Here is a 227877-nt window from a genome sequence, read left to right on the forward strand (position 1 = left end):
CGCCTACTGCCGCTGGGCGGCCGCACAGCTCCCCCAGCTGCAGTGGAACAACGAGGTCGTCGCCGTCGAGCACGATCCGGCCGACGATGTCTACGTCGTCCGTGCGATGCGCACCGACACGGGCGAGGAGCGCACGCTGCGCGCCAGGCACGTCGTCGTCGGCGTCGGGACCAGGCCCCGGGTGCCGCAGGCGCTGCGCGACGTCTCGGGTCATGCCGTGCACAGCTCGGAGTACCTGGAGAACCGCGGCGCGCTCAGGGCCACCGACTCGATCACGGTCGTGGGCAGCGGCCAGTCCGCGGCCGAGATCTACCGCGACCTCCTGGAGGGCGCCCGCGACGGCGGATACCGGCTGGACTGGATCACCCGTTCGCCGCGGTTCTTCCCGATGGAGTACACGAAGCTCACGCTGGAGATGACCTCTCCCGAGTACACCGACCACTTCCACTCGCTCCCCATCGCCCTGCGCCAGCATCTGGGGCGCGAGCAGCGGAGCCTGTACAAGGGCATCTCCGCCGACCTCATCGACGACATCTACGACACCCTCTACCGGCTCAGCGCCGACGGGCCGGTGCCGACCACGCTGCTCACCGACACCGAGGTGACGGCGGCGTCGTGGGACGGCACCCGGCACCGCCTCACCCTGCAGCACGGACAGCTCGGCGAGGAGCACGAGCGGGAGACCGCGTCGCTGGTGCTCGCGACCGGATACTCGGCCGAGACGCCGCCGTTCCTCTCCGGCATCGCCGACCGCCTCGACTGGGATGCGCTGGGCAGGCTCGACGTCGCACGCGACTACAGCGTCGACGGCGGCCGCGGGCGCGTCTTCGTGCAGAACGGCGAGGAGCACACCCACGGCCTCACCGCGCCCGACCTCGGCTTCGGGGCGTGGCGCAACTCGTCGATCCTCGCCTCGATCACGGGGCGCGAGGTCTACCCGATCGAGCGTCGCATCGCGTTCCAGGACTTCGGCATCCCCGCGGATGCCGGACGCGCGCCGGCGCTCCACGCGGGGGAGGTCGCACGATGAGCGTCGCGACGGACCTCGACATCACCCTGATCCCCGCCGACCCGCGGCGCGACGCCGTCGTGCTGCAGAGCTGGCTGTCCGATCCGCACTCGGCGTTCTGGGGGATGACCGCTCTGGATGCCGCGCAGGTCGAGGAGTACCTCGCCTCCGTCACGACCGCGCCGGGACAGCAGGCCTGGCTGGGGCTGATCGACGGCGCCCCCGCGTTCTACGCCGAGACCTACGACCCCGCCCGCGTGCTGCTGACCGAGGTGCACGAGGCGACGCCGGGAGACCTCGGCATGCACGTCCTCATCTCCCCGCCTGGAGCCGTCACGCGGCACGGTCTGACCGACGCCGTGTTCGCCGCGGTCATGACGTGGTGCTTCGACGGACTCGGTGCGACGCGGGTGGTGGTCGAGCCCGATGTCCGCAACGAGAGGATCCGCGCGAAGAACGTGCGGGCCGGCTTCGAGGAGCTCGGCGAGGTCGTCGTCGACGAGGGCGGTCACCTCAAGACCGCGATGCTGTCCACCTGCACGCGGGAGGCCTTCGCGGCATCCGCGCTCACCCGCCTCGACCGAGAGGAGCGCGCATGATCGCGCCCGCCGACCATCTGACCCCCGACGCCCTCGAGCGCGCGCAGCGCCACCTCGTGGCGAAGGCCATCGCGGAGTTCGCCCACGAGCGGCTCATCTCCCCGGAGCGCCGCGGCGACGGCGGCTGGCGCCTCACGGTTCCCCTGGGCGACGCCGAGTACCTGTTCGACGCCGTCCGTGCAGAGCTCGACCACTGGATCGTGGATGAGGACAGCATCCGCCGTCTCGTCCGCGGGACGGCGACGGATCTCGACGCCCAGCAGCTGATCCTGGAGCTGCAGCCGCAGCTGGGCCTCTCCGACGAGCTGCTGCCGCTCTACCTCGAGGAGATCGCCTCCACGCTGGCCGGCTCGATGTTCAAGATCGCGCAGGGCGGGCCGACGGCGGATGCTCTGGCCGACGCCGACTTCCAGACCGTCGAGGCGGCGATGACCGAGGGCCACCCCGGGTTCGTCGCCAACAACGGGCGCATCGGCTTCGGCGTCTCCGACCATGCGGCGTTCGCCCCGGAGGCAGGACGCCCGTTCCGTCTGGTGTGGACGGCCGCGCGCCGCTCCTCCTCCCACCTCGCACTCGGCGCCGGGATCGACGAGGAGCAGCTGCTGTCGGGCGAGCTGAGCGCCGCGGAGCGCGACCGGTTCGCAACGCGTCTGCGCGACCTCGGCGAGGACCCGGCCGACTTCCACCTGCTGCCGGTGCATCCGTGGCAGTGGGAGAACCGCGTCGCGATCACCTTCGCCCCCGACCTCGCCCGCCGCGACCTCGTGCTCATCGGGGAGAGCGAGGACGAGTACCGCGCCCAGCAGTCCGTGCGGACGATGTTCAACATCTCCCACCCGCACCGTCACTACGTGAAGACCGCTCTCGCTGTGCAGAACATGGGCTTCCTCCGCGGCCTCTCCCCCGCCTACATGCGCGTCACGCCGGCGATCAACGACTGGGTCGCCGAGCTCGCAGCGGGCGACGACACCCTGCGGGACGCCGGCTTCCGGGTGCTGCGCGAGCGCGCGTCGATCGGATACACGGGCGACGTCTACCACCGCACGGCGGAGCCGTCGGCGCATCGGAAGATGCTCGCGGCCCTGTGGCGGGAGAGCCCCGTGCCCCTGGTCTCCGGTTCGCAGAGGCTGGCCACCCTGGCTTCGCTCCTGCACCGCGACGGAGAGGGCCGCTCGGTCGTCGGAGCACTCGTCCGCGCCTCCGGCATCCCCGCGGCGGAGTGGGTCCGCAGCGTGCTGCGCGCCTACCTGCGTCCGGTCGTGCACTGCCTGCTCGCGCACGACCTCGCCTTCATGCCCCACGGCGAGAACCTCATCCTGATCCTCGACGAGCACGTGCCGACCGGCGTGTTCATGAAGGACATCGGCGAGGAGGTGGCGCTGCTCTCCGCGCGCACGCTGCCGGAGGATGTGCGCAGGATCGTCTCCCCCGTCGACGACGAGGAGAAGGCGCTCGCGATCTTCACCGATGTCTTCGACGGCGTGCTGCGCCATCTGGCCGGGATCCTCCACATCGACGGGGTGCTCCCGGAGATCGAGTTCTGGCGGCTCGTCGCGGAGACGGTCGACGAGCACGCCGCCGAGCATCCGGAGCTGGAGTCCCTGGTCGATCTGCGTGCGGACTCGTTCGCGCACTCCTGCCTGAACCGGCTGCAGCTGCGCAACACCCTGAGGATGGTGGACCTCGCCGACCAGTCCTCGTCGCTGATGTACGCGGGGCGGCTGGAGAACCCCATCGGCCGTGCGCGCATCCCGCAGCCCGCTGCACGGGAGACCGTGGGAGGCTGAGCGGATGGCAGAGGTGTTCCGGGACGACCTCGGCATCCCGCACATCCGGGCGACGGACGTGCGGGATCTCGCCGAGGCGCAGGGTGAGGTCACCGCGCGCGACCGCGGCTGGCAGATCGAGATCGACCGGCTGCGAGCGGCGGGGCGTCTCTCCGAGCTCATCGGGGAGGCGGGCGTCGTGTGGGACGTCTTCGCCCGACGAGCGCGGCTCGACGAGACCGCGCGGCGCGCGTTCGACGCACTCGGGGAGGCGGATCGCGCCTTCGTGAGCGCCTACGCCGGGGGCGTGCGCCGAGGGATGGATGCCGCAGGCTCCCGCGCGGCGGAGTTCCGCGTGCTCGACGAGACGTTCGGAGACACCCGGCCGCTCACCGCCTGGGACGACCATGATCCGCTCGGCGTGCTGCACGTCGCGCACGCGCTGTTCTCGACGTTCCCGCACGTGCTGTGGCGCGAGCGGGTCGCGCTGGCGCTCGGCGACGAGTGGGTCGACCTCTTCGCCGGCGACTCCGGTGAGGAGACGACCCCGACGGCGGGCAGCAACGCCTGGGCGCTGCACGGATCGCGCACCGCCAGCGGGATGCCGCTGCTCGCGGGTGACCCGCACCGGATCTTCGAGCTCCCCGGCGTGTATCAGCAGGTCAGGCTCGCGTGCGACGAGTTCGACGTGATCGGGCTCGCCTTCCCCGGCGTGCCCGGCGTGCCGCATTTCGGTCACACCGGCGACGCCGCCTGGGGCATCACGAACGCGATCGCGCACAGCGTGGACGTGTTCGAGGAGCGTCTGCGGACCGTGCAGGGCGGGTACGAGGCGCTCGGACCCCACGGGTGGGAGCCCGTCGAGGTGCTCAGGTCGCTGATCGCGGTGCGCGGAGGCGGCACGATCGAGGTCGAGTCGCTGGAGACGTCTCGCGGCTGCATCGTCACCGATCCGCATCCGCACGACGGCGGGCTGCGGGCCTGGAGCATCCGGCATCCCGCGCGGACGAACGCCGATCTCGGGGCCGGAGCACTCCTGCCGCTGCTGCGGGCGCGCAGGGCTCAGGACGTGATCTCTGCCTTCGACCACTGGATCGATCCCGTCAATCGCGTGCTCGCCGCCGACCGCGGAGGCGACGTGCTGTCGGCCACGGTCGGGACGGTCCCCCGACGGGAGAGGGACGAACGCCGACGCGCGCACTCCGCCGCCTCCGTCGCTCCCGCCCCCGACCGCGACAGGGTCGGCGCCGTCGTCGTGCGCGATGTCGCCGTCGACGCGAACGAGCGCCCGTCCGCCGCGGCGATCGATCTCGGCTGGGCGTACCCGTCGTCTCATCGGGCGTCGCGCATCGCCCGTCTTCTCGCCGACCTCGCCCCGCGCACCCCCGCGGACTTCGAGCCGATCTGGGGCGACACCGCATCGGGGTCGACGGCGCCGCTGCGCGCTCTGCTCCCCTCTCCCGACGCCTCGCTCTCCCCCGCGGCCGTGCGAGTCCGCGACCTCATCACGGCATGGGACGGACGTATGGATGCCGGCTCCGAGGCGGCCGGCGCCTTCGGCGCCTGGCGCGACGCGCTCGTGCAGGAGACGGCCGCGCATCCGACGCTGGCGCCGCTGCGGGAGCCGCACCCCTTCGGCGCGGTCTTCGACCCGTGGATGGGCGTCGAAGGACAGGTCGCCGCGGTGCTCCCCCGGCTGCTCCAGCATCCGGCCCTGCGCGACGACGCCCCCGCTCTGGTGCGGCGGGCTCTGGAGAGGGCGGCGGACGCCGGCTCCTGGGGATCGACGCACCGGATGCTGCCGACGCACGTCCTCGCGGATGTCCCCCGAGCCACGGCCCCGGTCGCGGGTCTCGACGTCGAGCTGTCCGGAGACGGGGATGCCGTGCGCTGCACCGGATCGACCCCCGGGCTCACCGACCGCGCCTGGCGGGGCTCCGTCGCCCGGTGGGCATGGGACCTCGCCGACCGCGAGCAGAGCCTGTGGAGCGTGCCGTTCGGCGCCGCGGGCGCCCCCGACTCCCCGCACTTCTCCGACCAGCTCCGCGACTGGGCCGCCGTCCACCCCACGAGGGTCGTCACCGACTGGGCGGCGCTGCACGCCGACACCCCGACAGGAGCATCATGACCGTCATCCGCACCTCCCGCCTGGCGAGCGGTCCGGCGGGCGCCGTCGTGCACACGACGGACTCGCCCGCTCTCGGGCGCTTGGAGTTCACGGTGCTCGATCCGGTGGCCGAGCTCGACCTGCTGCACGACTGGGTCAGCCGCCCCGCCTCGCGCTTCTGGGGGCTCTCCGAACTTCCGCGAGAGGAGCTGCGCGACCTCTACCTCTTCGTCGACGGACTGCCGAGCCACCACGCGTTCCTCGTGCGCCGCGACGGGCTTCCGATCGTGCTCCTGCAGACGTACGAGCCCGAGAACGATCCGCTCGGCGAGGTCTACGACGCCCTCCCCGGAGACGCCGGCCTCCACTTCCTGCTCGGCGACCGCGGCGCGCCCGTCGCGAGGTTCACCTCGCTCGTCGCCGACGCGATGGCGGAATTCCTGTTCGCCGGCCCCGACGTCGACCGCCTCGTGATCGAGCCCGACGTGCGCAACGAGCGCGCCGTCGCACGGGCGGTGAAGTCCGGCTTCGAGCTCGGCCCGCGCGTCGACCTGCCGACCAAGACCGGACAGCTCGCCTTCCTCACCCGCGAGCGCTGGGAAAGGAAACGGGCCGGATCACAGACCTTCGAAACGCTCGACCGCTGATCAGCGAGCGGTGAACCGCACCCAGAGGACGAGCACGACGGCGACCGACAAGCCCACCACGACAGTCACCCAGGTCACGATACGAGCGGCGCGCACCCACCCTCCACCGCGCTGAGGCGCATCCGAGAACGCCGCCCGGCGAAGCTGCGCGTCCGCGACCATCGCCAGCAAGTACCCCAGGGGTACAAGCACCGCGAGCAATGCGGCCGCGATGGCCATACCATTGCGGCGTTCGCACGGCCGATTCACGTTCACGACACCCTGACGGATGGCCTTCTTCAGAGCTCCGACCGCTATCCATCGGAGAAGCCCGATCGACTCGGATTCGCCGCGATCCCGCAGGGACGATGCCGCGAGCAGTCCTGGCGCGACGACGAGGGAGAGCATGAGGAGCCCGCCCAGCGCCGATGACGCGGACGGCGTTCCGTCGTCGATCACCAGCTGAAGCGCCTGCAGGACGTAGAGCACGAGAAGCATCGCGAACACAGTCGCCGCCGCGAACAATGTGACACGGTCGCGCTCCATGGCGAGCACGAAAAGCGAGGTGGCAAAGACCATCATCAGGACGGCCACGACAAGGGCCGCGACGGCGAGAGGGGCGACCACCGCGGGGGTCGGCAGCTCGCCCAGGAGCATGTAGCGCAGCGATGCGGCAGAGACTCCCACTGCGAGGGGCACCAAGACGAGCCCTGCCACACTCATCGCGATCCGTTTCGCCGAAGGCCGCACCATCAGAGACATCGCCGTGCGTAGTCCGCTCCCCAGGACCCGGCGCTTCTTCTGGGCCCACGCGACCTTCTGCGCACGCTGCGAGAAGATCGGGTCGGCGGCGGCGCTGGCATCCGCGGCCACCACTGCGACGATCAGTCCTCCGGCGAGGGGCGCGAGCACCCCGAGAAGATGAAGAGGCTCCTGGACAACGAACGGCCAGGAGACGTAGAGTCCGAGGCCGAGTGAAACGGGCACCATCAGCTCGGCGAACTGCGAAAGGAACAACCTCCGGCCCACGGTACGGGCCTCGTGCGCGACGCCGTTCTGTCGTGGAGGATCCCCTGCCGATGCGGCCCACACGCGCGCGTCCTCTGCACGCACCGCTAGCTGCAGGGCGATAGCGACCGCGGCGAGCAGACTGAATCCGCCGACCGCGAGCTCCGCGGAGACGGGCAAGAGGACCGGCGTCTGCCCCTGCGAGTCGGGCGCCATCGACGTCAGAACCCCCAGGCTCGCGGCGAGCACCCCCAGGATCACGACGGTGATCGCGGCTGTGGTGAGTTTCGTCCTGACGCCCGCGACGTACTCGTCATACCCCGCGACGATGTCTCGCGGGGAGAGTGCGTCCGGTGTTGGTGTTGGTGTTGGTGTTGGTGGGACGCTGCGCCGCCGGTGCCACCAGTTCATTCGTCTCCTCCGGTGAACCACGACCACGACGAACGCGCCTCCAGACCGTACGCACCGCGCTTGTCGATATGCAGCCACGCATGAGTGCTCGACGGCTCCACCCCCAGCGCGCGGCTGATCTCCTGACGGCTCGGCGAGTCTCCGTGCGTCACGACGAGCATCCGCGGCGGCTCCTCATAGGCGGCCAGCGACTCCTGCATCCGCAGATTCACCGATTCATCCCTGAACGAGTAACCGACCACCAGCCAGCTGTCGGCCTCGTCGAGCGCATCCGAGAAGAGGTCATACGCCAAGCCAAAGGGGTGCCGTCGCACCTGTTCGGGCTTCTCCTGCGGATTCGCGAGGACGACGAGCGGTCTCGCGGTCGTCTCCCCCGATCGGATCGCGCGCCAGGGCGAGGCGGCTTCAAGTTCGGGCAAGGAGACCTTTACAGAGGTGTCTCCGTCGGACCAGTAAGTGAGGGACCCGTGAAGATGCAGCAGCCTCACCCGCTGGTACTTCGGGAAGTCGGCGCGTCTACGTCGAAGTCGGTTTGCCGGATGCTCGCTCAGTCCGAGCACCACTGTCGTCTCCTTTCGCCCGTCTCCGAGATCTGAGAACTCCTTCGGGCACACCTTCATGAGAGCCGCGAGCAAGAGAGTGTCGTAGTTGAGGTTCCCGATGGAGATCCGCCCGTCGAAGTCATGGATGAGCGCTGACATGAGCCGTCGCATCGGAGCCGCCCGCTCCTGCGAGGCATGGGATCGTTCGGCGATGACCTCGAGAACGTGGGCGATTCCGCCGTCGCGCACACGCTGCGCGAACCTGGCGACGGCGTCGATGGCGTCTCGCAGGTCCTCGTCGGCGGGTTCGCGCAGAGCTGCGAGCGAATCGAGAAGGCCCAGAGTACGCGATTCGAACCCGAACGCCCCGACCAGCAACTCGAAATCGTGATCGCTGCTCGCGCCGTCGGGAAGAGCCCACTCCGCGACCTTCTTCATCGCCTCAACGACCTGGCCTCCGTCCTCGGACTCGATACGACGCAGGACCTCCTCTGTGATGCTCGTGAGGTTGAGGCTGGGTTCGAACGCTATCGACATGCCGTTTCCGACGAGTGCCGCGACGTTCCGTTCTGATGCTGACATGCTGATCCCCCCGGACAGGTCAATTCCGCCGATTGTCGCGCGTCAGCAGGAAAGCAACGCAGAGAAGCGCCGCAAGCGGTCCAAATCCCGTTTCGGATCCATCAAGTCTGATGGTGCGTGCCGTCGACCGCCGTCACTCCGGTTCGACGGCCAGCCACAGCTCGCAGGTGGCGTGCGTCCCGGTGAACTCCAGGTAGCGGACGATCGAGGGGCCGGGACGCAGCCGCCAGGGATTGGACGGGAACCACTCGGTCGCGGTCGCCGCCCACAGGCTCTGCAGGGTGTCGGGGAACGGACCGGTCGCCGAGAAGACGGCCCAGGCTCCGCTCTCGACGCGCACGACGTCGAGGCCGTCCGGCACGGCGGTGGTCGGCGCCAGGGACACTCCGTGCAGGTAGGTCAGCGTCGTCCCCTCGGGGGCGTCCGGCTCGATGTCGCCGGTCACCGCGAGGATGCCGGAGGGCTCGGCGTCGTTCAGCCCCTTGAGCCGCACGTGCTCCTCGGGTGCGATGGCGGCGATGTGCTGTTGGATGTGCGGGTTGACGCCCTCGTGGATGAGCGGCACGCGGGCGGCGTGGCCGACGAGTACGAGTTCGGGCAGGGTGATGACGGTGACGTCCATGGGGACGCTCCCTTCTACGCTCAGGCGGAACCGGAGCATGGGTTGTGTGCGGAGAGGACCCCCGTCTCGTCGCGCCTCCGCCGGGCCGATGCCGTGCACGGCGCGGAACGCCCGGCCGAACGCCTCGACCGAGCCGTAGCCGTGTCGAACCGCGACGTCCAGGACGTTCGGCGCCCCGCCGACGAGTTCCGCGGCGGCGATTGTCATACGACGGCGCCGGACGTACTCCGACAGGGGCATTCCGGCGAGCGCCGAGAACATCCGGCGCAGGTGGTACTCGGTGGTTCCCTGCGCGCGGGCGAACCCGGCGACGTCGACCTCGGCCGCGGCATCCCGCTCCACGAGATCGACCAGTGCGTTGAGTGCTCCGATCATGGGGTCCTCCTTTCCTGTCCAGCATCCCTTCCGGCGGCGGGCTCGCACCCGATCGTTCCGGTCCGATCCGATCATGCCCGCACCGGGCCCCGTGCGCGATGTGCTTTCCTGGTGAGGGAGGCGCCATGAAGATCCTTGTCCCGAACACCATCGAGCTGCAGCTCGGATCCGATGCGGAGGTCGTGGTCTACGACGTGTCCGCGGACATCCCCGCAGAGCACAGGGATGCCGAGGTGCTGGTCACCTGGCAGAACCCGGGGCGCCAGCTCGACCACGCCGTGCGGGATCTGCCGGAGCTGCGGCTCGTGCAGACGCTGGCTGCGGGGCCGGATGCCGTACTCGCCGCCGGATTCGCCGCGGACGTGCGGATCTGCTCCGGGCGCTCCCTGCACGACGGCCCCGTCGCCGAGCACGCTCTCGCGCTGATCCTCGGGGCGGTGCGCCGACTCGACCTGCTCCACGACGCGCAGCGCCAACGGCGGTGGGACGCGGACTTCATCTCCGCCCAGAGCGCCGCGGAGACCCGCTCCGCGTACACCCTCGCCGGATCCCGCGTGACGATCTGGGGCTTCGGCTCGATCGCCGCACGACTCGCCCCCATGCTCGGCCTGCTCGGCGCCGACGTGCGCGGCATCGCCCGCAGCTCCGGCGTCCGGTCCGGGTTCGAGGTGCGCGCGGAGGCGGACGCCGCCGAGGTGCTGGCCGAGACCGACGTCCTCGTCTCCCTCGTCCCCGCCTCTCCCGAGACCGCCGACCTCTTCGACGCCGCGGTGTTCGGGATGCTGCGGCCGGGGGCCGTGTTCGTGAACGTCGGCCGCGGCGCCACCGTCGACGAGGGCGCCCTGATCGACGCGCTGGCGACGGGTCGGCTCCGCACCGCCGCGATCGACGTGATGAAGACCGAGCCCCTCGACGCGGAGTCCCCGCTGTGGACGACGCCGAACCTCGTGATCACCCCGCACGTCGCAGGCAACAGGCCCGTCGGCGCGAGCGCGCTCATCGACGAGAACGTCGCACGGCTCATCGCGGGCGAGGAGCTGAGGAACCAGGTCCGCCCCTGACGGGTGCGTCCGCTACAGCTCGACGGGCGGGGCATCGAACCTCGCTCTCCGCGACCTCGGGGTGGCGGGCGAGGTTCACAGGCAGCGAGTCGTTCTCCACCGTGAGGTCGATCGTGACGGCCGGAGAGCTCGGCACCGAGGTGGGTGGCGACGACATGTGGGAGCTGATCGCCCGAGGGCTTCGTCTCCCGGGACAGATGGATACTAGGGTGGCAGCCATGCGTTGCGCGTGGGCGGTCGTGGCCGCCGGACTGGTGCTGGTGACGACCGGATGTGCTGCGCAGGCGGCTCCCGAAGGCGATGAGCTGTACCGCGACGGAGAGCAGCGTTATCTCGCGATGGCGAACACCATGCACACCGTCCTGATGGGTGTGCACGAGGGTGTGTGGGACGTGCCGATCGGGGGCTACGGAGCCTTCCCGATCGCGTGCGATCTCGGCCTTGCCGACGATGGCTACCGTTTCGCGTACCGACGTTCCGTGGCGTTGCCTGACGTCGACGGACAGGCCCTCAGCGACGTGGCCGTCAAGGCGTTCGCGGATGCCGGGTTGGAGCCGGAGGCGGCCGTCTACGGCGAGGGAGACCGCGCCGAGTGGAACGTCATCGCCGAGGACGACGCGGTGGGCCGAGCCGTCTTGACCATTCGGCCGGCAGAGGGCACGGTGACGGCATCGGCCGACACCCCGTGCACGCCGGGAGAGTCTGATGCTCTCTCGGCGATGGTCGGCGATGACGAGAACCGTGGGGACGACGTCCTGACGTGGCGTTCGATCCCGGCGACAGAAGGTGTGGACTCGGTGCCGCAGTTCTACTTCCCCGCCGGCGGGCCGGTGTACTTCAACGAGGACGAGAGTCTGGTCGAGCCGCAGCCCGTGGTGACGGATCCGCCGAAGGCGCCCTACGGGAGCTGAGGCGGATCACCGCCCTCGTCGGCGTCGAGGCCGAGTGCCTTGCTGAGGAACCAGGTCAGCCCCTGACGGGCGCGTCCGCTACAGCTCGACGGGCGGGGCCTCCGGCTCGCTCTCCGCGACCTCGGGGTGGCGGGCGAGGTTCACGATCGCGGCGATGAGGCCGCCCCAGACCGTGACCATGGCGATGATCATCATGACGACGGCTGCGGCGCTCATGCGACCGCTCCCCTCTGCTCGGGCTGCGCGTGCGCGGCGGTCTCCTGATCGGGGTCGTAGTGCTCGGCCGCGAGGAACTCGTCGTAGTCGGGGTCGTCCTTCGCGTGCGAGCGCCGACCCCACGGCAGCAGGGCGAGACCGAAGGCGAGCACCACCAGCGCGATCACCATGCCCCACCCGAAGATGCCGAGGAACCACGCGGGGTACCCGCTGTAGGGGTTCGCGATCTTGTCGATCAGCCCCGTGACGAAGAGGTATCCGAGCACGACCGGTGCGAGCACGCCGACGAGCAGCATCCACACCCGTCCGACGGGGAAGCTCGACCGCCGGTTCAGGTGATCCTTGAGCGCGGGGAGCCTGTGCAGCATCCAGGCGACGACGATCACGGCGACGAGGGCCACCGCCATGATCCCGAAGGCGTTGACGAAGGCATCCGTCGTGTCCAGGACCGAGAGCGCGGTCGTCGTCGAGAAGAGGGCCATCGAGATGACCGCCAGCGGGATCGACACGGTGAGCGTCGTGCGGATGCGGCTCCACCCCAGCTTGTCCTGCAGGGCGGCGACGATCACCTCCAGGATCGAGATCAGCGACGTCACCCCCGCGAACACGAGCGCCCCGAAGAACAGCACGCCGATGATCGATCCGCCGGCCGCCTGCGACACGATCGTGGGGAACGCGATGAACGCCAGTCCGATGCCCGACGAGGCGACACCGGAGACGTCGGTGCCCTGTGCCTGGGCCATGAAGCCGAGCGCCGCGAACACGCCGATGCCGGCGAGGATCTCGAAGCCCGAGTTCGCGAAGGCGACCACCAGCCCCGACCCGGTGAGGTCGGTCTTGCGCTTCAGATAGGACGAGTAGGTCACCATGATGCCGAACGCCACGGAGAGCGAGAAGAAGATGTGCCCGTACGCCGAGGCCCACACCGCGGGATCGGCGAGCGCCTCCCAGTCGGGAGTGAAGAACGCGTTCAACCCGTCGAGGGCGCCGGGCAGGAAGAGCGATTGCACCACGAGCACCGCGAACATCACGGTCAGCAGCGGCATGAGGATCATGTTCGCGCGCCCGATGCCCTTCTTGACGCCGAGGCACATGATCACGATCACGGCCAGCCAGACCACGACGAGAGGAAGGCCGACCTGCGGCACGAACTCTGTGGAGACGCCCGTCTTCGCGACGTCCGCCGACTGCAGGAAATCGGAGAAGAAGAAGTCGTTCTCGTTGCCCGGGCCCCAGGTGAGCTGCGCGGAGAACCACGTGTACATCGCCGACCACGCGATGATGACGGCGTAGTAGACGGAGATCACGACGCAGATCAGGACCTGCCACCAGCCGAGCGTCTCGGCGGAGCGGTGCAGGCGCCGGAAGGCGAGCGGTGCCGACCCGCGGAAGCGGTGACCGATCGCGTAGTCGAAGAACAGCAGGGGGATGCCGGCGGTCAGCAGGGCGCACAGATAGGGGATGAGGAACGCGCCTCCGCCGCCCTCGTACGCGACGTAGGGGAAGCGCCAGATGTTGCCGAGGCCGACGGCCGATCCGATCGCGGAGAGGATGAAGACGTTCCGCGAGCCGAACGCCTCGCGCTTGTGGGTCTGCGTCGCTGCGGTGGGCATGCGGGCGAGACTACCCGAGATGAGGGACGGATGCCGGGGGGCGAGCCGCGACCTCGACGAACCGGTGCGGCTCGGGTTCAGGCGGCCAGCCGCGCGCGCAGTGAGTCGAGCAGCACCGAGACGCCGAGCTCGAAGGTGCGGTCGGAGCGGGCCTCGCCGCGCTCTGCTCCGTCGAGGAGACGCCCGAGGGTGCGGGTCTCCCCCTCCGGCTGCCAGATGTCATCCGGGGAGGCGAGGTCGAGTCCGAAGCCGATGGCGAAGGCGTCGATGAGGGCAATGATCGCGAGGATCTCGTCTTCGGGGAATCCTCCGTCGACGAGCACCGTCGCGAGCTCGTCGTAGGCGGCGATCACCGAGGGGTGGGTGATCGTCTTGCCGATGAGCAGGGGCACGAGCTGCGGGTGGTCGGCGTACATGCGGCGCTGTGTGCGGAGCACGTCGACCAGATAGTCGTCCCATGCGTCGCCTGACGGCTCGACCCGGTATCCGATGATGAGGCGCCCGCGCATGAGCTCGACGATGCCGTCCATGCCGTCGACGTGGTTGTAGAGCGACGACGGCCGCACGCCGAGGCTCCGGGCTATGGCGTTGACACCGAACGGCTCTCCCGCGCGCGAGAGGGCGAGTCCGGCGTCGCCGATGATCTCGGCCGACAGCAGCGGCGTGGTCGGTCTCGGCATGGTTCCTCTTTCCCAGGAGATCGTCACGTGCTCGCAACACAGGGTCTTCCCTGCGACATCTCCTCTGTGCATAATAATGAACACCATTCGTTTACGAACACCATTCGTTTATGCGTGGCATGCTCCACCCGCGCATCCCACCTCATCCGACACCCGCGTACACCGCCGTGCGCCCGCCCTTGGAGTCCTCCATGACCGTTCCCGATCTCCGCACCCGAGTCCCCCTCCGCCTCCCGACCGCCACCGCCACCTTCGCCATCGGCATCGCCGGCTACCTCGGCGTCAACCTCTCCCCGTACATGATCACCGCGGCGCAGACCGCCCTCGGCATCGACGTGCTCGCGGCCAGCTGGCTCGTGACGGCGACCCTGCTGCTCACCGCCGTCTCCGGGCTCTCGATCGCACCGCTGTGCGCCGGCATCCACCGCCGCACGGTCGCGCGCACCGGCCTCGCCCTCGCCGTCCTCGGTTTCGGCGCGGCGGCGTTCCTGCCCGGCCTCGTGCTTCCGGGGCTCCTCGTCGGCGGCATCGGCGCCGGCGGCGCGGTCGCCGCATCCGGTGCGGCGCTGGCCGCGTTCCGCAACCCCGACCGCGTCGCCGGGTTCAACGGCCTCGCCAACCGCGGTGTCATCACCGTCGTGCTCGCCGTCATCCCGCTGATCGGCCTCGCCCCCATCGACGTGTTCGGCGCTCTGGCGCTGTTCAGCCTGATCGGCCTGCTCGTGTCGGCGTGGCTGCCGGCGGCGCCCGTCATCGCACCGCAGGCCGCGGCGGCCGTGGCGGAGGCCATGCCGATCGACATCCCCGAGACCGGCGCGGTCAGGGTGTCTCCGGCGCGGTCTCGCCTCGTGACGATCGCGGGCTTCGGCCTGCTCGTGACGTTCGCGCTCTGGGCCGCCAGCGAGGACTCGCTGTGGGCCATGGCCGGAGTCATGGGCGCAGACCAGACCGGCCTCACCCCCGAGGGGCTCGGCATCGCCCTCAGCGGCGCGACCGCCGGAGGACTCCTCGGCTCCCTGCTGCTCATGATCGTCGGTGACAAGCTCGGCCGGGCCGTGCCGCTCGTGATCCTGCTCGTCCTCGGCGGGGCGCTGAAGATCGTCGAGGGCTTCACCACCGATCCGACGGCGTTCATCGTCGTCTTCATCGCCTGGAACACCGTGTACGCGGTCGCGTTCATGTACTTCGTCTCGACGTCTGCCGCCCTCGACGCCGACGGCCGCTGGTCCGGGCCGCTCCTCGCCGTCTATCTCGTCGGCTCCGCCCTGACCCCGGTGATCGGCGCCGCGCTGGTCAGCGTGCTCGGCTACGAGGGCTTCGCGATCGCGCTCGGCATCGCGAGCTTCATCCTCGCCGTTCCCGCCGGGGCGATCGCCCTGTTGTCCACGCGCCTCGAGCGCACCGCCACCACCGTCGTCGCCCACGAGGAGATCCCCGCATGACCCGCACTGAGCGACCAGAGGGAGTAGAAGTGACCCGCACGCTGTACCGCAACGCCCGCTTCTTCACCGCCGCCGACGCGCAGTGGGCCGACGCCGTCGTCGTGGAGGACGGCACGTTCGTCTTCGTGGGCGCGGAGGCGGATGCTCCGGCATCCGATGCGGTCGTCGACCTCGACGGCCGGGCGGTGGTGCCCGGATTCACCGACGCGCACACCCACCTGCTCATGATGGGCAGCGCGCTCGGACAGGTCGGCCTCACCGACGCGCGCACGCTCGAGGAGATCCAGGAGCGCCTGCGGGCCGCCCGCGCTCAGGCGGACGGCGAGCTGTACGGTCGCGGCTGGCTGTTCGACGCGATCGAGGGCGGCCAGCCGACCGCCGCGATGATCGACGCCGCCGTCTCCGACATCCCCGTCTTCCTCGACGCCAACGACTACCACTCGTGCTGGGTGAACAGCGCCGCGCTGGCGAGGCTCGGCATCACGCGCGACACCCCCGACCCCATCGGCGGGCGCATCGAGAGGGATGCCGCCGGCGACGCCACAGGGATGCTGTACGAGACCGCGGCCCAGCAGTTCGCCTGGACGCACCGCGACGCCACGACCACCGACGCGCAGCGCGACGCCGACGTCGAGCGGGTCGTCGCCGCTTATCTGGAGTCCGGCGTCACCGGAGCCGTCGACATGGCGTTCGATGAGCTCGATCTCGCCGCACTCGGCCGCACGGCCGCGCGAGGGGCCCTACCGCTGCGGATCGACGCGCACTGGTTCGTCGCCAACACGGGAGACGACGCCGCGAACCTCGCCCAGGTCGCACGGGCGGCCGAGCTCGCCGCCGCGCCGCAGGCCGGGGTGCGGGTGCGGGGCATCAAGCTCGTGCTCGACGGCACGATCGACGCGTGCACGGCCGCCATGAAGAACCCCTACGCCGACGGGTCGAACGCCGACGCGATCTGGCCGGCCGAGCGACTGTTCCCCGTCGTCGCGGCGGCGGATGCGGCCGGCCTGCAGATCGCGATGCACGCGATCGGCGACGCCGCGAGCACGCTCGCACTCGACGCGATCGAGCACGCCGTCGCGCAGAACGGAGACCGCCCCCGGCGTCATCGCATCGAGCACCTGGAGTACGCAGCCCCCGGCACAGCCGAACGCATGGCGAGGCTCGGAGTGACCGCGTCGATGCAACCGGTGCACGCCGACCCCGCGATCTTCGCGAACTGGGCCGCCCAGCTCGGCGATGAACGGGTCGACCGCGCGTTCGCCTGGCCCGAGTACGAGGATGCCGGTGCGCTCCTCGCCTTCTCGACGGATGCGCCCACCGCGCCGCACGAGGCCCTCGCGAACATGTACGTCGCGGCGACCAGGGCGTCGGCGCTGGACCCGTCGGCGCCCGCGGTGCATCCGCAGTTCGCGCTGCCCCTGGAGCGGGCGATCGCGCACGCGACCCGGGATGCCGCGGCATCCGTCGGCGACGGCGCCTGGCGCGGAACGATCACCGTCGGGCAGGCCGCCGACTTCGCGGTGCTCGACGTCGATCCGTTCGCCGATGGGGCGGCCTCGCTGCTCGAGGCTCACGTCGTGCTCACCGTGATCGCCGGCGTGGAGGAGTACTCCGCGGCGGAGTGATCGGCGATGCCCGTCGGCCGGCCTCTGGACAGGCCGCGCCGACGGGCGCATGCTGAACGCATGACCGCCTTCCAGACCACGCACGCGTTCAGCGGGTTCAGCGTCGACGACATCGACGCGGCCCGCTCCTTCTACGGCGAGACCCTGGGACTCGACGTGTCGACGAACGCCATGGGGTTCCTCGACATCCGTCTGCCCCAGGGCGGCTCGATCCTCGTGTACGCCAAGCCGAACCACACGCCCGCGAGCTTCACGATCCTCAACTTCCCGGTCGACGACGTCGAGTCCGCAGTCGACGAGCTCAACGCCCGCGGTGTCGTGACGAAGATCTACGTCGACCCCGACTTCGGCACCGACGCGAAGGGCATCGCGCACGGCGGCCCCGGCCGCGGACCCGACATCGCGTGGTTCACCGACCCCGCAGGGAACGTGCTCTCGGTGCTCGCCGCGAGCTGAGCCCCGCGCCTACGCGTTCAGCCTCGCGAGCCGCAGCCAGGTCTCGACCACGGTGTCGGGGTTGAGAGACATCGACTCGATCCCCTCGCCGACGAGCCAGTCGGCGAGGTCGGGGTGGTCGCTCGGACCCTGCCCGCAGATGCCGACGTACTTGCCCGCCCTGCGGCACGCCTCGATCGCCATCGACAGCATCTTCAGCACCGCGGGGTCGCGCTCGTCGAAGGTCGCGGCGACGAGCCCGGAGTCGCGGTCGAGGCCGAGCGTGAGCTGGGTCATGTCGTTCGAGCCGATCGAGAAGCCGTCGAAGTACTCGAGGAACTCGTTGGCGAGCACGGCGTTCGACGGCAGCTCGCACATCATGATGACGCGCAGTCCGTTCTCGCCGCGGCGCAGGCCGTTCTCGGCGAGCAGCTCGGTGACGGCGGCCGCCTCGCCCAGCGTGCGCACGAAGGGCACCATGATCTCGACGTTCGTGAGCCCCATCTCGTCGCGCACGAATCGCAGCGCCTCGCACTCCATGTCGAAGCACTCGCGGAAGTCCGCCGAGATGTAGCGGGATGCGCCGCGGTAGCCGATCATCGGGTTCTCCTCGTGCGGCTCGTAGATCTCGCCGCCGATGAGGTTCGCGTACTCGTTGGACTTGAAGTCGCTCAGTCGCACGATCACGGGTTCGGGTGCGAAGGCCGCGGCGAGCATCGAGACGCCCTCCGCGACGCGCTTCACGAAGTAGTCCCGCGGAGAGTCGTAGGCGGCGATGCGCTCGGCGATGTCGGCCTTCAGCTCGGCGGGGAGCGTGTCGTGATCGAGCAGCGCCCGAGGGTGGATGCCGATCTGCCGGTTGATCACGAACTCGAGACGGGCCAGCCCCACGCCCTTGTTGGGCAGCTTCGAGAAGGCGAAGGCCTGATCCGGGGTGCCGACGTTGAGCATGATCTTGACGGGGCTCGCGGGCATCTCGTCGAGGTGCGTGACGACCTCCTCGAAACCGAGGATGCCGGAGTAGACGAAGCCCTCGTCCCCCTCGGCGCAGGAGACGGTGACCTCCTGCCCGTCGCGCAGCGCGGAGGTGGCGTCCCCCGTGCCGACGACGGCGGGGATGCCGAGCTCGCGCGCGATGATCGCCGCGTGACAGGTGCGGCCGCCGCGGTTGGTGACGATCGCGGAGGCGCGCTTCATGATCGGCTCCCAGTCGGGATCGGTCATGTCGGCGACGAGGACGTCGCCGGGGCGGAACTCGTCCATCTGATCCAGCGAGGTCATCACCCGCACGGGACCCGCACCGATCTTCTGCCCGATGGCGCGCCCCACCGTGATCGCCGTGCCGGGGGCGTCGAGCACGAAGCGCCGCGTCACGTTGCCGTCGGTGCGGCTCACGACCGTCTCCGGCCGTGCCTGCAGGATGTAGAGCTTTCCGTCGATGCCGTCCTTGCCCCATTCGATGTCCATCGGGCGGCCGTAGTGCTCCTCGATGACGAGCGCCTGGCGCCCGAGCTCCTCGACCTCGGCATCCGTGATGCTGAACCGCGCGCGCTCCGCGACCGGCACGTCGGTGAACACGGTGCTCGCGCCCACCTGGGTCGCATCGGCGTAGACCATCTTCACGGCCTTCTCCCCCACCGACCGCTTCAGGATCGCCGGGCGCCCGTCGCGCAGGGCCGGCTTGTAGGCGTAGAACTCGTCGGGGTTCACCGCGCCCTGCACGACGGCCTCGCCGAGCCCGTACGCGCTGGTGATGAACACGGCCCGGTCGAAGCCCGACTCGGTGTCGACGGTGAAGAGCACGCCGGATGCGCCCACGTCGCTTCGCACCATCCGCTGGATGCCGGCGGACAGCGCCACGTCGTGGTGGTCGAATCCGTGGTGCACCCGGTACGCGATCGCGCGGTCGTTGTAGAGGGAGGCGAAGACGCTGCGGATGGCGGCGAGGATGTTGTCGATGCCGCTGATGTTGAGGAACGTCTCCTGCTGACCGGCGAACGACGCGTCGGGGAGATCCTCCGCGGTGGCGCTGGAGCGCACAGCCCAAGAGACGGAGTCGGGCTGCGGGTCGGACGCCACGAGGGTCGCGTACGCCTCGCGGATGTCGGATTCGAACGCCTCGGGGAGCGGCTGGCTCTCGATCCACTCGCGCACGTTCGCGCCGACGCGCGCGAGCTCGGCGACATCGTCCACGTCGAGGGACTCGACCGTCGAGCGGATGCGGTCGTAGAGCCCGTCCGCCGCGAGGAAGTCCCGGTAGGCATCGGCGGTGGTCGCGAAGCCGCCGGGGACGCTCACGCCCGCGCCCGACAGGTTCGAGACCATCTCGCCCAGCGAGGCGTTCTTGCCGCCGACCTGGGCGACGTCGTTCATGCCGATCTGCGTGAACCAGAGGATGGTGGTCATGGTGTTCTTCTTTCGGGTCGGAACCTGGTCGTTGAGCGAGCGATGGTCGTTGAGCGAGCGAAGCGAGACGAAACGCAGAGACGAAACGCAGAGACGAGACGAGCTGTTCAGCTCCGCAGCCGCATGGACTGCATGATCACGGCGGACATCTCCTCCACGGACTTCGTGGAGGAGTTCAGGAAGGGCACGCGGTTGCGGCGGTAGAGATCCTCGGCCCGGCGGATCTCGAGCGTGCACTGGGCGAGGCTCGAGTACGTGCTGTCCGGGCGGCGCTCATGCCGGACCTGGCTGAGCCGGAGGGGCGTCGTGGTGAGGCCGAAGCACTTCGATGCGTACTTCGCGACCGTGCGCGGAAGACCGTCTGCGGGGTAGTCGTCGTCGGTCAGCGGATAGTTCGCGACGAGGAGCCCGTACTGCAGTGCCAGGTACATCGTCGTGGGCGTCTTGCCGCAGCGTGACGGCGCGATGATGATGACGTCGGCGATGTCGAGGGCGCGCATGCTCTGTCCGTCGTCGTGCTCGATGGCGTACTCGACGGCGCGCATCCTGGCGAAGTAGCGCTCCATGTCGCCCACCCCGTGGAACTGGCCGAGCTGCTCGGATGCCGTGCTCCCGAGGCTCGTCTCCAGCTCGCGCAGGTGCCCGCCGAGGAGGTCGATCATCACTCCGCCCGCATCGGCGAGCGCGGCGAGGATCTGCGCGGACTTCACCGTGGTGAAGATGATCGGCTCCTCGCCGTCTCCGCGCTTCGCCCTGATGTCGGCGGCGACGTTGTCCGCGCCGACGACGGTGTCGACGAACGGCACGGTGTGGCGCCGAAAGGTCACCGCGGGGAAGTTCGCCAGCAGCGCGTTTCCCAGCGTCTCCGCGGTGATGCCCGTGCTGTCCGACACGAAGTACGCGTCGCGGGAAGAGGTGCCGTCGCCGTGCAGCGCAAGACCGGGCCGCGGAGTGGTCATCGGGCGCACCTCACTGTGATCGGATCGGGATGCCACAACCGTATGAAAGAAGTGCACCCCACGATCACCGATCCGCGAGTTAAGAACAGCAGAAATTGCCACTACGGCATGCGCCGCTCCGCCCGCGCCACTCGCACGCTCCGCAGCCCGCCACAGACGCCGGGCGTGCGGACGTGCGCGCCGACGTCACTCCGCGAATCCGATGCAGGATGCCTGCGGCATCCGCCACCCGCGCCGTCCGCTCAGGGAACGAGCGGTTCCAGGGTCTTCGCGAGCTGGTGGTCGGCGTAGGGCGACGAGGAGAAGCGCTCGACGGTCTCGTACCCGAGCCGACGATAGAGGCGATGCGCTTCGGCGAGGTCGTCGCGCACCGTCAGTCGCAGCGTGCGGATGCCGCGACGCGCGCTGATCGACTCGATCTCGGCGAGCAGCGCCCGTCCGACGCCGCGTCCTCGTGCGGTGCCGTCGACGAACACCCGCGTGAGTTCCCCGACTCCCTGCTCGATCACCCTCATGCCACCGCAGCCGACCGCGCGGCCCCCGTCTCGGGCGACGAGCAGGAACCCCTCGTCGCCGCAGAGGTCGTCGCTCGGTTCGTCGAGCATCGCCGCCGTCACCTCAGCGGCGGTCGCCGGCCGCCCCCAGTACCGGCCGACGATGTCGATGAAGAACCGCTCCAGAATCGCGCGCCCGTCCGGAGACCGAGGATCCACGAGAGCCAGGGTCAGCGGCGCATCCGAGTATCCAGAAGTCATGATGGTCCTCTCGGCGATCAACGCCTGCCCGGCCGCGTGCCGTGCACAACTCTCGCTCGCTCCTGTCGCACGCCCCGGAGCAGGGATCCACACGCGCGGATCATCGGAGCGAGAACGTCGACAGCGTCTCGAAAGACGGGCTCTGACCAGGGAATCTACTGCGGAGACGAGGGGATTTGAACCCCTGGTCCCCGTGAGGGGACTCCACCTTAGCAGGGTGGCGCTCCCTCCATGGCCGGCTTCTCGCCCGTCTGCCCGCTTGGCCCCGGATCGCCATGGGAACCGCACAACAATGCGGATCTACAACCGTTCAACATTGGCTCTCGTGGTTCTCGTCACACTCGCATTGCGCTCTGAGATCGCTGTGCTCGGGACGCTCCGGACACTTTTCGGACACTCGTCGAGGCAGAGCATCACACGCGCACCGTCGCGGAGCGGCTCTTCGGGGCCATGTCCCGAAATGAGCTCACGATCGTCGATGCCAGGCTCGAACATCCGATATGCAACGCTCCAGCTACTCCGCCCTCAGTTCTGTCGGCGCGTGATCTCAGCCATCGCCGACCAGTCCAGCTGCGAAAGTTCGCCGTCCTCAAGAGTCTGCTCGAAAATGTCGGCGAGGACATCCGCCGTGGGAAGGGCAGCCCGATATTCCTGTGCGGCAGACTGCGCCAGAGTGAGATCTTTGAGACCCAGTGCGGCGGAGAATCCGACTGGCCTGTAGCCGCGCTCGGCGATCATCTTGCCGTATCCGGTGTACGCAGTGCCCGTGTAGGCTGCGTCGGTCAGGATCTCTACGAAGACTGAACCGTCCACACCGCCCCGCTCGACGAGGTTGAGGGATTCGGCCAGGGCCTGCAAGGTATGGATGAGGTTGTAGTTGACCCCGATCTTGACAAGATTCGCTCGCTCGGGTTCCTCTCCGAGCCGCCAGGTCCGCTTCCCAAGCACAGAAAGGAATTCCTCGGCGCGATTCAGGGCGTCCGACGGCCCAGCCGCGACGATGTTGAGCCCGCCGCTCGCAGCGAGGTGGGGGCGTCCGAGTACAGGGGCAGCGACGTACGCCACGCCGGCCTCGCGGTGCCGCACGACCAACTCCCGCACGGTGGCGAGGCTCAACGTGGACATGTTGACGTGCACCGCACCGGACGCAGACCGAAGCGCATCGGGGGTGAAGACGGCACTGGCCGCGGCGTCGTTGGCGAGCATGGAGATGGCCACACCCGCACGGAGGGCTTCTGCCGGAGAATCCACCGATCGAGCGCCGGCCGCGACTAGCGGCTCTGCCGCTGCACTCGACCTGTTCCACACGAGCACGGTGTGGCCAGCATCGATGAGGCGGCTCGCCATCGCCGCCCCCATGGTGCCGAGACCGATGAATCCTACGGTGGTCATTAGTTCATCCGTTCGTTGTTAGCAGTGTGATCTGGGCCGGGAGAGCACGTGGAGCGGCGCTCGATGAACTCAGGGTCGAGTGTGAGTCGGGATTGTGCAGGTCTCACCCCTTCCAGGAGATCGAAAGCGAGGCGAGCGCTTCGTCGCCCGAGTTCGAAACCGGGAAGACGCACTGTCGTCAGCGGCGGATCGATGTGATCGATGAGCGGTGCATCATTGAATCCGACCACGGAGATGTCTTCGGGACACCGCAGGTCGATTGCGCGGATCGCGTCGATCACCCCGACTGCCATCAGGTCGTTATGCGCGAAGATGGCCGTCGGTCGCTCTTCCGGGCGCCTTTGCAGAAGCGCATGTGCGAGCCGCCGCCCCTCGTCGACGGTGCTTTCCGTGGCGCGCACGCCGGTCGAGACGTCGACGACATCGGGATGTTCTTCAACGGCAGCGGTGAAACCCCGCTCCCGGTCGATGAACGACGAGATCTGAGACGTTCCGGGAATCTGCGCGAGACGGCGGTGGCCCAACGCGATCAGATGCTCCGCCGCGAGGCGAGCACCCGCGAAGTCATCCGGAAGCGCTTCCAGGTGGTGGGTGGGGCTGTCGGGCTCGGCAGAGCCGAACCCTCGCACAGCGAGAACGACGGGTACCTGACGCTCGAGGTCGGCGACGAAGTCCCCATCATCAACCTGGGCGGCGCTCAAGATGATGCAGTCCACCTGATTGCGGAGCAGCCGGGTCACGACGCTGCGCAGCGTCTCCGGGTCGTCATGAGTCTCGACGACGAGCGGGGTGTAGGTACCCCCGCGCGACTCGAACTCGATCCCGCGCAGCAGCGAGACCACGAATGAGTTTCCCAGGTCTGCGACGACGACGCCGACCGTTCCCGTGCGCCCCGTGCGCAGGCTCTGCGCAACCGCGTTCGTCCTATAACCGAGCTTTTCGGCGATGGCGCGAACCCGCTCCTTCGTCGCCTCGCTCACGAGGTGCGACTGATCGACGCTCAGCGCACGAGATGCTGTCGCGACGTGGACTCCAGCCTCATGTGCGACGTCTTTCAGATTGGGAGTTCGCGAATCTGCCATGCTCGCACTGTAACGTCGATTCATGCGCTCGTTGGGGACCGACGATGCGGCGCCGCTGGGACGATCGACCCCGACTGGGGTGCGGAGCGGCCTTCCGCGTACGTCGCGCCGCATCGGACCTGCTCGTCTGCTCGGCCTCCCATGTCAGTAGGGGTTGGCGACCATGAGCTCGTCGGCAGGGTATTTCGTGAGAATGACCGGACCGTCCTCCGTCACCACGACTTCTTCCTCGATGCGCGCAGCGGAATAGCCGTCACTCGCCGGGCAGTAGGTCTCGACGGCGAACACCATGCCGGTCTTGATCTCGACTGGTTCGCGATAGCTGTTCAGCCGCGAGATCACCGGGCGTTCGTGGAGTCCGAGTCCGAGTCCGTGGCAGAACTGCAGACCGAACGCCGAGAGCTCGTCATCGAATCCCAAGGACTCCGCCGTCGGGAACAACGAAGCGATCTCGTCTGAGCCCACCCCCGGTTTGATCGCTGCGATCGCGTTGTCCATCCACTCTCTGGCACGCGAGTAGGCCGCCTTCTGAGGACCCGTTGCGCGACCGACGCTGAACGTGCGGTAGTAGCACGTCCGGTAGCCGTTAAACGAGTGGATGATGTCGAAGAACGCCTGATCTCCGGGACGGATGATCCGGTCGGTGAAGTTGTGCGGATGCGGGTTGCAGCGCTCTCCCGAGATGGCGTTGATCGCCTCCACCTGGTCGGAACCATACTCATAGAGCTTCTTTGCAGCCAGGGCGACGATGTCACTCTCGCGCACGCCGGGCTTCAGCGCCTCGACGATATCGGTATAGACGCCGTCGACCATCGCCGCCGCCTGATTCAGGAGCATAATCTCATCCGCGCTCTTGATCTCGCGGGCGTCCAACATGTGCTGCTGGGCGTCGACCACCGTGAGTCCCTGTCGCTGCATCTCGAACAGGAATGGCGGCTCGACGATGTCGACCCCGACAGGAGTGTTGTGCAGTCCGAGGTCCTTGAGTATCCCCTTGATCTCGGTCACCGCATCGACCATGAGACCCGCGGTGGGAGCCACTGCTCCACGGAAGCCGAGAAAGCCGGGATGATTGTGCTCCTGCTTCAGCCACGGCGAATAGAGCTGATGGTGCTTCACGGCAGAACCGAAGTCCCACAGGTGCGGCTCGCCCCCGCGAGTGAGCAGGGCGTACCGGATCATCTTGTCCCCCAGCGCGCCCCCCACCCATGACGACGTGGTGTAGCGGATGTTGTAGAAGTCGAACAACAGGAAGGCTCCGCATTCGCTCGCCTCGAGGGCTGCTTGGGCACGCTGAAGTCGATAGTCGCGCAGACGGGAGAAGTCGACCCGCATCTCGTAGTCGACCCCCATGTGTCCGGGCGTCAGAAGCGGTCGGGGGGTGTTGGCGGCCTCAGCCATCGGTGACGGCCTCTCTGTTGGGACGGTAGTCGAGATCGACGTTACCGCAAATTCAATCGATTGCATTCAGTCGGAGTCCGCTCTCTAAAGGGATCGCAGCCGTTTCCCCACCGCGATGGCGAGGAAGTCATCGGAGGGCACGAGACGACCCCTGAATGGGCGGTGAAGAATCCGCCCGGATTCAGAGCGCCGACAGCGCCGGGCGAGTAGGTGGCCTCTCACGCTGAGAGGCCACCCACTCTCTCCGTCTCTCCGTCCTATCGAACGGCGGCGATGCCGTCGATCTCGATCGTGGCGCCGTTGTAGAGGGAATGCACGCCGATGACGGTGCTCGCGGACGGCGTCGTCGTCTTGATGATCCCGTTGCGCGTTTCGCGCCACGTGAATAGCTTCTCCTGGTCGAGCTCCGTGATGTAGACGTTCACGCGCACCAGGTCGTCGTACGTGACGCCGGCAGCGTGCAGGGCACGCTCGAACTCGCCGTAGGTGAGCTCGATCGCGCGCTTGAAGTCGGTGGGGACCGAGCCATCTTCTTCGAATCCGACCTGCCCCGAGATGAAGACGAGCTCGCCCGCGGTGACGCGGGTGCTGTCCGAGATGCCGGGAACCACGGGAGCCGGGATGCGAGAGATGCGTTCGTTGGTCATGGTGACTACTCCTTGTTGTATGCGGTTGGTTGATCAGGTCGATCGGGTCTTACTCGTCTCGTCCATAGACGACACAGAACGGAACAGACGACGTGGGAAGCGTCGATCGATCCGAGAGCGTGTGCCAACGCCGGTTGTGGTAGACGAGCGGCACCGGCTCGTGGTCTACGTCGTCGCCGTGCTGCTTGGATTCGATCGCCTCGACGACGATCAGAGTCGATCCGTTCGCGTCTACGCGCTGGACGACTCTGCCGCGCAGCCAGTGCGCACCCGGGTAGTAGGGTTCGCCGGAGGGGAGCCGACTCCATTCGATGTCCGGGCCGAATCGGTCGACTCCGCGCTGCGCCCCCAGCTTGGCCAGCGCCACCTGGTCGGCGGCGAGCATGTGCACCACGACCGTCTCAGCTTTGAGGATGGTCGGTGTGCTCGACGAAAGGGCCGAGGCCGAGAAGACGAGAGTCGGCGGATCGATCGACACAGATGCGACCGAGCTGACGGTCATCGCGACCGGGCCGTCTCCGGCATCGGCGGTGACGATCGCGACGCCTGCCGGGTGCGACCGAAAGGCGAAGCGGAAATCATCGGCGGAAATAGCGGAATGCGTGTCAGTCATGGTCATCTTCTCACCGTTCAGTTGGTTGGGTTCGGAATCGGGGTCGACACTCGGGGCTCACACAACGGGCAGGACGAAGCGGGCATCGCTTTCACGGCCCACGATCACCCGCCCGAGAGCCTCATAGCCGCTCGCCGAGAGGGTGTGTCCGTGTCGGGCTGCTGCTGCCTGGTCGCGCCAGATCCGCTGGAGCGTCGACGAATCGGCGAACCCGGCGGAACCGTGCGCCGTCACCAGATCGCCGATGAGCTGAGTGATCGTGTCGATGATCCAGCCCGCCTTCGCGCGCAGCGCGATCCGGTCGGCATACGGTGCGTAGTCGCCCCGCTCTGCCGTGAGGTAGATCTCGTCGGCGACCTGCTCGGCCAGCGCCTCGGCCGCGGCGAGCTGCACGGCAGACTTCGCGAGCGTGTACTGGAAGATCGTCGAATCCGCCTGACGGTCATATCCCGTGAAGGCGATCGATTTGGTCCCTGCCGCCGCGACCACGAAGTCCAATGCCGCGCGCCCCATACCGAGGTGGGGTCCCACCAGATTCATGAAGAGAGAAGGCACGAACATCGTGCGGTACGACGTCCCCCGGTTGCTGCCGATGTATTCGCCCTCGATCGCCGCGGTCAGCCGGAAGATGCGGTGACTCGGTACGAAGACATCGGTCGCGAGCTGAGTGACGCTCGCCGTCGACTTCATTCCGGCGACGAACCAGTCGTCTTCGAAAGTGAGGTTCTCGCGGGGGATCAACGCGACACCGGCGTCGATGATCTCGCCCGTACCGTTCTTGAGCGGGATGCCGAGGAGCGACCAGTCCGCCTCACGGCTGCCCGTGCCGTACGTCCAACGACCGGTGATGCGGTATCCCCCGTCGACGGCGACAGCCTCTGACGTGGTGGCCAGAACGATGGAGACGAGAGCCCCCACCTTTCCTCGCTCGCCCCAGACGTCTTCCTGCGCCTGATCGCTCATGAGACTCAGCACCCAGGCGCCGGTGTTGTAGATGCCGGCCATCCAGGCGAGGCTGCCGTCGCCGGCGCCGATCGCACTGGTAACGGCCTGCACGTCGCGGGTGTTGGCTGCGAGCCCGCCGAACTTCTCCGGCGCCGACACGTTGAACGCACCTGTGGCCTGAACGGCCTTGAAGACGCGCTCCGGAACACGCCGGGAGAGATCTCCTTCACGTCCCCCTTCCGCGAGCTCGGGGCGAAGCATCGTGAGCTGATCGATGATCTCGGTGATCGATGGTCGAACAAGCGTGTCAAACATAGGTGTTCCTCCTCGGGGCGTCTGATCGTTCGAAGCGAAAGGATGATTGCAAACGATTGCTTGCGTCTGATGCTAGGTCGAGATTGTTGCCGCGATGTTTCCAGGTCGTGATAAGTCGGATTCGCCTGCGTCGTGTGCGCAGAGGCGTCACCTCCCGCGAGTCAGGCATCGAAGACCTCGGGGTGTCGAACCAGTTCAAGTCGACTGCGGCGGATATGCCGACGGAGCACCTGCTCGGCCTCTTCGGCGTCTCTACGACGAAGAGCCGTGACGAGGAGGTGGTGATCATGATGAACGGCACCATCGCCCTCACGATAGAAGAGACGCGTTGCGGCTCGACGGTAGTGCTGCGTGCGATTCCACAGACGGAAGACCGTCTCAGCGAGAACAGTGGTCTGCACCGCCTGAAGGCTCGAGTGATGGAACTCGCGGTCTAGGAGCAGGAAACGCTCGACGTCAGAGGTGCTCTCCATCGCGTCAGCGAGAGCGCACATGCCGTCGATCACAGATTCCGGCAGCACAGGCACGTTCAGACCGAGGAGAAGCGGCTCCAGACATTCCCTCATGCGATACATCTCTTCGCAGTCCGATGCCGTGAGCTTCGACACCCAGGCTCCGGTGTTCGCGACGATCGTCACGAGACCTTCGGCCTCCAGCATCCGCAGCGCCTCCCGCACGGGCAGGCGGCTGGCGCCGAGCTGGTCGGCAAGCTGGCCTTGGCGAATGCGCTCGCCTGGCGCGTATTCGCCCAAGAGGATGGCCTCGCGCAGCGTCGCCGCGATGCGAGCGCCGGTGGCGCCATGGATGATCATATTGTTCATCATCGACATGACTGCCTCACCGCTCCGGGTGCGCCGGGTGCCACAACAGGCGGTCGGCTGACTGCTCGTACGCCTTGCCCTGGGGGAAGCTCACGAGTTCGAACTGCAGACCCCACGGACTGATGAAGTAGACCCAGCGCTGGCCTTCGGCTGCTTGAGCACTCGACGTCGGAGAGCCCATGACTTCGACGCCGTTGTCTTTCAGGTAGCGCACCGCTTCGTCGAGGTCATCGACGTAGAACGCGATGTGATATCCGCCGAGATCGCTGTTGCGAGGATGGGGCGCCTGACCGTCGGCGGCCTCGTACAGGAACACTTCGAAGTTGGCTCCGTTGCCCAGCCGGAAGAAGCGGATCTCGCTGATGACAGTACGCGGATGCACTCCGAGATGCGTCTGCATCCAGTCGTCGTCGGACTGCTTCGAACCGAGGGTGTAGACGCGATCGCAGCCGAGGATGTCGACGAGGAAGCGCTCAGCTTCTTCCAGATCCGGGACCGTGAATCCGATGTGGTCGGTTCCGCGGATTCCCGGGATGCCAGGTCGCACGGCGTCAGCCATGGTGGACTCCTCTGTCACTGCCAAATTGGATACATCGTATCCACATCGGGAGTCTACGACGACGAACCCGCATATGCAAACGTTTGAATTGTATCCGATACTCCGCTACCGTCGTTTCAGCGGTCTAGGTGATCGCGCGAGAGGAATGGGCGAAGATGCCGAAGAAGAAGCGACTCCAGACCGGCGTCGACTGGTTCCAGTTGACCACTACGGACGCGGACTGGAATGCAGCCGATCCCGCGCTCCTGGGAACGATGCTGAGCCAACTGCATCTGATCCGCGCTTTCGAGGAGACCGTCCTCGAGATCGCCGGCGAGGGACTGGTGCACGGCCCCGCGCACTCGAGCATCGGACAGGAAGGCGGGGCGGTCGGTTCGATCGTGGGGCTCCGCTCGACGGACGGTGTCAACGGCTCTCATCGTGGTCACCATCAGTTCCTCGCCAAGGCCCTCACCCACGTCAGCGCAGGAAGGATCGACCCGACCCAGCCTGTGAGCGAAGACACCCAGACCGTCCTGCAGCGCACTCTGGCCGAGATCCTCGGCCTCGCGCAGGGATACTGCCGCGGTCGCGGCGGATCGATGCACCTCCAGTGGTTCGAAGCCGGAGCTCTCGGCACCAATGCGATCGTCGGCGGCGGCGCGCCGATGGCCACCGGCAACGCCTGGGCACAGAAGCACTCAGGAACGACAGATCTCTCGATCAACTACTTCGGCGACGGCGCCGCGCAGATCGGATCCGTCCTGGAATCCATGAATCTCGCCGCAGCGTGGAAGCTGCCGGTCTGCTTCTTCGTCGAGAACAACCTCTATGCGGTATCGACGCGTGCCGACGAGATCACCGCCGATCCCCGGTTCTCGGTCCGCGGCCAGGGCTTCGGCATCCCGTCCTGGCGCGTGGACGGCATGGACCCTCTTGCGGTGCACCTGGCCACCCTTGAGGCATCCGAGCGGATGCGTTCGGGCGAAGGTCCGACCATCATCGAGGCCGAGGTGTATCGGTTCTTCCACCAGAACGGCGCCTACCCGGGTAGCGCGTTCGGATACCGCACGAAGGAGGAAGAGGCGCACTGGCTCGCCCGCGACCCCCTGGAGCTCGTGGCGCGGCACATGATCCGCCGTGGACTCATCGACGACGCAGGCGTCGTCGCCCTCCGCGAGCGCGTGCAGCGCGCGATGACCGAGGCCTCGGCGCAGCTCCTCGAATCCGACCCGGACCGTCCAGGCAAGCGCCGTATCCGTCCGGAACTGTGGCCGGAGACGGGCTTCGTCAACGTGGGCGTCCGCGGCGACGGCAGCGAGTTGCACGGTCTCCCCGCACTCGACGAGGCCGCTCCACTCCGACCGGTGAAGTTCATCGACGCGGTGGCTCAGGTGATGGACCGCCGCATGGAGACGGACCCGCGCATCGTCGTGATGGGCGAAGACGTGCACCGCCTCAACGGTGGGACGAACGGGGCCACGAAGGGCCTGTCGAAGAAGTACGGCGACGAACGCGTCCTCGGCACACCGATCAGTGAGAACGCGTTCGTCGGGCTTGCCGGCGGTCTCGCACTGGACGGTCGCTTTCGCCCGGTCGTCGAGTTCATGTACCCAGACTTCATGTGGGTGGCCGCAGACCAGGTCTTCAACCAGATCGGCAAAGCCCGTCACATGTTCGGCGGCGACAACGACGTGCCGCTCGTGCTGCGCACCAAGGTCGCGATGGGTTCCGGCTACGGGTCGCAGCATCTGATGGACCCCGCGGGCATCTTCGCGACCAGCCCCGGATGGCGCATCGTCGCCCCCTCCAACGCGAGGGACTACGTCGGTCTGATGAACTCGGCACTCGCACTGCAGGACCCCGTGCTCGTGATCGAGCACGTCGACCTCTACAGCACCGCCGATGAGATCCCCGAGGGCGATCTCGACTACATCATCGAACCCGGCTCGGCGGCGGTCCTTCGCGAAGGTTCTGATGTCACAGTCCTCACCTACCTGTCCATGGTCGCCCACTCCAAGGAGGCGATCGAGCAGACCGGGATCGATGCCGAACTCATCGACCTGCGCTGGCTCGACCGCGCATCCATCGATTGGGACACCATCGGCGAGAGCATCCGCAAGACGAATGCCGTGCTGATCGTCGAACAGGGCTCGCAGGGAACCTCTTACGGCGCGTGGCTGGCGGACGAGATCCAGCGGCGATTCTTCGACTGGCTCGACCAGCCCGTCGCCCGCGTCACCGGCGAAGAAGCATCCCCCAGCATCTCTCGCGTATTGGAGCGGGCCGCCATCGCCCGCACGGAAGAAGTGGTCGCGGGGCTCGAAGCTGTCCGCGCCGGATTCGGATCCTGATCATGGTGGAAATCATCCGTATGCCCGCGATCCTCGCCGGCGCCGAGGAAGCAGCCGTCCAGTCGTGGCTCGTCGCGCCGGGCGACACCATCGCACAGAATCAGCCGATCGCCGAGATCGAGACCGACAAGGCGAGCGTGGAGATGCTCTCGGAGGTCGCCGGAGTGGTCGGACGCCTCCTGGTGCCCCAGGGCGACAGCGTCGCAGTGGGCGATCCGATCTTCGTGATGCTCGCCCCCGGCGACGCCGAGAAGGACATCGACAGCGCTCTCGCCGCGATCGGACTGGGGGCGCCGGCAACGCCCCCGCTGTCAGAGCCGGAACCGGCGAGCGCCGCCCTGGCGGCTGCGCCGACGACCTCATCGGATACGACGGCTACCCACGTCGCGGAGCAGAGCGACGATGGCCAGACGCGACGGCTCTTCGCGACCCCTATCGTTCGGCGCCTCGCCGCTCAGCACGGTGTGGCGTTGAGCGACGTTCAGGGAACTGGACCGCACGGCCGGATCGTGCGTCGCGACTTCGAGACGCACCTTGCACAGCTGACGGTGGCCCCGACCGCCACCTCGCCCGCTCCGGCACAGGAACCGTCGGGTGCGAACCCTGCTGCGGCCGCGCCGAGCAGCGCTGCAGCCTACGAGGACGTCCCCCTCGATCGAATGCGCAAGGCGATCGCCCGACGACTTACCGAGAGCAAATCCACGGTGCCGCACTTCTACCTGGTGGCCGACTGCCGCGTGGACGAACTGATGGACCTGCGCACGACGGTGAATCAGACGGCGAGCCGAAAGATCTCTGTCAACGACTTCGTCGTGAAGGCCGTCGGTGCAGCGCTCATGGAGGTCTCGCAGGCGAACGCGACGTGGAATGGCGACAGCATCCGGCAGTTCTCGTCCGCGGATGTCTCGGTCGCCGTCGCCACGGAAGGCGGACTGACCACACCGGTCCTGCGCGGCATCGAACGCATGTCGCTCACGGAGGTGAGCGCCACGATCGCCGAGATGGCGGGGCGTGCTCGCTCAGGGCGGCTCAAACAGCACGAGCTCGAGGGAGGCAGCTTCTCGGTGTCGAACCTCGGCATGTACGGCACGTCGCAGTTCAGCGCCATCCTCAACCCTCCCCAGGCGGGAATCCTCGCGGTCGGCGCCGCACGCTCCGTTCCAGTGATCGACTCCGACGGAGCGCTCTCGGTCGGGAAAGTCATGACCGTGACGCTCTCGGCCGACCACCGCGTGCTGGACGGAGCGGTCGCAGCCCAGTGGCTCGCCGCCTTCCAGCGACGCATCGAGAACCCCCTCACCATCCTGATCTGACCTGACCTGACGAAAGAAAAGCAACCATGGCAATCATGCGAAGTGTCAATCCCACCACCGGTGAGGAGCTGGCGACGTTCGAGCAGGACAGCGAGGATGTCGTCGAACAGAAGCTGGCTGCCGCCAGTGCCGCCGTGCCGCAGCTCAAGGCCGCAGGGTGGGCTCGCCGAGCCGAGCTCATGAACGCCGCTGCCGATCTGCTGGAGGCCGACCTCGAGCAGGTCGCGGCGATGATCACCGACGAGATGGGCAAGCCCATCGCACAGTCACGTGGCGAGGTGGCGAAGTCCGTCTACGCGATGCGCTACTACGCGGAGAATGCCGAAGGCTTCCTCAGCGGACGCTCGCTCGATGACCCCTCCGCCGTCGGAGCGAGCCAGGCCGGCACACGCTTCGACCCGCTCGGGGTCGTCCTTGCCGTCATGCCGTGGAACTACCCCATCTGGCAGGTCATCCGCTTCGCCGCACCCGCGCTGATGGCGGGAAACGCCGGCGTCTTGAAGCACGCATCGAACGTGCCGCAGGCGGCGGTCTATCTCGGCCGCCTCTTCACGCGCGCGGGTTTCCCGGAGGGCTCCTTCTCGGCCCTCCTCATCGGCGCCGGACGCGTCGAGGGCGTCATCCGTGATTCGCGTGTGTCGGCCGTCACACTGACCGGTTCCGAGCCGGCCGGGCGATCGGTCGCGTCGATCGCGGGAGATGTGCTGAAGAAGGTCGTGCTCGAGCTCGGCGGATCAGACCCGTTCATCGTCATGCCCTCGGCTGACCTCGATGCCGCCGCGGAGATGGCGGTGAAGGCCCGCACCAGCAACAACGGCCAGGCCTGCATCAACGCGAAGCGCTTCATCGTGCACACCGATGCCTACGCGACCTTCGCCGCGAAGTTCGCCGAGAAGATGGCACAGCTGCAGATCGGCGATCCGCACGACGAGAGCACTGACATCGGGCCCCTGGCCACCGCCTCCGGTCGCAACGACATCGTCGAACTCGTCGACGATGCTCGGGAGAAGGGCGCGGACATCATCGTGGGCGGCTCCTTCGACGATGGCGCCGAAGGATGGTTCTATCCGCCGACCGTGATCGCGGGGATCACCCCCGAGATGCGCCTGTATGCGGAAGAGGCCTTCGGGCCGGTCGCGGGTCTGTACGAAGCGGCGTCGCTCGAAGACGCTCTGACGATCGCCAACGGTCTCGATTTCGGCCTGGGATCGGCATTCTGGAGCTCGGACGAAGCAGAGATCGGGCACGCGATCAAGACGATCGAGTCAGGCGCCGTCTTCGTCAACGGCATGACCATCTCGTACCCCGAGCTGCCCTTCGGGGGCATCAAGAGATCCGGTTACGGACGTGAGCTCTCGGCCGAGGGCATCCGGGAGTTCTGCAACCTCAAGACGGTGTGGGTCGCCTGAGAACGTCCTTCTCGGAAGGAACGCGTGACCTTTCGGCCGATGCGTCTCAAAGCAGAAGCAGACCACAGGGGATGCCCGTGAGGAACTCGAATGCCTCGGGCTGGTGAGTGCGATCACCAGCCCGAGGCATTCGCCCTTCCAGCGGAGCGTTCGAACGGATGCAGGGAGCAGACCTACTTCCTCAGGGCGAATCCGCCGTCCCATCCGACGACCTCCTGAGCGGCAAGGGTGATCTGGAGGAAGGCGAACGCTTCCAGCTCCCGCGCTCGCTTGAGCGATCCGATCACGGCCGCCTCGACGCCGCCGGCCGTGACGAGGTCGACCAGGGCCCGTGCCGCGTTCTCGTCATCCCCGGCGACGAGAACAGTGGTGGGGACGTCCCCGACCAGCCCCGTCGATATCGTGCCCGCGAAGTTCGTGTTGAAGGCCTTGAGAACTCGCGCGTTCGGGAGCCGCTTCTGAAGCTCCGCAGCCGCCGATGAGTCAGAGGGCACCAGCAGCTCATCGAACGTCGAGAAGTCGACCGGGTTGGTCACATCGACCACCACCTTGCCGTCGAGCTGGTCCGCGTACTGCTCCGCAAGTTCCTCCAGCGCCTCGTAGGGCACGGCGAGCACCACGATGTCGCCCAGGATCGGGTCGCCCACCTCGCCTGCTTCGGCGCCCGACTCGGCGGCGACACTACTCGCCTTCACGGCGTCTCGGCCGAGAAGCTGCACGCGAGCGCCCGCCTTTCCCGCTACCGAAGCCACCGCTGATCCGATGCTGCCTGTTCCGATCACTGTCACGTTCGTCATTGTCTTCGCCTTTGGTTGAGGGGGGAACATCTGGTCTTCTGCCTTCGCGGCGCCGTTCCCGCTGCGCCGCGAGCACCGATGACATGGAGCCCTCGAGGCGGCGATGCCGTCCCGAGGGCCCCGTCACACACGATCAGAAGGGCTGAACGTTGTCTTCGATGCCGAAGAGGAACTTGCCGTAGACCTCGGCGCCGATCTCCGGGTGCACCAGAGCGTGGCGGCTGGCGGTCTCGCTATTGCGCCAGAAGCGCTGCAACGGGTTGATCTCCGCGAAGCTGAACGCACCGGCGATGCTGAGGCAGCGGTTGATCGACTTGCGCACCAGTGCCGCGGCCTGTCCGTTGTCCATGCGAGTCCTGGCGCGCTCTTCCACGGTCATCGGGCGACGGTCGCGTGCGGCGGAGTCGATGGCCGCAACGCTGCGGATCACGAGGAGGTAGGCCTGGTCCGCCTCGGACTGAGCCTTGGCCAGCTCGATCTGGTGCACGACCGAGTCCTTCGCGTGCTGGTACACCGAGTAGGTGATCGGCTTCTCGCCGACGCGACGGGCCAGCTCGATGGCGCCGCGCGCCATTCCGAGCTGCGCGGCGCTCAGAACGAGCTCCGCGACCGGCACGAAGGAGGCGTTGTAGTTGTCCTCCTCAGCCCACTCACGCGGGTACTGCTCGGTCGCGAAGTCGCCGATCGGCACGATTCGGTGCTCGGGGATGAAGACGTCATCGACGACGACGGTGTTCGACCCCGTCGCGCGCATGCCTGCGACATACCAGGTGTCCTTGATGCTCGAGTCGGCCCTCGGAATGAGGACGAGCGAGTTCACGGGAAGACCATTCTCGTCCTCCCCCGTGCGCACCGGCACGATGGACCAGTCCGCGTGAAGCGAACCTGTGGAGTAGCCCCATTCGCCGGTGAGGCGAATGCCGCCCTCGACGTGCTCGATCTTCTTGGTGGAGTTCGCCTGCATGAAGGGGCCGCCTGGCGAGAGCACAGCGGCGACGGACGCGCGGGGGTTCGCTCCGAAGACGTCTTCCTGGGCCTGCTCGGGGAACAGGGTGGCGAACCATGTGGACGAGTTCAGGAGTGCGGAAACCCAGCCGGTCGCACCGTCGGCCTGGCCCACCGCCGCGACGGTGTCGATGAATGTGCGGAAGTTTCCGCCGAGACCGCCCCAGCGTCTCGGGATTGAGACATGCAGGAGTCCTGCATCCCGCATCGCCGTGATGACCTCTTCCGAGACGCGACGATTCTCCTCGCCCTGTTGGGCGTACTCGCGGATCAGAGGCTGCAGTGCCTCCGCCTTCGCAACGATGTCCTGGTCGGGACCGGGAGCGCCGAAGAAGGCGTCCATGGTCGATGTCGCTTGTACTGAACTGCTCACTGTCGCTCTCCTTAGGTGACGCTGGCATGGAGCCTGCGTGTGATTGCAATCGTTTGCTTCTTCTCCTGATGCTATATGCCCCCAGGCCACTTTTGTGTTTCGGTTGTGAAAACTTCCCCTCGTGCGACATGCCCCCTACCATCGCGCGCGACACCGACGGACCCCAGAGGATCCGGTAGCTGCATTCCTGACCACGCGCGCTCGCCAGTCGCGTTCTCCATCCCGATCAGCGCCGCAGGTTTTAACTTCCACGTAACGAATCGGACACAAGCAAACGATTGTATAGACGCAGCGTTCAGTATCAACGTACATTGGCGCAACACGTCAAAGGTCGGCGCACGGTCACTCCACCGAACGCGAAGGACTCACCGCCCCCGTGTCACGCGTCACAAAGTTGTGCCAGCCTGTCGAGCAGCCCGCTCGAGCCCCAGATGCACTGGCCCGTCCAACGGATCGAGGAAAGCCCATGCAATCGTTCTCCAAATCGCGTCGTCTCGCGACCGTGACCGCAACCATCATCGCCGTAGCCCTGGTCTCGACAGCCTGTTCGCCTGGCGGTTCAGGCAACTCCGCCAACGCCTCGTGCGAAGAGGAGTACACCATCGGCTTCAGCCACCCCGCAAGCGAGGCATCAGCCGTCAAGGTCGTCAAGGAGGCTGCTGCGGCGCATGCGGAAGAGCTCGGCTGCATCACGGTCCTGCTCGACAACACCAGCGGAATGAACCTCGAAACCCAGCGCTCCACACTCGAGAGCTGGGTCACCCAGAAGGTCGACGCGATCGTCGTCCTGCCCGTGGACCCCGCAGCGCTGGAGAACCTGCGGGAGAAGGCGCAATCGCAAGGCACGAAGTGGCTGACCTACGTGGCCTCCAACCCCGAAGAGGACGGAACCGTCGGATTCGACAACGAGACGGCCGGCAAAGACATGGCAGCCTACCTCGACGAGTGGATCGCCGAGAAGCACCCGGACGGTGACATCACGGCCGCGGTGACCACCGCAACGCCGCTTCCGTCGATCCAGCCGCGTGTGCTCCCGGCCATCAGCCTTCTCGAGTCCTCCGGCATCGATGTCGTCTCGCAGCAGGACTGCGCTGCGCAGGACTGCGGCCTGCAGCTCGCTGAGGACGCACTTCGCGCACACCCGAATCTGCGCGTGTTCATCGGCCTCAACGATGATGCAGCGCTCGGAGCGCTGCGAGCCTTCCAGAACGCCAAGGTGGATCTCGACGAGGTGTTCGTCGCCGGGTTCGACGGTGCTGAAGAGGCGCTCGTCTCGCTACGGGACAAGACCGGATACACCGCATCGTCGGCGATTCCGACGATCGAACTCGGTGCGTCGGTCGTCGACAACGCCATCGCTGCGATCACCGGCGATGGGGATGCGAGCAAGCAGACGCCGATGTTCCTCGTCAACCCGTCCGACAGCGAGAAGATCGCTGAGCTGCTCAAGGCGTACACCACGTTCGGCAAGTGAGAGTCATACCGAGGAAGAGGCGAGAGGAGCGGCCGATGGTCGTTGCGCTGGAGACGAAGGGCCTGGAGAAGAGCTTCGGCTCGAACCGAGTTTTGAAAGGCATCAGCCTGGAGTTTCGCTCCGGCGAGGTGACGGCGCTCCTCGGAGCGAACGGAGCAGGGAAGTCCACTTTCCTCGGATGCATAAGCGGTGCCGAAGCACCGTCATCCGGTCAGATCTTGATACACGGCGAGGAACACTCGGGGTCCAGCCCCAGGGAGTCGATCGAAGCCGGGATCGGAATGATCTACCAGCATTTCCAGCTGATCTCCTCGCTCAGCATCGCCGACAACGTCTTCCTCGGTTCCGAAGTACGCACAGTCCTGGGCGCGACCGACCGTCGCGCCCAGGAGCGCGAGACCTTGAGCCTGCTGCTGTCGCTGGGACTGACGCTGAATCCTGCCGCAACGGTCGGGAGCCTCAGCGTCGGTCAGCAGCAGGTGGTCGAGATCGTGCGTGCACTGCGACGCGATCCGAAGGTGTTGATCCTGGACGAGCCAACGGCGGCACTGAGCCACAGCGAGGTGTCGGCGTTGCTGGAATTGGTCTCGATGCTCGCGCGCACACGGGACATCGCAGTGATCTACGTCAGCCACATCTTGTCGGAGATCGTTCACGTTGCCGATCGCGCGATCGTGTTGCGAGACGGCGTCGTATATGAGGACCGGAGACGCGGAGAGTTCGAGATCTCAGACCTCGTCGACTTCATCTCCCCGAACAAACGACTTCCGTCGGCGCGGGACACGAGGGACGCGAGCGCCGAGATCGCGCTGGGGCTCTCGTCATTCAGCGGCTCGGCCAGCGGCCCCGTCGACCTCGGCGTGCGCGAGGGGGAGATCATCGGAGTCTTCGGACTGCTGGGATCCGGGCGGACGAACCTCGTCGAGACGCTGGCAGGCGTTCGTCCCACCCACGCAGGCACGGCAAGAGTGGGCGGCACTGTGCTGAACGCCCGGACTCCGCGCGATGCGGCGGCGCGAGGGATCGTCCTGGTGCCCGCCGACCGCAAACTCCAAGCCCTGTTCCCCGACATGACGGCCGTTGACAACGTCGTGCTCCCGCATATGCGGAAACTGGGGAAGTTCGGCATTCGCTCGAGGCGTTCGGAACGAGCTGCCTTCGACACGATCGCCGATGCGCTCGCCGTGCACCCGCGTGAGCCCGATCAGGCAGGCGGCGCGTTCTCCGGGGGGAACGCGCAGAAGCTCATGATCGGACGATGGACCAACCCGGCCAGCGACGCGAAGGTGCTCCTGTTCGACGAGCCGACCCAGGGAGTGGATGTCGGCGCTCGAGAAGACATCTACGCCTTCGTCAGAGCATTCGTGTCCGAGCCTGGCCGGTGCGCGATATTCACGACCAGCGACTACGAAGAGGCAGTCAGCCTCGCCGATCGAATCGTCGTGCTGCATGAGGGCGAGGTCCAGGCGATCATCGACTCCTCCGCTAGCGAGGCAGAGCTCATGTCGCTGGCCTTCGGCGAAGACACGACACTCAGCACCCAATGAACCTTCACGCTTCACGTTTCACCAGAGGATCCCTCACATGATGTCGACGAAATCAGCACACACACCGACCGCACAGACCTCACCGTCCACGACACCTCGCAAGAGCGTGCTGCTGCGGTTCCGCCAAGCCATGGATCTCCAGCTGGTGATCCTCGTCATTGCCACCGTCCTGCTCATGGGTGTCTTCACCGCAGCCTCTCCGATGTTCTTCACGGCGGACAATCTGCTCAACATCGCGAACCAGAATGCGTCGACGTTCATCGTCGCTGCCGCGGCCGGGATGCTTCTTATGGCGGGATACGTCGACATGTCTGTGGGGTCGGTCATGGCACTGGCCGGCGTCAGCGCCGCGTTCGCATCGATCGAGTACGGAATGATCGCCGGCATCGTGTGCGCCGTGCTGGTCGGAACGCTGGTGGGCATGCTGAACGGAGTGCTGATCGGCCAGATCGGCATGTCGCCCATCGTCGTAACGCTCGGTGTGCTCGCGGCCGCGCGCGGACTCGCGCAGTTGCTCTCTCCCGGCTCGCTCTATGGTCTGCCCGATGACCTCATCGGAATGGGATCAGGTGTGTTCCTCGGCATACCCATCCTGGTCTGGATCGCCGGAGTGATCTGTGCGATCTTCTGGTTCGTGTCCGCGAGGATGCCCGCGGGCAAGCACACACTCGCAGTAGGAGCGAACCCGCGCGCAGCGTTCCTGACCGGCATCCCGGTCAAGTCGTTCGTCATGGTGCTGTACATCGTCGTGGGCATCAGTGTCGGAATCGCCGCGATCATGCAGGTCGCGCGACTCGGCAGCGCACCGTCCGGCACGCTCGGTCTGGGGTTCGAAGTCGCCGTCCTGACCGCTGTCCTTCTGGGAGGCGTGCCATTCACAGGTGGACGAGGCAGCGTCATCGGAGTTCTTATCGGTGTGTGGCTGATCGCAGTCCTCGGCAATGGACTCACGCTGCTGAACGTGCCGACCGAGATCTCCGGGATCGTCACGGGTGTCGTTCTCGTCCTCGCCGCTGCGAGCTCGCTGAGCGGTTTCCAGCGGCGAAGAAGGCGTCCGCGTCGAGTGCAGCTGAGCGCGCGCACCGCTGCCGTTCGCGTCTCCAAGTAAGCCCCCCACCCACCGACGGACGCGGGTCGTTCGTCATACCAGAGGAGAACCACATGAGCTCACAGGCACCAGTGGCCGCAGACGCAGGCGAGTTCCTCGCCGTCGTGAAGGACGCACCACCCCTCGACACTCAGAGCGCGGAGCAGAACCGGCTGGATCTCGAGCAGGCGATCCCGCTGACGGGAGTCGGGGCAGATGTCATGCTCGTCGAGGACACAGAGATCGCAGGAGTCAGGGTCCGTGTCCACGCATACTCCAACCAGCCCGACCAACCCTGCATCGTGTATTTCCACGGTGGCGGCTGGGTCATCGGCGATCCAGATCTCGCCGACTCCACCACCCGCGATCTCGCTCTTCATGCCCAGGCGACCGTCGTCAGCGTCGACTACCGTCGCGCACCGGAGAACCAGTTCCCTGCGGCTCACGAAGACGCTGTCGCCGTGACGAAGGCGCTGCTCTCCGGCAGCGCTGGACTGTCGATCAACCCGGATGCCGTCGCGGTCGCCGGGGACAGCGCGGGCGGCAATCTTGCGGCCGGGGTGGCGCTGGCCCTCCGGCACGCCGAGCGCCAGCCGGTTCACCAGGTGCTGATCTACCCGAACCTGGATTGGGACATGATCCGCGAGTCCGAGGCGTGGCGCACCTACGGCGAAGGGCACTTCCTCACGGCTCGTGATCTGAGGTACTTCTACGCCGCCTACGCCCCGAATGCTGACGGTTCGGATGCAGATGACCTACGTCTGAATCCGGGGAAGGCGACCGACCTCAGCGGACTCCCGAAGGCGCTCGTCCTCACCGCCGAATGCGATCCGATCCGCGACAGCGGAGAAGACTATGCGCGACGGCTGAGCGAGGCCGGTGTCGACACGACATGCGTGAGATTCCAGGGGCAGGTTCACCCGTTCTTCTACATGGGCGGAATCATCAAGGACGCCCTCGCTGCACGGCGATTCGTCGGTGCAGAGCTTCGAGCCACGTTCACTGAGGTTGCAGCCAGTACGGCAGCGAAGAATTGAGTGCCCACCGCGGCGAGGACCGCCGCTGCGGGCGAGGTCGGCGATGAGCAGTGACGGCCGGACGTTCCCCGCCTGGTTCGCGCTCTTCGGTTCCGGGATCGCCGGCGTTCTCGTCGCAGTGCAGTCGCAGTCCAACGCAGCGCTGAGCGGGGAGATCGGCGACGGGTACCTGGCGTCGGCGATCTCCTTCGGCTCGGGACTACTCGTGATGCTGGTGGTCCTGCTCTTCTCCTCGCGCGGCCGACAGGGCCTGCGGCGCGTTCACACGCAGGTGAGGGCAGGGACGCTCCCTGTCTGGGCTCTTACCGGCGGGGCATGTGGCGCATTCTTCGTTCTCGGACAGGGACTCGCTGCGTCGGCGACAGGCGTGGCGCTCTTCACTGTCGGCATCGTCGGCGGCCAGGTACTCGGCGGTCTGCTGATCGACAGGATCGGCGTCGGTCCGAGCGGCGTCGTCAGGCCGAGCGTTCAGCGGGTCGTCGGAATGATCCTCGCCGTGGGGGCCGTGGCCATCGCCGTGCTATCCGATCAGAGTTCCTTCATCGCCGTCGGCCGACAGTTCTGGTTGATACTGATCCCGGTCGTCGCGGGGATCGCCGTCGCTTGGCAGTCTGCAGTCAACGGTCTTGTGCGCGTCGCTGCCGACAGCGCCGCGTCGGCGACGACCGTGAACTTCATCATCGGAACATCCGTACTGTTCATCGCAGCCGTCGTCTCGGTCAGCATCCAGGGTTGGCCGCACCATTGGCCGAGCAATCCCGGCTACTACATCGGTGGCTTCGTCGGCACCCTCTTCATCGGCCTCGCGGCCGTCTTCGTGCGCACAGTCGGCGTGCTGTTGCTGAGCATGTCGAACGTTGCAGGGCAGCTCCTGGCCGCCGTGGCGCTCGAGTCTGCCCTCCCCCTGGCAGAGGGATCGACGCCAGGACTTCTCGCTGGAGTCGCCGTTGCTCTCTGCGCGGTCACGATCGCGGCGCTCCCCCGCCGTACCCGGTGAGGCGCCAGCTGGCGGGGAGAGCGATGCGCATGATGGCAGGGATCCTGGTCAGCTGACGATCGATCGAGTCAGGATCCCCGGGACGATTCCTCGCAGGGCCGCCTCGGCGGTGGAGAGTGAACCAGTTCGCGGTGCCCATCGCGAAGTGATTTGACCGGCGCACCGAGCCGGGCGGCCGTCTCTCGCCTTCACCCATCGAGCATCCCGCCCCGATGACTGGCGGCGTTCGGCTTATTAGCGAGCGAGATCAGACCACCGTCACGGCGGCCGTGTCGATCGATGCTCGCTGCCTCGCGCGCTGACAGTCCACGGCGGCGACATCGAAGAGGGATGCTCACGCCTCGCGTCGGGCTTCCTTCACGATGATCTTGACCTCACCTGCGACGGGGAGTCCTTGCACACGGACGGGTGACCTGGCGCGGCTCCGCTCCTCGGAGCGGAGCCGCGCGGGTCTCAGGCCTGTCCTTGCCCCCAGATCGTGTTCAGGTGCGACTGCGAGTCGCGCTCGTTCTTCAACGGACCGCCGACGGCGATGTAGCGCGGGCCTGCGATAAGCAGCTCTTCCGCCGGGAACTTGGTGATGACCTCGCACCCGGTCGCCGTGACGACGACTTCCTCTTCGATCCGTGCGGCGCCCCATCCATCGGCAGACGGCCAGTAAGTCTCGAGCGCGAAGACCATGCCCTCTTTGAGCTCTTCCGGGTGATCAAAGGACGTGAGGCGCGAGAAGATCGGCTTCTCCCAGATCGACAGCCCGACGCCGTGACCGTACTGTAGAGCAAACGCCGCTTCCTCGTCGGCGAATCCGAACTCCTGAGCTGTCGGCCACACCGCGCAGATGTCGGCTGTCGTCGCGCCCGGCCTCACGAGAGCGATCGCACGGTCCATGTACTCCCGAGCGCGCGTATACGCATCCTTCTGCTGCCTCGATGCCGATCCCACCGCGAACGTCCGGTAGTAGCAGGTGCGATACCCGTTCCAGCTGTGCAGGATGTCGAAGAACGCCGGATCACCCGGGCGGATGAGGCGATCGCTGAACACGTGAGGGTGCGGTGAGCATCGTTCTCCGGAGATCGCATTCACACCCTCGACGTACTCGGAGCCGAGGTCGTACAGGGTCTTGGCAACGAGACCGACGGCTTCGTTCTCACGCACCCCCGGCCGCAGGAAGCGATAGAGCTCCTCATACGCGGCATCCACCATCGAGGCGGCCTGCGTGAGCAACCGGATCTCGTCATGCGTCTTGATCCGTCGAGCCTCCATGAACACCTGCTGGCCGTCGACGACCGTGATCCCCTCCTTCTGCAGTGCGAAGAGGATGGGGAGCTCGATGACGTCGACGCCCAACGGCTCGTGCGCGACCCCGAACTTCTCCAGCTCGCGCTTGATCTTGCGCGCGACCTCCTCCGCGACACCCGCGTCAGGCGGGAACGCTCCGCGAAGCGTCGAGATACCCGCCCGTGCGCCCGACTCCAGACGCGGACGTTTCGTGCCCTCGTGCGGCGCATGCGGATCAGCATCCATCTCCGACGAGGTCACGTCGAGCCACGGGTTGTAGAGCGCATGGTGCTTCGCTGCCGAGCCGAAATCCCACGAGATCGGATCGGTGTTGCGGGTGAGCAGACTGAATCGGATCAGTTTGTCCATGGCCCACGTGCCGATGTGAGTCGACGTCATGTATCGGATGTTCGAGAAGTCGAACGCCAGAACAGCTCCGAGATCCGACGAAGCCAGTTCGCTCTTCAACCGGCTGAGGCGCTCGTCGCGCAGGCGGTCGAAGTCGACGCGCGCCTCCCAGTCGACACCGTTGGTGCCTGTCGTGCCCGTGCTCTTCATTGCTTTCCTCCAGGTCGGACGCGACGGCGCGCCACGATGCGGGTTGGGTGTGCGTAAACGGTCGAGGCTGTCACGGCGCCGGTCGACCGAGGGGCCGCCTGCGGCGCACTGGCACACGCAGACGACCGCCGGCGCTGCGGGCGGATCAGACGATGGGCAGGACGAAGCGCGCGTCTTCTTCCCGGCCGAAGATCACCTTTCCGAATGCCTCGTAGCCACTCGCTCCGAGCGTGTGGCCATGGCGCGATGCCGTGGCCTGGTCGCGCCAGATCCGCTGGAGCGGCGACACGTCTGCGAAACCTCCCGATCCGTGGGCGGTCATGAGGTCGTGGATCATGTTCGTGATGGTCTCGACCACCCACGCGGCCTTCGCCCGCATCTCGATGCGCTCGCTGTAAGGCGCGTAATACCCCGTCTCCGTCCCGGCGTAGATCTCGTCGGCGACCTGTGCCGCGACGAGCTCCGCGGCCGTGAGGTCGACGGTCGCCTTGGCTATCGCGGTCTGGAAGAGGACGGAGTCCGCCTGCTTCGCATAGCCGGTGTAGGCGATCGGCTTGGATTCGGCCTTCTCGATCACGAAGTCGAGAGCCGCGCGTCCCATTCCCAGGTGCGGTCCGACGAGCTTCATGAACAGCGACGGCACGAAGATCGTCTTATAGGCGGCCTCCGGGTTGTCGCCGAGATATCCGCCCTCCACGGCGGCAGTCAGCGGGAGGACCCGATATGCGGGAACGAAGACGTCCTCGGCGATCTGCATGACGCTCGCCGTCGACTTCATCCCTGCGACGAACCAGTTGTCGTCATAAGTGAGGTCAGCCGTCGGGATCAGGGCGAGGCCCGCGTCGACGACCTCTCCGGCGTCGTTCTTCAGCGGAATGCCGAGAAGCGACCACGTGGCATGCATGCTGCCGGTGCCATAGCCCCACTTGCCGGTGACACGGTATCCGCCTTCGACGGGCTCCGCTTCAGAGGTGGTTGCGAGCACGATCGAGATGAACGAGTCGAGGCCATCGCCCCAGACGTCCTGCTGTGCGCGCTCATCCATAAGGCTGAGTACCCAGGCGCCGGAATCGAGGATGCCGTCCACCCACGCCAGGCTGCCGTCACCGCGACCGATGGCTCGTGCCACAGCATGGGCTTCGCGCGTGTTGGCCGCAAGCCCGCCGAACTTCGTCGGAGCGGAGATGCTGAAGGCGCCCGTCGCAGCGACCGCCTCGAAGACCTCGCGCGAGATACGACGGTTCTGATCGGCTTCGCGTCCGCCCGCAATGAGCTGAGGGCGCAACTGGTCGATCTTCTCGACGATCGCTGCGATTTCGGGCCGAATTCCTGTCATTGCCATGGCACTCTCCTCGTGGCGGCGCGGTCGGCTGTTCCGGCCGTGTCTCGCGTGTTCAACAACAATGACGGAGCATCCCCATTGTGTCAAGTGCCACTGTACATCTGCCGTGGGGGCGCTGCAGAAGGAGCTTCTCTCCCCAGGCCCAGCGCGCCAAACCTCGTGGAGACTTTCGCGGCCTGGAAACGCCGCAGGGATCGACCATCGTCGACGTCGACGACAAGGAGAGAAGCGACGGATCGGAGGACGGCGTGCCTCTGACTCTCCTCCGGAGCACGAATCGTGCATCACACAGGACGACGTGCCATGCCGGAGAGCCGTCGGCTTCAGACGCTGGAGGGGTGGGCTTCAGACGTTCGGGGTGTCGTGTCTGCCGATGACAAACCACACCCCACGGGCAGGGACCGCCCCCCTGTTGGCCAGCAGATGCGGCCGCGACGATTCGAAATGGAGCGAATCGCCGGGCGACAGCTCGTAGGTGTCGAAATCAAGCTGGAGCGTCAGCACACCCTCCAGCATGTACCCGTACTCGATCCCAGCGTGACGCATGAGCCGCCCGTCCACCGAACTGGAGGCGCCGGGATCGTATGTGATGAGCAACGCCTCGACCGCACCGCCCTGCGACATCGCGAGCCGCTCCCATCGGACGCCGTTCTCCATCTCGATCACAGGGCCATCGCCCGCGCGCTGGACATCGGACCGCGCAACGGCCGCAGAGGAGCCTCTCGAATGGTCGGATCCCATGCCGAGCAGGTCGTCAGCCGATACCTCGAGGAGATTCGCGAGGGCATAGAGGGTGGACACGGAAGGCTGGGACTTTCCTGTCTCGACCTGCGATATGAGGCTGGGCGACACGCCGAGCGACTGCGCGACGCTACGGAGGCTCAGGCTTCGCGACTGCCGAGCTTGTCGCAGGCGCGTTCCCAGTTCATCAGCGGCCACAATATGATCTCCGTTGCCTCAATCATGCGATTCGGCAAGACTATCGTGCCAGGCTCAAAGTCCGTGCAACGCGACTACACAGAGCGATGGGTGTCAGATCGCGGCGATCGCGTCGATCTCGATCACCGCATCGTTGTAGAGCGAGTGCACGCCAACGGCCGTGCTCGCCGGCAGCTGATCCGGATCGAGGATCGAGTCGCGGACGCGGCGGTACGCCTGAAGCTTCTCCTCGTCGAGATGCTTGATGTAAACGTTGACCCGAATCAGGTCTGCAAAGGTCGCGCCGCCTCTGTGCAACGCCTCTTCCAATGCTCCGAAGGTCAGCCTGATCGAGTGCTCGTCGTCTTCGGGGTAGGGAGCGTAGACGCCTGATACGTACAGGAGCCCCGTGGCAGTGTCCAGGACACTGTCCGCGATTCCCGGGACCACCGGAGCGGGAAAGCGTACGAGTCGATCACCGGGCATCTCCGTCTACTTTCCTCAAGCTGTCAGGCGGCGCAGGTGCACAGCCATCCGCCGCAGCCTTGTTGTCCGCGCTCTGACGTTACCGTCTGATTAAAAGTATTGCAATCGTTTGTGAAGAGATGTACATGTAGGTGTACTGCACACCCGTGCAGCAACGTCAGCTCTCATACAAGACCAGGCCCGCAACCCGAACCCGAGAAAGCGCCATCATGAGCGAACGCAAGACCGACTACTCGATCTATTCACTTGAGTTCTGTCAGGGCACCATGCCCCATGACTTCTTCGGAGGTTCAGGCCTCTACAGCAATGCAGGAACGGTGCGCATACCGATGCTTTACACCCTCCTGATCGGTGGAGAAGTGGGAGGCAAGCAGCATGTCGCACTCGTGGACTGTGGCTTCCGCAACGACTACTGGCTCGATCGATACCCGTTCCAGAGTTGGGAGAGCCCGGTAGAGGTTCTCGCGAAGGTCGACCTCACCCCGGAGGACATCGACGTCATCCTCGTCTCCCACATGCATTTCGACCACATGGGCAACTTCGAGGCATTCCCCAACGCCCAGCTGTATGTGCAGTTCGACGAGTACGTCGGGTGGTCCGAAGCGGTGGATCTGGCGAACCAGATGCCGAGCGATGCCGACCGCGCATGGATCTTCTCATCGTTCGACCCCACCGACCTGGCCCGTGCGGCCAAGGGCATCGCGGACGGCCGTATCCGCTTCGTCAACGGCGACGAGGAACTGCTCCCGGGAGTGACGGCTCGTCTGGCCCGCGACTCCCACACGTTCGGGTCGCAATGGTTCAAGATCGAGACGCAGAGCGGCCCGTTCGTCGTCGCCGGTGACACCGTGTACTGGTATTCGAACGTCGAGAAGATGTGGACCCCCGGCTATGGTCAGGGCAACGACTTCAACCTCATCAGGCTCTACAAGACGCTCAAGGAAGAACTCAAAGACGAGACGAGCCGGATCATTCCCGGCCACGACATCGACATCGTGCAGCGCTACAAGTCCTGGACGACCGACAGCGGCAACTACGTCATCGAGGTCAACCGACGTGAGAACGAGGCCTCCAGGGCACCTGCGAACGCAGGCGTGCTCCTGACCTGATCGACAACAGACGGCGCCTGTAAGAAGAGCTCACGTGCAGGCGCCGTCTTCGGCGGATGCGGGGAGCATCGCCGCCGACGCGACGATAGGAATCGAACGAGGAGACGGCGACATCGAAGAATAAGACGATCCTGATCGTCGGCGGATCACGCGGCATCGGCCTCGAACTCGCAAAGGCTCTCATTGGCTCAGGCAACGACGTCATCATCACGAGCCGCTCGCGGCGCACAGGATCACGCGCTGGACGTGGCCGAGCCGGAGGGCATCGACGGCTGGTCGTGGACTGCTCACTGCCACCGCCATCACTCCTCTCACGTCGAACGTCGCCTTCTCCGCGCTGACTCGCGGTGGCGACGCAGCTGATCGTGAAACACTCGCTGCGCTAGGGGGAGCGCGCTGCGACCGCTGCTACTTCGGAACGATGAGCGCCTCATCGACGCTTACACGGAGACTGCACTGAACCACATCTGGAAAGCTCAGCACTCCTCATGGTGGATGCTGCACGCCGCTCCGGGCGCGTCGGACTTCGACCGCCTCCGGCAACTCGGCGAGCTGCGTTCGTTGGTCGGCTCCGAGGCCGGGCGCACATTCCTCGCCGAGGCTTACTCTGGCTGGCTCCTCGCCTGACGCCGTTCTTCACGGTCTGAACCTGTGACGCTGCGGCGCACATCCTGCACAACACCGCGGCTGGCAGAGCACCTCCTCCATCACGGCCAGCCCCCTCACCGCCACCGATCGGGCCAGACGCGCGCGAAGACGTTCCCAGAGCAGGCGAATACCGTTCTCGAGCTCCGGGCGACGACGAAGCCGCCGATCAACTCGCATGGAGCTCGGTCAGCACCATTTCCAAGGGAGCGATGGGACGCGACCAGAGCTCGGCGAAGGCCTCCCCAAGCGCCTCCTCGACGCCGTCGAGGGACCGGACTCGAAACACGGCTGCGAATGACCTCGCCCCGCCGCCCCCAATCGCCCCGTGTGTTCGAAGGCCGTGGTCGACAGCGCGCATCCATGTCTCGCCTGCTGCTTTGAGGGTGGCGTAGTTCGCAGAGCCGTCGGTCGGGCGGGAAGCTACGACGGACGAGACGATCGCGGTACGGCCGGCCGACGACTGTCTTAGATCACGGTCGAACGCGCGCGACACGTGCCGCAGGGCTGACAGACCGGTTTCCAACAGACGGAATGCCTCCTCCGTCTGCGCGGCGAGGCCGCCACCCCCGCTCCATCCGCCGACCAGATGGAACACCCCATCGACCGGCCCCCACATGTCGTCTACTCGCGCCTTCAGTTCTGCGACCGACTCCTCGCTCGCAAGGTCCGCGCGCTGAACATACACGTGCGGCAGCTCCCTTCGACACCGAGCGAGCTTCTCTTCATTCCGTCCGGCGATGATCACTCGGGCGCCGCGGGCGAGAAGCGCCTTCGCGGCGGCAAGTCCCGAAGCGGATGTCCCCCCGGCGAGCAGCACTAGCCTGCCCGCGATGGGATGCGCGGGGGTGGTCTCCATCTGAATCTCTCTTCGTACGGTCAATGCGGCCCTTCTCTCGTTGATGTTCTCCACTGCAGCAGCCGTCACCCTGACGACCCGTGCAGGATGCCGTCTCAGTTCCGGGCGCGAGCGACGAGGAGCGCATCGACCACGAATGTGGTGCCTCCGATCGGGTCGATGATCACCGGGTTCAGGTCACCTTCGGCCAAGAGATCCTTCATGTCCTCCGCCAGCCACGAGAGCTTCACGAGGACGTCGAGAAGAGGTTCGACATCGACGACAGGATGCAGATTTCGGAACCCGCTCAACAGACGAGCGAGACGGGTCCGGTCGAGCAGCTGCCGCGCTGTATCCGCCGAGAATGGTGCGATCGCGTACTCCACATCGCCGAGAAGCTCGACCAGCACTCCACCGACACCGATACCGACCGCCACGCCGATGTCGGGGTCCGAGACGAAGCCAACGAAGGCTTCGATCCCCGAGAGTATCTGCCTCTGCACCTCGATGCCGCGCACAACGGCATCAGGGCGATGGCGATGTGCTGATTCGAGAATCGACTTCCATGCATCGCGCAACTGGCCCTCGTCCTGCAAGTCGAGCGCCACCCCGCCTACATCGGAACGATGGGTGATGTCCGGAGAATCGATCTTCGCCACGACGGGGTATCCATTGCGCTCACACCATCGAACCGCCTCATCCACATCGCCGAAGGAACGCGATCCGACGGCGTTGATGCCATACGCATCGAAAACCCGTCGCATGGTGTCTCGGTCCAGCACGCCCGATGTGCGCGCGAGAGAGTCGCGGATCTCGCCCACGATCGATGTGCCGGGAACCGACGATGGGCGGGCGGGCAGTCCCGCGCCCGAGCCCGCGACAAGAGAGGCCGCACGCACTGCTGTCAACGCGTTGCGGAGTCCGCGGAGCACCGGGATGTCCGTGGGGGTCGTGGGCACCCGGGCAGGGTGGACGGTCATCGAGGAGCTGGAAGCGAAGAGCACGGGGATCTCGGTCTCAGTGTTCAGATGCGTGAAGGCATCGACGATATCGTCTTCGTATTCCAATTCGATCGAAGACAGACTCGACTGTGCATCGATGACACCTAGTACGACATCCACGCCCTCGTCCTCGCTGACGATCTGCAGAGTGCGACGGAAGGTATCGTCGTCGGCATCCGCGCTTCCCCATGCGTCGAGCGGGTTGATCGCGTGCATGTCGGGGAGTACCTCCTCGAGGCGCCGTTGGGTCTCCTGCGAGAAGCGCGCCAGCGTCGCCCCCACCTGTTCGGCCAGGTCCGCAGCCAGAGCTGCTTGGCCCCCGGAGAGAGTGACGATCGCGGTACGCCCCGCTCCGACGGCTCGTGCGTCGACGCGGGCGAGCAGGTCGATCGCAGCCGCCAACTCGTCGTAGTCCGACAGAAGAGGCACGCCGATCTGCTCCATGTACGCGTCGATGACCGTTCGATTGCTGAGCATCGCTCCGGTGTGCGCGAGAGTCGCCGCCCGCCCGGAATCAGAAGCTCCCACCTTCAGCGCCACGACCGGCTTGCCGGCCTTCCGAGCGGCGTCGACCGCGCGAGCCAGACCCTCGGAGTCGTACACCGACTCCAGGATGAGCGCGATGACTCCCGTCCTGGAATCCTCCGCGAGGTATCGCACATAGTCGGCGGTCGTCAGCACCGCTTCGTTGCCCGTCGACACGATGTGGGAGAAGCCGACACCACTCGTCGATCGCGCCACGAAGATCGCGCCAGACCCCGACTGCGAGACGATGGCGACATTGCCGGCGGGCAGGTCGGCGAGGATCCCCTCGTCCGCCCACAACATGGTGCGGTCGTGGACGTTGATCAGCCCCATGCAGTTCGGTCCGTGGATATGCATGCCCGAGCTGCGAGAGAAGTCGCTGATCGCCTGGATCTCGTCGGAGGTGAATCCCACGCTCATCACGAGCCCCGTCTTGACGCCGACAGCCGCGAGGTCACGCAGCGCGGGGAGCACGGCTCCTGCTCGAAGGGTCACGACGGCGAGGTCGACGTCGGCCGCCTCGCTCACGTCGGCCAGCGGCACGATGCCCTCGATCGTGCCATCGCCCCGGCTGAGAACATCGATCCGGCCGGTGAAACCGCCGCCGCGGAGATTGCGGAGCACTTGGTTCCCGGTGGCATCGGGTCTGGTCGAGGAAGCGCCCACGACGACGACTCGCCTCGGGGAAACGAGCGTGATCAGCGGGACGAGCTCGGCGAGCGACATAGGGACTCCTTATTATGTAGCACTTATTATATAAAAAGCGGGGTGTCACGTCCAGCCCGATCCTGCAGCGGAACGGCGGCCAGCCCGGCTGCATCCGGGCTGGCCGCCGTTCCGATCAGGCCGTCGCTATTCGGCGCTCCCGATGAAGGAGAGCGACGGAAGGTTGACGTAGACCGAAGAGGCGATCACCCCGCCCAGACGATCGCTGACGAAGTTGATCTGGTAGGGGTTGACGATGGAGATCGTCGCGGCGCGCTCCTCAAAGCGATCCTGGATGTCGAGGGTGATCTCGGTGCGGCGCTTCTCGTCGAGTTCGCCGACGGCCTCACCGAACAGTCCCGCGAGCTTCTCGTCCACGTAGCCATCCCAGTTGTAGAGGCCGTCGGGCAGGTAGTAGTAGCGGATCGAGGCGAGCGGCTCCTGCACGATGTCGCCGCTGCTGCTCAGAAGCAGGTCGCTGTCCCCACGCACGGACGGGTCGTACATCGCCTGGGCGTACTCGAGCGGCTGGAGCGCCCTGATCGAGACGCGAAGGCCCGCGGCCTCCGCCTGGGCCTGAACGAGCTGGCCGAGCTGAGAAGCCGTCTCGTCTCCGCTCGCCACGATCAGCTCGATCTCCCGCCCCTCGGCTCCGGCCTCTTCCACCAACTGCTTCGCCTTCTCCGGGTCGTAGCCGCGTTCGTCCGCGATCGCGGACGTCCGCTTCTGCGTGCTCTCACGCACGGAGGCCGGCCACGAGTTGGGGCTGATCGCGGTGCTCCACGACCGGGCGGCACCATGGAAGACCGTCTTCGCGATCGCGTCCCTGTCGATCATCTGCTGGAACGCCTGCCGCAGCGTGGCGTCGGTCGCGAGGATGCTGTCGGGGCTCGCGACACGGAGAGACCAGATCGTCGTGGTGTCGCCGTAGTACAGAGACCCGGTGTCGACGGCCTCCAAAGCCGGGATCGACGACGCGGGAATCTCCCATCCGCCATCGACTTCACCGGTCGCCATCGCCTGAGTGAGCGCACTCGTGTCGGTGATGAAGGTGAGGCGGACGTCGTCCACCTTCGCCGCTCGTTCTTCGTTCCAGTAGTTCTTGTTCTTGACGAGGCGGATGTCGGTGCCGACGTTCCACTGGGCGATCTCGAACGGGCCAGAACACATCAAACTGCCCGCGGGGGTGCCGAGCGCTTCCCCGGCCTTCTCGCTGAACGCCTTCTCCATGACGACACCCCCGACGCCGACCATCGTCGGCAGGAAGGTGGCATCGGGGGCGCTGAAGTCGATCGCGACCTCCGTGCCCGAGATGGCCGAGATCGACGCCACGTTGGCGAACGTCGGCGCGAGGTAGGACGACGGCGACGCGGCCCGGTTGAGGCTGTAAACGATGTCCTCGGTCGTCAGCGGCGCCCCATCCCAGAACGTCGCGTCCGCACGGAGGGTGAACACCGCCCTCAGCGGGGACTCCTGGGTCACGGACGCAAGACCAGGCACGATCGCCCCCGACTCGTCCACGGAGAGCAGGGAGTCGCAGACGCTGGTGACGACGGCCATCGCCGAATAGGTCGGGACGTTCGGCGGGTCCAGAGTGGCGGGCTCTCCGGACCCGAGGTTCCAGGTGATCGAGTCGACAGGCCCGTCCCCTCCCGGGGATCTGAGCACCGTCTTCACAGCGGCGTCCGGCGTCGTGTCCGGCGTCACCGCCGTGCATCCGACCACCGAGCTCGCGGTCGCGATGCTGACGGCGGCGACGAGTGCGGCCCTGCGCAGGGTCCGGCGCGATCGGTTCATATCGTGCTTCCTCTCGACGTTCATCGCAGAGCCCTCGGGACGGACTCCGGTTCCGTCATTGAACCGCAGATCGACCTTAATGTGGTGACTTTTATATAACGATCGCTCCATCACGCACATCCGGAAGAAGTCTGAAAGATCTTCTTGCAAATGTCTATCTATTGATACACACTGTGACTAGTCGTACCAATTATGTGACAGGAGATGCCGTGAACACCGCCACAACTACTGCCGAGGCCACGCTTCTCGAGCGCGTGACCGAGATCTTCCCCCTTGTTCGCGATGCCGAGGAGATCATCGAGAACGAGCGGAGGATGCCTGAAGAGATCACCGACGCCCTCTACGAGTGCGGGATGTACCGCGCGTTCCTCCCGAAGGAGCTGGGTGGGCTGGAAGCGCACCCAGTCGAATGGCTCGAAGCCGTCGAGGCGCTCTCCCACGTGAACGGTTCCGCCGGCTGGCTCTGCATGCTGCACACGGGGCAGACCTGGGCCGGAAAGGACGCGATGCGACGCATCCTCGAAGACGAGCGATGGATCATCGCAGGCAACGGAGGCCGCGCCGGCGGGGTCGCGCGCGCCGTGGAGGGAGGCTACTGGGTATCAGGACGCTGGCCGTTCTCGAGTGGATCCCCGGAGGCGACCCATCTCTTCGGCCTGTGCGTGCTCCACGACGACAATGGCGAGGTCGTGCTCTCTCCGAAGGACGGCACTCCGTGGTTCGTCGTTCCGTACTTCCGCCGGGAGGACGTGACTCTCCACGACACCTGGGACGGTCTGGGTCTGCGCGGAACAGGAAGTGGCGACTTCTCGGTCGACGAAGAGGTCTTCGTTCCTGCCGATATGGTGGACGAGCGCGGCATTTGGGGGATCACCTACGGCACGCCGCACGAGAAGGGGCCATTCATCCAGGCCGCACACTCTGCTCATGCGCTCGGGCTGGCAACCGCCGCGCTGGAGGAGCTGATCAAGCAGACACACCTCAAAGCCCGTCGCGGCTCTTACCGTCAGCTTCGCTTCGCGACCGACGAGAACCTGCACATCGCTATCGCTCGGTCGGACGCGCGGATCCGCGCGTCGCGGCTGCTGCAGAACGATGTGATCTCCCGCGCGTTCGAGAGTGCGCAGAACAACCGCTTCATCGACTACGAGCTGCGTGTGCTCATGGCGGAGATCAACACGTTCATCGTTCACGAGTGCCGAGACATCGTGAACACCCTGTTCGTCGAGAGCGGCGTGGGCGGTGTCGGGGCGAAGTCCCGTCTCGCACGGATCTTCCGCGACATGGCGGTGGCAGCGAACCACATCATCATCGCCCAGAACCAGCTTCCCTCCGTCGGCGCCTACTGGATGACTCGCGACATGGAAGGCGGTCCCTTCATCGACAATATCGAGATGTCCGCCATCTACCCGCCCCACCCGCAGTTCGCCGACCGGGCGAGCATCCGCGTCGACCTCCCCACCCGCAAGCGGTCATGATGAACACGTCGACACTGCGGACCCCGTCCCTGCTCGATGCACAGGCGCTGCGTGGCACGTTCTCACGTTTCGCCACCGGCGTCACGATCGTCGGCTTCGAGAACCATGACGGCATCCACGGGCTCACCGTCAACGCCTTCACCTCTGTGTCGCTGGACCCCCCGCTGCTTCTCGTATCGATCCAGAAGACGTCCCGATCCCACGAACCGCTCATGCAGCAGCCGTTCTCCGTGAGCATCCTCGCGGACACGCACGCGGCGGCTGCGCGGTCCTTTGCCTCGAAGGACCGCGCAGGAGCACCGGACTGGGATCGCTCCGGTCGAGTGCCGCGAATCGCTGACGCGATCGGATGGTTCGAATGCGAGCACTGGGCGCAGCATGATGCGGGCGATCACACCTTGGTGGTCGGAAGGATCACGGACTTCGGGAGGACCGACGGAGAGCCGTTGCTATTCTTCAATGGTGCGCTCTCCGGACTCAGCTGACCCCCATGGCGATGCCGGCCTTTTTCGTCATGTCCCACAGAAACCGGCGAGCTGAGTTGGCGACGTCCGATTCCTCGACGACGGTGGAACGATCGATCGCCCTGCTCTGGGAGCTCTATGCGAACCCGGAGGGACTATCCGCATCCGACCTCGCGCGTCGACTCGACACGCAGCGCACGGCTCTCTACCGCCTCTTGCGACCGTTCCTGCGCACGCAGTTCATCCGCAGGGACGATCGTAAGCGCTACTATCTCGGATTCGGCATCACGGCGCTCGCTCGAGCGGTCGCCGAGCCTATCGAGAACCTCGTCCGAGGTTCGCTCCAGAAGCTCGCTGATGACACGGACTGCTCGGCGATGATCATCGCCGACACGGACGGCATCCTGGTCACCGTCGCGAGCGCCGGCCCGCAGCATCCCGGCATGCATGTCGCCGCGCCGCCAGGATTCGTGCATGAGAACAACGACGTCGCTCTCAGAGCGATCGACGCAGGCAGGGGGGCTGCGGCGACCGATCCGCTCGCGGATGCCGCAGGATTCAGCAATGCGATCGGTGGACTGGCGACGACGATCGCGCTGCCCCTTCACGTGCCGATCATCGGATCGGACGCGTGCATACTACTGGCCTCCGTCACTCCGTTCCGGCTCGACGACGTGCTCCCCCTCCTCTCACGAGCCGTCGAAGAGGTCGCTCGCTCACAGCATTCGTGATCTCCCTCACCGACGTTTGCGCTGCGGCGGTGTCCAGCCCGGTACCGGCACAGACTCGATGAGCCTGCGGGTATAGGCAGCCTGAGGATCGTCCAGCACCTGGTCGATGGGACCTTCCTCGACAACGGCTCCGTCTCGCATCACCAGAACGCGATCGCAGATCTGACGGACGACGGCCAGGTCGTGCGAGACGAACAGATACGCCAGCTGAGTCTCCTCGCGGAGGTCGCTGAGCAATCTGAGCACCTGCGCCTGGACGCTGACGTCGAGCGCCGACACCGCCTCGTCGAGGATCAGCAGGTGCGGCTGCGGCGCCAAAGCCCGCGCGATGGCGAATCGCTGCCGCTGACCTCCGGACAAATGCCGGGGATAGGAATCGGCATGGTGCGCCTCCAGTCCGACACGCTTCAGCAGCGTGCGTGCGAACTCGTTCGTCGATTGACCAGCCGGCGTGCCATGGATGGCGAAGATCTCCGCGAGACATGCTCCGAGCTTCTGGCGAGGGTCCAAGGATCCGAACGGGTCCTGGAAGACCATCTGCACTCGTCGGGCCTGGGCGCGGCGAGCGACCGCTGTCCGGGCGGGTCTCGTCTGCTCGCCCCAGAAGGTGATCCGCCCCTCTGTGGTCCGCTCGAGTCCCGCGATCATTCGTGCGGTGGTCGATTTCCCCGAACCCGACTCACCGACGATCCCGACGGACTCGCCTGGCATCAGATCGAAGCTCACGTCGTCGACGGCTCGGAAATCTCCGCCGGGAGAAGCGAAGACCTTCGTCACGTGTTCCAGTGATACAAGAGATGCGCTCACTGTGCGATCCTCTCCAGCCGGTTTCGGATCTCGTGAGTTCTCACGCATGCGGACACACTGTCGTCGCCCACTGGCCGCAGCCGCGGTTCGCTCTCGACGCATTCGGGCTCGACGAAGCGGCATCGATCCGCGAAAGCGCAGCGATCGTGCACGGACGACGCGAGCGTCGGGACTCCCGGGATGCTGGCGGGAAGCTCGCGTCTCGTCAGAGAAGGGCGCGCAGCCAGCAACGCCGAGGTGTAGGGGTGCGTCGGGGTGCTCGTCACTGAGCGAGCCGGTCCCGCCTCGATGATGCGCCCCGCGTACATCACCACCAGCCGATCGGTCGTGGCCGCGGCGAGATCGAGATCATGGGTCACGAAGAGGAGCCCGACATCGTGAGCCCGAATCACATCTCCGAAGATCGACATGACCTCCGCCTGAACGGTGACGTCGAGCGCAGTGGTCGGCTCGTCGGCGAGCAGGAGCTGAGGTTCGGGCATCAGGGCGGCGACGATCATCACGCGCTGCAGCAGACCCCCCGAGAGCTGGCCGGGGTACTGCTTCATCTGCCGCACAGGATCGCGGAACCCCACCTCTTCGAGCAGTCGCCCGGCGCGATCCCGCGCTTCGCGGCGGGACAGACGGCGATCGGCCACGACCGCCTCTGTGAGGAAGTCGCCGATGGTCCACAGTGGGTTGATGTGCGCTCGAGGATCCTGGTAGATCATCCCCACCCGACGAGATCGAAACCTCGCGAGGTGCGAAGGTCGCATCGAGAGGACGTCCTCACCGTCGAACTCAATGCTGCCCTCACTGCTGAAGCCTTTGGGCAGCTGCCCCATCACCGCGCGCAACGTCATCGACTTGCCCGAGCCGGACTCCCCTACGACGCCGACGGCTTCGCCAGGGCGCACGTCGAGGTCGACTCCGCTGAGGACCGGGACGAGCTCGCGCCCGATCCGATTGCGTACGTGCAGGCCCCGGATCGAAAGAAGCGGGGGACGAGGGTCTACTGTGTGTGTCATCGACTCGCTCCCAGCATCCTCTGCAGACGTTCCCCCAGGAGGGTGAAAGAGATCACGGTGAGGACGATCATGACTCCGGCCGCCGTCGTCTGTTGGGGATTCCCGGCGAGGAGCTCGGTGCGGCCGGCGATGACCATGGCCCCCCATTCCGCGGTCGGCGGCTGGACTCCGAGTCCGATGAACGACAGCGCACCGAACTCGAGCAGCGCGACGCTGAAGCCGAAAGTCGCCTGAGCGAGCACGATCGGCATGACACCGCGCAAAATATGCGCATTGATTCGCACGGTCGACACTCCAGAGAGTGCGAGCGCCTCGACGTAGGGGCGGTGACGCTCCTGCAGCGCAGTTCCCCTGATCACGCGCGCCACGTAAGGCGAACTCGCGAATGCCATGGCCAGCACGGGCGCCCAGAACCCGGCACCGAGAACCGTGACCGCGATGATGGCCACGATCATCCCGGGTATGGCGATGAACACGTTGAGAACCGAGGACGTCGCACTGTCCACGAACCCGCCGTACCAGGACGACAGCAGAGCGAGGAGGGTGCCGATGATGACGCTGATGCAGACGATGAGCAAAGCCGCCGCGTAGCTGATCTGCGCGCCCCAGAGGATCCGGGAGAGAAGGTCTCGTCCGAGCGAATCCGTGCCGAGGAGGTGCGCCGGACTCGGGCCTTGGTTAGCGGCGAGGAGATCAGTGGAATCCGGGGCGTACGGCGCGACCAGCGGCCCGATCGCGGCCATCACGATAAGCGCCCCGCAGAGGACGATGAGGAAGATCGTGTACGGATCCAGGGCACGCAGGCGTCTCCGTCCCCACCGAGGAATGCGCAGAGCTGAGGTGACCCCGGCGAGTGTCATGCTCTCTCCTTTCGGGACCGGAGCGACGGATCCAGGAGCACGTGGATCACATCGACCAGTGCCATGACGATCACGTACACGGCGACGACGATCACGGACACCGCCGCGACCACAGGGACATCCTTGGTTCCCACGCTGCGGACGAGCAAGGATCCGATCCCGTCGAGGGTGAAGGCGGTCTCGACGATCACGCTGCCCGCCACGAGTGCGGCGAGAGTGAGACCTGTCGCTGTGACGATCGGGACCCCGGCGTTGCGCAGCACATGCTTCCCGATCACCAGATGCCGCGGCAGTCCCCTGCCTATCGCCGTACGGACATGCTCCTTCGACCGCTGATCGTCGATGGACGCCATCGAGATCTGCGCCATGTAAGCGATCCACGACACCGAGAGCGCGATCGCCGGGAGGGTCAGATGCCAGAACCGATCCACGCCGGGCGCGCCCGCGCCGAAGCTCGGAAACCACCGCAGGTTCACTGCGAAGAGCCCGAGGAGCGCCGTCGCCGCAACATAGCTCGGTATCGAGATCAGCAGGGCGATCAGTCCCGCGATCGCAGGTCTGATGCGCTCGGTGAGCCCGCCGATCAGACCGAGCGCGATACCGAGCAGCACGATCAGGACGGCGGCGTAGAGGACGAGTTGCAGAGTGACCTCGGCGCGAGGCGCGAGCACGGAGATGACAGAGTCCCGGTAGGTGTAGGAGGTGCCGAGGTCTCCACGCAGCAGACCTCCGATCCACTCGACATAGCGCACGATCAGCGGCTTGTCCAGGCCCAGCTGCTCTCGCATGGCCGCGCGGGCCTCTTCGGTCGCCTTCCCCCCGAGGATCTGAGCGATCGGGTCTCCCGGCGTGAGGGACAGCGCCGAGAAGACGAGGAACGACGTCACGAGTATCGTCGCCACGGGGAGTACTATCCAGCGCACGAGCCGTTGGCGCACTCGGGTCGCCGCAGAGGCGCGCCTTCCGATCGCCCGCACGGTCACGGTCGATGGCCCCAGATCGATCCCCGCCGTCACAGCCGGAACTCCGGGCGCAGGTGAGCCCACGGTTGCAGCGTCTCCCAGACGGCGGCTATCTGCAGAAGCCGCGCATCCTGATGCTGAGGCATGTGCAGCTGCATGCCGACGGGCATCCCGTCGGCATCGAACCCCGCCGGCACCGTGATCGCGGGGATCCCGGCATGAGATGCGGGTTCGGTGTACCGATGAAAGTCGATCGCCGGGTGCGCGACGGGCACTCCGTCTATCTCGGTGTTGCCCCCTGCTGCACCCGGATGCGGGAACGCCGCCACCGGGCTCGTGGGAGTGATGAGCAGATCGAACTCCTCGAACACGCGGTTGTAGGTCCGGGTGATCTCGGCTCGAGTCTCGGAAGCCGTGTGAAGGTGTCTCTCCAATGTGAGCCGCTGCGCCGCCTCGCTGACGCTGCGCATGGCGGGATGCGGCAGCGGGGCGTTCGGATCGAGGAAGGCGGGACCCCAGAAATCGATGAAGTACTCCACCGGGTCCGGCAGAGGCAGCTCGATGAGATTGACCTCGGCTCCTGCGCCCGCCAGCACGTCGATGGCCCGACGGACGACGGCGGCCACCTCGGCACTCGGGGACGCACCGGACGGGCTCTGCGCGTAGGCGATGCGGACACCGGCGAGGTCGGCGGGAAGGGCGCGCACGGCGCTGACGAAATCGCGGGCGGGCAACGGCGTCGAGAACGGAGCCGATGGGTGATGCCCCGCCGCGACCTCCAGCAGAAGAGCCTGATCGACGACGGTACGGGTGAGCGGACCGTCGGTCACCGCCGAGTCCCAAGGGTGCTCACCCGGGATCCAACGCAGCGAGGCTTTGAGCCCGACCACACCGCAGTAGGACGCGGGGATGCGCACCGACCCGCCGCCGTCTGAGCCCCAGGCGAGCTGTCCCATGCCGGATGCGCTCGCCACTGCTGCACCGCCGCTGGATCCGCCGGCGGTGCGCGACAGCCGCCAAGGGTTGTTGGTGACTCCGGTGAGTGCGCTCTCGGTGACTCCGAGCATCCCGAACTCCGGGGTGGTCGTCTTGCCGATGAGGATAGCCCCGGCGCCTCGAAGACGGCCCACTGCGAGAGAATCCGCATCGGGGACATGCTCGGCGAACTGGGTGCTGCCGAAGGTCGTTCTGATCCCCGCTGTGGCCGAGAGGTCCTTGACGGTGAGCGGCACGCCGAACAGCGGAGGCAGGTCTGCGGGATCTGCTCGCATCACCTCGTCGTCCGCACGCGCCGCCTGATCCATTGCCTGCTCGGCGAGGACCGTGACGAAGGCGTTCGTCTGCGCTTCGTGCTCATCGATCTGCTGAAGCGCGGCGGCCACCACCTCCGACGGCTTGACGCTGCGCGAGCGGATGAGGGACGCCACGTCTGCACCGGACATCCAGGCGAGCTCGTCGGAGCGCGGAGTCGTCGACATCACGCCTCGTCCTCCTCGTCCACGCTCCACAGCGCCTTCCACGTCGCGACCATCGCCGGTCGCTCGGATCCCTCGATCTCCATGACGCAGTCGTAGGTGACGAGGTAGCCGCCGGCTCGAGGCTCCAACTGCGTGATCTCACCCGCGACTCGCACACGGTCGGAGATGGTCACCGGAGACGTGAACCGGACTCGATCGAGACCGTAGTTCCACCCCGTCCACGCGTCCGCCTCCACGTACGACACCTGGCCGACGAGGTGATCCAGGAGCGCCAGCAGGTGGAATCCTTCCACCAGGCCCTCCGGATAGCCTGCGGGATCGAAAGGGCTCTCGGCCTGATCCAGGTAGGACGCCTTCTCGAAATGGATTCTGGCGTCGTCTGATATCTCGAGCCATTCGCTGACGAACCGTCGTCCGACGAGACTCTCGATCTCGCTCCAAGGGGCCACGGCGCGCTCTGCGTTGGTTGGGATAGTGCTCACGGTGCTCCTCGGGTACTCGCACTCATGGTCGGGTGAAAGCACTCTACGAAAAAACTCGCCGTTTGTATAGAGCTCGTCACAAAATAATAATCGTCAGCCGTTCGCGCTCTGCACGCCCACCAGGCCGAGCGCCGCCAAGCCGCGCTCCACCACCGCTCGCTGACGCTCTTCCGTCCAGTACTGCGGGTGTTCGACCGCGGAGAGCACAGCTCCGTTGACGAGCGTGCGAAGGAAGTCGATCGCCTCCCCCATCGCATCCTCATCGATCAGACCGTCGAGCCTCGCCCGGAATGCCGAGCGGGCCCTGCCCTCCATCGAGTCGAAGAAGCTCGCTATCGCGCTGTTGTCCGCGGAGTGGACGAGCGCGACTCTGCAGCGCTCGATATCGATCTCCTCAGGTGTCAGCGGAACCATCCACAGCAGGTACGCACGCAGGTCCTCGACGCGGTCGCCGGTCAGGGGCAGCGATGCGACATCATCGTCGTAGTTCGTGGACAGCTCATCGATGATGCCGGCCAGGAGCGTCTGCCTGTCCGCGTAGAAGTGCGTCACCAGCGTGATGGAGCCCTTGAGTTCGCGAGCCAGCGCACGCAACGTCAGCCCGTCGGGGCCGCTGCGGGCGAGCACGCGCATCGCCGCCACGCTGATCTCATGCCTGCGCGCCGCATGGTCGACGATCTTCGGCATGATCTCTCCTCCGTCTGTAACACCCCGCCCGATCAGAGCAGCTGGAATACGCGGATCCGGATCCGCTGGCCTTCATCGCTCGCCACCCCGATGAACTGATTCTCCGCCAACCATCGGTACGTGGGCGAATCCGTGCGGAAAGTGAAGGCCGTACGGAAATAGTACGAGCCTTCCTCGACGGGTTGCCCTGCCTCGAGAAGCTCCTCGACCTCGAGCGTCGCACGGAAGTAGCCCACATTCGTGACGTCCACCACGACGCCATCGCTCGTCTTGATGAGATACCGGGCCTCGACACGCGTCGTGTCCTGCCGCTTCACCGACCAGTCGCCGCCGCCCGACAGCACCTCGCCCGAGAGGCGTGGCCCTTCGAAGCTCCCCCCCGTGATCGGAGTGAACCACAGCTTCTCGTCTTCTCCGACACCGATGTGCCACCCCTCGGCGATGTCCACGAGGATGTCGAAGGCGAACTCGAAGGTCGGCATGGTCAGGTCGGGCATGGGGTTCCTTTTGTCGTGGTCTTTCAGGTGTGTTCCTCGGCGGTCATGCGCAGACCCGAGCGGAATCATCGGGGCGCCGGCAGATGTCCCGACACGACCGCACCCCGGTAGACGACCGCGGACGGATGAACGGCGGCGAGATCCTGACCGGGAGTCGTGAACGGGTCGACGTTGAGCACGACGAGGTTCGCGAGCTTTCCCGGCGACACGCTGCCGTAGTCCTTCTCGATGCGCAGCTGCACCGAGGCATCGATCGTGTACCCCCGGAGCAGCCTGGACAGCGACAGCGACGCCGCGGCGGCAGGGCGCCTGCTCTCGACGAATCGTTCAGCATCCAGAGGCACCTCCGGATCGATCCGGGTGACGGCGATCTGCATGCCGAAGAAGGGCGCCGCCCGGTGCAGTTCAGCGGCCGACACCACATCACTCGAGAACGTGACCCGCGCACCGGCGTCGGCGATCGCGGCCACGTCGTACATACACTCCCAGCGATGCGTGCCGAGATGGCGCGCGGCCTCCTCCCCGAAGTATCCGCCGGACCAATGATTGGTCCAGTTGACGATCACTCCGAGCTCAGCGGGTCGAGCCAGATCGGCCGGATCCACGAGCTCGCAGTGAGCGAATGTGACCTGGACGTTCCATGCGATGCCCTCTGCCTCCACCTGAGACCGTGCACGCTCTACCGCGTCGCACGCCGTGCGGAAGGCCCTGTCGCCGACCATGTGGATGTGAAGGTCCACGGCTGCTCCGTTGCACAGACGCAGGCACTCCACGAGATCGTCGAGCTCCATCTGGATCGCCCCCAGCGGGCCCGCATTGTCTTCGCTGAGCAGCGGATCGATGACGGCCCCGCTGCCGAGTTCGTTCGTGCCGTCGAGGAACAGCTTGACGGTGCGCACCCGCACCTTGCTCGAGTCGGAGTCGTCGTCGAGCGCAGCCACCGTCTCGAGCGCCTCTGGCAGATCGGCCAGGGTGCGGAAACGAATCGCTCCCTCGTAGTGCATGTGGAGATCTCCGCGGCTGTCGAGCTCTCGCATCGCAGTGATGACCTCCGGCGACTCGATGAGCGCGTCGAACACGGCCACCACTCCGGTGCTCCCGAGGAAGTCCAGGACCGGCTGGATGATCTTCGGCGTCGGCCGCTCCGGCGGAGTCCAGCCCAGCGCTTCATACATTCGCGGAAGGAACCCCGCGTGCGCGTTCTCGAAGATGTACCCGGTCGGGCGTCCACCGGCATCCCTCGCGAATCGCTCAAGTCCTGGCACAGGGTCCGGAGTGTTCTCGTCGACACCGAGGAGCTCGAGCATCCGGGTGTTGACCCAGCTCGCATGATCGCCGGAGTCCTGTACGAGCACCGGACGATCGGAGATAGCGCTGTCGAGCAGCTCCTTCGTCGCGCCGGCTTCGCCGAGGAGAGCAGTCGGGAAGTACTCGAAATACAGGTACGGCGCCTCCTCTTTCGGATGCGCTGCGCCGTGGTCGCGAATGGCATCGAGGAGCTCGTCCACGCTGTGCGTCTCCGGCAGCTGCACATGCCATCTGCTCATCGCCACCAGGGCGGGGTGGGAGTGGGCATCGATCAGACCGGGGATCACCGTCCTCCCATCGAGATCCATCGTCGGGAGATCGTGATCCGCGGGGAGATCGGAGGCACGACCCACCCACTCGAAGCGGCCGTCTCGGATCACGACGGTGTCCGCCACGGGACACTGGTCGTCGGAGGTGTGGATCACCGCATTCGTCAGGATCATCCCGGACATCACCCTTTCGCGGGGCAGGACTCCCCGGTTCATTCGCCACCACCGGTGCCGCCGAGGTAGGCGACGGAGGGCATCGACATGTACGCGAACGACGTGATCGCGCCGCCGAGGCGGCTGTTCAGAAACGTCGTGGTGTGCAGGCTCAGCAGCGGGATCGCGGCCGACGTCGCCTCCCCGATCTCCTGCGCCTCGATCACGAGGCGCGCACGGTCCTCCGGATCGACGGCCGCTCGCGCCCGCTCGAGGAGAGTGGCGAGCTCGGGATCGGCGATCTGCGTGTAGTTGTAAGGGGCGCCTTCAGTCAGGGTGAACCCGAGGGGCTCCAGCGGCTCCGCCGTCGCGTTGAAGGACTCGCCGAGCAGCAGGTCCAAGCCGAAGCGCTCCCTGGTCACCGTGTCGTAGGAGGCGGTCGCATAGTCGAGGGGCTGGAGATCCTTGATCTCGATCTGCACACCGACCGCCTCTGCCTGCTGCTGCACCAGCTGCGCCACCCGCGAGAGGGTGGCCTGCCCCGCGGGCACGCCCAGCACCAGCGTCTCGCCGCCATAGCCTGAGCCTTCGACGAGCTTCTTCGCGGCCTCGGGATCGAACGTCCGCGCAGCCGCCCACTTGTCATAGGCGTCCTGGTACAGCTCGTGCTGCGCGGTCGGCCACGTGCGCGGGGTCACCGTGGCGTAGAGAGGGGCCGCCGCTCCGGAGTACACGGTCGTCGCGAGCGCTTCTCTGTCGATGGCCTTCTGCAGGCCATCCCGGAGGGCGACGTCGGCCAGCGGCCCGTCCGCCCTGGCCACATACAGCTGCAGGCTCTCCATCGACGGACCGAAGAAGAGCTGCCCGTTCGAGGCTGCTCCGAGAGTCGGCACTGCGGAGGGATCGATGCGGTATGCGCCGTCGATCTCGCCGGTCGACAGCGCCTGGGATGCAGCCGTGCTGTCCGTGATGAAGGTGAACTTCGCGCGCTCGACGAGCAGAGGGAGCTCCTTGTTCCAGTAGTCGGGGTTGCGCTCGATGGTGATGTCGCTTCCCGGGCGCCACTGGTCGAGCGTGTACGGCCCGCTGCACATGATCCCTCCTGCCGCGGTTCCGAACGACGCACCGGCCGTCTCGGCGAAGGAGCGTTCCACGACGGCACCGGCGAACGTCGCCATCTGCGCATTGAACATCGCATCCGGCTGGGCGAACCGAACCGTCACCGTGGCATCGTCCGTCTTCTCGACGTCGGCGACGTTCGCGAACAGGAACGCGGTGATCGCAGCCGGGTCCGCCGCTCGGTCCAGACTGTAGACGATGTCGTCTGCGGTGACGGGCCGACCGTCCCAGAACGTCGCCTTCGCTTCGATGGTGTAGACGAGCGTCAGCGGGTCCGGCGCCTCGAAGCTGACGAGGTTCGCATGCAGGGTGTAGTCCTCGTCGATCGCCAGGAGCGGGTCGCAGAGGTTCGCGACCACCGTCGCGCTCGAGTACGTCGCGGAGTCCCTGGGATCAAGCGTCGCCGGCTCGCCATCCGAGAGGTTCCACGTGATCTCCGACACCGACTCCGCAGCCGATGGTGCGCGATCGGTCAGGTCGACCTCGATCTCGTCGGATCCCGTCGGGGTCGAGCATGCGGTGATGGACAGGAGACCCGCGGCGATGGTCGCCATCGTCAAGACCCTGCGGTATCGAAGGGACGTGCGTTCGGCCATGGAGTCCTCCGGATGGGCGGCTGTTCAGACTTTTATAGAACACTTGCTATTAAAAAAGCAAGAGGCTTCCCGTTGCAGAACGACCGCTCCGGGCTCCGCGAACACGCGCCTCAGCCGCGCGAAGAGAAAGCGATCTCCCGCAGGATCGCAGCGAGGCGATCCTGCGTCTCCTCGTCGAGCACCGAGTACAACCGCTCCTCCGCAGCGCGCGCCGCGTGGTGGGCGACACGGTGCAGGCGCACTCCGGCATCCGTCGCGACGACGACGTTCGCCCGACGATCTCGAGGGTCGGGCTGCCGCTCGACGAGGCCATCGGCCTGCAGCTCGTCGATGAGCGCCACGACCTGACTGGGATCGAGCCGGAGGAAGTCAGCGAGCTCGCGCTGCGACGGACGCTCGCCGGAGACGGCGAGCGCGAGCACCGAATAGGACCTCACTCGCAGCCCGTGCGCCGCGAGCGCCACGTTCCCCGCAGCGAGCGACAGCGCGTTCGTCCGGGCGAGCAGGAAACTGAGCTCGTCGGCGAGACCGCTCTCGCGCAGCCGGTCCACAGCCACGCTCACATCATCAGTCGGAATCGGGGAGGTCACGACGCAACGATAACAAATGATGAGCGAACACAATGATTGACTTTCTCAATCATTGTGTGGTTCGATCATCGTGATTCGAAAGGACATCATGTCTCTCAACGGAAAAGCCGCCATCGTCACCGGCTCCGGCCGCGGGCTGGGCCTCGCCTACGCGCAGGAACTCGCACGCCAAGGAGCCTCCGTCGTGATCAACGACGTCGACGCCGCCATCGCCGACTCAGCGGTCGAGAGCATCCGCTCAACGGGCGGAAACGCCACCGCCGTCGCGGCGCCGGTCGGGTCTGCGGACACCGCACAGGCTCTGGTCGATGCCGCCGTCTCCCACTTCGGACGACTCGACATCCTCGTGACGAATGCCGGAGTCCTACGCGACACCGTGCTGTGGAAGATGAGTGACGACGACTTCGACACCGTGATCGACGTTCACCTGCGTGGAACATTCACCACCGTCCGCGCCGCTGCCTCCTATATGCGTGAGAACGAGATCGCCGGCCGCATCATCTGCATCGGATCGCCTACCGGCCAGCGCGGCAACTTCGGGCAGACGAACTATGCGGCGGCGAAGGCGGGGATCGTCGGGATGGTGCGCACCTGGGCGCTCGAGCTCCGGCGGGCGGGGATCACTGCGAACGCGGTCATTCCCGTCGCCGCCACGGCGATGACCGCGACGGTGCCGTACTTCGCCGCCGCCGTCGAGGCGGATGCCGCAGGCCGACCGATGCCCGACTTCTTCCGGCACGACCTCGGCTTCGGCACCGCTGCCGACGTCAGCGGACTCATCGCCTACCTGGCCTCGGACGACGCGGCCGGCGTGACAGGACAGGCGATCGGCATCGGCGGCGACCGCATCCAGCTGTGGTCCCATCCCGAGCCCGTGGTCACGGAGTACCGTGACGGAGGCTGGACGACCGCCGCGCTCGAAGAGCTCTTCCCCGCACTGATCGGCGAGCGGCTGCAGGACGTCGGCGAGAAGTTCCCGCCTCTTCCCGCCGAACTCCAGCGTCCTGCTCCTCAGGCCTGATGACCGTGGCCCGCTACGAGTCGGCCATCGACCTCGCCTCGATCACCGCCGTCGACATGCATGTGCACATCGAGGTCGATGAACACGGGCACACCTCGCTGCCACCCGACCTCGCCGACGCCGCCTCCGCCTACTTCTCGACAGAGGGGCCGCGCCCCGATCTCGACTCGGTGGCGTCCTACTATCGCGATCACCGCATGGCCGCAGTCGTCTTCACCGTCGACGCGACGACGCAATTGGGCCACAGGGGCCTCGCGAGCGAGGAGATCGCCGAGGGTGCAGCGCGCAACAACGACGTGCTGATCCCGTTCGGCTCGGTGGACCCGCGCCTCGGCATCGAGGCCGTCGACCGCGCACGGCGTCTCATCGACGAGCACGGCGTTCGCGGATTCAAGTTCCATCCCACTGTCCAGGGGTTCGATCCCAGCAATACGACGAACTACGCGCTCTACGGCGTCCTGCAGGACGCGGGAGTGGTCGCCCTGTTCCACACCGGGCAGACAGGCATCGGCGCAGGACTCCCCGGTGGGCGTGGCCTGCGTCTCGGGCTGTCGAACCCGATCCTGCTCGACCCGGTTGCCGCGGACTTCCCCGACCTGCAGATCGTCATGGCGCACCCGTCGGTGCCCTGGCAGGACGAGGCGCTGTCGGTGGCGACCCACAAGCACAACACCTGGATCGACCTGTCGGGCTGGAGCCCGAAGTACTTCCCGGAGAACCTCGTCAGGCACGCGAACACGCTTCTCCGGTCCCGCGTGCTCTTCGGCTCCGACTTCCCCCTCCTCACCCCCGAACGCTGGATGCGCGACGTCGACAAGACCTCGCTCAGATCAGAGGTGATGCCGGGGATCCTCAAGGACAACGCCGCACGCCTGCTCGGCCTCGCACACTGACCCCATCGAAAGGAACATCATGACCACCACCGTCGCCTATGCCGACGTCGACGGACTCGCCGGAACAGATCTCGGCTGGTCCGAATGGCTGGAGGTCACGCAGGACCGCGTGAACCTCTTCGCCGACGCCACCGACGACCACCAGTGGATCCACACCGACCCGGAGCGTGCGAAGGACGGCCCCTTCGGAGGACCGATCGCGCACGGCTTCCTGTCCCTCTCGCTCGTCATCAAGTTCTGGACCGAGCTGTTCGACGTCGACGGCGTCTCCACTAAGGTCAACTACGGTCTCGACAAGGTCCGCTTCATCTCCCCCGTCACCGTCGGCGCTCAGGTGCGCGGCAACGCCGTGATCGCCGAGGTCGCCGAGATACCGGGCGGCTACCAGCTCGCCGTCGACCACACCATCGAGATCCAGGGCGCCGCCAAGCCCGCCGTCGCTGCGCGGAGCCTGTACCGCTTCTACGCGTGACACCTCTCGGCGCCCGGCACACGGCGGGCGCAGACACCGCTTCGGCGCAAGGACGCGCCCCACCTCGAAGAAGAGAACGATGCACACACAAGGCCTGGGAGCCTGGCTCCCTCGACGCCGACTGCGAAACCCCCGCAAGGCGGCGATCGCCTTCGGAGACGGGCAGCAGCTCTCCTATGCGCAGCTCGCGCACTCGGCGGAGCGCATGTCCGCGGTCCTCGTCGAACGCGGCGTGCGCCAGGGCGACAGGGTCGCCTATCTCGGCGAGAACAGCCCGGACTTCCTCATCACGCTGTTCGCAACGGTGCGGATCGGCGCCGTGTTCGTCCCCGTCAACACCCGCCTCGCGGTACCCGAGATCGCGCACGTCCTCACGGACAGCGGCGCTCGCATCCTGATCCACGATCCGGAGTTCGCCCATCGGCTCGAGCGCATGCTCGCCGCGCCCGGAGCCCCGGCCCATGCCATCCGCACCGGATCGTCAGGGCGCGACGGCTCCCTCGGGCTCGCCCGTCTGATCGATCAGGCCACGGAGGTCCCGCCATTGCACGCGGCCGACGACGACACTCCTGCGGCCATCGTCTACACCTCGGGGACCACGGGTCGGGCCAAGGGCGCCGTCCTCACGCACGCGAACCTGACCGCGGTGGCCGTCAACAACCTCATCGACTATGACATCTGCTCCGACGACGTCGCACTGATGATCTCCCCCCTGTTCCACGTCGCGGCTCTGGGCATGGGGGCACTGCCGGTGCTCCTCAAGGGTGGCACCCTCGTTCTCGAGAGAGGCTTCGATGCCGGCACGGCGCTGGATCTGATCGAACGTCACCGCGTCACCATGCTCTCCGGCGTCCCCACCACGTTTCAGCTGCTGGCCGATCACCCGGCTTGGGGCTCGACCGACCTGTCGAGTCTCAGCAAACTGACCTGCGGAGGGTCCGCGGTGCCCTCGCGCATCCTTACCGCCTATGAGGAACGCGGGATGTCGTTCTCCCAGGGGTATGGAATGACCGAAACCTCGCCTGGTGCGACCTCGCTAGCCCCCGAGATGACCGTGCACAAGCACGGCAGCGTCGGTCTTCCGCACTTCTTCACCGATGTCCGCGTGGTCGATGAGCGCGGCAGGGAGGTCACGGCGGGAACCGTCGGCGAGATCCAGATCACGGGGCCCAACGTCTTCGCGGGTTATCACGGCCTTCCCGATGCGACGGCCGCTTCGCTCACTTCGGATGGCTGGTTCCGCTCGGGTGACCTCGGATACATCGACGACCACGGCTACCTATACGTCGCCGACCGGTTGAAGGACATGATCATCTCCGGCGGGGAGAACATCTATCCCGCCGAGGTCGAGTCACTCATCGCAGACATCGACGGGGTGACGGGAGCCGCCGTGATCGGGGTCCCCGACGAGAAATGGGGCGAGGCGCCGATCGCGGTTCTCACGGTTGGCGATGGTTTCGACATCACGCTCGACACCGTTCGAGGAGCGTTGGAAGGTCGCGTCGCCCGGTACAAGCTGCCCACCCGCATCGAGATCGTCGACTCGCTGCCTCGAACCGCCTCAGGCAAAGTGCGCAAGAACGAGGTTCGAGCACTGTTCTCGCGGTGAGGGCGCTCGTCTCGCCGGCTTCCGGGTGCAGGACGCTCGAGGCCGGCGCCTCGCCCGCGAGCCGCCCTGCCCCTCGAGCGGAGACGCGCCCGAGGAAAAGCATGCCGGCTCGTCGATCGATCTTGTACTACCTTGGCGTCAATAACGGTGATCAACGCTCGAGAGGTACGACTGCATGCCGGAGGATCGCGCTCGGTCGGCGTCTATGCGCGACGTGGCCGAGCTCGCGGGCGTATCCGGACAAACCGTCTCTCGCGTGGCGAACAATCTGGGCAACGTGACGGAGCGGACACGCCGTCGCGTCGAACTGGCGATGAAGGAGCTCGGCTATCGTCCGAACATCGCGGCGCGTGCCCTCCGAAACGGCGAGTTCCGATCGATAGCCGTCGTGGTGTTCGGCCTCGAGACTCTGGGCAACGTGCGGACAGTGAGCGCGATAGCCGAGGAGGCGGCGAGACGGAGCTATGCCGTCGAACTGATATCGGTGCAGCATTCGCCCGAAGAAGCGGGCACGGCCGACTTCTCATGGGCCATACGTAGACTCGGGCAGGATGCCGTCGACGGCATCATACTGATCCTGGAGACGAGCAACTCCGCCGGAGCGGCAGTGCGCCTACCTCCTGGCGTTCCCGCGGTGATCGTCGATGCGGGCGCCGCTTTCGAGCATCCGTCGGTCGACGCGAACCAGGAGCAGGGCGCCCGCCTCGCCGTGGATCACCTTCTTGAGCTCGGACATCCGACCGTCTGGCATATCGCCGGGCCGCCCGAATCGAACGCGGCGGCTGCACGTGCACGAGCATGGCGGACTCAGCTCGAACAAGCCGGTCGACTCGTTCCCGAGATGCTCATCGGCGACTGGACCCCTGAGTCCGGCTACAACGCAGCGCTGGAACTGGCCGCCCGCCAGGAAGTGACGGCGGTCTTTGCAGCAAACGATCAGATGGCACTCGGCGCCCTCCGCGCGTTTCACGAGAACGGGGTCCCTGTACCTGAGGGCATCAGCGTCGTGGGATTCGACGACATGGTCGAGTCATCGCAGTTCTGGCCCCCGCTCACGACGGTGCGGCAACGCTTCAAGGCAGCGGGTGCCACCGCCGTATCCCTGCTCGTCGACCAGATCGAGCATGGTGAAGCCCCGGCAGGACGGCGCGTGATCGATACAGAGCTCGTGGTGCGCGCGTCGACCGGCCCCTTCGGCGAGCGATCTTCCCGCCGATAGGCGATCGCCCGACTCACGCCGTTGACATCAGCGTTTCCGAGCATGTATCTTTGGCTCGAATGTTTACGTAACCATTCGTATTTTCGCGGGACCACACCGACATGAAGCTCCCCTCAGAGTTCGGACCCACGATCGTCGAAACTCATCCCTATCCCCCTCCGTTCGTGAGCGAAAGGCCGCTGTCCGTGACATTCACGCAGACCGATCAGACCGGGCCCACCGGGCGCACGACTGAGACCCGTTCCGGGCGGGAATCCTTCATCAGCACGAGCACCGCGCCGCACTGGTTCGATGGCGTCGTCACGGGAAGCGGAGTCGTCGGTGCGATCGTATGGGGCGCTCCGCACGAGCACGTGGTCTCCCTCTCACATGAGCGGTTCTTCGTGCCCGCGAACTCGATCATGCCGCCTCCCGACACCGGCGCGCGGATCGAGGACATTCGACGAGAGCTCCTCTCCGCGAACCCGTCCGCCGCAGCGGCTCTGGTCGCAGACAGCGTCGCGGAAGCTGCAATGGACGATCTCATCTGGACAGACCCGCTTGGCCCCACGTCGGAGCTGCGCATCGAGTGCGCGACGGTCGAACCGCACACGTATCGCCGATCCGTGGACTTCGCCACCGGCGAGGTCCACATCCGCTGGATGGACGACGCCGGCGCGACCGAACTTCGCGTATCCGCCCGCCGCGGCGACTCGAACGTCACCGTGCGGTACCGCTCCGACAGCCCCGGGCCCGTGACGGCGCACCTCGGCATGCCTCGCAACAGAGAGGCACTGCGCGGCGAATCACCCGACTACGCCGACGACGTCGAGTGCCGCGCATGGGAGGAGAGCCCCACGACGGCGAGCCTGGAGCTGCGTGCGACGCACCCCGAGAGTGGACGCATCGTCTCCGCCACGACCCGCATCCAGGCGCCCCTCGCCTCGCAGGTGCGCATCCACGACGGCGACATCATCGCCCGCATCGACACCCTCGCCGGCGAATGGGCGCAGGTCGATATCACCGTGGACGTGAACGACGGCGCTGCGCACTCGTCATCCGATCCCCACGCGCATGACGCGTTGCAGAGAGCCTCCACCCTCTCTCTCGCTTCGCTCGTTCCCGCGGACATCACGACGGAGGAGCTGCTCGGCCGGGCCCCCGACGACACGGACCACGCACTCGCGCTCATCGAGCTGGCCTACGCGGCAGGCCGATACAACATCATCTCGTCGACAGGCGAGCTCCCCGCCACCCTCCAGGGAGTCTGGCAAGGCACATGGTCACCCCCGTGGTCGGCGGACTACACCCTGAACGGGAACGTGCAGAACGGGTCGATCGCCTCGCTCGTGTCTACGGGCACCCCCGAGCTCATTCGATCGGTCACGCGACTGGTCGTCCCTCGCCTCGAAGACTTCCGCACCAACGCGAGACGCGTCTTCGGAGTCGAGGGCGCCCTGCTTCCGTCTCGCATGAGCAGCCACGGCCTCGCCAATCACTTCTCCGCTGACTACCCTCTCCAGTTCTGGACAGGATGCGGCGGCTGGATCCTCCGTATGCTCGCAGACGCCGTCCTGGCGACGGGCGACCGCGAGCTCGTCGACGACAGCACATGGCACCTCGTGGAGGAAGTGCTGCGCTTCTACCAGGAGGTCGGCTCCCAGGTTCCGCTTGCGCCCGCCTACTCGCCGGAGAACACCCCGTTGGGTGCCCCCACCCCCATCTCCGTCGACCCGACGATGGACATCGCGATCCTCCGGGACCTTGCCCGGTCTGCTACCGTGCTCGCCGAGGCCAGAGGAGTGCCGACTCCGGAACTGCCCACGGTCGCTGCACGGTACCGCGTGGAAGACGGGCGTCTCGCCGAGTGGTCATCCCCAGGACAACCCGATGACGTCGCCCATCGTCACGTAAGTCAGCTGTACGGCCTCTGGTACGAGCCCGATGATGCCTTCGACGACCCGCAGCTGCGCAGCGCCGCGGCAAAGCTGATTCACGACAAGATCGCCTGGCGGGCCGAGAACCCAGGACCACCTCCTGGCAACATGGAGATGGCGTTCGGGCTCACACAGCTCGGTCTGGCCGCGGCCACGTTGGGAGACTCCGACGCCCTGCAGCAGTGCATCGAATGGCTCACACAGCTGCACTTCACGACGGCGATGACGACCACGCACGATGCCGGAAGGATGTTCAACGTCGACGCGAGCGGTGGACTGCCCGCTGTGATCGCTTCCGCTCTCGTGCAGTCGACCCGCCAGACGATCCATCTGCTGCCTGCGCTGCCCGGGCCCTGGACGAACGGATCCGTGACGGGGCTCACCACCCGAACCGGCCTGCGGGTGGACGAGCTGAGTTGGGACGAGCACGGCATGACCGTCGCACTGTCCGGCGATCCGGCCTCACGCTGGGTGCGTCGCGAGGGCGTGACTGTTCAGCTCCCCCGGCCTGCGTCCCTGCGCAGCGGATCCGACCCTGCCACGCGCTTCCGTCTTGCGGAGGCCGACTCGCACACCTTGAACTTCCGGTGGGTCGAGGAGACGACTCCCTCGAGATCATGACCAGGTCTCGCCTCCACGCGCCACCACCGGAACCCGCATGCCCGCCGACCCACCCCGAGGCGACCCCCGTCTTCCGCCTCAGAACAGGAATCAGGACCCGATGAACAGACCACTCTCACCCCTCGATCCGTCCACTCTCCCTGCCCCCGTGGACGTCTCCGACAACTCCGCCGCACTTGCGGCAGTGGATGCGGTGATCGAGGCGGGTCCGTACGCGGCGGACTGGGAATCGCTTCGCGCGTACGAACCGCCCCGCTGGTATCTCGATGCCAAACTCGGCATCTTCATCCACTGGGGCGTCTATTCTGTACCTGCTTTCCACAACGAGTGGTACTCGCGAAACATGTACCGCGAGGCGAGCGAAGACTTCGCTCATCATCGGGAGACCTATGGTGAGCATCGCGACTTCGGATACAAGGACTTCATCCCTCACTTCACGATGCGCGACTTCGATCCTGACGAGTGGGCGGCTGTGTTCAAGCGCGCAGGAGCGCAGTTCGTGGTTCCCGTCGCCGAGCACCACGACGGCTTCGCGATGTACGACACGGAGCGATCGCGGTGGAACGCGGCGGCGATGGGACCGCAGCGGGATGTCTTCGGCGATCTGACCGCGGCTGTCGACCGCGCCTGGATGGTACCGGGGGCGTCATCGCATCGGGCCGAGCACTGGTTCTTCATGAACGGCGGTTCCCGTTTCGACTCCGATGTGCGCGACCCTGCGTACGCGGACTTCTACGGACCGGCCCAGCGGGAAGAGGTGGCGCCGAACGAGCGGTTCCTCGAAGACTGGCTGCTGCGGACCGTCGAGGTCATCGACAAGTACCGCCCCCAGGTCCTGTGGTTCGACTGGTGGATCGAGCAGCCGGCCTTCGAGCCCTACCTGCGCCGGCTGGCCGCGTACTACTACAACCGCGCTGCCGAGTGGGGGCGCGAGGTCGCCATCAATTACAAATGGAAGGCGTTCGCCGAGGGCAGCGCCGTGTACGACATCGAACGCGGGACGATGGGCGGGATCCGTCCGGCCGTATGGCAGAACGACTCGGCCATCTCGAAGAACTCGTGGAGCTGGATCGAGGGTCACGAGTACAAGACGGTCGATGCGCTCGTCGCCGAGCTCGCGGACACGGTGTCGAAGAACGGCCTGCTCCTGCTCAACGTCGGCCCCACCCCGGAGGGAACCATTCCGGATGCCGAGAAGCGTGTTCTCGAAGGCATCGGGGACTGGCTGACCCGCAACGGCGAGGCGATCTACGGCACCCGCCCCTGGCGGATCGCCCAGGAGGGCCCGACGCAGCTGACCGTCGGGTCATTCGTCGACGCCGCGACCCCGGAGTACGGCTCTGCAGACATCCGTTTCACCACTCGGCACGATGTCACGGGCGACTACCTGTACGCGATCCTCCTCGCCGAGCCCGACGATGGCGTGGCGCGGATCCGCTCCTTCGGCACGGGATCCGGTCTGCTCGACCGCGGTATCCGCGAGGTGACGGTGCTCGGCGTCGCCGAAGCCGTGGCCTGGGAGCAGACGGCCTCTGAGCTGAGCGTGACGCTGCCCCCGCAGAGCCCGCTCGCGTGCGGTCCCGTCGTCAAGGTGTTCCTCGAAGAGGCCGTCACGCCGCCGCGCCAGGACTTCCTCCACGGCTGAGCCGAACGAAGAGGTGCCAACGGGCCGCTCGATCCACACCGCGGATCGAGCGGCCCGTGTCTTGCGGGACAGTCGCATACTCGCGGTGTGATCGACGAGTGCGGCATCCCGAACATGGAGTACGACGATTGACCCCTCGACATGTGCCGCCGAGTCCCTCGGGCTCGAATGCACAGAAGGAGCGCACGTCCCCAGGTCGAGGACGTGCGCTCCTTGTCTGTGCGATGCGGCCGCCGGGTCAGACGCCGATGACGCGGCGACTCTTAGCGGCCGCGAAGACTCCACCCGCGGTCAGCAGGACGAGCGCGAGCAGCGCCACCGCGATGGGCAGTTCGGCTCCCGTGATTGCCAGGTGTCCGGTCGTCGATCCGCCGACAGATCCGCCGACTATCCCGCCGCCCGCGCCGGGCGTCGTGCCCGGGCCTGCGCCGCCTCCGGGAACGGTCGCGGCGCGCACCGCGGCGGTGGGATCGCTCGTCACCGAACCGTCTCGGAAGCCCTCGAGAGAACCCGTGACGGTGACAGTGATGCGGGAGCCCACGGCATCCGCGGGAATCACGAACTGATCGCCCGTCTGTGCCGCCGCCGCCGAGAGAAGGATAGACGCGGGGACAGTATCGTCGCTCCTGGCTCCGACGGGGACGCCGTCGACGGCCCACTCGTACGTCAGCGACGTGCCCTCGGGCCAGCCCTCCGACTCCGCGGCGAGAGTCTCTCCGACCACGGCCTGGCCCGAGATCGACGGACGCTCCGACGGAGCGACCTCGTCGACGACCGTCGGTGCGGCGAACGTCAGGGTCAGGCGCGGTGCCAGGCCCTCCGCGTTGGGGTTACGGGCGCCGCCCTCTCTCGAGACGAAGAGAAGATCCTGCCTCTTCGTCTCGTTCACGGCGAAGGAGACCGCGGAGGCGTCCGCGGCGAGCCGCGTGACAAGAGGAAGGACGTCGATCGTCGCCTTGGAGCCCACCGGCTTCTGCGTCGCGGAGTACGACGCGTCCGATCCGACCTTGTTCGGTGATGTGACGTCGAAGGGTGCCGACGTGGCGGTCACCGTGGTGTCGATCGCCGGCTTGGTCAGCCAGGTCACGGCACCGTCCACGGTGTTCGTGCGCGCCGGAGGCGTGCTCTTGCCGTCCCCTTCGATCCACCCGGGGGTCGCGAGCGCCGCGACCAGGCTGTTGGAGCCGCTGAGTCCACCCTTGGCGGGCCCCGCGTACGTCATGGTGAGCTCGGCGGACAGCAGTTCCCCTGCCGCGATGCGCTCGCCCAGGTCTCCCAGCTCGAACGAGAGCAGGCTGAGCTTGGAGTCACGATTCGACTGGTTACCCGCGTACTTCTCGCCGAGGACGCCGCCGAGGTTCGCGTCGTTGAAGTTCAACATCCGCAGCAGTTCGCCGTCACCGTAGTTCAGGGTCTGCTCCGCGTTCCACGTCTGTACGTTCGTGTCCGCCGCGACCGGGATCTCGATCCTCTCCGCATCGGGATCGATGACCTTGACCGTCGCCGATCCCGTCGCGGTCGCACCGTGGGAGTCGGTCGCGAGGAGGGGGATGCTGGTGGTGCCGGCCTGAGCGCTGGTGGGCGTCCAGTGCAGGGCGTTGTCCGTGATGGTCGCGCCCTCCGGCAGCGACGGGGACGATACCTGCACGGTGTCGCCGTCGCCGTCGCTCACCGGAATCGGGAGGACGAGCTCGGTGCCGACCTCGATCTCCGACGTCGGGATCGTTCCGAAGACGGGCGCGACATCCTCGATGAAGTCGAAGTCGCGGTTCACGACGTTCGTGAGCTTCAGGGCGAACTGCGTCAGTCTCGTGACCGGCGTTCCGGCGACCGAGAGGTCGTGGATGCGCAGATCAGTGGTGTTCGAGATGTTGATGGGCAGATTGTGCGAGAACCAGACGTCGTCCAGGATGAGGGAGCCGAAACGGTCGGATGCGGAGCTCCCTCGCCCGCCGATGGACGCATTGGTGGTGACCTTGGAGGTGTCGAACGTCGCGTCGGTGAACTTCACCTTCGTGTCCGCGGTGAAGTTGGACAGCGTGATCCCGAGGTTCTTGAATCCGACGTAGTTGACGTTCTCGAAGGTGAAGTCCTTCTGCGTGTAACCGCCGCCACCGCCGATGCGCACGCCGTTTCCTGCACCTGCGGTCCAGCCGAGGTGGTTCTTGACCGAGATGCCGAACGTGTCCGCGGTGTCCCACGACAGCCGGTCGGGGTCGGGGGTGAACTTGTCGTTCGGGTTGTAGTGACCGCTCGCGAAGGTGTCGTCGTTGCCCAGGGAGAGCGCTCCGTTCACCGTGACGTTCTGGCCGCTGGCCAGGTTGATCCCGTCGACCCAGGGCTGTGCGTAGGGGGTCAGGCCCTTGATGTTGTTGAACGTGATGTTCTTCGCGGTGTGCGTCTCCCAGTTCCACTGCTTCGCATCGCGGGCGAGGGTGTCGTTGAACGTGATGTTCTGCGAGTGGAGGATCATGACGCCACCCTGGTGCTGGGACGTCGCCGCATCGTGGCGCCAGCCTCCGTTGCCCGTGTCGTAGTTCGCGAATCCGTTGCCGTCGAACACGCCACGTCCGTAGAACGTGATGTTGGCCGAGTTCCAGATCCCGATGGTCGGCTCCATGGCCTCCATGGTCGGCTGGATGCGGTTCTTCAGCAGAGCGCCTTCCGCGGTGTAGATCGTGACGGGCTTCGTTCTATTGCGCAGATCGAGACCGGCATATGTGTACCATCCGTCGGGGAAGTACAGCGTGTCCTTCGAGTCGTCCGAGTAGAGCTCGTCGATAGCTGCCCGGATCTGAGTCGTCTGATCGGTAGCGCCCGTCGCGTCGGTGACGAAGTCCATGACGTTCACCACGTTGTCGGCGCTGGGGTCGGGGATGGTGGCCGGGTCCTCGAGCGGGTCGTTGACGATGGCGAGTCCCGGCTGCGCTCCGTTGATCTCCACGATGACGTAGCGCAGTTCGCTCGACATCGTGAAGGTCAGTGTCGTGCCGGACACCGCGACGGCCGAAGCGGGATAGTCCTTCTCGGGGTAGATCTTCCACGAGGTGATCGGCTCATTCGCCGTCACTGTGAGGACGGGCGTCGAATCGTCCGACGCGAACCGTGCGACAGCCATCCGGTTGTTGAATCGGTTCGAGTACTTCGCGACGAACACGTCCGTACCGTTCGCCTCGAGCGTGAAGCGATCGGACCGGGCATCTCCCGGGGTGTCGCGATACGTGTGCACGGATGCAGCCGCCTCAGCGGCGGCGGGAGGTGGGGCCGAGATCAGGGGGCTGATCAGAATGGCAGCGATCAGTGCCGCAGTGACCGCCCGGGGTGACTTCTTCGTCATGACTTCCTCGCTCGTAGATTGATCGGGTCAAAACGAAGATAGATCTGATCCTTGTTCACGTCAACAACGGGATGGCTGGAGCCCGTCGACGCGCGTTCCCCCAGAGAACTAGCTCGAAAACAAGCGGTGAGGCGGCCTCATCTCCTGCCGGCCTTGACACATGGCGACGTCAACACATTATGATGAAACATCGGATGATCACGTCACCATTCGACACCGAAGGATTGGACATAGATGTCAACCATGGCAAGGCCGACGGCTCTCGCCCCGCGCAGACCACAACCTGGCCGACCACGTCGTCGTCGCCACAGGTGGGCAGGGCTGGCTTTTCTGACGCCCTTCCTCTGCGTGTTCGCCGTCACGGTCCTGGCGCCCGTCATCTACGCGATCGTCCTGAGCGTGTTCCGTGAGCGACTGGTCGGAGGCAACTCTTTCGTAGGGTTCGACAACTATCTCGCCGCGTTCGCAGACCCCAAGTTCCTCGAGGGACTCCTCCGTGTGTCCGGTTTCCTCGTCGTCCAGGTCCCCATCATGCTGGTGCTGGCTCTTCTCGCGGCCATGGCGATCGATTCCCGACGGCTCGCGAAGCCCGGCTTCTACCGCATCGCACTGTTCCTGCCCTACGCGGTTCCCGGCATCGTGGCGGTGCTCATGTGGGGGTTCCTCTACTCCGACCGCGTCGGCATGGCGGGGAACATCAACTCCCTCCTCGGCTTCGAGCTGATCACGCCCTTCGCATCCCAGTGGATCCTCTTCGCCATCGGAAACATCGTCACGTGGCAGTTCGTGGGCTACAACATGGTCATCTTCTACGCAGCCCTGCGAACCATCCCCGAGGAGCTGTACGAGGCGGCAGCCATCGATGGGGCCGGGGCCTGGCGCGTCGTGGCGAGTGTCAAACTCCCCGCCCTGCGTGGTGCCATCGTCATCGCGACGATCTTCTCCATCATCGGAAGCTTCCAGCTCTTCAACGAACCGAACATCCTCCGCGCGAACGCCCCAGGCCTCATCACGACGTTCTACACACCCAACATGTATGCGTACAACTTGAGCTTCATCGGGCAGCAGGCCAACTACGCGGCAACCTTGGCGATCATCATGGGCGTCATCACGGGAGTGATCGCCTACATCGTCCAGGTCCGCGGTACCCGTCAGGAGATCCAATGAGTCGCGCAGTGGCGGATCGCCGTCGATTCCTCAGCAGCCCGCGACGGTCTGTTGCCCTGACCATCGTCATGGTCGTGTTCGTGCTCTACTCACTCGTTCCGCTGGCCTGGCTCATCATCAGTGCCACCAAGACGCAGCAGTCGCTCTCCGGATCCTTCGGCCTGTGGTTCTCAGGGCCGTTCGCTCTCTTCGATAACATCTGGCAGACGCTGACCCACGACAACGGCATCTTCGTGCAGTGGCTGGGCAACACGCTTCTGTACGTCGTCGCCGGGGCGGGCGGAGCCACGCTCCTGGCCACCCTCGGCGGCTATGGGCTGGCACGGTTCGAGTTCCCTGGCAAGCGCGTCATCTTCACTGTGATCCTGGCTGCGATTGCGATCCCCGGAACCGCGCTCGCCGTGCCAACCTTCCTGCTGTTCAGCCAGATGGGTCTGACGAACACGGTGTGGGCCGTGATCATCCCCTCACTCGTGTCTCCGTTCGGTCTCTACCTGGTCTGGGTGTACGCGCAAGAGGCAATCCCTGCAGAACTCCTCGAAGCTGCTCGGGTGGACGGATCCGGAGAGCTTCGCACGTTCTTCACCATCTCACTTCGGCTGCTGGCGCCCGGCGTGGCGACGGTGGGCCTGTTCTCGATCGTCGCCTCATGGAACAACTACTTTCTCCCGCTCATCATGCTCAGCGACCCTGAGCTCTATCCCCTGACCATCGGTCTGAACCTCTGGAACCAGCAAGGCCAGGGAATCGGCGCCGATCCGATCTTCAACCTCGTCATCACGGGATCGCTCCTGACGATCATTCCCATCGTCGGCGCATTCCTGCTCATGCAGCGGTACTGGCAGTCCGGCCTCGCGGCCGGCAGCGTCAAGCAGTGACCGCTGCATCCGATGACGCCACCCCATCCCCTGGGGCCCGCATCACCACCACCCACAGAAAGGAACACAGCATGAACCGTCGTCTTATCGTGCGCAGCGTCGCCGCGAGCGTCGCCACCGCTCTGGTCGGCCTGAGCCTGGCAGCGTGTGCCAGCACCGGCACGCCCGACTCCGGAGAGAAGGGAGCGGACGCCGTCGAGAAGGCCCTGGAAAAGGGAGGCGAGATCACCTTCTGGAGCTGGAGCCCGTCCGCCGAGAAGCAGGTCGACGCCTTCGAGAAGGCCTACCCGAACGTCAAGGTCGACTTCGTCAACTCCGGCGGCGCGAACGACAGCAACCTGAAGCTGCAGAACGCGCTGGCCGCGGGCAAGGGCGCACCCGATGTCGTCCAGCTCGAGTACATGTCGGTGCCGCAGTTCGTCCTCGCGGACGCCTTCGTCGATCTCACCGACTACGGCTTCGCCGACTTGAAGGATCAGTACTCCGAGTCCTCCTGGACCAACATCAGCCAGGGCGGCATCTGGGGCCTTCCCCAGGACTCCGGCCCCATGGCGCTGTTCTACAACAAGGCGACGTTCGACAAGTTCGGCCTCACCGTTCCCACGACCTGGGACGAGTACATCGACGCAGCCCGCAAGCTCCACGCCGCCGACCCGGAGTACTACATCACCAACGACTCCGGACTCGACGGCGGATTCGGCTCCGCGATGCTCTGGCAGGCAGGCTCCAACGCCTTCCAGGTCGACGGAGACAAGGTCACCATCGACCTGCAGGACGAAGGCGCCCAGCGCTATGCCGAGAAGTGGGGGACGCTCGTCAAGGAGGGCCTCCTCGACGGCATCGGCGGATGGAGCGACGAGTGGTTCGACGGTCTCTCCAGCGGGAAGATCGCCACTCTGGCAGCCGGCGCCTGGATGCCCGGCGTCCTGGAGTCGGGTGCCTCCGACAGCGCCGGCGACTGGCGCGTCGCGCCCATGCCGACCTACGACGGCGGGGCCCCCGCGACGGCGGAGAACGGTGGCAGCACGGAGGCCGTCACGAAGCAGTCCAAGAACCCTGCGCTGGCCGCCGGCTTCCTGAAGTGGCTGAACTCTTCGGATGAGTCGATCGGCATCTTCGTGGACGGCGGCGGCTTCCCCGCCACCGTCGCGCAGCTCGAGTCGTCCGAGTTCCTCAACGCGGAGCCCGAGTTCTTCGGCGGGCAGCAGATCAACAAGGTGCTCGTGGACGCGTCCAAGTCCGTCGTGCCCGACTGGCAGTACCTGCCGTGGCAGGCCTACGCGAACAGCATCTACGGCGACGCCATGGGTCCGATCTACACGAGCAACGGTGACGTCGCCGACGGCCTGAAGGCCTGGCAGGACGCGAACATCAAGTACGGCGAGACGCAGGGCTTCACCCTCGGAAAGTGACATCCGAGAGAGGGTGTGGGCTGCTCGCCACGAGCGGCCCACACCCTCTCTTCGGTAGAAGGAGGACACAACAATGACCGCCGCACGCTTCTCGTACGACGACGAGACGTTCCGCCTCGATGGCGAACCCTTCCGCATCGTCTCCGGCGCCCTGCACTACTTCCGTGTGCATCCCGACCAGTGGGCCGAGCGGATCGCGATGGGTCGCCTCATGGGGTTGAACACCATCGAGACCTACATCCCGTGGAACGCGCACAGCCCGATGCGCGGAAGCTTCGACACCGAGGGCGGCCTCGACCTCGGGCGATTCCTCGACCTCATCGCCGAAGCCGGAATGCATGCCATCGTCAGGCCCGGTCCCTACATCTGCGCCGAATGGGACAACGGAGGGCTTCCGCACTGGCTCATGGCGATCCCCGGGATCCGCGTGCGCTCCTCCGAGCACCACTACCTCGAGGCTGTCACCGAGTACCTCGAGTCTGCTCTCGCCGTCGTCGCCCCGCGTCAGATCGACGCCGGGGGCCCCGTGGTGCTGATGCAGGTGGAGAATGAGTACGGCGCCTACGGCGACGACTCCGACTACCTTCGCACGCTCGTGGACATCTACCGACGCAACGGCATCACCGTTCCCCTCACGACGGTGGACCAGCCGCGCGACGGCATGCTCGAGCGCGGGAACGTGCCTGGCCTGCTGGCGACGGGATCTTTCGGCTCCCGTGTGCACGAACGCCTCGCCGCGCTGCGCACCCACCAGCCGACCGGGCCGCTCATGTGCTCGGAGTTCTGGTGCGGGTGGTTCGATCACTGGGGCGGCTTCCACCACGTGACGGATGCGGAGGAATCCGCGCGGAGTCTCGACAGCATTCTCGAGGCCGGCGCCTCCGTGAACATCTACATGCTGCACGGCGGCACGAACTTCGGCCTCACCAACGGCGCGAACGACAAAGGGGTGTATCAGCCGACGGTGACGTCGTACGACTACGACGCCCCGCTCGATGAAGCGGGCCGACCCACCGCCAAGTTCTGGCGCTTCCGGGAAGTGATCGCCCGCCACGAACCCGTCCCTCCCCTTCCCTCGGATGCACTCGGCTCTTCGGACTTCGTGGTCCCCGCATCCGTCTCCCTGCAGGGGGTGGGAGCACTCGATCAGGTCGCCCCCGCCGAATGGAGCGTCTTCGGCGACCTCCCGACGCTGGACGATCTCGGCTCGGCCAATGGCTTCATCCGCTATCGCGCCTCACTCTCCGCCGGCGATGAGCCGACTGTGCTGCAGTTCGCCGACGTGCGTGATCGCGCGTGGGTGTCCCTCGACGGAACGGCTGTCGGCGTGCTCTCCCGATCGGCGGGCGAACGTTCGATCACGCTCCCCCGAGGAACAGGCGTGCTCGAGGTTCTCGTCGAAGACGAGGGGCGGGTCAACTACGGTCCTCGGATCGGCGAGCCGAAGGGCCTCATCGGTCCGGCCGTGCTGGCCGGGCGGGAGATCACCGGATGGGAGGCGTCCGTCGTCCCCCTGACGGACCTGCCGACCCTGGCGGAGCGCTCGACCTCGACCCTCTTCCCGCTGAAGGCGGGGCTCATCCGGGCTGAGTTCGAACTGGATGCGCCGACGGATCTCGCTCTGCACACCGGCGATCTCGGATGGGGCGTGGCGTGGATGAACGGGTTCAACCTCGGAAGGTTCCGTCCCCGCGGCCCCCAGCGGACGCTCTACGCGCCCCGCCCCGTCACTCGACAGGGCACCAACACCGTCCTCCTGTTCACGCAGGAGCCACCCCGATCACGCCAGCTGACATTTCGTCCGACTCTCGACCTAGGGCCCGTGGATGACTGATCCCTCTCCTCGCGTCATGTACGGCGGTGACTACAATCCCGAGCAGTGGCCCGCCGCCATCTGGGACGAGGACGTGCGTCTCATGAAACTCGCCCGGGTGTCGACGGTGACCCTCGCGGTCTTCGCATGGGCCCAGCTCGAGCCCGAGCCCGGTCGCTACGACTTCGCCTGGCTCGACGATGTGCTCGATCGTATGCACCGCGGCGGCATCCGGGTGATCCTCGCGACGGCGACCGCGTCACCGCCCGCCTGGCTCGCCCACCGGTACCCGGAGTCGCTGCCCGTCTCGATCGACGGCGTCAGGCTCGCTTTCGGCTCTCGTCAGCAGTTCAGTCCGAGTTCGGCGGCGTACCGCCACCATGCGATGCGACTGGTGACCGAGCTCGCCGCACGGTACGCTCAGCATCCGTCCCTAGTGGGATGGCACGTCGGAAACGAGTACGGCAATCATGTGACCCGCAGCTACGACCCCGAGTCGGCGGAGGCGTTTCGGGGGTGGCTGCAGGATCGCTACGGCAGCATCGAATCCCTGAACGCCGCGTGGGGGACGACGTTCTGGTCGCAGACCTACCAGAGCTTCGCCGAGGTCGGCGTCCCCTCCGCAGCTCCGATGATCCGCAATCCCACGCAGGTGCTCGATTTCGATCGCTTCAGTTCCGATGCCTTGCTCGACCTGTACCGCGCCGAGGCGGAGATCATCCGCTCCTACGCGGGGGACCGGGCTGATACGCCGATCACGACCAACTTCATGGGCTTCTTCAAGGACGTCGACTACTGGTCCTGGGCCCCGCACGTCGACGTCGTCTCGGACGATCTCTACCCGGATCCCGCCGATCCGCGCAGTCATGTGCTGTCTGCGGCGGCACGAGACCTGATGCGGTCTTTGGGTGGAGGCAGACCGTGGCTGCTGATGGAGCAGGCGACCTCCGCCGTCAACTGGCGTCCGCCGAACGTGCCACTGGCCGACGGACGCCACCGTCTGAACTCGCTCCAGGCCGTTGCCCGGGGCGCTGATGCCGTCCTGCACTTCCAATGGCGTCAGTCGGCCGCCGGCGCCGAGAAGTTCCATTCCGCGATGCTCCCGCACGCGGGCGAGGACACCCGTGTGCATCGCGGTGTCCGTGCTCTCGGCGCAGAGCTGAGCGAGCTCGGTGATCTCGTCGGCGAGGGCGTCTCCAGCAACGTCGCACTGTGCTTCGACTGGGACTCATGGAGAGCGATCGAACAGGACGGCACCCCGGTGAGGGTGGACTACCTGGACACCGTCCTGCGCTTCTACGAGGGTTTCCTCCGTCGCGGGGTCACGGTCGACTTCATTCATCCGGAAGCCGATTCGACAGGCTATTCGCTCGTCGTCGCGCCCGCGACGCACGTTCTCTCCGATGACGCAGCGCGAGCGCTGGCGGAGGTGCCGGGTCGTGGGGACACGCTCGTCGTCACATATCTCAGCGGTGTCGTCGACGAACGGCTCCATATCCACCTCGGCGGATATCTGGGAGGCGACGGCCCCCTGCGCAGCGCCCTCGGCGTGCGTGTCGAGGAGTTCGCGCCGGCCGCCGACGGGTCCCCCTTCACGCTCACGGGAGATCTGGCGGGCAGATCAGACTTCTGGCAGGAGCTCATCAGGACCGAGGATCCGCGGGTCGAGGTGGTGGCCTCCTTCGCGGACGGATTCGCAGACGGTTCGCCGGCCGTCACCGTCAACCGCAGGAGCGGACAGGGAGCAGCGTGGTACGTGGGCACCCGGCCCTCGACCGCGCTCATGGACGACCTGGTGGCGGCCTGGCTCGACGACGCCGGCATCGAGGCGCCTCTCGCCGAGAGCATCGCCGGTGTGGAGACCGTCGTGCGCGGCGGGCGGCGTCTGATCGCCAACCACACACCGGATGTCGTGACCGTCGTCGTGTCAGGGCACCGCATCGACCTTCCCGGGTACGGCGCCGAGTGGATCTGCGTCGCCCCCGAGGACCAGACTCACACGATTGGCAGCTGAATGGCACGTCTCGACGACACGGAGGACCGCGCCACGGGCGCGGGCTATCTCTATGTGCATTTCAAGCGCGAGAGCGAAGACGGGGAGCAGATCTACTTCGCTCTGAGCGACGGCGATGACCCGCTCCACTTCGATGACCTGAACGGTGGTGAGCCCGTTCTGCGCTCGACGCTCGGTCAACGCGGAGTCAGGGATCCGCATATCGTCCGGTCGCCGTCCGGCGACCGGTTCTACCTGGTCGCCACAGACCTGCGCGTGTACGCCAACGACGACTGGGATCAGCTCGAACGGCACGGCAGCCGCTCGATCATGGTGTGGGAGTCCGCGGATCTCGTGCACTGGGGGGAAGGCAGACTCGTCGAGGTCGCCCCCCAGGAGGCCGGGAACGCGTGGGCTCCGGAGTCCATCTGGGACCCCGAGCAGAACGCATTCCTCGTGCACTGGTCTTCGAAGCTCTACGACGATGCCGAACACGAGGGAGAGAGCTATCACCGCATCCTCTACGCGACCACTCGCGATTTCCGCACCTTCTCCGCGCCGCGGGTGTGGATCGACAGAGGATGGCAGACGATCGATGCCACGGTGATCGAGCACGGCGGACTCTACTACCGATTCGTGAAGGACGAGCGGCATCGGACGGCGACCAGCCCCCACGGCAAGTCCGTCTTCTCGGAGACCTCCTCGTCGCTGACCGGGGACGAGTGGACGCCCCTGACTGAGGGCATCGGACTCGACGCCATCCGTCAGGGCGAGGGTCCGCTCGTGTACAAGTCGCAGACCGAGGATCGGTGGTTCCTCTGGATCGACGAGTTCACCGCCGAGCGACGATACGTCCCGTTCGAGACGGCTGATCTGACCAGCGGGAGATGGGCGCTCGCCGACGATGTGCGGCTGCCGCGGGATGCCTGCCACGGGGTCGTGCTGCCGGTGACCTCGGAGGAGTACGCGCGTCTTCGCGAGGCGTGGAAGCCATAGCCTCCACAGCAGGAAGAACTCGTTGCTCTCATCCTTGCGCTCACCAGGGACCTGCTGTCGCCGCTGTCCTCCTCCGAGCAGCACGTCCTCATCGGCCTGTTGGGGAAGGTGGCCGCGGCGAGCGCCTGAGCCCTCACTGCTCGCCGTCGGAGCCGGCGTCGGAAGCGGGCGGATGTTGCGCCCGAGTTTCTCTCGCGACTCGGGCGCAACATCGGCGCGAGCGTTTCAGGCGACGAGATTCTCTCCTATCCATTCGCGGAGGGTGGTGGTCGGGATCCCGTGGCGCGCGTTGAAGGTCGCCGCCTTGTCCCAGGCCACACCACGCCCCTGCGCGAAAGCCGCCCGATACTTGCGGGTCATGTCGTCGGGGTCTGCGGCGAGTTCGTCCATGAGGAGCGGCTCCGACCACACCCGCAGCTCGAACGGGCGGCCGAGCATCTCCTCCAGCGTCGTCGCAAGCTGGGCGTAGGTGATCGTGTCTCCGGCGACGTAGACGATCTCATCGCGGATCCTCGGCTCGGCGAAGAGGATCTCGGCGGTGAGCGCGCCGATGTCTTCGGGGGTGGTCACGGTGACGGCCGTGTCGGCGGTCCCGAGCGCGTTCACCGCGTCGTTCGAAAGGTCCACCATTCCCGACCCCGGCTCGAAGAGGTAGTTCATGAACATGCCCGTGGAGATGATCACCCACTCGGTGCCGTCCTGCGATCGGAGCAGGTCCCGTACGTCGAGCTGCGAGTCGAAGATGTCCTGGGGGCTGCCGCGACCGATGACGTCGAAGTCGACGCCGAACTGCCACGGGAAGTATCGGGGGAGCTTCGCCTGCAGCGCCGCCCGCGCGACCTTCATGGGAGCGTCGAGCCCGGCGGTGATCCCCGTGCACCCGATGACCGTGTCGTAGCCCGAGAAGATCTGAGCGAGGTCGTCGACCGTGCTCTCCACCAGGTCGCCGGGGACGACCCCTATACCGAGGCTGCGGATCTCGGCGACATCGCGCTGCTTCGCGGTCACGGTCGACTCGATGGTGCGAGGACGCAGCAGCACGTCTACCGACGAACCCGGCACGGCGGCCGCTCTTCGGGCGACGTTGCGCAGGACGGGCATCCCCAGCTCACCCGCCCCGATGACGAGGATCCTCCGCGACGTTCCTGTCCAGTCGCTCATCGACATGTGTCTTCCTTTCTTCGGCGGCCCGCAGTTCGGGACACGGCGCACGAACACCAATGTAAACTTTGACATCACTGTCAAGGTCAAATTCATCTCCATCGAGGGTCGAAGAAGGGCGCGCCACCATGAGGATCAGCGAGGCTGCCGAAGAGATCGGGGCCCCCGCGCGGATGCTGCGCTACTACGAGCAGCAGGGGCTCATCGAGGCGTCGAGGTCGGGGAACGGATATCGCGACTACACGGAGGAGCAGATAGAGAACGCCCGCCATGTGCGAGCCCTCGTCGAGGCAGGGCTGTCCACGCGAATGATCAAGATCGTGCTGAACATCGAGGCGTCCTCGCCGGAGCACCAGACGGGAGCACACAGCCGAACCTCGGCTGAGGAGCTGGCGAGGGAGTTGCGTGTGGTGGAGAACCGCATCGTATGCCTGGAGAAGAGTCGCGAGGCTGTCATCGACTATCTCCGGCGTACCGGCCACACCGATCTGCTCTCGGCGACCACGCCCTGACCAGCGCAGGCGGAGAGCTCTCGGAGAGCGGGCAAGCATCCGCGCACTCCCTCTAAACGGTGCCGAATGCGTGCGCCAGCTTGATCGGCACGACGACTTCCGATGCGAGGAAGGCGAGAAGTGACGCAGCGCGCGACGGGTCAGCGGATGCTGTCGCCACGACGCCCCCGAAGACGGTGTCGATCGCGGCATCGTCGGGCATCGCTCCGAGGATGCGCACGCCGATCTGCCCGACCAGCTCGCTGAGCTGCTGGAACCCCAGATCGACCTCCCCGTCTGCGAGGAGCGCCGCGACCGGAACGCCTGGGCGCGCCTGCACGAGGCGGTCGCCGAGCTCGTCGGCGAAGCCCCATTCATCGATCATGCGCAGCAGCGCCGTCCCGCTCGGGCCGGTCGAGTAGCCGATCCGTTCCGCCGCGCGCAGCGCCTCGCGCAGGCCGGCCGCGTCGTCGAAGGCCGGTACGAGCGGGAGCTCCGCAGGACCGGTCGAGCCGGACCGCACCGCCACCGCGACCTGCGACACGACGAGCGGCGTCACCGTGCTGGCGTCCACGTGCCCGCCGACGGCGAGTCGGCGAAGGGCGCTCTCGGCGAGGAACACCAGGTCGAACCCCTCCCCTGCCGCGACGCGTCGCTCGGCGTCGACGCCGCCGACGGATTCGACGGTGACCTCCGCGCATCCCGCCGAGGCGGCCGAAGCGACGAGGTCGGCGAGCAGATGCCGGGTCGCCATGGACGAGATCGCCTTCACCCTGCCTCCTCGAACGCTTCGGTGTCGACATCGGCTGCGGGGGCCGAGGCGTAGCGGGGGCCGGAGATCGTCGCGGTGCAGATGAGGTCGCCGGCCCGAGCCAGCAGAACCGGGTCGATCACGAGATCCATCGCCGAGCGGTCGTCGCGGAGGTGGTCGGGGTTCGTGGTGCCCGGAATCGGGATGACGTGATCACCGCGCGACATCACCCACGCGAGGGCGAGCTGTGCCGGCGTGCATCCTGCCTCTGCGGCGAGCGCACGCCAGCGCGGCAGCAGCGCGGCGTTCGCCGGCCAGTGCTCGGGGCGGAAACGGGGCATGGTGCGGCGGATGTCGTTCTGCGCCAACGTCGACGGATCAGCGACGCTGTCGCTGAGGAATCCGCGAGCCACCGGGGAGAACGCGACCAGTGCGATGCCTGCGTCACGCGTCGCGTCCAGCATCCCGAGCTCCGGGTTGCGACTCCACAACGAGTACTCGTTCTGCACCGCGGCGATCGGTGCGACCCGCTGCGCCTCGCGCAGCCTCGCGACCGACACCTCCGAAAGGCCGATCGCGCCGATCTTGCCTGCGTCGATGAGCGCGGCGAGCGCGCCGACGCTCTCACCGATGGGGACCGAGCGATCCCACCGGTGCAGGTAGTAGAGGTCGATGCGGTCGACGCCGAGCCGCGCGAGCGAGGCGTCCACCTGAGCCCGCAGCGTCTCCGGCCGCCCGTCGATGGTGCGGATGCCGTCGATGAGCGCCATGCCGCCTTTGCTGGCCAGCACGACGTCGTCCCGGCGCCCCGCGATCGCCCGTCCCACGAGCTCCTCGTTACGACCTCCGCCGTACAGCGTGGCGGTGTCGAGCATTCCGACTCCCTCATCGAGAGCGACTCGAAGCAGGCGGATCCCTTCCTCCTCCGAGGGTGGGACCCCGTAGGCGTGGCTGAGGTTCATGCAGCCGAGGCCGAACCGCGGCAGCATCACGCGAGCTGCGCCTCGAGCGCCCCGAGCACGCGGTAGCAGTCGATGACCTGGCGCAGCGAGGAATTCGGCTCCCGCCCGTCGCGGATAGCCGCGACGAACTCACGATCCTGCAGCTCGATGCCGTTCATGCTCACAGCCACCGTCGAGACGTCGATCTGCTCCTCCGCACCCGTGAACAGGTCGTCGTATCGCGCGACGTACGTCGCGGTGTCGCCGATGTAGCGGAAGAACGTACCGAACGGCCCCTCGTTGTTGAACGACAGCGAAAGCGTGCAGATCGCCCCGGTCTCGCTCTTGAGCTGGATCGAGAGGTCCATCGCGATGCCGAGCACGGGGTGGATCGGGCCCTGCATGGCATGCGCGTCGACGATCCGTCCGGACTGATAAGCGAAGAGATCGACCGTGTGCGCCGCGTGGTGCCACAGCAGATGATCGGTCCACGAGCGCTTCTCGCCTCTGGCGTTCGTATTCGTGCGCCGGAAGAAGTACGTCTGCACGTCGAGCTGCTGCACCGCGAACTCGCCGGATCGGATCCGCTCGTGCACGAACTGGTGCGAGGGGTTGAAGCGGCGGGTGTGGCCGACCATCGCGACGCGATCGGACGCGTCGGCGACGGCCAACGTCGTCTCCGCGTCGGCCAGCGAATCTGCGAGGGGTATCTCCACCTGCACGTGCTTCCCCGCGGCGAGCACGGCCTGCGTCTGCGCTGCGTGCAGACCGGTGGGCGTCGCGAGAATCACCGCTTCGACGTCGTCGCGGCGGAGCACCGCGTCGAGACCCACGACAGCGTGTGCGACGCCGTACTGTGCGGCGACCGCATCCGCCTTCTCCTGCGAGGTCGCGCTGACGACCGTCACCTCGGCGTCGTGGATGTTCGCGAGGCCGTCGAGGTGCTTCATGCCGAAAGCGCCGTTGGCGCCGACGACGGCGACGCGGATCTTGTCGTTCATGCGGAGTCCTCACGTGCAGGGTTGCTCATCACGAGATGGCCGACCGCGGTGTTGGATGCAGGAACATGGTAGAACCTGTGGTCGGTCGAGGGCTCTCCGCCGCCGAACTGATCGTCCATCGCACCGCGGGCGATGAGCCAGTCGACCAGTTCGATGCCCTCCGACCCCGCCTCGTCGACGTACTCCATGTGCGGCCATTCGGTGAGCCCGAGCGGGTCGGCGATCAGGTGGTCGAGGAACGCGTTGTCCCACTCCTTGTTGATGAGCCCGGCACGCGGACCCTGCAATTGGTGGCTCATGCCTCCGGTGCCCCAGATCTGGACGTTCAGCTCCTCGCCATCCCATTTGTCGATCGCGCGGCGCAGGGCCTTGCCGAGCTCGTAGCACCGGCGACCGGACGGCACCGGGTACTGCACGACGTTGACGGCGAGGGGGATGACGCGCACCGGCCACTCCTCGACGTCGCCGTACACGAGCGACAGCGGTACGGTCAGACCGTGGTCGACGACCATCTCGTTGACGAGGGTGAGGTCGAAGTCGTCCTGGATGATCGACTGCGCGAGATGCGCGGCGAACTCCGGAAATCCCTTCACAGCCGGGACCGGTCGCGGTCCGTAGCCCTCGTCGGCGACCGGGTACTCGGCTCCGGTGCCGAGCACGAAGGTCGGGATGATCGAGGCGTCGAACGCAGTGGCATGGTCGTTGTAGACGAGGATGACGACGTCTGGAGTGTTCTCCTCCGCCCACCTCCTGGTCCAGCGGTATCCGTCGAAGACCTTCTTCCAATACGGCTCCTCGGTCTTGCCGAGGTCCATCGCGGCGCCGATCGCCGGGACGTGGGAGGTGAACAGCGCCGAGGTGTAATGGGCCGGCGCATCGGGCCGCATGGTCGTGGCCTTCTCCGCGGACGGGGGCGTCCACCCGTCGAGGTCCTTCAGGCGGTTGCCCTCGGGGCGCCGTCCGCCGCCGATCATCATGTCGCGGTACGCCGCCTCGCTCATGCCCGTCATGGACCCGGCCATCTGCTGGAAGCTCAGACCGTGCGTGGCGCCGATCTTGCTGAGGAAGTAGATGTTGCCGCCCTCGGCGATCATGGTGTTCAGATCCATGTCGAGCACGGCCTGACGCTGCACCGGGTTCAACGGCCACTCATCGAGGTATCCCGCCTGGTCGGCGAGGAAGCGCTGACGGTTCTCCGGCTTCATGAGCGACATCGAGAACTGGTTGAGGTGATAGCCCTTGCGGGCCTGCTCCGCGTCGTAGATCGTCGTGCCGGGGACGTCCTTGTACGGCTTGTCGAGTGCCATGGTCATGCTCCTTCGTCGCTCGCGGACTCGCCCCAGTAGAGACGGCGCGGGTTGTCGACCAGGAGCCTCCGCTGGAGCTCGGGGGTCGTCGCGATCTGCGGGATGTAGTCGACCAGCAGCCCGTCGTCGGGCATGTGGTCCTTGAGGTTGGGATGGGGCCAGTCGGTGCCCCAGAGCACACGATCGGGGAACTCCTCGACCACGCGTCGGGCGAACGGCACGACGTCTGTGTACGCGTGCTGCTCGCCGTCGAGAGCGCGCGGACCGCTGATGCTGAGCCGCTCTGGGCACGACACCTTGGTCCACACGTTGTCGTTCTCGCGCAGGAAGCGGAGGAAGAGCTCGAACTCGGGCCCATCCGGGTCCTTCGAGACATCCGGGCGCCCCATGTGGTCGACGACGATGTCCGTCGGGATGCGGGAGAAGAAGTTGTAGAGCTCGGGAAGGTCTTCGGCCTCGAAGTAGATGACGACGTGCCAGCCGAGAGGGGCGATCTTCGCGACGATGTCCTCGAGGGCGTCGGTGGGAACCCGGTCGACGAGCCGCTTGACGAAGTTGAAGCGCACTCCGCGCACACCCGCCTCATGCAGCTCCGCGAGCTGCTCGTCGGACACGTCGCGGCGGACGGTTGCGACGCCACGCGCGCGCCCCTCACTGCGAAGCAGCGCATCGACAAGGGCGCTGTTGTCGGCGCCATGGCACGTCGCCTGCACGATCACGTTGCGGTCGAAGCCGAGCCGGTCGCGCAGCGCGAAGAGCTGGTCGGCGGACGCGTCGCACGGGGTGTACTTGCGCTCGGGCGCGTACGGGAACTCGGCTCCCGGGCCGAAGACATGGCAGTGCGCGTCGACCGCGCCGTCCGGCATCCGGAAGCGCGGAGCAGAGGGCCCGTCGTACCAGTCGAGCCATCCTGGAGTCTTGTCGAACCCGCCCGTCGTCTCTCCGTGTGTAGTGTCGTCGTGCGCCATCTCAGTCCTCCACGTATTCCAGGCCGGCTGTCGCGAGCGGAGCGCGCATCCCGTAGAGATCGAGACCGAGGACGCCCTCGCGGAACTGTCGGCGCTTCGACTCTTCGTTGTCCTCACGTGCACGGCTCGCGTCTGCCACTGCCCCGACGAGCGCGCGCGGCACGACGACCACCCCGTCGACGTCGGCGACGACCACGTCGCCGGGGTTCACGAGCGCGTTGGCCGCGACGACCGGCACGTTGACCGAGCCGAGCGTCGCCTTGACCGTGCCCTTGGAGTTGATCGCGCGCGAGAAGACCGGGAAGTCCATGCGCTCGAGGTCGGCGACGTCACGCACACCGCCATCGATCACGAGGCCCTTGCAGCCGCGGGCGGTGAGCGAGGTCGCCAGCAGCTCGCCGAAGAAGCCGTCCTCGCTCTCGGTCGTGCAGCCGGCGACGATGACGTCTCCCTCTTGCACCTGCTCCGCTGCGACGTGGAACATCCAGTTGTCGCCCGGCTGCAACAGCACGGTGACGGCCGGACCGCACAGCGTCGCGCCGTGGTATGCGGGGCGGATGTAGGGACGCATGAGCCCCACTCGGCCCATGGCCTCGTGGATGGTCGCGACGCCGAACTCCGACAGCCTGGCGACGTCGTCGGGGTCGGGGCGCTCGATACGGGTGCGGACGATGCCGAGGTCGTTGAGTCGCATGGTGATTCCTTTCACAGCCCGCGTGCGGTCAGGGCACGGTCGAGGCGCGGGTACACGCGGCGCGCGTTGCCCTCGAAGACCGCGAAGCGTTCGACGTCGGTGAGGTTCGGGGTCGCGTCGACGTACCGCTTGGTGTCGTCGAAATGGTGGCCGGTGCGCGGATCCGTGTCGCGTACCGCGCCGATCATCTCGCTCGCGAAGAGGATGTTGCGCGCGGGGACCACCTGCGTCAGGAGGTCGATGCCCGGCTGGTGGTAGACACACGTGTCGAAGAAGACGTTGTCCAACAGGTGCTCCTCGAGCTCGGGCTTGCCCAGCGCCATCGCGAGCCCGCGGAAGCGACCCCAGTGGTACGGGACCGCACCTCCGCCATGAGGGATGACGAGCTTGAGGTCGGGGAAGTCGCGGAACAGGTCGCCCCTGATGAGCTGCATCACCGCGGTGGTGTCGGCACCGAGGTAGTGGTCACCCGTGGTGTGGAACACGTCTGGCCGACAGGTGGTGCTCACATGCACCATCGCCGGGATCTCGTACTCCACGAGCTTCTCGTAGACCGGGTACCAGGAGCGATCGGTCAGCGCTGGCGCCGACCATCTCCCTCCCGACGGGTCGGGGTTGATGTTGACGGTGACCGCGCCGAGATCCTCGACAGCACGGGTGAGTTCGGCGACGGTCGTGCGGGGGTCGACGCCGGGCGACTGCGGCAGCATCGCGCCGGGAAGGAACCGGTCGGGGAAGAGCTGGGCGACCCTGGCGACGAGGTCGTTGCAGATGCGGGCCCAGGTCTCGCTCACGGCGAGGTCGCCGATATGGTGCGCCATGAATGAGGCACGAGGGCTGAAGACGGTGATGTCGCTCCCGCGGTCGTTCATGAGGCGCAGCTGATTCGCCTGGATCGTCTCGCGGATCTCGTCATCGGTGATCCGGAGAGCGGCGGGATCCGGAGCCTCGCCCTCTCTCTCGGCGAAGGTTATCTGCAGCTCGCGCCACGCCCCCAGCGCGGTAGGGGCGGTCGTGTAATGGCCGTGGATGTCGATGATCACCGCGGGGCGTCCTTGTCGCTGGAGGGCTTTCCTCCGACGGTAGGGCGGTCATGATCTGCAGTCCAATAGATGATGGAGAAGCCTTGTATCGATAGCATCTATTCGTGGGAACCGTCGATCTGAACCAGTTGCGCACGTTCGTCGTGCTCTACGAGTTGCGCAGCGTGACGGGAACGGCCGAGAGGCTGCACGTCACCCAGCCCACCGTGAGTTATACGCTGCGACGGCTGCGCGAGCGATTCGGCGACGACCTCTTCCGGCGCGAGGGGCACGACATGGTGCCCACCGCCCGCGCCACAGCTCTGTTCGGGCCGCTGCACGAAGCGCTCGCCCAGATCGACTCGACAGTCGACTCCGACGCCGACTTCGAGCCGACCGGCTTCACCGGAGCGCTCGCCTTGGGGCTCACGTCGATCGGCGAGCAGACCTTCCTCCCCCCGATCATGGCGGCACTGACGCGCGAGGACGCCCGCCCCCGCATCACGGTCGAGAGACTCGACGCCGACCAGGTGGAGGACGGCCTCACCCGAGGAAGCATCGATCTCGCGATGACGGTGTCAATGATCGGCAGCCCCCGGCTGTGGCGCACGCACGTCCGTGCTGTCGAGTACGTCGCGCTCTCCTCTACGGCTCATCCGCTGCCTCCGACCGCACCGGACATGTTCGACGGCCGGCACTTCGTGCGCGTGTCGGCTCGGGGCGGACACGTGTTCCCGCATCAGGCCCTCATCGAGCACGGTCTCATGCCGCAGGTCGTGCTCACCGTCGAGGAGTACGCCACGGTGCCGTCGGTGGTGCAGACGACCGACCTCGTCGTGCTCCTGCCCCGCCATGTCGCGGAGGTCTTCTGCGGGTGGTTCGACGGCCTGGCTATCAGCGACCTCCCCTGGCCCGCGCAGAGCACACCGGTCTCGCTCTACACCCGCCGCGGGGCCGCGCTCTCGCCGGCGCAGCGGTGGTTCCGCGGCCTCGTGCACGATGCCGTCAGCACCGAGGAGTACCACGCGGCGAGAGAGACGCGCGACTAGGAGTGCATCGTGCGGTTCCAGCTCGCCTTCGCCGGGGCGAACGGGCTGCGAATGCGGATCGACCACGTCGAATGCGGATGGATCGAGAGGATCGCACCCTCGTACCAGGAGCGCGCCTCGTCGTCGAGGGTCGCGATCACGGCATCCTTGTCGACCTCGTCCTCCGGGCGCGGACGGAGGGCCTTCCACACGAGCTGGACCTCGGGGGCGCCGGTCGGCACGCCGTCGAGGTCGAGCACGGCCCGATCCCACGGCAGGGACAGCCGCGGATCTCGCTTGTAAACCCAGGCGCGGGGGGAGCCGTCCTCGACATTGACCTGCAGCACCCAGACTCCGCGTTCCTCGTCCTGGAGCAGCACGGGGTGCGGATCGGCGTCGGCAGGCGCCGTGTCGAGCGGGACGACGCACCCCTCGACGTCGGAGAGCGTCCACGCGGTGACTCGCGCAGGCAGGGCATCGACGAGCGCGGACAGGTCGACGGCGGCGACGCTCACATCGGTGTTCGGGCGCGTCCGGATCTCACGCCCCAGCCAGCGATCGAGCGCGGCTCCACCGGAGAGCCACCAGCGTACGGGCACCCCGCCGAGCAGGCCCGCGATCGAGTCGACGTCCGCTGGCATCCAGGGCGTCGAAGACGCGAGCACGGGAGCGGTCATGCACCGAGGCTACCGCTCACAGGTCGCCGAGCGACACGGGAGGCGTGCAAGACTGCCGGAATGGCGAACTCCCCCTCCGGCGACTCGATGACGGATCGCATCGTGCGGGTCCTCGACACGTTCGCGGCCGACCGGACGACGCAGACGGCGACGCAGATCGCGCGTCGTGCGAATCTGCCGCCGGCGACCGCGCACCGCATCGTGGGAGATCTCATCGCGGCCGGGCTGCTCGAGCGCGATGAGGAGATGCGGGTGCGGCTGGGCATGAGGCTGTGGGAGCTCGCGCTGCGCGGATCGCACGCGCTCCGGCTGCGTCAGGTCGCACTGCCGCACATGGAGCGCCTGCAGGACATGATCCGCGAGCACACCCAGCTCGCCGTGCTGGAGCAGGAGGAGGCGCTGTTCCTCGAACGGCTGTCTCATCCGGACGCCGGCGCCAACATCACCCGGATCGCGGGACGCCTCCCCCTGCACGCATCGTCTTCGGGACTCGTCCTCCTCGCCTTCGCTGCCCCTGAGCTCCGTGAGCGTGTGCTCCGGGGCCCCCTGCGCGCCGTGTCACGTGAGACGATCACCGATCCGTCGGTGCTGCGCGGCGTGCTCGCGACGGTCCGCCGCCAGGGGGTCGTGATCGCGGTGGGATCAATCGAGGCCGTGTCGACCGGCGTCGCGGTGCCAGTGCGGGAGCGCGGTCAAGTGGTGGCCGCCCTTTCCGTCGTGCTGCCCCGCGATTCCCGGAGCGACCCCGCCGTGGCGGTCCTGAAAAACGCAGCGGCAGCCATCGAGAAAGACCTGCACCCCGGCTAGATCTCATTCAATGGGATTCTTCGGTGCGCGCGGCAGGTGGTCGCGCACACTGATCGGCAGAGCGGACGCACCGGCGCCGCCGTCGAAGGAGACACCATGATCACCTCGATCCGAACCCGCGTCGCGATCGTCGGAGCCGGGCCGGCCGGCCTCATCCTGTCCCATCTCCTCGCCGAGGGCGGGATCGACTCGGTCGTGATCGACCAGCGCTCACGCGAGGAGATCGAGTCGACCATCCGGGCCGGCATCCTCGAGCAGGGCACCGTCGACCTGCTGACCCGCATCGACCCCGGCACCCGTGTGCACACCGTGGGTCATCGCCACGACGGGATCGAGCTGCGCTTCCAGGGCGAGGGGCATCGCATCGACTTCCCCGGCCTTGTCGGTCGCAGCGTCTGGCTCTACCCGCAGCACGAGGTTCTCAAGGATCTGCTCGAACTGCGCGTGCACGCAGGTCAGGATCTTCGACTAGGCGTCACGGCGACGCGCATCGAGGGAGCTGGGACCGACGCACCACGCCTCATCGCGACCGATGCGGACGGGTCCGCGGTCGAGATCGACGCCGACTTCGTGGTCGGGGCCGACGGCTCCCGCTCGGTCGTGCGCCCGGCGGTCACGGGCGGGACGACAAACGGCTACTTCCGCGAGTACCCCTTCGCGTGGTTCGGCATCCTCTGCGAGGCGCCGCCGAGCGCAGACGAGCTGATCTACAGCAACTCCGACAATGGTTTCGCGCTGATCAGCCAGCGCAGCCCGCTCGTGCAGCGCATGTACTTCCAATGCGCTCCGGACGCCGACGCCCAGGCTCTCAGTGATGCCGAGATCTGGAGCACGCTGCAGTCCCGCGTCCCCGGCACCACCCTGCAGGAGGGGCGCATCTTCCAGCGAGACGTGCTGCGTTTCCGGAGCTTCGTCGCGAGCGAGCTGCGGCGCGGACGTGTGGCCCTCGTCGGCGACGCTGCGCACACCGTGCCTCCCACCGGAGCGAAGGGCATGAACCTCGCCGTCGCCGACGTGGTGCTCCTTGCCGAGGCTCTGACGTCGTTCCTCGGGCGGCGCGACGAGAGCCTCATCGACGGCTACGCGGAGCGGGCGCTCCAGCGCATCTGGAAGGCGCAGCATTTCTCATGGTGGATGACGAGCATGCTCCACACCGCGACGGATGCCGACGGATTCGATCGCCGCCGCCAACTCGGCGAGCTCCGCTCAGTCGTCGACTCCGAGGCGGGGCGCGCCTACCTCGCCGAGGCGTACACAGGATGGCCGGCGTCCTGATCGCGGCCCCGACGGCGATCATGCGCGCCGCAAAACGTGCCGGACATCCGCTCACACCGGTTATGACGGGCCCGCGAGCGCGTACGGCGATGCTGAGCTCCGGCTCGACTTGGCGACCATATGCGGGCGGGTGCGGACTCCGACGCTCTGGAACCCACCGATCGGAGGTCAGCATCGCCGAGCACGGTGCAACACCTGTCGCGCTTGTCGAGCGCGAGCAGAGTCCGGCCCTCCACGACCTTCTGAGCGGTGCTCTGGTCGCTTCGGGCCAGGGCTTGATCCACGGTATCCCCTTCACCGGGGTGGAGTCGACGTTCGCCGAGATGGCGACGCATCCGATCCCGATGTGGCCCCCGATCTTCGGCTACGAGGCAGAACATGCGTACGACGACATCCGCGTTCTGGCGATCGAGCCTGCCCTCACCATCCCGGTTCATGTCGTGGCAGGGCCCATGTCGGCGAGGAGATCACGGAGACGATGCTCCGCTCATGCCAAGGCTCGGATATCTAGTGGTGCAGCCCTCGAGGCAGGACTTCAGACGGATCCGCTGAGCATCTGTGCGTACCCTTCCCGGAACGATGGGTAGCGGAGTGCACCGACGAAGTCGTGCATCAGATTGCCGTGGAGCACCGTTCCACCACCGCTCTCGCCCTCGGCGTGCGGCGGGGGCTCTATGCCGAGGCTTTCAGCGATGAAGGTCACGACTTCGCCCATCGCGATGGGCTCTCGATCGACCGCATGGACAAGCGGGGGGCGCGTTCTCGGCTCGGAGCATCGTGTACAAGAGCCCGACGAGATCGTCCTCGTGGATGCGATTCGTGCGTCTGGAGTAGTCGACCGGGGCGTGCGCGCGGACGCGACGGATCACGGAGTCCCGGCCCGGCCCATAGATGCCCGCTGGGCGGACGATGCATGCTCCGAACAGCCGAGACGCAAGCTGCTCTCCCTCCAAGAGAGCTCGTGACCGACTGCCGGCTAGGACTGGCGCGTCCGATTCGGTGAGCGGGCGAGGCCCTGCCACCCTTCGAGTACCCGAGTCGAAGAGACGAAGATCACGCGTGACGGGCGCGACGACAGCCCTCCGGCAAGGTTGGCGAGCGCCGCTGCGTAGACGTCACCGTCGGCTCTGTCCTCCGAGTCCGGAGGCAGGCTGACGACGACCGACTCACAACTGGGAAGGTCGCGCGGCGGGGCGGCACGCAGATCTTGAGTGATCGATCGGAAACCGGAAGGAAGCGGCCCCGCCGTTCGACGGAGCGCGAGCACCTCGTGTCCGTCTGCGACCAGCCGCTCACCGAGTCGCAATCCGAGCTTCCCGCAACCCGCAAGCAGGGTGCGCCCCGGCGACCGCCGGCCGTGCCCCCATGCATGCTCTCACGTCTCCATGCGCTTCCTTCTCTGCTGACCCGCAACCGACCCTGCCACACATCCACGCTGCGAATGCGTGCGTTACGGAGACGCCAGCCGGTCGTGTGCGACGCGCACTGGTCGCTACCCCGGGCGGAAAGCGCATCCTGAGAATGCCGACACCGACAACGGCGAAGGATCGCGGTAAAACTGTGGCTATGAACCCATCTTGGCGCGTTATACGCTGACCCACCTGTGAGTTATTGAGAGGCGCACTACGAGGTTGCGCTATGCGTAGTGCAACGAGGTTGCGAGCCGTTGCGAGTCTAAATTTCTCCGATCTCCTGCCCGAGTCGGAGATACATCTCGGTGACGGCTTCGTCGTTGACGCGGTAGACGACCCACTCGCCCCGCTTGCGCTCCCCGCGCGGGGGGTCTGCGAACAGGAGACCTACGCTTTCGAGTTCGCCGAGGTACGGGATGATCGTCGATGCCGGTAGCTGCAGCGCCTCGACGAGGTCCTTGCGCCCCACGTCCGGGGTCTTGCGTAGCTGCCGGATGATGCTGGTCTTGGCCCGGTTGCCGAGGATCGCGAGGAGGCTCTCGGCAGCTTCGCCATCGGCAGGTCGGGCGTACTTGGGCATGGCTCCATTGTCGTCCCTATAATCCACGCGATCCAGATGCAGACCGAACTATTTACCCATTTACTTCCGAAGTGAGTGGGTGTACCGTTCACTTCATGATTAAGGCATCGCAGCTATACAGCCCCGCGAACCAGCGGGAAGCCGTGGCGCGTTTCCCCCAAAAGGCCTATAGACGGGGCGATCTGACCGGAGTATTGTCCACTGGGTCACTGCGGCGTATGCCGGACCAGTGCAGCCCGCGCATCGTCGCCGTCCTGGAGCTTCGGGAGGGCTGACCATCGTGGCCAGGGAGCGGAACGGCAAGCGCGGTATCGCGTGGGCATGGATCGGCGCGGTCATCCTAGCCGCGGGTATCATCGCCATCATCTTCGGCGCGCTCCTGAACCAGCAGACCCCGATTCCTAGTCCGTCCGCATCCCCCGAGCCTCCCGACTCCCCTTCGGCCCTACCGACGGTGGTTCCCGGTGCCGTGGTGGATCCCAGCGTCACCGACAAGGGCTGGGTGCCCGAGCCGATCACGACGGACGCCAACTTCTACATCCAGCGGGCCCTCGAGGCGGCATCGACGTTCGACACACAACTGAGCTCGCGGGAAGAATGGCTTGCGTATCTCGAAACCTGGTTCACACCAGATACCCGGTACACGTCCGAGCCTGACCGTGACTCAGCATTGGATGCTGCGCTGCTCGAACTCCGGCAATCTGTGGTGCTCACGGAAGCGGACTGGGATTCCCTCGCCTCTGCGAAGGGGCGGGTGGTTGCGGCGCTCACCGGCGCGATTGAGGATGTTGCGGTGTCCGAGGATCCGTCAGGCGACATGCGGATCGGCACGGCCGACGTGGCCCTCTCCTACACCCGTGTCGATGGCGATGGGGCCGAGTACGGCTACGAGGACCGGGTGCGGGTCAGCGTGCAGGTGCTCTGCGGTGAGGGGTCCGTCCCGGCGCCCGGAAGCGCGCAGCAGTCGGGGGATTGCAAGGTCGTCCGGTTCTTTGCGGAGCCGATGGAGCCCTGACATGGGCATCCCGGTCCTGGCCGCTGCGGCCCTCGCGAAGTCGAGGACCGCGAGCCGGATCGTGACCGCGGTTCTCGCGGCCGGCGTGTTGCTCATGTTGCTCGTGCTTGCGCCACTCGCAGTGATCCCGTTCGCCGCGTCGGGGTCGCTCGTTGTGACGGGGACGTCGACTGGGACGACGGACGGTCCGGCGGTCAACGGTCAGTGGGGGTACCCGCTGAAGGGTGCGTACAGCACCGGGCGGGGGTTCGGATACAACCCGGTATCGGGCTGCAGTTACTGCTCCACGAATCACAAAGGCTATGACATGTCGCAGGCGTGCAAGAGCACCGTCTACGCGGCCGGTCCCGGGACGGTCGTCGTCGCCGGCTCCTACTTTGGGTGGGGGAACGCCGTGATGATCGACCACGGCGACGGCATCCAGACCCTGTACGGCCACATGCTGTGGGATTCGCTCCGGGTCGAGATCGGCGACGACGTGGCCGCCGGAACCCCGTTGGGCGCGGAGGGAGACACCGGGCAATCGTTCGGATGCCATCTGCATTTCGAGGTCCGTAGGGCCGGTGTCGCGATCGACCCGGAACCTTTCATGGCCGCTCTTGGCCTGCCGCTCAGATGAGAACAAGGAGTTCATCGTGATACTGCCGTTCGACGTCGACGTCCCCCCGATCAATCCGGACTTCTCCGCCCCGTTCTTCGGTGGACTGCAAGTCCTCGCCTCCTATGTGCTGGCCGGCGCGATGCTGGCCGTGTTCATCATGTTGGTCATCGCCGGCGCCGCCCTCGCCTTCCCCAACATGGCCACCCACAAGGTGCAGTCCTGGGCGGGCGACAACATCACCCGCATCTTCATCGCCGCCGCCATTCTGGGAGCGGCGAACGGACTGTTCGGCTGGTTCGTGAACTTCGACTTCGGCTTCTGATGTCCACTGCGCGCACCGTCCTGATCGGAGCTCTTCTCGGACTCCTCTCAATGCTTTGCGCGCTCGCACCCGCATCGGCCACGACCGAATCGACTCCGCGGTCGATGTCGGTAGAGGCAGGGCCGGGCGAACCTCTGATCGTCGTGGAGGGCGAGAGCTGGTCATCGCCGGCGTATCCCGTGTTCTGCCGGTACTCCTCCGGACAGGTCGCCTGCACACCGACGACCGCGAGCGAGGTGAAGCCTCAGCAGTGCTTTGTCGACGTGTTAATGAACGGCGCGTCCACAACGGTGTGTACGACATATGAAGGCCACGCCGCCGCGCTGCAGCAAGCGGGAGGGAAGAACTTGATCGTGAAATACGGCTGCAGCGTCGGCGATGTCGTGTGTACGACGTTCGAGAACGCCGGCCGCGGGATGGCGATCGCCTCCACAACCGCGATGCTGCTCGTCGCGTCGAGCCTGCGCTTCGACACCAGTACGGTGCTGTGGACCGCTGCGGCGACCGAGTGGTCGTTCTGGCAGTGGGCGGTCCTCGTGATCACGTTTGCCGCCATGGCCTGGTCCGTCGCCGCCGCGGTCATCTCCGGCGAACGCGACGAGCTGGTCAGCGCCGTGGTGCGCACGTTCCTCGCGATTCCCGCGGTGCCGCTGACGCTGTGGATGACCGGTCACCTTCTGAACGCTGTCGATGACCTCACCTGGTACATCCTGAACCGGGACGGGCCGGCGACGTTGTTCACGACTCTGCAGAAGGTAACCTGGGCGGGCGGGGAGGCGAACTACTTCTTCGCGTTCCTCATCCACGGGCTCCTGCTGTTGTCGATGCTGCTGCTCGTCCTCGTGTTCACGTTCCGCAACATCGCCCTGGCCGCATTGGTCACCGCGGGACCCGTCGCCTGGATGCTGTTTCCGCTGCGCACGATCGGCCCGCAATGGGTGGTCCGGTATGTGTCCGCTGTCGTGTCGCTGCTGCTCGCCGGGCCGCTGACGATCGGGTTCCTCACCCTCATCGTCAACGGGCTCGCCGAGGTGGAGACGATCTGGGACCCGCAGGCCTGGCCGCTCCTCATCGGGCTCGTGCTCGCGGCGTTCGCGCCGTTCGCGGTGTTCGGGCTGTTCACGTTCCTCGGCGGCGTCGCCGCGGACCGCATCGGATCGAGGATAGGCGGCCACGCCGCCCGCGCCGGATCGAACGCCGCCCGCTCCGCCGCCCGCATGCCTTCCCGGCTCGGTGCGCACCCCGCCGGCGTCCCCCGCGGCCCCGCACGCTCGACACCGACCACGCCCCGCACCGGGACGGGCGGACCGGGGGGTCCGCGGAAGCCCGCCTCCACACCGCCACCCAGATCCACGTCGGGCTCGACACCGCCACGCAGCCAAGCCACCTCGGCACCGCCTCCCCCACCATCCTCAACATCACCGGCATCTCCGCCGCGACCGGAAAGGAGCAGGCAATGACCGCTGAAGCTTCCCCAGACCGGCCGGTACGGCTACCTGGGCGGTCCCGTCAGGGAATCGTGCTGGGCATGGACCCCTGGCAGCTCGGATTCGTCACAGCCGCTGCCCTCGTGATCCTCGTGTTCATCAACCGCTTCGGACCCTTCGGGCTGCTGTACGCCGCACCTGTATATGTGCCCTTGGCGCTGACGGCGGTGGTGACCGTGCACGGCCTGTCCGCGCCGAAGATGGCCGGCTTGTGGCTGATGAAGCAGGTCCGGCACGTCGCCGGTGCGACGACGCAGACATTCCGTCCTGAGCGGATCCAGCTCGCCGGCACCCTCAATCTCCCCGGCACCCGAGCATCCGTGCAACTGTGGGACGTCGACGGGGTCGCCTGTGTGTATGACCCGCGCCGCCGCACGGTATCGGTCACCGCCGAGCTCGAGGTGCAGGGGTTCCTCATGCACGACATCCCGGAACGGCTGGACCTGGCCGAGCAGTGGTCACGGGTGCTCGCCTCCTTCACCCAACGGCCGGGGATGAAACGCGTCACGCTGCAGGAGCGCACCCTGCCGACCACGATCCGCGCCGCCCGCACGCACTACGACGCGGTCGTCGAGCACCGCGGGCAGGATCGAAGTTCACCTGTGGCCGTCAACTACGAGCAAGTCATGGACGACTCGGAGCGGTTCGCCGTAGCCCACCGCAACTACCTCACCTTCAGCCTCGATCTTTTCGCCCTCGGCGCCCAAGTCAAAGCGCTCGGCGGAGGGAAGACCGGAGCGCAGACCCTCGCGTTCATGGAAACCCGGACCCTCGCTGATGCGCTCACCGCGGCGAGCATCAAAGTCCGCGCCTGGCTCTCGCCGCGGCAGATCGCGGCGCTCGCGAGGGTCGCATTCGACCCGGAGTCCGCATCCCACATCCAGAATCGCGACGACGACCACGCCGGGGTCGATCCGGCCGCGATCGGCCCGATGTATTTGGAAGAACCCCGCGGATCCAACCACCTCGTCCGCACCGACTCCGGCGTGCACACCACCCTGTGGATTCACGAATGGCCGCGCTCAGACGCCTACGTCGGTTTCGTGTCGCCGATCGTGTTCGCCCGCCACCCGCACACCGGGGAAGCCGTCACACACATCTTCTCGATCGTCCTCACCCCGGTGCCGTTGAAGCGGGCGTTGAAGCGGGTCCGCGATGACAAGAAGATCTGGCGCGGTAACGAGCGCATGCGCGCCCGACGCGGCGCGGACGGATCCGCCGCCGACAAGGCCGACTGGGACGCGCTCGAGAAAGAGGAAGAAGAGCTCGTCGCCGGGAACGGCGAGTTCCGGTACGGCGCCTACCTGACCATCAGCGCCCGCGACGAAGAACAACTCGATCAAGCCGTCGCCGGGATGCGCAACGCGCTCGTGCAGGCAGAGATGGAAGCGCAGGTCCTCTACTGTCAGCAGGCCGAAGCGCTCCTGGTCAACGCCTTGCCCCTCGGATTGGGGATGAGCTGATGACCCGCCACCGCATCCTCTTCGAACCCTCCGAATTGTCGCGCCGGGAACGGCGCACACTGCGCCGCACCACCGCCGCCCCACCCGACCGGCCGCCTGCACGGTCGCGGCGCGAGCTCGCGTTGCCGGAGGCCGCGGTGCCGGGCCCGTTCGGCCCCGGACTCACCCAGTCCGGGTACTGGAACCTCGCCCCTGCGACCATCCCGGCGCACAAGGCGACCTCCCAGCACCTCGCCGGGATCTACCCGTTCGTCGCCGACGCCGGCCTTGGCCACCGCGGCCCGATCCTCGGGGTCGACCTCAACGCCGACGCACTCTGGTATTTCTCCCCGTGGGAGACGTACGCAGACACCACCGACCGGGGGACGTTCTCTACCAACATTCTCGTCCTCGGCGCGTACCGGGCTGGCAAGAGCGCCGTCATCAAGACCCTCGTCACCCGCTCCCTCCCTTTCGGGCACCAGGCTGTGGTCCCCTCCGACCCCAAAGGCGAATGGGTCACGGTAGCCGAAGCAGTTCCGGGCGGAAACGTGATCCGACTCGGAGGAGCCTTCGACACCCGGCTGAACCCGCTGGATCGTGGGCCCCGCCGCATCGGAGTCAGCGACAACCAGCACGAGCTCATGGTGAAACAGCGCCGCGTCACCGTGCTCACCTCACTCGTCGAAGCGGCCCTTCCCGGCACCCGCCTCACCGCCGTCGAACACGCCGCCCTGCACGAAGCCCTCACTCGCTGCATCCGCCGCACCGACGACACCCCGACCCTGCGCGGCGTCTACGCCGACCTCACCGCTCTCGCCGGCGAGGTGACCATCGACCGGCATCTCGCAGACGGCGCCGTGCAGCCCAGCTACGTGCTCCGCCGCTTCGTCGAAGGTGATCTCTCGGGGCTGTTCGAGGACGCCTCCACGGTCGAGTTCGACCAGGACGCGCCGATCGTCGTGGTCGACACGTCCGAGCTGTTCGCCCGCGGCGACCTCGTCGCCCAGATGTCACAGATCTGCACGACCGCGTGGATTCAGGCGGTGATCTCCGACCGGAACGCCCGCCGCACCCGGTATGTGATCCGGGAAGAGGGATGGCGGGACATGACCTCGCTCGCGTCCCTGCTGATGTACCAGCAGTGGTTGAAGCTGTCCCGTCACTACGGCATCAGCAACATCGTCATCCTCCACAAGATGGGCGACATCGATGCCGTCGGTGACGCCGACTCCCAAGAACGCAACCTCGCCTACTCGATCATCGGCGACATCGAGAACAAGTTCATCTTCCGCGTCAACCAGCAAGAAGGCGACGCTCTGCAGCGGCGTCTCAGCATCCCACCCGCGCACGTCGCCATGGCCCGCCAGCTGCGCAAAGGCGTCTTCCTCGCCTACGTCGGCCAATACCCGTACCTCGTCGACGCGTTCAGCACCTCCACCGACTGGGAATACGACCTCTTCCAGACCGACGATGCCCTCGAACTCGACGACCCGTACGCCACGCCCTTCGCGGACCTGGATCTCCGCGACATCGACGTCGCCTGGCCGACCGACACCGCCGTCGATGGGTGGCTCACCACGGACAAGGAGCTGACATGAGCATCGACACCACGCCCCGCGCCTACGCGACCGTCACCGGCACCACGGCGACATTCACCACGCCGGACGGGCACCGCGAACCGATCACCGCCACCTCGGGCGACGACATCCGCCACCTCGTCGTGCAGCGTGCTGCCGCCGAAGCGATCCGCAGCGGGATCCCGCTCGAGCTCGTCACCTCCGGAGACCGAGGCGATCACCGCCTCCTCGTCACCGCTGCGGGCGACATCTCGCCCGCCCCGTCCACGGAAACACCGGAAGAGCGCGCCGCGTCCGCAGCCTCCGCGACCGATGATCCTGATGAACCCATCGCCGCACGCCGCTCCTTCATCGACACCACGCGACCGGACGCCCCGTCGACCGGATGGCGGGCAGTCGCCGCGCGTGCAGGCATTCGCGTGTCCGAGTCGCCGTCGCAGAAGCTGAAGCGGGACGCGGTGGCGTGCGTCTCCCGGCACTGGGCGGGCTCCCGTCTGCTCGCGGTCGTGAACGGGAAAGGCGGGATCGGGAAGACCATGTCGACCGCGATGATCTCCGCCGTGTTCGCCCGCTACGGTGGCGGTAACGTGCTCGCCTGGGACAACAACGACACCCGCGGCACACTCGGCTGGCGCACCGAACACGGCCTCTACGACACCACCATCCGCGACCTCCTCCCCGCGGCCCCCGGGCTCCTCGATCCTGCGGCGTCCGTGTCAGACATCGCCCGGTTCGTGCACCACCAGTCCGCCGACCGGTACGACGTGCTCCGTTCCAACCCCGAGCTCCTCGCCACCGACCAGCGCATCGCCACCGCCGAGTTCGACCTGCTGGCTCGCGTCGCGACGCACTACTACCGTCTCGTGATCTTCGACTCTGGCAACGACGAATCTGCCGACCGGTGGCTGCGGATGATCGACTACTCCCACCAGCTCATCATCCCCACCCTCCCGTCCGCCGACTCCGCCGAATCCGCCGCGCTCCTCCTCGAAGCACTCCAGAACCGCGATGAGCACTCTGCCGCCCTCGCCGCGAACGCCGTGGTTGTGGTCACTCAACCCGAACCCGGCTCCCGACGAGAAGCGGAACGGATCGCCCACGAATTCGCCGGGCAAGTGCGGGCAGTCGGCGTCATCCCCTTCGACCCCGCCCTCAAAAGCGGTGCCCTGCGCTTCGACGCCCTCCGCCCCCGCACCCGCGACGCGTGGATCCTCGTCGCCGCCAACGCCGCCCTCGGACTCGATTGAGACTGGAGGGGACGGGGTCATGGACAGGGGATGGGCTGGGAAAGGCGTCGCGGGAATCCTCGCCGCGGCCTTTCTACTCAGCCTGTTGTTCGCGTTCGTCGCCGAGGCGGTGACGCAGGCTGCCTGCGGTGCCCGCCCGGCATCGACGAGCATCTTCGCTGGCATCGTCCTCGCCGCCACCGGCGACCCCGGCATGTACGCGGCGCCGGCCGGCTGCGTGGTGCCGGTCACAGCCATCCGGGTTCTGGATCTCGTGGCCGTGTTCATTCTGTTGGCCGTCGCGGCGGGCGGGGTGATCTGGTACCTGCGGTACCAGGAATCGGATCGAGCGTTTATCGCCGACCTGCGCAGCCGCCCCGGCTTCGCCCCCGCATCCGAGATCCGCCAGCACCTCTCCGACAAGGCTGTGCTCCGCCGCGCCGCACAATTACGCCCTGACCTCCCTAATCCACAGCCGACGGACGTGGGATGGCGGGTCGGCTGCTCCCGCGGCCGCGACGTGTACGTGTCGATCGAAGACTCCGTCGCCCTCGAAGGCCCGCCCCGCTCCGGCAAGGGATACCGGGTGCTGATCTCCGCGATCCTCGACTGGTCCGGCCCACTTATCACCACCTCCACGACCAACGACAACCTCACCGCGACCATGCGACCCCGCGCCCGCCGTGGCACCGTGCACGTCTTCGACCCGCAAGGGCTCTCCGGCATCCGTCATCCCCTCAAGGTCAGCCCTCTCCCCGGCTGTGAAGACCCCCTCGTCGCCATGCAACGCGGCACCGCGATCATCACCGGCACCGCCCTCGGCGCATCGACCACGAACGGGGAATGGGCGCACGCCTCTGGCGTCGTCCTCGGCCGGCTCTTGCACGCCGCCGCCGTCGGAGACCGGAGCATCGAAGACGTCTACGATTGGGGCTCCAGCCCCGCTCTCGCCCGCACCGCAGTCGACATACTCCGCTCCGACGGCGCGCCCGGATGGGGAGACAACCTGGAGGCAACCATCAGCGGGGACGAGAAACTCGTCTCCTCGATCTGGTTCGGCGTCCAAGGCGCCGTCGCGCCCCTCGCGGTCCCGCAGATCCGCGACGCACTCATGCCCCAGCCCGGCGACAACACCTTCAATGCACGCGCGTTCCTCGACGACGCGAACACCCTTTATCTCCTCGGCTCCTCCTCCGGCGCGTCCGCGATGGGCGGATTCCTCGGCGCACTGCTCGACGACATCGTCGAAGTCGCCCGGGCCCGCGCACTTGCTTCTCCTGGATCACGTCTCGCGTCACCACTGGGACTGATCCTCGACGAGATCGTGAACATGTTCCGCTGGGCAGGGCTCCCCCGGGTCATGGCCGACGGCGGCGGGCGCGGCATCTGCACCTTCGTTGTACTCCAGGCTCTCTCGCAAGCAGAGACCGCCTGGTCCCGCGCCGAGGCCGACACGATCTGGGCTGCCGCGACGGCGAAAGTCCTCCTCGGCGGCGCCAGTCACGTCGCTCACCTCCGCGACATCGAAGCACTCCTCGGCACGAGGGATGCCCGCCGAACCGAACGCTCTTGGGATACCAACCAGACAGGCCACCACACCGCCGAACGTCAGGACCGGTTGCCGTTGATGTCGGTCGACGAGATTCGTCGGATGCCGGAAACTCTCGGACTCCTCGCCTATCGCAACCGGCGCGGCGTGCTCCTCGATCTCGCCGGATGGGACGAACGCCGCGACGCTCGCGACATCACTCGAGGCAAGCAGCAGACCGAGAACGAACAGCGCGCCGTCTTCCACGACATCCACAACCCCACACCCGAAGATCCTGATGAGCCCGTCGAGTCAGACGACACTGCCGAGGCGGTGAGAGACGAATGAGCAACACGCGCCGCACCGGCCTGAAGAACCTCTACCGGCTGGAGTTCCTCCGCTCCCCCGCCTGGCACGCGCGCCGCGACCGCTGGTTCCGCACCCACGTCCGCGCCGGCCTCGTGCCCTGCGCCGCGTGCGGCATCCCCGACACTGCCGATCACCTCGACCTGCACCACCGCGACTATGCCGGTGTCCGCATCGCCCGAGGAGTCTGGCAGGCCTGGGAAGACGATGGCGACCTTACCCCCCTACACCCGTACTGTCATGAGTTGCTGCACCGCCTCATCGACCGCGACCCCGTCCTTGCCCGACACCGCACTCGCCGGCAAGCATCCGACCACGCCCTCACCATCCTCCAGCAGCGGCTCCCCCACATGCTCGAGGAGGCGTCATGAATAGTCGCGACCGTGAAGACGTGGAGGCGTTGCTAGCGCAAGAACTCGCAGGTCTCGACCCTCTAAGCCGGTATGGGAGCTCCGCGCCCATAGGCGGGATCATTACCAGCTGGCGCGACCTCGCCGACGAGGACGCCGCCGACCGCTGGGCCGCGCTGCGGGAGTGGGTGGAATGGATGACCGTCCGATACAACGTGCCTGTCAGCGTCATCCCCGCGTGCTGGTGGAAACACGACCGGCTCGTTGAAGAGCTCTCGGCACTCCACACGGCACACCTCGCGGCGTTCGACCCGAGCGACGCCGGCTTCGGCCCGATCGGCTGGCACGAACGCCTCGCGATCGCGTGGCCACGACTCAGTCACGCCTACGGCGGCGGATGTTCCAACGGCCACCGCGCCACCAAACCCCGATCCTGGGACGACACGACCGACGAGACCGAATGGACCGCGTGGGCCAGCCAGGCTCACGCCCACCCGGGGACGAGCCCGTCCCCCGACGAAAGGAAGAAAGAATGACCACCAAGATCCCGGTGACGTTGGAAGGCAACCTCACCGCCGACCCCGATCACGGCGCCGGAGAATCCGGCACCGAGTACACCCGGTTCTCCCTCGCCGTCAACGACCGACGGCTCAACGAGGACACCGGCAGGTGGGAAGACGCCGGCACCGTCTTCCACCGCGTCGTCGTCTTCAACCAGCAAGCCCGACACGTCACCAACTCGCTCCACAAGGGCGACACCGCGATCGTCGTCGGCGACCTCCGATTCGGCTCCTACACCGACAAGGAGACCGGCCAGGTCCGCGAGACCCGAGACATCCTCGCCGACACCGTCGGCGCCTCACTCAAGTTCGCGGATGCCACCATCAGCCGCGCCCCAAAAGCTAGCGGCCCCGCAGCAAACGCTTCGGGGCCGGTAGCAGCACCGGCCTCGTACGCCGGCGCAGACGTCGCGCGCTGAACCACCAGAGCGGACGGGAGCGATGCTACTCCCGTCCTCTCTGCCTGCCTAGAGTCCCCGAAGCCAGGGCTTCAGATGACAACTGGTCGAACGCCGCAAGCAAAGCTCCGTCGCAGCGATCCCCGCTGACGTCCGAAGGCACGGTTACTCTGGCTCCATGTCATCGCCGGGCAAAGCCACCGTCACCCGTGAAAACTACCGCGCGTACATCAACTCGGCAGCATGGCGGGCGACTCGTGAACGATATTGGAACAGCAAACTTTCCAAAGAATGTTGGGTCTGCGATGCCCCACGTTCCAAGGGAATGCACCTCCATCACCGGACATACAAGAACCTCGGAAACGAGCGACTGATGGATCTCGTCCCAGTGTGCCCTGCCTGCCACGACCTGATCCACGAGATTGCCGCCGCCCGTGGGAACAGACTCAGCAACCTGTGGAAGGCCACCACCATCGCGAGAAGGCGGCACAACCCACGATTCGGCACGAATGCCGTGAAAGCCCGAGCGGCGAGGACGACTCGTAAAGCCTGACCGCGTCTTGTTTCCGCTGAGGAATGCAAGACCCGCTTGTGAATGTGTTTCCCGTTGACCGCTCTCCGCGCAGTCATCCCGCTCTAAAGCACACCGCTGTCGACTGAGGTTCGCAGAACACCAGAGCCGGGTTACTCCACGCCGCGTAAATGATCGCGCCAGTCACGACCAGAGCAAGGAGAATCCCGAGAACGATCGCCACGATCGCGACACCTTTTCCACGGACATTCCCTCCACGGGCCTGCCGCAACGCGAGCGCTGCGAACATGAAATTGAACGGCGGAACAGGAGCGATCGCCGCGATACTCGCCCACGCAAATCGCGTTTTGATCGGCACCTGCGCGGGGTCATCCGTATCATTCCGAACGAGTTCCTCTGCCTTATCGTTCGCGACCCGGAACTCTCGATCGTATCGCCGCATCACTGCGTCGTAGATCAGTCCCGGCGATCTCCCGAACAGCCGACGGAAAGTCAGAACCGCAAGAAGCAGGAAAGGTATCGACAAGGTGACGACGCTGAAGAGAAGAACGGAACGACCGAGCGGTGCCAGCTCGAAAACATCGTCATCAGAACTGGTCGGCAACGCTGCGGCGGCGGCGGAGCTCGCCAACGCAACTCCGGCCATGGCCACCGCACCCATGACTGAGCACGCCGTCCAAAGTTGGCCTCCGATGACGCAATACACGAAGTTTCTAAGCGCGTAGTACGCAATGAACACGATGGCGACTGTTGTCACAAGACGGGCGACCGTGGCACCAATATTGGGCGCAGGGACGATCAGTATTCCAAGTCCCCAAGCGATCATAGGGACGATAGCAAAGGCGAGGAAACGTTGTGACAAGAGCGCGCGTCGCGAGAGACGTGGTGCGACTTCACTATCGATGATTCCCCGCACCCGTAGCGATTCCCGGAATCGTTGTGCCCATTGCAGGCGCCTGATCGGGCTTCCCGCCACCCGGACTTCCGCGGCGGCCGCCCACCATGCGAGCCCGAAGCCGATCAATGCGGGCACTATCGTTCGGATCACGTCGACCTGCTGCGGCGCCGTGGCAAGGGTGGCAGAAATGAATGCCCAGGCCCCGACCGCGAGAGAGAGCAGCGTGCAGATGCGAGCGATAGCGACGATGGTGGATTGTGTCGCCAGCTCCCGGGCAATCGTCGTCGGTGATTCGGATTTTCCGAGACGGAACGCGTTCGGGCTGAACCACACACCCAGGATCACCGCCAGGAGTGCACCAAAGGCCGTCGACAACGTCGTCCCTGTTGCAGGAAGCATCACGATGTCCGGGTTGGATACGGTCGCAGGGTTACCCCGCTGTAGTTGCTGTGTGAGCATGAACAGGCCGTAGAACACCGCGATCATCGCGACGACGCCGCCGCTGGTCAGGACGCCGTTGCGCACCTGGCGTTGGAATCGGATCGATTCGTCATGGATCTTCAGTGCTTGCTTCTTCGAGTACTGGTTCTCATCTTTTGACATCGCTCGTCCCCCCGGGCGGCTCATCGTTTTGCTCAGTGATACCAGACGCACTACTGAAACCCTGTAGGCGCGCAACACCTCGCGTCGACTGACGAGAGACATTCACGACAACGTCCGCACCAGTTCCGCGAGCGTCCCACCAACTATCGCTTGACCTCGAAAACGACTTCCGCCATCATGCGAGCGGGGGATTATTCAATTCGGAGGATAAGTGAAGAAGAAGACCGGAGTTGCGCTCGCATGCGTGTTGCTGCTGATCGCGGGGGCCTCGGCGGCGGCACCTGCATCGGCGGCGAGCGGAACTGGACCGAGCGCGCCATCGATGAATGGCAACGCGCATTCCACCACTAAGTCGGAGGATGACCCCAAACCCACATACGGGGAACTCGATTTCGCTCACCCAGTAAGCCTCCAGGACGCGATGAGCGTGACCCGGGCGTCAGGGGTCGAGATTCACGGTTACCACTTCACCACCGACTCGATCATCGGTGACTACTGGCCCGGTTCAGGGATGACTGCTGAGGAGTTCCTGACACGAGTAGAAAAGGAGACGGGAACCGCTCCGGAGATCGTGTCCGCGTACGTGCTGGCAGATGAGCTCGAGGCTGCGCGAACATCGCAGCGTGACACCCCGGATCTTCTCGGTGCAGATCTGGCTCAATTCGACGCCCCCAACGCCGATGCGTCGCGAATGAACGCCAATCGGCCGGAACAGACCGATGGCGGCGAGATCCGCTCCCTAGGCGCCTCCGACACGTGGCAACCGAACAGCGTAGAAGGACAGGTAGTCGCCACAAGCTCGACCACCCTCGAGATCACGGGCAAGTACTCATGGTGGGGGCTGAGCCCTTTCAACTCACCACTGGTCATGGCGGACCACTGGGGCATGGAGTTCCAGTTCGACTTCTACACCAGTTTTCGGCCGCATCTCGGGGGTGCCTACCCGATTGGTTATGGCTATCGGCCTCAATGCGGTGCAACCGCGATCTCGTACAAGGATTGGGCGGCGGCGTCAACCCGACCATATAGCTGGTACGCCTACGTGATCAATGGACCCGATGAGATCGTGGCACCGGCCACCCTGGGCATGTACGGCGACTTCAATGACCTGAGTGACCCTTGCACCGTGAGTACGATCGCTGTCGGAATGGCACAACCTCAAGTGATGCCGAGCTCATACGGTGACCAGTTCTTGACTATCCGCATGTATCCCGAAAGGGGCGATGACGTACAGAGCGTCCTCGGCGCGATCGTCCAGCCCGTAAGCCGAACCTGGTGCGAGCAGAACCCTTCAATGCCATTGATGGACTGCATGGGCGTGACACCAGGCGCATACCCTGGCCCAGGACCGGCAAGCTCGCGAATGGTGCTAAACAACGGAAACGGCAAGAAGGCCCCCGACCTTTGCTGGAACTCAGAGCAGTTCGGTACGATTCCGGCAACGTACTGGAGTTGCTATTGGTAAGAGCGAATGACATCGAGGGACCGCTCATTCCGACGGGGTGGGCGGCGCTCAGCCTGGGCACGTCGATCCCCCTCATTTTCGGCCTCTGGGCGACATGGCAACTTCGCGGTGGCCAGTGCACGACCGATGTCTTCTATCGTTTCGCGCCGATGCTGATCGTGTGCGGAGCGCCGTCCGAAGCGGAGGCGATTGGGGGCTGGATCTTGACCGTTGTGAGCGTGAGCAGCTACATACTCGCGACGCTAGCATCTCTCTGGATGATCGTGCGACTGGTCCGCGCTCCTCGAGGATCTCAGCGAAGAACACCGGCGCTTGCTCTCATCATCACGACGCTGGCCGTGATCATGGCGGTCGCAACAGTACTCTCAACCCAGCCAGATCAGGTGTGGGGAACCAACTCGTGGATCTTCCTCTCGGCTCTCGCGGCCGCGGGCGTCTTGCTCGCAGCCGCAGTGATCGTCCCAATCATCCTCTCCACTCAGCGAAGGATGCGTTGAGATCAAGAGCAGTTGCCGAAGAACCGGCGTCCTTTGTTGGATCGTCGTCCAACTCCGGCTGATGTCGGTGGGCGACTTCCATGCCAAAAATCGTAGCGGTGCTGTTGCGGGACAACTCGTCACGATTGACGACGAACAGGTCGCTTGACACACTCGTCGCGTGCTGTCAGTATCTCGATCGGTTTGAGTTATCGCTAACAGGAGCGTGTCGCCCGGACCGTGCCCATCGCGATTTGATGACGTTCACAGATACAGTTGCGCGGTCCACATTAGTCTGGACGATAGTCAAGATACGGCGGAGGATCTGCATGTTCCACACGATGACTAGGCGCAGGGAGAACGTCGGGTTCCTGCTCGTATGCACGGCAGTGGTCAGCCTAGTCGGTTGCGCACCAACCGAGGTTCCTGGCTATCTCGGTGAGCCGACAACAGCAGGGCAACCTCTGCCAGTGAACGTCGATGAGGGAGCTGAGGTTCAGGCGTGGTGGGCGGGTGAGACGTTGATTGTCACGACCGTTGGATCTGGATCGTGTCCGGTCGTTCCTGTCATCGCTGACGTCGACGAAGACAAGCAGACAATTACGCTCACCACGGAGATCCTGAACTCCTCGGGAGCATGCACCGCAGACAGCACTCCGCGCACCTTCGAGCTGGATGCCGGTCGTGACCTAGACGGATTCACTGTCCAGGTCACGACCGGCTAACCGCTACGGGATGATGCTGATCGCGTAGCCGGCGTCGAACATGTCGATGATCGGCGCATAGATCACCTTGTCGCTACATTGCCGCCCGTTGGTTGATCCGGGGTCGCCGGTGCACGTCGTCGTAGCGTTCTGAATGCCACTGATGAAGCCCGCAGCGTAGGCGTTCGATCCGGAGCTGATATAGACCGGCCCTCCGCTATCTCCATTTCCGGCTGCTGGCGTGCTGTTGGTGTTCGTGGTGAGGGTCAGGTTGGTATAGCAGCCGTATGGTGCTACGTAGCAGATCGTCACCCCAGTCGCTGTGACCTGGTTGGCACACACGGTCCCTGAGTACGCACCGGAGTAGCAGACGGTCGAGCCGACAGATGTGGTGACCGCCCCCTTAATGGGATAGAGCGTCGAACTTCCGAGGGTGTTTCCGCCGACAAGCAGGCCTGGAACCATCTCGTAGACGCCAGTGCCGCTCCAGACAGCGGCGTCGGGTCGCCCTGTAGGGGGAACGAGCGTACCCTGAGCCACACCCAAACCGTAACTACTGCCGCCGCCGTAGTACCAAGACACTCCGGTTCCACCTCCCCCGACCTGGCAATGGTCCGCAGAAATCATCGACGGCCTCGAGTCAGAAACTCTCACGCCACGGAATCCGGTCGTGCACCCATTGCTAGCGTGCATAAGGGCGCCGGAGTAACGCTGATTCGTACCCGAAGGCGCGTGGTTGCGGAGCGCCGGAGTAACGGGTTCGCCGTAGTCGACCCGAACCTCCAGTCCCACATCAGGGATTTCAACCTGTGCCCTGCTCGACTCATCTGCTTTGTCGAGCGTTAGATCGATACTGCGGCCGTCGAGTGCAGGAACGGCCATCACCACAGCTTGACCTGAAGGTAGGACGCCGTCGTCGCCGGTGATCTTCCGGATCTGCTCGGTCATCTCTTCCGCGCTGAATGCGGCTTCTCGATACTCGACAGCGCCCGCGAGACCATAGTCTCGGATGATGGCCGTTACCTCCGAAGCATCGGCGGTGGCATACAGAAGAGTGACCCCTCTATCACCAACCCACTCGGTGCCCGCGATCCCGAGCTCCTTGTGCTCGTACTGCAACTGTGTAAGCGCAGCAAGTACCTTCTCGTCCGCATTGCCGACGGTTTGGAACTCCTCCGGAAGGGGTTCCGGACTCATCAGTTCCGCGGGCACCTCACCTTGCCATTCGACAAGATAGTCCGGCGCACTTTGGCTGCTATCCGCGTTCGCTGGCACCGGGACCGAAAGAAGCACGGCCATGGCAGCGATCGCACTGATGGCAGCTGCCTTTCTTGCGGAGAACCTTGTAGATCTAGACACCATCATTCCCTCCGTGTCGGCACCCTTGGCTGTGGGCGATGGTCGCTCACAGAGGGCGCTCTGCCCCCAACATATCGGCCCTAGGGAGTGAACGAACAGACCTAGGAAGAAGCGTCGGATCGAATGGCGGTGGCCAGTGGGCAGGTCCCACAGTCGTGACTCATGCAGGTGGTGTCAAAATACATGAACACTCAATCGCTGCCGAGGACGAGTGCTGTCGAAACTCGTCGACATTCGCTGTTCGAACTCACCGACAGAACCATGAAGGTGACGCCCGCGTCGACGAGGGTGATGACGCACTCGTCCGTCAGGCCCTTGCCTTCGGCGATGTTCACGGCGGAGTCGAACAGCCCGGCGTCGTGGACCGCACGCCATGTTCGTTTCGGGAAGCCTCCGCAGTGATACATCAAAGCCACGGTGTCGGCATCTCTCGCCAATGAAAGTCCGGGACTGCGGCGCCGGTTGCCGACAATCGTGGGCGGTGAATAGTCCTCTTCGCCGCCAGCAACTCGCTCGTGGAGCCCGGTCAAGCCAGAGGTCGGTCGATCCTTGTTTCTTCGAATGGTGATGCACGTCGCTCGAAATGGCTCGTCCTCTCGCCCTCCGAGAACCCGAGGCCATGTGACCCCGCCGACATCAGCCGCCCTGGATCTCGGGTCCGTCGAACTCCGGCCGTATCTGGACGGCGTCGAGCTCCGCTACCCAGTCATGTGCACGCCTGCAGCCCCCGCACACGAACCCTCTAGGATCGTCGCGCATTACCATGCCGCACGTCGGGCACCGCGGGCTGGTGTGCGTCGACATCGCTTCCGAAGATGTCCCCAATAACGTCGACGATCCGATGCTCGGCATCGTCGCGCTCAGGACGCAAGCTGTTCATGGCAGCTGCCGTCCACTGGAGGCCCCGGACCCTGGCGTCGGATACGGCGCGGCAGGGTCGTACTTCTGCAGGACTCGGTCCACCCTCCTCAGCGTACGAGCGCGCAGCTCCTCGATCCGTTCCCGGAGGATCTCGGTGGATTCTGCTTCGAGCCGGGCGGCGACTTCGTCGTCGAGGACGTAGGGTGGCTGTCCGCGCTGGATGCGGGCGATGGAGTCCATGCGTACTTCTTCCCGGATCGTTGCGCGTCGTCGCCGGCAGTGTGCCTCGTAGATCTTCGGGTGCGCGTCGAGGATCGCCTGCCGGGCGGCGTCATGTGCCATCTTCACGCGTTGCAGGTCGGATGCTCGCCGTGTGCGCAGCCGTTCGGCCTGGCGCTCGGCGGCCGTCTCATGGGCGCGGCCATGGTGTTCACCGCTGCGGGTAGCCCGCTCAACCCGCTGCTTCACGGAGGTCGGGTTCTTCTTACGGGCGAGCTGCCTCCTGCGCACTTCCACGCGCGCCGGGACTTCGAGCAGGTCGGGGTCGATGACCTCCAACGTGGCCCTCGCCCGAGCGTCCACGGAGCGGCGACGCTGGAAGAAATCGTCGGCGTCAGCGGCGTGGGCGCGTTTGTCTGACGCGTAGGTGCGGTGCACCTGTCGGGGCGGGAGATCGAGAGCTTTCAGCCTGCTGCGCAAACGTGATGCGGCCCGGCCGCGCGCACGCTGCTGTTCGAGGTGCCGAGCGTACTGCTCCCTGTAATAGTCAGGGTTCGCACGTCGACGGTCGGCCGCGGCCTGGCGCTGCTTCTCCCGAAATCCTCTCCGCCTGCGTGTCCCGGTACCGTTGCGACGCCGCCGCGGAGTTCGCCCGGTATCTCTCGGGGTGGCGCTCCTTGTACCGACGTTGATACTCCCGCACTTTCTCGGGATGCTCGTGCCGGAACCGGCGTCCTCGTGCGATGGCCTGCTCGCGGATCTCGGGGTACCGTTCGCGGGCTCGGGCGTTGCGGGCCGCTTTCTGCCGCCGGCGGGCCGCCTGCCGACGTGCCGATTCTCTGGTCAGTTGTCGTCGCCGCTCGGGGTGCGCGACCCGCCACGCACGAGCGCTCTCGGCGATCGCCTCGGCGTTCTCTTCCCGGTACCGGCGCCGGTACTCCTTCAGATGCTCCGCGTGCGTCTCACGCCACCGGCGGGTGGTCTCCCGGCGGCGCGCCGCCCGTTCGTCCTCGCTCTCGGGCATGATCTCATCCGTCGGCCTCAGCGGACTCGGGCACCAGACCGTAGATGTGCTCCGTGAGGGCTTCACGATGCGTCGTCGGGTCGACGATCGTCCGTCCGATCAGTTCTCGCAGCTCAGTGATGTCCTCCCCCGTATCAAGGTCGGTGAGGCACCAGTCGACGTCCTCCTTGAGGCGGTAATCCGGTGAATCCGCAGGCAGCTCCGGGTAGTACATGATCGCGATCGTCCCGACTTTCTGCAGGATCAGATCCGCGTCTTCGAGTTTCATCTCAACCTTCTTCCCTGTTCTTTCGGCACCGCGGCACCGGCTGGTGCCGCCTCGTCTTGGTACGTGTCGCGAAAGATGCTTCGCGTCGTGTCGTGTTCGTGGAGGTAACGGTCGAACGCTTCTGCTTCGGCGGCCTCGGCGGCGCGGATCCGCGCGTCCAGCGCCACGCGGACGTCGTCCGGCATAGATCCGCCCGCAGCGGGCAGTGCGGGGCGGGCGTGGCGGCGCGCGGCTGTGTTCGCGGTGTCCGCGTCCGTGCGCAGGATGGCGGCGCGCGCGGCGAGCAGCCAGGCGGTGAGCGCCGCGAGGACACGTCCGGCGGTGGACGTCCTCAAGGGTTCGGGCGTGGGGTCGTGGGCGGAGTGTGCGAGGTCGCGGGCGGCGGTGCGGGTTGCGTCGTCGAGGTCGGTGTCGGGGATGCCGCGGATCATCTGCTCGGCGATCCGCTCCCGCGCCTGCTCGTCCGTGTGCGCGACGACGATCGCCTCATCGACGTGGCGTCCGCGGGTGAGTCCCACGTAGAGGCCGGCGGCGGTGACGCCGGGACCAACGAGAGCGACATCGGTGGTCTCCCCCTGGATCCCGTGCACCGTTGTCGCGTACGCGAGCTGCAGGAACTCCGCTGCGTATTCGGGCGGCACGACCCGCACGTCCGCGGAGTCGTCGTGGCGTTGCAGTTCGATCGCGGCAGGCCCGATACGGGAAATCGTCCACAACGCCCGGTTCTGCACCCCAGTGATGCGGTCGTTGCGACGTGTCTGCACGACGTCCCCTTCCAGCAGCCGCTGCTCCCCCGCACCGACCGCGACCCTCTCCACCGTGAGCTGTCCCCGGGCGACACGCGCCTCCTGGATCCCCTCGCTGAGATCCCGGGCCTCCTCATTACTGCCGGTCACGATCGCCACCGTCCGTCCTCGATCACGGTGCTGGAAATAGCCGTCGACGAGCATCTCATGCGCCTCCACCAGGTCGTGCACGCGGTGGACATGCCCGCCGGCCTGCAGGTCAGCGGCGACCTGGAGAGCCTTCTCGACCGTGCCGGGGTTGCGCAGCCGGAGGGTGAGGGCGGCGTATGCGGGGTCCGTGAAACGGTGAACATCGATGAGTTCGACCGTGCACCCGGCCCGTCGGGAGGCGAGAGCCATCGCCCCGGCGTGACCGATGGGGCTGGCCTGCAGCGGGTCACCGATCATCGCCACCCCCGCACCCGTCTCCACCGCCAACAACGTCAGTGCGTTCGCGGCGTTCAGATCCAGCATCCCCGCCTCATCCACGACGATCCGCGTCGCCGCATCGACCCGCAGCATCCGCGATCCCGAATACCGGGCGCCGGTGATAGCGTCGACCTCCCCCGGGCGTAGCCGCCACCAGAGCTCCGCACCCGCATCGTCCGTGCGCCACCGCCACCCATAGTCGGCCAGCAGCGCATGGATGCTCGTGCTCGGCACTCCGACCTCTCGCCCGGCCACCGCGGCCGCCTTCCTCGTCGGCGCGACCACGACCAGGTGCCGGCGCTGCCCGGCGAGGGCTTCGCGGGCAGCGCGCAGCAGGGTGGTCTTGCCCGTGCCCGCCGGCCCGGTCACCGTCACCAGGCGGTGTGAACTGGCAATCGCGGTCACTGCGGCCTGTTGCGACCCTCCGAGAGCTGGGTCTCCGGCGACTGACTCGGCTGCGCTCGCGTCGTCGAGGTCGGTTGGCGTGCAGCTGAGGGCCGTGAGGTGCTGGCCGAGTTGGGTCTTCCGGGCGGCGAACGCGCGCGTGACGAGCGCCTTCACATGCTGCGGCTTCCCCTGCCTGTCCGGCAGCAGGTCGCGCGTGTACGACAGCGCACGGGCCGTCACGTCATCGATCACAGCCTGCAGGTCGTTGCGGTCCGAGACGAGCCCGGAGCGTGCGACTGCGCGAGTCGCCCCCGCGCGGAGATCCAAGGCACTGAACCGGCCGCTACTCGACTTTGACCGGTCATCCGCCTCAACCACCGCCTGCCGCGCCAAGAGATCACGATCCATAGGCACAGAACCCCGGACAGCGCGATCCGGGGGCGACGTCCAGTCAAGAACGTGGGGATCCAGGCGGCGCAGCTCCTCCATGATCATCGCTGCCCACTCGTCCTCGTCGACGCTGTCGGGCTTGTCCGGCCGGTGCGCCGCCCAGGCGTAGCGGTCGATCTGCCGCAGCACCTCATGCCCCGGATGCTGGCCTGGATGCTCGGCCCGCCACCGCGCGAGCAGCACCGCCCGGTTCGCCTCGATCTGATTCGATCGCCGCGATAACGGCCGCACCAGATGTGCGAGCTCGGCGATCTCCCCGTCCGCATTCATCGAGTACCCGTGAGCAGCCAACGCTCTGATCCATCCCGGGTCGGTCCGCGTGGCGAGATCCCCCTCGGCGTTCACGAGAGTCTGCATCCGCATTGCCACCCGGGAATCGACATTCGACCACCGCCCGTCCTCCCCCTGTACCCGCACGTTCAGCCAGAGATGCCGATGCACATGCGGATCCAACGCGCGAGACCGTCGATGCCGCAACTCCACCGCCTCGACCCGCGCCAAGGGCTCACGTACGCGGCCACCTGCGCCGCGACGGGCGTTCAGCTCCGCCTGCCACAACCGCAGGACACGGTCACGCAACCGGTCCTGCAACGCCTCATACGCGGTCGAGAGATCCGGGTGCAGCAACGCGCCGATACTGATCGACTTTGGCGCATTCAGCGTGCTGTCCAGCACCAGGTCCGCATCGACCGACGACAGCAACCGGCCCCGCCGCTCTCCCGTCAACGGATCACACCCGTCCACCCACAACGCCAACTGCTCAGCGTCCAGCTCGTCGTGGTCTATCGCGCCTTCGTGAACCGTGAATCGGATGACCGCCGCCTCGTCGACCTCGCTGTAGCCAGCAAGCGCTTCAGCACCAGCCGCACGCAGGTGGGAATCACACGTCCCCCGGAACGCGTAGTCCATCGCCTGGCGAACCCCCTGCGAGCCCATACCACGCTTCCAACGCTCGAGACCACCTCGCACGCGGCCAGGCTACGCCCAATCTGCCTATCACGCCAGAGTATTCACAGAAAGTGCCTGCGTGCATCACTCTCGCCCTGCCCTAGGTTCTGGTGCCTCGAAGCATCGCGCCCTCGGGCTCAACTTGAGGGCACCAGTTCACAGCAGTTTGGTCGCACGGCAATGAGGAGTGAGCTGAGACAGTCCGGAGAGCGAGGGCGCGTGGAAGTATCAATCCATCAGCACGATGTTGAATGCACTGCAAGTCTTACGCACGATGTCCTCGAGATCGGTATCCCGAATCGCGTCGACGAGCAACGACTCACGATGTTTAGCACGCTCCAGAACGGCAATCACCTCAGGCTGCGTTGAGAGCCAGTCGCGGCTGTCGACATAGGAGGCACTGTTGGGCTGATGCTCCCTCAAACGGACCCCGAGGTCAGGTTCCTCATCCAGATACTCACCAATGAGCTCAGCGAATCGGGCCCTTTCGGACTCTTCGTAAGCCGCCCACAAGACCGTGATGATGTCCAGGTCTGTGGGCGCACCACCGGGCTCGCCCAAGAGCGCCTCGTACCGATCATCAAGGTACTCGACGGCTCTGGCTAGTTCGTACGCAGGCAACGACTCCCTCTTCTTGAACATGCGCTGAACTTCGTCATCGAAGATCTCCACAACGGCAGTGAGGCGGTTTATGACACGGACGACGCGGCGCGGCGGCTTGACCAGCCCCTTGTACAGGAGCTTATGGGAGACCACCGACCAAGCATCCTGCGAACGAGTACGGATCTGAACCTCGCAGAGGATAGCTCCACCAAGCGAGTCCTTCGAAACTCCGTCATCGACGGTCACATGCGTCCCGGCGTAGAAGAGCTTGTCGGCTTTGCCTGTCTTGACCTCCGTGACGCAACTCTCCCATCCATGCGCCTCTAAGGCACGCCGAGCCGCCTTGCAGTCTCGTTTGGTCGAGCACACCACTCGAACACCGACCTTGTCGGTAATCGATCCCCACTCGCGGGACACGCCAGGTGTCTTGCTGAGCTTTCGAATTAGGCTTCGGGCAGTCTTCACCCTCGAGGTTACGTAATGCTCGCCAGCGACAGGCCCGACGATCGCGCGCACGAGCCTGCGATACTTGGAGTTCGCCTCCTCCAACATTGGAAGCGAAGTAGCGTAAAGCTGCGCAGGCGACGACGGCGTGGGGAGCTCCACGTTAGTCAACGCGGCCCCTTCGAAAGGTCGTAGCTTTCGGGATTGTCGTTGATCACGATACTGGTGTCGCTGACCTCGACAAGGCCCGAATCGATAGCACCGGTACTCGCCTGAATGATCACCCCATGCTGGGTTCGCACACGAAGCCCGCCGATGGCACTCGACACGAGTGTCGTATCCTTTCGAAACTCATTCGCGAGCACCTGCTGTGGAAGCAGAGCAATCAGTTCATCCCGGTCCTCCCGGTCGATGAAATCCCGGACGAAGTTCGAGGCGTTCAGGCTTGGAGTAGGACTTTCGAGAACGGCTGCGATCGCACCTCCATAGCGAAGTTTCTTCTCATCGGACAACGACGACGACTTGAGGAATCGTCCCATGCTCTTCACGAAGTCCTCTGTCAGCTTCTCCGCTTGGTGGACGAGCTCGAAACCAAGGTACCGATCGAGAAAGTAGTCCGCGTAGCCCTGGCCATTTTGGCGATCCACCATCAGTCCCGTCAGCCGGTCTGACGTCGGACTTATCCACAGAAGCGCGATCTTGTACACCTGAGCTGCGCGTCCCAAAATCAGCTCATCGAGATGCTCCACTTCAAAGGAGATCACCCCGTCGTCATCGACAGTCTGTCGGAGTCGGACACCCTCCTGGTGCTCGGCCTTCATGATGATGAGGCGATCGATCGAGTCCGCACGCGCGAGGGAGCACAGGAACACACCAGCGGAAGCCGACCCGCCTTGCGCCGCATGCAGATGTGCGGCCATGCGCTGTGAAGCAAGTTGCAACTGACTAGGGTCCTGAAGCACCGATCGCGCCAGGTCCGGAATCGGACTCCCGAAATCAGTCCCGTAGACGATCTCGCGCCCCTTCGCGAAGGAGGGCTGAAGCATCTCCTCTCGGATGAAGCGATCAGTCTGAGGATTAAGCGTGGTGGGGTCTTGAGACAAAACCACGCTCGGTCCACCATCAACCGCCCTACCTCGCGGTACTTCGTGAATCATCGTCGAAACGAGACTGATCGGTGAGATTGTCGGCATCGTCGTCCCCCTGTGTGTTTTCGAGCATCGTATCGAAAGGCACAGCGCCACCTGCATAGATGACGGTCACGGAGTCCCCAGGTCACCGCGCGGAAGTCCTGAACAGATATGCCCCCGCCTCCATGCAGATACCCATGAGCGCGTGATGCCCGCCACTGCGCAGCTGGCGTTTCGCCATCCCCAGCTGCGCGAGCGCTGGCCAACGGGATTTGCAACCTCGTCGTGGTTGCCATACCAAAACTGGTCTTTGGTGCTCGTGTTGAGGAATCACTCCCGCCCGATAGTCAATCGCCGTAAACGGTGAATGCGCGTCGTCCGAGACCCCAGTCCTGGAGCCACCTCGGCGCCCTCTGAAGCGAAACCGGAAGGTCGGCTCTCGTCGTCCTGTCGTTCTCCGCAGCAGCCGTCCGCAGAGCCCATAGATCCCTGGCCATACCGGGCAAGTTCGGCGATAGCTCTTCCAACAACTCCGGATCGTCAACACGAGACTCGTAGACGGTGCCCAGTAGGTAGAGGTAGGTCCACAACCCGTTGCCCGCGAGCCGTCTGCCATCGGGGAGATTGTTCCCATCGCTGCGATGCAGCACTAGGTCGACGAATGACATCGTAGTTGGTGCATCCAGGACAAGTTTCGAACGCGCCTTGTTCACTGCGTAAGCGAACGCCTCGTCGAGATCGGCTTGTGACACGGACGCTGATGAAGAGTTGGCCTGTTCAACGCTAATCCATAGAATTCCGACGCATGAGCCAAAAGCTCCCTTCACCGTGAACGCGCTTCGTTGAGCCGACGGGAGTGGCGCAGCTCGGTGAAGCCAGTTCCAGATGGCGACCGCGCCGCGGTACCAAGCCCCATCGTGCGAATCATCAGACGTCAGTGCCGCAATCGCCGCGTCCCATGACTCTGCATATCGGAATGTCATGCCTCGAAGGTCAAGCGTTGCCCATGCGCCGGCGAAGAGGCTTCGTCCCGGTGCCTCCTCGGCAACGACGTAGTCACGAATGAATTGGTCTCGTGCATCACGGTTCAGTGAGAGCAATGCGCGGACTGCCGGCCAGGGCATCTCGCGCTTCGCTCGCCAAAGGTCGAGGATTCGGTCGAAGCCTTTGGCGCGGGTGAGCGCAGGTAGGGAAACTCCCTCCATCAGACGCAGGATCAAAACCTCGTCATCGGTGCGATCGCACACTCTCTTGAAGGTTTCGGCTGCGCCTCGCTCGAGTCGTTCGTCTATGGCTTGGAGCAGAAGTTCCGGGAGCACGGTGGTTGCGTCACGCTTGTGTGCTTCTATTAGGGTCTCGGCGATCTTCTCCGGATCCCCGCTTCCTCGGGAAATCGCTTCAGCGGCGAAGTACTCGAAGAAGGTGCGGTGCGTAAACCCGAAGAGCCGCTCGCCGTGATCCGTTCCGGTCGTACCCAATAGCCATGCCCGATCCGCACAGAACTCCAGGAACTCGGCTGCGCGGCGCCGCGCCTCACCTTCTTCGACACCAGCGGTGTCACACAGGTACTGGCCAATGGTCTTGGTGATTACCTTCTCTGACAACCCATTCTGTGCAGCCTGAGACTTGTAGACCCAGCGCGCGAGTTCCTGCATGATCCGGTCGCCATTGGCATGTAGCTCCTCGGGCTGGTTGATGTGCCTGTGCGAGTCCCACTTGTGGAACAGCAGATCGGCGCAGTTCGCGTAGATGTCTCGACGACGCCGCGGAATCGATCCTCGCTCCCTGTATAGGATGCACAGAAGCGAAAGCAGCAGCGGATTCTTCTTCAGGTCCGATACCGACTCCGACTCACTCACAAAGTCGGGCACCAGTTCCGGACGTTCGACGAATGAGAACCATCTCTGGATGTACTCGCGAGTTTGTGTGGGCGAGTACTCGTCCAGAGCGAGAGTGTCGAACGTGCCCGAGGGCAACGGCGCACGCTCGTACCCGATGGAGCGCGAGGTGACCAGCACGGGAACCGCTGGAAACTCGGCTGCGAACGAGGAGATTCGATGGACCATCTCAATGCGCTGATTGATGTCGGTCACCTCGTCGAGTCCGTCGAAAATCACGACCATCAGCCCCAACATCAACGCATCGTGCAGGTCAGACGTCGAGAGCTCGATACTTGAAGAAGTCCGCAGCTCGCCTCGGAGGTATTCGACGATGGTGAGGTCCTTCGCCCCCGGGAAATAGGTACGACACGCGAGCATCAGGACCGGTTGCCCATCCGGATCCCTGCTCAGCTCCTGACGCAGGTTGCGAACAAAGGTGCTTTTCCCTGCCCCGGGCGCACCATGGACGACGACACGATACGGGGTCCCTCGCTCACCGAGCTGGAGACCGTCCACCTCCAAGTTCGTGCTCTTGTCGATGAGTGTGCGACTCACATACAGGTCGCCGAATGTCGCACGCGTGGATGAGTTCGTGTAAGTGATGATGGGCGGCGCGGGAGCCTCGGCGATGGAAGCCTTCGCCCGCTCCGCGAGAGTGACAGCGTCCGCGACTCGGTCGATGTCACCGCACAAGTCGGCGAGGCGCTCCACGTAGCGCACGCGCGAGGCCGTCCCGGATTCTGTTCCACCGCCACGCCCCACCGGTGTGCGAAGAAAGTCTTCGTACTCGACGGCAGCATCAGCAAGCTCCTGACCTGCTGGTGTCGCGTTGTCATAGATACGGACCAGGTCGCTCCAAAGCGAATCTCGGGCGTCATACCACCTACTCGAATGCGTAGCACACCACTTCTGTGCACTATTCGAGAAGATACCCTGGACGGTCTCCAGGGATGAGGTTCGTACTGCAGACTCCGGAGTGAGGAGCGTGAGCACAAGGGCGCTGAGGATCGCGCGCCCTTCCCTGCTACAGAGGAAGGCCTCAATGTCTCCGACGTCCGCCGCTGTTAGCCCGTGCTCATCGTCGAGTTCAATCCACCGGATATCGAAACTGCCACGGAGGCGCAATCGCTGGAGAGCGCGTCGACCGAGTGCGGTAGCGGGCTGAACAGCGCGAGCCATTCCTCCGATAGCGGCAGCAGTTTCAAGCATAATCCGAGACTAGGGCCATTCTCGGACACACCATTGTCATGCGGCCTCGTCGACCTCCATCCGCGCCGCCTCCGGAACGGATGCAGTATCGACTACCGTCCGATTGGTGGACGGGGTGCCGCTGATGGATGATCGAACTTGGCTGAGTCCGGCAATTTTGCCCGTACGACGCTGGTGTATTGCTGCTTCTGCAAATCGACGCTCCTCCCGCGTTCCTGATGAAAGAATCGTGAGCCGACCCGCTCACCCGGCGCCTGCCAGTCGCGTGTTACGCGAGCGTGGTTTGCGGCAGGACCCGCGTCGTCTACCGACATCAATAACTGAGAGGTCCACCGAAGCGCCTGGGCGGTCAGGTTCGACCTACGGTGCAAATTGTCGATCTCGGATTCGCTTCTACTGCGACCCGAACCGAACCGGTCGTCGACGCATGAGGGCAGCCAATTGCTAGGCTCGCAGTAGAGGAGTCAGCATGCCGGAGCACACCTCCCCTTGGCTAGTCAGCGGTACCGAGAACTACGAAGCCTTGCGTGACGAGGCTCGCCGCTTGATCGCGGAATCCCTTGCTGAGTTCCGCGCTGGAACCGCTAGGGAAAGCGACACTGGGCGAGTGATTCAACAGACCCGTGACCGGCTCTTCGATCGAGGCTGGTCGGCTTCGCGCGATGCAGGCATGGGCATCAGATCATGACCGACGCCCCAGCCAGCGCGTCAAACACGCAGGACAGCGTCCTACGTTCATTGTTTGACGGACTGCGGCCGAGCGCGAAGCCGACGTTCGTCCTCCTGACTGGTCAGGTTGGCGCCGGCGCAGGGCGTGCGATCGGCAGCATCCGTGCTGAGCGCGGCCATGATCTCGTACCCGTCTCGGCCGATGATCTCCGTGCGTTCCACCCGCGGTTTCTTGACGAGACGTTCATGGACTCACCCGTGGGTCGGCGCGAGGTCGCCGAGTCGACAGCGGCCTGGCTGCAGGCCGCGCTCACGCACGCCAGAGAGAACCGTCTGTCCGTGATCTTGGAGGGCGCGTTTCGCAGTCCAGATGTTGCGCTCGGCGTGGCAGGCCGGTTCGCAGGCGACGGCTACGAGGTTGAGCTCGTCGTCGTCGCGGTCCGCGAGGAGGAAAGCCTGCTTGCAGCGACGTCGGGGAGTCTTCGCCGAGTGCGCGCGCACCGTCCTACTGGATTCACTTCCGTGCTCGAGCACGCGGAGACGTTCCGGGGCACGCGGGCTCTGGTCGCGGCCTCCGGGAATGACTCGAGGGTGAACCGCGTCTCGGTGTTTGGACGTCGTGGCGACATCGTGTTTGACGAGCGACGCTCCCCCAGTGTCGAGACGTTCCGCGAAGTCACCGGCGCCCTGGTATCTGCACAGTCTGAGCGGATGACCTCGCTCGAGTCAGCGCAGTGGCTCGGCGAGCTGCGTCGTGTGACAGCGTACGCTCACAGCCTCCCAGCGATGCCGCCGGTCTCCCATGAGGCGCTGATCGAGCTGCATCAGATGGCGATCCAGCGGGTCGTTCCGGAGCTGCCCGTTCCAGCCGGCTCGGAGGTCGTCGAAATCCAGCAGCGCCGGCTTGCTGCCGAACTGATCGAACTGCGCCGCGGAGCATCTCACCACCCGGAGCCTACGGACGGAGCCGCTCCCGTTGCGCAGCCAGGTCATCGGCCGGTGTCGCTCGATCGGTGAGCGCCCGCATGGCGGGGCATCCGCCGGATAGCTGCTGATCGTTAGCGGGCGGCGGGGTGCGGAGTGCCGCGTCGTGGAATACCGGACCGAGCGCCAGCGAGGGAGGATATGCCGCGAAAGCTCGGCACGAAGCGGCATGGTGGCCGCTACGCTTTCGCAGCCGGCGGGACGCACGACCGCGTGATCCCGCTCGCTGCGTGGCGATGTCGAGTCGCTGTCTGAGAGCACCGATGAGGTCAGATCTGAATCCCGCCCACTGGGTCTGCCCGTTCTCCGCCTCGACGATAGGGGCTTCGCGGTAAGCGAGCTCATCGACGAGGAACGCACTGACGGCTGCGTTGTGCGCCTCATGTAACTCGACCAGGTCGTAGCGGATGCCGAGCTCGTCGAGCCGCTGGCAGGTGAGCCGACACCGCTGGCACGAGGGTCCTGTCGAGTAGACCGTCACGATCACGCCCACCTCCAAACTGCGCATCAGAAACAGCTATTGACATAAGTAGATGCTTTAGTCGTACACTTAGTCAAGCGGTTCTGCGAATCTCCAGTGCGGTAAGGCAAACTGAGGGGGTGAAGGTCGACGTGAAGAATCTCGATGGCACGATGATGACGTGGCAGTCCGCTACGCAGCCGGTCGGGTCCGCACTGCGCATAGCTCCGACGTTCGTCGCATCCACCCGTGACGAGACCACCGGGGTGGACACAACGATTGAGGCTCACTACAACCCTGAAGAGGGCCGCTACATCGTGACCGCGATCACCAACCGGGCGTTCCGCGACGACTTCGATCAGCAGGCGCTGCGCCGCACAGCGTCCGTGGCGATCCTGCAAGCAGCGGTGCCCCAATGCATCACCATCCGCCTCACTGACGAGGACGAGACAGGCTGGACCTCGATCGCAGATCTCACCTCGAGCGAGGGCAGAATCATCCCTCCCTGGATGGCCGCAGCGGCGGTGAAACGAGGCGGGAAGGACGAGCGCATGGAGGTCATCGAGATCATCTACGGCGCATCCGCCCTCGCCGGCATCCCGCCTGTGCGGGCGGTGCAGCTCGAGCTGGACATCCCGCACCGCACTGCCTCGGACTGGATCAAGAAAGCTCGCGACAATGGGCGCCTGGACGGGATGACGTACAACGTCGGCCGCCAGGCAGATGGTAACTAAGACTTCCACCCCGGTCATCGACGCGGCGGGGACCGTCGAATCGCGCGAAACAGCCTCGACTCATCACCCTGACCTGACACCGCTGTTCTACTCGGAGGAGGAGGCAGCTCTTCTTCTCGGAATACACCGGACCACGTTGCGGACCTTGGCGATCCAGGGTTGCGCACCTGTTCCTCCCGTGCACATCACGGAGCACAAGCGGATCTATCGCCGAATCGACGTCGAGCGGCTCGCCGGGGTAACGCCATGAGCATCGAGTCACGGATGACCAAAGCCGGCGTCCGCTATCTCGCGCGGGTGAAGTCAGGCCCCAAGCTTGTCGCATCGAAGACGTTCAGCAGAAAGAAGGACGCGGAGGCATGGGAGCGGGAGCAGAAGCATCTGCTCGAAACGGGCCGCCCGCTCGCGCCGAAGCGCAGTTTCACGCTTGAGGAGCTGATCGTCAGATTCCGAACCTCCCGCCATGGTGGCAATCCGCACACGATCAACACCGACGACAACAACCTCGCAGCCCTCTCCCCCGCGCTCCGGTCGCGCCCGCTCGCCACCATCCAGGCCAGCGACATTCGGTCGCATCTGGTCGGAGAGCTCAACGCCGGAAAGGCTCCGTCGACGGTCGCGCGAGCGAAGACGACGCTCAGCGCGCTCTTCACCTATGCGGACGGCGAGGGCCTACTCAGCCAGCCGCATCCAGTTCGGTCGATGAAGAAGATCCCGCAACTGTCCGTCACTCAGCCGTCAGTGAGCCCGGGGGACATCCCGACTCCCGAGTTGCTCGCAGCGCGACTTGCGACCCTCCGCCAGCGTCGAGACGACATCGCCGACGTCTACGAATTCAAGTCGCTGACGGGGCTGCGCTGGGGCGAATTGCGCGCTGCACGCGTCGCCTGGCTAGTCGAGATGCCACTTCCCCAGCTCTCGGTCACGCGCTCCCATTCAGACCACTACGACGAGAAGGCACCCAAGTCCTGGCGAGGCACACGCCTTGTGCCTATGTCGCCACGGGCGATCGAGCTCTTCGATAAGCACGCATCCGGCAAGAGCGGGGATGAGTATCTCTTCACGAACCGGCAGGGCGGACAACTCAAGGTCGGAGTCGTCCGGAAGTTTCCTCTTGGCTTTCGCCGTCATGCGCTGCGGCACTATGCTGCGTCGACCTGGCTGCGTCTCGGCACCCCCGTGCACGAAGTCGCCGAGTACCTGGGCGACGACCCTCGAACGGTGCTGAAGATCTACGCGCACGTCCTGGGCGAAGGCCAGCGGCGGGATTTCGTGAAGCGGCTCACGCTGGCGGAGAACGCTCAGAAAGAGGCGGGACACTCCAGGGACACTGAAGCGGCAATCGCAGATCCCACGACCTCACAGGGGAATCCCAATAACCTCGGGATATGACGCCTGACCAGGGCTTCTACTGCGGAGACGAGGGGATTTGAACCCCTGGTCCCCGTAAGGGGACTCCACCTTAGCAGGGTGGTGCACTCGGCCGGACTATGCGACGTCTCCAGGCATCCGAGCCGAAGACACGGATGCACCCTGCAATCATAACGGGTCGGACGTGCAGTCACGAATCGGGTCTCCGTGGCCGTGGAACGACCCGGATGCCGTCGCCGATGTATCACCGACGGTCCAGCGCGCTCCTTCCCTGGGAGAGATCTTTCGCCGACGAAGGAGAAGACGATGAACGTCGCACCGTGGAGCACGATCGGACCTGGCGCTGACTGGGCGCCGGTGCGGAGCATCCAGTACTTCCTGCGCGTCCACGGCCACACCGTGGTCGTGGACGGCGTCTACGGGCCGCAGACCGCGGCGGCCGTGTCCGCCCGGCAGGCCGCCGTCGGGCTGCCCTCCGACGGCGTGGTCGGGCCGCAGACCTGGCCCCACCTCTACGTCGCCAGCCAGCAGGGCGATCACGGAGACGCGGTGCGCGCCGTGCAGCAGTTCGGGCTCGTGCCCTCGCCCGGGCTCGACCCGCTGGTGGTCGACGGCGACTTCGGTCCGCTCACCGCCGACCGCGTGCGCCAGTTCCAGTGGGCGTGGGGGCTCGGGCAGGACGGCGCCGCCGGCTACGAGACCTGGTCGTTCCTGAGCGCGCTCATCCCGGGCACCGATCCCTGGCCGCTCGTGAAGGTGGGGGCGACGCAGGACTCGAACTGGCGGGTGCTGGCCGCCCAGCATCTGCTGCGGCATCGCGGAGCGACGATCGCCGCCGACGGCGCCTTCGGACCCCTCAGCGGCGCAGCGATCCAGGCGTTCCAGCAGACGCTGCGGGCGACCTTCATCAGCACGACGGTCGGCCTCCTCGACTGGCCCGCATTGATCGACACCGTCTCGCTCGGCGCGACCGGGGAGGCGGTGCGCGCCGTGCAGACTCTGCTCCCTGCGCCGCTCGCCGTCGACGGCTCGTTCGGCCCGCAGACGGATGCCGCGGTGCGCAGCTTCCAGACGATGTTCGCTCCACCAGCGGACGGCGTCGTCGGCCCGGAGACCTGGCAGGCGCTGACGCTGCCGAAGTTCGACTGACACGGTGTCCATGCCGGCATCCATCGTCTGCCCTCCGCACATGCCGGCGCCCCTCCTCTGCAGATGCACAGGAGAGGCGCCGGTGGGGCAGCGACGGTGCGCCGGTCAGCTCTGCGGCACCGCGCCCGCGTTCGCCGCGGCGAGCAGCTGCTCGACCTGCTCGTAGGTCACGTCGATGCCGGGGAAGCCGACCAGGCGACCGATCGGGAACGACGCCATCATCTTCTGCATCGCCTCGTCATTGGGCATCATCGACGCGGCCGAGGAGTCGGCGCCGGTCAGCTCGCCCATGAAGCCGCCGAGCGCGCCCATCACGATGGGACCTGCGACCGGGTGCGCCACGACGTCGCCGATCGACGAGTTCATCGTGAGAGGCAGCACGACGGCGTCGCCCTCCACCGCCACGGCGACCGTGGAGCGGATGTCGCGGCTGGATGCCGCCACCTCGACGGTGTACTCGCCGCCCTCGACGACGAAGCGGTCGACGCGGATGTCCCAGTACGCGAGGTCCTCTCGGCGCACGACGACCTCGACGGTGCGGGTCTCCCCCGCAGCGAGCTCGACGGAGGAGAACGCCTTGAGCTCGCGCGGCGCACGCTGCGCGATCGACCCCGCCAGCGACACGTACACCTGCGCGACCTCGCGGCCGTCACGGTCACCCGTGTTCGTCAGCGCGAACGACACGGCGATGTCGCCGCTTTCGGTGACGGATGCCGTCGCCTCTCCGTACGCGAACGTCGTGTACGACAGGCCGAAGCCGAACGGGAAGGTCACGTCGAGCCCCTTGGCGTCGTACCAGCGGTAGCCGACGAGCAGCCCCTCGCCGTAGCGGACGTGGCCGAACTCGCCCGGGAAGTTGCCGTAGGAGGGGTTGTCCTCGAGACGCACGGGCACCGTCTCGGTGAGCTTGCCCGAGGGGTTCACGGTTCCGTAGAGGACATCGGCGACAGCGCTGCCTCCGGCCTGTCCGAGCAGCCAGCTCTCGACGATCGCGGGCACCCGGTCGGCGAAGGGCAGCGCGACGACGCCGCCGTTGGAGAGCACGACGACCGTGTTCGGGTTCACCTCGAGCACGGCGTCCAGCAGAGCGAGCTGCGCCGCGGGGAGGTCGATGTGCTCACGGTCGAAGCCTTCCGACTCCTCCGCGGCGGGCAGCCCGAGGAAGACGACCGCGACCTCGGCCGACGACGCCGCAGACACGGCCTCGGCGCGCAGCTCCTCAGCCGAGCGCCCTGACGCCGCGATCGCCCCGCCCTCGACCGCGAATCCGGGAGCGTACGACACGGCATCGCCCGCGACGGCGCGAAGAGCGTCGAGAGCGGCATCCACCCGTGTGGGGTTGATGAGCGAGGAGCCCGCGCCCTGGAAGCGGGGCTCGGCGGCGAACGCGCCGATGACGGCGACCTTCTGCGACGGGGACAGCGGCAGCACGCCGCCGTCGTTCTTGAGCAGCACGATCGAGCGACCAGCGGCCTCACGCGCGAGCGCGTGATGGGCGTCGACATCCAGCGGACCAGCGACGACCGGGCGCCGCTCCGACTTGCGCACCAGATCGATCGCGCGGGATGCCGCGGTGTCGAGCACGCTCTCTGCGAGCTCCCCCGCGCGCACGGCGGCGACGAGCTGGGCATCCGTGCGCCCGCCCGATGCGGGCATCTCCAGGTCGAGACCCGCGGCGACTCCGGCGACGCGGTCGTTCACGGCGCCCCAGTCGGAGACGACGAGTCCATCGAAGCCCCACTCGTCGCGGAGCACGCTGGTGAGGAGCCACGGGTCCTCAGAGGTCCACACGCCGTTGAGACGGTTGTACGAGCACATCACGGTCCACGGTGCTGCGTCCTTGACCACGCGTTCGAAGCCGCGCAGGTAGATCTCGCGCAGGGGGCGGGGGTCGACGTCGGAGCTCGACCGCATCCGGTCGAACTCCTGGTTGTTGGCGGCGAAGTGCTTGAGCGACGTGCCGACGCCCTGCGACTGCACACCGCGCACCGAGGCCGCACCGAGCACGCCGGAGACGATCGGATCCTCGGAGAAGTACTCGAAGTTGCGTCCGCACAGCGGAGAGCGCTTGATGTTGATGCCGGGGCCGAGCACGACCGCGACGTCTTCGATCGCGGCCTCGACGCCGATCGCCGCACCGACGCGCTCGATGAGCTCAGGGTCCCACGACGAGCCGATGCCCACCGCTGGGGGGAAGCAGGTCGCGGGAACGCTGCTCGCGAGACCGAGGTGGTCCGTGCCGCCCGCCTGCTTGCGGAGCCCGTGGGGGCCGTCCGTCATCATGATCGACGGGATGTCCGCGCGATCGATGGCCTTGGTTGTCCAGAAGTCCGCGCCGCTGGTGAGCGACGCCTTCTCCTCGAGGGTGAGGTCGGATGCCGGGTTATCGGTCATGAGGGTTCCTTTCACAGGCGACGGCGATGTCCTGCGAAAACCATACGACAGTCAGGATTCGATATCAAACGTTGTTCAGGTTTACCCTCGGATGCATGGCACGACGAGGTTCATACGCGAAGGGCGTGGCGCGCCGCGAGGAGATCCTGGAGAGCGCCCTCGAGGTGATCGGCCGCAGGGGGTATCAGAACGCCTCCCTCAAGCAGATCGCGGAGGTGGTCGGGGTGACCCCCGCCGCGCTCCTGCACTACTTCGGGTCGAAGGAGGAGCTCTTCACCGCCGTCCTCCGCAAACGCGACGAGCACGACGGCATGGATCCGCGCTTCTCCGACGACGCCGACCCCCGAGACGGACTCATCGCCGTCATCCGCCACAACACCGAGGTGCCCGGCCTCGTCGAGCTCTTCTCACGGCTCGCGGTGGATGCCGTCGACCCCGAGCATCCCGCCCACGCGTACTTCCTCGACCGGAGCGAGCGGCTGCGGGAGGCGGTCGCCGCCGGGTTCCACCGCGACACCACGCGCGAGCCGGCCCTCGACCCCGACACCATGGCGCGGGTGCTGCAGGCGGTCGCCGACGGCCTGCAGCTGCAGTGGATGATCGATCCGAGCGTCGACATGGCCGACATCGTCGAGCGCCTCATCGACGCCCTCGCGCCGCGGCGCTGAGCAGGAACGGGTCAGTTGACCTTGCCGTTGGAGCAGACCGTCTGAGCGGCAGAGGTCCCCTTGATGGAGTTGGGGAGCGCCACCACATTCTCCGGAGTCGCGGTCGGGTCTGGCGTCGCGCCCGGGTCGACCGGGGTCTCGGTCGCGGTGCCGGGATCGGTGACGACGACGCCATCCCTGTTGGTGTTCTCGTGAGTCACCTGAAGCTGCGCGTTCGCGTTGATCGCGTCCCACATCGCCTGCGCGGCGGTCTTGTTCGCGACCACCTTGTTCGCGTTGTCGGGATCCGTGACCGTCGGGTACTGGAGGAACACGATGTCCTCGTACTTGACCGACTTCAGAGCCAGGGCGATCTGCACGATCTTCATCGGATCGGCGAGCGACTCGCTCGGCTCGAGATTGTCGATCGCGGTCGTCGCGAGCTTGAGCATCACCGGCACATTGCCGAGGGTCTCGCTGCTGATGAGCTTCTTCGCGAGGTTCGACATGTACTGCTGCTGGTTGCCGATGCGTCCCAGGTCGCTGCCATCGCCGACGCCGTAGCGGGTGCGGAGGAACTGCAGGGCGGTGATGCCCGAGATCGTGTGGTTGCCCGCGGGAAGGTCGAGACCGGTGTTCTTGTCGCGGATCGGAGAGGCGAGGCACACGTCCACTCCCCCGATCGCGTTGGTGATCTCGATGACTCCGCCGAACGTGACCGATGCGGCGAACTGCACCTCCTGGCCCGTGAGCTCGGAGATCGTCTTCACGACGCAGTTGAGTCCGGCGTCCGAGTACGCGACGTTGAGCGGCTGCTTGCTCATCGCCGAGTGCGTGTTGCCCTCGACGTCTTCGCACTGCGGGATGCGCACCATCATGTCGCGCGGAAAGCTGACGACCGTGACTCGGCGAGGCGCATCGGAGACGTGGACGAGCAGGTTCACGTCGTTGAGCGTGCCCTCGGCGTCCTTACCGGTGCACCGGGGACCGAAGTACTGCTTGTAGGCGTCCTCGCACGTGTCGACGCCCGTGAGCACCAGGTTGAAACCGCCCTCGTAGGCGCCGATGTCCGGCGGAAGCTCCTTCTGCCCCTCCAGCTCGACGGCGTTCGCGCTGACCGTGCTCGTGAGGTCGTAGACCACGTAGCCCGCCACGGCGATGCCGCTGACGAGCACGACTGCGAGGCCGATCGCGATGAACGCCAGAAGCTGGCTGATCGGCCCTGGCGTGCGCAACTGGCCGTGGCGTGCGACGGTACGACGGCGTCGGGTGCTCTTACTCACTCGGGGCCTTTCGGTTCTGGGTGATGCTCGCCCTCCCCGGCGGCGCATCCCTCATGAAGCGGAGAGTACGGGAACCGGTGGTCCGCCTGCGGCGGTCCTCCTCACGAATCCCACTCAGCCGATCGGTGGCTGAGCGGCCACCCTTCGGGCGACCTCACAGCCACCAGCGGAGGGTAAGGGATTCGAACCCTTGAGACATTTCTGCCCACTGGTTTTCAAGACCAGCTCCATCGGCCGCTCGGACAACCCTCCCGACAGACGAATCTGCCGACAAGCCGTGAGTCTAGCCGAGTTCTATTCTCCGGCGTTGACCTGGGCGGGGGCTGGAAGCGTGTTCAGGGCGCGCGCCAGGCCTCCGTCGATCACGTCCAGGGTCACCTCTCCCGCCGCATCCTTCACTTCTGTGGGCGCCTGTCCCATAGCCACCGCACGCCCGCCGACCGACTGCGACCAGGCGAACATGCCGATGTCGTTCCGGCCGTCACCCGCGACCAGGACCCGCTCGCCGTCGAAGCCGAGCTCGCCGCGCACCCGCTCGAGCGCGGTGCCCTTGTCGACGCCGTTCGGAGCGATGTCGAGCCAGGCGGTCCAGCCGATCGCGTAGGACACTTCATTGAGGCCGGCATCCGCCACCAGCCGGTGGAAGTCCTCCTCGTCGTGCCCCGGCGAGACGACGACGATGCGCGACACCGGCTCGTCCGCGAGCTCCTCGAACGTGACCTGACGTCCGCCGTCGAGCGTCCAGTCGTCCAGCTGCTGCGTGTACAGGCGCTGTCCTGACCCGAGCTCCACCATGTAGCGCGCCTCGGGGAGACGGTCCTGGAGCAGCGCGAGGACGGGCGACGGATCGAAGGTCTCCACGTTCCATCTGGTCCATTCGCCGTCGACCATGCGCATGGTGACCGCGCCGTTCGAGCACACCACGAACTCCGGAGTCAACCCCAGTTCCTCGACGTAGCGCCGGGTCGCCATCCAGCTGCGACCAGTGGCGATCGTGACCTCATGGCCGGCGTCGCGCAGACGGGCGACGGCCTCGGGCACGCCGGGGCTCATGGTCTCGTCCTGCAGCAGGATGGTTCCGTCGACGTCGAGGCCGATGAGCCAGGGAGCGGTCACGCCACGGGCTCCAGCACTTCGAGTCCGCCCAGGTAGGGCCTGAGCACTTCGGGCACCCGCACCGACCCGTCGGCCTGCTGGTGCGTCTCGAGGATCGCGACGATCCAGCGCGTCGTGGCGAGGGTGCCGTTCAGCGTGGCCACCGGAGCCGTCTTGCCACCGTCCTCCGGACGGTGGCGGACGTCGAGACGCCGCGCCTGGAAGGTCGTGCAGTTCGACGTCGAGGTGAGCTCGCGGAAGGCACCCTGCGTGGGCACCCATGCCTCGATGTCGTACTTGCGGGCCGCGCTCGAACCGAGGTCGCCCGCCGCCACATCGATCACGCGGTAGGCGAGGCCGAGCGAGGTCAGCATCTCCTCCTGGAGCGCCACGAGACGAAGATGCTCGGCCTCGGCATCCTCGGGGGTCGTGTAGACGAACATCTCCAGCTTGTTGAACTGGTGCACGCGGATGATGCCGCGGGTGTCCTTCCCGTATGAACCGGCCTCGCGGCGGTAGCAGGTCGACCATCCCGCGTAGCGGAGGGCGCCCTTCGACAGATCGACGATCTCGTCCTTGTGATAGCCGGCGAGAGCGACCTCGCTGGTACCCACCAGATACAGGTCGTCGTCCTTGTCGAGGTGGTACACCTCATCGGCGTGAGCGCCGAGGAATCCGGTGCCCTGCATGATCTCCGGACGCACGAGCGTCGGGGTGATCAGCGGCACGAAGTCGTTCTGCAGCGCCTTGTCGAGCGCGAGGTTCATCAGCGCGATCTCCAGACGCGCTCCGACGCCGCGCAGGAAGTAGAAGCGCGAGCCGGAGACCTTGACGCCGCGCTCCATATCGATGGCCCCGAGGATCTCGCCGATCTCGAGGTGGTCGCGGGGCTCGAAGTCGAAGGCTGGCACCTCGCCGACCCGGCGCAGCTCGACGAAGTCGGCCTCGCCACCGGCGGGCACGCCGTCGATCACGACGTTCTCGATGCGCGCGAGCGCAGCGGATGCCGCCTCAGCCGCCTCGTTGGCGACGACCTGCGCCTGCTTGACGCGATCGGACAGGTCCTTCACCTGCGCCACGAGAGCGGCCTTCTCGTCCTTGGGCGCCTTCGCCACCTGCTTGCCGAACGCGTTCTGCTCCGCGCGCAGATCCTCGAACGCGGAGAGCGCCGCACGGCGCGATCGATCGGCCTCGAGAGCCGCATCCACGGTCGACTGGTCGTTTCCACGGGCAGCCTGTGAGCGGCGGACGATCTCGGGATTGTCACGAAGAAGAGCGAGGTCGATCATCCACCAATTCTACGGGTGCGATTCCGGGCGCCTCGCCTGTCACAACTCCGCCCGTTCGTCGTCTTCCCCGTAGAGACCTGCACCCGGCCGGTCTCGCACGAAAGGACACCCCGTGACCACTTCCGTCACCGCCCTCGATCAGCTCAACCTCGCCTTCGCCGAGCGCTTCAACGCCCGTGACCTCGACGGCCTCATGGCCCTCAACGCTCCCGGCGTCGTCTTCGTGCCCGCGCCGGGCCAGCCGGTCACCGGCGACGCCGCCGTGCGCGGAGCCCTCGAGCAGTTCCTGGGGCTGAACCTGCCGATCACCATGACCGTCCGCCGCGCCTTCGAGGCCGGTGGCGTGGGTCTCGCCGTCGCAGACTGGACGATTACCGGTACCGGCCCCGACGGATCCGAGATCGCTCTCGCCGGCACGACGGCTGACGTCGCCGTGTACGACGAGGAGCACGGCTGGCGCTACGTCGTCGACAACCCCTTCGGCACCGCCTGAACGATGCTGAGGGGCCGGCGTCACCGGCCCCTCAGTCGGCCTCCATGCCCGACCTCCGGCACGCGCTCAGAGCCTTGCGCGCGCGGGAGATGCGCTGGCGGGCCGTTGCCGGCGCGATGCCGAGGCGCTCCGCGACCTGGGCCGTGGTGAGGCCGTCGACCGCTGTCAACAGCAGCGGCTCCCTGAGCGTCTCCGGAAGCGCGTGCAGCGCGGCGAGCGCACCGTCGAGGAAGGTCCGGATCTCGACGGTTCCCGCCACGTCGGCGTCATCCGGGGTGTCCTCGTCGAGAGGCGCGTCCGGCCGTCGGGCCCGCAACCGCGCCAGGTCGATCGCGGCGTTGCGGGCGATGGTGTCCAGCCACGAGCACATCTGCCCGGGCTCCGGTCGCTCCAGGTGCTCGATTCCTCTCCAGGCACGGAGGAGGGTGAGCTGGGCGACGTCGTCGGCATCGTCGATGGGGACGCCCAGGGAGATGCTCCGCCGCCGCAGGCGCTCGGGCTCTCCCGCGATCATGCTGGTCAGCAGCGTGCGGCGCGCATCGTCCATCCCGGTCCTCCGCCTCTCCGGTCGCGGCGAGGGCGGCCGATCGTCGGGATTAGAGTAGCGCCATGACGAAGCGCTCTTCCGCACGCCGCCAGGCCGCACTCGTCTACAACCCCATCAAGGTCGACGAGAAGCGCCTCCGCGCGACTGTCCGCGATCTGTCGAGGGACCTCGGGTGGGAGCATCCGGCCTTCTACCCCACGACGGTCGAGGATGCCGGCCAGGGGGCGACGGCTCAGGCGCTGGCGCGCGGCGTCGACGTCGTCCTCGTCGCAGGCGGCGACGGCACGGTGCGCGCGGTCGCCGAGGCGATCGCGAACACGGGCGTGCCGCTCGCGATCCTCCCGAGCGGCACGGGGAACCTCCTCGCCAGGAATCTGGGTCTGCCGCTCGCCGACCCGGCGGAGATGGTGCGCGCCGCCCTCGGCGAGAACCGGCATCCCATCGACATCGGCTGGGCCAGGGTCACCAGAGCCGATGGCGAGGAGGCCGAGCACGCATTCGTCGTGCTCGCGGGGATCGGGCTGGACGCCGACATGATCGCGAACACCCGTGCAGATCTGAAGAAGTCCGTCGGGTGGATCGCCTACGTCGACGGAGCTGCGCGCTCTCTCGCGACGGCGGAGCCGTTCCGCGCGGTGTTCCAGGTGGATGACGGACGGCTGCACACGACCAAGGTGCAGAGCATCCTGTTCGCCAACTGCGGCACCCTCCCCGCCGGCATCGCGCTGATCCCCGACGCGTCGATCACCGACGGCACACTCGACATCGCGGTCATCCAGCCCAGCGGCGCGTTCGGCTGGCTCGGAGTCTGGCGCAAGATCTGGTGGGACAACTCCGTGCTCCGCCGGTTCCGCGCGGGCCGACGAGTGCTCGAGCGGCGGGGCAAGGACGCGTCGGTGCACTACTTCAGCGGGATCGCCGCCGAGGCCGCCGCTGCGAAGCCCATCCCGATCGAGCTGGACGGCGACGAGTTCGGCGAGGCGGCACGGATCACGTGCCGCGTCGACCCCGGCGCGCTTCTTCTCGCGCTCCCTGCCGGACACCCGATCCACGCTCTCTGACGGGCGCGCTCACGCAGCGCCATGCCGCGCCGCGCCATGCCGCGCCGCGCCGCGATCGAGGATGCCGCTGGTTCGCGCCGACCGTCGGTCAGCGCACCGACACGGTTCCGTCGAGCCCGCCGCCCGACAGAGTGAGCGTGAACGCGTCGTCGTCCACGGCGTCGTCGCCGAAGTCGAGGATGGTCGCGCGCGGCGCCATGTCCATGGTGCAGACCTGGGTGTCGTCCGTGACGAACGTGACGGTGCCGGCCGCACCGGAGCCTTCGAGAGAGTCGACGACCGGCGGGCAGCTCGACGAGCCCCACGTGAGCAGGACGAGTGCGCCGTCATCGATCCATCCCGCAGAAGGTGTGTAGTCGGTCGAGGAACCGGGGATGCCGGTCAGCGCCGCGTCGCCGTCGAGGTCGACGTCGTCGGTCACCGCGCCGTACGTCACGTTCAGAGTGATGTCCTTGGTCGGGTCGACGCCCTCCGGGAACGCACCGATGCTGGCACGGGGGGCGAGGTCGGCCGTGCAGGCCTTCTCCGTGGCCCCGTCGGACTGCACGTCCACGAGGGTGACCGTGACGGTCTGCCCCTGAGCGGAGACCTGATCGACCTGCGGGACACAGGTCGACGATCCCCTGGTCACGACGGCGAACATGCGCCCCTCGTCGAGCAGCGCGCCTTCGATGTCGTCGAGATCGCCGCCCGGAGCGGTCGATCCCGCAGACGGCGCCGAAGAGCTCGTCGGCGTGCTCGCCCCGGGCGTCGAGGTGCACCCCACGACGAGCAGCGCGGCGGTGAGGACGGACAGGGCGGCGATGACACGAGTGGGGGACGTCATGCTGACAGGCTACCCGTCGTGATATTTCCCCCGTACCCCCTAGTTCCAGGGGGGACTCTCGACGCCGCTACTGCAGGGCGGACGTGAGCCTGGCGAGGTTGTCGAGCACCGTCGAGCGGAGGGGCTGCTGCATCCACTCCTCCAGCGTGAGCTCGCGGCTCAGCGCGCGGTACTGGGCCTCGACCTCGCGCATCTCCGCGACGAATTCCTCGCCGCGCACGAGCATCGAGACCTCGAGGTTCAGACCGAAGGACCGCATGTCCATGTTGCTCGACCCGATGACGGCCACCTGGTCGTCGATCGTGAGGCTCTTGGTGTGCAGGATGTACGGCTTGCGGTACATCCAGATGCGCACCCCGGCCTTGAGGAGCACCTCGTAGTAGCTGCGCTGGGCGTGATAGACCATCGCCTGATCGCCCTCTTCGGAGACGAACAGCTCGACGTCGACGCCGCGATCGACCGCCGCCGTGACCGCGAGCAGCAGCGCCTCGTCCGGCACGAAGTACGGGCTGACGATCATGATCTTCTCTTTGGCCGCGTAGAGCAGGCCGAGGAACAGCCGGAGGTTGTTCTCCACCTCGAACCCGGGTCCCGAGGGCACGACCTGGCAGTCGAGATCGCCCGAACCCGTCTCGGCGTGCGTGATGTCGATCTCCTGCAGCACCGTGTCGGTCTCGCTGTACCAGTCGCTCAGGAAGATGGCGTTCACGCTCAGCACCACCGGGCCGTCGATGCGCACCATCAGGTCGACCCAGTGCAGGCCGCGCTTGATGTTCTTGGACAGGTTGTACGTCGAGTCGGTGACGTTCTGCGATCCGAGGAACGCCACACGGCCGTCGACCACGAGGAGCTTGCGGTGGTTACGCAGATCAGGCCTCTGCATCTTGCCCTTGAGCGGCTGCACCGGCAGCATCAGGTGCCAGTCGGCGCCCATCTCGTTGAGTCTCCGGATGGTGTGGCGGTACCGCGGCTTCCAGCGGTTCGCCCAGTGATCGAGCAGCACCCGCACCTGCACTCCGCGGGCCGCGACCTCCTCGAGCGCGCGGAAGAAGTTGTCGGTCGCCGCGTCGGACTGCAGGATGTAGAACTCGACGTGGACGTACTCCCGGGCGAGACGGATCTCGTCGGCCATCGCGTCGAGCGACTCCTGGTACTCCGAGATCAGGTGCGCGCCGTTGTCTCCGGAGATCGGCAGCGCCCCGAGAGCCTGGTTCATCTCGACGAGGGGCGGGAACCAGCTGGGCGCATTCGGCCGGAGCGTGCCGAAGTGCAGCTGCTCGCTCGTCTCGTGGATGTACTCGTTGATCTGGTCCTGCTTGCGGCGGCGGGCACGAGGCAGCCGCGGGTTGCCGATGAGGAGGAAGAGGAACACGCCGATGAAGGGGATGAAGAACACCGCGAGCAGCCAGGCCATCGCCGCTGTGGGGCGCCTGTTGCGCGGGATGACGATGATCGCGGTGATGCGGATCGCCAGATCGAGCGCGACCAGGAAGGCGGCGACCCACCATCCCCATGCCTCGGCGCTCATGCACTGCCCTCTCGGCGAGTCGTCACTGCGGCGGACATCGCCTCAGTGGGCACCGCGGAGGGTGCTCGCTTCACAGTAGCCGATGCTGCGGACGTTGCTCAGGTGCGGGGCGGGAGTCCGCGCGCGGCTCGCTCTTCGGCCTCGATCTTCGCGTGCACCCGCCGCTCGGTGCGGTCGAACCGGAGGATGCCGCGGATCACGAAGTAGAAGACGGTGCACACGGCGATGGTCGGCAGAATCGACCAGGCAGCCGTGAGCCAGAAGTTCTCCATGCCCCCATGGTACGCGAGCCACTCTTCGCTCACATTCGAGGGTCCTCAGCTTTCTCGTCCACAATGGCCTCTCCCGACGCCACGCGATGCTGCGGCCGAGCACACTCTGGGGATGACCACGATCCTCCGTGCATCCGATTCCGCCGAGTTCCTCGGCATCGTCCCCGTCCTCGCCGGCTTCACGCCCACGCGGAGCATCGTCCTGCTCCCGTTCATCGGAGCCAGAGCGTACGGTGCGATGCGCCTCGACCTCCCCGACGACGAGTCGGATCCGGCGACGTACGCCGCGGCCGCCATCGGCCTGGTCACGAGGGTGGATGGCGTGGACGGGGTGGCCATCGTCGTCTACCCGGACGACGGCCCTGCGCGAACCGGAGACGGGCTCGTGCTCCCGCTCGGTGTGCAGGTCGACGAGCTCATCGGAAGCGCGGACGACGCCGGGCTGCGCATCGTGGACGCGCTGTGCGTCTGCGCGGGCGGGTGGGCGAGCTACCTCGACGACGACCCGGAACTGGCGCCCACCGCTCCCTCCCCGACCGCACCCCTGGTGGGAGACGTCTCCGGCGACCAGCTGGCGGGCGTCGATCTCCCCCGCGCAGACCTGGGCGAGAAGGAACGCGTCGGACGTGCCCTTCTCGACGTGGCCGAGATCCTCGACAGGGGGAAGCACGGCCCCCTGACCGGGCGGGAGAATCCGCAGGCGATCGCGGCGATCGCCATGCTCGAGGATCTCCCGGAGTTCTTCGAGCTCCTGCTGGACGCCCCGGAGTCTCAGCCCGCGTTCGCCACGGCCGCGCTGCTGTGGTGCCTCGCTCGACCGGTCTTCCGTGACGTCGCTCTCACGCAGTGGGCGAGCGATCGGCGAGGGGGCGTGCGCACGCTGTCGGCGCAGCTGGCCTTCTCCGGCACCGGCCGGATGGTCCCCGACGATCTCGCCGGCATCTTCCTCGGCCGCGGGCCGACACCCGACCCCGACCGGCTGCGTCTCGCGCTCGCAGTGGTGCGGCTGGCAGCCGCCAGAGCGCCGCGAGAGCTGCGCCCCGGGCCTCTCACGGCTGCGGCTTGGCTGTCGTGGGCGCTCGGGCGCTCCACTCACGCGGCGCACTACCTCGACCTGGTGCGCAGCATCGATCCGCAGCACGGGCTCGCCGAACTGCTGAATGCGATCGTCAGCGACGGGCTCCTGCCCGAGTGGGCGTTCCGACGCGGAGCGGGGCGTCCTACTTGACCAGCGGGAACAGGATCGTCTCGCGGATGCCGAGACCGGTGATCGCCATGAGCAGGCGATCGATGCCCATGCCCATGCCCCCCGACGGCGGCATGGCGTGCTCCAGGGCGCGCAGGAACTCCTCGTCGACCGGCATCGCCTCGACGTCACCGCGTGCAGCGAGCTTCGCCTGCTCGACGAAGCGTTCGCGCTGGATCACCGGGTCGACCAGCTCGGAGTATCCCGTGGCGAGTTCGAATCCGCGGATGTACAGATCCCACTTCTCCACGACGCCGTCGATCGCGCGGTGCTCGCGCACGAGCGGCGACGTGTCGACGGGGAAGTCCATCACGAACGTCGGGCGCACGAGGTCGCCCTTCACGAAGTGCTCCCACAGCTCCTCGACGAGCTTGCCGTGCGTGGCCTGCGGAGGCAGGTCGACGCCACTGGCCTCGGCGAAGGCGATCAGATCCTCGACGGAGTCCTGCGGAGTGACCGTGCGACCGGATGCCGCAGAGAGCGACTCGTACATCGAGATGCGGTCCCACTCTCCGCCCAGGTCGTACTCGGTGCCGTCGGCCCACGTCACCGTCGTCGATCCGGCGACCGCGACGGCTGCGTTCTGCACGAGTTCCTGGGTGAGGGCGGCCATCTGGTTGTAGTCGCCGTACGCCTGGTACGCCTCGAGCATCGCGAACTCGGGGCTGTGCGTCGAGTCGGCGCCCTCGTTGCGGAAGTTGCGGTTGATCTCGTAGACCCGCTCGATGCCGCCGACGACGGCGCGCTTCAAGTAGAGCTCAGGGGCGATGCGCAGGTAGAGCTCGGTGTCGAAGGCGTTCGAGTGCGTGATGAACGGGCGGGCGGAGGCGCCGCCGTGCTGCACCTGCAGCATGGGGGTCTCGACCTCGAGGTAGTCGTGTGACGTGAACGTCGCACGCAGGCTCGCGTTCACGGCCGCACGGGCGCGCACGGTGGTGCGGGCCTGCTCGCGAACGATCAGGTCGAGGTAGCGGCTCCGGACACGACCCTCTTCGCTGAGCTCGGAGTAGGCGTTCGGCAGCGGCAGGATCGCCTTCGAGGCGATGGACCAGTCGTCCGCCATGATCGACAGCTCGCCGCGGCGACTGGAGATGACCTCTCCGTGCACGAACACGTGGTCGCCCAGGTCGACGTACTCCTTCCAGTCGGCGAGCGACTCCTCGCCGACGTTCGCGAGGGAGACCATCGCCTGGATGCGCGTGCCGTCGCCGGCCTGCAGCGTCGCGAAGCAGAGCTTGCCGGTGTTGCGGCTGAACACCACACGTCCGGCGACGCCGACGACGACGCCGGTCTCGGCGCCGGCCTCGAGCTCGCCGTACTCGGCACGCAGCGCGGGGATCGAGTGCGTCACGGGGACCCCGACCGGGAAGGCTCCACCGCCGGCATCCGCACGCTTCGCGATCAGGCGCTCACGCTTGGCGAGGCGCACCGCCTTCTGCTCGTGGATGTCTTCGTCGGTGGTCGCAGGGTTCTGCTCGGGCGCGGCGGACGCGTCAGTCATGTGCGGGGCTCCTTGAAAGTCCCCTCCAGTTTACCGGCGCGCGGTCGCCTGCCCGCAGCCTCAGTCGATAGCCTCGGAACATGGCCGCACCCCGCCTCGCCCACGCCGCCGCTGTGATCGCCCTAGCGTTGGCAGGGCTGCTCTGGTCGATGCCCGCAACGGCCTCGGCATCCCCCTCCGCCGAGCGCGCCCCGGACGTGGCCGCCATGTCGATCCCGCAGTCGCTTCCCTCTGCAAGGGACGACGTCGACGATTTCTCCTATGCCTCCTGGGACACCCGGATGAAGCTCGGCATCGACGACGAGGGGCGCGCACGGCTGCATGCGACGGAGACCCTCACCGCACGATTCCCCGACACCGACCAGAACCGGGGCATCGTCCGCGGTATCCCGATGACCTACGAGAACGCCGGGCTCGATCTCCGCATACTCTCGGTGACCGACGGCACGGGCGCAGACGTACCCTTCGAGACCGACGAGGACGACGGCGTGCTCTTCGTCCTCACCGGAGACGACTCCTACGTGCACGGCCTGACCACTTACGTCATCGAGTACGAGATGCGCGATGTGATCCTGCACCGCGCCGACGGCCGCGCCGACGAGTTCTACTGGGACCTGCTGCCGCTCGACAGCACGCAGCCGATCGAGTCGTTCCACGCGGAGATCGACCTCGATGAGGCGTTGACCTCGCAGCTCACGGGCAGTTCACGCTGCTACCTCGGCCGTTCGGGGTCGACCGATGAGTGCACGCTCGGCCGCGACGGCGGGCGGTTCACGGTCGAGACCGGAGCACTCGCAGCGGGCGAGGGCGTCACCGTGGCCATCGGCTTCGAACCAGGCGTCGTCGCACAGCCTTCGGCCAGGACCCCGAACCACACCACCGACACCGTCCCGGGCTTCGCGGCGCTCGGAGCCGCGGGCCTCTCGGTCGGCAGCTGGTTCGCCGTGTCAGCCTTCACGCGATCGCGGCGCCGTGCGACCGGCATCGTCGTCGCCCAGTACGACGTCCCCGACTCGCTGCCCCCGCTTCTCGCTGCGGCCATCGTCCCCGGCGCCAAGGACACCATCCCCGCGGAGATCGTGCATCTCGCCGTGCGCGGCACCCTGCGGATCGAGGAGGGCGCGCCCGACCCGGTACTGCGGAGACTGCCCGGCACGCGAATCCCGGATCCGCTCGACGTCGACGCCCTCGACGCCCTGTTCACCGATGCGGATGATGCCGGGGTGGTCGCGCTGCCGACGAGCAGCGAGGCGTTCGCGGCGAAGATGACGGCGCTGACGACATCGGGAGCGGCGGCCGCCAGCGCGCGGGGCCTCACCACCAAGGCGCGCAGCCGCGGCGCCGTGATCCTGCAGTGGTGTGCGAACGGGGTGGCCGCCGTCGGCTTCGCGCTCGCGCTCTGGGGAGTGGTCAGTGGCCGGATCACGGCCGTGCCCGCCCTCGTGGCGATGTGCTTCGCCCTCTTCGTCGTGCTCGTGTCGAGCATCTACTCGTTCACACGGCACACGGTGCTGACGCCCGAAGGCGCCGAGAGGCACGAGTATCTGATGGGCGTGCGCGAGTTCATCCGCGTCGCCGAAGCCGATCGCCTCCGGATGCTGCAGTCCTACTCCGGCGCCGAGCGGCGGCAGGACGGCAGCGCGAACGTGATCGTCGTCTACGAGCGGCTCCTCCCCTACGCGATGCTGTTCGGCATGGAGCGCGAATGGGGCCAGGTGCTCGAATCCGTGTACGCCTACGAGCGGCACGGCGCCTCCTGGATCGGCGATCCCACCGCGCCGTTCGTGTACTCGCAGCTCTCCGCGTTCGCGGCGACGTCGCAGGCGGCCGCCTCGTACTCCGCACCGAGCGCGAGCGGATCCTCGAGCGCGGGAGGCTCCTTCGGCGGAGGATTCTCCGGCGGAGGAGGCGGAGGAGGCTTCTCGGGAGGCCGCTGAGCGGCGGCCTCGGCCCTTCGGCGGGCATCCGCCGCTCAGCGCGGCACACGTTCCTCGGCGTGACGCACGTACTCCGCGCGTCATCCCCCGACGGTCAGCGCGATGTCCGTCAGCCCGCTGCGCGTACCGGGCTCACCGCAGACTCAGATCAACGGAGACGGATCGGATGCCTCGCGCAGCGCCCGCTCCACGGTGGACTGCACCAGCGCCGAGAGGTACCCCCCGGGGTTCTCGATGCCGATCTCCCGGAGCCGCCCGGTCGACTGGCCGATGAGCGACCGCGAGAACTCCGTCACGGCGACGATCGCATCCGCGTACGCCTCACGGTCGGCCTCGCCGACCACGACCGGTTCGCACCCCATCTCGACGGCGAGCGCCTGCGCGATCGGGAGGACGGGAGCGGGCGCGGTCACGGCGGCATACCCCGCCTGCAGCTGCCGGAGGTCGATCGACGTCCCGGTGAACGTGATGGCCGGATGCACGGCGAGCGGGATCGCACCGCGCTCGGCCGCGGGACGCAGCACCTCGATGCCGTGGGCCGGGTCGGTGTGCAGGACGAGCTGACCGATCTGCCAGCCACCGAGCTCGGCGATCCCCGCGACGAGGGCGGGAAGCTGATCGTGCGGCACTGCGATGACCACGAGCTCGCTGCGGCGGACCACGTCGAGCGCATCGAGCACCGGGACGCCGGGGAGCACCGCCGACGCGCGTTCGTCGTCGGAGCCACTCGTCATCCCGGTCACCGCGTGACCGGCACCGGCGAGCGCCGCGCCGATCACCGGTCCGACTCGACCTGCGCCGATGATCCCGACGCCGAGGCGTCCGTCGCGGCGCAGGGGGTCACTCATCGGTCGATGCGGGCGGGACGACGGGCGGGGCCGGCGGAGCGACGGGCGGGGCCGGCGGAGCGACGGGCGGGGCCGGCGGAGCGACGGGCGGGGCCGGCGGAGCGACGGGCGGGGCCGGCGGGGCGACGTATGCCGGCGGAACCGGAGCGACCGGCGGAACCGGCGGCGCCGCGGGGGCCGCATACGTCGGCGGAACCGGGGCCGTTGCGGTCGAGGGCGGAGGCACCGGAGCGCCCGACGTGGTCGACGGGGTACCGGGGTACACGTACGGCGGCGGAACCGGAGCCGTACCGGGCGGAACAGGCGGAGCGGGGGTCGTCGGAGACGCCACGGGAGCGCCGGGGATGTACGGCGGCGGTGTCGGCGGCATCCCGGAACCCGCCGGTGCGTACGCGGGCGGGACGGCAACAGCATCCGGGGCGTGCTCTCCCCAGCGGTGGCTGTGATCGCGGGAGGCGGCGAGCACGGCCGCCCGGCTCACGCCGTTGATGAGGTCGAGCGCGTCGGCTCTCTCGAGCCCCGACAGCAGGCCGGTGATCGGTCCCTGCACGGAGTGCACCTGCGCGCCGGAGACGCGCTGCGCCCGGTCGATCGGCCCCTGCGACAGCGAGACGCCCTGCAGTCGGGCCAACGGGAAGATCGCGAGCTTGCGCCAGACCGTTCCTCTGCGCAGCAGCAGACCGAAGTCCGTGACCGCGTAGCCGTGCCGCTTCCACGACACCGGTCGACGCCACCAGGCGCGGGCGGGCATGGTGCGGTAGGGGTCCCCGGCCACCGGGCCGAGGATGCCGTGCTCCCATACCAGCGGGATGTCGGCGACGGGGGCGTCGGGGAGGATCAGCCCGAGCACACGCTCGACATCGGCCCGCTTGCCCACGGGGAGCACGATGTTGAACTGCTGCGCGCTGCCCGACTGCTGCTGCGCCGCGCTCTTGCCGCCCATGCGGTTGATCTTGATCGTCCACCAGCCGAACGGGCGCCACAGCAGCGACTGCGACACCTCGACCGCGAAGATGCGGCCGGGCGGCAGAGTCTCGGTGACCGTGGTGAGCAGGCCGTAGGTGATGCGCACGCCGTCGGGCGTGGGGGCGATCGAATAGCGCAGCGACTTGGAGATCTGCGCCCAGGTGATGCCGACCACGGCGATCACCATGGGGATGCCGATGCCCAATCCCACACCGAGCCCGATGACCGAGGTGATCGGCTGCCCGTCGATGAGGCCGCCGATGAAGATGCCGCCGGTCGCGACGAGCAGGATGATGACGAAGAACGCCACCCACAGCAGACTCGAGATGAGCTGCGAGCCGACGAGACGCCCGGTCGGGATCTTCACGACGCTCTCGGGAGCGACGTCGGCGAGGTCGACACCGGCGATGAGTCCGGTGACGCCGTGGTTCACCGATCCGACGAACTGGGCGCGAGCCGACGACGGCGCCGCCGCGGCATCCGCCACAGGCCTTCCGGACGCGGCGTCCACGGCCGCCTGCCTCGCCGCACGTGCACCGGAGGCGAGACGCAGGATGTCGCTGCGCACCGACTCCGCACGGGTGGTGGCGAGGTACTCGAGGTCGACGTTCGCATCGGTGCCGGCGCCGACGACCTCGAGCTTCGCGAGGCCGATGATGCGGGCGGGGAACGGACGGGTCAGGTTCACGCCCTGCACGCGGTCGAGCGGCGCCCGGCGGTGCGAGCGGAAGATGATGCCCTTGCGCACCTCGACGTGGTCGCCGGTGATGCGGAACTGCTGGAATCGCCAGATCACCCAGAAGATCGCCATGAGCACGACCACCAGGGCGAGGACGGACAGCAGCGCGATGATCGCCAGGTTGTTCGACAGCACCCAGTCGACGGGGTCGCCGCCGTTGTACTGGTCGTAGTGCGCGTCGGGCTCGAAGATGTCGATCACCCAGGTGATGAGCCTGTCGCGCAGGTTCGCGATCAGGAAGCCGCCGATGATGAGCAGCGCCAGCCCGCCCTTGAAGAGCGGGGTGAGCGGGTGCATCCGATGCCACTCGCCGTCGGCGAGGGAGTCGCTCGCTGCGGGGCCCTTGGTCTGCGCCTGGGCGGGGAACTGCTCGCTCACAGGCCGGTCCGGCGGGTCTCGGCCACCTCGATGAGCGTGTCGCGGAGTGCCTCCGCCGCCGCCTGCGTGAGGCCGGGGATCTGCACGCCCGTGGTCGCCGCAGCCGTGACCATCTTCAGCTGCGAGATCCCGAAGGCGCGGTCGAGCGGTCCCTGCGTGATGTCGACGAGCTGCATGCGCCCGTAGGGCACCGCGATCATCCGCTGCCACAGGATGCCCTTGCGGAACACGATGTCGTCGTCGCGCAGCATGTAGCCGATCGCCCGCGCCTGCCTCGGCAGGATGATGAGCGTGATGAGCGTGATGACGACGATCACCGCTCCGGGGATGAGCGCCCAGAGCTGTCCGAGGACGAACGCCAGCACGAGAGCGGCGATCACCACGATGGCGATGAAGATCAGGTTCTGCACGATCTGCGACACGACGTAGCGCGGGGAGATCTGGTGCCACACGCCGTCGAGCTCCAGCCGCGACTCGCTGCGTGTCGTGCGCAGCGCCGTGTAGGTGCCCTGGTCGAGGGCGCCGCCGTCAGTGACTGCCGCCGAACTCAGGGGAGCCGGGATCAGGGGAGGGTTCTCGGGGTTCTGAGTCATCAGGATCCTTCGGAAGAGTGCAGAACTGTTCGGCGATGAGCGAGGCGATCACGAGCACGACCGCGCTCGCGATCAGGGCGATCATCGCCACAGTCGACCCTACCTGTGGATCTATCGGACGGGACAGGAGGAACACCAGCAGTCCGGCGCCGAATCCGGCCATGATCGCGCCGAGCAGGCTCGATGCGCGGGCCAGGGTCACGGCGCGCGTCGCACGGAACGGATCGATGCGGACGCCCGTCCGCACGCTCCGGCGCACCGGCCACGCCAGCGCGAGCGCCGCGGCGCCGACGATCACGAGGAGGACGGGCAGCAGCAGAGACGGGGTGAAGGTCACCCTCCCCATCGCGGTGAGCACCTGGTCGACGAGGAACCCCGCCCCCGCGCCGACGAGCGCGAGCACGACGAGGACGCCGGCGGAGGTGCGCCTCATGCGCTCCCCTGCCTGCGCAGCGCGGCGGCGAGGTCGGCGATGCGCCCGTGACCGGAGAGCACGGCGTCGGGATCGAGATCGAGCCAGGGGTCGAGCACGAACAGCCGCTCGGCGGCGCGAGGATGCGGCAGCTGGAGGTTCGGCTCGTCGGAGGACTCGTCGCCGTAGGCGATCAGGTCGAGGTCGAGCGTACGGTCGCCCCAGCGCACCTGGCGCTCGCGCCCGTTCTCGTCCTCGATCGCGTGCAGCATGCCGAGCAGGATGCTCGGTGCGAGACGGGTCGTGACCAGCGCCACGGCGTTGACGTAGCCCGGCGCGTCGGGGTCGGGGCCGTCCAGGGTCAGGGCGACCGTCTCGTGCAGGGGGGACAGGCGCACGTCGCTCACCAGAGGCAGTCGCGCGATCCGCTCCGCCGCCTTCCTGATGGTGCCCTCGCGGTCGCCCAGGTTCGCGCCGAAGGCGACGACGGCGACGGCATCCGCCCTCCCTTCGCGGGGGACGGTGATGTCGGGCGGGATGGTGAGGTTGCGGCTCATGATGCGGAGAACTCCACGGCGGATTCGGGGCGGGCCCGGCGGACGGTCACCGAGACGTCGGAGAACGTGAGCGGGATGGGAGCGTGCGGCTTGTGCACGGTGACGGTCGCGAACAGGACCCGCGGATCCTCGAGCGCGACATCGGCGATGCGAGCCGCGAGGGTCTCGATGAGGTTCACGGGCTCGCCGGCGACGACGGCGGCGATCTTCTCGGCGAGCTCCCCGTAGTGCACGGTGTCGGCGACGTCGTCGGATGCCGCGGCCGGCCCCAGCGGCAGGTTCAGCCGCACGTCGATCGTGAACTCCTGTCCGTCCCGGCGCTCGTGCTCGTAGACGCCGTGCCGGCCGAACACCGTGAGCCCGGTGAGGGCGATCTCGTCGATGGGGAACATGGGGGTCTATCCTTCCCAGGCGTGCGCGATCGCGAGCGCATCCCGCGTCGCGGCCACGTCGTGGACGCGCACCGCCCAGACGCCCGAGCGGGCCGCGAGGGCGCTCGTGACGGCGGTCGCGAGGTCTCGCCGCGTCTCCGTGATCGGCTCGCCCTGGTCGAGGGTCTCGGCGAGGAACCTCTTGCGCGAGGTTCCGATGAGCACACGGGGTCCGAGCGCGACGATCTCGTCGAGCCCGCGCAGCACGTCCCAGTTCTGCTGGCCGGCCTTCGCGAAGCCGACGCCGGGGTCGATGATGAGGCGCGACGGCGCGATGCCGGATGCTGCGGCCTCCCCCATGCGCTCCTTGAGCTCTCCCGCCACCTCGCGCGCGACGCGGCGGTACTCGGCGTTGGCGTACATGTCCGCGGAGAACCCGCGCCAGTGTCCGATCGCGTAGTCGGCGCCGGACTCGGCCACCGCCGCGCGCATCTCCGGGTCGGCGAGCCCTCCGGAGACGTCGTTGACGATCCGCGCTCCCGCCCGCACCGCCGCAGCGGCGGTCGACGCATTGAGCGTGTCGATGCTCACAGGCGCACCCGCGGCGGTGAGCTGCTCGATGACAGGGATCACGCGCGCCTGCTCGACCTCCGGGGTCACGCGGTCGGCGCCCGGTCGCGTCGATTCGCCGCCGATGTCGAGCACGGTCGCCCCCTCGGCGCGCAGACGCAGACCGTGCGCGACCGCCCGCTCGACGTCGAGGTAGCGTCCGCCGTCGCTGAACGAATCCGGCGTGACGTTGACGATCCCCCAGATGCCGGTCATTCCGCGCCCCGGCCGATCAGGGCGATGAGCTCGGTGCGGGCCACGGCATCCGTGTACTCCCCGCGGGCCGCGATCGTGAGGGTCGTCGCCTCCGGCTGACGTCCGCCGCGCATCGTGACGCAGCCGTGGCTGGCGTCGAGGACGACGAGCACACCACGGGTGTCGAGATGCTCGGCGATGGTGTCGGCGATCTGCTCGCCCAGCCGCTCCTGCACCTGGGGGCGGGCGGCGAGGATCTCCACCACCCGCACGAGGGCGCCGAGCCCGACGACCTGCTCTCCGGGGAGGTAGGCGATGTGCGCGTGCCCTGCGAACGGCAGCAGGTGGTGCTCGCAGACGGAGCGGAAACGGATGTCGCGCAGCAGCACGGCACCCGAGGGCAGCGTGTCGGGCGCCGGTCCCCTCGTCACGCTGATCGTGCGCGCGAGCGGCTCGGCGGGGTCTTCTCCCACGCCGGCGAAGAACTCCGAGTACAGCTCCGCCATCCGCGACGGGGTCTGCTTGAGGCCCGGTCGGTCAGGATCCTCGCCGATCGCCTCGAGAAGCTCATGAGTGAGGCGTGCGACGCGTTCCCGGTCGACGGCCACGGTCACGCCGTCGCAGGTCGTGCGTGACCGGCACCTGCCGATCCCGGCTGCGTGCGAGGCGCAGCGGACGGCGCCTCGACGGATGCCGCGAGCGAGACGTCCTTCTTGGGCACCTCGATCGGCGGACGCTCCGATACGGGGCGATCGTCGCTCGACAACCACAGCGGACGCTCGGGGAGCTTCTGCACCTCGGTGAAGATCTCCGCGATGCGGTTGTGGTCGAGGGTCTCCTCCTCGAGCAGCGCGAGGGCGAGCTTGTCGAGGATGTCGCGGTTCGCGCTGATCACCTGGTAGGCCTCGTTGTGCGCCTGCTCGATGAGGGCGCGCACCTCGGCGTCGACCCGCTGGGCGATCGTCTCGGAGTACTCGCGGCCACGGCCCATGTCGCGGCCGGCGAAGGGCTCGCCGCCCTCGGTGCCGAGCTTGACCGGGCCGAGCTCGGTCGTCATGCCGTACTCGAGCACCATCTTGCGGGCGATCGAGGTCGCCTTCTCGATGTCGTTCGAGGCGCCGGTGGTCGGGTCGTGGAACACGATCTCCTCGGCGACGCGACCGCCCATGGCGTAGGTCAGCTGATCCTGCAGCTCGTTGCGGGTGACCGAGTACTTGTCGTCCAGCGGCAGCACCATCGTGTAGCCGAGCGCCTTGCCGCGGGGCAGGATCGTGATCTTGGTGACGGGGTCGGTGTAGTTCATGGCCGCGGCTGCGAGGGCGTGGCCGCCCTCGTGGTACGCGGTGATGAGCTTCTCCTTGTCCTTCATCACGCGGGTGCGCCGCTGCGGACCGGCGATCACGCGGTCGATGGCCTCGTCGAGGGCGCGGTTGTCGACCAGCTGCGCGTTCGAGCGGGCGGTCAGCAGAGCCGCCTCGTTCAGGACGTTGGCGAGGTCGGCTCCGGTGAAGCCGGGGGTCTTGCGGGCGACGACCTCGAGATCGACGCTCTGCGCGAGCGGCTTGCCCTTGGCATGCACCTCGAGGATGCGCTGGCGGCCCTTGAGGTCGGGGGCGTCGACGCCGATCTGGCGGTCGAAACGGCCGGGACGCAGGAGCGCGGGGTCGAGGATGTCGGGGCGGTTCGTCGCCGCGATCACGATGACGTTCGCGTTCGGGTCGAAGCCGTCCATCTCGACGAGCATCTGGTTGAGCGTCTGCTCGCGCTCGTCGTTGCCGCCGCCGAGTCCGGCGCCGCGGTGACGTCCGACGGCGTCGATCTCGTCGATGAAGATGATGGCCGGGGAGTTCTCCTTGGCCACGTTGAACAGGTCGCGGACGCGGGATGCTCCGACGCCGACGAACATCTCGACGAAGTCCGATCCGGAGATCGAGTAGAAGGGGGCGCCTGCCTCGCCGGCGACGGCGCGGGCGAGCAGGGTCTTTCCGGTTCCGGGAGGGCCGTACAGCAGCACGCCCTTCGGGATGCGGGCGCCGATGGCCTGGAACTTGGCCGGGTCCTGCAGGAACTCCTTGATCTCGTGGAGCTCCTCGATCGCCTCGTCGGCGCCGGCGACGTCGGCGAAGGTGACCGTCGGGGTCTCCTTGTTGACGAGTTTGGCCTTGGACTTGCCGAACTGCATGACCTTGCCGCCGCCGCCCTGCATCGAGGAGAGCAGCCACCAGAACAGCAGGCCGAGCAGGAGCATCGGGATCAGGAGCGAGAGGAAGCCGTCGAACCAGCTGGCGCGCGGAACGGCGTCGTCGAAGCCCTTCTTCGGGTCGGCCTTGTCGATCGCGGCGACCACGTCTGCCGCGCGGGCGTCGACGTAGTAGAACTGCACCGACTCCGAGCCCTCGAACGGCTTCGAGAGCGTCATGTCGACGCGCTGATCGCCGTCGGTGTTGACCACCTCGGTGACGGTCTCGCCGGCGAGCAGCTTGAGACCCTCCTGCGTGGTGATCTGCTTCGGGGCGCCGAGGTTGGAGATCAGCAGGAAGCCGCCGAAGAGCAGCAGACCGATCAGGGCTACGTAGATCAGCGGATTCCGGGTGAGCTTCTTCACATCCATGATCGGATCAGCGTATCGCGCGAGCGCTTGGTGCCTGCTGTGCGTTCACCCACGGCGTACCGGCCTCCGCAGAGCACGGCTCGGCGGGGCCGTCGGCGCCATCGCGCCACGACGCCGGGTCAGCTGTAGACGTGGGGGGCGAGCACCGCGACGTCGCGCAGGTTGCGGTAGCGCTCGTCGTAGTCGAGGCCGTATCCGACGACGAAGTCGGTGGGGATGTCGAAGCCCACGTACTTGCAGTCGATGACGACCTTCGCCGCCTCCGGCTTGCGCAGCAGGGCGAGCACCTCGATCGACTCGGCTCCGCGCGATCCGAAGTTCTCCAGCAGCCAGCTCAGGGTCAGTCCGGAGTCGATGATGTCCTCGACGATCAGGACGTGCTTGCCGTTCAGGTCGCTGTCGAGGTCCTTGCGGATCTGCACGACGCCGCTCGACTTCGTGCTGGCCCCGTAGCTCGACACCGCCATCCAGTCCATCGGCGCGTGGAACGGCAGCGCCCTGGCGAAGTCGGCCATGACCATCACCGCGCCCTTGAGCACGCCGACGAGGAGCAGATCCTTGCCCTCGTAGTCCACGGCGACCTTCGCTGCGAGCTCGTCGAGCTTGGCGATGATCTGCTCCTCAGTGACGAGGATCTGGGCAAGGTCGTCCTGGATGTCCGCGGCGCGCATGGATCGATTTTAGGTGAAGGGATCGGGTGCCGCGTCCAGTGGCATCCGATCCCTCGCCGCCCGCCCCCGCGTCCACAGGGATCGGCCGCGGATCCCGGTCGTGATGTATCGGGTCGCGTATACCCACACCCCGTTCTTCCGCACTACTGTGAGCCTTGAGACGGGCGGACGCCCACAGACGGAAGGATTCACCATGGCTCTCGACGACATCCTCGCGCAGGTCCCGATCGACGACATCGCGGAGAAGCTCGGGGTCTCCCCCGACGTCGCCAAGGCCGCCGTGGAGCAGGGCGGCGCCGTGCTGCTGAGCGGACTGGCGAAGAACGCCTCCACGGAGGAGGGCTCCTCCGCCATCGAGAACGCGCTGAAGCGTCACGAGGGCTCCGCCGGCGCGACCAAGGTCGACGACATCGACCAGGCGGACGGCGGCAAGATCGTGTCGCACATCCTCGGCGCCAAGCAGCAGGAGGTCACCGAGAAGCTCACGACTTCGAAGGAGACCGCTGGCATCGACTTCGGCAAGCTCCTGCCGATCCTCGCGCCGATCATCATGGGCCTGATCGCCAACGCCAACAAGGGCAAGGCGGAGACGTCGGATGCCGGCGCACAGCAGTCCGGCGGACTGGGCGACATCATCGGCGGTCTCCTCGGCGGTGGCGGCAACGGTGCGAGCACCGGCGGCATCGGCGACATCATCGGCGGTCTGCTGGGCGGCGGCAGCGGTTCGTCCGGCGGCGGCATCGGCGACCTGCTCGGCGGCCTCTTCGGCGGCAAGAAGTAGGACTCCCCTCCCCTCGCGCCCCGGTCGCCTGGCGGCCCGAGTCGCCGAGCGGGGGAACGCAGCGACAGAGACGAAACGCCTCATCCGACGTCGAACGTCAGGTGAGGCGTTTCGTCTGCGTCCGTTCAGCGACCGGATGCCGTGAACACGATGCGCCCGCCGACACGGGTGGCGGAGCATCCTGGCAGATCGATGGGCCCCTGCCCTGACCAGTCCGTCGCGAGACGGGCGACCTCGACGGTCTGCGTGCGAGTGAGGCTCGCGCCGAACTCGCTGTCGACGACGAGGCGGATGATGCGGTTCCGCAGCGCGGCGGGGTTGGCCGCGAGCGCCGCGACGCTCACCGAGATGCCGGCCTCTGCGTGCTCGACGATGTCCTCGATCGTCTCGTGGATCATCTCGTCGAAGGCCTCTGCGTCCTCCCGCAGCTGCTCCGCGGTGCGTGCGAGGGCCTCGGCGATGCCCGGTCCGAGCTCGGACTCGAGAACGGGGAGCACGCGTTCCCGCACGCGGACCCGGGCGAAGCGGCTCTCGGAGTTGTGCGGATCGTCCCAGAACTCGATATCGGATGCCACGCAGAACGCGCGCGTCGTCTCACGGCGCACGCCCAGCAGCGGGCGGATCCAGCGCAGACCGTCGTCGTCCTTCCGCACAGAGGCCATGCCCTGCAGGCTGGTCGCCCCCGACCCTCTCGCGAGGCCGAGCAGCACGGTCTCCGCCTGATCGTCGAGGGTGTGGCCGAGGAGCACAGCGGCAGCGGCGACGTCGGACGCGGCATCCCGCAGCACCCGATGACGTGCATCACGAGCCGCCGCCTCCGGGCCCCCTTCCTCGCCCACCTCGACCTTCACGACGAGCGGATCGAGACCGAGCCCGGCTGCGGTCTTCGTTGCACGGAGGGCGACGGCATCCGACCCCTCCTGCAGTCCGTGGTCGACGGTGAGGGATGAGGCGCGCAGACCGAGCTTCGGCGCTTCGAAGCCGACGGCCGCGGCGAGCGCGAGCGAGTCGGCGCCGCCGGAGAGGGCGACGATGACCGTCGCACCTTCAGGCAGCTCTGCGAGCGCGGTGCGCACGGCGAGGCGGATCTCGGCGACAGCGGGTGGGAGCGACGGCACTCCTCCACGCTAGGGCACGCACCCGGCATCCGCGCGTCCGTCTCCGCACGGGAAGCGCGCGGACTAGTCTGACGCCGTGGCAGATCACAGCGGCATGAGGACTTTCACGACCGAGCGGTTCAAGGCGTTCGTCGACGCGGTCGTCGCCATCGCGATGACGCTTCTCATCCTCCCCCTCATGGAGTCGGTGTCTGAGGCGGCATCCGGGCACCTCGGCACGGCGGAGTTCCTGTCCGAGCACTCGGGCCAGCTGCTCAGCTTCGGGCTGAGCTTCCTCCTCATAGCGACGTTCTGGATGGGCCACCACCGGCAGTATCGCGACGTCGAGCTGATCACCGCGCCCCTGCTGTGGATCAACGTCGCCTGGATGGCGACGATCGTGTGGCTGCCCGTGCCCACCGCCATGATCGGCCAGATGGACACCGATCCGCTGCAGGCCGTGGTCTACATCGGAACGCTCATCATGACCCAGGTCACGACCCTCGCCGGCTGGATCTATCTGTCGCGCCACCCCGAGCTGACGACGGCGCCGGCCGACACGCTGCGTGCGGGGGTGATCGGCGATGTCACGGCGATCATCCTGTTCGCGGGCGCGCTCCTGATCGCGGTGCTCGCGTCCCCCAACGGCTACGTAGGGCTGTTCCTGCTGCTCCTGAGCGATCCCGTGAGCCGTCTGCTGAGCCGCCTCTCGCGACGGCGCACTCCCCCGTCCTCGCCCGCGACGGGAACCGACGCCTAGACCCGAGCGGGCCCCGACTCCGCGTGAGCGCGCGGCCCGAGTAGGCTGGTCCGCGGCATCCAACCGTCTTTTCTGAGGAGCACACGCATGGGCGCACACGACGCCGTCATCGAGATCCCGCGCGGCAGCCGCGTGAAGTACGAGGTCGACCACGAGACCGGGCGAGTGCACCTCGACCGCGTGCTCTACACGACCTTCGGGTACCCGGCCGACTACGGCTACTTCGACAACACCCTCGGCGAGGACGGCGACCCGCTCGACGTGCTCGTGCTCCTCGACCACGCGATCTACCCCGGCGTCGTCGTCGAGGTCCGTCCCGTCGCCGTGCTCAAGATGAGCGACGAGGCCGGTGGCGACGACAAGCTCGTGGCCGTGCTGTCGAAGGACCCTCGCTGGGCACACATCCAGGACATCGGCGACATCGCCGAGTACACGAAGAAGGAGATCGCGCACTTCTTCGAGCACTACAAGGACCTCGAGCCCAACAAGTGGGTCAAGGTCGACGAGTGGGGCGACGCCGCCGAGGCGCAGCGCATCCTCGACGAGGCGATCGTCCGTTTCGGCGAGCAGGGCCACTGACCCTCGACGTCTGAACGAAGAGAAGACCCCCGGTTCCGCTCAGCGGCCGGGGGTCTTCTCTTCGTTTATGAGGTCTGCGCCCGTGAGGCGGGTGTTCAGACCGAGATGCCGCGCTGGGCGAGGAAGTCGATCGGGTTGACCGTGCCGCCGTTGATGTACACCTCGAAGTGCAGGTGGCAGCCCGCCGAGTTCCCGGTGTTGCCTGCGTAGGCGATGACCTGTCCGGCGCTGACCTGCTGGCCGCGGCCGACGGCGAAGCCGCCCGGCTTGATGTGCGCGTAGCCGGTGCCGACGCCGTTGCCGTGCTGGATGCGGATGTAATTGCCGTAGCCGCCGTTGGGGCCGGCGAAGTCGACCGTCCCGGCGTGGGCCGCGTAGATCGCCGCGCCGCAGCCGTTGGCGATGTCGACGCCGCGGTGGAAGGTCGAGCATCCGCTGCAGGGCGCAGGACGCGAGCCGTAGCCGGCGCTGCGGTGACCGCCGTGCGGGCGGACCCAGCCGCCGGTTCCAGGGGTTCCCCCGGTACCACCGCCGCCTCCGCCGCCCCCGCCGTTGTTGCCGGCGGCTGCAGCTGCGGCCTCCGCGGCTTCACGGCGCTTGCGCTCCTCCTCGGCGACGCGGACACCCTCCTGGTAGCCGGCGACGGTGGTCGCCGTCTGGTCCTTGAGGGCGGCCAGCTGAGCCTGCATCGTGGCGAGGTTGGCCGTCTGCTCGTCGAGCGCCGCCTGCGCGGCATCCGCTGCGGCCTGCGCCTCGAGCATCTTCTGCTCGGCGAGCTTCTGCAGGCGATCGCGCTCGTTGCGCGCGACCTCGGCCTGATCGCTCAGCGACTGCGCGGTGTTGCGCGCCTTCACGGCGGTCTCGTACACCGTCTGGGTGTAGCCGTAGACCTTGTCCATCGTGCCGAGGCGCGAGAGGAGATCGTCGGCGTTCGCGGCGGACCCTGCGAAGAAGAGCTCGAGAGACGTGTCGTCTCCGCCGTCGCGGTAGAGCTGGGTGGCGACCTGCGCGGCCTTGCGCTCGGCCTCGGTCGCGGTGGCCGCCTGCGTGTCGGCCTGACTCTGCAGCTCGTCGGCCTTGGTGGCGGCGTCGAAGAACGCCTGCTGGGCGTCGTAGAACTCCTGGCCGGCCTTCTCGGCGGCGGCCTGGGTCTCGGCGACCTTCTGCGTCAGACCGTCGATGAGCCCCTGGATGCGGGTGACCTCCGCAGCCTTGGACGATTCGCTCGCCATGGCGCGCTGCACGTCGTCCCAGCTCGGATACGAGGCCGCATACGCAGCGGAGACGCCCGACGACACCCCGAACGCGCTGAGGGCGACGGCACTGAGCACGCCGATCCCGAGGGCGTTGCGACGGGTGATCGAGCCGTTCTTCCAGAAGGCACGGCTTTCGGCGGGCGTGGGTGCGCACCCGCAGTCGACGGATGCCGCTTCCGCAGCATCCGCCATAGATGGCTTGTCGTTCACACGGCCCCTTCCGCCGGTTTCACTCATGCCACACTAACAACAACTTTCACATCCGCAACAGGGTGTGGAGCAGGTTCGCGGGCATGGTGAACACCCCCCATCGTCCTCCCGAACACGCCCGGGCGGAAGCAGACTCGCCCTCGATTCGCGATTTGCCTGAAACATCCCTTATGCTTGAGCGTCGGCAAGGAAGTCCCCCGGGACAGACTTCGGCCCCATCGTTTAGCGGCCTAGGACGCCGCCCTTTCACGGCGGTAGCACGGGTTCGAATCCCGTTGGGGTCACTCATCCGATACAATTGAAAACAAGTATGGCCCTGTAGCGCAGTTGGTTAGCGTGCCGCCCTGTCACGGCGGAGGTCGCGGGTTCAAGTCCCGTCAGGGTCGCTCTGTGCGATTGGTCCTTTTCTCGGAGAGGGCCTTTCGTCTAGATGCGACAGGTTTCGCCGGTCGCACGGCTCTGTAGCTCAGTTGGTAGAGCGCACGACTGAAAATCGTGAGGTCACGGGATCGACGCCCGTCGGAGCCACACGGACCGTCGTTACAACGGTCCCAGAAACCCTCGCCTAGCTTCTACATGGCGGGGGTTTTGCTTTGCCCCGATGAGAGTTGTGTCCCGTCCGAATCGGATGCTCCTGCTCCCGGTCCGTTGAACGCTCCGACCACCCCGGTCGTTGAGCGAGCGAAGCGAGACGCAACACCCGGGGATCGTTGTGCCGGAGTCGTAAGGCACGGTAGCCCCAGAACGAAGGGCCCTTGCCCGACCACCGGACGGGCAAGGGTCCTTCGCGGTTCCCGCTCTAGACGGCGTACACGGTCGGGTAGCCACCGCCGATGTTCAACGCATCGATGGTGCCGCTCACGGCGACACCGGTCGATTGACGCACCCAGCCTCCGCCACTGACCGAGGTGACGCAGACGCTCCACCCCTCGTTCGTGATCACGGTGGGGTAGCCACCACCCATGTCCACCGCCGTCAGACTGCCGCTGGTGCCGATGCCCGTCGACTGCAGCTGCCAGCCGGCGCCGGGCCAGATCAGGTGCACCACCCCGTTGAGAAGAGTGACGATCTGCAGCATCCCTCCGACGTTCACCGCCTTGAACTCGTCGCCGATGGGAATCCCGCTGTTCCCGATCTCCCAGCCGTTGTGCGTCGTGATGTGGTGCATGTAGCCGCCGATGTTCGCGACGATCTGGACGTTGCCGCCCGGCAGGAGGACGGCAGAGATCTTGCCGGGGACAGTGAGCCCTGTCGAGGCCTTGTGCCACCCGGTGCCGTCCGCATAGATGTGGTACAGGACGGAGTTCTCGACCGCGAAGATGTGCGGGAACGACTGACCGACGTTCAATGCCGAGATGCTGTACGCGTCGAGCGGGAGGCCCGAGTCCATCTGGGTCCACGCTCCTCCCATGACCCCGACATACCTCAGGTGCCCGCCGAAGGATCCGTACAGGTCTCCCCAACCGGATCCCATGTTCACCGCCGTGAACCTGTTCGACATGTTGTAGCCGACCGGGATCGCGGACCAGCTACCGCCGCGGACGGCGAACTCCTTGACCCCGCGCACCGGGTCGGGCTGGGGTGTGCCGCCTACGCGGGCCGTGAGGAACGGGACCGGGTCGATCTGCACGCCCCCGACGACGACCTCGAGGTGGAGATGAACTCCGGTCACATTGCCGGTGGCTCCCATCGTTCCGATCACGTCACCTGCGTGCACCGTCTGATTGGGAGAGACGGCGAGCGACCCCGCGACCATGTGCAAGGAGCGCGTGAGGAAACCGTCATGCTGGATCCACACCTGCGTTCCGCCCGGCTCCCACCCACCAGGGATCCCCGCGGCCACGACAACACCGTCGGCAACAGCTCGCACGATGCTGAATCCGACGAAATCCGTACCCTTGTGGTCAGAAGATGCACCCTGATTGGGCTTCGGTCGCTGACCGAACGGGCTGCTGATGGCTGGGCGCGTGGTCGTTCCGTTCGGCCAGAGGATCGCCCCCGCCGCGGATGCGGGCGAGGCCGACAACGCATCGAATCCCAGGGCTGCAGCGCCCGTCAACATACCCGCGCCGACAAGCAAACCTCGTCGGGAGAGTTCAACCGTGGAGAGATCAAGTGGCGATTTCATAGGCACAACGTATTGAGAAATCGCTCACTGCCGCTGTCCCCTCTTCTACCTACAGACGCTCGGCTCGCAGATCGGTAGCTTGGGAAGGTTCACGGGCGACAGCCCCTCGCACCTCCCGCCGGCCCACCGTCCGACCGGCCGCCGCCCCGGCCTGACCATCGCCGTCGCGTCGGGAGCGCCGAACCCGAACTTCTCGTAGAGGCCGTGCGCGGCGACGGCGAAGATAGTCAGCCGAGTCTCCGCCCGAGCAACTGCCCTGGCCAGCCGTCTTCATCGAAGGTCGAGATGCGCTCGTATCCGCAGGACTCGTAGAACTCCACGAGCGCTCCCGTGCCTCCGCCGTAGCAGTCCACGCGGAGGCGATCCACTCCCGCGGCGCGCGCCTCGTCGTCGGCGAAGGCGAGCAGCCGCCTGCCGGTGCCGCGAGCGCGGGGGTCCCTCGATGCGAGCAGTAGTCGCACGTACAGTTCGGGTTCCTCGGCGGCCGGGACGTAGTCCATCGCGTCGCCCAGGACCAGCACACCGATGACACCCACATCGGGATGCTCGGAGATCCACGCTCCCGGCAGCGCACAGGCCTCGGTCACCCTGGCGATCTGCCGCTCCTGCGTCGACCAGGGCTCCACGCCCCACTGGCCCTCGTTGCCGATGGAGACGAACCACGCGATGATCTCGTCGAAGAGCCGCAGCACCTCGGGGACATCGGCGGGTGTGGCCCTGCGGATCCCCGCGGGCGGTGTCGTGTTCATCGTCATCCTGTCGGCACCCTCTCGCCCGTGTCGTCGCATGCTCGTCCACCGTATCGGCGTCCCGAGCCGATCAGCGCGTCGCGCACCCGCGGTTTGGCGAGGACGGCACCGGCTGGTTCGATGGCAGGCATGGGAGCGAACTGGACCTTCAGACCGAGCGTGGCGACGGATGCGCCGTGGATGGCCGAGGTGCGGGCGGAGACGATGCGCGCCGACCTGGAGCGTCTCGGCCGCTTCGACGAGGAGCGCGTGCGGACGCGCTTCCTCGACGCGTTCACGCCCGCCCACACACGCGTCATCGTCGTCGATGCTCAGGACGCAGGGCTCGTCGCCGTCCGCCCCGACGGCGACGAGCTGTGGATCGAGCACTTCTACCTCTCGCCGCGGTACCAGGGGCAGGGAATCGGCGGACAGGTCCTCCGCCGCATCGTGGCGGAGTCCGGCGACAGAGCCGGAGATCTTCGGCTCGACGTACTGCGCGGAAGCGCCGCGCAGCGCCTCTACGAACGCCACGGTTTCGTTCTGTACTCCGAGGACGGAGTCGACCTCTTCCTGAGGTACTCCCCGCAGTAGCGGACATCCGCGCGAACCGCCGCGCAGGCCCCTCCCCCACCCTCGCTACGCTCGAAGCATGATCGATACGCTCACCGGCTTCGCCGTCGTCGGCGTCGCGATCGCGCTGGGGTACGTCATCGGGCGCATCGATCTGCTCGGACCCCATGCCCGGCACGTCCTCGGACGCCTCATCTTCTTCGTGCTCTCGCCGTTCCTGCTGTTCAGCGTGCTCGCCCACGCCGACGCCGGGATGCTGTTCTCCTCGCTCCTGCCCGTCTCGGCGATCGCGGCCGTCGCGGTGATCGTCGTCTACGTCCTGTTCGCGCGGCTCTGGTGGAAGCGTCCCATCGGCGAGACGGTCATCGGCGCCCTCTCAGCCGGGCAGGTGAACTCGAACAACATCGGCATCCCGCTGTCGATCTACCTGCTTGGCAGCGCCGCGTACCCCGCACCCGTGATCCTCATGCAGCTGCTGGTGTTCACGCCGATCTCGCTGACGATCCTCGACGCCGTGACGAGCGACACGGTCTCGATCCGCCGCACGCTGGTGCGCACCGCGACCAACCCGATCATCATCGGCTCCCTGCTCGGCACGCTCGTGTCGGTGCTCGGCATCCGCGTGCCCGACATCGTGATGGACCCCATCCAGCTCATCGCCGACGCCGCGGTGCCCGTGCTGCTCATCAGCTACGGCATCTCCCTGCACGGACAGCGCGTGCTCGGCACTCGCGGACATCGCCGCGACGTCATCCTCGCCAGCATCCTGAAGCTGATCGCGATGCCGGTGGTCGCGTGGGGAGCCGCCCTGCTCTTCGGACTCTCGTCGGAGCAGACGCTGATCGTCGTGGTGCTCGCCGCCCTGCCGACCGCGCAGAACGTCTTCAACTACTCGCAGCGCTACGACGTGGGCGAGGCGATCTCGCGGGACACGGTCTTCCTGACCACCATCGGATGCCTGCCCGTGCTGGTGCTCATCATGGCGCTGCTGGGCTGAGGTGCGGACAGCACGACGGGGAGGTCGCGCATGACGACCACGCTGTCGAAGACCGCGGCGCCCTCGGGGAGCGCGTCGAAGAACGACGACCGCAGGCTGTGCAGCCGTGCGCCCTCCACGGCCCACTCGTCCGAGGCCAGGGCGACGGGCTCGACCTCGTGGCCGTCGTGGCGGTACGACCAGCCGATGCGTCCGGCGCGGTAGAACTCCGACGCCTCGTCGACCGAGTCGAAGAAGCCGCTCGTCCACTCCCCGCCCACCTCCACGTCGGCGGCGATGCTGTGGGCGCCGGCATCCATCGTCAGGGCGTAGCGGCCGCTCCCCTCACGGGTCGTGAAACGCGCCCGGTGATGCACGCCGGGGAAGAGCCGCCCGCCGAACAGCACCGGATGCCACGCCGAGCTGTGCCGCTCGAAGATGAAGACGCCCTGTTCCGTCCCCTCCGGGCCGTCCCACTCAACGGCGATGCGATGGGCGGCGTTCTCCGAACGGAGCCCCCACCGCGGAGCGAACCATCGCGGCCGGATCGCCTCCAGTCCCAGCACGCAGACTCCGGCGAGCGCGGAGCCGTCGACGAGCTGCGGGCGGAACCCTTCGGGGAGCAGTGACGCCGCGACAGCGGGATCGACACGGTAGCTGATCAGGAGGCGTCGACGCAGCTGCGCCCGCACACCCCTCACGATGCTCATGCGGGAAGCCGGTCCTCCGCGGGAGCGGCGGTACGGCGCTTGCGCACCTCGCGCAGCACGATCTGCTCGGGGCACACCGCCGAGAGGAAGTCCCCCACTGACGAGGCCAGCCGATCGGTGACGGCGGAGTAGAGGATGCGGTTGGCATCGCGTCGCTCGGTGACGAGTCCGGCCTCGCGCAGCACGCGGAGATGCCGCGAGATCGTCGGCCCGCTCGCCGCGAACCTCGCCGCGATCTCACCGGCCGCGAGCTCGCCGTCCTTGAGATCCTGCAGGATCTGCCGACGCGTCGGATGCGCCAGTGCCTCGAAGACGCTCGTCACCTCATCGCTCATGTTCGCAATCTAGCACTGCTGCTAAATAGGAGCAATGACGGACGTCCTCCGCTCCCGTAGATTTGTCGCGTGGACGGCACGCTCTTCTTCGCCATCGTGATCGTCGGGCTGGTGGTCCTGATGTTCTTCCTCCCCGGCTGGATCCGGCGCTCGTCGCGCTCAGCGGGAGACCGTGCAGGGCACAAGGTCGCCACGTCGCAGAACGAGAGGCTCCTCGCCGAGCTGGGCACGCCCCTGGTGATCCACGCGCCCGCGACCGTGGCGCGCGAGATCGTCGACCGCGTCGTCTTGCAGCAGCCGCGCCGGTTCACGCCGCTCGACGGCGGCGCCTACGGCATCCGCTTCGTCGAACCGGACGACGCCGTCGTTCACCTCGTCGACGATCCAGACGGCACACGGATGCAGATCGAGCGGACACGCGAGCACCTGGGGATGCCGCAGAACCTCGAGTTCTGGCGCGATCTCCGCTCCCGCGTCGCCTCGGGCGCCGGGGCTCAGGACATCTCGGTCGCCGACGGCGTCCGCGTCGAGTACTCGCGCAACACCGGACAACCCGCCGTCTGGAGGATCGTCCGCGAGGAGCGCTCATGAACGTCGGCGTCATCGGGCTCGGCCGCGCGCTGTTCGCCGATGCCGCAGCCACGGTCCCTGACGAGGACATGATCGTTGTGATCACGGCGATCGCGCGTCAGAACTGACTGCACAACTCACAGGCAGCGCGGCTAGGCTGGATGACAGCGCCATCGCAGGTCTTCGCGGTGTGCGTGCCCCTCCTCCTCAGGCCTGCGCGGCCCCACGACCGGTCTGCGCCACGGCCCCGCCAGAAAGGCCGACCCATGAGCGAAACTCCCGCCGACAACGACTTCTTCGACAAGCTGATCGAGGAGACTCCGAAGGACCAGCCCTCGACCGGCGGATTCACCGCCTCGTTCCGCGGCTACGACAAGGCCGAGGTCGACTCGGCACTGAGCTCCCTGCGCAACCAGCTGCAGCAGCTGAAGGCCGACCTCGCCGATGCCGAGGCACGCCACGAAGACGCACTGGAGTCGGTGCGGTCCGAGGAGCGCTCCGCCCGCGAGGTGCTCGAGGCCGAGCTCACCGCCGCGAAGGCGCAGGCAGCGGATGCCGAGCAGCAGGTCTCCACCCTGACCAACGAACTCGTCGACGCGCCCCGGCCCGAGGGCAAGGACGCACCCTCGCGCGAGCAGTTCGAGGCGATCCTGCGCGTGGCGGAGGAGCAGGCCAACGTCCTCATCCAGAACGCCGCCGTGCAGGCCGACCGCCTGATGGCCGCCGCCCGCGAGGAGGTCGCCGCGCAGCGCGCCGAGGCCGACGCCGACGCGACGCGCATCATCGCGCACGCCCAGCATGACGCCGACCAGATCCGTCTGAAGATCGACACCGAGTTCACGGCGCACGAGGCCCGCCTCGAGCGCGAGTCGGCGCACGCCGCCGAGAAGGTGCACCAGGCGTCGCAGGAGGCCACCGCCATCCGCACCGAGGCCGAGAAGGGCGCCGCCGCCCTCCGTTCGCTCGTCACGCGCGAGACCGAGCAGCTGCGTGCGGACGCCGAGCGCGAGGTGCGCGAGATGAACGCGCGCGTCCTCGAGTTCGAGGAGACGCTCACCCGCCGCCAGGACGACGCTCAGCAGGAGTTCCTCGTGCTGCACAACCAGGCCGTCGCCCACGCCGAGCGCATCACCACCGATGCGAACGAGCAGGTCGCGGCCTCGCTCGACCACGCGCAGCGGATCTCCGCGAAGGCCGATGACTACGAGCGCCTGATGCGCACGCAGGCGTCCGCGATCGAAGCCGACGCGCAGGTGCGGGCCCGTGACACGCTCGACCGTGCTCGGGTCAAGTCGCAGAAGATCGTCGACTCGGTCACCACGCACACGTCCACCGTGCTGCGGGACGCCGAGGACCACGCGCGTCAGCTGCGCTGGCAGCAGCAGCAGCTCGCCAGCTTCATGGCCGAGGTGCGCGAGATGATCCGTCCGGAGGGCGTGTTCAGCGACGAGTCTCCTGCGTCGGCCCCGAAGGCGGATGCCGCGGTGGCCGTCGCCGGTGCGACCGAGGTTGCCGCAGCGGCCGCCTCCGACGACGTCGAGATCGATGACGTCGACGACGAGGTCGAGACCTTCGAGGCCGAGATCATCGAGGCGGAGCCCGCCGACGTGTTCCTCGGCGACGAGGTCCTCGAGGATGAACTGCTCGACGACGAGGCCGCCACCATCGACGGCAAGATCACCATCGACGTGGTCGACGCCGAGGAGTCGACCACCCGCTGATCGACGTCTTCGCCCAGAGGGGGTGCGAGCGGTCTTCCGCTCGCACCCCCTCTGGCGTACCGCTCTCCGATCCGATCGCTGCCCGGTCCGCGGCGTGGGCACGGCCGCCCCTGGGCCCCGTCAGCCGAGAAGCAGCATGATCGCGACGATCAGGTAGAACACGTTCACCGCGACGATGAACACCCGCTCGGCGATGCCGAAGGTCCGGGAGCGGAGCCATGGCAGCACGAGCGAGCCGATCAATGCCACGAGCGCCACCATCGTCACCACGCTGAGCACCGAGAGCGTCGCCGCCAGACCACCGCCGACCGTGCTCTCCGCAAGCCTGACGAAGTTGCCCATGCACGAGTAGCTGATCGCGAACCACGCCACGGCGGCCAGCATGTGCAGGCGTCCGATCGTGGTCATCTCCTCGCCCTCGAGCGTGGTCGGCACGAACGGCAGGGCGACGAAGATCACTGCGAGAACGCCGAGCCAGGCGGCGACCCCCACTCGGTCGCTCCACTCGGGGAGCCCGAACCAGACCGCAGCGGCGAGCGCGCCCCACCCGCCGGCGGTGGTCCAGGTCATGATCGAGCTGAGCGTGCGAGTGCGCCCGACCGCATAGTCGCTGACCGCGTGCTTCACGGGCGAGTAGTCGCTGCGCACTATGTGCAGGGCGACGAACATGCCGAGCCTGGCCGTCCAGAGGGCGGCGGCGAGTACGGCGAAGATCATGAGGGCTCCTCTGTGGTCGCGGCACGCACCAGGCGCACCTCGTCATGCAGGGTGCGGATGACGCCTGCGAGGTGAAGGGGGTCGATGCCGATCGTGCGGGCGTTGCGATCGAGAGAGTCTCCGAGCAGTTCGGCGCATTTCTTCTGCAGCGCGTGCCCCGCGTCGGTCGCGCGCAGGCGGCGGATGTTGCCCGCCCTCTCGGGCGCGATGTTCTCGACGAGTCCGTCGCGCAGCATGGCCCTTACCAGGCCGCTCGCAGCGGGCTCGCTGACCCCCAGCCCTCTGGCGAGGTCACGTCCGGTGAGCCCCGGGTGCTCGCACACGATCACCAGGGCGACGTAGCGGCTGTAGCTCAGCCCTTCAGGCTTCAGCATCCGCTCCGCCCACCTGTCGAGCGTGCGGACCAGATCGTGCAGTTCGTAGGCGAGATCCATGATCAGTAACTTAACACCTTAAGTTACTGATCGCACGCAGAGGATGCAGAAGGGGCGCGACCGGCCGAAGCCGATCGCGCCCCTGTCAGGCAAGACTCTCGCTACGCGCGCCCGAACTGGGCGACCGCGGGGCAGTCGAAGGGATCAGCGCCGGCGGCCAGGCCCACGCGGTTCAGGTACTCGATGACGATCGCGTACGAGCGGCCGAGGCTGGTCTCCGTGTACGGCACGTCGTTCGCCGCGCAGTAGTCGCGCACGATCTCCCGAGCCTTGGACAGGTGCGGTCGCGGCATGTTCGGGAACAGGTGGTGCTCCACCTGGTAGTTGAGTCCGCCCATGAGCGTCGTCGCCCACCAGCCTCCGCGGATGTTGCGGGAGGTGCGGACCTGCTTCGTGAAGAAGTCCAGTCGAGCACTCGGGTCGATGATCGGCATGCCCTTGTGGTTCGGCGCGAAGGAGGCGCCCATGTACACGCCGAAGACGGCGAGCTGCACGCCCATGAAGGCGAACGCCATGCCGAGCGGCAGCATCAGGAACACCGGCACGAGGATGATCGCGAAGCGCAGGGCGATGATGCCCAGCTCGGTCCAGCGTCCCTTGACGTTCTTCTTGGTCATGAGGTGCTTGAGGCCGATGTAGTGCAGATTCAAGCCCTCGAGCGTCAGCAGCGGGAAGAAGAGCCACCCCTGCTTGCGGGTGATCAGCTTGATGAGGCCGCGCGACTTCGCAGCATCCGTCTCCAGGAAGGAGATCGTGTCGACCTCGATGTCGGGGTCCTTGCCGACCTGGTTGGGGTTTCCGTGGTGCTTGGTGTGCTTGGAGTCCCACCAGGAGTAGCTCATGCCGATGCTGCCGGCGAGGATGCGGGCGAGCCGGAAGTTCGCGGGGCCCGTGCTGAGGATCTGGCGGTGCGCCGCCTCATGGGAGAGGAACGCGATCTGCGTGAAGATGAGCCCGAGCGCGCCGGCGATCAGGAGCTGGAACCAGCTGTCGCCGAGCAGGATGAAGCCCGTGACGGCACCGCCGAGTGCGAGCAGGATGCCCGTGCCGACGAGGATGTAGAACCAGCGGGCGCGCTGGAGCAGCCCGGTCTCCCTCACGACCTGCGACACCTGCTTGTAGGCGTGCGCCATCGGCGGGAACTCCGCGTTGCCGGAGTACGTCTGCCGGATCGGTCCGAGCGTGGCGGTTGCGGCGGTCTTATCGACCTGTGTGATGGAGATGGTGCTCTCCTGTCGATCGGGAGCCCTTGAGCTATGGAAGCCAAGGGCGGATGCCGATCGCTAACCTCAGGCTAGACCTGTCCGCATACGCCGAACGGCATACGATTCAGGCCCTGGCGCGCCGCGGACGGCGCGGCAGCGCGCGAGGAAGGCTCAGGGGAAACGTCGGCGCGCGATGCGCCGACTCCTGAGCCTCCTCCAGCGCCAGGAACGCGTCGTCGAGGGTCGTGAAGGATCCGATCTCGGTGCCGCGGTTGTCGCGGACGAGATGGGCGGTGCCGTCGAACTCGACGAAGCCGGCGAACTCGCCGTCACGCGTCGCGACGTGCACATCATCGTCGGCCTGCTTCCAGGTCAACGGGTCGAACGGAGGAAAGGTGGTGTTGCTCATGGTGGTGCTCATTGCTTTGTGGCGGGCGCGCAGGCGCACCGCAGATTTCGTGAGATCGAGGGCAGACTGCGCACGCGTCGATGCATGCGGTCCGTAATGGCCCTGATCAATGGCGACGTGTCGGCCGAGAGGGGCGAATCACACACGTTGCATCTTTACTATAGCAGATCGGTTCTCGCGCCGCTCAGCCCCCGACGGAGCACATCGCCGGGAGTCACTCTCGTCGCGGGTTCTCAGTGCGCGGGAGGCGTGCCGCCGGCTCCCCCACCCCCGGACGGCGCAGAGCCCGCCGTCGGCGCCGTCGTGGTGTCGACGCGGACGACGAGGGTCGCCGTGTACCCGTTCGACACATCTCCCGTCACGGTGGCCAGCTGCGAGGCGCCCGAGTCGTCTCCGAACACGTTGTCGCTCGCGAGAGTGACCTGTGCGAGGTTCTGCGCCGATCCGTCGTAGGCGGACTCCCGGTAGACCTCGGTGCTCGACGACACGGGCATCGCCATCTGCGAGGTCGCGATGGCGTTCGCGGAGTCGTCGATCGAGCCGACATCGGGGTAGACCTCGAAGTGGATGTGCGGCCAGCGTCCCGAGTAGCAGCCGGGGTAGATGGACGTGAAGGAGACCTTCCCGTCGGCATCCGCCACCTGCACGCCGCGCAGGTACGTGACGTCCTCGAGTCCTTCCGAGTACATCGAGTACTCGCCCTGCGCCGTGCAGTGCCAGGCGTAGACCGCGACGCCCTCGAAGGGCTTGTCCCCGTTCGCCATGTCGAGCACCTGGAACTCGAACGTCAGCGGAACGCCCTCCGCGGCGGCCGAACCGTCGATCGAGGTCCTGATGTCCTGCCGCACGATGCCGGACTCCTCCAGAACATCGGGCCCGTTCGAGCCGTCGCCGGGGTACGGCCCCGCCGTCTCGTCGGGGATCTCCCCACTCGATGTCCCGGTCGTCGCCGAGTCGCCTCCGGTCCCGGTCGTCGCGGTGGTCGAGCTCGACACGGCCGGGGCGCATGCCGCGAGCACGACCGCGCCCACGCCGATCCCTGCGAGGCCGAGCACGCCGCGACGGCTGATCAGGGTGCGGATGTCGAACGGCGCCCCCTGATCGACGACCTCCTCATCCGGGTGATCGAGCAGGCGCCCTTCGTAGGCGGGGCCGTTCGGGGTCGATGTCGGCTCGGGGATGCGGCTCATGATCTGGCTCCTCTCGTGCGCACGGCTGGTGTGCTGTCACCAGGTTCGCGGAGGAGTCGAGCAGGACCCTTTGCCTCTTCTCTGCGGAATCTATGAACGCGCGACGGGAGGCCGGAGCACGAGGGTGACCACGATCCCCACCATGACGACGGCGGTGATGGCGACCGACGTGGGGAGCACCGCGTCGATCAGCACCAGCGCGGCGCCGATCGGGACGACCGTGTTGACGACACGATCGGCGTTATCGCGGATGGCGACCCACCACACGCCGAGCAGGAAGACCGCGATCGGGATGGACACCGTGAGCGAGGCGGCGATCGCCGACAGGTGACTCTCGTGGGTGAGCACGCCGAGCTGCACCTCGATACCCGCCGAGAACGCCGCAGCCGCAGCGAAGACGAAGTAGTGGGTGTACCCGTACCGCAGCGAGCTCCGGAACGTCGTGATGGCACGGTGGTGAGGCGGCCAGAAATAGATCCACCACAGGGATGCCGTCACCACGAGCGTCAGCACCGAGATGCCGATCAGCGGCCCGAGGGCGTCGACCTCGTCGATCGCCGTGATGATCGCGTTCGCGGAGGCGAGCAGGCTCTCGCCGAGCACGATGAGGGTGAACAGTCCGTAGCGCTCGGTGATGTGGTGCGGGTGCCACGGCGTCTGATAGCGAAACTCGGCGAACACGGGTACGCAGATCTCGATGAGGGCGAACACGATGAAGGCGATGAGCTGCAGCGGTCCACTCGGGATGAGCAGGAAGAGGATCCAGAGGACCTGCACCGCCCCGATCCCCACCGCGTACCGGACGGTGGCGGCGCGCAGCGGCCCCTCGCTCGAGCGGCTGGCGCGCAGCCACTGCGCGATCATCGCGAACCGCATCACGATGTAGCCGATCACGGGCACGGTGAAGTTGCCGGCGAAGGCCTGCGGGATGCCGGCGGCCAGGATCAGCACGCCGCCCATCTGGACGATCGTCGTGACGCGGTACAGCCAATCGTCGGTGTCGAACGAGGTGGCGAACCACGTGAAGTTCATCCACGCCCACCAGATCGCGAAGAACACCATCGCGTAGGAGGTGATGCCGTGCGCGAACTCGCCGTGGGCGAGCGCGTGGTGCAGCTCTGCGGAGGCCCTGCTCACGGCGACGACGAACACGAGATCGAAGAAGAGCTCCAGCGAGCTGGCGGCGCGATGCGGCTGGGCCGGGTCTCGCGGGAGCATCCTACTGAGGCGGAATCGCGGTGCGGAGGTGGCGGTCACCGGGTCAGAATAGCGGGCCGAATTCGCACCACAGCGCGTGTTCTGGAATATCGGTTCATCCACTCGTGTGAAATACCTTCCCTCCGCCACCTCCATCCGCTAGAGTGATGTGGTCTGCAGTTCCTGCTGCATGCGAACCCGTGTGGGACGGCGTTCGCGAATCGTGACGTGGGGTCACGATGATCCAGCAGGCCCGAGGGGTCGGGTTGCAGACGCAATGCCGCGAGCGTGGGGTTCGTGGTCTGGGGAACTACTGGGGAAACTATGTCGCACTGGGGATTTCTGCGTACATTCAAGGCTCACGAGGCCTCGGCATGACGTCCGTCGAAGATGCTGTGAGCATCACTCGCACGGGTTCCGTCTTCCTGCCGGTCGCCGCTCCGCGGGCCACCAAGGCGGTCTCACGCACGGTGGTCACACCGCGCGCGTCCGCCACACTCGAGCGACGCCGCCAGTGGGAGCGTCGCTACCGGATGCGACTGCGGATCACGGATGCGGCTGTCATCCTGTTCGCGGTCGGTGTCACAGCAGCGATCCAGCTGATGACCGGTGCCGCGGGGGAAGAGGCCCTGCGTGACGGCATCCTTCTGGGTACGCTCTGGTACCTGACGCTCAGCGTGCTGCACACTCGGGATGCAGCCCTGTTCCGCGCCAGCGCCACCGAGTACCGCGGCGTCGCGAACGCCAGCGGTCTCGCATTCGGGATCATCGCGATGATCGGCGTGCTGCTCGCGTGGCAGCACATGCAGCTCGTCCTGCTCGTCGGACTTCCGGTCGGGCTGCTCGCGCTGCTGATCACGCGCTGGGCGTGGCGCCACTGGCTGGTCGCGCAGCGCGTGCACGGCCGGTTCGCCTCGCGCACACTGGTCGTCGGCAACAGGGACGACGTCGAGTACGTCGTGCGCACCCTGCACCCGATCGGCGCCTCCGGCTACCAGGTCGTCGGCGCCACGCTCCTCGACGGCAACGCGCGCGACGTCGAGGTCGACGGGACCCTGTTCCCCGTGCTCGGCAACGTGAACTCGGTCGCGACCGTGGCCGCAGAGCTCGGGGCCGACACGATCATCGTGGCGAGCCGTCCCGACGGAGACCCCGAGTTCGTCAAGCAGTTGAGCTGGCAGCTGGAGGGCACGGCCTCAGAGCTCGTGCTCTCCAGCCGCCTGACGGACGTCGCGGGCCCCCGCATCTCCTTCGCCCCCGTCGAGGGGCTGCCCCTGATCCAGGTGCAGATCCCGAGCTACGAGGGCGGCCGCCACGTGCTCAAGCGCGCTCTCGACGTCACGGTCGCGACTCTCGCACTGATCCCGATCGGGCTCGTGTCTCTCGTGCTCGTGCCGCTGATCAAGCTCGACTCTCCCGGACCCGCGCTGTTCTTCCAGGAGCGCGTCGGCCGCGACGGCCGTCGCTTCAAGATCGTGAAGTTCCGCTCCATGAAGACGGATGCCGAGCAGCAGCTCGCCGCCCTCAAGGCGCAGAACGAAGGCGCCGGTCTCCTCTTCAAGATGAAGGACGACCCCCGGGTCACCCGCGTCGGCAAGATCCTGCGCAAGCTGTCGCTCGACGAGCTTCCGCAGTTCTGGAACGTGCTCGTCGGCGACATGAGCGTCGTCGGCCCGCGTCCCCCGCTGCCCAGCGAGGTCACCGCGTACGACGGCACGGTCTTCCGCCGCCTCTACATCAAGCCCGGCATCACCGGCCTCTGGCAGGTCTCCGGACGCAGCGACCTGTCGTGGGACGAGAGCGTCCGCCTCGACCTGCGCTACGTCGAGAACTGGTCCGTGATGAACGACCTGCAGATCATGTGGCGCACCGCCAAGGTCATGGTGCAGCCGAGCGGGGCATACTGAGACGCATGAGCAAGGGGAACGCCCTCACCATTGCGATGGTGGGGACACGAGGTGTGCCCGCAGCATACGGCGGATTCGAGACCGCGGTCGAGGAGGTCGGCAGACGACTCGCCGACCGCGGCCACGACGTCGTCGTGTACACGCGCGGTTCGGAGAGCCGTGAGAAGGAGTATCTCGGGATGCGGGTGGTTCACCTCCCCGCCGTCCCGGTGAAGCAGGTCGAGACGCTCAGCCACACCGGGCTGTCGACGCTGCACCTGATGTTCCGACGCAGGCCCGATGCCGCGTTCGTCTTCAACGCGGCGAACTCGCCGTTCCTCCCCTTCCTGCGGCTGCGTCGCGTGCCGACCGCGCTGCACATGGACGGGCTGGAGTGGCGGCGCTCGAAGTGGGGGCCGCGCGGCAAGGCGTACTACCGGTGGGCCGAGCAGTTCGGCGTCCGCAAGGGCGACGCTCTCATCGCCGACGCCCCGGGCATCGCCGACTACTACGCTCACCAGTTCCAGGTCCCGACGGAGATGATCCGCTACGGGGCGCCGATCCTCGACGAGGTCGCCGAGGGGCGCGTCGAGGAGCTGGGTCTGAAGCCCGGGGGCTATCACCTCATCGTGGCGCGCTTCGAGCCCGAGAACCACGTGCTCGAGATCGTCGAGGGCTACCGCCGCAGCACCGCGACGCTTCCGCTCGTCGTCGTCGGCTCCGCGCCGTACAGCAGCGAGTACACGCAGAGGATCCAGCAGGCCGCGGCGGGCGATGATCGCATCCGCCTGGTCGGCGGCGTGTACGACCAGGAGCTGCTCGACGCCCTCTACTTCCACGCTCTCACCTACGACCACGGCCACTCGGTCGGAGGCACGAACCCCTCCCTGCTGCGCGCCATGGGCGCCGGCACCGCGGTCATCGCCTTCGACGTGCCCTTCAACCGCGAGGTCCTCGACGGAGACGGGTGGTTCTTCTCCACCCCGGCCGACGCCGCGGCCGCCTTCGAAGAGGCCGAAGCCGACATGCAGGCCACGCGCGAGTCCGGCGAGCGCGCCAAGGAGCGGGCTCGGGTCGCGTTCCGCTGGGACGACGTCGCCGACGCCTACGAAGACCTCGCGCGCAGGATCGCGGCAGGGCAGAGCGTGCACCGCGTCGCGCGGCGAGCACGCCGTCGGGCGGAGGAATGGTGACCGCGAAGAAGACCGTGCTCGTCGCCCACCCCGGCGCCGAGATGTTCGGCTCCGATCGGATGCTCCTCGAGAGCGTGATCGGGTTCGTCGAGTCGGGAACGCGTGTCGTCGTCGCCCTGCCCAGCCGTGGGCTTCTCGACGTCGCGCTCCGCGAGGCGGGCGCCGAGGTGGTCATCATCCCCATGCTCGTGCTGCGCAAGGTCCTGCTCACACCCAAGGGGCTCCCGCGACTGTTCCGCGACATGTTCCGCGGGCTCGGTGCGGCGTGGCGGCTCATCGGGAGCATCCGCCCCGACGCCGTCTACGTCTCGACCATCATCATCCCGCAGTGGCCGATCATCGCGCGGCTGCGTCGCACCCGCTCCGTGAGTCACGTGCACGAGGCGGAGGCGTCGGGCAACCGCATCGTGAACGCGCTGCTGTACCTGCCGCACCTGGCCTCTCAGCGCACACTCGTCAACAGCCGTTTCAGCCTCGACACCATCCGACAGGCGCTTCCTGCCCTCGCCCGGCGTGCAGCGGTCGTCTACAACGGAGTGAGCTCCCCCGACGATCCCACCCCGGCGCGAAAGACGGTCGACGGGGCGCTGCGCGTCCTCTACGTCGGACGTCTCTCGCCGCGCAAGGGCCCCGACCTCATCGTGGATGCGGCGTCGGTGCTCCGCTCTCGGGGCGTCGACGCCTCCGTCACCCTGCTCGGAGCCGTCTTCGACGGATACGAGTGGTACGAGCAGCAGCTGCGCGAGCAGGCCGAGAGCACGGGAGTCGATGTGGACTTCGCGGGCTTCCATCCCGATGTGTGGCCGTTCCTCGCCGACGCCGACGTGCTCATCGTGCCCTCGCGCGTCGACGAGCCCTTCGGCAACACGGCAGTCGAGGGCATCCTCGCGCTGCGTCCGGTGATCGCCAGCGACAGCAGCGGCCTTCGCGAAGCGGCCGGCGGGTATCCGACCGCGCAGCTCGTCGTCCCCGACGACGCCGGGGCGATCGCCGACGCGCTGGTCCGCGTCCGCGACGAGTGGGAGCGGATGGTGGACGAGACGCCGGAGTCCCGCGCGGAGGCACTGCGCCGCCACGCACCGGCGATCTACCGCTCCGCCGTCGCCGACGCCGTCATCGCCGACTGAGCCGATGACGTCGCAGCCGCAGACTCGCGAGTCGACCCGCGTCCGCATCGGCTGGATGGATGCCGTGCGAGGCACCGCCATCCTCCTGCTGCTGATCTGGCACGCCAGCGCCGTCCCGGTGCTCTACGGCCAGGAGATGCCCGAGCTCGTCCGCACGGTGAACGAGTTCTTCCTCCCGTACCGGATGCCGACCCTCATGTTCCTGTCGGGGATGCTCCTGCCGCGATCGATCAGCAAGCCCGCGGGGAAGTACTTCGCCGGGAAGTTCGCGATGGTCCTGTGGCCCTACCTGGTCTGGGTCACGATCGCCATGGTGACGTTCCTCGACGAGGGCGCGCCGTGGTGGCACTGGCGCGCCTGGTACGCCACCTCGTACCTGTGGTTCCTGTTCTTCATCGCCGTCTACTACCTGGCGGCCCCGGCGCTGCGTCGCCTGCCTGCGTGGGCGCCGGTGGCGGTCGCCGCCGTGGCGGGCCTCCTCCTGCCCCAGGGCAGCACCGAGCAGCGGCTGGCCTACTTCGCGGTCTTCTTCTTCGCCGGCAACTGGCTCGCACAGCATCCCGATGCGCTGAAGCTCGTCACGCATCGCTGGGCGGCCCTGATCGCGGCGGTGCCCGTCGTGCTCTTCGGAGTGGCCTCGTGCATCTGGCCCGAGCAGCTGCAGTACGCCGTCTGGGGCGCACCCGCCAGCATCGCGGGCACGGTGCTGCTGGCGGCGATCTTCTCGCACCTCACCCGCGGCGGGGAGGGCGTGCGCCTGCTGCAGTTCCTCGGACGCTCCTCGATCATCTACTACGTCAGCCACTTCCCGGTCATGGCGATCCTGTCGATCTGGCTGGCCGGATCGATCGACGGGATGCTGCTCGCGCTGATCAACCTCGTCGCCGCCGCCGCGATCGGCACGGTGCTCGCCGTCTTCAAGAAGCGGGTCCCGATCCGCTGGCTGTTCGAGGACCCACGACCGCTCCGTCACGCGATCGAGCGGCTGATCACCAGGATCAGCCGCTCGACACGTTGAGTTCGGCGCGGAGCGCCCGGGGTCAGCGCGGCTGAGCCCCGAGCAGCTTCGCCCCCGACGGCAGGCGCGTCTCCGCGGCGATCGCCGTGGGGATCGTCTGCGCGATCGACGAGACCGCCGGCGCCGCGGCGGCCAATGCGGCCGGCGCCGCAGGGACCACCAGCTGATACTCGTCGTCGACGACGGATCCTCCTTCGACGAGCATCGAGTGCGTGTCCTGCCCGGTGGCCGTGCTGAACGCCTTCAGCGTGTTGGTCACCGCGGGATCGCCCGCGGATCCCCGCGACCAGATGCCGAACCACACCGGGGCGGTGACGGCGGGTCGGGAGTAGAGGTTGCCGTCGCTGCGGGCCACGAGCTGACCTCCGGTGAACTCCTTCGAACGGTCCTCGACGCAGATCAGGCAGTTGCCTCCGGCATCCCCCACCACGTTGTTGACGATCACGGTGTTGCGTGTGATCCACGGCACCGTCGGGTCGGGGTTCGGCTGCCGCGGGTCGTGACCCGCGGCGCTCGTGTCGGATGCGCGACGCTTGTCCTGGATGATCGCGATGTTGCGCTGATTGCCGACCGCGGTGTTGTTCCAGATCTGGACGTTGCCGGTGTCGATGATGTAGATGCCGTTCAACGCGTTGTCGGACACGATGTTGTCGGCGATGACCGCCTTCTCCGAGAGCTCGAACACCAGCCCGTTGCCGGTGTTGCCCACGACGTCGTTGCCCGTGAAGGTGATGTCGTAGACGGACTCGTCGAACCAGGGTCCCTGACCGAGGTTGTCGAGGAACGCGCTGTCCTTCACCTCGATGTCACGGGACCTCGTGACTTTGAACGCTCCCGACACCGGCGCCCGGTTGAACTGCTGAGCGTTGTTCCCCACCGACAGCAGGTGGTTCACCCGCAGCCCGTCGGCGGTCGATGCGCCCGCACCGAGCAGACCGTTGCCGAGCACGGAGACGCGGGTGAAGGTCGATCGCGGAGACCAGGTGTAGAGGCCGGTGGTCGAGTTGTCGCGGATCGTGACATCAGAGACCGTGACATCAGCGGCGGCGATGACGACTGTTCCCATCTGGGGCACGCTGGTCGCATAGCGCCTGACGCCGATGCCGCGGAGGACCGTTCCCGCCGAGCGGATCGACAGCGCCTGCGTCAGAGTGCTGGCCTCGACGGGCTTGCCCGACGGGTCCGTTCCCATGACCAGCTGCGAGCTGGTCTTGTCGACGTAGAACGTGCCGGCCTTCACCTGCGCACGCGTCGCGACCTCGGTGAGCTGCACCCCGCCGACCCAGAGCTGGTCGGGATGCGCGGCCATCGGGTACTGCGGGTTCACGAACTGCCACCCCGCCGACGTGCCGTCCGGAGCGCCCTTGGTGTAGGTCGGGCTCGCGTCGAGCCTGACGGTCCAGCCGTCCTTGACCCAGACGCCGCCCTCGGCACGCCAGCCGGTCACGGCCTCGGCGCCGTCGAGCCAGACCTCGTCACCCGGGGCCGGCTGGATCGTCACGCGCTTCTGCGGCGGGACGAGCACCTCTTCGTGGTACGAGCCCTTGTGCACGACGATCGTGCCGCCGCTGGGCACCTTGCGCAGCGCCGCGGTGATGGTCTGCATGGGCTGTGACGCCGTGCCGCTGTTGGTGTCGGACCCTGTGCGGGCCACGTGCACCGCGGTCGCTGGCGCGGAGAAGGAGAAGGATCCGGGTGCTGCCGCACCGGCGTCGCCGCGCGGGAAGGGCCCGTCGGGGTTCGGGTTCGTCGGAACCTCGGGCTCTGTGGGCTCCGTCGGCTCGGTGGGCTGCTCGGTACCGGCCTTGGCCGCGCGCACGGCGATGGACTCGATCGCGACCTGCGGAGTGCTGCCGCCGCTCGCCGAGTACAGCGCGATGCCGATGCGGCCGCCGTCCTTGACGCGCGCTGCCGAGGCGTCCGTCGCCGACACGTTCCACGCTGCGGGTTCGGCACCGGCCACCGGCCATGCCTTGCCCGAGAGGGTGACGGTCGCGGTGCCGGTCGCCTGGAAGGCGATCCGCAGCTCATCGCCGGCCGCCACCTTGCCCTCGAGTCGGGAGGACGCGAGCACCTCGGCGCTGACGAGCTTCTGCAGCCGGACCAGCTGCAGCTCGGAGCTTCCGTCGGGCATCACGCGCAGGCGGACGGCGTAGGAGGAGTCGCCCACGACGCGGTTCGCCACGCTCAGGTAGATTCCCGAGCCCGCGGTCGGCAGGGCGCGGATGCCGATGTCGGCGGTGACGCGAGAGTCGGCGGCGACCGCGGCCGCAAGGGTCGCGGTGGACGAACGCCCCGCCGCAGGGCTGGAGATGACTCCGGCATCGCCGTCGACGCTGAGGACGGCCGCGCCGGACGCGGTCCACGCCCCGCCCAGATCAGCCGAGCCCCATCCGGTGCCGTTCGTGCGATCGAACTGGTCGCAGGCGAGGTCGCCGTCGGCGCAGCCCTTGCTCGTGCCCGTGTCGGGGAGGGTGCCAGGGGTCGCCGTGACGTCCTGGATCAGGACGGGCGCCACCGCGCCCCCGGTGGAGGCGTACTCGCTCCACGCGAGTCCGCCCGCAGCGGTGATGCGGGTCGCCGAGGAGTCGGACGCCTTCACCTGCCAGTCGGGGCGGGTCTCCCCCGTGGCCCAGGCGCGCGCCTGAAGCTGGACGGGGTTCGTGCCGACGGCGACGACCTCGACCGAGAAGCCGCTGCCCACCGCGTCGCCCAGGGCGATCGTCTTGCCCGACAGCACGGACGCCGTGAAACCGGAGAACGACACGAGCTCGAGCTCGGTGCGCCCGTCGCCGAGAAGGCGCAGCCGGGCCGCATACGAGCGATCGCCGGAGTCGCGCACGTGGGTGCTCAGGTACACGCCGCTCGACGCGGGGAGCTCCGGCACGGATGCCGTCGTCACCAGGTCGACGTCGGCGGCGGTCGTCGCGTTCCAGCGGACCATCCCGGTGCGCCCGGCCGCCGGGGCCGCCAGTGAGGCCGCTCCCTCGGACACGCTCGTGACGGAGGAGGCGGATGCCGTGTAGGCGCCGCCCGCGGGTGCGGAGCCCCAGCCGGAGGCCGAGGTGCGGTCCATGGTGTCGGTGAGGATCGTCCCCGTCGTCGCCGCGTCAGCGCGGGACGTGCCCGTCAGCATCGCGGCGAGCGCGGTGATGACGACGAGGAAGGCGAGGATGCCGTGCGATGCACGCGCACGACGGAGTCTGGATGGGATGGAAGTCACGTATGAACCGTTCTGTATGCAACAAGACACACCCGTCGCTAACGAAAGATGCCCCCATCCGCAGAACAGGGTAGCAGGACTAGCTTGAAGACTTCTCCTGCGCGTAATACGTGGTGCGGCTGCGCGGGAGGCGCACCTTGTTCAGGACGATGCCGATGATGGGCGCGCCCGACCCCTCGAGCGTGCGGATCGTCGCCGCCAGCTGGGGCCTGCTGGTCTTCGACGCGTCGACCACGATGACGACGCCGTCCACGAGAGGCGCGACGAGGTTCGTGTCGGCCACCGTGAGCGCCGGCGGGGAGTCGATCACCACGACGTCGTGCCCCTCGCTGGCGGCGCCGAGGACCTCGGCGAACGCGTGGGAGGTGAGCACGGATGCCGAGTTCGGGGGCACCTCGCCGGAGAGCAGCAGATCGGGTCCGCCCTCGCGCCACGGGATCACCGCGTCGCTGAGCTCGGCGGAGCCGAGGACGACCGATGTGAGCCCGACGGCGGCGTCGAGCCCGAAGATCTCGCCGATGCGCGGGCGCCGGAGATCGGCGTCGATCAGCAGGGTGTTCTCACCGAGATCGGCGAGGGTGAGGGCGAGGTTCGCCGAGAAGGTCGACTTGCCCTCGGCGGGGGACGCCGACGTGATCAGGAGTCGACGCGACTGCCCGTCGATGTTGGCGAACGCCAGCGACGCCTGCACCCGCCGGAAGTCCTCCGCGATGTGGCTGCGCGGCTCGCGCACCACGATCAGCCCGGCATCCGTCCCCCGCTTGGTGCGGGTGATCGAGCCGAGGTAGGGCAGGTCCGTCACACGGGCGAGCGCCGCCTCGTTGCGCACGCGGGTGTCGGCGATCGTCGCGATGAAGGCGACGAGGATGCCGAGGACGAGACCGAGGACGGCGGCGAGGCCGGCATCCTTGCTCTTGTTGGGCAGCGACTGGAACTGCGGGACCACCGCCTCGTCGATGACGGACGGGATGATCGTCGGCTTCTGATCGACGCCCTTGGCCACGATCGTCTTCACCGCGCTGGACAGCTCCTCGGAGATCGCGTTGGCGATGTCCGTCGCGCGCTGGGCGCCGGTCGAGGTCACCTGCACGCTGAGGATCGTGGTGTCCTGCGGGATCGTGATCGCGATGCTGCGGACGAGCTCCTTGGGCGTGATGTCGAGCCCGAGCTCGTCGATGACGGGGGCGAGCACGCGCGACGACGTCGCGAGCTGCGCGAAGGAGAGCATCTGCGACTGGGTGTAGGTCGAGCCCTGGTTGAGATCGGTGCCCGTCGTGCCCTGGTTCATCGCGAAGTACAGCGTCGCCGTCGACTGGTACTGCGGCGTCGTCGTCGCCGAGATGCCGTACCCGACGGCTCCCCCGATGATGGCCATGCCGATGATGACGTACCAGAACTTGCGAATCGCAGACCATGCGCTGGCGAGCGACCAACCCGTCGCGTCAGCTTTCATCCGTGCCCCTCCAGTGCCGGCAAGCGTCGCCTCCCCATGTGACGACGTCGCCGAGCGAACGCGGCGCGTTCTCATGGTAGCCGACCGCCTGCGCGAACCCTGAGGATGCGGGGCTCGTGATGCTAGGATGAGCCTGCTCAGCCGTATCCTCGTACGGCGCGCTGAGCATTCATCTGGGGAGATGTGCGGTCGTCATGACCGCGTCTGAAGGGCAGCGGCCCGATCGCGAACGGGGCGCGTCGGGGTCGAGGGGGTTTACGTGCGCGTTCTCATCGCATGGGCGAACGATTCCAGCGTCAATCTGGGAGTCCGCGCGCTCGCGCGCGGGTCCGAGGATCTGGTCAGATCGGTCTGGCCCGACGCGGAGTTCACCTATCTCAACTACGGGCGGCGGCAGCCCGAGGTTCCGTGGAGTCCGCGCGCCCTGGTGCGCGAGCGGGTCACGGGGCGTCTCGGCATGCAGCGCTGGCTCCGCGGCTTCGACCTCGTGTGGGACACCCGCTCGGGCGACAGCTTCGCCGACATCTACGGCCTCACCCGGCACACGACGATGTCACTGCTGCACGAGTTCGCTGCCCAGGCCGGCGTGCCGTCGGTCATGGCGCCGCAGACCATCGGCCCGTTCCACACCCGCCGCGGCCGCGCTCTCGCCCGCCGCAACCTGCACCGCAGCCGCCTGGTCTTCGCCCGCGACATCGTCAGCGCGAACGCCTCCGCCCAGCTGGGGCGCCCGGTCGCCGCGGTCACGAGCGATCTCGTGTTCGGCATCGACCAGCCGACGCCGTCGGCGACGAAGCGCGACGTGCTGCTGAACGTGTCCGGCCTGCTGTGGAACGATAACCCGCACGTCGACGCCCCGCACTATCGCGACGCCATCCGCCGCATCATCGACGAGCTGCTGGCGGCGGGCCGATCGGTCACGATCTTCCCGCACGTGCTCGACTCGCAGAGCCACGACAACGACGTGCCGGTGAGCCGCGAGCTCGCCGCCGAGTACGACGGACGGGTCGACCTCGTCGTGCCCACCGACCTCGAGGACGCACGGTCGATCATCGCGGCGAGCGAGCTCGTCATCGGGGCCCGCATGCACGCCTGCCTCAACGCGCTCTCCACCGGCACGCCGGCGATCGCGATGGCCTACTCGCGCAAGTTCGCACCGCTGATGGATGCCGTCGGCTGGACCCGCGTCGTCTCGATCACCGAGAACGGGGACTGGGCGGGCGAGGTGCTCGCACACGCCGCGGCCCCCGATCTGCGCAGCGGCGCGGAAGAGGCCCGCGACAGGGGTCGTGCCCTGCTCGAGCCCCTGGTGGCCGGCCTGAAGCAGTCGCTGTGACCGCGCTGCAGGAGCGCATCGCCGATGTGCTGACCCGTGACGCCTGCTCGGGGTGCGGCCTGTGCCCCCGACTCGATCCCGGCGTCAGCATGCGCCTCGACGACCGCGGCTACCTGCGCCCGACGTACGAGGCGGAGTCAGCGCCGATCGACGGAGCGGCCGAGGTGTTCGATCGCTCATGCCCGGGCATGCGCATCACCGCTCCCGCCGCTCCTGAGGGAGCCGAGCACGATGCCCTGCTCGGTCCGAACGTCGGCCTCTGGCAGGCCTGGGCGACAGACGACGATATCCGACGCGCCGGCAGCAGCGGCGGCGCGCTCACGGCGCTGCACGCCTGGCTGCTCGACACCGGCCGGGCCGCCCGCATCACCGGAGCCGCCGCGGAGCGCACCTCCCCGCGGCGCACGGTGCCCGTGACGATCACGACGCGCGAGCAGGCCCTCGCCGCCGCGGGCTCCCGCTACGCCCCCGTCGGCGCCCTGGAGAACCCCGACGTGTTCCGCACCGACAGCGCGGTCGCGGCGAAGCCCTGCGAGGTGGCGGCGCTGCGCGCCGCGGCGCCTCAGCTCGTCGACGGAGAGGCTCCGCTGCTGCTGTCGTTCTTCTGCGCCGGCACGCCGAGCCAGAAGGCCACCGAGTCGCTGCTCACCGAGCTCGGCGTCTCCCCCGACCAGCCCGTCGATGCGCTGCGCTATCGCGGCAACGGCTGGCCCGGCCGCTTCACCGCTCGCAGCGGCGATCTCGAGGTATCCGCCGACTACGACGAGTCCTGGGGCAGGGTTCTCGGGCCCACCACGCAGTGGCGCTGCAAGATCTGCCCCGACGGCGTCGGACAGGCCGCCGACATCGTGTGCGCCGACTCCTGGGAGACCGACGAACGGGGGTACCCGACCTTCGCCGAGGGAGACGGCATCAGCGCCCTCGTCGCCCGCACGCCGCGCGGACGGGACGTGATCCTCGCCGCCGTCGACGCCGGAGTCATCGCCGTGCGTCCGCTCCCCGGCGCGCACCTGCGCGACGCCCAGCCTCTGCAGACAGCACGTCGACAGTTCCTCTTCGCCCGCCTGCTCGGCTCGCGCCTCGCCGGTCGACGCCCTCCGCGCTACCGCGGCTTCGACCTGATCCGCCTGACCGCCGCGCGGCCCCGCGAGGCGATCCGGGTGCTGCGCGGGACGTTCCGCCGGGTGCGCGCGGCACAGAGGCGCTGATGGCCTCGTCCCTCGCGCACTCCGCAGCCCGCGGCGCCTACTTCACCCTCGCCGCGCAGGCCGCGAGGATCATCCTGCAGCTGCTGTCCGTCGTGGTGCTGGCGCGGATCCTCTCCCCGCACGACTACGGCCTGCTGGCGATCGTCCTGGTCGTCGTCGGTCTCGGCGAGATCTTCCGCGACTTCGGCCTCACGTCGGCATCCATCCAGGCGCCCGAGCTGTCCACCGGCCAGCGCGACAACCTGTTCTGGATCAACGCGGCGATCGGCGTGGTGCTCACCGCGATCATGTTCTCGCTGTCGTGGGCGATCGGCGCCGTGACCGGCGAGCCCGAGCTCGTTGGCATCTCGCAGTGGCTGTCGCTGACGTTCCTGCTGAACGGACTCGCGACGCAGCACAGGGCCAACCTGATGCGCGACCTCAAGCTGCGTCCCCTCGCCGTCATCGACGTCGCGTCCTCGGCCATCGCCCTCGCGGTCGCGATCGTCGCAGCGGTCGCCGGCATGGGCTACTGGTCCCTGGTGATCCAGCAGCTCGTCACCGGCATCATCCTGCTCGTCGGCGTCGTCGCGGCCGGACGCTGGCTGCCGCGCCCGTACTCGCGATCACATCCGGTCAAGCAGCTGGTGAACTTCGGATGGACGCTGGTCGCGACCAACCTGATCGGCTACGCCGCGCGTCAGATCGACACGGTCATGATCAGCTTCCGGTTCGGCACGGCCCCTCTGGGTCTCTACAACCGTGCCTTCCAGCTGATCATGACGCCTCTGACGCAGGTACGCTCCCCGCTGCAGTCGGTGGCCCTCCCGGTGCTGTCGCGCGTGCAGCAGGACCAGCCGCGCTTCGAGACCTATGTGACGGCCGCGCAGCTCGCGCTGGGCTTCCTGTTCGGCATCCCGGTGGCGATCGTCGCCGGCCTCGCCGAGCCGGCCGTCGACATCATGCTCGGCAGCCGGTGGGCGGAGGCCGCCCCGATGCTGCGCATGTTCGCGATCGCCGGCATCCTGACCACCGTCTCGTTCGTGGGGTACTGGGTGTACCTCGCGCGCGGCCTTGGTGCCGACCTGCTCCGGTACACGATCGTCACCGCCCTCATCAAGGTGGTGTGCATCGTGATCGGCTCGTTCTTCGGCGTCCTCGGCGTCGCCATCGCCTTCGCCGTGCACCCCGCGATCGCGTGGCCCATCTCGCTCGCCTGGCTCTCCCGGATCACGCCGATGCCGCGACGGCAGCTGTACCAGGGCGCCGGGCGCATCATCGCCGTCTCGCTGGCCGCCGGACTCGCCGCCTGGGGCGCCGCGCAGGCCCTCACGGCGACGAACGCCTGGGTGCAGCTCGGAGTGGGGCTCGTGGCCGGTCTCGCGATCTCCGCCGCCGCCCTCGCGATCCCGGTCTACCGTCGCGACGCGAAGACGCTGTCCTCTTTCGTGCGGCTCATGCTGAAGAGGGACGGCAGCGCGGCCTGATCGTCGGCCGCATCGGCATCCCTCCCCTGCTGAGCCCACGCGACGGCGAGGCCGGCGAGGAACCACAGGTACGCGCCTGCCTGCGTGATGAGCGCAACGGCGAAGATCGCGGGCAGCTGGGAGGCCACGGCGATCGACGGCGGCGACGCCTTGCCGGGGCGGAGGATGTACGCCGCGGCGAACACGAGCGCGGCGATCAGGAGCAGTGACGGGATCCACCCGAACCGCAATGCGAACACGAGGAACGCGTTGTCGACCGACTTCGCGTAGGCGCCGAGATACTCGCCTCCGACGGTGAGTCCGCTCCAGTCGCCCGCGCTGCCGAACAGCTGCACCTGCGACACGAGCGAGAACAGTCCTGAACGGTAGTCGGCGCTGCCGCCCGCCTCATCGCCCGCCTCGAGGAAGATCTCCCCGACGAAGGGGATGATGATGATCGCGGCGACGACTCCGAGAGCGGCCACCGACCAGCGCATCGCGCGATCGAGCCCGGGGAGCAGCAGCACCGAGAGCACGACGGTGAAGGCGAGGGTCAGCATGCCGATGCGGCTGATGGTCGTGACCGTCGCCGCAGTGACGATGCCGAGCGCGACCAGCCGGACGGCGACCGGCCATCGGGCGGCGACGATGAAGGCGGACGACATCGCGAAGGCCGCGCCCATCGCGATCGAATGACCCCAGGCGCCCTCGACCCGCAGCCGATCGGCACGGACCTGCAAGCCGCCCCAGCTGGCGTAGAGGTCAGCCCCCATCGCGGGAAGCGACACGAAGATGTTCGTGCCGGTGGCGAACTCGATGAGACCGAGCACGGCCGCCACCGTCACGACGGTGGCGAGCACCGCAGTGACGAACGAGCGCTTCACGCGCGACAGCACCAGTCGACCCCAGATGTACGGCAGCACCCACTCGAGCAGAGCGATCACGGTGGCCGAGAGTCCGGTCATCTTGAGGGCGAACTGCGTCGCCGCCATCAGCGTGAACACCCCCATGATGAGGTCTATCCCGTTGAGGCGGATGTCGGAGATGTTCGTCAGCACCGCGACGAGGGTGAGCAGGGTGATCGCCGACCAGAAGAAGCCGACGTTGACGCCGATCCACACGGGCACGAAGAAGAGGACGAGGGCCCAGACCACGAAGGTGAGACGCGGGCTGGCCCGGAACAGCAGGATGCCGATCACGCCCACGCCAGCGGCGATCGCCGCGAGCAGGAGAGTGCTCCCGTTCACGACGATCGCCGCATCAGCTGTTCGGACATCAGCACGAGCCTATGGCACGTGCCCTGGGATTCACCCGTTGTCCGTGACCCGGAAACCGTCGACCCTCAGGACTGCCGGACCGGTGGCGGAGCTCACGCGGTTCGCGTGCACCCCGACCGCTCCGGCGGCGTCGATCCCGGTGGTGTCGACGAACGAGGTCTGCCAGGCGGCGGGCTCGGTGGTGCCCTGCTTCCAGAGCTTGGCCGAGATCGTCGTCGAGGCCCCGCCGGACACGTCGACCTTCAGGGTGAAGGCGTCGCCCGCACCGCGCGTGATCCCCGGCACCTGGTACGTCGAGAGCACCGCAGACCCCTGCTGGATCACGATCCACACGGTGCCGTTGGAGTTCAGCCACGCGCGCACGAGGTAGTTGTCCGTGGCGCTCGATCGTGCGATCAGGCCGGCGTACGCCTGCCCCGTCGCCGGTGCGGCATCGGCGCTGAAGTCCATCGACATCGTGACGTTCTTCGCCGACACCGTGTTGAGCAGCATGTTGCGCGTGCTGCCGGCGCCGAGCGTGAGCACGCCCGCTCCGTCGACGGAAGCTGCGGACGCCGCACCCCCGGAGAGCGTCCACGCGCCACCCAGGTCGGCGGTGCCCCAGCCCGCGGTCGCCGTCCTGCCGAAGTCGTCGCTCGCGACGACCGCTCCGGGCTGCGGACCGACGGGCGGGTCGGTGGCGACGACCTGGTGGGTGACGGTGCCGGTGGCCCCGTCATCGTCCGTGACCGTCAGCGTCACGTCGTACGTGCCCGCCGCGGCGTAGGTGTGCGTCGCGGTCGCACCGGTACCTGCGGCCGTGCCGTCTCCCCAGTTCCAGGAGTACCCGGCGACGGTGCCGTCGCTGTCCGTCGACGTCGATCCGTCGACCGCGACACCGAGGTTCGTCACCGTGCTCGTGAACGCCGCCGTCGGAGCCACGTTCGGCAGCGGACCGACCGGGGCCTTGAGGTCGGTGAGCCGCAGCGCGTCGAACGAGAACGTCGCGGTCGAGGTGGCGCTGCCGGCGCGGTTCGCGTGGACGCTCGTCCATCCGCTGCCCTGCAGTCCCGCCGTGGCGTCGGTCGTGGAGAGCTGCCAGTCGGCGGGCTCCGCGGTGCCGTCCTTCCAGGTTTTCACCTGGATGGTCGTCGGCGATGCGCCCGAGACCTTGACCGAGAGGCGGAACACGTCTCCCGCCGCCCACGTGGTCGTCAGCGCCTTGGACACCAGGACGGTGCTGTCGCGCTGGATCACCAGCCACAGCTTTCCGTCGTTGCGCATCCAGACACGCGTGAGGTACTCCGAGGTCGCCGACTTGCGGGCGCTCACCCCCACATAGGAGCTGCCGGTGGCAGGGCCCTGATCGGCGGAGTACGTCAGCGTCGTGAGCGTGTCGGCGAGCGACGTGCCCTGCAGGGCCACGTTGCGCGTCTGCCCCGCCGCCAGCGTCAGCTTTCCTGCGCCGCCGGACACGGATGCCGCCGACGCCGCCCCGTTCATCACGGTGTAGGCGCCGCCGAGCTCGGCAGCCCCCCATCCGGACGATGCCGTGCGCTCGAAGTCGTCACGGATCGCGAAGGCCTGGTCCGCCACCGTGACGGTGCGCGTGGTCGTGGCGGTCGCACCCACGCTGTCGGTCAGCGTGAGGGTGATCGTGAAGTCCCCGGCCGCCGCGTAGACGTGCGAGGCCGTGGCTCCGCTGCCCGCGGGGCTGCCGTCTCCCCAGTTCCACGAGTACGCGAGCGTCGCGGCATCCGATGCCGTGGACGCCGACCCGTCGACCGAGACGGTCAGCGCGTTGGCGGCGGCCGTGAAGCTCGCCACCGGCGCCGCATGGGTCACGATGACGTTCGCGGTCTTCGTCGCCTGCCCGCCGCGGTCGTCGGTCACGGTCAGCGTGACCGCGTACGTGCCCGGCGCCGCATAGGCGTGCGAGGCGGTGACGCCCGAGCCGGCCGCGGAGCCGTCGCCCCAGTTCCAGGAGTACGACGCGATCGTGCCGTCGGGGTCAGCCGACGTCGCGCCGTTCACCGAGGCCGTGAGGCCCGATGCCGTCGAGGTGAAGTCCGCCGTCGGCAGCACGTTGGGCCCGGTGACGGCGACCTGGTGCGTGACGGTACCCGTGAGGCCACGGCTGTCCGTGACGCTCAGCACGACGTCGTAGGTGCCGGAGGTCCCGTAGACGTGAGTCGGGGTCGCGCCGGTCCCGTTGTGGCCGTCGCCGAAGTCCCACGCGTAGCCCGTGATCGTCTGTCCTGCGTCGACCGTGCTGGCCGTCGCGTCGAACGCCACAGACAGGTTCGTCGGCGTGGAGGTGAACGCGGCGGTCGGTGCGTGGATGCCTGCACCCACCGCGTAGTGGGCGGCGACCTGCGCGGCGCTCAGCGCCGTCGGGTAGACCGCGAACTCGTCGACCGTGCCGTTGAACTCCCAGCGTCCGGGAGCATCGGGCCAGCCGCCCATGCTGTCCCCGCCCACGCGCCAGTAGCCGTCGTAGCCCTGCGCATCGGTGACCGAGGCGTCCTGCGCGATGAGCGCGCCGTCGACGTAGAGCTTCATCCCGTCATCGCCGAGCGACGTCACCGCGTGGTGCCACTGACCGTCGTTGTACGAGGCGCTCGACGACACCGTGCGCACCCCGCCCGGGTAGACGCCGAATGTCAGTCGTCCGTTGTTCTGCATGTACAGATGCCGGTCGTAGTTCCCGGAGAAGCCGGTCTGCTGGTTGCCGAAGCCGACGATCTTGCCGCCGTCGGTGGTGGTGGTCTTGAACCATACCTCGGTGGAGAAGACGTTCGGCCCGCTGACCGAGGACCCGGACGAGACGAGGCCTGATGTCGTGCCGTCGAGCTTCGACGCCGACGTCCCGGTGGTGCCCTCGACGGCTCCCGGCGACGTGACGCTCACCCCGCTGCTGAACAGCGGGTCGGCTCCCCCGGCCCAGTCCGTGGTGGTGGTTCCCAGCGGGTAGTAGAGCTGTGCGCCGTCATCGAGCACGGCGTTGGCGTAGTCGGAGGCCGATCCGCTCGTTGCCGTGGCCGTGACCGGTTGGCTGGTGGCGGCGTTGCCGTTCGCGTCGACCGCTCTCACGGTATAGGTGTACGTGGATCCCGGAGCGACCGTCTTGTCGCTCAACGAGAGCTGCGTCTTGTTCCACCACCCCGACGACACGACCTTCTGGTCGAGCACGCCGGCCGTGCCCGTGCGCAGGAGCTGGTAGGTCAGGTCGCGGTCGTCACGGTCCCAGTTGACCGGAATGGACACGCGGATGCGGCCAGGAGATGCGGTCGCCGCCGTCGGGGCGCCCCAGCTCGCGCCGGTGAGACGCGGTCCCTGCTTCGCGCCGCCCGAGGGCGTCGTCGAGAACCGCACGATGCCCTGGTAGCGCTGGCCGTTGACGCTCGTGAACTCGCCGGCGACGGAGATGTAATCCCCCACACCGGTGATGGAGAGACCGGCCTGACCGAGTCCGGACGCCGTGCCGACCGTGAAGTCGGGGTACCAGGCGTATCCGGACGGGGAGGGCGTGCCGCTCCAGTCCTTGTAGATGGAGCCGACGGAGACCGAGCGGCTCAGGGTCCCCTCCGCCGTCGTGGTGAAGGCCTCCATGTAGCGGTACTGACGCACCGGCTGCTCGGGCCACAGGTTCACGGTCTCGCACTGGTGCATGTGACTCGTCGCGTAGACGACCTTGCCGGTGGAGTAGACGCCGTAGTGGTCGCCGTGGCAGTCGGCCACCCAGCGGATCGCCCCGCTGCCGGCATCCGCGGCGAAGACGCCCTCGAGGTTGCCGGTGTTGACGTCGGAGAAGACCCAGCCGGTGCCGTAGACGCCCGTGGCATCGGTGGACAGGGCGAAGATGCCCGCCTTTCCGGATGCCGCGCCGTTGATGACCGTGCTGTTCGCCTGCCATCCGGTGTTCACGACACCGGAGACGGGGTCGATGGCCGAGAGCCCGCGCTGCGAGGCGAGACCGTTGACCATGGAGAAGCGGCCGCCCGCGATGATCTGCGAGCCGTCGGGGTCGGTGACGAGCGCGTCGACCTGCAGGTCAGACGTCGGAGCCCAGCTCCGCAGAGCGCCGTTCGAGGTCGCGAAGGCGGCGAAGTTCTTGCGGGCGGTCCCGTTGGCCTGAGTGAAGTTGCCTGCCACGTAGACGGAGTCGCCGAGCAGGGTGATGCCGAACACGCCGACCCCGCCGACGGAGGGGGTGAAGCCGGAGATCAGCTGACCGGTCTGGGCGTCGAGGGCGGCGAAGTTGAAGCGCGCGGTGCCGTTCACCTGGGTGAAGGAGCCGCCGATGTAGATGCGCGACCCGTCTGTCGAGTGCGCGATCGACTTGATCACGCCGTTGACCGACGGCGCGAAGGGCAGGAGATTGCCGGTCGTGATGTCGTAGGCGAGGATGTTGCTGCGCGGAGTCAGGTTCGTGCCGGGAGCGGCGAGCGCGGCCCGTGCGTTCGAGAAGCTGCCCGCCGCGTACACGGTGTTGCCGACCGTGGTCTGCGCCCACACGTAGCCGGAGTCGATCTGCACCGTCGGCAACGCGTCGGCCGTCGCCACGTCGGCGGTTCGCTGGAGGAACGGCGCCTTGGCGGTGGGGACGGCTGCGGATGCCGTGACGGGAGCGATCAGCGCTGCGCTGAAGGCGAGGACGATGCCGACGAATGCGGCGAACACCGCGCGCCAGCGCGCGGTCCTGCGACGTGCGACCAGAGTGCTCATCAGACGACCTTTCCGAATATGACTGCCACGGGCTCCCCGACGGCATGGCTGACGGAGGCTGTGGCCGGAAGGCCAGACGCAGTGAATTCGAACAGCGCCGAATTCCCTGTTCGGCGCGTGCACCGATGACGGTTCACGTGATCCCCAGTTTCCCCAGTAATACGGCCACTCCCCTAAGCGGTCGCATTGGTATATTACCCCGTCGCCCTCATCCCCGTCGAGGGGTGTTTCTGCAGATTTCCACCGATTTCACGCAAGAAAGCGGCCGCCCCTCGCAGAGAAATGTCTCGGCGAGAGGCGGCCGCCTGTCGACTCTTCGTTGCGGCCGGATCAGCCGTTGTCGAGAACCCGGAAGTTGTCGACGGAGATGACGGTCGGCGCGGTGGCGGAGCTGACACGGTTGCCGTGCACTCCGACGGCACCGGCGGCGTCGATACCGGTGGTGTCGACGAACGAGGTCTGCCAGTTCGCCGGCTCCTCGGTGCCCTGACGCCACAGCTTCGCCGAGATCGTCGTGGATGCTCCGCCGGATACGTCGACCTTGAGGGTGAACGAGTCTCCGGCGCCGCGGGTGATTCCCGGGACCACGAAAGTGGACAGCACAGCGGATCCCTGCTGGATCACGATCGACACAGTCCCGTTCGCGTTCAGCCAGGCGCGCACGAGATAGTTGTCCGTCGCGCTCGACCTGGCGATGAGGCCGACATATGCGGACCCGGTGGACGGAGCCGCATCGGCGCTGAAATCGGCCGACATCGTGACATTCTTCGCGGACACCGAATTCAGCAGCATATTGCGCGTTCCGCCCGCCGCGAGGGTGAGCTTTCCGACGCCGTCTGCGACGGATGCGGCCGATGCCGCACCGCCCGTGAGACTCCACGCACCGCCGACGTCCGAGGTGCCCCAGCCCGAGGTCGCCGTGCGGGCGAACGCATCGCGAGCGATCGCCGGATCCACGACGGGCGGGTCGGTGGCGACGACCTGGTGGGTGACGGTGCCGGTGGCGCCGTCGTCATCCGTGACCGTCAGCGTCACGTCGTACGTGCCCGCCGCGGCGTAGGTGTGCGACGCGGTCGCGCCCGTGCCTGCGGCCGTGCCGTCTCCCCAGTTCCAGGAGTACCCGGCGACGGTGCCGTCGCTGTCCGTCGACGTGGATCCGTCGACCGCGACACCGAGGTTCGTCACCGTGCTCGTGAACGCCGCCGTCGGAGCCACGTTCGGCAGCGGGGCCTTGAGGTCGGTGACCCGCAGCGAATCGAACGAGAAGACCGCGGTCGACGTCGCCGTGGATCCACGGGATGCGTGCACGCTCGTCCAGCCGGTCCCCTGCAGGTCGGCGGTCGAGTCGGTCACGGTGAGCTGCCAGTCGGCGGGCTCGATCGCGCCGTCCTTCCAGGTCTTCACCTGGATGGTCGTCGGCGACGCACCGCTGACGTTCACCGCGAGACGGAACACGTCTCCGGCGGCCCACGTCGTGGTGAGCGCCTGCGTGGCGATCACGGTGCTGCCGCGCTGGACGGTGAGCCAGAGCTTGCCGTCGGTCCGCATCCAGACGCGGGCCAGGTACTCGTTCGTCGCGGACTTGCGGGCGCTCACGCCGACGTAGGATCCGCCGGTGGACGGCGCCTGGTCGATCGAGTACGACAGCGACGTCAGCGTGTCGGCGAGCGACGTGCCCTGCAGTGCCAGGTTGCGCGTCTGACCGGTGGCGAGCGTCAGCAGTCCCCGACCGCCCGCGACGGATGCCGCGGCCGCCGCCCCGTTCATCACGGTGTACGCGCCGCCGGCCTCGGCCGAACCCCAGCCGGATGCCGCGGTGCGCTCGAAGTCGTCGCGGATCGCGAACGGCTTGTCGGCGACGGTCGCCGTGCGGGTGGTCGTCGCGGTCGCGCCGAGGCTGTCGGTCACCGTCAGGGTGATCGTGTAGTTGCCGGCCACCGCGTAGTGGTGCGACGCGGTCGCTCCGCTGCCCGCGGCCGAGCCGTCGCCCCAGTTCCAGGAGTAACTGAGCGTCGCGGCATCCGACGCGGTCGAGGCCGAGGCGTTGACGTTCACGTCGAGCACATTCGGGCTCGCCTCGAACGACGCGACCGGAGCGGCATGCGTCACGACGACGTCGCCCGTCTTGGTCGCCTGACCGCCGCGGTCATCCGTCACCGTGAGCGTCACGGTGTAGGTTCCCGCCGCCCCGTAGGCATGCGTGGCCGTGGCTCCGGCACCAGCGGGCGTTCCGTCGCCCCAGTTCCAGGAGTACCCGGCGATCGTGCCGTCGGAGTCGGCGGACGGCAGGCCGTTCACCGATGCGGTGAGTCCGGAGACCGTGGAGGTGAAGTCCGCCGTCGGCAGGACGTTCGGCGCGAGGGCCGTGACCTGCTGGGTGGACACCCCGATGATCCCGCGGCTGTCCGTGGCGGTGAGCGTGACGGTGTACGTGCCGGAGGCGGCGTACACGTGCGTGGGCGTCGCGCCGGTCGCGGTCTGTCCGTCGCCGAAGTTCCAGGAGTAGCCCGTGATGGTCTGTCCGGTGTCGGCGGTCGCGGTGCCGGTGAAGGCGACCGAGAGGTCGGTCGCGGCCGTGGTGAACGAGGCCGTCGGGGCCTTGAAGCCCATACCCGTCGCGTAGTGCTGCGCGACCTGCGCGGCCGTCAGCGCGTTCGGGTAGACCGCGAACTCGTCGATGCTGCCGGCGAAGGAGTACGACGTCGGTGCGCTCGGCCATCCGCTCAGGTTGTCATAGCCCACTCGCCAGTATCCGTTGTAGTTGTTCTGCGCCGCGACAACGGACGTGTCCTGCGCGACGACCTTGCCGTCGACGTAGAGCACCATGCCCGCCGGGCTCAGCGTCGAGACGACGTGGTGCCACTTGTTGTCGTTGTAGGACGCGGTCGTGGTCACGGTCTTCGCGGTCACGGGGTTGACGCCATAGGCGAGGCGCCCGTTGTTCAGCATGTAGACGTTGCGATCATTGCTGCCGGAGCTGCCCGTCTGGGAGGAACCGTAGCCGAAGACCTTGCCTCCGCGGGTGGTGCTCGTCTTGAACCAGGCCTCGGCGGCGTAGTTGTCGTCGCCCTTCGCCGCGGTCGCCGACGAGACACGGCCCGACGTGGAGCCGCTGAAGCTGGAGGCGCTGGCGCCGGTCGTGCCCTGCACGGCTCCCGGCGACGTGTTGCTGACGCCGCTGCCGACGACCGGGTTCGCGCCGCCGGCCCAGTTGCCGCCGAGGCTGCCGAGCGGGTAGTACAGCTCGGCGCGGTCGTTGAGGACGAGGTTGGCGTAGTCGGAGCCGGTGCCACCCGCGGCGGTCACCGAGACCGGCTGACTGAGCGCGGAGTTGCCATCGGCATCCACCGCCTTGACCGTGTAGGTGTAGTTGGTTCCGGGTACGGCCGTGGGGTCGTTGAGGACGACCGCGCCGATCTGCCACCACACCGACTGCGTGGTCACCTGGTCGACCGGAGTGGCCGAGTCGGAGCGGAGCAGCTGATAGGTGAGGTCGCGGTTGTCGCGATCCCAGTTCGTCGTGGTCGACACGCGCACGCGTCCGGACTGCGTCGACGTCGCCGTCGGCGTGGCCCAGTCGGTGCCGGAGAGCCGCGGCCCCTGCTTGGCGCCGCCCGCGGGCTTGGAGGAGAAACGCACGATGCCCTGGAACATCTTGTTGTTCACGCTCGTGAACTCTCCCGCGACGGCGACGTAGTCGCCGGCACCCGTGATCGACAGCCCCGCCTGGCCAAGGCCCGTGGTGTTTCCGACCGTGTAGTCAGGGGTGACCGCATAGGCGGACGGAGACGGCGTGCCGTTCCAGTCGGCATAGGTCGACCCCAGGCTGGTGCTGCGGGTGAGCGTTCCTTCCGCCGTCGCTGTGAACGCGAGCATGTAGCGCCAGGTACGGGTGCTCTGTTCGGGCCAGAGGTTGGCCGTCTCACAGGCATGCGTGTGGCTCGTCGTGTAGACGACCTTTCCCGTCGAGTACACGCCGTAGTTGTCGCCGTGGCAGTCCGCGACCCAACGAATTGCGCCAGTGCCCACCTCGGCCGCGAACGCGCCTTCGAGGTTGCCGGCGGTGTGCGCCGTGTAGACCCACCCTGTGCCGTAGATGCCCGTCCCGTCGGTGGACAGTCCGAAGATACCCGTCTTGCCTGCGGCGCTTGTGCCGAGTGCCCCGCCATTCTTCACGGTGTTGGGTGCGGCCCATCCGGTGTCGATGCCGCCGGTGGTCGGATCGAGAGCCACGAGCCCGCGCTGGGTCGCGTTGTTGATGAGGTAGAAGCGTCCGCCGGCGATCACGTGCTGCCCGCCGGGCTCCATGACGAGCGCATCGACCTGCTGGTCGGAGGTCGGCGCCCAGTCGCGCAGAGCCCCGTTCGAGGTCGCGAAGGCGGCGAAGTTCTTGCGCGCCACCGTGTTCGCCTGTGTGAAGTTGCCCGCCACGTACACGGAGTCCGCGCTCACCGCGATGCCGTACACGCCGGCGCCGCCGACAGCGGGCGCGAAGCCCGGGATCAGCTGCCCGGTCTGGGCGTCGAGGGCCGCGAAGTTGTACCGCGCGGTGCCGTTGACCTGCGTGAACGAGCCGCCGATGTAGATGCGAGATCCGTCGGGAGACGCCGCGACGGCCTTGATCACGCCGTTCACCGCAGGAGCGAAGCCCTGCAGCTCACCCGTCGTGATGTCGTAGGCGAGGATGTTGCTGCGCGGGGTCAGGCTCGTGCCCGGAGCAGCGAGCGCAGCCCGCGCGTTCGTGAAGCTGCCGCCCGCGTAGACGATGTTGCCGATCGTGGCCTGCGCCCACACGTACCCCGAGTCGATCTGGACCGTCGGCAGCGGGTCGGAGGTGATCACGTCGTTCGTGCGCTCGAGCAGAGGCGCCTTCGCCGCCGGCACCGCCGCGGACGCGGCGTTCGGGACGGCGACGACAGCGGCCGCTGCGAGAGCGATGCCGACGCCGAGCGCCAGGGCCGCCCGCAGACGCGAGCGCGAGGTTCCAGCCTGAACAGCCATCAGGAGACCTTTCCGGTGAAGATCGCCACAGGCTCACCGGCGGCGTAGTTGACGGAGACGGCGACGTCGCGACCGGACGCGGAGCCGAGCATGAAGACATAGCGACCGGTGGCGGACTTCCCCGGTGCGAGTGAGCCGGTCAGCGGCGCGGGATCGCCCGCGGTCGTGCCGATGCCGGGCTCGCCGTCCTGCGCGTTGACGGTGACGACGGCGGAGTCGAGGCTCTGCGCGGCATCCGTGCCGTTCTTCGCGGTGACGGTGACGACGACGGCGGTTCCGGAGACCTCGCCGGGCGTCTCCGCCTTGACGGTCACGGACTCGACCTTGTCGATCACGACGGAGATGCCGGTGTCGAAGGCGACGGTCTCGCCGACGGCGGCCTCCTGCGTCGGAAGCGGAGCCGCGGTCTGCGGGCCGTCCCCGGCGTCGGGAGTCTCGGTCGCGCCGGGCGGCAGGATCTGCGTCGCGCTCGGCGACGGCGACGGCGAAGCGCCGTCCGTCTCAGCAGGCGCGCATGCGGCAAGGGTGAGCATCGCCGCGATGACGACGGCTCCCCCGACAGTTTTTGACAGCGTCGAATACCCCGTTCGACGCGTGCACCAATGAAGGCTCACGTTTTTTCCCCAGTTTTCCCCAGTGGCGGCTCCCCTAAGCCGCTCCCATGCGCGACTCCCTAAGTCGCACAAACCGAATCCTACTGGACGGGTGCCCTCCGTGTCGAGAGAAAAGGCAAAGTCGGATCCGTGGCCATCGCCCTGACCAGCTCTGCGACCGTCTTCTGCACCTGCTGGAGCGTTGCGGCGTGAGCACGACGACCGGCGCCGTGCCCGTCTGCGATGTCGAAGGGGTGAGCAGTGCGCCGCCACGGACGCGCCCGCTTCACCGGAACCTGCTGGAGCCCGCGCTGCGCATCGAGGTGCGCGGCGAAGTCGCGCACGAGGTCGTCGCCGACCGCGCCCGGTCTCGGTGCGAACCCCGGCGCGAGCCACAGGGCCTCGCGCAGCGTGAAGACCCGGCGCCGCGCACCCGGAACCAGCGACACGACCGCCGCGCGGGAGCTCGTCGTCGCCGTCAGAATCAGATCCGCGTCCTCGATCTCCTCGGCGCCGAGCTGGAGCGACTGATGCCGTCGAGACCGCGCGAGCCAGATCTCGTCCTCGCGCATCTCCGCCACGAGCCGACAGGCGGAGTGGGCCTGCAGAGCCTGCGCTCCTCGACTGGAGACCCGCACCCCCGCGAGCGAGGCGTGCTGCGAGAACTCCTCGGCGAGGAGGAACTCCGCTGCGACCGAACGGCACACGTTCGCGTCGCAGACCGTGAGGATGCCGCTCATCGTCCCGTCGCCTTCCCCCGGCTCACCCGGAAGCCGTCGCGGACCCCGCGCGCATAGGCGCGCCACGGGGCAGTGGACAGAAGCTGGCGCCGACCACCCTGAAGGAGTACCCCGTACCCGACGCGCAGCGAGGAACGCCGCCACCGACGGATGCCGTCCTGATCGAGATGCTTGCGGGCGTACATCATCCGATTGCGGATGTTGAAGTAGTAGTACGTCGGCGACTTCGCACGATCGGTGGTCTCGCCCTCGTGGGTGCCGCCCTCGTCGTGGACGACGACCGCGTCGGCCAGCACGAGCGCCCCGCCGGCATCGAGCACACGATGCGAGAGGTCGATGTCCTCCCAGTACAGGAAGTACTCCTCGTCGAATCCGTCGAGGTCCCGCCACACGTCGGCGGACAGCGCGAAGCACGCGCCTGTGGCCCACTCGCGTCGAGGGCGGCCCTCGTGCCTCGCCCTGGCCGCGCGCCCGGCGGTCGTGCCGTCATCGAGGTAGAGGTCGGCCCCCGCGAACCAGTTGGCGCCCGTTCCCGTGACGATGCGGGGAGACACGAGATCTCGGGTGCCGTGCGCGGCGTCGACGATCCGACGCAGGTCGTCGATCGCGATGTTCGCATCGGGGTTGAGAGGCACGATCACCTCGGCGCCGAGCTCGAGCGCCCGCGCCGCCCCGGCGTTGGTCCCGCCGCCGTAGCCAAGGTTCTCGTCGAGCAGCACGCGCTCGGCGCCCAGTGCGTCGGCCACGGCGCTGACGGCCTCGCGCTCGGCCGCGGAGCTGAAGCTGTCGACGATGATGAGACGCCCCTCCGGCGGCAGCGCGAGGCGGCCGAAGTTCTCGGCGATCAGCGCACTGGATCCGTAGTTGACCGTGACGACCGCGAACGCGGGTGCGGCAGCCATGCCGCTCAGCCGTCCTCGCGGTCGAGCGCGCTGATCTCACGGAACCACTTCACGGCGGCGAGCGCGAGGAACAGCGCGTTGATCAGGGCGAGCACCGCGTAGACGGCGAGGAAGCCGGTCGTCCATCCCCACAGGGCGAACACCAGGCACAGCAGCCCGAAATCGGTGGGCAGCAGGATCATCGACCGCAGGAAGGTGCCGCCGCCGCGGGAGTGCGTCGACTGCACTCCCTTCTTCTGCTTCAGCAGGTCGTTGAGGAGCATCCCGAAGAACGTCACGACGTCGACCACCGAGAAGGCGAGCGGGATGAGCAGCCACGGCGTGCCGGCGAGCGGGGTGTGCAGCTGCAGAGCAAGCAGCACGACGAGGTGCAGCGAGGCGATCTTCAGCGCGTCGACGAAGTGGTCGAGCCACTCGCCCGCGAGGCTGCCGCCGCCACGGAGCCGTGCGATCTGACCGTCGGCCGAGTCCCACGCGTAGCCGAGGGCGAGCAGCAGGGCGACGAGGATGCCGGTCCACCACGCCGCCGGGAGGAGGAGCAGGAGCGCGAGACCGGTGAACGTGTGCACGGCGCTGATGGCCGTGGCCTGGTTCGGCGTGATGCCCACGTGGAACGCGAAGGCGGCCAGCATCCGCCCGACCCTGCGGTTCACGTACACCGAGTAGCCGGGCGCCCCGCGGGCATGGCCCTTCTGCGCAGCGGCCAGCTGCCGGTATGCGGCAGCGAAGGATGCGGACATGTCGACTCCCCTATGTCACGACCCGCGGGCACCCCACATGCCCGGGTCATTCCCGACCAGTGTAGAGCCCGACTGCTGGCACACTGGAACCATGGGGAACAAATCAGGGGGTTCTGCGCGCCCGATCAGGGTGATGCAGTCATTCGGGGCGCCGCGCCCCACATCCAATCCGTATGTGCACATGCTGGATGAGGCGCTGGCGTCGACGCCGGGCGTCGAGCACCTGCGCTTCGACCGCCGTCAGGCGCTGTTCGGCCGACTCGACGCCATCCAGTTCCACTGGCCGGAGACGCTGTTCGGCTCAGGGACGGGTGCGAAGGGCCTCGCCCGTCGGGCGTACGCGATCGCGCTGCGGGCCCGCATCTCGATGGGCCGGGTCGCCGTCATCCGCACCGTGCACAACGTCGAGCTCCCTGGCGACGTCTCCCCCTGGCAGCGCCGCTACCTCGAATGGGTGGAGCGTCGCACCGATCACCGCATCGTGCTCAACGAGCTGACGGAGCTTCCGGAGGGCGCGGAGTCGACGCTGATCCCGCACGGCCACTACCGCGACTGGTTCGCCGATGTCGAGAAGACGGATGCCGCTCCCGGAACCCTCGGATTCGTCGGCCTCGTGCGACGGTACAAGGGCGTCGAGGACCTGATCCGCGTCTTCTCGGAGACGGCGGAGGCCGCCCCCGAGCTGCGGCTGCGCATCGCCGGCAACCCGACCAGCGCCGGCCTCGCCGACGAGGTGCGGGCGAGCGCGAAGGCCGACGGCCGCATCGAGCTCGACCTCCGCTACCTGTCGGAGCCCGACTTCGCCCGCGCCGTCATGAGCAGCTCCGGCATCGTGCTGCCCTACCGCTTCATGCACAACTCCGGCACCGTGCTCGCGGCGCTGTCCCTGAACCGCCCCGTGCTGGTGCCCCGCACCGCCGTCAACGAAGCCCTGTCGGCGGAGGTCGGCCCCGGCTGGATCACGATGTTCGACGAGGAGCTCGCGGCATCCGATCTCCTGGCGTTCGCCGAGGCGATCCGCACCCTTCCGGCCGGCGAGCCCGACCTCTCGGCCCGTGACTGGGACCGGGCGGGCGTCGCCCATCGCGAGGCCTTCACACGCGCGGTGGCGCACCGTCGCGGAGCGACACGATGACCGAGTCCGTGCTGATCGCCGTCCCGACGTACCGACGCGCTGCTCTGCTGCCGCCTCTGGTCGCGGCGATCCGCACGCAGACCGATGGGCTGCGCACGCGCATCCTGCTCGTCGACAACGACCCGGAGCGATCCGCCGAGGTCGTCGCCGGAGAACTGGGCGTCGAGTACCTCTCGGAGACGACCCCCGGCATCGCCGCCGTCCGGCAGGCGGCCCTGGACGCGGCATCCGACGACGAGCTCACGGTCATGATCGACGATGACGTGTTCCCCGAGGACGGGTGGCTGCACGGCCTGGTCGACGTCTGGCGCGACACACGCGCCGCCGTGGTGATGGGCTACGTCCGCTACGTGTGGCCCGAGGGCACCGACCCGTGGATCGCCGCGGGCGGCTTCATGCGCCGCACGCGCTTCCCGAACGGCAAGCGGCTGGACTCCCTCGCCACCGGGAACGTGCTCGTCGATACCGCCCAGGTGCGGGCCCTCGGCGTGCGCTTCGACGTCTCGCTCGGTCTCATCGGCGGCGAGGACAACGTGTTCGGCCGCGCCGTCGTCGCCCGGGGCGGATCGATCGTGGCCTCAGCCGACTCCGTGGCCCGCGACGACATCGCGCCCGAGCGCACGACGCGCGAGTTCGTGCACCGCCGCGCGATCTCCCACGGGCAGGCCCGCGTGCGGCTGCTGATCCGGGAGGCGCCGGCGTGGAAGCGCCCGCTCCTGCACGTCGCGCACCTGGTCGGCGGAGCGGTGCGCTGGATCGCCTTCACCGGCGGACGCGCGGTCTCGGCCCTGCGACGCGACACGGCGGCGAACGCCGTCTACCAGCGGCGCGCGTGGTTCGCGCAGGGACGGATGCTCGCCGCCCTCGGCATCGTGCGCGGCGAGTACGCCCGCCCGAAGAGTTAGAGCTCCCCCGGCCGCATCGCCTCGGCGTCGATCGCCCTGATGACCCTGAGCGCCGCGGTGTCGACGGAAGGCTCCTCCGCGGCATCCGCCTTCCGCCGCCGACGCGGCGCGTAGACGACGAGGGAGTGGAACAGGAACCGGGCGAAGAACGCGACGATCAGCGAGAGCGCCGTGGCGAGCACGCTGGAGATGTGCCAGCTCGAGGCCATCAGCGCCATCACCGGGATGCGCAGTGCCGCCTCGGCGTTGTTGAACGCGAACGACGAGGCGAAGCGGATGCCGAGGGCCCTGGCGTCCGTGCGCATGTCGGCGAAGACGAAGCGCTCCTGCAGCAGGAAGTTGCCGATGATCGTGACCTCGGCGCCGATGATCGCCGCCCAGATGTCCGGCACTCCCGCCTCGACGAGCAGCCACATGATGCCGAGATTGGCGACGGCGCCGATGACGCCGATCATCGCGAACAGCGACATCTTCCCGAAGCGGAGCCTGGCCAGGTGGGCGATGAACGTGGCCCCCTGCCGGAGGCTCGCCTTGGATGTGCCGTGGCGTCGCTCGGCGAACTCCATCGGCACCTCGGCGATGCGCAGGTCGGTGCGCGCGAGGATCTCGAGGAGGATCTTGAACCCCTGCGGTCGGAGCGCGTCGAGGTCGAGCCTGCTGCGATCGACCAGGAAGAAGCCGGTCATCGGGTCGGTGCTGCGCGCGAGGCGGATCGGGAACATCGCCCTGGTCAGCCAGGTCGCGGCGCGCGACACCCCGAATCTCACGGCCGTGCCGAGCCCGCTGGTGTCGCCTCCGCCGATGTAGCGCGACGCCGCGACGACGTCGGCGCCGCCCTCGTCGTGGCGGTCGACGAGCGAAGGCAGCAGCTCAGGCGGATGCTGCAGGTCGCCGTCCATGACGATGCAGAGGTCGGATGCCGCGGCCTTGAGCCCGACGACCACGGCGCCGCCGAGTCCGCCGGTGTTGTCGTCGCGGTGGATCACGCGGACGGGCAGGGGCGCGTCGGCCGCGACCCGCTCGACCTCGAGAGCGGTGTCGTCGGTGCTGTCGTCGACGAAGAGGATCTCGGCGTCACGCCCCGCGAGCGCGGCGGCGGTGCGTGCGACGAGTTCCGCGACGTTGTCGCGCTCGTTGTACGTCGGCACGATGACCGTGACCTCTGCCACCACCTGATCCCCCTCTTCGGATGCCGACTCCATCGTTTCACGGGTTGCTATGAGTTGAGAACGTCCTCACTCACTTCATAAACAACCTTTCCATATTCGGCCCCGCGTGAGAAGGGTCAGAACCGGGCACTCCCCGCTTCGGGTGAACTCCTGCTAGGCTGACCGGATGCGGCTGTGGGAGTCGCTGAGCGGATGGGGATCCGCTTCTGGGGAATCTACTGATCTGGGGAGATCATGGGGACGCGCATCGGCTATGCCGTTGGTGCCTTCGACCTGTTTCACGTCGGGCACCTGAACCTTCTTCGACACGCCAAGCAGCAGTGCGACATTCTGATCGCCGGCGTCGTGAGCGACGAGATGCTGCGCGAGGTGAAGGGCATCGAGCCCGTCATCCCGACGGCGGAGCGCGCGGAGATCGTTCGTCACATCTCGTTCGTCGACGACGTCTACGTCGAGACGACGCCGTCGAAGATGGACTCCTGGCGAGACGTGCACTTCACGCACTTCTTCAAGGGCGACGACTGGCGGGGCACCGAGAAGGGCCTGCGGCTCGAGCGGGAGTTCGCCGAGGTCGGAGTGGAGGTCGTGTACTTCCCGTACACCGCCCACACCTCGAGCTCCTCGCTGCGCCGCGCCCTCGATGCGATCACCGCCGGGGCCGCGCAGACGGCATCCGCCGTCGCGCGCTGAGACCGACCGCATCGATCCGGCCGAGCTGGGGCCGCCGGGTCGATGCGGTCGAGGGACGCGCCGCCGCCCTCCGGGGTCGGCGGCGCGTGGTCAGTTGGCGACGCCGAGAAGGCTCCGAGCCATGCGGGCCACCCGCGGAGGAGTGTGCGGGCCGAGCCAGACCGTCCACTGCGCCGGAGGCTCCGTGCAGGTCCACTCCACGCACCAGGCGTGGACCGCGGCGGCGAGACGCTCCCCCTTGACGTGCTGGCGGATGCCGTCGCCCCGCATCAGCCATCGCACCGACACCCCGTCGGGCACGTCGATATGGCGGAGCTGGATGCGGGCGGCGGCCTCGAGCAGGACCACGCCCTGCGCGTCCCACGGCAGTCGGGCGCAGATGCCGGCGATGAACACGGCGTCCGCGGCATCCCCCGCGATGAGCACCGCGCCCTCGATGCTCTCCCAGTCCGGATCCTCGAGGTGCTCGCATGCGGTGCTCATCCCTCAAGCATAGGTAAGGCTACCCTTACTAGTCAACGACGCCAGGGGCATCCGTTCGTCGTACCCTGGATGTATGACCACTCCTGCAGCATCCGAGATCACGATGTTCGGCGCCGACTGGTGCCGCGACTGCATCCGCACCAAGAAGCAGCTCGACGAGCTCGGCATCGAGTACACCTACATCGACCTCGTCGCCGATCCCTCCGCGGCCGACGTCGCGAAGGAGATCTCGGGCCGCACGAACATCCCCGTCGTCGTCTACCCGGACTCCTCCCACCACGTCGAGCCGTCCAACGCCGACGTCGAGGCGAAGCTCCGCGAGCTCTCCCTGATCTGATCCCGATCAGCGTTCGATCCTCGCCGACCCCGCAGGGCGACGGCGCGGATCGCCTCGCCGAGGCGACCGATACACTGGCGCGATGAGCACCGAGGCTCGCCCCGAACGAGCATCCGCCCGCCTGTCCGCCCGCACGATCGCGCTGTACTCGATCGGTTCCCTGGGGACCGGCGGTTACGCGACCCTCCCAGGTCTCGTGCTGACCTACTTCCTCACCGACAACCTCGGTGTCGCGGCCCTGGCCGCGGGGCTCATCGTGACCGCGGCGAAGATCTGGGACGTGGTGATCGACCCGGTCATCGGGGCGGCATCCGATCGCCAGCTCGCCCGCACCGGATCCCGCCGCGGATTCATGGTCACCGGCGCGCTCACGCTCCCCCTCTTCTTCGCGCTCACCTTCGCGGTGCCGCCATCGTGGGGTCCTGTCGCCAGCGCCGCGTGCGTGCTCCTGGCGTTCCTCGCCACCGCCACGGCCTTCAGCCTGTTCCAGGTGCCGTACGTCGCCCTCCCCGCCGAGCTCACCGACAGCTACGACGAGCGCACGCGGCTGCTCGGCTGGCGCGTCATCGTCCTGACCGCGGCGATCCTGCTGTTCGGCGCAGGCGGCCCCGAGCTGCGCAAGGCCGGGTCCGACCAGGTCGTCGGATACCTGCTGATGGGCATCGCCGCCGGTCTCGCGATCGGCATCGGTATGTACGTGGCCGCGAAGACGGCGGATGCCGCGGCATCCCGTGCGCGCCCTGCGGCGAGCGCCGCGCCGGAGACGGCGAGCCTGCGCGACCACTACGCATCGGGGTTCAGCGCCCTCCGCCGCAGCCAGCCCTTCCGGGCGCTGCTCGCGACGTTCCTCCTTCAGGCGCTCGCGACCGGCACGATGCTCGCCGGCGCCCAGTACGTGGCGACCTGGGTGCTGCGGTCGGAGGATGCCGTGACGCTGGTCTTCCTCGCACTCGTCGGCCCCGCGCTGCTCGCGACGCCCGGATGGACCGCGATCGCCCGTCGCGTCGGCAAGGAACGCGCGTTCGGCGTCGCGAGCGTGCTGTTCACCGTCGCGGCGGCGTCGATCACGCTCGCCGTGTGGGCGCCCGGACCGTGGATCTACGGTTCGGTGGCCGTGGCCGGAGTCGCCTACGCCGGGCTGCAGTCGCTGCCGATGGCCATGCTCCCCGACGTCATCTCGCATGACGAGCGCATCCACGGCGCCGGCCAGGCCGGCACGTTCACGGGCGTCTGGACCGCCGGCGAGACCGTCGGCTTCGCCCTGGGCGCCACCGTCGTGTCGCTCACGCTGGCCGCGACCGGCTACGTGTCGACGGTCGCCGGGGCGACGACGACCCAGCCGGATGCCGCGATCGCCGGCATCGTGCTGAGCTTCAGCATCCTCCCGGCAGTCCTCATGCTGGGAAGTCTCGCCGCGCTGCGCCGCTACCGCCTCCGTCGCGTCGACATCGAGGGCTGATACCCGCTCGCGCAGGCTCCCCGTTCCCGCTGCGCTTCTCCCGCTCGCGCTGCTCCCCTCCTCGCGCGGCTCTTCTCCCGCTCGCGCTGCTGATCGCTGCGCACGCGCCCGAAACTTCTGCAGCTCGTGCAGGTTCTCGCCGCGCGAAAGCCCAGGTCCACCACGTGAGACCGGGCCGAACCGGACCCGGCGGCATAAGCTGGGGTCCTGCCTTGAAGGAGACGCCGATGACTTCTGCGACATCGCCCAGCGCCGACGAGAGCGCGTCGAGCACCCCTCGCCCTGCGAAGAAGGCCTCGTCGGGCGCGAAAGCCCCGAAGACCGCGCCCGCGACACCGAAGAGCCCGGATGCGGCCCAGACCGCGAAGGCTCCGGCATCTGCACGGCCGAAGACCGCCGCCTCGGCAGCGAAGAGCTCGGGTGCCACCAAGACCGCGAAGGCTCCGGCGTCTGCACGGCAGAAGAGCTCGGAAGCCGCCAGCACCGCACCCGCGACGGCGAAGAGCTCGGGGGTCACTGCATCCGCATCCGCCCTCCCCGCACTCGATGAGGGCGAGCGCGCGCGCCTCGATTCCGCGATCGGCGACCTGCAGACCGGCGCCTCGATCTGGTCGGCGCTGACGCTGTCACAGCGCGTCACTCTCCTGCGCGCGGTGCGGACGAGCGTCGCGGCGACCGCCGAGGACTGGGCCGACACCGCTGCGGCGTCGAAGGGGCTGGACGGACGGCATCCGCTCCGCGGCGAGGAGTGGCTGAGCGGTCCGTACAGCGTGCTCGGCGCCCTCGACGCCTACATCGAGACCCTCTCGCGTCTCGCCGACGGCACCAACCCCCTCGACGGCGTGAAGATCGACCGTGCTCCGGGCGGACGCACCCGCGTGCACACCTTCCCGCTGACCGGCATCGACAGGTTCCTGCTGTCGGGGTTCACCGGAGAGGTCTGGCTGGAACCGGGCATCACCCCGAACGGTGCGCGGGCCGCCGCGGGGCTCGCGCAGCGCACCCCGACCGCATCCGGCGGGGTCGGACTCGTGCTCGGCGCGGGCAACATCACCTCCATCCCCGTGCTCGACGTGCTCTACGAGCTGCTCGCCCACAACCGCACCGCGCTGCTGAAGGTCAACCCCACGCAGGACGCCCTCGTGCCCGTCTACAAACGCGCCTTCGCGCCCCTCATCGAGCCGGGGTTCCTGCGCATCGTGCGCGGCGGACCGGCGGTCGGCGCCTACCTGACCGGTCACCCCGACCTCGTCCACGTGCACATCACCGGCTCTGCGGCGACGTTCGACGCGATCGTGTGGGGCACGGGCGCCGCGGCCGCCAGACGCCGCCGCGAGAACCGTCCGCAGCTGAAGAAGCCGATCACCGCCGAGCTGGGCGGAGTCTCGCCCATCATCGTCGTCCCCGGCGCGTGGTCGGACGACGACCTGCGCTACCAGGCAGAGCACGTCGCGACCATGCGCCTGCAGAACGGCGGACACAACTGCATCGCCGGTCAGGTCGTCATCCTGTCGTCCGACTGGCCGCAGGCCGACCGCTTCCGCGCCGAGCTGCGCCGCGCCTACGCGAACGCCCCGGAACGGCCGATCTGGTACCCCGGGTCGCCCTCGAGGATGCAGCAGGCCACAGACGCCTACCCCGACGCCCTCGTGCTCGGCGACCGCCTGCTCGTCGAGATCGGCGACGGAGACGACCCCGACGCGCTGCAGCGCACCGAGTACTTCGCCCCTGTGCTCGGCGTCGTGACCGTCCCCGGCGAGGGGCAGTCCTTCCTCGACGCCGCGGTCGCGTACGCCAACGACGAGCTGCAGGGCACGCTCGGCGCGAACCTGCTGATCGACCCGGCGACGGAGAAGTCGCTCGGCAGCGGATTCGAGCGCGCGATCGCGAACCTCCGCTACGGCTCGATCGCCATCAACGGCTGGACGGCCTTCGGGTTCATCACCCCGACCCTCACGTGGGGCGCGTTCCCCGGCAGCACGATCGACGACGTGGGCAGCGGCATCGGCATCGTGCACAACGCCCTGCTGCTCGACGGCGTGGAGCGCTCGGTGATCCGCGGACCGTTCCGCCCGTTCCCCCGGTCGCTGCCCGTGGTGAACGGCGGCGGTCGGCTCACGATCCTCCCGAAGCCGCCGTGGTTCGTGTCGGCCCGCACCGGCGCCGAGGTGAGCGAGGGGCTGACCCGGTTCCGTGTGAACGGCAGCACCGCGGGTCTCGTGAAGACGCTGCTGAAGGCGCTGCGCGCGTAGCCCTGACCCCACCCCGTCTGTCTCGGTCGCTCCGCTCCCTCGCTCAACGCCCGAGAGGAAGCTCGCTCACCGACCGGCGGAGAATGCCCCGGCGAAGCGGTCGGTCGCGGCCCTGAGCGCGCGCTGGATGCCGGGTTCGGATGCCGAGTGGCCCGCGTCGTCGACCACGACGAAGTCCGCCTCCGGCCACGCCCTGTGCAGATCCCACGCGGTCATCATGGGCGTGCACACGTCATGCCGCCCCTGCACGATCACGGTCGGAATGTGACGGATGCCGTCCACACCGGCGATCAACTGCCCCTCGTCCCACCAGCCGCGATGCACGAAGAAGTGGTTCTCGATCCGCGCGAACGCGGTGGCCCTGCGCGCATCGGACATCGCGGCGATCTGCTCGGCGTCGGGAGTGAGCGTGACCGTCGACGCCTCCCAGGTCGACCAGGCGACCGCGGCGGGCTCGTGCACGGCCGGGTCCGGATCGAACAGGCGCCGATGGTACGCCTCGATCATCCTCGTGCGCTCCAGCACGGGTATCGGCGCGATGAACGCCTCCCAGAGGTCGGGGAACAGCGCGGCCGCCCCGCCCTCGTAGAACCACTCCAGCTCTTCGCGGCGCAGGGTGAAGATGCCGCGGAGCACGAGCTCGGAGACGGCATCCGGGTGCGCCTGCGCGTAGGCGAGCGCGAGCGCGCTGCCCCAGGAGCCGCCGAACACCTGCCAGGTGCGGATGCCGAGGTTCTTGCGCAGCAGCTCGATGTCGGCGATGAGGTGCGCGGTGGTGACGTGGCGCAGGTCGGCGCCCGGTTCCCCCGCATGCGGGGTGCTGCGTCCGCAGCCGCGCTGATCGAGCAGGACGATCCGGTAGACCTCGGGGTCGAAGAACCGTCGCTGCCAGGGCGACGTCCCGCTGCCGGGCCCGCCGTGGAGGAACACCACCGGCTTGCCCTCCGGGTTGCCGCTGACCTCCCAGTACATGCGGTGGCCGTCGCCCACGAGCAGCTCGCCCGTCTCATACGGCTCGATCGCCGGATACAGCGCATCCAGATTCATCGTCATCGATCCTCCAGATCAGACCTACGCGATCAACGCTACTGGGGGCCGAGCTGATCTCCCGGCAGGGTGAAGGTCGCCGCGCACACGTCGAGGCCGTTCTTGAACCCGTTCGCGAACCAGTACTGACGCTGCTCGCTCGTCCCGTGGGTGAAGCTCTCCGGGTTCACGAAACCGCCCGACTGCTGCTGGATGTGGTCGTCGCCGACGGTGTACGCCGCATTGACCGCGTCGTTGAGCTCCGCCTCGGTGGGGGCGTTCAGGTAACGGTTGCCGTTCTTGTCCTTCTGCTTCGTCATCTGCCCGATCCAGGCCCCGGCGTAGCAGTCGGCCTGCAGCTCCATGCGCACGCCGTTGCTCTCGGGACCCGTGCCGTTGTTGGGATACTGCTCCATGTACCCGGTGATGTTCTGGATGTGGTGGCCCCACTCGTGGCCGACGATGTAGAGCTGCGCGAGGTTCCCAGCGGATGCCCCGAACTGCTGCTGCATGAGCTGGAAGAACGTCGGATCGATGTAGACGGTCTGATCTGGCGGGCAGTAGAAGGGCCCCGCCGCGTTGGATGCCGTACCGCACGCCGAGGACGTCGCCCCGTCGACGATGACGAGCTCGGGCGGCGTGTAACCCTCCACCTGCTCGGACCAGTACTTGTTCAGGACGAGCTTCGAGCTCGCGACACGGCAGTCGACGTTCTCGTTCGCGTCCTGACCGGTGTCGCAGTTCTCGATGAGCGTGCCCTCGCTCGACGACGTTCCTCCGCCGCCGGTGTCGCCACCGCCGAGGAAGGGGGTGAGATCGATGCCCAGCAATGGTCCTGCGATGAGGGCGATGATGCCCAGAAGGCCTACTCCTCCGGCGCCGGCCACGACAGCACCGCGTCCGCGGCGTCGCACGTTGTTGTCGGAGACATCGGCATCCGGATTGAACGTCATGGATCGAGGGTACTCCCGGGCGGATGCCGTCATAGGCTCGACATATGACGACGACCATCACGATCACCGGTGCGGGCGGCCAGATCGGCTACGCCCTGCTGTTCCGCATCGCCGCAGGCGACCTGCTGGGGCCCGACGAGAAGGTCCGGCTGCGCCTCCTGGAGATCCCGCAGGGCCTGGGCGCCGCAGAGGGCGCGGCTCTGGAACTGCAGGACGGCGCGTTCGGGCTCCTCGAGCACGTCGAGGTGACGGACGACCCCGCTGTCGGCTTCGACGGAAGCGACCTCGCGCTGCTGGTCGGCGCCCGCCCCCGAGGACCGGGGATGGAGCGCGGAGACCTGCTCGCGGCCAACGGCGGCATCTTCGGTCCGCAGGGGCGCGCGATCGCGGCGCACGCGGCATCCGGTGTGCGCGTCACGGTCGTCGGCAACCCGGCCAACACCAACGCCCTGATCGCGGCGGCATCCGCCGACGGCGTGCCGGCGGAGCGCTTCACGGCGCTGACCAGGCTCGATGAGAACCGCGCCCGCGGGCAGCTCGCGGCCACCCTCGGCGTCCCGGTCGAGACCGTGCGCCGGGTGCCCATCTGGGGCAATCACTCGGCGACGCAGTTCCCCGACGTCTCGCACGCGACCGTCGCCGGGATGCCGGTCGGCGATGCTCTCGCCGCCATCGTGGGCGACGTGCCCGCGTGGCTCGACGAGACGTTCATCCCGCGGGTGGCTCAGCGCGGGGCCGAGATCATCAAGGTCCGCGGATCATCGTCGGTGGCCTCGGCAGCGAGCGCCACGATCGATCACGTGCGCGATTGGGTGCGGGGCACCGACGACTGGACCTCGGCGGGGGTGGTCTCCCACGGCGAGTACGGAGTGCCGGAGGGTCTGATCTCCTCGTTCCCCGTGCAGTCGGTGGATGGAGAGTGGCGCATCGTCGAGGGGCTCGAGCTCGACGCACGGTCACGGGCCCGGATCGATGCCTCCGTCACCGAACTCGTCGACGAGCGCGAGACCGTGCGGGCGCTCGGCCTGCTCTGACCCGCACTCCTCCTCCCCATCGCGCCTCCGATCGGGTTCGTCCGCAGACCGCGGAACCGCCGGATTCTCTGGCCTAAAGTCGATGGACGAGCCCTGGTCGCCGGAGCAGAATGGGAGGGTGTTCGTGTCGCCTGACGTGATCGGAATGGTCATCGCCCTCTTCGCCTTCGCCGTCGCCGTCCTCGGTGGCGTCGGCGGGATGATCGCGCACCAGTCGAGGGGACTCGATGCGCGGTTCGATCAGGTCGATGCGCGGTTCGATCAGGTCGGAGCGCGGTTCGACCAGGTCGATGCACGGATAGACAGACTCGACACGCGCATCGACCGCGTCGAAGGCAGGATGGACCGCGTCGAGTCCCAGCTCGACCACCTGGCGGGTGAGATCGTCGAGGTCAAGATCGCCGTGGCCCGCCTCGAAGGTCCGCAACGACGACTGCAGCGACTCTGAGGGCGTGCCCGCAGGTCGCAGACAGGCATGCCAGGGGTGTGGGGACAGGGCAGAATGGACGCTGGAGGTGCGCGATGAGCGAGACGACAGAACCGACGAAGGCTGCGGCATCCGTGGATGACGCCTTGACGAGCCCGCTGCACCTGCCGCACGCGGCCGCAGAGTGCCCGAAGTGCTTCACCGAGCTGCAACAGAACAGGGACTTCTGGTCGGCGCGACCGGACGGGTCACGACTGGTCGGTCTGGTCGTCGCACGCGATGGGATGCCGTCGGTGGTCGAGCAGCGCGACGATCTCACCCGGTTCGGGGTGCCGATCGAGGGGTTCCGGCACCCGGCGCCCGACATCCTGGAGAGCTGGAACGACCGCCTCGCGCGGCTGATCGCGACTCTGCACCCCGGTGACGTCCTGGTCGTCGCCAACATCAACGCTCTCGGCCGGAACGCCGATGAGGGCACCAGGACGGTGGCTGACCTGCGCCGTCGGGGCATCATGGTCAAGGTGCTCAGCCACAACGCGAGACACCTCGCCGACGCGGCTGCACGCTGAGACCGACCGCAACCCGTCGACCAACGACGGACGCGCGCGGTGATGGCTGCGCGGTCAAGTCCGCCCGGTCAGCTGTGCGCGGTCACACCGGCACGCAGCTGATCGCGCAGGGACTCCGGCTTGTCCTCGCTGAAGTAGGCGACGGCGATGAACTCGTCGAACAGTGCGAGCATCACGTTCTCCAGCTCGCCCAGTGGCGTCGAGAAACGCACCATCAGCATCCGCTTCGTATCTGGTACCGGGATCCAGTAATCGGCGATCAACCGCAGGATCCCCTCCGAGTCCCCGCTCTCCTCGACCTGTTCGACGCGGTGCGTGCGCAGAGCGGGAACGCCCGGGCCGCGCACCTCGATCATCGAGGCGTACGCGCCGGGATCGAGCTGCTTCAGCCCCTCGGCCATGACCTTGAGCACCGACTGCGGCGCCGTGCCGACCGCGGGACTCATCCGCAGGTCTGCGGGCTCGAAGACGAGGAGCGTCACCGGCAGCGGAGTGCCCCTGGCGATCTCGGTCGAGAACATGATGGCGCGGACGTCGCCGTCCGCCCCCGCCGTGACCGCCTGCTGCAGCTGACGCCGCACCGTGGCACGCTCGGCCGCGCGATCGTCGGCCGGTCCCACCGCATCCTTGGCGATGCGCGCGATGGAGGACGTCCTGGCGTCTTCACCGGACAGGTCCACCGAGAACCAGCGCCCGGGGAGGCGGAACCGCAGATCGCGACCGGTCACTCGGGTGCCGACCACTTCCCGTACCGAGCGCTCATGTCGGTCAGGCTCACTCCACCCGTGCCCGCATTCGTCACGCCCAGCGGATCGAGATCGGCCGCCGCCGTCCTGAGATCGACGATCTCGTGGCCCTCCGCCGTATCCGCACCGGCCGTGATCTTGATCGTGTTCGGCTCCCAGGGAAGCGCGCCCCAGATCGCCTCGACCACGGCATCCAGCTCATCAGCCGTGAGCGGCTCGGCGGTGTCGACCTCCAGCCCGAGGCTGAGTCGATGGCCCAGACCATTGGCCGACTGCGCGAGGTCTCGCACGCCCACGACCCTCGGCACCGCCGCTGTCACGGCGTTCGCCACATCACCGTAGTCCACTGTCGACCCTTCCGTCTGTTCTGCCTGGCCCGTCTGCGGCATCAGCATCGTGCATCCCGCCAGCGCACCGCTCAGGAGAGACCCCGCCAGCATCACGGCGATGATCCGTCGCCGTCCGATGTGTCCTCGCCTCATGCTCATTCGCTCCAGTGGTAGTAGGACACGTCGACGTACCCATCCTCGTTGAAGAAGTTCGAGAGACCGGGATGATTCGCCTGCACTTCGGCCAGATGATCCTGGTAGGTCTGCGAGTACTTGTCGGCGTTGTGTGCGCCGGCATCCACGCCCAGCACCGGGGCGGGGTTCGGCGGGTCCACGTGGATGGTCGTCCAGTTCGAGCCGTGCTCGGTGCCGAGGTCGCCGGCGACGATGTCGAGGTTCGGCACCGGGTCTCCGTTGTGCTGCACGGAGACCACGTCGACCGAATCGGGGATCGGCATGTGGTCGATGGGCGCTCCGGAGACGACGACGGCCTGCCAGTTGTAGTCGGAGTTGTACGCCGCGAGGTGTCCGGCCATGATCCCGCCCTGGCTGAATCCGACGAGCATGACAGGGTCGTTCTCACCGATGCCCGCCTGCTCCATCGCCTCGAGGACCGCCCGCTCGTACTGCGTCTGCAGAGCCGGCGTCAGCATCAGCGCGAGGTTGCTGTCGAGGTCGTTGACCGCACCCTGGTCTCCGAAGCGGGACAGCCACTCCTGCGTGCTGGGCAGCGTGACGGTGTAGTACCAGCCGTCGGGCCCGAGCACCTTGGTGATCTTCACGACCGAGTCGGTCTCCCCGCCGAGGCCATCGACCTCCCCGGTGCCGTCGAGCACGGTCGCCAGACTCGGACCCTCGGGAACGTCCTCCGCCGGCACGTTCGCGTAAGGATCCGTCTCGCTCACCCCCGGCGTGCCCTTGAGCACGTCGGACAGGATGCTCGTGATGATGAAAGCGGCGAGCACCCCGGCGATCACGGCCCCGATGATGAGACCGATCGTTCCGAACAGCGCGCCCACCGCGATGATGAGGAGCAGCACCACGAGAACGCCCAGGATCGCGATGAGCGTGTCGGCGATCTTCTTGAGCAGATCGACGACGTCCTGCAGGAAATCGCCGATCCACTCGCCGATGCTCGCGAGGAAGTCACCGATGTCGGAGAAGAAGTCGCCGACCTTGTCCCAGAACCCCTCGTTCGTGGAGTCGATGGCCGCGTCGATCTTGCGGATCGCGATCTCAGCGGCGTCGTTCATGGCCTCGCGCGCCGATTCGATCCGCGAGCGCGCCGACCCGACGGCCGCCTGGGCGTCGTTCGCCGCACGCTGCGCGCCGGGGACCTGATCGGCGAGGGAGGGGTCGGTGGAGTCGCCGGCGGCATCCACCCGATCGTTGAGGTCGTGGAGCGCCGCGTCGGCGCGGCCCTGTGCGAGGAGCGCGTCGTCGAGATCGTCCTGCGCGCGTTCTGCGTCGGCGTGAGCATCCGTGAGCGCGACGGCATACTCGGTGAGCGCGTCGGCGGTGCCCTTGTAGCGCGGATGGATGCGCTCGAGGTCAGACGAGATCTCGTCGTTCTGCTCGTAGAGCGCCTGAACGGCTTTGCCCTCGTCGTCCTCGACGATGCCGCGCAGTTCGTGGATCACCGTGAGGATGACGCCGGCCGATGCGACGAGATCCGCGGCGCGCGCGGTCAGCTCATCCGGTCTTCCGGGAAGAACGGTCATGGTCTAACCCTCCCCGTTCTGGGCCATCTTCTGATCGAGGTCACGGAACGTGTCGACGATGGCCTGCATGAAGTCGGCCTGCGAACGCAGGTTGTCGCGCAGCTTCTCCCGCGCGATGTCCCATTTGCCGCCGAAGTCGTCGACCTTGTCGCTGAGACCGCCGTGACCGGTGAGGCCTCCGAGGTCGTCCGCGAAGGACTCCGCCTCGTCGAACGTCGTCGCCAGCCCCCTGGCCTTCTGCGCGGTCGACTGCAACCGCGCGAGGTCCATCCTGACGTCGCTCATGCATCTCCCCCGTCATCGCTCTGATCGTGCCGCGCGAGGCGGTCCGCCGTCGTCTCCCGCAGCCAGGCTCCCAGCGCGGCATCGGCCGCCCTCACCTCGGCGCGCAGCTCGGCGGCGTCCGCAGCGGACGCGGGCACACGCACCCGCAGCGACTGCATCGCCGCTCTCAGCGTCTCCTCCGACATCCGTACGACCCCTCCGTCGCGTGTATGCACAGGGGCCGACCGCAGACGGCCGACCCCCGAAGATCCTGCAGCAGCGTGTCAGCCGCCGGCGAGCTGCGTGTCCAGGTTCTGGATCGCACGCATCATGCCCAGCAGCGACTCCGACATGTCGTTGATACCGTCCACCGCGGTCTTCAGACCCGTGGTCAGCTCCCCATAACCCTCACCGAACTTGCCCGACGCATGCTGCGTCTTGAAGTCCTCACCCAGCAGGGTGTCCACCTGAGACTTCAGAGAATCCAGCTGTCCCTGAATGTCATCACGAGCCTGCGACAGCGACGACGCCACCTGCTCCATCTCCGCATAAGACGCACCGAAATCGGCCATCGTCCACACCTCCGGTAATCGAATTGGACCGGACCTCTCCGGCCCGACACCACCAACCTAACAACACCCGCACCACCGGTCGATGGGCACAACTCCCCATCCGCACACGGTAGCGGAGCGGCTCGGATCAGGTCGTCGCTGTGATGACGGCGGCGGCCACCAGGCCCAGAACGATGAACAGGACTCCGATGGCGAAGCCCCTCCCCGACCTGGGCGCCGCGAAGAGCGCCTCACGCTCGGCGTCGCGGCTCCTCCATCCCGATGCCGTCTCCGCCGGGACCGGAGCGTCCGGCCGCGAGAGGACGGAGACGAGAGCGCCGATGTCGCCGACCCAGCGCCAGAACGCGGGTTCCGCGAAGGGGAGGGCCTTGCGGGCGATGACATGGATCCGGCCGCCGTCCACCTCGACGTCGCACCGACCCGCCACCTCGCGCAGAGCCTCACGCACCGGCGGAGTCAGCTGCCTCCGCACGGCGTCGTCGTCCTGCGGCTCGCAGTACACCCGCACGTGCGCGTCGAAGTCGGGATCGATGCTGACCGGATGCTGCGCCTTCTGACGGGTCGACTGCTGGCTCCACACGTCTCCGAGCTTCGTGGCGACGGTCATCGACGGCACCGCGGTCGGAAGGTCCAGCGCGACATAGGTCGCGCTGTGCTCCACCATCGAACGCCCCATGCTCCGCTCGTAGTAGTACGTGCCCGCTTCGAGTCCTGACCGCTCGGGGGAGCTCAGCAGATCTCTGATCGCGAGCGGGCCGCCTGCGCGGAAACGGGTGACGGGATGCTGCGCCGCCGGCTCGGCGGCGACGTGGCTCATCCGGTTGTCCGCCGCGAACCGCGGGAGCCGGTACGCGATGTCCGCGATCTCCCGGCGGCGTGATCCGAACGCGACGATCTGCGAGATCACGAACGGCGCGACCATGAACGCGGCGATGATCCAGGTGAGGATGTTCATCCCGTCCCCGCCGAAGATCATCTGGACGAACATGACAACGATCGCGGCCAGCGCGCCGAACCCGAGAACCTGGAAGACGACTCTGATGAAGAGCCGTCGCACAGACAGCTCTTCCGCAGCGCTCCCGTGGATCGCGTCGTCCGCCGGAGGGGCGGGCGCCGACGGGCTGATCGGTGCGTGCAGGGCGGCGGTGTCGAACTCGAGGGAACTCACGCCTTCCACTCGTCCCCCGCCCGGACGACAGCGGCCAAGAGCTCCTCGACGCGGTCGTGGTTCGCGAGCGGGACGAAGCCCTCCACGCGCGCGGCGGAGAGGATGCTCTCGGCGATGGGCTCGGCGACGGCCAGCGAGTACGGCGCCACCGGACCCAGCAGAGCGCCCGCCGTGAGCCCCTGCCCGAAGAAGAGCCAGCGACGGGTCCCGAAGTCCACACCGTCCTCGCGCTGCGCGAGGGTCGAGGAGAACCCGACGCCGAGATGCGCCGTCTCCACCCGAAGCGACGCCGGAGGCAGGATCGCCGACGGCGCCCACAGGAAGTCGGCCTGCTCCTGCCGGGTGAGCTCGCGGTCGACGACGAAGAACACCAGGGGAGCGAGCACGGCGGCATCCGTGCCGACCAGCAGGAACCGTCGTGCGTCGTCGGAGACCTCTGCGGCGACGCTCTCCAGCGCCCCCTGGAGGCGCGGACGAAGTGCGACCGGAACGTCGACGACCGCGGTGAACCGGGAGACGGCCTGAGCCGCCCATTCGGCGGCGCCCAGCTGCCGGACGTCGGCGGTCTCCACCGGGATGGCCTTGGCCAGCTCGAAGTCGAAGCCGATCTCCATCATGCCTCCCAGGTGAACGTGGCGACGTGGGCGTCGAAGAGCGCCACCCAGAGTTCAAGGACCGGGTCGTCCTCGGGCAGATCGGCCTCGTGCGCGACGGTGACCGTCCACTGCACGGCTTCGGTGAGCTTCGAGCCGGGGATCGGGATGAGGTAGTTGATCATGAACGACACGGCGTCGACGTCATCCATGGAGACGGGGCGGCGCTCGGTCCAGCGGACGATGCGATGCCCCTCGCCGACGGCGACGCCGCCCTGGTTGGCGATCACGTTCTCGACGACGCGACCGAGGGGAGCCTCGGGCGTCGCCGCTCTCTTGATGCCGATCAGGCTCGCGGAGCCGAGCGCCCAGGTGGGCGCACTCTCCCCCGCGAAGGCGTACACGAAACCGTTCTGCGCACGCACGGAGGCGAGCGCATCGCGGACCTGCCGCGAGAGGTTCAGGGTGAGGGCCTCGGTCGCCTGCGCGGCGCGCAGCCGGGTCGTCGCCCGGTTCACCAGCTCCTTCTCGGTCTGCTCGCTGAGGTCGTAGGCGTCCCACCCCGGAGGAAGGAGCATGCGATACGGAGGAATGGTGGCGCCGCGGCGCCCGAGCAGCTCAGATCGAAGATCGCTCATGGCACCAGTCTGTCATCCCTGCAGAAACGCGAACGGTCAGCTGAACGGGTTCTGATCGGGATCGAAGGTCCCCGACCAGGCACCGCCGAAGGAATCCTTGGTGGCGCCGGCGATCGCGAACTGCGCGGACCAGATCTTCCCGACCATCTCGAGCGTCTGCACGCCGGTGGCGGTGCCGCTCGTCAGCGTCCCGAACTCCACGAGAGAGTGGCCTCCGAAGAGTCGTGCGCTGAAGTCGGGGAAGCTCCTCACCAGATCGGTCTGGCGGCTCCACGCGCTCCACCCCGCGGCGGGGGTCATCCTGGCGAGGAAGCCGGTGCCGGCCGGGGCGCTGGCGAAGGTCCGGATGCCGCGGGCGGCGGGACCGATGAAGGGGATGACGCCGATCACGCCGAAGGCCACGTCGACCCAGCTGCCCTCCCCGCGTATCGCCCGTGTGAGCGCGACCGCGAGGGTGAGCACGGCGACGATGCCGGCGAGGACGGCGATGATCGGTCCGCCGACGATGATGGCGAGCACCGCGAGGATGATGCCGGCGACGGCCAGCACATCGGACATGAACTGCAGGAAGCCGCCGAAGTCATCGCTCCAGGAGTCCTCGATCTTGCCCGCCATGTCGTCGCGGATACCGTTGGCGGCGTTGGTGAACGCCGTGTGCCACGAGTCCCACTCGGTGTCGTAGTCCTTCGCACGAGCGTCCCAGGCGCCCTTGGCGTTGGTGGCGACGGTGTTCGCGGCTCCGGCCGCCTCGTCTCGCGCATCCTCGGCGTCCTTGCGGAGCTGCTCGTCGTCGGCGTCGTCGCCCGTCGGGTAGTCGGGGCGCTCGTTGCGCGCCGATTCCGCGGCCTCGGCCTTGCGGTTGTACTCGTCCCAGAGGTCGCAGAGGTCCTCGATGATCGTGGTCATCGCCGTCTGGGACCCCTCGAGCTCCTGCCCGTAGGTCTTGATGTAGGGCGCGACCACGCTGTAGAGCTCGCCGCCCTTCTTGAGGTCCTCGTGGACCTCCTTCGACAGCTCCTTGAGCTTGTCGATCGCGTCGCCCCTCATGTCGGAGCCGTTGTCGACCAGACGCTGGAGGAGGGCGGAGGACTTCTGCATGTCCGTCGCGAGCTCGCTGATCTGCGTGCCGCGCTCCTTGATCGCGTCGGCATCACCCGTGACCACCTGGATGTAGTGTCCGGCGGGGGAGGTCTGAGGCATCATCCGGTACATCGTCAGTTGCCCCCGTTGTTCTCTGACTTCTTCGCGGCTTCGACGTCGAAGTCCTTGAAGCCCTTGATCACGCCTTCGAGATGTTCGGCGACCTTCTTGCAGTTGTCCATCAGCGTCTTGCGCTTGTCGTCCCAACGGCCTTCGAAGTCGTCGGCGGCATCCTGCAGAGCGTCTTCGCCGTAGGGCCGCCCGACGGCATGGGACAGATCCCTGCGCCGGCTCCCCGCCGCCTCGAACTCGCCGATGATGTTCTTCAGCTCGGTCTGCAGATCATCAAGATCGTCGTACTTGAGCTTGACCCCGTCGCCCACGCTGTTCTCCTCCGGTATGTGTCAGATAGCGGGGGTCGGCCTCTCGGCCGACCCCCGAAGATCCTGCAGCAGCGTGTCAGCCGCCGGCGAGCTGCGTGTCCAGGTCCTGGATCGCACGCATCATGCCCAGCAGCGACTCCGACATGTCGTTGATACCATCCACCGCGGTCTTCAGACCCGTGGTCAGCTCCCCATAACCCTCACCGAACTTGCCCGACGCATGCTGCGTCTTGAAGTCCTCACCCAGCAGGGTGTCCACCTGAGACTTCAGAGAATCCAGCTGCCCCTGAATGTCATCACGAGCCTGCGACAGCGACGACGCCACCTGCTCCATCTCCGCATAAGACGCACCGAAATCGGCCATCGTCCACACCTCCGGTAATCGAATTGGACCGGACCTCTCCGGCCCGACACCACCAACTTTACGAAACAACACCCCCCACCGCGATGGGGAGGACTCCCCATCGAACGATCACCCCTCGACGAGCGGCATCTGCACGGTGACCTGACGTCCGGCCTGCACGAAGATGCCGCGGCCGTCGGGGAAGTCCGTGCGCTTGACCTTCGGGAAGGGCACCTTGAAGACGGCGTCGCCGTCGAAGGCGTCCGGCTTGAGGATGATGCCCTTGCGTCCGGCCTTGAAGTCTCCGATGAAGCCGAATCCGCTGGTCACCTGCGTGACGTCGGCGTCGCCGATCAGCAGGTGGTCGCTGCGGTTGATCGCCTGGAACAGCGCCTTCATCTCGCGCTCGGCGGGTCCGTCGGCGAACTGCGGCACGTCCTCCACCACGATCAGCATCCGCACGGGGACCGTCTCGTCGACGGCGATCTCGGCGATCTCCTTCGCGAGCTCCTTCGCGTCCTCCGGCGTGACGGCGCTGCGCGTCCAGTCGGCGTACTCCTTGAGCTGCGCACGCCGACCGCCGAAGTGGAACAGCTTGATCTCGGGATCGAAGCGGCGCATCGATCCGATGATCGCCTTCAGCGCATTCGTCTTGCCCGACTGCGGCGGCCCCGCGACCACGAACGTGCCGACCGGGTCGAAGTCGCGTGCGGCCAGGGTGTCCTCCGCGATGCCGAGCACGGGGAACTCCCCGATGCGGTCCGGCAGCTCCCGCGGCGAGAGCCGCGTCGGCAGTGCGCCGATCTCGGCGACCTCGCGGGCTCCGGCCGCGCGCAGCTCCGCGGCGAGCACGCCCTGCAGCTTCGTCTGCTCCGCCACGTTGGGAGTCCCCCCGAGGGTGGCGATCTGCGTCTCCAAGCCGTCGACGATCGCGCGCCCCGGTGCGGAGCGCTCGTCGAGCACGTCCTTGGGCGCGTTCAGCATCGCGTAGCCCGACTCGTCAGAAAGACGCAGCACGACCCGGCGCGACACGTTCGCGCTCACGGCCGTCGGCACGGAGCCCGAACGATCCGCGCTGGCGATCACGTGGACGCCGAGCGGTCGCCCCTCGCCGAGGATCCGCATGAACGTCTGGTAGAACGGCATCCTCGCGGTCGTCGACTCCCACTCGCTGCGGAACTGGGGGAAGCCGTCGATCAGCAGCAGGATGCGCGACTCGGCCGTGCCGGTGATCTCGCGGTACTCCGTCAGGCTCGACGCGTTCGCCGCGCTGAACCGCTTGCCGCGGTCATCGAGCACCCTCGACAGCGAGCGCAGGATGCGCTGCACGCGCTCGGCGTCGTCGCCCGAGATGATCGAGCCGACGTGCGGGAGCTCTTCGAGGCTCTTGAGCGAGCCGGAGCCGAAGTCGAGCCCGAAGACCTCGACGTTCGACCG

204 protein-coding genes, 6 tRNA genes and 1 pseudogene (2 of these 211 only partly in view) are annotated in these 227877 nt (G+C 67.4%); 92 read left to right on the top strand and 119 right to left on the bottom strand.

The features are described 5' to 3' along the window. The 5 genes in view from MRBLWH10_RS13400 to MRBLWH10_RS13420 are tightly spaced (at most 4 nt apart) and all read left to right on the top strand, a layout consistent with a single transcriptional unit that may run on beyond the window. On the top strand, window positions 1-1030 hold the 3' portion of the coding sequence (locus MRBLWH10_RS13400) for a lysine N(6)-hydroxylase/L-ornithine N(5)-oxygenase family protein (protein ID WP_341940251.1). The gene continues 299 nt to the left of window position 1, outside the view; only the last 1030 of its 1329 coding nucleotides appear in the window; the start codon falls outside the window, past its left edge; its stop codon occupies window positions 1028-1030. Further along, a complete protein-coding gene (locus MRBLWH10_RS13405; protein WP_341940252.1) occupies window positions 1027-1608 on the top strand; it encodes a GNAT family N-acetyltransferase in 582 nt (193 codons plus the stop codon). The genes MRBLWH10_RS13400 and MRBLWH10_RS13405 overlap by 4 nt, the downstream gene beginning before the upstream one ends. Beyond that, window positions 1605-3395, top strand: a complete 1791-nt coding sequence (locus tag MRBLWH10_RS13410) for an IucA/IucC family siderophore biosynthesis protein (RefSeq protein WP_341940253.1) — start codon at window positions 1605-1607, stop codon at window positions 3393-3395. Before MRBLWH10_RS13405 ends, MRBLWH10_RS13410 begins: the two co-directional genes overlap by 4 nt. Before the next feature lie 4 nt (window positions 3396-3399). Then, window positions 3400-5502 (top strand): penicillin acylase family protein, encoded by a 2103-nt coding sequence (locus MRBLWH10_RS13415; RefSeq protein WP_341940254.1) that lies wholly within the window; start codon window positions 3400-3402, stop codon window positions 5500-5502. Next, a complete protein-coding gene (locus MRBLWH10_RS13420) occupies window positions 5499-6128 on the top strand; it encodes a GNAT family N-acetyltransferase (protein ID WP_341940255.1) in 630 nt (209 codons plus the stop codon). The genes MRBLWH10_RS13415 and MRBLWH10_RS13420 overlap by 4 nt, the downstream gene beginning before the upstream one ends. Here MRBLWH10_RS13420 and MRBLWH10_RS13425 read toward each other — a convergent pair whose 3' ends face one another. From MRBLWH10_RS13425 to MRBLWH10_RS13435, 3 genes are all read right to left on the bottom strand, one after another. After that, the gene (locus MRBLWH10_RS13425) at window positions 6129-7526 is read right to left on the bottom strand and encodes a hypothetical protein (protein WP_341940256.1); all 1398 of its coding nucleotides are present in this window, start codon (window positions 7524-7526) and stop codon (window positions 6129-6131) included. Further along, window positions 7523-8650, bottom strand: a complete 1128-nt coding sequence (locus MRBLWH10_RS13430) for an SIR2 family protein (RefSeq protein ID WP_341940257.1) — start codon at window positions 8648-8650, stop codon at window positions 7523-7525. The genes MRBLWH10_RS13425 and MRBLWH10_RS13430 overlap by 4 nt, the downstream gene beginning before the upstream one ends. Before the next feature lie 133 nt (window positions 8651-8783). Next, the gene (locus MRBLWH10_RS13435; RefSeq protein WP_341940258.1) at window positions 8784-9647 is read right to left on the bottom strand and encodes an AraC family transcriptional regulator; all 864 of its coding nucleotides are present in this window, start codon (window positions 9645-9647) and stop codon (window positions 8784-8786) included. Window positions 9648-9772: 125 nt separating this feature from the next. Between MRBLWH10_RS13435 and MRBLWH10_RS13440 the strand changes: the two genes are divergently transcribed. Together MRBLWH10_RS13440 and MRBLWH10_RS13445 are read left to right on the top strand one after the other, a co-directional pair. Then, complete coding sequence (locus MRBLWH10_RS13440; RefSeq protein WP_341940259.1) at window positions 9773-10708, top strand: NAD(P)-dependent oxidoreductase; 936 nt, start codon at window positions 9773-9775, stop codon at window positions 10706-10708. A 209-nt stretch (window positions 10709-10917) separates the two neighbouring features. Then, complete coding sequence (locus MRBLWH10_RS13445; protein WP_341940260.1) at window positions 10918-11619, top strand: hypothetical protein; 702 nt, start codon at window positions 10918-10920, stop codon at window positions 11617-11619. Window positions 11620-11697: 78 nt separating this feature from the next. Here the strand turns inward: MRBLWH10_RS13445 and MRBLWH10_RS13450 are convergent, their stop codons facing one another. The 3 genes from MRBLWH10_RS13450 to MRBLWH10_RS13460 all read right to left on the bottom strand — a co-directional run bounded on the left by MRBLWH10_RS13450 (window position 11698) and on the right by MRBLWH10_RS13460 (window position 14128). Then, on the bottom strand, window positions 11698-11835 hold the full coding sequence (locus MRBLWH10_RS13450; protein ID WP_105674817.1) for a methionine/alanine import family NSS transporter small subunit: 138 nt from the start codon (window positions 11833-11835) through the stop codon (window positions 11698-11700). After that, window positions 11832-13448, bottom strand: a complete 1617-nt coding sequence (locus MRBLWH10_RS13455; protein ID WP_341940261.1) for a sodium-dependent transporter — start codon at window positions 13446-13448, stop codon at window positions 11832-11834. The genes MRBLWH10_RS13450 and MRBLWH10_RS13455 overlap by 4 nt, the downstream gene beginning before the upstream one ends. Window positions 13449-13525: 77 nt before the next feature. Then, window positions 13526-14128 (bottom strand): TetR/AcrR family transcriptional regulator C-terminal domain-containing protein, encoded by a 603-nt coding sequence (locus tag MRBLWH10_RS13460; RefSeq protein WP_105674821.1) that lies wholly within the window; start codon window positions 14126-14128, stop codon window positions 13526-13528. Between the two features lie 191 nt (window positions 14129-14319). On the opposite strand from MRBLWH10_RS13460, the gene MRBLWH10_RS13465 reads away from it, so the two are divergent. Genes MRBLWH10_RS13465 through MRBLWH10_RS13475 form a run of 3 tightly spaced genes read left to right on the top strand, consistent with a single transcriptional unit; the run spans window position 14320 to window position 17651 of the window. Then, window positions 14320-15570: an MFS transporter gene (locus tag MRBLWH10_RS13465; RefSeq protein WP_341940262.1), complete on the top strand. Its 1251-nt coding sequence runs from the start codon at window positions 14320-14322 to the stop codon at window positions 15568-15570. Continuing rightward, on the top strand, window positions 15567-17195 hold the full coding sequence (locus tag MRBLWH10_RS13470; protein ID WP_341940263.1) for an amidohydrolase: 1629 nt from the start codon (window positions 15567-15569) through the stop codon (window positions 17193-17195). Before MRBLWH10_RS13465 ends, MRBLWH10_RS13470 begins: the two co-directional genes overlap by 4 nt. Before the next feature lie 60 nt (window positions 17196-17255). Beyond that, complete coding sequence (locus MRBLWH10_RS13475) at window positions 17256-17651, top strand: VOC family protein (protein ID WP_341940264.1); 396 nt, start codon at window positions 17256-17258, stop codon at window positions 17649-17651. A 9-nt stretch (window positions 17652-17660) separates the two neighbouring features. Here the strand turns inward: MRBLWH10_RS13475 and ppsA are convergent, their stop codons facing one another. The 12 genes from ppsA to MRBLWH10_RS13535 form a co-directional block, all read right to left on the bottom strand. After that, window positions 17661-20036, bottom strand: coding sequence for a phosphoenolpyruvate synthase (gene ppsA / locus MRBLWH10_RS13480; RefSeq protein WP_341940265.1), 2376 nt, complete (start codon window positions 20034-20036; stop codon window positions 17661-17663). A 107-nt stretch (window positions 20037-20143) separates the two neighbouring features. Then, window positions 20144-20995, bottom strand: coding sequence for a pyruvate, water dikinase regulatory protein (locus MRBLWH10_RS13485; RefSeq protein ID WP_341940266.1), 852 nt, complete (start codon window positions 20993-20995; stop codon window positions 20144-20146). A 242-nt stretch (window positions 20996-21237) separates the two neighbouring features. Further along, window positions 21238-21750 carry a GNAT family N-acetyltransferase gene (locus MRBLWH10_RS13490; protein WP_341940267.1) on the bottom strand — a complete coding sequence of 171 codons (513 nt, stop codon included), beginning with the start codon at window positions 21748-21750 and terminating at the stop codon, window positions 21238-21240. Between the two features lie 161 nt (window positions 21751-21911). Continuing rightward, window positions 21912-22006: transfer RNA gene (locus tag MRBLWH10_RS13495), tRNA-Ser, on the bottom strand. A gap of 269 nt (window positions 22007-22275) precedes the next feature. Further along, window positions 22276-23142, bottom strand: coding sequence for an NAD(P)-dependent oxidoreductase (locus MRBLWH10_RS13500; RefSeq protein WP_341940268.1), 867 nt, complete (start codon window positions 23140-23142; stop codon window positions 22276-22278). Continuing rightward, on the bottom strand, window positions 23142-24224 hold the full coding sequence (locus tag MRBLWH10_RS13505; RefSeq protein WP_341940269.1) for a LacI family DNA-binding transcriptional regulator: 1083 nt from the start codon (window positions 24222-24224) through the stop codon (window positions 23142-23144). The genes MRBLWH10_RS13500 and MRBLWH10_RS13505 overlap by 1 nt, the downstream gene beginning before the upstream one ends. 144 nt (window positions 24225-24368) lie before the next feature. Then, window positions 24369-25625, bottom strand: coding sequence for a Xaa-Pro peptidase family protein (locus MRBLWH10_RS13510; RefSeq protein WP_341940270.1), 1257 nt, complete (start codon window positions 25623-25625; stop codon window positions 24369-24371). A 257-nt stretch (window positions 25626-25882) separates the two neighbouring features. Further along, window positions 25883-26272 carry a RidA family protein gene (locus tag MRBLWH10_RS13515; protein WP_341940271.1) on the bottom strand — a complete coding sequence of 130 codons (390 nt, stop codon included), beginning with the start codon at window positions 26270-26272 and terminating at the stop codon, window positions 25883-25885. Between the two features lie 49 nt (window positions 26273-26321). Then, complete coding sequence (locus tag MRBLWH10_RS13520; protein WP_341940272.1) at window positions 26322-26885, bottom strand: flavin reductase family protein; 564 nt, start codon at window positions 26883-26885, stop codon at window positions 26322-26324. Between the two features lie 57 nt (window positions 26886-26942). Next, window positions 26943-28145: an acyl-CoA dehydrogenase family protein gene (locus MRBLWH10_RS13525; protein ID WP_341940273.1), complete on the bottom strand. Its 1203-nt coding sequence runs from the start codon at window positions 28143-28145 to the stop codon at window positions 26943-26945. A 161-nt stretch (window positions 28146-28306) separates the two neighbouring features. Next, window positions 28307-28975, bottom strand: a complete 669-nt coding sequence (locus MRBLWH10_RS13530; protein ID WP_341940274.1) for a GntR family transcriptional regulator — start codon at window positions 28973-28975, stop codon at window positions 28307-28309. A gap of 7 nt (window positions 28976-28982) precedes the next feature. Continuing rightward, a complete protein-coding gene (locus MRBLWH10_RS13535) occupies window positions 28983-29525 on the bottom strand; it encodes a VOC family protein (RefSeq protein ID WP_341940275.1) in 543 nt (180 codons plus the stop codon). A gap of 155 nt (window positions 29526-29680) precedes the next feature. Between MRBLWH10_RS13535 and MRBLWH10_RS13540 the strand changes: the two genes are divergently transcribed. From MRBLWH10_RS13540 to MRBLWH10_RS13550, 3 genes are read left to right on the top strand one after another with little or no spacing between them, the layout of a single operon-like run. Then, window positions 29681-31858 carry a thiamine pyrophosphate-dependent enzyme gene (locus MRBLWH10_RS13540; RefSeq protein ID WP_341940276.1) on the top strand — a complete coding sequence of 726 codons (2178 nt, stop codon included), beginning with the start codon at window positions 29681-29683 and terminating at the stop codon, window positions 31856-31858. Window positions 31859-31860: 2 nt separating this feature from the next. After that, window positions 31861-33171 carry a dihydrolipoamide acetyltransferase family protein gene (locus MRBLWH10_RS13545; protein WP_341940277.1) on the top strand — a complete coding sequence of 437 codons (1311 nt, stop codon included), beginning with the start codon at window positions 31861-31863 and terminating at the stop codon, window positions 33169-33171. A gap of 35 nt (window positions 33172-33206) precedes the next feature. Continuing rightward, complete coding sequence (locus MRBLWH10_RS13550; protein WP_341940278.1) at window positions 33207-34580, top strand: aldehyde dehydrogenase family protein; 1374 nt, start codon at window positions 33207-33209, stop codon at window positions 34578-34580. A 173-nt stretch (window positions 34581-34753) separates the two neighbouring features. On the opposite strand, the gene MRBLWH10_RS13555 is transcribed toward MRBLWH10_RS13550, so the two are convergent. Then, window positions 34754-35377, bottom strand: coding sequence for an NADPH-dependent F420 reductase (locus tag MRBLWH10_RS13555; RefSeq protein ID WP_341940279.1), 624 nt, complete (start codon window positions 35375-35377; stop codon window positions 34754-34756). A gap of 133 nt (window positions 35378-35510) precedes the next feature. Further along, a complete protein-coding gene (locus MRBLWH10_RS13560; protein WP_341940280.1) occupies window positions 35511-36755 on the bottom strand; it encodes an acyl-CoA dehydrogenase family protein in 1245 nt (414 codons plus the stop codon). Between the two features lie 376 nt (window positions 36756-37131). Between MRBLWH10_RS13560 and MRBLWH10_RS13565 the strand changes: the two genes are divergently transcribed. From MRBLWH10_RS13565 to MRBLWH10_RS13585, 5 genes are all read left to right on the top strand, one after another. Further along, on the top strand, window positions 37132-38229 hold the full coding sequence (locus MRBLWH10_RS13565; protein ID WP_341940281.1) for a sugar ABC transporter substrate-binding protein: 1098 nt from the start codon (window positions 37132-37134) through the stop codon (window positions 38227-38229). A 35-nt stretch (window positions 38230-38264) separates the two neighbouring features. Beyond that, window positions 38265-39776 carry a sugar ABC transporter ATP-binding protein gene (locus MRBLWH10_RS13570; protein ID WP_341940282.1) on the top strand — a complete coding sequence of 504 codons (1512 nt, stop codon included), beginning with the start codon at window positions 38265-38267 and terminating at the stop codon, window positions 39774-39776. A gap of 130 nt (window positions 39777-39906) precedes the next feature. Beyond that, window positions 39907-40884: an ABC transporter permease gene (locus MRBLWH10_RS13575; RefSeq protein WP_341940283.1), complete on the top strand. Its 978-nt coding sequence runs from the start codon at window positions 39907-39909 to the stop codon at window positions 40882-40884. Between the two features lie 53 nt (window positions 40885-40937). Further along, window positions 40938-41900 (top strand): alpha/beta hydrolase, encoded by a 963-nt coding sequence (locus MRBLWH10_RS13580; RefSeq protein WP_341940284.1) that lies wholly within the window; start codon window positions 40938-40940, stop codon window positions 41898-41900. A gap of 43 nt (window positions 41901-41943) precedes the next feature. Next, entirely contained in the window at window positions 41944-42897 is a 954-nt protein-coding gene (locus tag MRBLWH10_RS13585) for a DMT family transporter (protein ID WP_341940285.1), read from the top strand. A 453-nt stretch (window positions 42898-43350) separates the two neighbouring features. Here the strand turns inward: MRBLWH10_RS13585 and MRBLWH10_RS13590 are convergent, their stop codons facing one another. The 4 genes from MRBLWH10_RS13590 to MRBLWH10_RS13605 all read right to left on the bottom strand — a co-directional run bounded on the left by MRBLWH10_RS13590 (window position 43351) and on the right by MRBLWH10_RS13605 (window position 47443). Continuing rightward, window positions 43351-44850 (bottom strand): Xaa-Pro peptidase family protein, encoded by a 1500-nt coding sequence (locus MRBLWH10_RS13590; RefSeq protein WP_341940286.1) that lies wholly within the window; start codon window positions 44848-44850, stop codon window positions 43351-43353. 28 nt (window positions 44851-44878) lie between these two features. Beyond that, window positions 44879-46075 (bottom strand): acyl-CoA dehydrogenase family protein, encoded by a 1197-nt coding sequence (locus tag MRBLWH10_RS13595; RefSeq protein WP_341940287.1) that lies wholly within the window; start codon window positions 46073-46075, stop codon window positions 44879-44881. A 345-nt stretch (window positions 46076-46420) separates the two neighbouring features. Then, the gene (locus MRBLWH10_RS13600) at window positions 46421-47014 is read right to left on the bottom strand and encodes a helix-turn-helix domain-containing protein (protein WP_341940288.1); all 594 of its coding nucleotides are present in this window, start codon (window positions 47012-47014) and stop codon (window positions 46421-46423) included. 93 nt (window positions 47015-47107) lie between these two features. Continuing rightward, window positions 47108-47443: a RidA family protein gene (locus tag MRBLWH10_RS13605; RefSeq protein ID WP_341940289.1), complete on the bottom strand. Its 336-nt coding sequence runs from the start codon at window positions 47441-47443 to the stop codon at window positions 47108-47110. A gap of 245 nt (window positions 47444-47688) precedes the next feature. Between MRBLWH10_RS13605 and MRBLWH10_RS13610 the strand changes: the two genes are divergently transcribed. The 3 genes and pseudogenes from MRBLWH10_RS13610 to MRBLWH10_RS13620 all read left to right on the top strand — a co-directional run. Continuing rightward, window positions 47689-48588: an N-acyl homoserine lactonase family protein gene (locus MRBLWH10_RS13610; RefSeq protein WP_341940290.1), complete on the top strand. Its 900-nt coding sequence runs from the start codon at window positions 47689-47691 to the stop codon at window positions 48586-48588. A gap of 134 nt (window positions 48589-48722) precedes the next feature. Continuing rightward, window positions 48723-48929 (top strand): hypothetical protein, encoded by a 207-nt coding sequence (locus MRBLWH10_RS13615; RefSeq protein WP_341942594.1) that lies wholly within the window; start codon window positions 48723-48725, stop codon window positions 48927-48929. 52 nt (window positions 48930-48981) lie between these two features. Next, window positions 48982-49215 (top strand): annotated as a pseudogene (locus MRBLWH10_RS13620) (4-hydroxybenzoate 3-monooxygenase); the annotation flags it as partial. Between the two features lie 187 nt (window positions 49216-49402). Here the strand turns inward: MRBLWH10_RS13620 and MRBLWH10_RS13625 are convergent. The 3 genes from MRBLWH10_RS13625 to MRBLWH10_RS13635 form a co-directional block, all read right to left on the bottom strand. Beyond that, complete coding sequence (locus tag MRBLWH10_RS13625; protein ID WP_341940291.1) at window positions 49403-50146, bottom strand: SDR family oxidoreductase; 744 nt, start codon at window positions 50144-50146, stop codon at window positions 49403-49405. Between the two features lie 41 nt (window positions 50147-50187). Further along, on the bottom strand, window positions 50188-52323 hold the full coding sequence (locus MRBLWH10_RS13630) for an acetate--CoA ligase family protein (protein WP_341940292.1): 2136 nt from the start codon (window positions 52321-52323) through the stop codon (window positions 50188-50190). Window positions 52324-52449: 126 nt separating this feature from the next. Then, a complete protein-coding gene (locus MRBLWH10_RS13635) occupies window positions 52450-54099 on the bottom strand; it encodes an ABC transporter substrate-binding protein (RefSeq protein ID WP_341940293.1) in 1650 nt (549 codons plus the stop codon). 209 nt (window positions 54100-54308) lie between these two features. On the opposite strand from MRBLWH10_RS13635, the gene MRBLWH10_RS13640 reads away from it, so the two are divergent. The 3 genes from MRBLWH10_RS13640 to MRBLWH10_RS13650 all read left to right on the top strand — a co-directional run bounded on the left by MRBLWH10_RS13640 (window position 54309) and on the right by MRBLWH10_RS13650 (window position 56772). After that, window positions 54309-55577, top strand: a complete 1269-nt coding sequence (locus tag MRBLWH10_RS13640; RefSeq protein WP_341940294.1) for an acyl-CoA dehydrogenase family protein — start codon at window positions 54309-54311, stop codon at window positions 55575-55577. Then, complete coding sequence (locus MRBLWH10_RS13645; RefSeq protein WP_341940295.1) at window positions 55577-56062, top strand: flavin reductase family protein; 486 nt, start codon at window positions 55577-55579, stop codon at window positions 56060-56062. The genes MRBLWH10_RS13640 and MRBLWH10_RS13645 overlap by 1 nt, the downstream gene beginning before the upstream one ends. Window positions 56063-56145: 83 nt before the next feature. Continuing rightward, window positions 56146-56772 (top strand): helix-turn-helix domain-containing protein, encoded by a 627-nt coding sequence (locus MRBLWH10_RS13650; protein WP_341940296.1) that lies wholly within the window; start codon window positions 56146-56148, stop codon window positions 56770-56772. Between the two features lie 6 nt (window positions 56773-56778). On the opposite strand, the gene MRBLWH10_RS13655 is transcribed toward MRBLWH10_RS13650, so the two are convergent. The 11 genes from MRBLWH10_RS13655 to MRBLWH10_RS13705 form a co-directional block, all read right to left on the bottom strand. Next, a complete protein-coding gene (locus tag MRBLWH10_RS13655) occupies window positions 56779-57579 on the bottom strand; it encodes an ATP-binding cassette domain-containing protein (RefSeq protein ID WP_341940297.1) in 801 nt (266 codons plus the stop codon). After that, window positions 57576-58586, bottom strand: coding sequence for an ABC transporter ATP-binding protein (locus tag MRBLWH10_RS13660; protein ID WP_341940298.1), 1011 nt, complete (start codon window positions 58584-58586; stop codon window positions 57576-57578). The genes MRBLWH10_RS13655 and MRBLWH10_RS13660 overlap by 4 nt, the downstream gene beginning before the upstream one ends. After that, window positions 58583-59446 (bottom strand): ABC transporter permease, encoded by an 864-nt coding sequence (locus MRBLWH10_RS13665; protein WP_341940299.1) that lies wholly within the window; start codon window positions 59444-59446, stop codon window positions 58583-58585. The genes MRBLWH10_RS13660 and MRBLWH10_RS13665 overlap by 4 nt, the downstream gene beginning before the upstream one ends. Further along, on the bottom strand, window positions 59443-60492 hold the full coding sequence (locus MRBLWH10_RS13670; RefSeq protein WP_341940300.1) for an ABC transporter permease: 1050 nt from the start codon (window positions 60490-60492) through the stop codon (window positions 59443-59445). The genes MRBLWH10_RS13665 and MRBLWH10_RS13670 overlap by 4 nt, the downstream gene beginning before the upstream one ends. Next, window positions 60459-61886 carry an amidase gene (locus MRBLWH10_RS13675; RefSeq protein WP_341942595.1) on the bottom strand — a complete coding sequence of 476 codons (1428 nt, stop codon included), beginning with the start codon at window positions 61884-61886 and terminating at the stop codon, window positions 60459-60461. The genes MRBLWH10_RS13670 and MRBLWH10_RS13675 overlap by 34 nt, the downstream gene beginning before the upstream one ends. Then, entirely contained in the window at window positions 61886-62368 is a 483-nt protein-coding gene (locus MRBLWH10_RS13680; protein WP_341940301.1) for a hypothetical protein, read from the bottom strand. The genes MRBLWH10_RS13675 and MRBLWH10_RS13680 overlap by 1 nt, the downstream gene beginning before the upstream one ends. Window positions 62369-62461: 93 nt before the next feature. Continuing rightward, window positions 62462-63055, bottom strand: coding sequence for a TetR family transcriptional regulator C-terminal domain-containing protein (locus MRBLWH10_RS13685; RefSeq protein WP_341940302.1), 594 nt, complete (start codon window positions 63053-63055; stop codon window positions 62462-62464). A 32-nt stretch (window positions 63056-63087) separates the two neighbouring features. Beyond that, window positions 63088-63552 (bottom strand): DUF3237 domain-containing protein, encoded by a 465-nt coding sequence (locus tag MRBLWH10_RS13690; RefSeq protein ID WP_341940303.1) that lies wholly within the window; start codon window positions 63550-63552, stop codon window positions 63088-63090. Window positions 63553-63617: 65 nt separating this feature from the next. Continuing rightward, window positions 63618-65303 carry an amidohydrolase family protein gene (locus tag MRBLWH10_RS13695; protein WP_341940304.1) on the bottom strand — a complete coding sequence of 562 codons (1686 nt, stop codon included), beginning with the start codon at window positions 65301-65303 and terminating at the stop codon, window positions 63618-63620. Window positions 65304-65341: 38 nt separating this feature from the next. Next, window positions 65342-66997 (bottom strand): ABC transporter substrate-binding protein, encoded by a 1656-nt coding sequence (locus MRBLWH10_RS13700; RefSeq protein WP_341940305.1) that lies wholly within the window; start codon window positions 66995-66997, stop codon window positions 65342-65344. A gap of 110 nt (window positions 66998-67107) precedes the next feature. Continuing rightward, on the bottom strand, window positions 67108-67554 hold the full coding sequence (locus MRBLWH10_RS13705) for a MarR family transcriptional regulator (protein WP_341940306.1): 447 nt from the start codon (window positions 67552-67554) through the stop codon (window positions 67108-67110). A 121-nt stretch (window positions 67555-67675) separates the two neighbouring features. On the opposite strand from MRBLWH10_RS13705, the gene MRBLWH10_RS13710 reads away from it, so the two are divergent. From MRBLWH10_RS13710 to MRBLWH10_RS13740, 7 genes are all read left to right on the top strand, one after another. Continuing rightward, a complete protein-coding gene (locus MRBLWH10_RS13710; protein WP_341940307.1) occupies window positions 67676-68608 on the top strand; it encodes an SDR family NAD(P)-dependent oxidoreductase in 933 nt (310 codons plus the stop codon). Continuing rightward, complete coding sequence (locus MRBLWH10_RS13715; RefSeq protein WP_341940308.1) at window positions 68608-69501, top strand: amidohydrolase family protein; 894 nt, start codon at window positions 68608-68610, stop codon at window positions 69499-69501. The genes MRBLWH10_RS13710 and MRBLWH10_RS13715 overlap by 1 nt, the downstream gene beginning before the upstream one ends. A 19-nt stretch (window positions 69502-69520) precedes the next feature. Further along, the gene (locus MRBLWH10_RS13720; RefSeq protein ID WP_341940309.1) at window positions 69521-69973 is read left to right on the top strand and encodes a MaoC family dehydratase; all 453 of its coding nucleotides are present in this window, start codon (window positions 69521-69523) and stop codon (window positions 69971-69973) included. A 79-nt stretch (window positions 69974-70052) separates the two neighbouring features. Beyond that, entirely contained in the window at window positions 70053-71582 is a 1530-nt protein-coding gene (locus tag MRBLWH10_RS13725) for a long-chain fatty acid--CoA ligase (protein WP_341940310.1), read from the top strand. 205 nt (window positions 71583-71787) lie between these two features. After that, window positions 71788-72801 (top strand): LacI family DNA-binding transcriptional regulator, encoded by a 1014-nt coding sequence (locus MRBLWH10_RS13730; protein WP_341940311.1) that lies wholly within the window; start codon window positions 71788-71790, stop codon window positions 72799-72801. 185 nt (window positions 72802-72986) lie between these two features. Beyond that, a complete protein-coding gene (locus MRBLWH10_RS13735) occupies window positions 72987-75338 on the top strand; it encodes a glycoside hydrolase N-terminal domain-containing protein (protein WP_341940312.1) in 2352 nt (783 codons plus the stop codon). Between the two features lie 100 nt (window positions 75339-75438). After that, a complete protein-coding gene (locus tag MRBLWH10_RS13740) occupies window positions 75439-76983 on the top strand; it encodes an alpha-L-fucosidase (protein ID WP_341940313.1) in 1545 nt (514 codons plus the stop codon). Between the two features lie 238 nt (window positions 76984-77221). On the opposite strand, the gene MRBLWH10_RS13745 is transcribed toward MRBLWH10_RS13740, so the two are convergent. Further along, complete coding sequence (locus tag MRBLWH10_RS13745; RefSeq protein WP_341940314.1) at window positions 77222-80320, bottom strand: putative Ig domain-containing protein; 3099 nt, start codon at window positions 80318-80320, stop codon at window positions 77222-77224. Between the two features lie 234 nt (window positions 80321-80554). Here MRBLWH10_RS13745 and MRBLWH10_RS13750 point away from each other — a divergent pair, with 234 nt between their 5' ends. The 6 genes from MRBLWH10_RS13750 to MRBLWH10_RS13775 all read left to right on the top strand — a co-directional run bounded on the left by MRBLWH10_RS13750 (window position 80555) and on the right by MRBLWH10_RS13775 (window position 88579). After that, a complete protein-coding gene (locus MRBLWH10_RS13750) occupies window positions 80555-81487 on the top strand; it encodes a sugar ABC transporter permease (protein WP_341940315.1) in 933 nt (310 codons plus the stop codon). Further along, entirely contained in the window at window positions 81484-82365 is an 882-nt protein-coding gene (locus MRBLWH10_RS13755; protein WP_341940316.1) for a carbohydrate ABC transporter permease, read from the top strand. The genes MRBLWH10_RS13750 and MRBLWH10_RS13755 overlap by 4 nt, the downstream gene beginning before the upstream one ends. A 71-nt stretch (window positions 82366-82436) precedes the next feature. Then, window positions 82437-83777 carry a sugar ABC transporter substrate-binding protein gene (locus MRBLWH10_RS13760; protein WP_341940317.1) on the top strand — a complete coding sequence of 447 codons (1341 nt, stop codon included), beginning with the start codon at window positions 82437-82439 and terminating at the stop codon, window positions 83775-83777. Window positions 83778-83850: 73 nt separating this feature from the next. Next, entirely contained in the window at window positions 83851-85611 is a 1761-nt protein-coding gene (locus MRBLWH10_RS13765; protein WP_341940318.1) for a beta-galactosidase family protein, read from the top strand. Beyond that, window positions 85604-87604 (top strand): beta-galactosidase, encoded by a 2001-nt coding sequence (locus tag MRBLWH10_RS13770; RefSeq protein ID WP_341940319.1) that lies wholly within the window; start codon window positions 85604-85606, stop codon window positions 87602-87604. Before MRBLWH10_RS13765 ends, MRBLWH10_RS13770 begins: the two co-directional genes overlap by 8 nt. Next, window positions 87605-88579, top strand: a complete 975-nt coding sequence (locus MRBLWH10_RS13775; protein WP_341940320.1) for a glycoside hydrolase family 43 protein — start codon at window positions 87605-87607, stop codon at window positions 88577-88579. A 225-nt stretch (window positions 88580-88804) separates the two neighbouring features. On the opposite strand, the gene MRBLWH10_RS13780 is transcribed toward MRBLWH10_RS13775, so the two are convergent. Next, window positions 88805-89740, bottom strand: a complete 936-nt coding sequence (locus MRBLWH10_RS13780) for an aromatic alcohol reductase (protein WP_341940321.1) — start codon at window positions 89738-89740, stop codon at window positions 88805-88807. 128 nt (window positions 89741-89868) lie between these two features. On the opposite strand from MRBLWH10_RS13780, the gene MRBLWH10_RS13785 reads away from it, so the two are divergent. After that, complete coding sequence (locus MRBLWH10_RS13785; protein ID WP_341940322.1) at window positions 89869-90252, top strand: MerR family transcriptional regulator; 384 nt, start codon at window positions 89869-89871, stop codon at window positions 90250-90252. 52 nt (window positions 90253-90304) lie between these two features. Here MRBLWH10_RS13785 and MRBLWH10_RS13790 read toward each other — a convergent pair whose 3' ends face one another. From MRBLWH10_RS13790 to MRBLWH10_RS13820, 7 genes are read right to left on the bottom strand one after another with little or no spacing between them, the layout of a single operon-like run. Next, window positions 90305-91003: a substrate-binding domain-containing protein gene (locus MRBLWH10_RS13790; protein WP_341940323.1), complete on the bottom strand. Its 699-nt coding sequence runs from the start codon at window positions 91001-91003 to the stop codon at window positions 90305-90307. Further along, window positions 91000-91971, bottom strand: a complete 972-nt coding sequence (locus MRBLWH10_RS13795; protein WP_341942596.1) for an aldo/keto reductase — start codon at window positions 91969-91971, stop codon at window positions 91000-91002. The genes MRBLWH10_RS13790 and MRBLWH10_RS13795 overlap by 4 nt, the downstream gene beginning before the upstream one ends. Next, complete coding sequence (locus tag MRBLWH10_RS13800) at window positions 91971-92924, bottom strand: Gfo/Idh/MocA family oxidoreductase (protein WP_341940324.1); 954 nt, start codon at window positions 92922-92924, stop codon at window positions 91971-91973. The genes MRBLWH10_RS13795 and MRBLWH10_RS13800 overlap by 1 nt, the downstream gene beginning before the upstream one ends. Continuing rightward, on the bottom strand, window positions 92921-94231 hold the full coding sequence (locus MRBLWH10_RS13805; protein WP_341940325.1) for a protocatechuate 4,5-dioxygenase subunit alpha/beta: 1311 nt from the start codon (window positions 94229-94231) through the stop codon (window positions 92921-92923). The genes MRBLWH10_RS13800 and MRBLWH10_RS13805 overlap by 4 nt, the downstream gene beginning before the upstream one ends. 2 nt (window positions 94232-94233) lie before the next feature. Beyond that, on the bottom strand, window positions 94234-95199 hold the full coding sequence (locus MRBLWH10_RS13810) for an amidohydrolase family protein (protein ID WP_341940326.1): 966 nt from the start codon (window positions 95197-95199) through the stop codon (window positions 94234-94236). Between the two features lies 1 nt (window position 95200). Then, window positions 95201-95893: a 4-carboxy-4-hydroxy-2-oxoadipate aldolase/oxaloacetate decarboxylase gene (gene ligK / locus MRBLWH10_RS13815; protein WP_341940327.1), complete on the bottom strand. Its 693-nt coding sequence runs from the start codon at window positions 95891-95893 to the stop codon at window positions 95201-95203. Between the two features lie 11 nt (window positions 95894-95904). After that, entirely contained in the window at window positions 95905-96936 is a 1032-nt protein-coding gene (locus MRBLWH10_RS13820) for an amidohydrolase family protein (RefSeq protein ID WP_341940328.1), read from the bottom strand. Window positions 96937-97040: 104 nt separating this feature from the next. Here MRBLWH10_RS13820 and MRBLWH10_RS13825 point away from each other — a divergent pair, with 104 nt between their 5' ends. Beyond that, entirely contained in the window at window positions 97041-97964 is a 924-nt protein-coding gene (locus tag MRBLWH10_RS13825; RefSeq protein ID WP_341940329.1) for a LysR family transcriptional regulator, read from the top strand. Here the strand turns inward: MRBLWH10_RS13825 and MRBLWH10_RS13830 are convergent. Then, window positions 97961-98620, bottom strand: coding sequence for a hypothetical protein (locus tag MRBLWH10_RS13830; RefSeq protein ID WP_341940330.1), 660 nt, complete (start codon window positions 98618-98620; stop codon window positions 97961-97963). The genes MRBLWH10_RS13825 and MRBLWH10_RS13830 overlap by 4 nt on opposite strands. Window positions 98621-98680: 60 nt before the next feature. On the opposite strand from MRBLWH10_RS13830, the gene MRBLWH10_RS13835 reads away from it, so the two are divergent. Next, window positions 98681-99427, top strand: coding sequence for an IclR family transcriptional regulator (locus tag MRBLWH10_RS13835; RefSeq protein ID WP_341940331.1), 747 nt, complete (start codon window positions 98681-98683; stop codon window positions 99425-99427). Window positions 99428-99523: 96 nt separating this feature from the next. Beyond that, window positions 99524-100702: a 4-hydroxybenzoate 3-monooxygenase gene (locus MRBLWH10_RS13840; RefSeq protein ID WP_341940332.1), complete on the top strand. Its 1179-nt coding sequence runs from the start codon at window positions 99524-99526 to the stop codon at window positions 100700-100702. A gap of 535 nt (window positions 100703-101237) precedes the next feature. On the opposite strand, the gene MRBLWH10_RS13845 is transcribed toward MRBLWH10_RS13840, so the two are convergent. Further along, a complete protein-coding gene (locus tag MRBLWH10_RS13845; protein ID WP_341940333.1) occupies window positions 101238-101417 on the bottom strand; it encodes a hypothetical protein in 180 nt (59 codons plus the stop codon). Between the two features lie 959 nt (window positions 101418-102376). Continuing rightward, complete coding sequence (locus MRBLWH10_RS13850) at window positions 102377-102694, bottom strand: hypothetical protein (protein WP_341940334.1); 318 nt, start codon at window positions 102692-102694, stop codon at window positions 102377-102379. Window positions 102695-102974: 280 nt separating this feature from the next. Here MRBLWH10_RS13850 and MRBLWH10_RS13855 point away from each other — a divergent pair, with 280 nt between their 5' ends. From MRBLWH10_RS13855 to MRBLWH10_RS13910, 12 genes are all read left to right on the top strand, one after another. Next, window positions 102975-103709 (top strand): hypothetical protein, encoded by a 735-nt coding sequence (locus tag MRBLWH10_RS13855; protein ID WP_341940335.1) that lies wholly within the window; start codon window positions 102975-102977, stop codon window positions 103707-103709. 1 nt (window position 103710) lies between these two features. Further along, window positions 103711-104328: a M23 family metallopeptidase gene (locus tag MRBLWH10_RS13860; protein ID WP_341940336.1), complete on the top strand. Its 618-nt coding sequence runs from the start codon at window positions 103711-103713 to the stop codon at window positions 104326-104328. Window positions 104329-104344: 16 nt separating this feature from the next. Continuing rightward, entirely contained in the window at window positions 104345-104632 is a 288-nt protein-coding gene (locus tag MRBLWH10_RS13865; RefSeq protein ID WP_341940337.1) for a hypothetical protein, read from the top strand. Further along, on the top strand, window positions 104632-106092 hold the full coding sequence (locus MRBLWH10_RS13870; protein WP_341940338.1) for a hypothetical protein: 1461 nt from the start codon (window positions 104632-104634) through the stop codon (window positions 106090-106092). The genes MRBLWH10_RS13865 and MRBLWH10_RS13870 overlap by 1 nt, the downstream gene beginning before the upstream one ends. Continuing rightward, window positions 106089-107582: an SCO6880 family protein gene (locus MRBLWH10_RS13875; protein WP_341940339.1), complete on the top strand. Its 1494-nt coding sequence runs from the start codon at window positions 106089-106091 to the stop codon at window positions 107580-107582. The genes MRBLWH10_RS13870 and MRBLWH10_RS13875 overlap by 4 nt, the downstream gene beginning before the upstream one ends. Further along, entirely contained in the window at window positions 107582-109162 is a 1581-nt protein-coding gene (locus MRBLWH10_RS13880; protein WP_341940340.1) for a hypothetical protein, read from the top strand. The genes MRBLWH10_RS13875 and MRBLWH10_RS13880 overlap by 1 nt, the downstream gene beginning before the upstream one ends. Continuing rightward, window positions 109159-110388 carry a ParA family protein gene (locus tag MRBLWH10_RS13885; protein WP_341940341.1) on the top strand — a complete coding sequence of 410 codons (1230 nt, stop codon included), beginning with the start codon at window positions 109159-109161 and terminating at the stop codon, window positions 110386-110388. The genes MRBLWH10_RS13880 and MRBLWH10_RS13885 overlap by 4 nt, the downstream gene beginning before the upstream one ends. 19 nt (window positions 110389-110407) lie before the next feature. After that, entirely contained in the window at window positions 110408-112243 is a 1836-nt protein-coding gene (locus MRBLWH10_RS13890) for a TraM recognition domain-containing protein (RefSeq protein WP_341940342.1), read from the top strand. Then, window positions 112240-112632, top strand: a complete 393-nt coding sequence (locus tag MRBLWH10_RS13895) for a hypothetical protein (RefSeq protein ID WP_341940343.1) — start codon at window positions 112240-112242, stop codon at window positions 112630-112632. Before MRBLWH10_RS13890 ends, MRBLWH10_RS13895 begins: the two co-directional genes overlap by 4 nt. Further along, window positions 112629-113147, top strand: coding sequence for a hypothetical protein (locus tag MRBLWH10_RS13900; protein ID WP_341940344.1), 519 nt, complete (start codon window positions 112629-112631; stop codon window positions 113145-113147). The genes MRBLWH10_RS13895 and MRBLWH10_RS13900 overlap by 4 nt, the downstream gene beginning before the upstream one ends. Beyond that, entirely contained in the window at window positions 113144-113590 is a 447-nt protein-coding gene (locus MRBLWH10_RS13905) for a single-stranded DNA-binding protein (RefSeq protein WP_341940345.1), read from the top strand. The genes MRBLWH10_RS13900 and MRBLWH10_RS13905 overlap by 4 nt, the downstream gene beginning before the upstream one ends. A 157-nt stretch (window positions 113591-113747) precedes the next feature. After that, the gene (locus tag MRBLWH10_RS13910) at window positions 113748-114122 is read left to right on the top strand and encodes an HNH endonuclease signature motif containing protein (protein WP_341940346.1); all 375 of its coding nucleotides are present in this window, start codon (window positions 113748-113750) and stop codon (window positions 114120-114122) included. 73 nt (window positions 114123-114195) lie between these two features. Here MRBLWH10_RS13910 and MRBLWH10_RS13915 read toward each other — a convergent pair whose 3' ends face one another. After that, the gene (locus MRBLWH10_RS13915; RefSeq protein WP_341940347.1) at window positions 114196-115602 is read right to left on the bottom strand and encodes a hypothetical protein; all 1407 of its coding nucleotides are present in this window, start codon (window positions 115600-115602) and stop codon (window positions 114196-114198) included. A 211-nt stretch (window positions 115603-115813) separates the two neighbouring features. On the opposite strand from MRBLWH10_RS13915, the gene MRBLWH10_RS13920 reads away from it, so the two are divergent. The 3 genes from MRBLWH10_RS13920 (at window position 115814) to MRBLWH10_RS13930 (ending at window position 118268) form a co-directional block, all read left to right on the top strand. After that, the gene (locus MRBLWH10_RS13920; RefSeq protein WP_341940348.1) at window positions 115814-117067 is read left to right on the top strand and encodes a hypothetical protein; all 1254 of its coding nucleotides are present in this window, start codon (window positions 115814-115816) and stop codon (window positions 117065-117067) included. Then, complete coding sequence (locus tag MRBLWH10_RS13925) at window positions 117007-117564, top strand: hypothetical protein (RefSeq protein ID WP_341940349.1); 558 nt, start codon at window positions 117007-117009, stop codon at window positions 117562-117564. The genes MRBLWH10_RS13920 and MRBLWH10_RS13925 overlap by 61 nt, the downstream gene beginning before the upstream one ends. A 308-nt stretch (window positions 117565-117872) precedes the next feature. Further along, window positions 117873-118268, top strand: a complete 396-nt coding sequence (locus MRBLWH10_RS13930; protein ID WP_341940350.1) for a hypothetical protein — start codon at window positions 117873-117875, stop codon at window positions 118266-118268. A 3-nt stretch (window positions 118269-118271) separates the two neighbouring features. On the opposite strand, the gene MRBLWH10_RS13935 is transcribed toward MRBLWH10_RS13930, so the two are convergent. From MRBLWH10_RS13935 to MRBLWH10_RS13975, 9 genes are all read right to left on the bottom strand, one after another. After that, window positions 118272-119546 carry a hypothetical protein gene (locus MRBLWH10_RS13935; protein WP_341940351.1) on the bottom strand — a complete coding sequence of 425 codons (1275 nt, stop codon included), beginning with the start codon at window positions 119544-119546 and terminating at the stop codon, window positions 118272-118274. Between the two features lie 251 nt (window positions 119547-119797). Continuing rightward, window positions 119798-120136, bottom strand: a complete 339-nt coding sequence (locus tag MRBLWH10_RS13940) for a hypothetical protein (protein ID WP_341940352.1) — start codon at window positions 120134-120136, stop codon at window positions 119798-119800. A 346-nt stretch (window positions 120137-120482) separates the two neighbouring features. Further along, window positions 120483-121025: a hypothetical protein gene (locus MRBLWH10_RS13945; protein ID WP_341940353.1), complete on the bottom strand. Its 543-nt coding sequence runs from the start codon at window positions 121023-121025 to the stop codon at window positions 120483-120485. Window positions 121026-121233: 208 nt separating this feature from the next. Further along, the gene (locus MRBLWH10_RS13950) at window positions 121234-121710 is read right to left on the bottom strand and encodes a hypothetical protein (RefSeq protein WP_341940354.1); all 477 of its coding nucleotides are present in this window, start codon (window positions 121708-121710) and stop codon (window positions 121234-121236) included. A 4-nt stretch (window positions 121711-121714) separates the two neighbouring features. After that, entirely contained in the window at window positions 121715-121978 is a 264-nt protein-coding gene (locus tag MRBLWH10_RS13955; RefSeq protein WP_341940355.1) for a hypothetical protein, read from the bottom strand. Then, window positions 121975-124938, bottom strand: a complete 2964-nt coding sequence (mobF, locus tag MRBLWH10_RS13960) for a MobF family relaxase (protein ID WP_341940356.1) — start codon at window positions 124936-124938, stop codon at window positions 121975-121977. Before mobF ends, MRBLWH10_RS13955 begins: the two co-directional genes overlap by 4 nt. A gap of 267 nt (window positions 124939-125205) precedes the next feature. Beyond that, window positions 125206-126186 carry a RelA/SpoT domain-containing protein gene (locus MRBLWH10_RS13965; RefSeq protein ID WP_341942597.1) on the bottom strand — a complete coding sequence of 327 codons (981 nt, stop codon included), beginning with the start codon at window positions 126184-126186 and terminating at the stop codon, window positions 125206-125208. 5 nt (window positions 126187-126191) lie between these two features. Then, the gene (locus tag MRBLWH10_RS13970; RefSeq protein ID WP_341940357.1) at window positions 126192-127070 is read right to left on the bottom strand and encodes a nucleoid-associated protein; all 879 of its coding nucleotides are present in this window, start codon (window positions 127068-127070) and stop codon (window positions 126192-126194) included. 431 nt (window positions 127071-127501) lie between these two features. Further along, window positions 127502-130243 carry an NACHT domain-containing protein gene (locus tag MRBLWH10_RS13975; protein ID WP_341940358.1) on the bottom strand — a complete coding sequence of 914 codons (2742 nt, stop codon included), beginning with the start codon at window positions 130241-130243 and terminating at the stop codon, window positions 127502-127504. Window positions 130244-130712: 469 nt separating this feature from the next. Between MRBLWH10_RS13975 and MRBLWH10_RS13980 the strand changes: the two genes are divergently transcribed. From MRBLWH10_RS13980 to MRBLWH10_RS13995, 4 genes are all read left to right on the top strand, one after another. After that, entirely contained in the window at window positions 130713-130931 is a 219-nt protein-coding gene (locus tag MRBLWH10_RS13980) for a hypothetical protein (RefSeq protein ID WP_341940359.1), read from the top strand. Continuing rightward, the gene (locus MRBLWH10_RS13985) at window positions 130928-131929 is read left to right on the top strand and encodes a zeta toxin family protein (RefSeq protein ID WP_341940360.1); all 1002 of its coding nucleotides are present in this window, start codon (window positions 130928-130930) and stop codon (window positions 131927-131929) included. Before MRBLWH10_RS13980 ends, MRBLWH10_RS13985 begins: the two co-directional genes overlap by 4 nt. Window positions 131930-132496: 567 nt before the next feature. Next, window positions 132497-133090 carry a hypothetical protein gene (locus MRBLWH10_RS13990; RefSeq protein WP_341940361.1) on the top strand — a complete coding sequence of 198 codons (594 nt, stop codon included), beginning with the start codon at window positions 132497-132499 and terminating at the stop codon, window positions 133088-133090. A 246-nt stretch (window positions 133091-133336) separates the two neighbouring features. Then, window positions 133337-134482, top strand: coding sequence for a hypothetical protein (locus tag MRBLWH10_RS13995; RefSeq protein WP_341940362.1), 1146 nt, complete (start codon window positions 133337-133339; stop codon window positions 134480-134482). Between the two features lie 22 nt (window positions 134483-134504). On the opposite strand, the gene MRBLWH10_RS14000 is transcribed toward MRBLWH10_RS13995, so the two are convergent. Further along, a tRNA-Ser gene (locus tag MRBLWH10_RS14000) sits at window positions 134505-134593 on the bottom strand. A 174-nt stretch (window positions 134594-134767) separates the two neighbouring features. Here MRBLWH10_RS14000 and MRBLWH10_RS14005 point away from each other — a divergent pair. Then, a complete protein-coding gene (locus MRBLWH10_RS14005; RefSeq protein ID WP_341940363.1) occupies window positions 134768-135610 on the top strand; it encodes a peptidoglycan-binding protein in 843 nt (280 codons plus the stop codon). A 105-nt stretch (window positions 135611-135715) separates the two neighbouring features. Here MRBLWH10_RS14005 and MRBLWH10_RS14010 read toward each other — a convergent pair whose 3' ends face one another. After that, entirely contained in the window at window positions 135716-138004 is a 2289-nt protein-coding gene (locus MRBLWH10_RS14010; protein ID WP_341940364.1) for a glycoside hydrolase family 3 C-terminal domain-containing protein, read from the bottom strand. 95 nt (window positions 138005-138099) lie between these two features. Here MRBLWH10_RS14010 and MRBLWH10_RS14015 point away from each other — a divergent pair, with 95 nt between their 5' ends. After that, window positions 138100-138672 (top strand): helix-turn-helix domain-containing protein, encoded by a 573-nt coding sequence (locus MRBLWH10_RS14015; protein WP_341940365.1) that lies wholly within the window; start codon window positions 138100-138102, stop codon window positions 138670-138672. 11 nt (window positions 138673-138683) lie between these two features. Here MRBLWH10_RS14015 and MRBLWH10_RS14020 read toward each other — a convergent pair whose 3' ends face one another. The 4 genes from MRBLWH10_RS14020 to serS all read right to left on the bottom strand — a co-directional run bounded on the left by MRBLWH10_RS14020 (window position 138684) and on the right by serS (window position 142318). Next, window positions 138684-139934, bottom strand: coding sequence for an LCP family protein (locus MRBLWH10_RS14020; protein WP_341940366.1), 1251 nt, complete (start codon window positions 139932-139934; stop codon window positions 138684-138686). Window positions 139935-140101: 167 nt separating this feature from the next. Next, window positions 140102-140186, bottom strand: a tRNA-Ser gene (locus MRBLWH10_RS14025). 42 nt (window positions 140187-140228) lie between these two features. Next, window positions 140229-141050, bottom strand: coding sequence for an HAD family hydrolase (locus MRBLWH10_RS14030; protein ID WP_341940367.1), 822 nt, complete (start codon window positions 141048-141050; stop codon window positions 140229-140231). Beyond that, window positions 141047-142318 (bottom strand): serine--tRNA ligase, encoded by a 1272-nt coding sequence (gene serS / locus MRBLWH10_RS14035; protein ID WP_341940368.1) that lies wholly within the window; start codon window positions 142316-142318, stop codon window positions 141047-141049. Before serS ends, MRBLWH10_RS14030 begins: the two co-directional genes overlap by 4 nt. A gap of 112 nt (window positions 142319-142430) precedes the next feature. On the opposite strand from serS, the gene MRBLWH10_RS14040 reads away from it, so the two are divergent. Then, window positions 142431-142811, top strand: coding sequence for a nuclear transport factor 2 family protein (locus MRBLWH10_RS14040; RefSeq protein WP_341940369.1), 381 nt, complete (start codon window positions 142431-142433; stop codon window positions 142809-142811). A 31-nt stretch (window positions 142812-142842) separates the two neighbouring features. Here the strand turns inward: MRBLWH10_RS14040 and MRBLWH10_RS14045 are convergent, their stop codons facing one another. Continuing rightward, the gene (locus MRBLWH10_RS14045) at window positions 142843-143358 is read right to left on the bottom strand and encodes an RNA polymerase sigma factor (protein WP_341940370.1); all 516 of its coding nucleotides are present in this window, start codon (window positions 143356-143358) and stop codon (window positions 142843-142845) included. A gap of 62 nt (window positions 143359-143420) precedes the next feature. Between MRBLWH10_RS14045 and MRBLWH10_RS14050 the strand changes: the two genes are divergently transcribed. Continuing rightward, entirely contained in the window at window positions 143421-144419 is a 999-nt protein-coding gene (locus MRBLWH10_RS14050; protein ID WP_341940371.1) for a diacylglycerol kinase family protein, read from the top strand. Between the two features lie 88 nt (window positions 144420-144507). Here MRBLWH10_RS14050 and MRBLWH10_RS14055 read toward each other — a convergent pair whose 3' ends face one another. The 3 genes from MRBLWH10_RS14055 to MRBLWH10_RS14065 form a co-directional block, all read right to left on the bottom strand. Continuing rightward, window positions 144508-145245: a hypothetical protein gene (locus tag MRBLWH10_RS14055; RefSeq protein ID WP_341940372.1), complete on the bottom strand. Its 738-nt coding sequence runs from the start codon at window positions 145243-145245 to the stop codon at window positions 144508-144510. Between the two features lie 67 nt (window positions 145246-145312). Then, a complete protein-coding gene (gene cls, locus MRBLWH10_RS14060; protein ID WP_341940374.1) occupies window positions 145313-146773 on the bottom strand; it encodes a cardiolipin synthase in 1461 nt (486 codons plus the stop codon). A 98-nt stretch (window positions 146774-146871) separates the two neighbouring features. Further along, window positions 146872-147045 carry a hypothetical protein gene (locus MRBLWH10_RS14065; RefSeq protein WP_181155902.1) on the bottom strand — a complete coding sequence of 58 codons (174 nt, stop codon included), beginning with the start codon at window positions 147043-147045 and terminating at the stop codon, window positions 146872-146874. Between the two features lie 112 nt (window positions 147046-147157). Between MRBLWH10_RS14065 and MRBLWH10_RS14070 the strand changes: the two genes are divergently transcribed. After that, entirely contained in the window at window positions 147158-148273 is a 1116-nt protein-coding gene (locus MRBLWH10_RS14070) for a DUF4192 family protein (RefSeq protein ID WP_341940375.1), read from the top strand. Here MRBLWH10_RS14070 and lysS read toward each other — a convergent pair. Next, window positions 148266-149792 carry a lysine--tRNA ligase gene (gene lysS, locus MRBLWH10_RS14075; RefSeq protein WP_341940376.1) on the bottom strand — a complete coding sequence of 509 codons (1527 nt, stop codon included), beginning with the start codon at window positions 149790-149792 and terminating at the stop codon, window positions 148266-148268. The two genes, MRBLWH10_RS14070 and lysS, sit on opposite strands and share 8 nt — an antisense overlap. An 80-nt stretch (window positions 149793-149872) precedes the next feature. Between lysS and MRBLWH10_RS14080 the strand changes: the two genes are divergently transcribed. Beyond that, window positions 149873-151729, top strand: coding sequence for a DUF2207 domain-containing protein (locus tag MRBLWH10_RS14080; protein WP_341940377.1), 1857 nt, complete (start codon window positions 149873-149875; stop codon window positions 151727-151729). Between the two features lie 143 nt (window positions 151730-151872). On the opposite strand, the gene MRBLWH10_RS14085 is transcribed toward MRBLWH10_RS14080, so the two are convergent. The 10 genes from MRBLWH10_RS14085 to hpt all read right to left on the bottom strand — a co-directional run bounded on the left by MRBLWH10_RS14085 (window position 151873) and on the right by hpt (window position 160679). Continuing rightward, the gene (locus MRBLWH10_RS14085; RefSeq protein ID WP_341940378.1) at window positions 151873-152577 is read right to left on the bottom strand and encodes a DUF2520 domain-containing protein; all 705 of its coding nucleotides are present in this window, start codon (window positions 152575-152577) and stop codon (window positions 151873-151875) included. Then, entirely contained in the window at window positions 152570-154660 is a 2091-nt protein-coding gene (locus tag MRBLWH10_RS14090) for a PH domain-containing protein (RefSeq protein ID WP_341940379.1), read from the bottom strand. The genes MRBLWH10_RS14085 and MRBLWH10_RS14090 overlap by 8 nt, the downstream gene beginning before the upstream one ends. Continuing rightward, the gene (locus MRBLWH10_RS14095) at window positions 154657-155253 is read right to left on the bottom strand and encodes a PH domain-containing protein (protein WP_105674867.1); all 597 of its coding nucleotides are present in this window, start codon (window positions 155251-155253) and stop codon (window positions 154657-154659) included. Before MRBLWH10_RS14095 ends, MRBLWH10_RS14090 begins: the two co-directional genes overlap by 4 nt. Then, entirely contained in the window at window positions 155189-155686 is a 498-nt protein-coding gene (locus MRBLWH10_RS14100; RefSeq protein ID WP_341940380.1) for a DUF3180 domain-containing protein, read from the bottom strand. The genes MRBLWH10_RS14095 and MRBLWH10_RS14100 overlap by 65 nt, the downstream gene beginning before the upstream one ends. Then, a complete protein-coding gene (folK, locus tag MRBLWH10_RS14105) occupies window positions 155683-156222 on the bottom strand; it encodes a 2-amino-4-hydroxy-6-hydroxymethyldihydropteridine diphosphokinase (RefSeq protein ID WP_341940381.1) in 540 nt (179 codons plus the stop codon). The genes MRBLWH10_RS14100 and folK overlap by 4 nt, the downstream gene beginning before the upstream one ends. Continuing rightward, window positions 156219-156614, bottom strand: a complete 396-nt coding sequence (gene folB, locus MRBLWH10_RS14110) for a dihydroneopterin aldolase (protein ID WP_341940382.1) — start codon at window positions 156612-156614, stop codon at window positions 156219-156221. Before folB ends, folK begins: the two co-directional genes overlap by 4 nt. A gap of 6 nt (window positions 156615-156620) precedes the next feature. Next, window positions 156621-157418 carry a dihydropteroate synthase gene (folP, locus tag MRBLWH10_RS14115; RefSeq protein ID WP_341940383.1) on the bottom strand — a complete coding sequence of 266 codons (798 nt, stop codon included), beginning with the start codon at window positions 157416-157418 and terminating at the stop codon, window positions 156621-156623. Further along, window positions 157415-158005, bottom strand: coding sequence for a GTP cyclohydrolase I (folE, locus tag MRBLWH10_RS14120; protein ID WP_105674901.1), 591 nt, complete (start codon window positions 158003-158005; stop codon window positions 157415-157417). The genes folP and folE overlap by 4 nt, the downstream gene beginning before the upstream one ends. A 2-nt stretch (window positions 158006-158007) precedes the next feature. After that, a complete protein-coding gene (ftsH, locus tag MRBLWH10_RS14125; RefSeq protein ID WP_105674877.1) occupies window positions 158008-160008 on the bottom strand; it encodes an ATP-dependent zinc metalloprotease FtsH in 2001 nt (666 codons plus the stop codon). A gap of 119 nt (window positions 160009-160127) precedes the next feature. Next, entirely contained in the window at window positions 160128-160679 is a 552-nt protein-coding gene (gene hpt, locus MRBLWH10_RS14130; RefSeq protein WP_105674879.1) for a hypoxanthine phosphoribosyltransferase, read from the bottom strand. A gap of 193 nt (window positions 160680-160872) precedes the next feature. Here hpt and MRBLWH10_RS14135 point away from each other — a divergent pair, with 193 nt between their 5' ends. Beyond that, the gene (locus tag MRBLWH10_RS14135) at window positions 160873-161460 is read left to right on the top strand and encodes a DUF937 domain-containing protein (protein ID WP_105674881.1); all 588 of its coding nucleotides are present in this window, start codon (window positions 160873-160875) and stop codon (window positions 161458-161460) included. A 125-nt stretch (window positions 161461-161585) separates the two neighbouring features. On the opposite strand, the gene tilS is transcribed toward MRBLWH10_RS14135, so the two are convergent. Then, entirely contained in the window at window positions 161586-162578 is a 993-nt protein-coding gene (gene tilS, locus MRBLWH10_RS14140) for a tRNA lysidine(34) synthetase TilS (protein WP_341940384.1), read from the bottom strand. Between the two features lie 76 nt (window positions 162579-162654). Here tilS and MRBLWH10_RS14145 point away from each other — a divergent pair, with 76 nt between their 5' ends. Beyond that, on the top strand, window positions 162655-163317 hold the full coding sequence (locus MRBLWH10_RS14145) for a TMEM175 family protein (RefSeq protein WP_223587154.1): 663 nt from the start codon (window positions 162655-162657) through the stop codon (window positions 163315-163317). A gap of 87 nt (window positions 163318-163404) precedes the next feature. Next, the gene (locus MRBLWH10_RS14150) at window positions 163405-163896 is read left to right on the top strand and encodes an inorganic diphosphatase (RefSeq protein WP_060926386.1); all 492 of its coding nucleotides are present in this window, start codon (window positions 163405-163407) and stop codon (window positions 163894-163896) included. Window positions 163897-163991: 95 nt separating this feature from the next. Here the strand turns inward: MRBLWH10_RS14150 and MRBLWH10_RS14155 are convergent, their stop codons facing one another. Continuing rightward, window positions 163992-165362 carry a M23 family metallopeptidase gene (locus tag MRBLWH10_RS14155; protein WP_341940385.1) on the bottom strand — a complete coding sequence of 457 codons (1371 nt, stop codon included), beginning with the start codon at window positions 165360-165362 and terminating at the stop codon, window positions 163992-163994. Between the two features lie 211 nt (window positions 165363-165573). Here MRBLWH10_RS14155 and MRBLWH10_RS14160 point away from each other — a divergent pair. The 3 genes from MRBLWH10_RS14160 (at window position 165574) to MRBLWH10_RS14170 (ending at window position 165890) form a co-directional block, all read left to right on the top strand. After that, window positions 165574-165646: transfer RNA gene (locus MRBLWH10_RS14160), tRNA-Glu, on the top strand. 28 nt (window positions 165647-165674) lie between these two features. Next, window positions 165675-165748: transfer RNA gene (locus tag MRBLWH10_RS14165), tRNA-Asp, on the top strand. A gap of 69 nt (window positions 165749-165817) precedes the next feature. After that, window positions 165818-165890 (top strand) — tRNA-Phe (locus tag MRBLWH10_RS14170). Between the two features lie 271 nt (window positions 165891-166161). Here MRBLWH10_RS14170 and MRBLWH10_RS14175 read toward each other — a convergent pair. After that, entirely contained in the window at window positions 166162-167490 is a 1329-nt protein-coding gene (locus MRBLWH10_RS14175; protein ID WP_341940386.1) for a M23 family metallopeptidase, read from the bottom strand. Window positions 167491-167717: 227 nt separating this feature from the next. Further along, window positions 167718-168239 (bottom strand): GNAT family N-acetyltransferase, encoded by a 522-nt coding sequence (locus MRBLWH10_RS14180; RefSeq protein ID WP_341940387.1) that lies wholly within the window; start codon window positions 168237-168239, stop codon window positions 167718-167720. Between the two features lie 120 nt (window positions 168240-168359). On the opposite strand from MRBLWH10_RS14180, the gene MRBLWH10_RS14185 reads away from it, so the two are divergent. Together MRBLWH10_RS14185 and MRBLWH10_RS14190 are read left to right on the top strand one after the other, a co-directional pair. Next, window positions 168360-168812, top strand: a complete 453-nt coding sequence (locus MRBLWH10_RS14185) for a GNAT family N-acetyltransferase (protein ID WP_341940388.1) — start codon at window positions 168360-168362, stop codon at window positions 168810-168812. A 58-nt stretch (window positions 168813-168870) separates the two neighbouring features. Next, window positions 168871-169788 (top strand): AEC family transporter, encoded by a 918-nt coding sequence (locus tag MRBLWH10_RS14190; protein ID WP_341940389.1) that lies wholly within the window; start codon window positions 168871-168873, stop codon window positions 169786-169788. Here MRBLWH10_RS14190 and MRBLWH10_RS14195 read toward each other — a convergent pair. After that, window positions 169692-170477, bottom strand: coding sequence for a DUF2071 domain-containing protein (locus MRBLWH10_RS14195; protein WP_341940390.1), 786 nt, complete (start codon window positions 170475-170477; stop codon window positions 169692-169694). The two genes, MRBLWH10_RS14190 and MRBLWH10_RS14195, sit on opposite strands and share 97 nt — an antisense overlap. Beyond that, window positions 170474-170812: a metalloregulator ArsR/SmtB family transcription factor gene (locus MRBLWH10_RS14200; RefSeq protein ID WP_341940391.1), complete on the bottom strand. Its 339-nt coding sequence runs from the start codon at window positions 170810-170812 to the stop codon at window positions 170474-170476. The genes MRBLWH10_RS14195 and MRBLWH10_RS14200 overlap by 4 nt, the downstream gene beginning before the upstream one ends. Window positions 170813-170881: 69 nt before the next feature. Here MRBLWH10_RS14200 and MRBLWH10_RS14205 point away from each other — a divergent pair, with 69 nt between their 5' ends. Both MRBLWH10_RS14205 and MRBLWH10_RS14210 read left to right on the top strand, forming a co-directional pair. After that, complete coding sequence (locus tag MRBLWH10_RS14205) at window positions 170882-171403, top strand: hypothetical protein (RefSeq protein ID WP_341940392.1); 522 nt, start codon at window positions 170882-170884, stop codon at window positions 171401-171403. A 245-nt stretch (window positions 171404-171648) separates the two neighbouring features. Next, complete coding sequence (locus MRBLWH10_RS14210) at window positions 171649-173103, top strand: cell division initiation protein (RefSeq protein ID WP_341940393.1); 1455 nt, start codon at window positions 171649-171651, stop codon at window positions 173101-173103. A 120-nt stretch (window positions 173104-173223) separates the two neighbouring features. Here MRBLWH10_RS14210 and MRBLWH10_RS14215 read toward each other — a convergent pair whose 3' ends face one another. The 6 genes from MRBLWH10_RS14215 to MRBLWH10_RS14240 all read right to left on the bottom strand — a co-directional run bounded on the left by MRBLWH10_RS14215 (window position 173224) and on the right by MRBLWH10_RS14240 (window position 178276). Further along, window positions 173224-173820 carry a DUF998 domain-containing protein gene (locus MRBLWH10_RS14215; protein WP_341940394.1) on the bottom strand — a complete coding sequence of 199 codons (597 nt, stop codon included), beginning with the start codon at window positions 173818-173820 and terminating at the stop codon, window positions 173224-173226. Further along, window positions 173817-174254: a MarR family transcriptional regulator gene (locus MRBLWH10_RS14220; RefSeq protein ID WP_341940395.1), complete on the bottom strand. Its 438-nt coding sequence runs from the start codon at window positions 174252-174254 to the stop codon at window positions 173817-173819. The genes MRBLWH10_RS14215 and MRBLWH10_RS14220 overlap by 4 nt, the downstream gene beginning before the upstream one ends. 101 nt (window positions 174255-174355) lie before the next feature. Then, the gene (locus MRBLWH10_RS14225; protein WP_308116193.1) at window positions 174356-175477 is read right to left on the bottom strand and encodes an acyl-CoA desaturase; all 1122 of its coding nucleotides are present in this window, start codon (window positions 175475-175477) and stop codon (window positions 174356-174358) included. Window positions 175478-175583: 106 nt separating this feature from the next. Next, on the bottom strand, window positions 175584-175868 hold the full coding sequence (locus MRBLWH10_RS14230) for a hypothetical protein (RefSeq protein WP_341940396.1): 285 nt from the start codon (window positions 175866-175868) through the stop codon (window positions 175584-175586). Between the two features lie 233 nt (window positions 175869-176101). Next, window positions 176102-177058, bottom strand: a complete 957-nt coding sequence (locus tag MRBLWH10_RS14235) for an intradiol ring-cleavage dioxygenase (protein ID WP_341940397.1) — start codon at window positions 177056-177058, stop codon at window positions 176102-176104. 90 nt (window positions 177059-177148) lie between these two features. After that, complete coding sequence (locus MRBLWH10_RS14240) at window positions 177149-178276, bottom strand: low temperature requirement protein A (protein ID WP_341940398.1); 1128 nt, start codon at window positions 178274-178276, stop codon at window positions 177149-177151. A 353-nt stretch (window positions 178277-178629) separates the two neighbouring features. On the opposite strand from MRBLWH10_RS14240, the gene MRBLWH10_RS14245 reads away from it, so the two are divergent. From MRBLWH10_RS14245 to MRBLWH10_RS14260, 4 genes are read left to right on the top strand one after another with little or no spacing between them, the layout of a single operon-like run. After that, window positions 178630-180162, top strand: coding sequence for a sugar transferase (locus tag MRBLWH10_RS14245; protein WP_341940399.1), 1533 nt, complete (start codon window positions 178630-178632; stop codon window positions 180160-180162). A gap of 5 nt (window positions 180163-180167) precedes the next feature. Next, complete coding sequence (locus tag MRBLWH10_RS14250) at window positions 180168-181334, top strand: DUF1972 domain-containing protein (protein WP_341940400.1); 1167 nt, start codon at window positions 180168-180170, stop codon at window positions 181332-181334. After that, window positions 181331-182461 carry a glycosyltransferase gene (locus tag MRBLWH10_RS14255; protein WP_341940401.1) on the top strand — a complete coding sequence of 377 codons (1131 nt, stop codon included), beginning with the start codon at window positions 181331-181333 and terminating at the stop codon, window positions 182459-182461. Before MRBLWH10_RS14250 ends, MRBLWH10_RS14255 begins: the two co-directional genes overlap by 4 nt. A 4-nt stretch (window positions 182462-182465) precedes the next feature. Further along, window positions 182466-183479 (top strand): acyltransferase, encoded by a 1014-nt coding sequence (locus MRBLWH10_RS14260; RefSeq protein ID WP_341940402.1) that lies wholly within the window; start codon window positions 182466-182468, stop codon window positions 183477-183479. A gap of 22 nt (window positions 183480-183501) precedes the next feature. On the opposite strand, the gene MRBLWH10_RS14265 is transcribed toward MRBLWH10_RS14260, so the two are convergent. Continuing rightward, window positions 183502-186702, bottom strand: coding sequence for a right-handed parallel beta-helix repeat-containing protein (locus MRBLWH10_RS14265; protein ID WP_341940403.1), 3201 nt, complete (start codon window positions 186700-186702; stop codon window positions 183502-183504). 79 nt (window positions 186703-186781) lie between these two features. Beyond that, window positions 186782-188155 carry a polysaccharide biosynthesis tyrosine autokinase gene (locus MRBLWH10_RS14270; protein ID WP_341940404.1) on the bottom strand — a complete coding sequence of 458 codons (1374 nt, stop codon included), beginning with the start codon at window positions 188153-188155 and terminating at the stop codon, window positions 186782-186784. Between the two features lie 259 nt (window positions 188156-188414). Between MRBLWH10_RS14270 and MRBLWH10_RS14275 the strand changes: the two genes are divergently transcribed. From MRBLWH10_RS14275 to MRBLWH10_RS14285, 3 genes are read left to right on the top strand one after another with little or no spacing between them, the layout of a single operon-like run. Beyond that, complete coding sequence (locus MRBLWH10_RS14275; protein WP_341940405.1) at window positions 188415-189491, top strand: polysaccharide pyruvyl transferase family protein; 1077 nt, start codon at window positions 188415-188417, stop codon at window positions 189489-189491. Then, window positions 189488-190699 carry a Coenzyme F420 hydrogenase/dehydrogenase, beta subunit C-terminal domain gene (locus MRBLWH10_RS14280; RefSeq protein WP_223587170.1) on the top strand — a complete coding sequence of 404 codons (1212 nt, stop codon included), beginning with the start codon at window positions 189488-189490 and terminating at the stop codon, window positions 190697-190699. The genes MRBLWH10_RS14275 and MRBLWH10_RS14280 overlap by 4 nt, the downstream gene beginning before the upstream one ends. Further along, entirely contained in the window at window positions 190699-192165 is a 1467-nt protein-coding gene (locus tag MRBLWH10_RS14285) for a lipopolysaccharide biosynthesis protein (protein WP_105673938.1), read from the top strand. The genes MRBLWH10_RS14280 and MRBLWH10_RS14285 overlap by 1 nt, the downstream gene beginning before the upstream one ends. On the opposite strand, the gene MRBLWH10_RS14290 is transcribed toward MRBLWH10_RS14285, so the two are convergent. The 7 genes from MRBLWH10_RS14290 to MRBLWH10_RS14320 all read right to left on the bottom strand — a co-directional run bounded on the left by MRBLWH10_RS14290 (window position 192093) and on the right by MRBLWH10_RS14320 (window position 206104). After that, window positions 192093-193391 (bottom strand): hypothetical protein, encoded by a 1299-nt coding sequence (locus MRBLWH10_RS14290; protein ID WP_341940406.1) that lies wholly within the window; start codon window positions 193389-193391, stop codon window positions 192093-192095. The two genes, MRBLWH10_RS14285 and MRBLWH10_RS14290, sit on opposite strands and share 73 nt — an antisense overlap. A 60-nt stretch (window positions 193392-193451) precedes the next feature. Next, window positions 193452-198128 carry a PKD domain-containing protein gene (locus tag MRBLWH10_RS14295; protein WP_341940407.1) on the bottom strand — a complete coding sequence of 1559 codons (4677 nt, stop codon included), beginning with the start codon at window positions 198126-198128 and terminating at the stop codon, window positions 193452-193454. Between the two features lie 330 nt (window positions 198129-198458). Beyond that, window positions 198459-203129: a PKD domain-containing protein gene (locus MRBLWH10_RS14300; RefSeq protein WP_341940408.1), complete on the bottom strand. Its 4671-nt coding sequence runs from the start codon at window positions 203127-203129 to the stop codon at window positions 198459-198461. Next, window positions 203129-203743 (bottom strand): hypothetical protein, encoded by a 615-nt coding sequence (locus MRBLWH10_RS14305; RefSeq protein ID WP_341940409.1) that lies wholly within the window; start codon window positions 203741-203743, stop codon window positions 203129-203131. Before MRBLWH10_RS14305 ends, MRBLWH10_RS14300 begins: the two co-directional genes overlap by 1 nt. 80 nt (window positions 203744-203823) lie before the next feature. Continuing rightward, window positions 203824-204462: a hypothetical protein gene (locus MRBLWH10_RS14310; protein ID WP_341940410.1), complete on the bottom strand. Its 639-nt coding sequence runs from the start codon at window positions 204460-204462 to the stop codon at window positions 203824-203826. Continuing rightward, a complete protein-coding gene (locus MRBLWH10_RS14315) occupies window positions 204459-205364 on the bottom strand; it encodes a glycosyltransferase family 2 protein (RefSeq protein ID WP_341940411.1) in 906 nt (301 codons plus the stop codon). Before MRBLWH10_RS14315 ends, MRBLWH10_RS14310 begins: the two co-directional genes overlap by 4 nt. A gap of 5 nt (window positions 205365-205369) precedes the next feature. After that, the gene (locus MRBLWH10_RS14320) at window positions 205370-206104 is read right to left on the bottom strand and encodes a CDP-alcohol phosphatidyltransferase family protein (RefSeq protein WP_341940412.1); all 735 of its coding nucleotides are present in this window, start codon (window positions 206102-206104) and stop codon (window positions 205370-205372) included. Between the two features lie 181 nt (window positions 206105-206285). Here MRBLWH10_RS14320 and MRBLWH10_RS14325 point away from each other — a divergent pair, with 181 nt between their 5' ends. Together MRBLWH10_RS14325 and MRBLWH10_RS14330 are read left to right on the top strand one after the other, a co-directional pair. Further along, window positions 206286-207239 (top strand): glycosyltransferase, encoded by a 954-nt coding sequence (locus MRBLWH10_RS14325; protein ID WP_341942598.1) that lies wholly within the window; start codon window positions 206286-206288, stop codon window positions 207237-207239. Beyond that, on the top strand, window positions 207236-208144 hold the full coding sequence (locus MRBLWH10_RS14330; RefSeq protein WP_341940413.1) for a glycosyltransferase: 909 nt from the start codon (window positions 207236-207238) through the stop codon (window positions 208142-208144). Before MRBLWH10_RS14325 ends, MRBLWH10_RS14330 begins: the two co-directional genes overlap by 4 nt. On the opposite strand, the gene MRBLWH10_RS14335 is transcribed toward MRBLWH10_RS14330, so the two are convergent. After that, window positions 208141-209346, bottom strand: coding sequence for a glycosyltransferase (locus MRBLWH10_RS14335; RefSeq protein WP_341940414.1), 1206 nt, complete (start codon window positions 209344-209346; stop codon window positions 208141-208143). The genes MRBLWH10_RS14330 and MRBLWH10_RS14335 overlap by 4 nt on opposite strands. 201 nt (window positions 209347-209547) lie before the next feature. Here MRBLWH10_RS14335 and MRBLWH10_RS14340 point away from each other — a divergent pair, with 201 nt between their 5' ends. Further along, entirely contained in the window at window positions 209548-210003 is a 456-nt protein-coding gene (locus MRBLWH10_RS14340) for an adenylyltransferase/cytidyltransferase family protein (protein WP_105673915.1), read from the top strand. Window positions 210004-210093: 90 nt separating this feature from the next. On the opposite strand, the gene MRBLWH10_RS14345 is transcribed toward MRBLWH10_RS14340, so the two are convergent. Continuing rightward, window positions 210094-210486 carry an SIP domain-containing protein gene (locus tag MRBLWH10_RS14345; protein ID WP_223587176.1) on the bottom strand — a complete coding sequence of 131 codons (393 nt, stop codon included), beginning with the start codon at window positions 210484-210486 and terminating at the stop codon, window positions 210094-210096. A 73-nt stretch (window positions 210487-210559) separates the two neighbouring features. Between MRBLWH10_RS14345 and MRBLWH10_RS14350 the strand changes: the two genes are divergently transcribed. From MRBLWH10_RS14350 to MRBLWH10_RS14360, 3 genes are all read left to right on the top strand, one after another. Continuing rightward, on the top strand, window positions 210560-210823 hold the full coding sequence (locus MRBLWH10_RS14350; protein ID WP_105673911.1) for a glutaredoxin domain-containing protein: 264 nt from the start codon (window positions 210560-210562) through the stop codon (window positions 210821-210823). 82 nt (window positions 210824-210905) lie between these two features. Continuing rightward, window positions 210906-212282 (top strand): MFS transporter, encoded by a 1377-nt coding sequence (locus MRBLWH10_RS14355; protein ID WP_341940415.1) that lies wholly within the window; start codon window positions 210906-210908, stop codon window positions 212280-212282. A 227-nt stretch (window positions 212283-212509) separates the two neighbouring features. Continuing rightward, window positions 212510-214534, top strand: a complete 2025-nt coding sequence (locus tag MRBLWH10_RS14360; protein ID WP_341940416.1) for an aldehyde dehydrogenase family protein — start codon at window positions 212510-212512, stop codon at window positions 214532-214534. A gap of 66 nt (window positions 214535-214600) precedes the next feature. On the opposite strand, the gene pip is transcribed toward MRBLWH10_RS14360, so the two are convergent. After that, window positions 214601-215587: a prolyl aminopeptidase gene (gene pip / locus MRBLWH10_RS14365; protein WP_341940417.1), complete on the bottom strand. Its 987-nt coding sequence runs from the start codon at window positions 215585-215587 to the stop codon at window positions 214601-214603. 32 nt (window positions 215588-215619) lie between these two features. Continuing rightward, window positions 215620-216513, bottom strand: a complete 894-nt coding sequence (locus MRBLWH10_RS14370; protein ID WP_341940418.1) for a neutral zinc metallopeptidase — start codon at window positions 216511-216513, stop codon at window positions 215620-215622. Between the two features lie 44 nt (window positions 216514-216557). Between MRBLWH10_RS14370 and MRBLWH10_RS14375 the strand changes: the two genes are divergently transcribed. From MRBLWH10_RS14375 to MRBLWH10_RS14385, 3 genes are all read left to right on the top strand, one after another. Further along, on the top strand, window positions 216558-217547 hold the full coding sequence (locus tag MRBLWH10_RS14375) for a malate dehydrogenase (protein ID WP_341940419.1): 990 nt from the start codon (window positions 216558-216560) through the stop codon (window positions 217545-217547). Window positions 217548-217665: 118 nt separating this feature from the next. After that, window positions 217666-217995 (top strand): response regulator, encoded by a 330-nt coding sequence (locus tag MRBLWH10_RS14380; protein WP_341940420.1) that lies wholly within the window; start codon window positions 217666-217668, stop codon window positions 217993-217995. Between the two features lie 74 nt (window positions 217996-218069). After that, entirely contained in the window at window positions 218070-218543 is a 474-nt protein-coding gene (locus MRBLWH10_RS14385) for a recombinase family protein (protein WP_341940421.1), read from the top strand. 68 nt (window positions 218544-218611) lie between these two features. Here MRBLWH10_RS14385 and MRBLWH10_RS14390 read toward each other — a convergent pair whose 3' ends face one another. The 13 genes from MRBLWH10_RS14390 to MRBLWH10_RS14450 all read right to left on the bottom strand — a co-directional run. Then, window positions 218612-219286 (bottom strand): hypothetical protein, encoded by a 675-nt coding sequence (locus MRBLWH10_RS14390; RefSeq protein ID WP_341940422.1) that lies wholly within the window; start codon window positions 219284-219286, stop codon window positions 218612-218614. Continuing rightward, window positions 219268-219777 carry a hypothetical protein gene (locus MRBLWH10_RS14395; protein ID WP_341940423.1) on the bottom strand — a complete coding sequence of 170 codons (510 nt, stop codon included), beginning with the start codon at window positions 219775-219777 and terminating at the stop codon, window positions 219268-219270. The genes MRBLWH10_RS14390 and MRBLWH10_RS14395 overlap by 19 nt, the downstream gene beginning before the upstream one ends. Then, a complete protein-coding gene (locus MRBLWH10_RS14400; RefSeq protein ID WP_341940424.1) occupies window positions 219774-221339 on the bottom strand; it encodes a hypothetical protein in 1566 nt (521 codons plus the stop codon). Before MRBLWH10_RS14400 ends, MRBLWH10_RS14395 begins: the two co-directional genes overlap by 4 nt. 3 nt (window positions 221340-221342) lie before the next feature. Continuing rightward, on the bottom strand, window positions 221343-221624 hold the full coding sequence (locus tag MRBLWH10_RS14405; protein WP_341940425.1) for a hypothetical protein: 282 nt from the start codon (window positions 221622-221624) through the stop codon (window positions 221343-221345). Continuing rightward, window positions 221621-221809 carry a hypothetical protein gene (locus tag MRBLWH10_RS14410; protein WP_341940426.1) on the bottom strand — a complete coding sequence of 63 codons (189 nt, stop codon included), beginning with the start codon at window positions 221807-221809 and terminating at the stop codon, window positions 221621-221623. Before MRBLWH10_RS14410 ends, MRBLWH10_RS14405 begins: the two co-directional genes overlap by 4 nt. A gap of 78 nt (window positions 221810-221887) precedes the next feature. Further along, entirely contained in the window at window positions 221888-222175 is a 288-nt protein-coding gene (locus MRBLWH10_RS14415; RefSeq protein ID WP_341940427.1) for a WXG100 family type VII secretion target, read from the bottom strand. A gap of 127 nt (window positions 222176-222302) precedes the next feature. After that, complete coding sequence (locus tag MRBLWH10_RS14420) at window positions 222303-223343, bottom strand: hypothetical protein (protein ID WP_341940428.1); 1041 nt, start codon at window positions 223341-223343, stop codon at window positions 222303-222305. Further along, window positions 223340-223960 (bottom strand): hypothetical protein, encoded by a 621-nt coding sequence (locus MRBLWH10_RS14425; protein WP_341940429.1) that lies wholly within the window; start codon window positions 223958-223960, stop codon window positions 223340-223342. Before MRBLWH10_RS14425 ends, MRBLWH10_RS14420 begins: the two co-directional genes overlap by 4 nt. After that, window positions 223957-224574, bottom strand: coding sequence for a hypothetical protein (locus MRBLWH10_RS14430; RefSeq protein WP_341940430.1), 618 nt, complete (start codon window positions 224572-224574; stop codon window positions 223957-223959). Before MRBLWH10_RS14430 ends, MRBLWH10_RS14425 begins: the two co-directional genes overlap by 4 nt. A gap of 36 nt (window positions 224575-224610) precedes the next feature. Next, a complete protein-coding gene (locus MRBLWH10_RS14435) occupies window positions 224611-225777 on the bottom strand; it encodes a DUF308 domain-containing protein (RefSeq protein WP_341940431.1) in 1167 nt (388 codons plus the stop codon). 11 nt (window positions 225778-225788) lie between these two features. Beyond that, window positions 225789-226097: a flagellar protein FlgN gene (locus MRBLWH10_RS14440; RefSeq protein WP_105673883.1), complete on the bottom strand. Its 309-nt coding sequence runs from the start codon at window positions 226095-226097 to the stop codon at window positions 225789-225791. 76 nt (window positions 226098-226173) lie between these two features. Further along, on the bottom strand, window positions 226174-226461 hold the full coding sequence (locus MRBLWH10_RS14445) for a WXG100 family type VII secretion target (RefSeq protein WP_105673989.1): 288 nt from the start codon (window positions 226459-226461) through the stop codon (window positions 226174-226176). Between the two features lie 108 nt (window positions 226462-226569). Then, window positions 226570-227877, bottom strand: the final stretch of a protein-coding gene (locus MRBLWH10_RS14450; RefSeq protein WP_341940432.1) for an FtsK/SpoIIIE domain-containing protein. The gene runs 3192 nt beyond the window's last position; the window shows 1308 of its 4500 coding nt (coding positions 3193-4500); its start codon lies beyond the right edge, outside the window; its stop codon occupies window positions 226570-226572.

The organism is Microbacterium sp. LWH10-1.2, from assembly GCF_038397765.1.
Taxonomy (GTDB): domain Bacteria; phylum Actinomycetota; class Actinomycetes; order Actinomycetales; family Microbacteriaceae; genus Microbacterium; species Microbacterium natoriense.

What these genes read in the sequence shown, in the direction of transcription:
- cls (WP_341940374.1), bottom strand. Translation starts at nt 146,773, where the DNA reads ATGAGCGCCGAGGCATGGGGATGGTGGGTCGCCGCCTTCCTGGTCGCG.
- MRBLWH10_RS14065 (WP_181155902.1), bottom strand. Translation starts at nt 147,045, where the DNA reads ATGGAGAACTTCTGGCTCACGGCTGCCTGGTCGATTCTGCCGACCATC.
- MRBLWH10_RS13570 (WP_341940282.1), top strand. Translation starts at nt 38,265, where the DNA reads ATGGTCGTTGCGCTGGAGACGAAGGGCCTGGAGAAGAGCTTCGGCTCG.
- MRBLWH10_RS14385 (WP_341940421.1), top strand. Translation starts at nt 218,070, where the DNA reads ATGAGCGAGACGACAGAACCGACGAAGGCTGCGGCATCCGTGGATGAC.
- ftsH (WP_105674877.1), bottom strand. Translation starts at nt 160,008, where the DNA reads ATGGATGTGAAGAAGCTCACCCGGAATCCGCTGATCTACGTAGCCCTG.
- MRBLWH10_RS14100 (WP_341940380.1), bottom strand. Translation starts at nt 155,686, where the DNA reads ATGAGGCGCACCTCCGCCGGCGTCCTCGTCGTGCTCGCGCTCGTCGGC.
- MRBLWH10_RS13450 (WP_105674817.1), bottom strand. Translation starts at nt 11,835, where the DNA reads ATGAGCGCCGCAGCCGTCGTCATGATGATCATCGCCATGGTCACGGTC.
- MRBLWH10_RS14235 (WP_341940397.1), bottom strand. Translation starts at nt 177,058, where the DNA reads ATGAGCCGCATCCCCGAGCCGACATCGACCCCGAACGGCCCCGCCTAC.
- MRBLWH10_RS13800 (WP_341940324.1), bottom strand. Translation starts at nt 92,924, where the DNA reads ATGAACGACAAGATCCGCGTCGCCGTCGTCGGCGCCAACGGCGCTTTC.
- MRBLWH10_RS13795 (WP_341942596.1), bottom strand. Translation starts at nt 91,971, where the DNA reads ATGCTGCCGCGGTTCGGCCTCGGCTGCATGAACCTCAGCCACGCCTAC.
- MRBLWH10_RS14015 (WP_341940365.1), top strand. Translation starts at nt 138,100, where the DNA reads ATGGCACGACGAGGTTCATACGCGAAGGGCGTGGCGCGCCGCGAGGAG.
- MRBLWH10_RS14045 (WP_341940370.1), bottom strand. Translation starts at nt 143,358, where the DNA reads ATGGACGATGCGCGCCGCACGCTGCTGACCAGCATGATCGCGGGAGAG.
- MRBLWH10_RS14135 (WP_105674881.1), top strand. Translation starts at nt 160,873, where the DNA reads ATGGCTCTCGACGACATCCTCGCGCAGGTCCCGATCGACGACATCGCG.
- MRBLWH10_RS14150 (WP_060926386.1), top strand. Translation starts at nt 163,405, where the DNA reads ATGGGCGCACACGACGCCGTCATCGAGATCCCGCGCGGCAGCCGCGTG.
- MRBLWH10_RS14050 (WP_341940371.1), top strand. Translation starts at nt 143,421, where the DNA reads ATGACGAAGCGCTCTTCCGCACGCCGCCAGGCCGCACTCGTCTACAAC.
- MRBLWH10_RS14355 (WP_341940415.1), top strand. Translation starts at nt 210,906, where the DNA reads ATGAGCACCGAGGCTCGCCCCGAACGAGCATCCGCCCGCCTGTCCGCC.
- MRBLWH10_RS13510 (WP_341940270.1), bottom strand. Translation starts at nt 25,625, where the DNA reads ATGGCTGAGGCCGCCAACACCCCCCGACCGCTTCTGACGCCCGGACAC.
- MRBLWH10_RS13900 (WP_341940344.1), top strand. Translation starts at nt 112,629, where the DNA reads ATGAATAGTCGCGACCGTGAAGACGTGGAGGCGTTGCTAGCGCAAGAA.
- MRBLWH10_RS13675 (WP_341942595.1), bottom strand. Translation starts at nt 61,886, where the DNA reads ATGTCGACGACTCCGCGCTCCGACGAGCTCGCCTGGATGTCCGGTGCA.
- MRBLWH10_RS14175 (WP_341940386.1), bottom strand. Translation starts at nt 167,490, where the DNA reads ATGAAATCGCCACTTGATCTCTCCACGGTTGAACTCTCCCGACGAGGT.
- MRBLWH10_RS13425 (WP_341940256.1), bottom strand. Translation starts at nt 7,526, where the DNA reads ATGAACTGGTGGCACCGGCGGCGCAGCGTCCCACCAACACCAACACCA.
- MRBLWH10_RS13750 (WP_341940315.1), top strand. Translation starts at nt 80,555, where the DNA reads ATGTCAACCATGGCAAGGCCGACGGCTCTCGCCCCGCGCAGACCACAA.
- MRBLWH10_RS13520 (WP_341940272.1), bottom strand. Translation starts at nt 26,885, where the DNA reads ATGACTGACACGCATTCCGCTATTTCCGCCGATGATTTCCGCTTCGCC.
- MRBLWH10_RS13980 (WP_341940359.1), top strand. Translation starts at nt 130,713, where the DNA reads ATGCCGGAGCACACCTCCCCTTGGCTAGTCAGCGGTACCGAGAACTAC.
- MRBLWH10_RS13555 (WP_341940279.1), bottom strand. Translation starts at nt 35,377, where the DNA reads ATGACGAACGTGACAGTGATCGGAACAGGCAGCATCGGATCAGCGGTG.
- MRBLWH10_RS13525 (WP_341940273.1), bottom strand. Translation starts at nt 28,145, where the DNA reads ATGTTTGACACGCTTGTTCGACCATCGATCACCGAGATCATCGATCAG.
- MRBLWH10_RS14185 (WP_341940388.1), top strand. Translation starts at nt 168,360, where the DNA reads ATGGCAGGCATGGGAGCGAACTGGACCTTCAGACCGAGCGTGGCGACG.
- MRBLWH10_RS14190 (WP_341940389.1), top strand. Translation starts at nt 168,871, where the DNA reads ATGATCGATACGCTCACCGGCTTCGCCGTCGTCGGCGTCGCGATCGCG.
- MRBLWH10_RS13895 (WP_341940343.1), top strand. Translation starts at nt 112,240, where the DNA reads ATGAGCAACACGCGCCGCACCGGCCTGAAGAACCTCTACCGGCTGGAG.
- MRBLWH10_RS14320 (WP_341940412.1), bottom strand. Translation starts at nt 206,104, where the DNA reads ATGTCCGCATCCTTCGCTGCCGCATACCGGCAGCTGGCCGCTGCGCAG.
- MRBLWH10_RS13505 (WP_341940269.1), bottom strand. Translation starts at nt 24,224, where the DNA reads ATGGCAGATTCGCGAACTCCCAATCTGAAAGACGTCGCACATGAGGCT.
- MRBLWH10_RS14325 (WP_341942598.1), top strand. Translation starts at nt 206,286, where the DNA reads ATGCTGGATGAGGCGCTGGCGTCGACGCCGGGCGTCGAGCACCTGCGC.
- folP (WP_341940383.1), bottom strand. Translation starts at nt 157,418, where the DNA reads ATGACCGGCATCTGGGGGATCGTCAACGTCACGCCGGATTCGTTCAGC.
- MRBLWH10_RS14310 (WP_341940410.1), bottom strand. Translation starts at nt 204,462, where the DNA reads ATGAGCGGCATCCTCACGGTCTGCGACGCGAACGTGTGCCGTTCGGTC.
- pip (WP_341940417.1), bottom strand. Translation starts at nt 215,587, where the DNA reads ATGACGATGAATCTGGATGCGCTGTATCCGGCGATCGAGCCGTATGAG.
- MRBLWH10_RS14425 (WP_341940429.1), bottom strand. Translation starts at nt 223,960, where the DNA reads ATGATGGAGATCGGCTTCGACTTCGAGCTGGCCAAGGCCATCCCGGTG.
- ligK (WP_341940327.1), bottom strand. Translation starts at nt 95,893, where the DNA reads ATGCGACTCAACGACCTCGGCATCGTCCGCACCCGTATCGAGCGCCCC.
- MRBLWH10_RS13475 (WP_341940264.1), top strand. Translation starts at nt 17,256, where the DNA reads ATGACCGCCTTCCAGACCACGCACGCGTTCAGCGGGTTCAGCGTCGAC.
- MRBLWH10_RS14330 (WP_341940413.1), top strand. Translation starts at nt 207,236, where the DNA reads ATGACCGAGTCCGTGCTGATCGCCGTCCCGACGTACCGACGCGCTGCT.
- MRBLWH10_RS14005 (WP_341940363.1), top strand. Translation starts at nt 134,768, where the DNA reads ATGAACGTCGCACCGTGGAGCACGATCGGACCTGGCGCTGACTGGGCG.
- MRBLWH10_RS13840 (WP_341940332.1), top strand. Translation starts at nt 99,524, where the DNA reads ATGATCACCTCGATCCGAACCCGCGTCGCGATCGTCGGAGCCGGGCCG.
- MRBLWH10_RS13435 (WP_341940258.1), bottom strand. Translation starts at nt 9,647, where the DNA reads ATGATCGGAGCACTCAACGCACTGGTCGATCTCGTGGAGCGGGATGCC.
- MRBLWH10_RS13545 (WP_341940277.1), top strand. Translation starts at nt 31,861, where the DNA reads ATGGTGGAAATCATCCGTATGCCCGCGATCCTCGCCGGCGCCGAGGAA.
- MRBLWH10_RS13690 (WP_341940303.1), bottom strand. Translation starts at nt 63,552, where the DNA reads ATGCCCGACCTGACCATGCCGACCTTCGAGTTCGCCTTCGACATCCTC.
- MRBLWH10_RS13490 (WP_341940267.1), bottom strand. Translation starts at nt 21,750, where the DNA reads ATGACTTCTGGATACTCGGATGCGCCGCTGACCCTGGCTCTCGTGGAT.
- MRBLWH10_RS13910 (WP_341940346.1), top strand. Translation starts at nt 113,748, where the DNA reads ATGTCATCGCCGGGCAAAGCCACCGTCACCCGTGAAAACTACCGCGCG.
- MRBLWH10_RS14285 (WP_105673938.1), top strand. Translation starts at nt 190,699, where the DNA reads ATGGCCTCGTCCCTCGCGCACTCCGCAGCCCGCGGCGCCTACTTCACC.
- MRBLWH10_RS13760 (WP_341940317.1), top strand. Translation starts at nt 82,437, where the DNA reads ATGAACCGTCGTCTTATCGTGCGCAGCGTCGCCGCGAGCGTCGCCACC.
- mobF (WP_341940356.1), bottom strand. Translation starts at nt 124,938, where the DNA reads ATGGACTACGCGTTCCGGGGGACGTGTGATTCCCACCTGCGTGCGGCT.
- MRBLWH10_RS13835 (WP_341940331.1), top strand. Translation starts at nt 98,681, where the DNA reads ATGGCGAACTCCCCCTCCGGCGACTCGATGACGGATCGCATCGTGCGG.
- MRBLWH10_RS13410 (WP_341940253.1), top strand. Translation starts at nt 1,605, where the DNA reads ATGATCGCGCCCGCCGACCATCTGACCCCCGACGCCCTCGAGCGCGCG.
- MRBLWH10_RS13770 (WP_341940319.1), top strand. Translation starts at nt 85,604, where the DNA reads ATGACTGATCCCTCTCCTCGCGTCATGTACGGCGGTGACTACAATCCC.
- MRBLWH10_RS14010 (WP_341940364.1), bottom strand. Translation starts at nt 138,004, where the DNA reads ATGACCGATAACCCGGCATCCGACCTCACCCTCGAGGAGAAGGCGTCG.
- MRBLWH10_RS14410 (WP_341940426.1), bottom strand. Translation starts at nt 221,809, where the DNA reads ATGTCGGAGGAGACGCTGAGAGCGGCGATGCAGTCGCTGCGGGTGCGT.
- MRBLWH10_RS13885 (WP_341940341.1), top strand. Translation starts at nt 109,159, where the DNA reads ATGAGCATCGACACCACGCCCCGCGCCTACGCGACCGTCACCGGCACC.
- MRBLWH10_RS13715 (WP_341940308.1), top strand. Translation starts at nt 68,608, where the DNA reads ATGACCGTGGCCCGCTACGAGTCGGCCATCGACCTCGCCTCGATCACC.
- MRBLWH10_RS13460 (WP_105674821.1), bottom strand. Translation starts at nt 14,128, where the DNA reads ATGCCGAGACCGACCACGCCGCTGCTGTCGGCCGAGATCATCGGCGAC.
- MRBLWH10_RS14345 (WP_223587176.1), bottom strand. Translation starts at nt 210,486, where the DNA reads ATGAGCACCGCATGCGAGCACCTCGAGGATCCGGACTGGGAGAGCATC.
- MRBLWH10_RS14360 (WP_341940416.1), top strand. Translation starts at nt 212,510, where the DNA reads ATGACTTCTGCGACATCGCCCAGCGCCGACGAGAGCGCGTCGAGCACC.
- MRBLWH10_RS14295 (WP_341940407.1), bottom strand. Translation starts at nt 198,128, where the DNA reads ATGAGCACTCTGGTCGCACGTCGCAGGACCGCGCGCTGGCGCGCGGTG.
- MRBLWH10_RS13420 (WP_341940255.1), top strand. Translation starts at nt 5,499, where the DNA reads ATGACCGTCATCCGCACCTCCCGCCTGGCGAGCGGTCCGGCGGGCGCC.
- MRBLWH10_RS13630 (WP_341940292.1), bottom strand. Translation starts at nt 52,323, where the DNA reads ATGTCGCTCGCCGAGCTCGTCCCGCTGATCACGCTCGTTTCCCCGAGG.
- MRBLWH10_RS13880 (WP_341940340.1), top strand. Translation starts at nt 107,582, where the DNA reads ATGACCCGCCACCGCATCCTCTTCGAACCCTCCGAATTGTCGCGCCGG.
- MRBLWH10_RS14375 (WP_341940419.1), top strand. Translation starts at nt 216,558, where the DNA reads ATGACGACGACCATCACGATCACCGGTGCGGGCGGCCAGATCGGCTAC.
- MRBLWH10_RS13935 (WP_341940351.1), bottom strand. Translation starts at nt 119,546, where the DNA reads ATGGCCGTGCTTCTTTCGGTCCCGGTGCCAGCGAACGCGGATAGCAGC.
- folB (WP_341940382.1), bottom strand. Translation starts at nt 156,614, where the DNA reads ATGTTCCCCATCGACGAGATCGCCCTCACCGGGCTCACGGTGTTCGGC.
- MRBLWH10_RS13765 (WP_341940318.1), top strand. Translation starts at nt 83,851, where the DNA reads ATGACCGCCGCACGCTTCTCGTACGACGACGAGACGTTCCGCCTCGAT.
- MRBLWH10_RS13405 (WP_341940252.1), top strand. Translation starts at nt 1,027, where the DNA reads ATGAGCGTCGCGACGGACCTCGACATCACCCTGATCCCCGCCGACCCG.
- MRBLWH10_RS13610 (WP_341940290.1), top strand. Translation starts at nt 47,689, where the DNA reads ATGAGCGAACGCAAGACCGACTACTCGATCTATTCACTTGAGTTCTGT.
- MRBLWH10_RS13740 (WP_341940313.1), top strand. Translation starts at nt 75,439, where the DNA reads ATGAACAGACCACTCTCACCCCTCGATCCGTCCACTCTCCCTGCCCCC.
- MRBLWH10_RS14260 (WP_341940402.1), top strand. Translation starts at nt 182,466, where the DNA reads ATGACGTCGCAGCCGCAGACTCGCGAGTCGACCCGCGTCCGCATCGGC.
- MRBLWH10_RS13530 (WP_341940274.1), bottom strand. Translation starts at nt 28,975, where the DNA reads ATGTCGATGATGAACAATATGATCATCCATGGCGCCACCGGCGCTCGC.
- MRBLWH10_RS13905 (WP_341940345.1), top strand. Translation starts at nt 113,144, where the DNA reads ATGACCACCAAGATCCCGGTGACGTTGGAAGGCAACCTCACCGCCGAC.
- MRBLWH10_RS13485 (WP_341940266.1), bottom strand. Translation starts at nt 20,995, where the DNA reads ATGACCACTCCGCGGCCCGGTCTTGCGCTGCACGGCGACGGCACCTCT.
- MRBLWH10_RS13465 (WP_341940262.1), top strand. Translation starts at nt 14,320, where the DNA reads ATGACCGTTCCCGATCTCCGCACCCGAGTCCCCCTCCGCCTCCCGACC.
- MRBLWH10_RS14245 (WP_341940399.1), top strand. Translation starts at nt 178,630, where the DNA reads ATGACGTCCGTCGAAGATGCTGTGAGCATCACTCGCACGGGTTCCGTC.
- MRBLWH10_RS14230 (WP_341940396.1), bottom strand. Translation starts at nt 175,868, where the DNA reads ATGAGCAACACCACCTTTCCTCCGTTCGACCCGTTGACCTGGAAGCAG.
- MRBLWH10_RS14195 (WP_341940390.1), bottom strand. Translation starts at nt 170,477, where the DNA reads ATGAGCATCGTGAGGGGTGTGCGGGCGCAGCTGCGTCGACGCCTCCTG.
- MRBLWH10_RS13635 (WP_341940293.1), bottom strand. Translation starts at nt 54,099, where the DNA reads ATGAACCGATCGCGCCGGACCCTGCGCAGGGCCGCACTCGTCGCCGCC.
- MRBLWH10_RS13775 (WP_341940320.1), top strand. Translation starts at nt 87,605, where the DNA reads ATGGCACGTCTCGACGACACGGAGGACCGCGCCACGGGCGCGGGCTAT.
- MRBLWH10_RS13710 (WP_341940307.1), top strand. Translation starts at nt 67,676, where the DNA reads ATGTCTCTCAACGGAAAAGCCGCCATCGTCACCGGCTCCGGCCGCGGG.
- MRBLWH10_RS13985 (WP_341940360.1), top strand. Translation starts at nt 130,928, where the DNA reads ATGACCGACGCCCCAGCCAGCGCGTCAAACACGCAGGACAGCGTCCTA.
- MRBLWH10_RS14370 (WP_341940418.1), bottom strand. Translation starts at nt 216,513, where the DNA reads ATGACGTTCAATCCGGATGCCGATGTCTCCGACAACAACGTGCGACGC.
- MRBLWH10_RS14350 (WP_105673911.1), top strand. Translation starts at nt 210,560, where the DNA reads ATGACCACTCCTGCAGCATCCGAGATCACGATGTTCGGCGCCGACTGG.
- MRBLWH10_RS14200 (WP_341940391.1), bottom strand. Translation starts at nt 170,812, where the DNA reads ATGAGCGATGAGGTGACGAGCGTCTTCGAGGCACTGGCGCATCCGACG.
- MRBLWH10_RS14085 (WP_341940378.1), bottom strand. Translation starts at nt 152,577, where the DNA reads ATGAGTGACCCCCTGCGCCGCGACGGACGCCTCGGCGTCGGGATCATC.
- MRBLWH10_RS14055 (WP_341940372.1), bottom strand. Translation starts at nt 145,245, where the DNA reads ATGACGTCCCCCACTCGTGTCATCGCCGCCCTGTCCGTCCTCACCGCC.
- MRBLWH10_RS13785 (WP_341940322.1), top strand. Translation starts at nt 89,869, where the DNA reads ATGAGGATCAGCGAGGCTGCCGAAGAGATCGGGGCCCCCGCGCGGATG.
- MRBLWH10_RS14415 (WP_341940427.1), bottom strand. Translation starts at nt 222,175, where the DNA reads ATGGCCGATTTCGGTGCGTCTTATGCGGAGATGGAGCAGGTGGCGTCG.
- MRBLWH10_RS14300 (WP_341940408.1), bottom strand. Translation starts at nt 203,129, where the DNA reads ATGGCTGTTCAGGCTGGAACCTCGCGCTCGCGTCTGCGGGCGGCCCTG.
- MRBLWH10_RS14270 (WP_341940404.1), bottom strand. Translation starts at nt 188,155, where the DNA reads ATGAAAGCTGACGCGACGGGTTGGTCGCTCGCCAGCGCATGGTCTGCG.
- MRBLWH10_RS14340 (WP_105673915.1), top strand. Translation starts at nt 209,548, where the DNA reads ATGGGGACGCGCATCGGCTATGCCGTTGGTGCCTTCGACCTGTTTCAC.
- MRBLWH10_RS13755 (WP_341940316.1), top strand. Translation starts at nt 81,484, where the DNA reads ATGAGTCGCGCAGTGGCGGATCGCCGTCGATTCCTCAGCAGCCCGCGA.
- MRBLWH10_RS13500 (WP_341940268.1), bottom strand. Translation starts at nt 23,142, where the DNA reads ATGACCACCGTAGGATTCATCGGTCTCGGCACCATGGGGGCGGCGATG.
- MRBLWH10_RS13720 (WP_341940309.1), top strand. Translation starts at nt 69,521, where the DNA reads ATGACCACCACCGTCGCCTATGCCGACGTCGACGGACTCGCCGGAACA.
- MRBLWH10_RS13950 (WP_341940354.1), bottom strand. Translation starts at nt 121,710, where the DNA reads ATGCCCGAGAGCGAGGACGAACGGGCGGCGCGCCGCCGGGAGACCACC.
- MRBLWH10_RS13730 (WP_341940311.1), top strand. Translation starts at nt 71,788, where the DNA reads ATGCGCGACGTGGCCGAGCTCGCGGGCGTATCCGGACAAACCGTCTCT.
- lysS (WP_341940376.1), bottom strand. Translation starts at nt 149,792, where the DNA reads ATGACTGACGCGTCCGCCGCGCCCGAGCAGAACCCTGCGACCACCGAC.
- MRBLWH10_RS13780 (WP_341940321.1), bottom strand. Translation starts at nt 89,740, where the DNA reads ATGAGCGACTGGACAGGAACGTCGCGGAGGATCCTCGTCATCGGGGCG.
- MRBLWH10_RS13930 (WP_341940350.1), top strand. Translation starts at nt 117,873, where the DNA reads ATGTTCCACACGATGACTAGGCGCAGGGAGAACGTCGGGTTCCTGCTC.
- MRBLWH10_RS14240 (WP_341940398.1), bottom strand. Translation starts at nt 178,276, where the DNA reads ATGCTCCCGCGAGACCCGGCCCAGCCGCATCGCGCCGCCAGCTCGCTG.
- MRBLWH10_RS13470 (WP_341940263.1), top strand. Translation starts at nt 15,567, where the DNA reads ATGACCCGCACTGAGCGACCAGAGGGAGTAGAAGTGACCCGCACGCTG.
- MRBLWH10_RS13805 (WP_341940325.1), bottom strand. Translation starts at nt 94,231, where the DNA reads ATGGCACTCGACAAGCCGTACAAGGACGTCCCCGGCACGACGATCTAC.
- MRBLWH10_RS13540 (WP_341940276.1), top strand. Translation starts at nt 29,681, where the DNA reads ATGCCGAAGAAGAAGCGACTCCAGACCGGCGTCGACTGGTTCCAGTTG.
- MRBLWH10_RS13665 (WP_341940299.1), bottom strand. Translation starts at nt 59,446, where the DNA reads ATGACACTCGCCGGGGTCACCTCAGCTCTGCGCATTCCTCGGTGGGGA.
- MRBLWH10_RS13430 (WP_341940257.1), bottom strand. Translation starts at nt 8,650, where the DNA reads ATGTCAGCATCAGAACGGAACGTCGCGGCACTCGTCGGAAACGGCATG.
- MRBLWH10_RS13440 (WP_341940259.1), top strand. Translation starts at nt 9,773, where the DNA reads ATGAAGATCCTTGTCCCGAACACCATCGAGCTGCAGCTCGGATCCGAT.
- MRBLWH10_RS14095 (WP_105674867.1), bottom strand. Translation starts at nt 155,253, where the DNA reads ATGACTCAGAACCCCGAGAACCCTCCCCTGATCCCGGCTCCCCTGAGT.
- MRBLWH10_RS13830 (WP_341940330.1), bottom strand. Translation starts at nt 98,620, where the DNA reads ATGACCGCTCCCGTGCTCGCGTCTTCGACGCCCTGGATGCCAGCGGAC.
- MRBLWH10_RS13870 (WP_341940338.1), top strand. Translation starts at nt 104,632, where the DNA reads ATGTCCACTGCGCGCACCGTCCTGATCGGAGCTCTTCTCGGACTCCTC.
- MRBLWH10_RS14405 (WP_341940425.1), bottom strand. Translation starts at nt 221,624, where the DNA reads ATGAGCGACGTCAGGATGGACCTCGCGCGGTTGCAGTCGACCGCGCAG.
- MRBLWH10_RS13550 (WP_341940278.1), top strand. Translation starts at nt 33,207, where the DNA reads ATGCGAAGTGTCAATCCCACCACCGGTGAGGAGCTGGCGACGTTCGAG.
- MRBLWH10_RS13745 (WP_341940314.1), bottom strand. Translation starts at nt 80,320, where the DNA reads ATGACGAAGAAGTCACCCCGGGCGGTCACTGCGGCACTGATCGCTGCC.
- MRBLWH10_RS13875 (WP_341940339.1), top strand. Translation starts at nt 106,089, where the DNA reads ATGACCGCTGAAGCTTCCCCAGACCGGCCGGTACGGCTACCTGGGCGG.
- MRBLWH10_RS14220 (WP_341940395.1), bottom strand. Translation starts at nt 174,254, where the DNA reads ATGGATCTCGCCTACGAACTGCACGATCTGGTCCGCACGCTCGACAGG.
- MRBLWH10_RS13810 (WP_341940326.1), bottom strand. Translation starts at nt 95,199, where the DNA reads ATGGCGCACGACGACACTACACACGGAGAGACGACGGGCGGGTTCGAC.
- MRBLWH10_RS14335 (WP_341940414.1), bottom strand. Translation starts at nt 209,346, where the DNA reads ATGGAGTCGGCATCCGAAGAGGGGGATCAGGTGGTGGCAGAGGTCACG.
- MRBLWH10_RS14210 (WP_341940393.1), top strand. Translation starts at nt 171,649, where the DNA reads ATGAGCGAAACTCCCGCCGACAACGACTTCTTCGACAAGCTGATCGAG.
- MRBLWH10_RS13725 (WP_341940310.1), top strand. Translation starts at nt 70,053, where the DNA reads ATGCACACACAAGGCCTGGGAGCCTGGCTCCCTCGACGCCGACTGCGA.
- MRBLWH10_RS14070 (WP_341940375.1), top strand. Translation starts at nt 147,158, where the DNA reads ATGACCACGATCCTCCGTGCATCCGATTCCGCCGAGTTCCTCGGCATC.
- MRBLWH10_RS14400 (WP_341940424.1), bottom strand. Translation starts at nt 221,339, where the DNA reads ATGACCGTTCTTCCCGGAAGACCGGATGAGCTGACCGCGCGCGCCGCG.
- MRBLWH10_RS13860 (WP_341940336.1), top strand. Translation starts at nt 103,711, where the DNA reads ATGGGCATCCCGGTCCTGGCCGCTGCGGCCCTCGCGAAGTCGAGGACC.
- MRBLWH10_RS13915 (WP_341940347.1), bottom strand. Translation starts at nt 115,602, where the DNA reads ATGTCAAAAGATGAGAACCAGTACTCGAAGAAGCAAGCACTGAAGATC.
- hpt (WP_105674879.1), bottom strand. Translation starts at nt 160,679, where the DNA reads ATGCGCGCCGCGGACATCCAGGACGACCTTGCCCAGATCCTCGTCACT.
- MRBLWH10_RS13515 (WP_341940271.1), bottom strand. Translation starts at nt 26,272, where the DNA reads ATGACCAACGAACGCATCTCTCGCATCCCGGCTCCCGTGGTTCCCGGC.
- MRBLWH10_RS13595 (WP_341940287.1), bottom strand. Translation starts at nt 46,075, where the DNA reads ATGGCAATGACAGGAATTCGGCCCGAAATCGCAGCGATCGTCGAGAAG.
- ppsA (WP_341940265.1), bottom strand. Translation starts at nt 20,036, where the DNA reads ATGACCACCATCCTCTGGTTCACGCAGATCGGCATGAACGACGTCGCC.
- MRBLWH10_RS13695 (WP_341940304.1), bottom strand. Translation starts at nt 65,303, where the DNA reads ATGATCCTGACGAATGCGGTGATCCACACCTCCGACGACCAGTGTCCC.
- MRBLWH10_RS13685 (WP_341940302.1), bottom strand. Translation starts at nt 63,055, where the DNA reads ATGCCGAAGATCGTCGACCATGCGGCGCGCAGGCATGAGATCAGCGTG.
- MRBLWH10_RS13890 (WP_341940342.1), top strand. Translation starts at nt 110,408, where the DNA reads ATGGACAGGGGATGGGCTGGGAAAGGCGTCGCGGGAATCCTCGCCGCG.
- MRBLWH10_RS13975 (WP_341940358.1), bottom strand. Translation starts at nt 130,243, where the DNA reads ATGCTTGAAACTGCTGCCGCTATCGGAGGAATGGCTCGCGCTGTTCAG.
- MRBLWH10_RS14250 (WP_341940400.1), top strand. Translation starts at nt 180,168, where the DNA reads ATGAGCAAGGGGAACGCCCTCACCATTGCGATGGTGGGGACACGAGGT.
- folK (WP_341940381.1), bottom strand. Translation starts at nt 156,222, where the DNA reads ATGAGCCGCAACCTCACCATCCCGCCCGACATCACCGTCCCCCGCGAA.
- MRBLWH10_RS13850 (WP_341940334.1), bottom strand. Translation starts at nt 102,694, where the DNA reads ATGCCCAAGTACGCCCGACCTGCCGATGGCGAAGCTGCCGAGAGCCTC.
- MRBLWH10_RS13580 (WP_341940284.1), top strand. Translation starts at nt 40,938, where the DNA reads ATGAGCTCACAGGCACCAGTGGCCGCAGACGCAGGCGAGTTCCTCGCC.
- MRBLWH10_RS13970 (WP_341940357.1), bottom strand. Translation starts at nt 127,070, where the DNA reads ATGCTTCAGCCCTCCTTCGCGAAGGGGCGCGAGATCGTCTACGGGACT.
- MRBLWH10_RS13995 (WP_341940362.1), top strand. Translation starts at nt 133,337, where the DNA reads ATGAGCATCGAGTCACGGATGACCAAAGCCGGCGTCCGCTATCTCGCG.
- MRBLWH10_RS13645 (WP_341940295.1), top strand. Translation starts at nt 55,577, where the DNA reads ATGAACACGTCGACACTGCGGACCCCGTCCCTGCTCGATGCACAGGCG.
- MRBLWH10_RS13660 (WP_341940298.1), bottom strand. Translation starts at nt 58,586, where the DNA reads ATGACACACACAGTAGACCCTCGTCCCCCGCTTCTTTCGATCCGGGGC.
- MRBLWH10_RS14445 (WP_105673989.1), bottom strand. Translation starts at nt 226,461, where the DNA reads ATGGCCGATTTCGGTGCGTCTTATGCGGAGATGGAGCAGGTGGCGTCG.
- MRBLWH10_RS13585 (WP_341940285.1), top strand. Translation starts at nt 41,944, where the DNA reads ATGAGCAGTGACGGCCGGACGTTCCCCGCCTGGTTCGCGCTCTTCGGT.
- MRBLWH10_RS13955 (WP_341940355.1), bottom strand. Translation starts at nt 121,978, where the DNA reads ATGAAACTCGAAGACGCGGATCTGATCCTGCAGAAAGTCGGGACGATC.
- MRBLWH10_RS13455 (WP_341940261.1), bottom strand. Translation starts at nt 13,448, where the DNA reads ATGCCCACCGCAGCGACGCAGACCCACAAGCGCGAGGCGTTCGGCTCG.
- MRBLWH10_RS14435 (WP_341940431.1), bottom strand. Translation starts at nt 225,777, where the DNA reads ATGATGCCTCAGACCTCCCCCGCCGGACACTACATCCAGGTGGTCACG.
- serS (WP_341940368.1), bottom strand. Translation starts at nt 142,318, where the DNA reads ATGATCGACCTCGCTCTTCTTCGTGACAATCCCGAGATCGTCCGCCGC.
- MRBLWH10_RS14180 (WP_341940387.1), bottom strand. Translation starts at nt 168,239, where the DNA reads ATGAACACGACACCGCCCGCGGGGATCCGCAGGGCCACACCCGCCGAT.
- MRBLWH10_RS14215 (WP_341940394.1), bottom strand. Translation starts at nt 173,820, where the DNA reads ATGATCTTCGCCGTACTCGCCGCCGCCCTCTGGACGGCCAGGCTCGGC.
- MRBLWH10_RS14315 (WP_341940411.1), bottom strand. Translation starts at nt 205,364, where the DNA reads ATGGCTGCCGCACCCGCGTTCGCGGTCGTCACGGTCAACTACGGATCC.
- MRBLWH10_RS13845 (WP_341940333.1), bottom strand. Translation starts at nt 101,417, where the DNA reads ATGGGCGAAGTCGTGACCTTCATCGCTGAAAGCCTCGGCATAGAGCCC.
- MRBLWH10_RS13535 (WP_341940275.1), bottom strand. Translation starts at nt 29,525, where the DNA reads ATGGCTGACGCCGTGCGACCTGGCATCCCGGGAATCCGCGGAACCGAC.
- MRBLWH10_RS14430 (WP_341940430.1), bottom strand. Translation starts at nt 224,574, where the DNA reads ATGAGCGATCTTCGATCTGAGCTGCTCGGGCGCCGCGGCGCCACCATT.
- MRBLWH10_RS13700 (WP_341940305.1), bottom strand. Translation starts at nt 66,997, where the DNA reads ATGGCCGAACGCACGTCCCTTCGATACCGCAGGGTCTTGACGATGGCG.
- MRBLWH10_RS13415 (WP_341940254.1), top strand. Translation starts at nt 3,400, where the DNA reads ATGGCAGAGGTGTTCCGGGACGACCTCGGCATCCCGCACATCCGGGCG.
- MRBLWH10_RS13575 (WP_341940283.1), top strand. Translation starts at nt 39,907, where the DNA reads ATGGATCTCCAGCTGGTGATCCTCGTCATTGCCACCGTCCTGCTCATG.
- MRBLWH10_RS14080 (WP_341940377.1), top strand. Translation starts at nt 149,873, where the DNA reads ATGGCCGCACCCCGCCTCGCCCACGCCGCCGCTGTGATCGCCCTAGCG.
- MRBLWH10_RS14395 (WP_341940423.1), bottom strand. Translation starts at nt 219,777, where the DNA reads ATGAGCATGAGGCGAGGACACATCGGACGGCGACGGATCATCGCCGTG.